The 230,686-nt window shown below is 45.1% G+C and carries 209 protein-coding genes, 26 tRNA genes and 1 pseudogene (1 of these 236 cut by a window edge); 112 read left to right on the top strand and 124 right to left on the bottom strand.

Going from position 1 to position 230,686, the window contains the following annotated elements; all coding sequences use genetic code 11:
- Positions 1-322: the 5' portion of a YitT family protein gene (locus tag FKN16_RS16015; RefSeq protein WP_031780204.1), read on the bottom strand. 281 nt of this gene lie to the left of the window's left edge; 322 of the gene's 603 nt are visible here — the first part of the coding sequence; the start codon lies at positions 320-322; its stop codon lies off the left edge, out of view.
- Between the two features lie 347 nt (positions 323-669).
- Here FKN16_RS16015 and glyA point away from each other — a divergent pair, with 347 nt between their 5' ends.
- Positions 670-1,920 (top strand): serine hydroxymethyltransferase, encoded by a 1,251-nt coding sequence (gene glyA / locus FKN16_RS16010; protein WP_005391333.1) that lies wholly within the window; start codon positions 670-672, stop codon positions 1,918-1,920.
- A gap of 460 nt (positions 1,921-2,380) precedes the next feature.
- Here the strand turns inward: glyA and lipA are convergent, their stop codons facing one another.
- The 12 genes from lipA to leuS form a co-directional block, all read right to left on the bottom strand.
- Positions 2,381-3,346, bottom strand: coding sequence for a lipoyl synthase (lipA, locus tag FKN16_RS16005; protein ID WP_005391329.1), 966 nt, complete (start codon positions 3,344-3,346; stop codon positions 2,381-2,383).
- The gene (gene lipB, locus FKN16_RS16000) at positions 3,343-4,005 is read right to left on the bottom strand and encodes a lipoyl(octanoyl) transferase LipB (RefSeq protein ID WP_005391320.1); all 663 of its coding nucleotides are present in this window, start codon (positions 4,003-4,005) and stop codon (positions 3,343-3,345) included. The genes lipA and lipB overlap by 4 nt, the downstream gene beginning before the upstream one ends.
- Positions 4,006-4,181: 176 nt before the next feature.
- Complete coding sequence (gene ybeD, locus FKN16_RS15995) at positions 4,182-4,460, bottom strand: DUF493 family protein YbeD (protein ID WP_005384135.1); 279 nt, start codon at positions 4,458-4,460, stop codon at positions 4,182-4,184.
- Between the two features lie 139 nt (positions 4,461-4,599).
- Complete coding sequence (locus FKN16_RS15990; RefSeq protein ID WP_012842069.1) at positions 4,600-5,778, bottom strand: serine hydrolase; 1,179 nt, start codon at positions 5,776-5,778, stop codon at positions 4,600-4,602.
- 90 nt (positions 5,779-5,868) lie between these two features.
- Positions 5,869-6,672, bottom strand: coding sequence for a septal ring lytic transglycosylase RlpA family protein (locus FKN16_RS15985; protein ID WP_046874297.1), 804 nt, complete (start codon positions 6,670-6,672; stop codon positions 5,869-5,871).
- Between the two features lie 2 nt (positions 6,673-6,674).
- Complete coding sequence (rodA, locus tag FKN16_RS15980; protein ID WP_005391317.1) at positions 6,675-7,796, bottom strand: rod shape-determining protein RodA; 1,122 nt, start codon at positions 7,794-7,796, stop codon at positions 6,675-6,677.
- A complete protein-coding gene (gene mrdA, locus FKN16_RS15975) occupies positions 7,796-9,712 on the bottom strand; it encodes a penicillin-binding protein 2 (RefSeq protein ID WP_012842067.1) in 1,917 nt (638 codons plus the stop codon). The genes rodA and mrdA overlap by 1 nt, the downstream gene beginning before the upstream one ends.
- 29 nt (positions 9,713-9,741) lie before the next feature.
- On the bottom strand, positions 9,742-10,212 hold the full coding sequence (rlmH, locus tag FKN16_RS15970) for a 23S rRNA (pseudouridine(1915)-N(3))-methyltransferase RlmH (protein ID WP_017821762.1): 471 nt from the start codon (positions 10,210-10,212) through the stop codon (positions 9,742-9,744).
- Between the two features lie 4 nt (positions 10,213-10,216).
- A complete protein-coding gene (rsfS, locus tag FKN16_RS15965) occupies positions 10,217-10,534 on the bottom strand; it encodes a ribosome silencing factor (RefSeq protein WP_005373015.1) in 318 nt (105 codons plus the stop codon).
- Between the two features lie 88 nt (positions 10,535-10,622).
- On the bottom strand, positions 10,623-11,642 hold the full coding sequence (gene holA / locus FKN16_RS15960) for a DNA polymerase III subunit delta (protein ID WP_012842066.1): 1,020 nt from the start codon (positions 11,640-11,642) through the stop codon (positions 10,623-10,625).
- Between the two features lie 5 nt (positions 11,643-11,647).
- Positions 11,648-12,187, bottom strand: coding sequence for an LPS assembly lipoprotein LptE (lptE, locus tag FKN16_RS15955; RefSeq protein ID WP_170903079.1), 540 nt, complete (start codon positions 12,185-12,187; stop codon positions 11,648-11,650).
- 170 nt (positions 12,188-12,357) lie between these two features.
- Entirely contained in the window at positions 12,358-14,931 is a 2,574-nt protein-coding gene (gene leuS, locus FKN16_RS15950) for a leucine--tRNA ligase (protein WP_170903078.1), read from the bottom strand.
- 153 nt (positions 14,932-15,084) lie between these two features.
- Here leuS and FKN16_RS15945 point away from each other — a divergent pair, with 153 nt between their 5' ends.
- Positions 15,085-15,555, top strand: coding sequence for a zinc ribbon-containing protein (locus FKN16_RS15945; protein ID WP_005373024.1), 471 nt, complete (start codon positions 15,085-15,087; stop codon positions 15,553-15,555).
- An 84-nt stretch (positions 15,556-15,639) separates the two neighbouring features.
- Here the strand turns inward: FKN16_RS15945 and lnt are convergent, their stop codons facing one another.
- From lnt to miaB, 5 genes are all read right to left on the bottom strand, one after another.
- The gene (gene lnt / locus FKN16_RS15940) at positions 15,640-17,157 is read right to left on the bottom strand and encodes an apolipoprotein N-acyltransferase (RefSeq protein WP_109169985.1); all 1,518 of its coding nucleotides are present in this window, start codon (positions 17,155-17,157) and stop codon (positions 15,640-15,642) included.
- A 33-nt stretch (positions 17,158-17,190) separates the two neighbouring features.
- Entirely contained in the window at positions 17,191-18,090 is a 900-nt protein-coding gene (corC, locus tag FKN16_RS15935) for a CNNM family magnesium/cobalt transport protein CorC (RefSeq protein WP_005384118.1), read from the bottom strand.
- Between the two features lie 105 nt (positions 18,091-18,195).
- Complete coding sequence (gene ybeY / locus FKN16_RS15930; protein ID WP_005391311.1) at positions 18,196-18,660, bottom strand: rRNA maturation RNase YbeY; 465 nt, start codon at positions 18,658-18,660, stop codon at positions 18,196-18,198.
- A 2-nt stretch (positions 18,661-18,662) separates the two neighbouring features.
- Positions 18,663-19,760 carry a PhoH family protein gene (locus tag FKN16_RS15925; protein WP_005373033.1) on the bottom strand — a complete coding sequence of 366 codons (1,098 nt, stop codon included), beginning with the start codon at positions 19,758-19,760 and terminating at the stop codon, positions 18,663-18,665.
- Between the two features lie 73 nt (positions 19,761-19,833).
- Positions 19,834-21,258 (bottom strand): tRNA (N6-isopentenyl adenosine(37)-C2)-methylthiotransferase MiaB, encoded by a 1,425-nt coding sequence (gene miaB, locus FKN16_RS15920; RefSeq protein ID WP_170903077.1) that lies wholly within the window; start codon positions 21,256-21,258, stop codon positions 19,834-19,836.
- A gap of 257 nt (positions 21,259-21,515) precedes the next feature.
- Between miaB and FKN16_RS15915 the strand changes: the two genes are divergently transcribed.
- The gene (locus FKN16_RS15915) at positions 21,516-22,694 is read left to right on the top strand and encodes a 2-octaprenyl-3-methyl-6-methoxy-1,4-benzoquinol hydroxylase (protein ID WP_170903076.1); all 1,179 of its coding nucleotides are present in this window, start codon (positions 21,516-21,518) and stop codon (positions 22,692-22,694) included.
- A gap of 135 nt (positions 22,695-22,829) precedes the next feature.
- On the opposite strand, the gene FKN16_RS15910 is transcribed toward FKN16_RS15915, so the two are convergent.
- The 25 genes from FKN16_RS15910 to lolB form a co-directional block, all read right to left on the bottom strand.
- Positions 22,830-22,914: transfer RNA gene (locus tag FKN16_RS15910), tRNA-Leu, on the bottom strand.
- Between the two features lie 53 nt (positions 22,915-22,967).
- A tRNA-Gln gene (locus FKN16_RS15905) sits at positions 22,968-23,042 on the bottom strand.
- 50 nt (positions 23,043-23,092) lie between these two features.
- Positions 23,093-23,177: transfer RNA gene (locus FKN16_RS15900), tRNA-Leu, on the bottom strand.
- 29 nt (positions 23,178-23,206) lie between these two features.
- A tRNA-Leu gene (locus FKN16_RS15895) sits at positions 23,207-23,291 on the bottom strand.
- A 46-nt stretch (positions 23,292-23,337) separates the two neighbouring features.
- Positions 23,338-23,414 (bottom strand) — tRNA-Met (locus FKN16_RS15890).
- A 22-nt stretch (positions 23,415-23,436) separates the two neighbouring features.
- Positions 23,437-23,521: transfer RNA gene (locus FKN16_RS15885), tRNA-Leu, on the bottom strand.
- Positions 23,522-23,574: 53 nt separating this feature from the next.
- Positions 23,575-23,649: transfer RNA gene (locus FKN16_RS15880), tRNA-Gln, on the bottom strand.
- 30 nt (positions 23,650-23,679) lie between these two features.
- Positions 23,680-23,764 (bottom strand) — tRNA-Leu (locus FKN16_RS15875).
- A 54-nt stretch (positions 23,765-23,818) separates the two neighbouring features.
- Positions 23,819-23,895 (bottom strand) — tRNA-Met (locus FKN16_RS15870).
- Positions 23,896-23,917: 22 nt separating this feature from the next.
- Positions 23,918-24,002: transfer RNA gene (locus FKN16_RS15865), tRNA-Leu, on the bottom strand.
- Positions 24,003-24,055: 53 nt separating this feature from the next.
- Positions 24,056-24,130: transfer RNA gene (locus tag FKN16_RS15860), tRNA-Gln, on the bottom strand.
- A 30-nt stretch (positions 24,131-24,160) separates the two neighbouring features.
- A tRNA-Leu gene (locus FKN16_RS15855) sits at positions 24,161-24,245 on the bottom strand.
- Positions 24,246-24,298: 53 nt separating this feature from the next.
- Positions 24,299-24,373: transfer RNA gene (locus FKN16_RS15850), tRNA-Gln, on the bottom strand.
- Positions 24,374-24,403: 30 nt separating this feature from the next.
- Positions 24,404-24,488: transfer RNA gene (locus FKN16_RS15845), tRNA-Leu, on the bottom strand.
- Between the two features lie 53 nt (positions 24,489-24,541).
- Positions 24,542-24,616, bottom strand: a tRNA-Gln gene (locus tag FKN16_RS15840).
- A 30-nt stretch (positions 24,617-24,646) separates the two neighbouring features.
- Positions 24,647-24,731 (bottom strand) — tRNA-Leu (locus tag FKN16_RS15835).
- A gap of 54 nt (positions 24,732-24,785) precedes the next feature.
- A tRNA-Met gene (locus tag FKN16_RS15830) sits at positions 24,786-24,862 on the bottom strand.
- 80 nt (positions 24,863-24,942) lie between these two features.
- A tRNA-Gln gene (locus FKN16_RS15825) sits at positions 24,943-25,017 on the bottom strand.
- A gap of 31 nt (positions 25,018-25,048) precedes the next feature.
- Positions 25,049-25,133: transfer RNA gene (locus FKN16_RS15820), tRNA-Leu, on the bottom strand.
- Between the two features lie 39 nt (positions 25,134-25,172).
- Positions 25,173-25,249 (bottom strand) — tRNA-Met (locus FKN16_RS15815).
- Positions 25,250-25,533: 284 nt separating this feature from the next.
- Positions 25,534-26,625: a redox-regulated ATPase YchF gene (gene ychF / locus FKN16_RS15810; protein ID WP_005393178.1), complete on the bottom strand. Its 1,092-nt coding sequence runs from the start codon at positions 26,623-26,625 to the stop codon at positions 25,534-25,536.
- 10 nt (positions 26,626-26,635) lie between these two features.
- Positions 26,636-27,226 (bottom strand): aminoacyl-tRNA hydrolase, encoded by a 591-nt coding sequence (gene pth, locus FKN16_RS15805; RefSeq protein WP_170903075.1) that lies wholly within the window; start codon positions 27,224-27,226, stop codon positions 26,636-26,638.
- A gap of 151 nt (positions 27,227-27,377) precedes the next feature.
- Positions 27,378-28,322 carry a ribose-phosphate pyrophosphokinase gene (locus tag FKN16_RS15800; RefSeq protein ID WP_005393176.1) on the bottom strand — a complete coding sequence of 315 codons (945 nt, stop codon included), beginning with the start codon at positions 28,320-28,322 and terminating at the stop codon, positions 27,378-27,380.
- Between the two features lie 27 nt (positions 28,323-28,349).
- Entirely contained in the window at positions 28,350-29,222 is an 873-nt protein-coding gene (ispE, locus tag FKN16_RS15795) for a 4-(cytidine 5'-diphospho)-2-C-methyl-D-erythritol kinase (RefSeq protein WP_170903074.1), read from the bottom strand.
- Positions 29,219-29,830 carry a lipoprotein insertase outer membrane protein LolB gene (gene lolB / locus FKN16_RS15790; protein ID WP_164666689.1) on the bottom strand — a complete coding sequence of 204 codons (612 nt, stop codon included), beginning with the start codon at positions 29,828-29,830 and terminating at the stop codon, positions 29,219-29,221. The genes ispE and lolB overlap by 4 nt, the downstream gene beginning before the upstream one ends.
- Positions 29,831-29,991: 161 nt before the next feature.
- Between lolB and hemA the strand changes: the two genes are divergently transcribed.
- The 8 genes from hemA (at position 29,992) to ybaK (ending at position 37,779) form a co-directional block, all read left to right on the top strand.
- The gene (hemA, locus tag FKN16_RS15785; RefSeq protein WP_005384104.1) at positions 29,992-31,248 is read left to right on the top strand and encodes a glutamyl-tRNA reductase; all 1,257 of its coding nucleotides are present in this window, start codon (positions 29,992-29,994) and stop codon (positions 31,246-31,248) included.
- Between the two features lie 29 nt (positions 31,249-31,277).
- On the top strand, positions 31,278-32,366 hold the full coding sequence (gene prfA, locus FKN16_RS15780; RefSeq protein WP_005382222.1) for a peptide chain release factor 1: 1,089 nt from the start codon (positions 31,278-31,280) through the stop codon (positions 32,364-32,366).
- Between the two features lie 3 nt (positions 32,367-32,369).
- Positions 32,370-33,224, top strand: a complete 855-nt coding sequence (gene prmC / locus FKN16_RS15775) for a peptide chain release factor N(5)-glutamine methyltransferase (protein WP_047009558.1) — start codon at positions 32,370-32,372, stop codon at positions 33,222-33,224.
- 40 nt (positions 33,225-33,264) lie between these two features.
- Positions 33,265-33,648 (top strand): SirB2 family protein, encoded by a 384-nt coding sequence (locus FKN16_RS15770; RefSeq protein WP_005382225.1) that lies wholly within the window; start codon positions 33,265-33,267, stop codon positions 33,646-33,648.
- 6 nt (positions 33,649-33,654) lie between these two features.
- Positions 33,655-34,464: a SirB1 family protein gene (locus tag FKN16_RS15765; protein ID WP_005384098.1), complete on the top strand. Its 810-nt coding sequence runs from the start codon at positions 33,655-33,657 to the stop codon at positions 34,462-34,464.
- 53 nt (positions 34,465-34,517) lie between these two features.
- Positions 34,518-35,369 carry a 3-deoxy-8-phosphooctulonate synthase gene (gene kdsA, locus FKN16_RS15760; protein ID WP_005384095.1) on the top strand — a complete coding sequence of 284 codons (852 nt, stop codon included), beginning with the start codon at positions 34,518-34,520 and terminating at the stop codon, positions 35,367-35,369.
- Positions 35,370-35,520: 151 nt separating this feature from the next.
- Positions 35,521-37,203 (top strand): bifunctional UDP-sugar hydrolase/5'-nucleotidase UshA, encoded by a 1,683-nt coding sequence (ushA, locus tag FKN16_RS15755; RefSeq protein ID WP_170903073.1) that lies wholly within the window; start codon positions 35,521-35,523, stop codon positions 37,201-37,203.
- A 102-nt stretch (positions 37,204-37,305) separates the two neighbouring features.
- Positions 37,306-37,779 (top strand): Cys-tRNA(Pro) deacylase, encoded by a 474-nt coding sequence (ybaK, locus tag FKN16_RS15750; protein ID WP_085342950.1) that lies wholly within the window; start codon positions 37,306-37,308, stop codon positions 37,777-37,779.
- Positions 37,780-37,847: 68 nt separating this feature from the next.
- On the opposite strand, the gene rluF is transcribed toward ybaK, so the two are convergent.
- The 3 genes from rluF to FKN16_RS15735 form a co-directional block, all read right to left on the bottom strand.
- Positions 37,848-39,005, bottom strand: coding sequence for a 23S rRNA pseudouridine(2604) synthase RluF (gene rluF, locus FKN16_RS15745; protein ID WP_006743334.1), 1,158 nt, complete (start codon positions 39,003-39,005; stop codon positions 37,848-37,850).
- 95 nt (positions 39,006-39,100) lie between these two features.
- Positions 39,101-39,682 carry a DNA endonuclease SmrA gene (gene smrA / locus FKN16_RS15740; protein ID WP_005393162.1) on the bottom strand — a complete coding sequence of 194 codons (582 nt, stop codon included), beginning with the start codon at positions 39,680-39,682 and terminating at the stop codon, positions 39,101-39,103.
- Positions 39,683-39,814: 132 nt separating this feature from the next.
- Positions 39,815-39,955, bottom strand: coding sequence for a DUF3149 domain-containing protein (locus tag FKN16_RS15735; protein ID WP_005382236.1), 141 nt, complete (start codon positions 39,953-39,955; stop codon positions 39,815-39,817).
- Between the two features lie 260 nt (positions 39,956-40,215).
- On the opposite strand from FKN16_RS15735, the gene FKN16_RS15730 reads away from it, so the two are divergent.
- Positions 40,216-40,292: transfer RNA gene (locus tag FKN16_RS15730), tRNA-Pro, on the top strand.
- Positions 40,293-40,595: 303 nt separating this feature from the next.
- On the opposite strand, the gene FKN16_RS15725 is transcribed toward FKN16_RS15730, so the two are convergent.
- Both FKN16_RS15725 and FKN16_RS15720 read right to left on the bottom strand, forming a co-directional pair.
- Positions 40,596-41,018, bottom strand: coding sequence for a hypothetical protein (locus FKN16_RS15725; protein WP_046874287.1), 423 nt, complete (start codon positions 41,016-41,018; stop codon positions 40,596-40,598).
- Positions 41,019-41,146: 128 nt separating this feature from the next.
- Positions 41,147-42,019 (bottom strand): TraB/GumN family protein, encoded by an 873-nt coding sequence (locus tag FKN16_RS15720; protein WP_170903072.1) that lies wholly within the window; start codon positions 42,017-42,019, stop codon positions 41,147-41,149.
- Between the two features lie 495 nt (positions 42,020-42,514).
- Between FKN16_RS15720 and FKN16_RS15715 the strand changes: the two genes are divergently transcribed.
- Entirely contained in the window at positions 42,515-45,166 is a 2,652-nt protein-coding gene (locus FKN16_RS15715; protein ID WP_170903071.1) for a beta-N-acetylhexosaminidase, read from the top strand.
- A 438-nt stretch (positions 45,167-45,604) separates the two neighbouring features.
- The gene (locus FKN16_RS15710; RefSeq protein ID WP_005382004.1) at positions 45,605-46,297 is read left to right on the top strand and encodes an oligogalacturonate-specific porin KdgM family protein; all 693 of its coding nucleotides are present in this window, start codon (positions 45,605-45,607) and stop codon (positions 46,295-46,297) included.
- A 55-nt stretch (positions 46,298-46,352) separates the two neighbouring features.
- Here FKN16_RS15710 and FKN16_RS15705 read toward each other — a convergent pair whose 3' ends face one another.
- Both FKN16_RS15705 and FKN16_RS15700 read right to left on the bottom strand, forming a co-directional pair.
- Positions 46,353-46,802, bottom strand: coding sequence for a DUF411 domain-containing protein (locus FKN16_RS15705; RefSeq protein ID WP_012842060.1), 450 nt, complete (start codon positions 46,800-46,802; stop codon positions 46,353-46,355).
- A gap of 21 nt (positions 46,803-46,823) precedes the next feature.
- A complete protein-coding gene (locus FKN16_RS15700; protein ID WP_170903070.1) occupies positions 46,824-49,553 on the bottom strand; it encodes a heavy metal translocating P-type ATPase in 2,730 nt (909 codons plus the stop codon).
- 479 nt (positions 49,554-50,032) lie between these two features.
- Here FKN16_RS15700 and chiP point away from each other — a divergent pair, with 479 nt between their 5' ends.
- The 4 genes from chiP to FKN16_RS15680 all read left to right on the top strand — a co-directional run bounded on the left by chiP (position 50,033) and on the right by FKN16_RS15680 (position 55,082).
- The gene (chiP, locus tag FKN16_RS15695) at positions 50,033-51,154 is read left to right on the top strand and encodes a chitoporin (RefSeq protein ID WP_006743034.1); all 1,122 of its coding nucleotides are present in this window, start codon (positions 50,033-50,035) and stop codon (positions 51,152-51,154) included.
- A gap of 125 nt (positions 51,155-51,279) precedes the next feature.
- Positions 51,280-51,873 carry a DUF2057 domain-containing protein gene (locus FKN16_RS15690; protein WP_012842058.1) on the top strand — a complete coding sequence of 198 codons (594 nt, stop codon included), beginning with the start codon at positions 51,280-51,282 and terminating at the stop codon, positions 51,871-51,873.
- Positions 51,874-52,051: 178 nt separating this feature from the next.
- Entirely contained in the window at positions 52,052-53,479 is a 1,428-nt protein-coding gene (gltX, locus tag FKN16_RS15685) for a glutamate--tRNA ligase (protein WP_005393148.1), read from the top strand.
- A 640-nt stretch (positions 53,480-54,119) separates the two neighbouring features.
- Positions 54,120-55,082, top strand: coding sequence for an OmpA family protein (locus FKN16_RS15680; protein ID WP_170903069.1), 963 nt, complete (start codon positions 54,120-54,122; stop codon positions 55,080-55,082).
- 113 nt (positions 55,083-55,195) lie between these two features.
- Here FKN16_RS15680 and FKN16_RS15675 read toward each other — a convergent pair whose 3' ends face one another.
- The 3 genes from FKN16_RS15675 to FKN16_RS15665 all read right to left on the bottom strand — a co-directional run bounded on the left by FKN16_RS15675 (position 55,196) and on the right by FKN16_RS15665 (position 57,367).
- Complete coding sequence (locus tag FKN16_RS15675) at positions 55,196-55,702, bottom strand: hypothetical protein (protein ID WP_031780328.1); 507 nt, start codon at positions 55,700-55,702, stop codon at positions 55,196-55,198.
- Positions 55,703-55,979: 277 nt separating this feature from the next.
- Positions 55,980-56,056 (bottom strand) — tRNA-Arg (locus tag FKN16_RS15670).
- 177 nt (positions 56,057-56,233) lie between these two features.
- Positions 56,234-57,367 carry a flagellar assembly protein FlgT gene (locus FKN16_RS15665; protein WP_005393145.1) on the bottom strand — a complete coding sequence of 378 codons (1,134 nt, stop codon included), beginning with the start codon at positions 57,365-57,367 and terminating at the stop codon, positions 56,234-56,236.
- A gap of 169 nt (positions 57,368-57,536) precedes the next feature.
- Between FKN16_RS15665 and FKN16_RS15660 the strand changes: the two genes are divergently transcribed.
- On the top strand, positions 57,537-58,175 hold the full coding sequence (locus tag FKN16_RS15660) for a FlgO family outer membrane protein (RefSeq protein WP_005382013.1): 639 nt from the start codon (positions 57,537-57,539) through the stop codon (positions 58,173-58,175).
- Positions 58,176-58,184: 9 nt separating this feature from the next.
- Positions 58,185-58,616, top strand: coding sequence for a flagellar assembly lipoprotein FlgP (flgP, locus tag FKN16_RS15655; RefSeq protein WP_047009552.1), 432 nt, complete (start codon positions 58,185-58,187; stop codon positions 58,614-58,616).
- Positions 58,617-58,730: 114 nt separating this feature from the next.
- Here flgP and flgN read toward each other — a convergent pair whose 3' ends face one another.
- The 3 genes from flgN to flgA all read right to left on the bottom strand — a co-directional run bounded on the left by flgN (position 58,731) and on the right by flgA (position 60,358).
- Entirely contained in the window at positions 58,731-59,156 is a 426-nt protein-coding gene (flgN, locus tag FKN16_RS15650) for a flagellar export chaperone FlgN (protein WP_046874280.1), read from the bottom strand.
- Between the two features lie 27 nt (positions 59,157-59,183).
- Positions 59,184-59,495, bottom strand: a complete 312-nt coding sequence (gene flgM, locus FKN16_RS15645; protein WP_170903068.1) for a flagellar biosynthesis anti-sigma factor FlgM — start codon at positions 59,493-59,495, stop codon at positions 59,184-59,186.
- A 116-nt stretch (positions 59,496-59,611) separates the two neighbouring features.
- The gene (gene flgA / locus FKN16_RS15640) at positions 59,612-60,358 is read right to left on the bottom strand and encodes a flagellar basal body P-ring formation chaperone FlgA (protein WP_085342935.1); all 747 of its coding nucleotides are present in this window, start codon (positions 60,356-60,358) and stop codon (positions 59,612-59,614) included.
- A 76-nt stretch (positions 60,359-60,434) separates the two neighbouring features.
- Here flgA and FKN16_RS15635 point away from each other — a divergent pair, with 76 nt between their 5' ends.
- The 16 genes from FKN16_RS15635 to FKN16_RS15560 all read left to right on the top strand — a co-directional run bounded on the left by FKN16_RS15635 (position 60,435) and on the right by FKN16_RS15560 (position 77,896).
- Positions 60,435-61,361, top strand: coding sequence for a chemotaxis protein CheV (locus FKN16_RS15635; RefSeq protein ID WP_005382022.1), 927 nt, complete (start codon positions 60,435-60,437; stop codon positions 61,359-61,361).
- A gap of 11 nt (positions 61,362-61,372) precedes the next feature.
- Complete coding sequence (locus tag FKN16_RS15630) at positions 61,373-62,200, top strand: protein-glutamate O-methyltransferase (RefSeq protein WP_005382024.1); 828 nt, start codon at positions 61,373-61,375, stop codon at positions 62,198-62,200.
- Between the two features lie 308 nt (positions 62,201-62,508).
- Positions 62,509-62,904: a flagellar basal body rod protein FlgB gene (gene flgB, locus FKN16_RS15625; RefSeq protein ID WP_005382026.1), complete on the top strand. Its 396-nt coding sequence runs from the start codon at positions 62,509-62,511 to the stop codon at positions 62,902-62,904.
- 5 nt (positions 62,905-62,909) lie between these two features.
- Positions 62,910-63,323 (top strand): flagellar basal body rod protein FlgC, encoded by a 414-nt coding sequence (flgC, locus tag FKN16_RS15620; RefSeq protein WP_005393132.1) that lies wholly within the window; start codon positions 62,910-62,912, stop codon positions 63,321-63,323.
- 17 nt (positions 63,324-63,340) lie between these two features.
- Complete coding sequence (gene flgD, locus FKN16_RS15615; protein ID WP_005393125.1) at positions 63,341-64,051, top strand: flagellar hook assembly protein FlgD; 711 nt, start codon at positions 63,341-63,343, stop codon at positions 64,049-64,051.
- 30 nt (positions 64,052-64,081) lie between these two features.
- On the top strand, positions 64,082-65,395 hold the full coding sequence (flgE, locus tag FKN16_RS15610; RefSeq protein WP_005393123.1) for a flagellar hook protein FlgE: 1,314 nt from the start codon (positions 64,082-64,084) through the stop codon (positions 65,393-65,395).
- Between the two features lie 289 nt (positions 65,396-65,684).
- The gene (locus FKN16_RS15605; protein WP_170903067.1) at positions 65,685-66,434 is read left to right on the top strand and encodes a flagellar basal body rod protein FlgF; all 750 of its coding nucleotides are present in this window, start codon (positions 65,685-65,687) and stop codon (positions 66,432-66,434) included.
- Between the two features lie 18 nt (positions 66,435-66,452).
- Entirely contained in the window at positions 66,453-67,241 is a 789-nt protein-coding gene (flgG, locus tag FKN16_RS15600) for a flagellar basal-body rod protein FlgG (RefSeq protein WP_005382032.1), read from the top strand.
- A gap of 30 nt (positions 67,242-67,271) precedes the next feature.
- Entirely contained in the window at positions 67,272-68,051 is a 780-nt protein-coding gene (gene flgH / locus FKN16_RS15595) for a flagellar basal body L-ring protein FlgH (protein WP_006743029.1), read from the top strand.
- Positions 68,052-68,094: 43 nt separating this feature from the next.
- Positions 68,095-69,186 carry a flagellar basal body P-ring protein FlgI gene (locus tag FKN16_RS15590; RefSeq protein WP_006743028.1) on the top strand — a complete coding sequence of 364 codons (1,092 nt, stop codon included), beginning with the start codon at positions 68,095-68,097 and terminating at the stop codon, positions 69,184-69,186.
- 16 nt (positions 69,187-69,202) lie between these two features.
- Entirely contained in the window at positions 69,203-70,129 is a 927-nt protein-coding gene (gene flgJ / locus FKN16_RS15585) for a flagellar assembly peptidoglycan hydrolase FlgJ (RefSeq protein WP_048626116.1), read from the top strand.
- Positions 70,130-70,288: 159 nt separating this feature from the next.
- Entirely contained in the window at positions 70,289-72,229 is a 1,941-nt protein-coding gene (gene flgK, locus FKN16_RS15580) for a flagellar hook-associated protein FlgK (RefSeq protein WP_170903066.1), read from the top strand.
- A gap of 13 nt (positions 72,230-72,242) precedes the next feature.
- Positions 72,243-73,436, top strand: coding sequence for a flagellar hook-associated protein FlgL (gene flgL / locus FKN16_RS15575; RefSeq protein WP_170903065.1), 1,194 nt, complete (start codon positions 72,243-72,245; stop codon positions 73,434-73,436).
- A 423-nt stretch (positions 73,437-73,859) separates the two neighbouring features.
- Positions 73,860-75,014 carry a flagellin gene (locus FKN16_RS15570; protein WP_006743025.1) on the top strand — a complete coding sequence of 385 codons (1,155 nt, stop codon included), beginning with the start codon at positions 73,860-73,862 and terminating at the stop codon, positions 75,012-75,014.
- A gap of 506 nt (positions 75,015-75,520) precedes the next feature.
- Positions 75,521-76,654: a flagellin gene (locus FKN16_RS15565; protein WP_005393103.1), complete on the top strand. Its 1,134-nt coding sequence runs from the start codon at positions 75,521-75,523 to the stop codon at positions 76,652-76,654.
- Positions 76,655-76,771: 117 nt separating this feature from the next.
- Entirely contained in the window at positions 76,772-77,896 is a 1,125-nt protein-coding gene (locus FKN16_RS15560) for a flagellin (RefSeq protein WP_170903064.1), read from the top strand.
- An 80-nt stretch (positions 77,897-77,976) separates the two neighbouring features.
- On the opposite strand, the gene crr is transcribed toward FKN16_RS15560, so the two are convergent.
- The 5 genes from crr to cysZ form a co-directional block, all read right to left on the bottom strand.
- Positions 77,977-78,486, bottom strand: a complete 510-nt coding sequence (crr, locus tag FKN16_RS15555) for a PTS glucose transporter subunit IIA (RefSeq protein WP_005382041.1) — start codon at positions 78,484-78,486, stop codon at positions 77,977-77,979.
- Between the two features lie 121 nt (positions 78,487-78,607).
- Positions 78,608-80,332 carry a phosphoenolpyruvate-protein phosphotransferase PtsI gene (gene ptsI, locus FKN16_RS15550; RefSeq protein WP_005393100.1) on the bottom strand — a complete coding sequence of 575 codons (1,725 nt, stop codon included), beginning with the start codon at positions 80,330-80,332 and terminating at the stop codon, positions 78,608-78,610.
- Between the two features lie 140 nt (positions 80,333-80,472).
- Entirely contained in the window at positions 80,473-80,730 is a 258-nt protein-coding gene (locus FKN16_RS15545) for an HPr family phosphocarrier protein (protein ID WP_005382043.1), read from the bottom strand.
- Positions 80,731-81,030: 300 nt separating this feature from the next.
- Positions 81,031-81,999, bottom strand: a complete 969-nt coding sequence (gene cysK / locus FKN16_RS15540) for a cysteine synthase A (protein WP_005382045.1) — start codon at positions 81,997-81,999, stop codon at positions 81,031-81,033.
- A gap of 164 nt (positions 82,000-82,163) precedes the next feature.
- Positions 82,164-82,907 carry a sulfate transporter CysZ gene (gene cysZ / locus FKN16_RS15535; protein WP_031780324.1) on the bottom strand — a complete coding sequence of 248 codons (744 nt, stop codon included), beginning with the start codon at positions 82,905-82,907 and terminating at the stop codon, positions 82,164-82,166.
- Positions 82,908-83,158: 251 nt separating this feature from the next.
- Here cysZ and zipA point away from each other — a divergent pair, with 251 nt between their 5' ends.
- The 3 genes from zipA to FKN16_RS15520 all read left to right on the top strand — a co-directional run bounded on the left by zipA (position 83,159) and on the right by FKN16_RS15520 (position 88,137).
- Entirely contained in the window at positions 83,159-84,115 is a 957-nt protein-coding gene (zipA, locus tag FKN16_RS15530) for a cell division protein ZipA (RefSeq protein ID WP_170903063.1), read from the top strand.
- Positions 84,116-84,205: 90 nt separating this feature from the next.
- Positions 84,206-86,218 carry an NAD-dependent DNA ligase LigA gene (ligA, locus tag FKN16_RS15525; RefSeq protein WP_048626121.1) on the top strand — a complete coding sequence of 671 codons (2,013 nt, stop codon included), beginning with the start codon at positions 84,206-84,208 and terminating at the stop codon, positions 86,216-86,218.
- Positions 86,219-86,727: 509 nt separating this feature from the next.
- Positions 86,728-88,137 carry a hypothetical protein gene (locus FKN16_RS15520; RefSeq protein WP_006742721.1) on the top strand — a complete coding sequence of 470 codons (1,410 nt, stop codon included), beginning with the start codon at positions 86,728-86,730 and terminating at the stop codon, positions 88,135-88,137.
- 338 nt (positions 88,138-88,475) lie between these two features.
- Here the strand turns inward: FKN16_RS15520 and FKN16_RS15515 are convergent, their stop codons facing one another.
- From FKN16_RS15515 to FKN16_RS15490, 6 genes are all read right to left on the bottom strand, one after another.
- Positions 88,476-88,655 carry a hypothetical protein gene (locus tag FKN16_RS15515; protein WP_074191004.1) on the bottom strand — a complete coding sequence of 60 codons (180 nt, stop codon included), beginning with the start codon at positions 88,653-88,655 and terminating at the stop codon, positions 88,476-88,478.
- Positions 88,656-88,979: 324 nt separating this feature from the next.
- Complete coding sequence (locus FKN16_RS15510) at positions 88,980-89,441, bottom strand: NfeD family protein (RefSeq protein ID WP_005393089.1); 462 nt, start codon at positions 89,439-89,441, stop codon at positions 88,980-88,982.
- Positions 89,442-89,444: 3 nt separating this feature from the next.
- Positions 89,445-90,362: an SPFH domain-containing protein gene (locus tag FKN16_RS15505; RefSeq protein ID WP_005393087.1), complete on the bottom strand. Its 918-nt coding sequence runs from the start codon at positions 90,360-90,362 to the stop codon at positions 89,445-89,447.
- A gap of 155 nt (positions 90,363-90,517) precedes the next feature.
- Positions 90,518-91,372, bottom strand: a complete 855-nt coding sequence (locus FKN16_RS15500) for a co-chaperone YbbN (RefSeq protein WP_170903062.1) — start codon at positions 91,370-91,372, stop codon at positions 90,518-90,520.
- Between the two features lie 479 nt (positions 91,373-91,851).
- Positions 91,852-92,679: an SDR family oxidoreductase gene (locus FKN16_RS15495; RefSeq protein WP_006742719.1), complete on the bottom strand. Its 828-nt coding sequence runs from the start codon at positions 92,677-92,679 to the stop codon at positions 91,852-91,854.
- Positions 92,680-92,719: 40 nt separating this feature from the next.
- A complete protein-coding gene (locus FKN16_RS15490; RefSeq protein WP_170903061.1) occupies positions 92,720-93,634 on the bottom strand; it encodes a TIGR01777 family oxidoreductase in 915 nt (304 codons plus the stop codon).
- Between the two features lie 252 nt (positions 93,635-93,886).
- Between FKN16_RS15490 and FKN16_RS15485 the strand changes: the two genes are divergently transcribed.
- The 6 genes from FKN16_RS15485 (at position 93,887) to yfcE (ending at position 97,122) form a co-directional block, all read left to right on the top strand.
- On the top strand, positions 93,887-94,621 hold the full coding sequence (locus tag FKN16_RS15485; RefSeq protein ID WP_046874270.1) for a DUF1538 domain-containing protein: 735 nt from the start codon (positions 93,887-93,889) through the stop codon (positions 94,619-94,621).
- The gene (locus FKN16_RS15480) at positions 94,618-95,409 is read left to right on the top strand and encodes a DUF1538 domain-containing protein (protein ID WP_046874269.1); all 792 of its coding nucleotides are present in this window, start codon (positions 94,618-94,620) and stop codon (positions 95,407-95,409) included. The genes FKN16_RS15485 and FKN16_RS15480 overlap by 4 nt, the downstream gene beginning before the upstream one ends.
- The gene (locus FKN16_RS15475) at positions 95,399-95,749 is read left to right on the top strand and encodes a P-II family nitrogen regulator (protein ID WP_005393077.1); all 351 of its coding nucleotides are present in this window, start codon (positions 95,399-95,401) and stop codon (positions 95,747-95,749) included. Before FKN16_RS15480 ends, FKN16_RS15475 begins: the two co-directional genes overlap by 11 nt.
- A complete protein-coding gene (locus FKN16_RS15470) occupies positions 95,746-96,153 on the top strand; it encodes a CBS domain-containing protein (protein ID WP_005393075.1) in 408 nt (135 codons plus the stop codon). The genes FKN16_RS15475 and FKN16_RS15470 overlap by 4 nt, the downstream gene beginning before the upstream one ends.
- 149 nt (positions 96,154-96,302) lie before the next feature.
- Positions 96,303-96,512, top strand: coding sequence for a hypothetical protein (locus FKN16_RS15465; protein WP_005393073.1), 210 nt, complete (start codon positions 96,303-96,305; stop codon positions 96,510-96,512).
- Between the two features lie 64 nt (positions 96,513-96,576).
- Positions 96,577-97,122, top strand: coding sequence for a phosphodiesterase (yfcE, locus tag FKN16_RS15460; protein WP_005393071.1), 546 nt, complete (start codon positions 96,577-96,579; stop codon positions 97,120-97,122).
- A gap of 38 nt (positions 97,123-97,160) precedes the next feature.
- Here the strand turns inward: yfcE and FKN16_RS15455 are convergent, their stop codons facing one another.
- Genes FKN16_RS15455 through FKN16_RS15440 form a run of 4 tightly spaced genes read right to left on the bottom strand, consistent with a single transcriptional unit; the run spans position 97,161 to position 99,667 of the window.
- A complete protein-coding gene (locus FKN16_RS15455) occupies positions 97,161-97,439 on the bottom strand; it encodes a SelT/SelW/SelH family protein (RefSeq protein ID WP_005382088.1) in 279 nt (92 codons plus the stop codon).
- Between the two features lie 21 nt (positions 97,440-97,460).
- The gene (locus tag FKN16_RS15450; RefSeq protein ID WP_053807090.1) at positions 97,461-98,216 is read right to left on the bottom strand and encodes a sulfite exporter TauE/SafE family protein; all 756 of its coding nucleotides are present in this window, start codon (positions 98,214-98,216) and stop codon (positions 97,461-97,463) included.
- 46 nt (positions 98,217-98,262) lie between these two features.
- Complete coding sequence (gene toxS, locus FKN16_RS15445; protein ID WP_005393067.1) at positions 98,263-98,778, bottom strand: transmembrane regulator ToxS; 516 nt, start codon at positions 98,776-98,778, stop codon at positions 98,263-98,265.
- A gap of 10 nt (positions 98,779-98,788) precedes the next feature.
- Positions 98,789-99,667, bottom strand: coding sequence for a transcriptional regulator (locus FKN16_RS15440; RefSeq protein WP_005393065.1), 879 nt, complete (start codon positions 99,665-99,667; stop codon positions 98,789-98,791).
- A gap of 271 nt (positions 99,668-99,938) precedes the next feature.
- On the opposite strand from FKN16_RS15440, the gene htpG reads away from it, so the two are divergent.
- The 3 genes from htpG to hemH all read left to right on the top strand — a co-directional run bounded on the left by htpG (position 99,939) and on the right by hemH (position 103,941).
- Positions 99,939-101,843, top strand: a complete 1,905-nt coding sequence (gene htpG / locus FKN16_RS15435; protein ID WP_085343420.1) for a molecular chaperone HtpG — start codon at positions 99,939-99,941, stop codon at positions 101,841-101,843.
- A gap of 321 nt (positions 101,844-102,164) precedes the next feature.
- A complete protein-coding gene (adk, locus tag FKN16_RS15430; RefSeq protein ID WP_005393061.1) occupies positions 102,165-102,809 on the top strand; it encodes an adenylate kinase in 645 nt (214 codons plus the stop codon).
- Positions 102,810-102,978: 169 nt separating this feature from the next.
- Entirely contained in the window at positions 102,979-103,941 is a 963-nt protein-coding gene (gene hemH, locus FKN16_RS15425) for a ferrochelatase (protein ID WP_005393060.1), read from the top strand.
- Positions 103,942-103,984: 43 nt separating this feature from the next.
- Here the strand turns inward: hemH and FKN16_RS15420 are convergent, their stop codons facing one another.
- Positions 103,985-105,373: a peptide MFS transporter gene (locus FKN16_RS15420; RefSeq protein ID WP_046874263.1), complete on the bottom strand. Its 1,389-nt coding sequence runs from the start codon at positions 105,371-105,373 to the stop codon at positions 103,985-103,987.
- A 334-nt stretch (positions 105,374-105,707) separates the two neighbouring features.
- On the opposite strand from FKN16_RS15420, the gene rfaH reads away from it, so the two are divergent.
- Positions 105,708-106,208, top strand: coding sequence for a transcription/translation regulatory transformer protein RfaH (gene rfaH, locus FKN16_RS15415; protein WP_005393056.1), 501 nt, complete (start codon positions 105,708-105,710; stop codon positions 106,206-106,208).
- Between the two features lie 148 nt (positions 106,209-106,356).
- On the opposite strand, the gene asnB is transcribed toward rfaH, so the two are convergent.
- From asnB to nagA, 4 genes are all read right to left on the bottom strand, one after another.
- Positions 106,357-108,021 (bottom strand): asparagine synthase B, encoded by a 1,665-nt coding sequence (gene asnB / locus FKN16_RS15410; protein WP_170903060.1) that lies wholly within the window; start codon positions 108,019-108,021, stop codon positions 106,357-106,359.
- Between the two features lie 230 nt (positions 108,022-108,251).
- Positions 108,252-109,841, bottom strand: a complete 1,590-nt coding sequence (locus FKN16_RS15405) for a cation:proton antiporter family protein (RefSeq protein ID WP_104971389.1) — start codon at positions 109,839-109,841, stop codon at positions 108,252-108,254.
- 81 nt (positions 109,842-109,922) lie between these two features.
- The gene (locus FKN16_RS15400; protein WP_006742713.1) at positions 109,923-111,137 is read right to left on the bottom strand and encodes an ROK family protein; all 1,215 of its coding nucleotides are present in this window, start codon (positions 111,135-111,137) and stop codon (positions 109,923-109,925) included.
- 2 nt (positions 111,138-111,139) lie between these two features.
- Positions 111,140-112,276 (bottom strand): N-acetylglucosamine-6-phosphate deacetylase, encoded by a 1,137-nt coding sequence (gene nagA / locus FKN16_RS15395; RefSeq protein WP_047009534.1) that lies wholly within the window; start codon positions 112,274-112,276, stop codon positions 111,140-111,142.
- 489 nt (positions 112,277-112,765) lie between these two features.
- Here nagA and nagE point away from each other — a divergent pair, with 489 nt between their 5' ends.
- The gene (gene nagE / locus FKN16_RS15390; RefSeq protein ID WP_170903059.1) at positions 112,766-114,337 is read left to right on the top strand and encodes an N-acetylglucosamine-specific PTS transporter subunit IIBC; all 1,572 of its coding nucleotides are present in this window, start codon (positions 112,766-112,768) and stop codon (positions 114,335-114,337) included.
- Positions 114,338-114,572: 235 nt separating this feature from the next.
- On the top strand, positions 114,573-116,243 hold the full coding sequence (gene glnS, locus FKN16_RS15385) for a glutamine--tRNA ligase (RefSeq protein WP_005393044.1): 1,671 nt from the start codon (positions 114,573-114,575) through the stop codon (positions 116,241-116,243).
- Positions 116,244-116,534: 291 nt separating this feature from the next.
- On the opposite strand, the gene fcrX is transcribed toward glnS, so the two are convergent.
- Positions 116,535-116,984: a ferric iron uptake transcriptional regulator FcrX gene (fcrX, locus tag FKN16_RS15380; protein ID WP_005382141.1), complete on the bottom strand. Its 450-nt coding sequence runs from the start codon at positions 116,982-116,984 to the stop codon at positions 116,535-116,537.
- Positions 116,985-117,184: 200 nt separating this feature from the next.
- Between fcrX and FKN16_RS15375 the strand changes: the two genes are divergently transcribed.
- Entirely contained in the window at positions 117,185-117,688 is a 504-nt protein-coding gene (locus FKN16_RS15375) for a DUF4442 domain-containing protein (protein ID WP_005393042.1), read from the top strand.
- 50 nt (positions 117,689-117,738) lie between these two features.
- On the opposite strand, the gene fldA is transcribed toward FKN16_RS15375, so the two are convergent.
- The 3 genes from fldA to FKN16_RS15360 form a co-directional block, all read right to left on the bottom strand.
- Positions 117,739-118,272 carry a flavodoxin FldA gene (fldA, locus tag FKN16_RS15370; RefSeq protein WP_005393040.1) on the bottom strand — a complete coding sequence of 178 codons (534 nt, stop codon included), beginning with the start codon at positions 118,270-118,272 and terminating at the stop codon, positions 117,739-117,741.
- A 48-nt stretch (positions 118,273-118,320) separates the two neighbouring features.
- Positions 118,321-118,542, bottom strand: coding sequence for a DUF2788 domain-containing protein (locus FKN16_RS15365; protein WP_005393038.1), 222 nt, complete (start codon positions 118,540-118,542; stop codon positions 118,321-118,323).
- Between the two features lie 112 nt (positions 118,543-118,654).
- Positions 118,655-119,422, bottom strand: a complete 768-nt coding sequence (locus FKN16_RS15360) for an alpha/beta fold hydrolase (protein WP_170903058.1) — start codon at positions 119,420-119,422, stop codon at positions 118,655-118,657.
- Between the two features lie 92 nt (positions 119,423-119,514).
- Between FKN16_RS15360 and seqA the strand changes: the two genes are divergently transcribed.
- Together seqA and pgm are read left to right on the top strand one after the other, a co-directional pair.
- Entirely contained in the window at positions 119,515-120,057 is a 543-nt protein-coding gene (gene seqA, locus FKN16_RS15355; RefSeq protein WP_005393026.1) for a replication initiation negative regulator SeqA, read from the top strand.
- Between the two features lie 92 nt (positions 120,058-120,149).
- Positions 120,150-121,796 carry a phosphoglucomutase (alpha-D-glucose-1,6-bisphosphate-dependent) gene (gene pgm, locus FKN16_RS15350; RefSeq protein WP_012842047.1) on the top strand — a complete coding sequence of 549 codons (1,647 nt, stop codon included), beginning with the start codon at positions 120,150-120,152 and terminating at the stop codon, positions 121,794-121,796.
- Positions 121,797-121,858: 62 nt separating this feature from the next.
- Here the strand turns inward: pgm and FKN16_RS15345 are convergent, their stop codons facing one another.
- A complete protein-coding gene (locus FKN16_RS15345; RefSeq protein WP_170903057.1) occupies positions 121,859-122,632 on the bottom strand; it encodes a DUF1853 family protein in 774 nt (257 codons plus the stop codon).
- A 232-nt stretch (positions 122,633-122,864) separates the two neighbouring features.
- Here FKN16_RS15345 and FKN16_RS15340 point away from each other — a divergent pair, with 232 nt between their 5' ends.
- Positions 122,865-123,623, top strand: a complete 759-nt coding sequence (locus FKN16_RS15340; protein WP_005393019.1) for a Nif3-like dinuclear metal center hexameric protein — start codon at positions 122,865-122,867, stop codon at positions 123,621-123,623.
- Positions 123,624-123,710: 87 nt separating this feature from the next.
- Here FKN16_RS15340 and FKN16_RS15335 read toward each other — a convergent pair whose 3' ends face one another.
- Positions 123,711-125,000, bottom strand: a complete 1,290-nt coding sequence (locus FKN16_RS15335) for a citrate synthase (protein WP_005382163.1) — start codon at positions 124,998-125,000, stop codon at positions 123,711-123,713.
- Between the two features lie 396 nt (positions 125,001-125,396).
- On the opposite strand from FKN16_RS15335, the gene sdhC reads away from it, so the two are divergent.
- From sdhC to sucD, 8 genes are all read left to right on the top strand, one after another.
- Positions 125,397-125,789: a succinate dehydrogenase cytochrome b556 subunit gene (gene sdhC, locus FKN16_RS15330; protein ID WP_017634811.1), complete on the top strand. Its 393-nt coding sequence runs from the start codon at positions 125,397-125,399 to the stop codon at positions 125,787-125,789.
- Positions 125,783-126,127 carry a succinate dehydrogenase, hydrophobic membrane anchor protein gene (sdhD, locus tag FKN16_RS15325; protein ID WP_005382169.1) on the top strand — a complete coding sequence of 115 codons (345 nt, stop codon included), beginning with the start codon at positions 125,783-125,785 and terminating at the stop codon, positions 126,125-126,127. The genes sdhC and sdhD overlap by 7 nt, the downstream gene beginning before the upstream one ends.
- Complete coding sequence (sdhA, locus tag FKN16_RS15320) at positions 126,128-127,894, top strand: succinate dehydrogenase flavoprotein subunit (RefSeq protein WP_005393016.1); 1,767 nt, start codon at positions 126,128-126,130, stop codon at positions 127,892-127,894.
- Positions 127,895-127,909: 15 nt separating this feature from the next.
- Positions 127,910-128,620 carry a succinate dehydrogenase iron-sulfur subunit gene (locus FKN16_RS15315; RefSeq protein ID WP_005382174.1) on the top strand — a complete coding sequence of 237 codons (711 nt, stop codon included), beginning with the start codon at positions 127,910-127,912 and terminating at the stop codon, positions 128,618-128,620.
- 170 nt (positions 128,621-128,790) lie between these two features.
- Positions 128,791-131,616 carry a 2-oxoglutarate dehydrogenase E1 component gene (gene sucA / locus FKN16_RS15310; protein WP_005393014.1) on the top strand — a complete coding sequence of 942 codons (2,826 nt, stop codon included), beginning with the start codon at positions 128,791-128,793 and terminating at the stop codon, positions 131,614-131,616.
- A gap of 28 nt (positions 131,617-131,644) precedes the next feature.
- Positions 131,645-132,853: a 2-oxoglutarate dehydrogenase complex dihydrolipoyllysine-residue succinyltransferase gene (gene odhB / locus FKN16_RS15305; RefSeq protein WP_047009527.1), complete on the top strand. Its 1,209-nt coding sequence runs from the start codon at positions 131,645-131,647 to the stop codon at positions 132,851-132,853.
- A 213-nt stretch (positions 132,854-133,066) separates the two neighbouring features.
- Positions 133,067-134,233, top strand: coding sequence for an ADP-forming succinate--CoA ligase subunit beta (gene sucC, locus FKN16_RS15300; RefSeq protein ID WP_005393009.1), 1,167 nt, complete (start codon positions 133,067-133,069; stop codon positions 134,231-134,233).
- Entirely contained in the window at positions 134,233-135,105 is an 873-nt protein-coding gene (gene sucD, locus FKN16_RS15295; protein WP_005382181.1) for a succinate--CoA ligase subunit alpha, read from the top strand. The genes sucC and sucD overlap by 1 nt, the downstream gene beginning before the upstream one ends.
- A 71-nt stretch (positions 135,106-135,176) precedes the next feature.
- Here the strand turns inward: sucD and znuB are convergent, their stop codons facing one another.
- Together znuB and znuC are read right to left on the bottom strand one after the other, a co-directional pair.
- Entirely contained in the window at positions 135,177-135,962 is a 786-nt protein-coding gene (znuB, locus tag FKN16_RS15290) for a zinc ABC transporter permease subunit ZnuB (protein WP_046874250.1), read from the bottom strand.
- Positions 135,955-136,743, bottom strand: coding sequence for a zinc ABC transporter ATP-binding protein ZnuC (znuC, locus tag FKN16_RS15285; RefSeq protein WP_006742704.1), 789 nt, complete (start codon positions 136,741-136,743; stop codon positions 135,955-135,957). The genes znuB and znuC overlap by 8 nt, the downstream gene beginning before the upstream one ends.
- 78 nt (positions 136,744-136,821) lie before the next feature.
- On the opposite strand from znuC, the gene znuA reads away from it, so the two are divergent.
- The 5 genes from znuA (at position 136,822) to FKN16_RS15260 (ending at position 144,846) form a co-directional block, all read left to right on the top strand.
- The gene (gene znuA / locus FKN16_RS15280) at positions 136,822-137,709 is read left to right on the top strand and encodes a zinc ABC transporter substrate-binding protein ZnuA (protein ID WP_170903056.1); all 888 of its coding nucleotides are present in this window, start codon (positions 136,822-136,824) and stop codon (positions 137,707-137,709) included.
- A gap of 201 nt (positions 137,710-137,910) precedes the next feature.
- Positions 137,911-141,288 carry a helix-turn-helix domain-containing protein gene (locus FKN16_RS15275; protein ID WP_170903055.1) on the top strand — a complete coding sequence of 1,126 codons (3,378 nt, stop codon included), beginning with the start codon at positions 137,911-137,913 and terminating at the stop codon, positions 141,286-141,288.
- Positions 141,289-142,115: 827 nt separating this feature from the next.
- Positions 142,116-142,343, top strand: coding sequence for a FeoA family protein (locus FKN16_RS15270; protein ID WP_005382190.1), 228 nt, complete (start codon positions 142,116-142,118; stop codon positions 142,341-142,343).
- Positions 142,343-144,619, top strand: coding sequence for a Fe(2+) transporter permease subunit FeoB (gene feoB / locus FKN16_RS15265; protein WP_109168613.1), 2,277 nt, complete (start codon positions 142,343-142,345; stop codon positions 144,617-144,619). Before FKN16_RS15270 ends, feoB begins: the two co-directional genes overlap by 1 nt.
- Entirely contained in the window at positions 144,616-144,846 is a 231-nt protein-coding gene (locus FKN16_RS15260; protein WP_005396058.1) for a FeoC-like transcriptional regulator, read from the top strand. The genes feoB and FKN16_RS15260 overlap by 4 nt, the downstream gene beginning before the upstream one ends.
- 93 nt (positions 144,847-144,939) lie before the next feature.
- Here the strand turns inward: FKN16_RS15260 and FKN16_RS15255 are convergent, their stop codons facing one another.
- Both FKN16_RS15255 and argS read right to left on the bottom strand, forming a co-directional pair.
- A complete protein-coding gene (locus FKN16_RS15255; RefSeq protein ID WP_046874244.1) occupies positions 144,940-145,368 on the bottom strand; it encodes an HIT domain-containing protein in 429 nt (142 codons plus the stop codon).
- A 126-nt stretch (positions 145,369-145,494) separates the two neighbouring features.
- Complete coding sequence (gene argS / locus FKN16_RS15250) at positions 145,495-147,228, bottom strand: arginine--tRNA ligase (protein WP_170903054.1); 1,734 nt, start codon at positions 147,226-147,228, stop codon at positions 145,495-145,497.
- Between the two features lie 220 nt (positions 147,229-147,448).
- Between argS and FKN16_RS15245 the strand changes: the two genes are divergently transcribed.
- Positions 147,449-148,045: a VOC family protein gene (locus tag FKN16_RS15245; RefSeq protein ID WP_047009520.1), complete on the top strand. Its 597-nt coding sequence runs from the start codon at positions 147,449-147,451 to the stop codon at positions 148,043-148,045.
- A 72-nt stretch (positions 148,046-148,117) separates the two neighbouring features.
- On the opposite strand, the gene FKN16_RS15240 is transcribed toward FKN16_RS15245, so the two are convergent.
- The 3 genes from FKN16_RS15240 to purU all read right to left on the bottom strand — a co-directional run bounded on the left by FKN16_RS15240 (position 148,118) and on the right by purU (position 151,145).
- Positions 148,118-148,486, bottom strand: a complete 369-nt coding sequence (locus FKN16_RS15240) for a hypothetical protein (protein ID WP_048626132.1) — start codon at positions 148,484-148,486, stop codon at positions 148,118-148,120.
- Position 148,487: 1 nt separating this feature from the next.
- A complete protein-coding gene (locus tag FKN16_RS15235) occupies positions 148,488-150,107 on the bottom strand; it encodes a serine protease (protein WP_170903053.1) in 1,620 nt (539 codons plus the stop codon).
- Positions 150,108-150,311: 204 nt separating this feature from the next.
- Positions 150,312-151,145, bottom strand: a complete 834-nt coding sequence (gene purU, locus FKN16_RS15230; RefSeq protein WP_005382206.1) for a formyltetrahydrofolate deformylase — start codon at positions 151,143-151,145, stop codon at positions 150,312-150,314.
- A 218-nt stretch (positions 151,146-151,363) separates the two neighbouring features.
- Here purU and FKN16_RS15225 point away from each other — a divergent pair, with 218 nt between their 5' ends.
- The 7 genes from FKN16_RS15225 (at position 151,364) to rnd (ending at position 158,857) form a co-directional block, all read left to right on the top strand.
- Positions 151,364-153,304 (top strand): ATP-dependent DNA helicase, encoded by a 1,941-nt coding sequence (locus FKN16_RS15225; RefSeq protein ID WP_005382210.1) that lies wholly within the window; start codon positions 151,364-151,366, stop codon positions 153,302-153,304.
- 29 nt (positions 153,305-153,333) lie between these two features.
- A complete protein-coding gene (gene tsaB, locus FKN16_RS15220; RefSeq protein ID WP_170903052.1) occupies positions 153,334-154,035 on the top strand; it encodes a tRNA (adenosine(37)-N6)-threonylcarbamoyltransferase complex dimerization subunit type 1 TsaB in 702 nt (233 codons plus the stop codon).
- A 60-nt stretch (positions 154,036-154,095) separates the two neighbouring features.
- A complete protein-coding gene (locus FKN16_RS15215) occupies positions 154,096-154,401 on the top strand; it encodes a hypothetical protein (RefSeq protein WP_005396047.1) in 306 nt (101 codons plus the stop codon).
- Positions 154,402-154,442: 41 nt separating this feature from the next.
- Positions 154,443-155,000 (top strand): Slp family lipoprotein, encoded by a 558-nt coding sequence (locus tag FKN16_RS15210; protein WP_170903051.1) that lies wholly within the window; start codon positions 154,443-154,445, stop codon positions 154,998-155,000.
- A 6-nt stretch (positions 155,001-155,006) separates the two neighbouring features.
- Entirely contained in the window at positions 155,007-155,861 is an 855-nt protein-coding gene (locus tag FKN16_RS15205) for an alpha/beta hydrolase (protein WP_170903050.1), read from the top strand.
- Between the two features lie 106 nt (positions 155,862-155,967).
- A complete protein-coding gene (gene fadD / locus FKN16_RS15200) occupies positions 155,968-157,659 on the top strand; it encodes a long-chain-fatty-acid--CoA ligase FadD (protein WP_005396044.1) in 1,692 nt (563 codons plus the stop codon).
- A gap of 79 nt (positions 157,660-157,738) precedes the next feature.
- On the top strand, positions 157,739-158,857 hold the full coding sequence (gene rnd / locus FKN16_RS15195) for a ribonuclease D (protein WP_074191304.1): 1,119 nt from the start codon (positions 157,739-157,741) through the stop codon (positions 158,855-158,857).
- Between the two features lie 78 nt (positions 158,858-158,935).
- On the opposite strand, the gene minE is transcribed toward rnd, so the two are convergent.
- From minE to minC, 3 genes are read right to left on the bottom strand one after another with little or no spacing between them, the layout of a single operon-like run.
- Entirely contained in the window at positions 158,936-159,199 is a 264-nt protein-coding gene (minE, locus tag FKN16_RS15190) for a cell division topological specificity factor MinE (protein WP_005396037.1), read from the bottom strand.
- 2 nt (positions 159,200-159,201) lie between these two features.
- A complete protein-coding gene (gene minD, locus FKN16_RS15185; protein WP_005388331.1) occupies positions 159,202-160,014 on the bottom strand; it encodes a septum site-determining protein MinD in 813 nt (270 codons plus the stop codon).
- Between the two features lie 17 nt (positions 160,015-160,031).
- Positions 160,032-160,694 (bottom strand): septum site-determining protein MinC, encoded by a 663-nt coding sequence (minC, locus tag FKN16_RS15180; protein ID WP_005382304.1) that lies wholly within the window; start codon positions 160,692-160,694, stop codon positions 160,032-160,034.
- A 197-nt stretch (positions 160,695-160,891) separates the two neighbouring features.
- On the opposite strand from minC, the gene FKN16_RS15175 reads away from it, so the two are divergent.
- The 4 genes from FKN16_RS15175 to FKN16_RS15160 all read left to right on the top strand — a co-directional run bounded on the left by FKN16_RS15175 (position 160,892) and on the right by FKN16_RS15160 (position 164,686).
- Complete coding sequence (locus FKN16_RS15175) at positions 160,892-161,173, top strand: YcgL domain-containing protein (RefSeq protein WP_170903049.1); 282 nt, start codon at positions 160,892-160,894, stop codon at positions 161,171-161,173.
- Positions 161,174-161,221: 48 nt separating this feature from the next.
- Positions 161,222-162,193, top strand: coding sequence for a lytic murein transglycosylase (locus FKN16_RS15170; RefSeq protein ID WP_109168607.1), 972 nt, complete (start codon positions 161,222-161,224; stop codon positions 162,191-162,193).
- Between the two features lie 91 nt (positions 162,194-162,284).
- On the top strand, positions 162,285-163,229 hold the full coding sequence (locus FKN16_RS15165; RefSeq protein ID WP_170903048.1) for a LysR family transcriptional regulator: 945 nt from the start codon (positions 162,285-162,287) through the stop codon (positions 163,227-163,229).
- A 257-nt stretch (positions 163,230-163,486) separates the two neighbouring features.
- Complete coding sequence (locus tag FKN16_RS15160; protein WP_031780514.1) at positions 163,487-164,686, top strand: NupC/NupG family nucleoside CNT transporter; 1,200 nt, start codon at positions 163,487-163,489, stop codon at positions 164,684-164,686.
- Between the two features lie 67 nt (positions 164,687-164,753).
- Here the strand turns inward: FKN16_RS15160 and folD are convergent, their stop codons facing one another.
- On the bottom strand, positions 164,754-165,614 hold the full coding sequence (folD, locus tag FKN16_RS15155; RefSeq protein WP_005396027.1) for a bifunctional methylenetetrahydrofolate dehydrogenase/methenyltetrahydrofolate cyclohydrolase FolD: 861 nt from the start codon (positions 165,612-165,614) through the stop codon (positions 164,754-164,756).
- Between the two features lie 203 nt (positions 165,615-165,817).
- Here folD and FKN16_RS15150 point away from each other — a divergent pair.
- Positions 165,818-165,894: transfer RNA gene (locus FKN16_RS15150), tRNA-Arg, on the top strand.
- A gap of 109 nt (positions 165,895-166,003) precedes the next feature.
- On the top strand, positions 166,004-166,594 hold the full coding sequence (locus FKN16_RS15145; RefSeq protein WP_114322627.1) for a membrane lipoprotein lipid attachment site-containing protein: 591 nt from the start codon (positions 166,004-166,006) through the stop codon (positions 166,592-166,594).
- Between the two features lie 45 nt (positions 166,595-166,639).
- On the opposite strand, the gene FKN16_RS15140 is transcribed toward FKN16_RS15145, so the two are convergent.
- Genes FKN16_RS15140 through FKN16_RS15060 form a run of 17 tightly spaced genes read right to left on the bottom strand, consistent with a single transcriptional unit; the run spans position 166,640 to position 181,854 of the window.
- Positions 166,640-167,863 carry a beta-ketoacyl-ACP synthase gene (locus FKN16_RS15140; RefSeq protein WP_025508283.1) on the bottom strand — a complete coding sequence of 408 codons (1,224 nt, stop codon included), beginning with the start codon at positions 167,861-167,863 and terminating at the stop codon, positions 166,640-166,642.
- Positions 167,860-168,585 carry a 3-oxoacyl-ACP reductase FabG gene (fabG, locus tag FKN16_RS15135; RefSeq protein ID WP_170903047.1) on the bottom strand — a complete coding sequence of 242 codons (726 nt, stop codon included), beginning with the start codon at positions 168,583-168,585 and terminating at the stop codon, positions 167,860-167,862. Before fabG ends, FKN16_RS15140 begins: the two co-directional genes overlap by 4 nt.
- On the bottom strand, positions 168,582-169,046 hold the full coding sequence (locus FKN16_RS15130; protein WP_170903046.1) for a hotdog family protein: 465 nt from the start codon (positions 169,044-169,046) through the stop codon (positions 168,582-168,584). Before FKN16_RS15130 ends, fabG begins: the two co-directional genes overlap by 4 nt.
- Positions 169,039-170,226 carry a beta-ketoacyl-[acyl-carrier-protein] synthase family protein gene (locus tag FKN16_RS15125; RefSeq protein WP_170903045.1) on the bottom strand — a complete coding sequence of 396 codons (1,188 nt, stop codon included), beginning with the start codon at positions 170,224-170,226 and terminating at the stop codon, positions 169,039-169,041. The genes FKN16_RS15130 and FKN16_RS15125 overlap by 8 nt, the downstream gene beginning before the upstream one ends.
- A gap of 20 nt (positions 170,227-170,246) precedes the next feature.
- Complete coding sequence (locus tag FKN16_RS15120; protein WP_170903044.1) at positions 170,247-170,858, bottom strand: DUF3261 domain-containing protein; 612 nt, start codon at positions 170,856-170,858, stop codon at positions 170,247-170,249.
- Positions 170,855-173,197, bottom strand: a complete 2,343-nt coding sequence (locus tag FKN16_RS15115) for an MMPL family transporter (protein WP_170903043.1) — start codon at positions 173,195-173,197, stop codon at positions 170,855-170,857. The genes FKN16_RS15120 and FKN16_RS15115 overlap by 4 nt, the downstream gene beginning before the upstream one ends.
- On the bottom strand, positions 173,169-173,789 hold the full coding sequence (locus tag FKN16_RS15110) for an outer membrane lipoprotein carrier protein LolA (RefSeq protein ID WP_170903129.1): 621 nt from the start codon (positions 173,787-173,789) through the stop codon (positions 173,169-173,171). The genes FKN16_RS15115 and FKN16_RS15110 overlap by 29 nt, the downstream gene beginning before the upstream one ends.
- Positions 173,789-174,235, bottom strand: coding sequence for an acyl-CoA thioesterase (locus FKN16_RS15105; RefSeq protein WP_170903042.1), 447 nt, complete (start codon positions 174,233-174,235; stop codon positions 173,789-173,791). The genes FKN16_RS15110 and FKN16_RS15105 overlap by 1 nt, the downstream gene beginning before the upstream one ends.
- Positions 174,235-175,788 (bottom strand): aromatic amino acid ammonia-lyase, encoded by a 1,554-nt coding sequence (locus tag FKN16_RS15100; protein ID WP_170903041.1) that lies wholly within the window; start codon positions 175,786-175,788, stop codon positions 174,235-174,237. The genes FKN16_RS15105 and FKN16_RS15100 overlap by 1 nt, the downstream gene beginning before the upstream one ends.
- On the bottom strand, positions 175,772-177,478 hold the full coding sequence (locus FKN16_RS15095; RefSeq protein WP_170903040.1) for a glycosyltransferase family 2 protein: 1,707 nt from the start codon (positions 177,476-177,478) through the stop codon (positions 175,772-175,774). Before FKN16_RS15095 ends, FKN16_RS15100 begins: the two co-directional genes overlap by 17 nt.
- Positions 177,471-177,839: a 3-hydroxyacyl-ACP dehydratase gene (locus FKN16_RS15090; protein WP_005460551.1), complete on the bottom strand. Its 369-nt coding sequence runs from the start codon at positions 177,837-177,839 to the stop codon at positions 177,471-177,473. Before FKN16_RS15090 ends, FKN16_RS15095 begins: the two co-directional genes overlap by 8 nt.
- A 10-nt stretch (positions 177,840-177,849) precedes the next feature.
- The gene (locus tag FKN16_RS15085) at positions 177,850-179,250 is read right to left on the bottom strand and encodes an AMP-binding protein (RefSeq protein WP_170903039.1); all 1,401 of its coding nucleotides are present in this window, start codon (positions 179,248-179,250) and stop codon (positions 177,850-177,852) included.
- Positions 179,251-179,254: 4 nt separating this feature from the next.
- A complete protein-coding gene (locus FKN16_RS15080) occupies positions 179,255-179,815 on the bottom strand; it encodes a hypothetical protein (protein ID WP_046874226.1) in 561 nt (186 codons plus the stop codon).
- Positions 179,815-180,072, bottom strand: a complete 258-nt coding sequence (locus FKN16_RS15075) for an acyl carrier protein (protein WP_005382279.1) — start codon at positions 180,070-180,072, stop codon at positions 179,815-179,817. Before FKN16_RS15075 ends, FKN16_RS15080 begins: the two co-directional genes overlap by 1 nt.
- A gap of 15 nt (positions 180,073-180,087) precedes the next feature.
- Positions 180,088-180,348, bottom strand: a complete 261-nt coding sequence (locus FKN16_RS15070; protein ID WP_005382278.1) for a phosphopantetheine-binding protein — start codon at positions 180,346-180,348, stop codon at positions 180,088-180,090.
- Between the two features lie 13 nt (positions 180,349-180,361).
- Complete coding sequence (locus FKN16_RS15065; protein WP_006742871.1) at positions 180,362-181,129, bottom strand: lysophospholipid acyltransferase family protein; 768 nt, start codon at positions 181,127-181,129, stop codon at positions 180,362-180,364.
- Complete coding sequence (locus FKN16_RS15060; RefSeq protein ID WP_170903038.1) at positions 181,126-181,854, bottom strand: beta-ketoacyl synthase chain length factor; 729 nt, start codon at positions 181,852-181,854, stop codon at positions 181,126-181,128. Before FKN16_RS15060 ends, FKN16_RS15065 begins: the two co-directional genes overlap by 4 nt.
- Positions 181,855-181,931: 77 nt before the next feature.
- Here FKN16_RS15060 and FKN16_RS15055 point away from each other — a divergent pair, with 77 nt between their 5' ends.
- The 4 genes from FKN16_RS15055 to FKN16_RS15040 all read left to right on the top strand — a co-directional run bounded on the left by FKN16_RS15055 (position 181,932) and on the right by FKN16_RS15040 (position 185,638).
- Entirely contained in the window at positions 181,932-182,330 is a 399-nt protein-coding gene (locus FKN16_RS15055; protein ID WP_005390458.1) for a hypothetical protein, read from the top strand.
- Positions 182,331-182,357: 27 nt separating this feature from the next.
- The gene (locus FKN16_RS15050; RefSeq protein WP_047009493.1) at positions 182,358-183,425 is read left to right on the top strand and encodes a methyltransferase; all 1,068 of its coding nucleotides are present in this window, start codon (positions 182,358-182,360) and stop codon (positions 183,423-183,425) included.
- Positions 183,426-183,432: 7 nt separating this feature from the next.
- A complete protein-coding gene (locus FKN16_RS15045; protein WP_170903037.1) occupies positions 183,433-184,677 on the top strand; it encodes an NAD(P)/FAD-dependent oxidoreductase in 1,245 nt (414 codons plus the stop codon).
- 220 nt (positions 184,678-184,897) lie between these two features.
- A complete protein-coding gene (locus tag FKN16_RS15040) occupies positions 184,898-185,638 on the top strand; it encodes a transglycosylase SLT domain-containing protein (RefSeq protein WP_006742867.1) in 741 nt (246 codons plus the stop codon).
- Between the two features lie 9 nt (positions 185,639-185,647).
- Here FKN16_RS15040 and FKN16_RS15035 read toward each other — a convergent pair whose 3' ends face one another.
- Positions 185,648-186,952 carry a hemolysin family protein gene (locus FKN16_RS15035; RefSeq protein ID WP_012842026.1) on the bottom strand — a complete coding sequence of 435 codons (1,305 nt, stop codon included), beginning with the start codon at positions 186,950-186,952 and terminating at the stop codon, positions 185,648-185,650.
- A gap of 176 nt (positions 186,953-187,128) precedes the next feature.
- Between FKN16_RS15035 and FKN16_RS15030 the strand changes: the two genes are divergently transcribed.
- The 9 genes from FKN16_RS15030 to FKN16_RS14990 all read left to right on the top strand — a co-directional run bounded on the left by FKN16_RS15030 (position 187,129) and on the right by FKN16_RS14990 (position 199,912).
- Positions 187,129-188,337: a DEAD/DEAH box helicase gene (locus FKN16_RS15030; RefSeq protein ID WP_170903036.1), complete on the top strand. Its 1,209-nt coding sequence runs from the start codon at positions 187,129-187,131 to the stop codon at positions 188,335-188,337.
- 253 nt (positions 188,338-188,590) lie between these two features.
- Positions 188,591-189,253: a TrkA family potassium uptake protein gene (locus tag FKN16_RS15025; RefSeq protein WP_170903035.1), complete on the top strand. Its 663-nt coding sequence runs from the start codon at positions 188,591-188,593 to the stop codon at positions 189,251-189,253.
- Positions 189,250-190,617 carry a TrkH family potassium uptake protein gene (locus FKN16_RS15020; RefSeq protein WP_170903034.1) on the top strand — a complete coding sequence of 456 codons (1,368 nt, stop codon included), beginning with the start codon at positions 189,250-189,252 and terminating at the stop codon, positions 190,615-190,617. The genes FKN16_RS15025 and FKN16_RS15020 overlap by 4 nt, the downstream gene beginning before the upstream one ends.
- 356 nt (positions 190,618-190,973) lie before the next feature.
- Entirely contained in the window at positions 190,974-193,958 is a 2,985-nt protein-coding gene (locus tag FKN16_RS15015) for a M6 family metalloprotease domain-containing protein (protein ID WP_170903033.1), read from the top strand.
- A 174-nt stretch (positions 193,959-194,132) separates the two neighbouring features.
- Complete coding sequence (locus tag FKN16_RS15010; RefSeq protein ID WP_005390499.1) at positions 194,133-194,945, top strand: hypothetical protein; 813 nt, start codon at positions 194,133-194,135, stop codon at positions 194,943-194,945.
- A gap of 176 nt (positions 194,946-195,121) precedes the next feature.
- A complete protein-coding gene (locus FKN16_RS15005) occupies positions 195,122-196,591 on the top strand; it encodes a protein adenylyltransferase SelO (protein WP_170903032.1) in 1,470 nt (489 codons plus the stop codon).
- 212 nt (positions 196,592-196,803) lie between these two features.
- Complete coding sequence (locus FKN16_RS15000) at positions 196,804-197,802, top strand: TRAP transporter substrate-binding protein (protein ID WP_005390503.1); 999 nt, start codon at positions 196,804-196,806, stop codon at positions 197,800-197,802.
- Positions 197,803-197,872: 70 nt separating this feature from the next.
- Positions 197,873-198,547, top strand: coding sequence for a TRAP transporter small permease (locus tag FKN16_RS14995; protein ID WP_005390505.1), 675 nt, complete (start codon positions 197,873-197,875; stop codon positions 198,545-198,547).
- 3 nt (positions 198,548-198,550) lie between these two features.
- Positions 198,551-199,912: a TRAP transporter large permease gene (locus tag FKN16_RS14990; RefSeq protein WP_005390510.1), complete on the top strand. Its 1,362-nt coding sequence runs from the start codon at positions 198,551-198,553 to the stop codon at positions 199,910-199,912.
- A 42-nt stretch (positions 199,913-199,954) separates the two neighbouring features.
- On the opposite strand, the gene FKN16_RS24595 is transcribed toward FKN16_RS14990, so the two are convergent.
- The 3 genes from FKN16_RS24595 to FKN16_RS14980 all read right to left on the bottom strand — a co-directional run bounded on the left by FKN16_RS24595 (position 199,955) and on the right by FKN16_RS14980 (position 203,363).
- On the bottom strand, positions 199,955-200,137 hold the full coding sequence (locus FKN16_RS24595; RefSeq protein WP_041853050.1) for a hypothetical protein: 183 nt from the start codon (positions 200,135-200,137) through the stop codon (positions 199,955-199,957).
- 78 nt (positions 200,138-200,215) lie between these two features.
- Entirely contained in the window at positions 200,216-201,553 is a 1,338-nt protein-coding gene (locus tag FKN16_RS14985; protein ID WP_005390512.1) for a sigma-54 dependent transcriptional regulator, read from the bottom strand.
- A 4-nt stretch (positions 201,554-201,557) separates the two neighbouring features.
- Positions 201,558-203,363 (bottom strand): ATP-binding protein, encoded by a 1,806-nt coding sequence (locus tag FKN16_RS14980; RefSeq protein ID WP_109168588.1) that lies wholly within the window; start codon positions 203,361-203,363, stop codon positions 201,558-201,560.
- Between the two features lie 40 nt (positions 203,364-203,403).
- Here FKN16_RS14980 and FKN16_RS24590 point away from each other — a divergent pair.
- From FKN16_RS24590 to FKN16_RS14945, 8 genes and pseudogenes are all read left to right on the top strand, one after another.
- Positions 203,404-203,616, top strand: a pseudogene (locus FKN16_RS24590) (hypothetical protein).
- 273 nt (positions 203,617-203,889) lie between these two features.
- Positions 203,890-205,197, top strand: a complete 1,308-nt coding sequence (gene tig / locus FKN16_RS14975; protein WP_047009482.1) for a trigger factor — start codon at positions 203,890-203,892, stop codon at positions 205,195-205,197.
- A gap of 105 nt (positions 205,198-205,302) precedes the next feature.
- Positions 205,303-205,929 (top strand): ATP-dependent Clp endopeptidase proteolytic subunit ClpP, encoded by a 627-nt coding sequence (gene clpP / locus FKN16_RS14970; RefSeq protein ID WP_005382347.1) that lies wholly within the window; start codon positions 205,303-205,305, stop codon positions 205,927-205,929.
- Between the two features lie 70 nt (positions 205,930-205,999).
- Entirely contained in the window at positions 206,000-207,280 is a 1,281-nt protein-coding gene (clpX, locus tag FKN16_RS14965) for an ATP-dependent protease ATP-binding subunit ClpX (RefSeq protein ID WP_005390528.1), read from the top strand.
- 129 nt (positions 207,281-207,409) lie between these two features.
- A complete protein-coding gene (gene lon / locus FKN16_RS14960; protein WP_005390529.1) occupies positions 207,410-209,761 on the top strand; it encodes an endopeptidase La in 2,352 nt (783 codons plus the stop codon).
- Positions 209,762-209,952: 191 nt separating this feature from the next.
- A complete protein-coding gene (locus FKN16_RS14955) occupies positions 209,953-210,225 on the top strand; it encodes an HU family DNA-binding protein (protein WP_005382341.1) in 273 nt (90 codons plus the stop codon).
- A gap of 201 nt (positions 210,226-210,426) precedes the next feature.
- Positions 210,427-212,286 carry a peptidylprolyl isomerase gene (gene ppiD / locus FKN16_RS14950; protein WP_170903031.1) on the top strand — a complete coding sequence of 620 codons (1,860 nt, stop codon included), beginning with the start codon at positions 210,427-210,429 and terminating at the stop codon, positions 212,284-212,286.
- 225 nt (positions 212,287-212,511) lie between these two features.
- Positions 212,512-212,796, top strand: a complete 285-nt coding sequence (locus FKN16_RS14945; RefSeq protein WP_031780151.1) for a ComEA family DNA-binding protein — start codon at positions 212,512-212,514, stop codon at positions 212,794-212,796.
- Positions 212,797-212,894: 98 nt separating this feature from the next.
- Here FKN16_RS14945 and rrtA read toward each other — a convergent pair whose 3' ends face one another.
- Positions 212,895-213,446, bottom strand: a complete 552-nt coding sequence (gene rrtA, locus FKN16_RS14940) for a rhombosortase (RefSeq protein ID WP_047009480.1) — start codon at positions 213,444-213,446, stop codon at positions 212,895-212,897.
- A gap of 3 nt (positions 213,447-213,449) precedes the next feature.
- Here rrtA and FKN16_RS14935 point away from each other — a divergent pair, with 3 nt between their 5' ends.
- Complete coding sequence (locus FKN16_RS14935) at positions 213,450-214,064, top strand: DTW domain-containing protein (RefSeq protein WP_170903030.1); 615 nt, start codon at positions 213,450-213,452, stop codon at positions 214,062-214,064.
- Between the two features lie 6 nt (positions 214,065-214,070).
- Here FKN16_RS14935 and FKN16_RS14930 read toward each other — a convergent pair whose 3' ends face one another.
- From FKN16_RS14930 to FKN16_RS14920, 3 genes are all read right to left on the bottom strand, one after another.
- Positions 214,071-215,393, bottom strand: coding sequence for an anti-phage deoxyguanosine triphosphatase (locus FKN16_RS14930; protein WP_170903029.1), 1,323 nt, complete (start codon positions 215,391-215,393; stop codon positions 214,071-214,073).
- Between the two features lie 15 nt (positions 215,394-215,408).
- Entirely contained in the window at positions 215,409-215,993 is a 585-nt protein-coding gene (yfbR, locus tag FKN16_RS14925) for a 5'-deoxynucleotidase (RefSeq protein ID WP_031780152.1), read from the bottom strand.
- Positions 215,994-216,083: 90 nt separating this feature from the next.
- Entirely contained in the window at positions 216,084-217,298 is a 1,215-nt protein-coding gene (locus FKN16_RS14920) for a pyridoxal phosphate-dependent aminotransferase (protein WP_170903028.1), read from the bottom strand.
- A 217-nt stretch (positions 217,299-217,515) separates the two neighbouring features.
- Here FKN16_RS14920 and FKN16_RS14915 point away from each other — a divergent pair, with 217 nt between their 5' ends.
- From FKN16_RS14915 to FKN16_RS14885, 7 genes are all read left to right on the top strand, one after another.
- Positions 217,516-218,823 (top strand): isochorismate synthase, encoded by a 1,308-nt coding sequence (locus tag FKN16_RS14915; RefSeq protein WP_170903027.1) that lies wholly within the window; start codon positions 217,516-217,518, stop codon positions 218,821-218,823.
- Complete coding sequence (menD, locus tag FKN16_RS14910) at positions 218,820-220,538, top strand: 2-succinyl-5-enolpyruvyl-6-hydroxy-3-cyclohexene-1-carboxylic-acid synthase (protein WP_170903026.1); 1,719 nt, start codon at positions 218,820-218,822, stop codon at positions 220,536-220,538. Before FKN16_RS14915 ends, menD begins: the two co-directional genes overlap by 4 nt.
- Complete coding sequence (gene menH / locus FKN16_RS14905) at positions 220,525-221,352, top strand: 2-succinyl-6-hydroxy-2,4-cyclohexadiene-1-carboxylate synthase (RefSeq protein WP_170903025.1); 828 nt, start codon at positions 220,525-220,527, stop codon at positions 221,350-221,352. The genes menD and menH overlap by 14 nt, the downstream gene beginning before the upstream one ends.
- Entirely contained in the window at positions 221,345-222,211 is an 867-nt protein-coding gene (gene menB, locus FKN16_RS14900) for a 1,4-dihydroxy-2-naphthoyl-CoA synthase (RefSeq protein WP_005390550.1), read from the top strand. The genes menH and menB overlap by 8 nt, the downstream gene beginning before the upstream one ends.
- A 126-nt stretch (positions 222,212-222,337) precedes the next feature.
- The gene (gene menC / locus FKN16_RS14895) at positions 222,338-223,327 is read left to right on the top strand and encodes an o-succinylbenzoate synthase (RefSeq protein ID WP_046874206.1); all 990 of its coding nucleotides are present in this window, start codon (positions 222,338-222,340) and stop codon (positions 223,325-223,327) included.
- Entirely contained in the window at positions 223,312-224,739 is a 1,428-nt protein-coding gene (gene menE / locus FKN16_RS14890; protein ID WP_170903024.1) for an o-succinylbenzoate--CoA ligase, read from the top strand. The genes menC and menE overlap by 16 nt, the downstream gene beginning before the upstream one ends.
- A 100-nt stretch (positions 224,740-224,839) precedes the next feature.
- A complete protein-coding gene (locus tag FKN16_RS14885) occupies positions 224,840-225,028 on the top strand; it encodes a hypothetical protein (protein WP_005390556.1) in 189 nt (62 codons plus the stop codon).
- Here FKN16_RS14885 and FKN16_RS14880 read toward each other — a convergent pair.
- The 3 genes from FKN16_RS14880 to FKN16_RS14870 all read right to left on the bottom strand — a co-directional run bounded on the left by FKN16_RS14880 (position 225,018) and on the right by FKN16_RS14870 (position 228,548).
- Entirely contained in the window at positions 225,018-225,953 is a 936-nt protein-coding gene (locus tag FKN16_RS14880; protein ID WP_170903023.1) for a putative sulfate exporter family transporter, read from the bottom strand. The genes FKN16_RS14885 and FKN16_RS14880 overlap by 11 nt on opposite strands.
- Positions 225,954-226,069: 116 nt before the next feature.
- Complete coding sequence (locus tag FKN16_RS14875) at positions 226,070-227,944, bottom strand: MFS transporter (RefSeq protein ID WP_170903022.1); 1,875 nt, start codon at positions 227,942-227,944, stop codon at positions 226,070-226,072.
- A gap of 13 nt (positions 227,945-227,957) precedes the next feature.
- Positions 227,958-228,548, bottom strand: coding sequence for a TetR-like C-terminal domain-containing protein (locus FKN16_RS14870; RefSeq protein WP_006743255.1), 591 nt, complete (start codon positions 228,546-228,548; stop codon positions 227,958-227,960).
- 378 nt (positions 228,549-228,926) lie between these two features.
- Between FKN16_RS14870 and FKN16_RS14865 the strand changes: the two genes are divergently transcribed.
- Positions 228,927-229,799, top strand: coding sequence for a Tim44 domain-containing protein (locus FKN16_RS14865; protein WP_170903021.1), 873 nt, complete (start codon positions 228,927-228,929; stop codon positions 229,797-229,799).
- Between the two features lie 426 nt (positions 229,800-230,225).
- Here the strand turns inward: FKN16_RS14865 and FKN16_RS14860 are convergent.
- The 3 genes from FKN16_RS14860 to FKN16_RS14850 form a co-directional block, all read right to left on the bottom strand.
- Positions 230,226-230,310, bottom strand: a tRNA-Tyr gene (locus FKN16_RS14860).
- 84 nt (positions 230,311-230,394) lie between these two features.
- A tRNA-Tyr gene (locus FKN16_RS14855) sits at positions 230,395-230,479 on the bottom strand.
- A gap of 84 nt (positions 230,480-230,563) precedes the next feature.
- Positions 230,564-230,648, bottom strand: a tRNA-Tyr gene (locus FKN16_RS14850).
- Positions 230,649-230,686 lie beyond the last annotated feature (38 nt).

The raw sequence follows: 230,686 nt of genomic DNA, 5'->3' as shown, positions 1-230,686 counted from the left end.
CACAATAAACTTCATTTACCGATTCGAGCGAGATTAGCAAATAAAGATGATCGGCAAAGATAGAAACCAAAGCGCCAGAAATGGCACTATTAATGGCGAAATGACGGCCGAAGCGTTTCCATGCTAGCAAGTAAAAGGGACTGTTTGCTAAAAAGTACAGCACACCAAACGTAAAAGGTGTAAATTGGCTAATAAGCAGAGCCAATCCTGTCGTCCCCCCTGTTAGGAGGTTTGCGGATTGGAGAAAGAAAACGCCTTGAGCTACCAAAAAAGTACCCGTGAGAATCGCTATCCAGTCTTCTTTTAATGAGTGTTTTTCCATCAATGTTGCAGTCATTAGTGATAAATAAGGCGTGCATAGTAGTAAAAAGATGATCTTTTCGGTAGCTAGAGGGTAAAATTTACGGTAAACCTATGTAATTGCTGTTTTACAGGGTGTAAAGCACAAAATTGACAGGCAATAGATCGTCGTTATGCAATTGCAATGCGGGCGTGATACAGATTGCTTGCCATCATGAAAAAACTGCATGAGAAAAATTGTAAATTTCTCTTTATGACCCAGATCAAATTATGTAGAATGCGCGCCATTAGGGTGACGAAAACGTTTGCGTAGGGTCATTCAACAGTTTTTTTGCAACTTTCAGTACTAATCTGAGTCAGGAGATACAGATGCTTAAGCGTGATATGAACATCGCAGATTACGATGCGGAACTGTTCGCAGCTATCCAGGAAGAAACTCTTCGCCAGGAAGAACACATTGAACTTATCGCTTCTGAAAACTACACAAGCCCACGTGTAATGGAAGCGCAAGGTTCTCAGCTAACGAACAAATACGCTGAAGGCTACCCAGGCAAGCGTTACTACGGCGGTTGTGAGTACGTAGATAAAGCGGAACAACTTGCTATCGACCGTGCATGTAAACTGTTCGGTTGTGAATACGCGAACGTACAGCCTCACTCAGGTTCTCAAGCAAACAGCGCGGTTTACATGGCGCTTCTTAACCCAGGCGATACAGTTCTAGGCATGAGCCTAGCGCACGGTGGTCACCTGACTCACGGTTCTCCAGTAAACTTCTCTGGTAAGCACTACAACGTTATCCCTTACGGTATCGATGAAGCGGGTCAAATCAACTACGACGAGATGGAACAGCTAGCGCTTGAGCACAAGCCTAAGATGATCATCGGTGGTTTCTCTGCTTACTCGCAAATCGTTGATTGGAAGCGCATGCGTGAAATCGCGGACAAAGTAGATGCTTACCTTTTCGTTGATATGGCGCACGTAGCGGGTCTTATCGCAGCAGGCGAATACCCAACACCTGTTCCACACGCTCACGTGGTAACAACAACGACGCACAAAACACTAGCAGGTCCTCGCGGTGGTCTTATCTTGTCAAATGCTGGCGAAGATATGTACAAGAAATTGAACTCAGCAGTGTTCCCTGGTGGTCAAGGTGGCCCTCTAATGCACGTTATCGCTGGTAAAGCAGTAGCGTTCAAAGAAGCGATGGAGCCAGAGTTCAAAGCTTACCAAGCTCGCGTAGTGAAAAACGCAAAAGCAATGGTTGGTCAATTCCAAGAGCGTGGCTACAAAATCGTGTCTAACGGCACAGAAAACCACTTGTTCCTAGTGGACCTGATCGACAAAGACATCACTGGTAAAGACGCAGACGCGGCACTAGGTGCAGCAAACATCACAGTGAACAAAAACTCAGTACCAAATGACCCACGCAGCCCATTCGTAACGTCTGGTATCCGTGTTGGTACGCCAGCGATCACTCGCCGTGGCTTCACTGAAGAAGACGCAAAAGAGCTAGCAAACTGGATGTGTGACGTTCTAGATAACATCGGCAACGAAGAAGTTATCGAAGCGACTAAACAGAAAGTGCTCGAAATTTGTAAGCGTCTACCGGTTTACGCCTAACTATTCTTCATAGAATGAGTCAATTTCGGTGTCGAACATACTCACTTGCTCGCGCAAACTCCGTGTGTTCTCCTAGAACTCGACTCGTCTATTTTGAACATTGATATACTAAAGGTCCTCAATTGAGGGCCTTTTTGTTTGTCTGGCGTTTGGAATGAGATATAGCGAGAGTGTGTTATAAGGGGATGGCTACCAACACTGTCCCTTTTCAATATATCCAAACTACGTCATTCCGACGAGCCTAGGCGAGATCAGGAATATTGTTGAGGCACACTCTTTTACTCAGAGTTTCCCTAAAAATCATCAGTACGTTGGAAACTGATTCTCAATCAGGCTCGTTCCTCGCTGTTCAGAATGACGGAGGTAGAATGGCTTTTTATCATCATTTGACAGATACAAAAAAGGTTGGCACTGAGCCAACCTTTCTTTTCAAAACAAGCTTTTCAAAATAAGCGAGTGCTTATTTAATCTCGATGCCTTGAGCCTGCATATCGGCATGGTAAGAAGAGCGAACAAATGGACCACACGCTGCGTGCGTGAAACCAAGCTCTAGTGCAACTTCTTTTAGCTCGTCAAACTCTGATGGCGGAACGTAACGCTCTACTGGCAAGTGGTGACGGCTTGGCGCTAAGTACTGACCTAGAGTCAGCATCGTTACGCCGTGTGCGCGTAGATCTTTCAGTACTTCGATGATTTCTTCTTTGGTTTCACCAAGACCCATCATCAAACCAGATTTGGTCGGTACATCTGGGTGCTGTTCTTTGAACTTCTTAAGAAGCTCAAGTGACCATTTGTAGTTCGCACCTGGGCGAGCTTTACGGTAAAGACGTGGTGCAGTTTCTAGGTTGTGGTTGAAGACATCTGGTGGGTTGTCTTTCATTAGATCCAGCGCTACGTCCATACGACCACGGAAGTCAGGAACCAGAGTTTCAATCTTAATATGCGGGTTCAACGCACGGATCTCGCGGTTACAGTCGGCAAAGTGCTGTGCACCACCATCACGCAGATCGTCACGGTCTACAGAAGTGATTACTACGTATTTCAGCTTCATATCGGCGATGGTTTTCGCCAGTTTTTGAGGCTCTTCTGCTTCCGGTGGTAATGGGCGGCCATGAGCAACGTCACAGAAAGGACAACGACGAGTACAAATGGCACCTAGGATCATGAAGGTAGCTGTACCGTGGTTAAAACATTCCGCTAGGTTAGGGCAAGATGCTTCTTCACATACGGAGTGAAGTTTATTCTTGCGCATCGCCGCCTTGATGTCTTGAATTCGTTGGCTGTCGGCTGGTAGCTTGATCTTCATCCAATCAGGCTTACGTAGCACTTCTTTCTGCTCTGTAGGCATGTTCTTTACGGGAATCAATGCCATTTTATCGGCGTCACGATATTTAACGCCTTTTTCCATCTGGATTGGTTTGCTCATGCTTTATTACCTTGAGAAGGTGCTTCTGTGCTGAATTCTACTTGCTCATAGTCGAGCAAAGTAACGAGTTCTTCTATTAATTGTTTTTCTACGGCTTCTACATTGTCTGGGCCGCCGAATTGGCTGACCTGAACCATTTCCATACCTTCATAACCACAAGGGTTAATACGCAGAAACGGTGTTAAATCCATATTTACGTTCAAGGCTAAGCCATGAAACGAGCATCCTTTACGAATGCGTAAACCGAGAGAGCATATTTTTTTACCGTCAACGTAAACGCCTGGTGCGTCAGGTCGCGCGGCCGAATCGATATTGTATGCTTTTAGCGTGTTGATCACGAGGTTCTCGATAGTGGTAACGAGATCTCGTACACCTAATTTTTTGCGGCGTAAGTTGATCAAGAAATAGGCGACCAACTGACCAGGGCCATGATACGTAACTTGGCCTCCGCGATCACTTTGTACAACAGGAATGTCACCAGTGTTAATAAGGTGCTCAGCTTTACCTGCCTGACCTTGCGTAAATACTGGGTTATGTTCTACCAACCAGACTTCATCAGGGGTTTCTTCTGTGCGTTGGTCGGTGAACTCATGCATCGCCTTCCATACAGGCTCATAGTCTTGGCGGCCAAGTCGTTTTACAACAAGTTGGTGTTGCATGGGAATTCCTGTTGCTAATATATAAAGTTTTTGGATTATAAACCGGATAACCCTGATGCTCTACCGCTGAGTAACAGATTTTTAACTGAAAGCGATGTAAAGTTTTGTTATCTGATTGATAAATAAAAAGAAAGCAGCCGAAGCTGCTTTCAAAAAAAATTTAATCTATCAAAAAATTATAGAACCATGCGCACGATGTCAATTTCACCTAACTCTTTGTATAGCGTCTCAACTTGCTCGATAGACGTTGCAGTGATGTTGATTGATACCGAGTGGTAGTTGCCCTTAGCACTTGGTTTAACGGTCGGGCTGTAGTCACCTGGAGCATGGCGCTGAATAACTTCAAGAACAAGCTCTGGAAGTTCAGGCTTTGCATGACCCATTACCTTGTAAGTAAATGAACAAGGGAACTCAAGCAGGTCTTTTAATTTTGCATCAGAGTTGATGGTTAGCATATCGATAACTCCAGTAGATATTCGTTGCGGTGCGAAATAGTACAGTCAAATTAGGGGGAACTCAAGACGAGGATCTCAAACTTAAAAAGCCGCCCTTTCAGGCGGCTTTGCGAATAAGTTTGCTACTCTAACGTTCTTCTTAGAAGAAGCTCTTGAATAACAATACGATGTAATCCCACATGCGGCTAAATAGACTACCTTGCTCTACGGTTTCTAGTGCCATTAGTGGGTATTCGGCAATATCTTCACCATCGATCTGATAGTATAGCTTACCAACTACATCACCTTTATTAATTGGGGCTTCTAGCTCTTTTTCAAGGACGAAGCTGGCTTTTAGGTTTTTCGCTTCACCACGTGGTAGTGTTACGTAAGTATCTTGGTCAAGGCCCAACGCTACAGTGTCTTTGTTACCCATCCACACTTTTTCTTCAACGAACGTTTCACCTGCTTTGTGCGGTGCTACTGTTTCGAAGAAACGGAAGCCGTAGCTTAGTAGCTTTTTGCTTTCTGACTTACGAGCATTGGCATCTTTCGTGCCCATAACGACCGCAACCAAACGCATTTGGCCTTCAGTTGCTGAACTTACTAGGCTGTAACCCGCATTACTTGTGTGGCCCGTTTTGATGCCATCAACGTTCATGCTCTTATCCCAAAGTAGACCGTTACGGTTGTATTGGGTGATGCCGTTGTAAGTAAATTTCTTCTCTGAGTACACGCGGTACTCATTTGGTACGTCACGGATCAGGGCTTTACCTAGCAATGCCATGTCGTATGGTGTCGAGTACAGCTCGGCGTTATCTAGACCATGAACGTTGGCAAAGTGCGAGTTCGTCATACCTAGTGTGTTGGCCCAAGCGTTCATTAGGTCAACAAACGCATCTTCTGAGCCTGCAATGTGTTCAGCCATCGCTACACAGGCATCGTTACCAGATTGGACGATGATACCGCGGTTTAGGTCACGTACTTTTACAGTTGTGCCCACTTCAATGAACATTTTTGATGATTCAGGGAAGTTTTTCGCCCATGCATTTTTACTGATGGTGACATCGTCATCTTCTGAGATATTACCACGCGCTAGTTCTTGGCCGATTACGTAGCTGGTCATCATCTTAGTCAGACTAGCTGGAGACAATTTTGTGTTCATCTCTTTCTCTGCCAGTACTTTACCTGAATGGTAATCCATCAGTACGTAGCCCTTCGCCGCGATTTGAGGGGCATCTGGAACAACGATAGGTGATGCAAGAGCAGATTGAGCGAAAGTTGCAGAAAGGGCAACCGAAGAAACGAGAATAGATTTCACAAACTTATTTTTATTCATGGTAATTCAAATTTTTGGGTTAACTGCGGACATCTTATCAGAATCCCCAGCTATGTAAGAGGGGATCGAGGAGAAATTCATGACACTAGGTCATTTGGCAGTGTTGTGTTTTTTAATAAATGCAGACGAATAGCCGAGCAACTTTACTTTATCTAGAGTGGCTTGCGTCAGGGAATAGTCAGTAAATGGCCCTAACAACAAGCGATAAGACTCTTTCGCATTTTCTAGGAAAGTTTCTGTATCCAGTTTTTGACCAAGCTCTGTCCCTAAAGTTCGTGCGCGTTCTTCATTTTTTGATGATGCCACCTGAATAACGTACTTAGGGTGCGCTTCTAAAGATTTTTTATCCGTGGGCTGATTGATACTGATTACTTCAATTTCCACGTTCGCGGTGCCTGTTTTTATCACATCTAACTTATGTGCGGCGGCATAGCTTAAATCGATAATACGGCCATCGTGAAACGGACCTCGGTCATTAACTCGTACTACGGTAGTTTTGCCGTTGTCAGTGTTGGTGACTTTTACGTAACTCGGTAACGGTAGCGTTTTATGAGCTGCTGTCATTGAGTACATGTCATAGATTTCGCCATTAGAAGTCAAATGACCTTGGAACTTCTTCCCATACCAAGATGCGCGGCCTTTTTCTTTAAAGCCTTTGGCATCGCGAACTATCTTGTAGTCTTTGCCGCGCAAGTGGTAATCCTTGTTGCCACCTAAGCTGTAAGGTTCATATTTAGGGTGCGCATCCTCGATGTGTTCGACTGAAAGCGGTGTATCCGGTGCAACATCGGATTCGAGTTCGTAACGGCCTTCTTGTTCTTTTTGGCTAGTTGATGAACAGCCTGCCAAAATAAGAGCAGAGAAAACCAAGGAATATAAAGCGCGTTTTTGCATGTCTAGGTCGCCTTAGAGAATGCTTTTCGGTGCGTATGAATTGACATCAGAATACCAAAGCCAGCCATCAAGGTTACCATTGATGTGCCGCCATAACTAATGAGTGGCAACGGTACACCTACTACAGGTAGGATGCCACTTACCATGCCAATATTTACAAAAATATACACGAAGAAGCTGAGTACAATACTGCCTGCCATCATTCGTCCAAATGCGGTTTGCGCTTGGCTGGCGAGGTATAAACCTCGTCCAATAATAAATAGATAGATGGCTAAAAGGCAAAGGAAGCCAATCATACCCCATTCTTCAGCAATTACTGCAAAGATAAAGTCAGTGTGTCGTTCAGGAAGAAATTCCAGTTGTGACTGTGTTCCTTGCAACCAACCTTTGCCGGAAATACCACCGGAGCCAATCGCAATTTTACTCTGAATAATGTGGTAGCCCGCACCTAGCGGGTCAGACTCTGGATTAAACAGAGTACGAACTCGTACTTTTTGATACTCACGCATCAAGAAAAACCACAAAATCGGAATGAAACCACCCAGTGCAATCGCAGCACCAGCGATGATTTTCCAACTAATGCCCGCGAGGAAGATAACAAAAATACCGGAAGCTGCGATTAGAATAGAGGTCCCTAAGTCAGGCTGTTTTGCAATGAGGATGGTTGGCAAGCAGACCATAATCAGTGCAACGATGAGTGTTTTTAGCGTTGGCGGAAGGGGTTGTCGACCTACATAGCGTGCCACCATTAATGGCACCGCGAGCTTCAATAACTCGGAAGGTTGAAAGCGCACAAAACCGAGGTTAAGCCAACGCTGTGCGCCTTTAGATGCTTCACCGAAAAACAGCACGCCAAAGAGCAGTATGACGCCGCCGACGAACATCAAAGGTGCCAGGCTCTCGTAGGTTCGTGGAGAAAGCTGCGCAAGAACGATCATCACAACGAGTGAAAGTACCATCCGCATAGCTTGGCGATCCATCATCAGTAAACTTTGGCCACTAGCGCTGTACATGATCACGAGGCCAAACCCCATCAGGGCCAATATGCCAAGTAGGAGTGGTAAGTCGATATGGAAGCGTTCAAACAGGGCGCGATTTTTACCTGTAGAGGGATCCATCTTCATTACTGTTTTACCTCTTTCTTCGCATTGTTATCAGGCTCAATTTCTTCTGGGCCAAGTACGACTCGATCAAAGATCTTTCTCACTACAGGGGCTCCGTTGCTAGAACCACCGCCGGCGTTTTCTAACACTACAGTGACGACCACTTTTGGATCGTCAAATGGTGCAAAGCCAGTAAATAACGCATGGTCACGTAAATGTTCGGCGATCTCATCTGCGTTGTACTCTTCGTTTTCACCCAGACCGAAGACCTGCGCAGTACCTGATTTACCCGCTGTTTGATAACTCATTTTGTAGAATGAGCGGCGAGCTGTTCCGCGCGTGCCATGGTTTACACGACGCATGCCTTCTTTCGCCATATCCCAGTACTTTTTCGGTACATTCTTGATTGGCGGGTAAGTCACGTATTCTGTTGTTTGTTGTTCTTCGAAGTCGTTGCCGTTCTCTATCGTCGCTTTGAGCAAGTGAGGTGCGATCACTTCTCCCTCATTTACTAATACGGAGGTCGCTTTGGCGATTTGCATTGGTGTTGCTGTCCAATAACCTTGGCCGATACCCACAGGGATCGTATCACCTTTATACCATGGGGTTTTATGGCGAGACATTTTCCAGTCACGAGTCGGCATATTCGCCTTACTTTCTTCGTAGATATCAATGCCAGTGTAATCACCAAAACCGAACATCATCATCCAATTCGAAATGCGGTCAATACCCATGTCATAAGCGATTTGATAGTAGAAGGTATCAACAGACTCTTCGATCGACTTAATGATATCGACGCGTCCGTGCCCCCAACGCAACCAGTCACGGAATGGGCGAGTGTTGGAGTTTGGTATGCGCCAATAACCAGGATCATTTCGCGTGGTGTTAGGTGTGACGACACCTTCTTGCAGCGCGGCTACCGCCATAAATGGTTTGATGGTAGACGCAGGTGGGTAAATGCCAAGTGTGGTACGGTTGACCAAAGGACGGTTTTTATCGTTCAAAAGGGCGCGATAGTCTTTCCCTGAGATTCCGTGCACGAACGAGTTAGGGTCGTAGCTAGGGCTTGAAACCATAGCCAGTACGCCGTTGTCTCTAGGATCGATCACTACAGCACTGCCTCGACGGCCATCCAATAATTGGTGTACGTACAGCTGCAAGTTGATATCAAGGTTTAAAACGATGTCTTTTCCGGGTACAGGTGGAACGTACTTTAACGTACGAATTACTCTGCCGCGACTGTTTACCTCGACTTCTTGATATCCGGCCGTACCGTGTAAGAGGTCTTCGTAGTATTTTTCGATACCCAGCTTACCAATATCGCGAGTGGCTTGATAGTTTGCGTCTTTTTCTTCTCGGATCAGGCGCTGCATGTCGCGATCATTGATTCGAGAAACGTAACCAATCACGTGGGTTAATACTTCGCTGAAAGGGTAGTAGCGCTTTAAGGTCGCACTTATTTCTACACCAGGAAAGCGGTACTGATTGACGGAGAATACCGCTACTTGTTTTTCGTTCAGTTGGGTAAGCAGTGGGACCGACTTAAATCGACGAGTCCGTTTACGCTCTTGGTGGAAACGTTCAATCTGATCTGGGGTAATTTCCAGAATGGTTTGTAGTTCTTGGATGGTTGCATCAATGTCTTTAATTTTTTCTGGAGTCAGTTCTAAGTTAAAGACGGGACGGTTCTCTGCCAGTAAAACACCATTTCGGTCATAAATCAGACCTCGGTTAGGCGCGATAGGAACCACTTTGATACGGTTATCGTTCGAGCGGGTTTGATAATCTTGAAACTGGTTCACCTGAATGTTGTACATATTGGCGACCAGAGCTCCCATCAAGAGAACAATGCCGATAAAAGCGACAATAGCGCGGCTGGCAAACAGACGCGCTTCGGCTTGATAATCTCGGATTTGACTGCGGCGCTTACGAATCATTAACGCTTGGCTCTAAAGTTAAACAACGATTATTCGCGGTGGTAAGGATGGTTCGCGGTGATGCTCCACGCTCGGTACAAGCTTTCTGCCATTACGATACGCACTAAAGGATGGGGTAGCGTTAAGGCAGACAATGACCAGCTTTGGTCTGCTGCAGCTTTGCATGCAGGAGCGAGTCCTTCAGGACCGCCGATTAAGATTGATACATCACGGCCATCTAATTTCCAAGCTTCTAACTGCTCAGCGAGTTGAGGAGTGTCCCATTTTTTACCTGGGATATCTAACGTGACGATACGGTTGCCTTTTGGTACCGCAGCGAGCATCGCTTCCCCTTCTTTTTGCAGGATACGAGCGATATCGGCATTTTTTCCACGTTTGCCAGCAGAGATTTCAATCAACTCCAATGGCATATCATGTGGGAAACGGCGACGATATTCTTGAAAGCCTTCCTCAACCCATTTTGGCATTTTTGTGCCAACAGCAATTAGTTGAATTTTCAAAAGATTAACCCCAGAGTTTTTCTAGCTGGTAGAGTTCGCGGTGCTCTTCTTGCATCACGTGAAGCATGGCGTCGCCCATATCTAGGACTACCCATTCACCTTCGTTTTCACCTTCCATTCCTAGTGGCTCAAGACCGGCTTTTTTCACTTCTGTTGCAACGTGGTCAGCGATGGATGAAACGTGGCGTTTGGATGTGCCAGTACAGATGATCATGTAATCTGTCACGCTTGATTTATCTTCCACATTTAGGACGATAATGTCTTCCGCTTTCATGTCGTCGGCTTTATCAGCTAAAAAGTCTTTCAGTTCTTCGCGAAGCACTCGGTTTTCCTCGGTTTGTCTCTTATCTCTACAGTGTTTTACATTCTTGCTTGCAAAACAGGTCGCGCACTATATCACGCTTTGATTTTTAAATTGCCAGCTTAATATCAGGAGAGCAGGTTTCTAAGCTCAACTGATGAATAGTTGGCCATACAGACTCGTCATATTGAGTTTTGGCTTTTATCTCTGCTTGAGCCAACAAGGAGAGCAATGCACAAATACGACTCGCCGATAAGCGGGTCAGTGCTGCGTTATAGAGTGGACGCTTGTTTTGCCAAACTCGATATTTCTCAAATACCTGGTTCATTCCCATTTGAGTTAAGTCTTGATGCATATTTAAAAGTTGGCTCAACTCTTTTTGTACACTTCGAATCAAGATCACGGTCTCGACCCCTTCCGCCTCAAGTTGGCGAAGAATACGTTGTGCACGGTTTGCTTTACCTGCCAGTAAGGCGTCGATCCAGTTAAACGTAGTAAAGTGATTATGGCGACTTAGGGCTTCCTCTAAACGTATGATGGTCAGCTCACCATCCGGGTAGAGTAGGGCCAATTTCTCTAAGCTTTGTGACAATGCAAACAGGTTACCTTCATGCCATTGAGCCAACATTTGCAGTGATTGTTGATCGGGTTTTAGGCCCAACGTGCGGCAACGTGCCTGAATGAACATAGGTAAGCGTTGTAGATCTGGCGACAAACAGCTTACCCAGTCGCCTTTTGAGCTTAATGCTTTGAACCATTTCGCATTTTCTTGGGCTTTGGTCAGTTTGCTACCAACAATGACGAGCATGATGTCATCATGCAGCATATCACACAGTGTTTGCAGCTCTTTGCTGACGGCTGTTGTCACGCCACTTTCTGGGATTTCAAGCTCGATCAATTGACGGTTTGAGAACAGGCTCATCGCTTGGAAGCAATCGTAAACTTGATTCCAGTCGATGCTTGCGTCTACCGCAAAACGGTGTTTTTCCTCAAAACCTTGTTGAAACGCTGCCTTTTGGATTGCTTGGCGGCTCTCTTGAATCAGTAACGGCTCATTACCAAAGATTAGGTAAACTTGTTTAACGTGTTTAGTTAAATGATCCGTTAATTTATCGGCATAAATTCGCATAGTGATTAAGAGTTTGTGTTCGCTGGCTCAGAGATTTGTCCTGCTTCATATTCGGCACGAATACGGCCCAACTGGCGCATCATCTGTTTTGCAGCTTGCAAGCGCATCTCGTCTTCAATTACGTCACGTTCAACAGATTTTGCAAGTGCCGTCAACGGGTTGTCTAGGTAGTTGCGGTTTACTGTTGTCGTAAAGTTTTTAGAGCCATAGCCAGGAATCGTCACACGGTATTTTACTACGTATGTCAGCTCTTTTTCTGCTGCACGGCTATTTTGATACAGAGACAGTGTACGCTCATCGATAGTCGCTTCCGTCAAATGAAGGTTGGGTACAGTCGATGATGGTTGAACAAGTTCAACTTTGTTCAGTTCGAGTTGAGAGCGAACATAGCGAGTTAATTCACTGTATTCATCGTAGCTGGAGAAAGACATAGTGTGCAGCTCTTCCGGTACGGAATACTCGCCGCGAAGGTGAAAACCACAGGCAGAAAGAAGCCCCGCTAATACCAATACCACTGGTAGTTTAATCAAAGAGAAAAAGAGCATTGATTGTATTCATCCTAAATTGAAGGGGTTATTTACCTTAAACCACTCATGTGAATGGTTTGAGGTAAATAAACAGGGTAGTGAACTACCCTGTTTAAAGACTCTTAGCGCGCGAATTAGTTCGCTCTGCGTTGCGTTATTGCAAGCTGTAATTTGCTTACAGTGACCGCTTAGTTTGCAACGATGTTCAGCAGTTTACCTGGTACGTAAATTACTTTACGGATTGTTAGGCCATCTGTGAACTTAGTAACGTTTTCGTCGTTTAGACCAAGCTCTTCAACTTGTTCTTTCGTTGCGTCTGCCGCTACTGTTAACTTCGCACGTAGCTTACCGTTAACTTGAACAACGATAGTTTTTTCGTCTTCAACTAGTGCTTTTTCATCAAACGTTGGCCATGCTGCGTTGTCGATGTTTGACTCACCAAGCGCAGTCCATAGCTCGTATGAAATGTGCGGAGTGATTGGGTAAAGCATCGTTACAACCGCTTTTAGCGCTTCATCAAGAATTGCACGATCTTGTGCAGATTCTTGAGGTGCTTTCGCTAGCTTGTTCATCAGTTCCATGATTGCTGCGATTGCTGTGTTGAACGTTTGACGACGAGCGATATCGTCAGTCACTTTCGCGATAGTTTTGTGAACGTCACGACGAAGTGCTTTTTGCTCACCAGAAAGTGCTGCTGTATCCACTGCTTCTGCTGCGCCTTTCTCTGCGTGTTCTTTCACTAGTTTCCAAACACGTTTTAGGAAGCGGTTTGCACCTTCTACGCCAGACTCTTGCCACTCAAGCGTCATGTCTGCTGGAGATGCGAACATCATAAATAGACGCACTGTATCAGCACCGTACTTGTCTACCATCTCTTGAGGGTCGATACCGTTGTTTTTAGACTTAGACATTTTGATCATGCCTGAGTGTGTTACATCACGGCCTTCGTTGTCTTTAGCAGAAATGATGCGGCCTTTACCGTCACGCTCTACAGCAACATCTGTTGGTGCAACCCACTCTTTACCGCCTTTCTCGTTCTCGAAGTAGAACGCGTCAGCCAGTACCATGCCTTGACATAGTAGTTGTTTGAACGGCTCGTCAGACGTTACGTAGCCTGCATCACGTAGCAATTTGTGGAAGAAGCGTGAGTACAATAGGTGCATACAAGCGTGCTCGATACCGCCGATGTACTGGTCTACTGGTAGCCAGTAGTTTGCTTTTTCTGGATCTAGGATATCGTCAGCTTGTGGTGAACAGTAACGTGCGTAGTACCAAGAAGATTCCATGAACGTATCGAACGTATCTGTCTCACGTAGAGCCGGTTCGCCGTTGAATGTGGTCTTCGCCCATTCTTTGTCTGCTTTGATTGGGCTGGTTACGCCGTCCATTACCACGTCTTCTGGAAGAATCACTGGTAGTTGGTCAGCAGGTACTGGATGAACTTCACCGTCTTCAGTGGTTACCATTGGGATTGGTGCGCCCCAGTAACGTTGACGAGATACACCCCAGTCGCGTAGACGGAAGTTTACAGTCTTAGTGCCTTTGCCTTCTGCTTCTAGCTTCGCTGCAATTGCATCGAACGCCGCTTGGAATTCTAGGCCGTCGAATTCACCTGAATCGAACAGTACGCCTTTCTCTGTGTATGCTGCTTCAGAGATGTCTAGCTCGCTGCCATCAGCAGGCTTGATAACAGGCACGATGTCTAGACCGTACTTCGTTGCGAACTCGTAGTCACGTTGGTCGTGTGCAGGTACTGCCATTACCGCGCCTGTACCGTAGTCCATCAGTACGAAGTTTGCTACGTAAACAGGAACTTCACGGCCGTTCAATGGATGAATAGCAGTAAGGCCAGTAGCCATACCTTTCTTCTCCATTGTCGCTAGCTCAGCTTCTGCAACCTTGTTGTTCTTACATTCGTCGATAAACGCTGCAAGCTCTGGGTTGTTCTCTGCAGCAAGAGCTGCAAGAGGGTGGCCGGCTGCGATGCCCACGTAAGTCACACCCATTAGCGTATCTGGACGTGTTGTGTAAACTTCTAGGTCTTGTTGACCCTTAACTTCAAACTTCAGCTCAACGCCTTCAGAGCGGCCAATCCAGTTGCGCTGCATGGTTTTCACCATTTCAGGCCAACCTTCAAGCTTGTCTAGGTCGTCTAGTAGCTCTTGAGCGTATTCAGTGATTTTGATGAACCATTGAGGGATTTCTTTTTGCTCTACAGGCGTATCACAACGCCAGCAGCAACCGTCTTCAACCTGCTCGTTTGCAAGAACAGTTTGGTCGTTAGGACACCAGTTAACAGAAGAAGTCTTTTTGTAAACTAAACCTTTCTCGTAAAGTTTAGTGAAGAACTCTTGTTCCCAGCGGTAGTACTCAGGCGTACATGTTGCGAATTCACGGTTCCAATCGTAACCAAAGCCTAGAAGCTTAAGTTGGTTCTTCATGTATTCGATGTTTTCGTAAGTCCAAGGTGCTGGTGCAGTTTTGTTTTTTACTGCTGCGTTTTCTGCAGGTAGACCGAATGCGTCCCAACCGATTGGTTGCATCACGTTTTTGCCTTGTAGGCGTTGGAAACGAGATACTACATCACCGATAGTGTAGTTGCGCACGTGACCCATGTGCAGTCGACCACTTGGGTATGGGAACATGGATAGACAGTAGAATTTTTCTTTATTTGGGTCTTCACTTACAACAAAGGTTTTGTTGTCATCCCAGTGTTTTTGAACTTTTTGTTCAATATCTTGTGGGTTGTATTGTTCTTGCATCGATGGTATCCGTTATCTTGGAATTTGTGAGTTCGGTTAGAACAGACTTAAATAGATCGTCATAGAATACCTAAAGCTAGGGATCACAACAATAGCCAATCTGTACCCATGCGCCCTTAAGTGACGCAGGTAGGAGAAAGATGGAGGTCAGTTATGCCTAAACGTAAAACAGGTTATGAGGAAATGCTCGAGGATGTGATTGAAACCTTGAAGCACAGTCCGGAAGAAGTTAACAAAGCGATTGAGACGTCGGGCAAAGTGGTGGATGCTGCTAATGACTTGACCAAAGATGAATTGGCTTTAATCAAAGCGTACCTTAAAGCAGACTTAAAAGAGTTTTCAGAGAGTTACGAGGACAGTAAAAGTGGTCCGTTTTACTTAACGATTGCGGATTCGATATGGCAAGGGCTGTTAGAGATTACAGACCGAACTAAAGTTGAGTGGGTTGAGTTGTTCGATGACTTAGAGCATCAAGGGCTATATGAAGCAGGAGAGGTGATAGGCTTAGGCACTTTGGTCTGTGATGAGTGTGGTCACAAGACAACGTATAACCACCCAACTGTAATCATTCCGTGTATTAAATGTGGTCACAAAGGCTTTACTCGCCAGTCATTAAAGCCATAAATGGCGCGTAACGACTGTATAATGCAATGAATAAAAAAGAGGCTTGGTCGCCTCTTTTTTGTCTTTTCTACTTTCAAGCTGTTATCAGCTCTGTTTTCTTCTTAAACCGAAAGCCAGCGCTAAACTTAACCCAACCCAAATATACAATGGCCAAGTACCAACGATTCGATATGGCGTTTTCCCATCGGTTGGGGTGAGCTCTGCGCGCAGTACTGCAGTTTCAAACTGCGGTACTTGCTCAACGATTTTACCCTTGTGATCGGTTACCGCTGTTAATCCGTTGTTAGTCGAGCGGATGAGCGGTTTACCTAATTCTAAGGCACGCATACGGGCGATCTCCATATGCTGAAGAGGGCCGATAGAGTGACCAAACCATGCGTCGTTCGATAGCGTTAGAATGAAGTCTGTTTCGTCAGTCACATTTTGACGCACTTGCTCATTAAAGATGATCTCATAGCAAAGCGCTGGTGCCATGTGCATGCCATTCGCAACGATGTTGGGCTGCACAAAAGCCCCACGGCTAAACGACGACATCGGTAAGTTAAAGAATGGCGCTAATGGGCGCAAAATATCTTCAAATGGTACAAACTCACCAAACGGTAATAGGTGATGCTTATGGTAGCGTTCGCTCAAGTCGAAACTGTAGTCACCGTATGGTGTGATGCCAAGGGACAGGATACTGTTGTAGAACTGTCGATCTTCAGCTTGGTTGACGACACCAGTGATGATTGCGCTGTTATTCATTTTTGCTGCACTGTCGATATTGCTCAAAAATGAAGGCACTTCAATTTCAAAAGCAGGAATTGCAGCTTCTGGCCAGACGATAATATCAGCGTCCCAGTTTTCACGAGTGAGATCTGCGTATTTCATGATGGTTGGCCAACGTTGGCTTGGCAGCCACTTAAGGTTTTGGTCAACGTTACCTTGAATCAGCGCGAGCTTAGTCGTGTCTTCTGGCCGAGGTGTTACCCAATCGTAGTTACGAATCCCAAAGCCTGTGCTGAGTAGTACCGCAGGAATAATCACCATCAGCCACTGTTTATGAACCCAAGCATAGGCTAATGCCCCCGCACTAATAAGGATAAACAGAGTGAGCAGTTCCACGCCACCGATAGGCGCAAAGCTTGCTAGTGGAGCATCAATCTGGCTGTAGCCTAGCCATAGCCACGGGAAGCCGGTCATCACCCAACCACGCAACCAATCACTGATTAGCCATAAAGCGGGCGCAGCGAGAAGCGCTTTTGTGAGTGTGAATTGAGGAAATAGCTTGTTGTTAAGCCAAGCAAATAAGCCTGAATAAACAGCCAAGTAGGCGACAAGCAAGCCCATTAAAAATAAATTGGCAATCAGTGGCATGCCACCAAAGCCGGAGATACTGACGTACACCCAGCTAACGCCAGTTGCAAATTGACCCAACCCCCAAGCATAGCCAATCCACAGTGCACGTTTCGGAGTTTGGTTAGCAAGAAGAATCAGTAGAATAGCTGGGCTAAGAATGGCAACAGGCCACAACTGGTAAGGTGCAAAAGCGAGCGTAGTAGAGGCGCCAACAAAAGCGGCCACTAAGGGCCGCTTGAGGCGATGAAAGAGTTCATTCATCATTATAATTTTCTGAGATTCCCAATGGGTATCGCGTTACTCTTGAGTGGCTTCAACCAGGGTTTCTTCGTCTGGGATCGTCACTTGGAGTTGAATGACACGACGGTTATCGGCAGCGGTGACTTTGAAGTTGTAACCTTCAATTTCAACCAGTTCACCACGAGAAGGTAAGTGACCAAAGGCAGTCATGACCATGCCACCAACGGTATCTACTTCCTCATCGCTGAAGTTAGTTCCAAATGTCTCATTAAACTCTTCGATGGTTGTCAGCGCTCTGACAGCAAACGTATGCTTGCTAAGCTTACGAATGTCTGTCTCTTCGCTTTCATCGAATTCATCTTCGATATCCCCGACGATTTCTTCAAGGATATCTTCAATGGTCACAAGACCAGAAACACCACCGAATTCATCGACAACAATGGCCATATGATAACGTTCTTCACGGAACTCTTTCAGCAGTCGATCAACGCGTTTGCTTTCCGGTACCACAACGGCTGGTCGAATAACTTCTTCGATATCAAATGGATTACTGCCTGAGCCTAAGTATTTAAGTAAGTCCTTCGCAAGAAGAATGCCTTCCACATGGTCTTTATCTTCGCTGATCACAGGGTAGCGAGAGTGTTGAGCATCGGTAATCAAGGCAACCAAGGTATCAAGGTCGTGAGTACGCTCAACCGTAACCATTTGCGAACGCGGGATCATAATGTCACGCACGCGCATTTCGGAGATTTCCATAACACCTTCAAGCATATCGCGGGTGTCATGGTCAATCAGGTCATTGACTTCAGAGTCACGGATAACATCCACAAGCTCTTGGCGATCTTTTGGCTCGCCCTGAAATAATTGACCTAGACGTTCAAAGAAGGACTTTCTACTCGGACCTTCTGCCTTTTCTTTCTTATCTTCGTTAGAAGAGGGAGAATTATCTTCGTTCATTGTTTCTCAATTAAGTAACGCTATCAGAAGTGTGATAGCACACATAGAGAGGCGAACACGAGAATCATTTAGGTGGTTCGCCTTTCCCTGCTGAATAGCCAATGGCTATTCTTTTTCAGCAATGTAAGGGTCTTCATAGCCCATACCTTGCATGATTTCGGTTTCGAGGGACTCCATCTCTTCGGCTTCGTCATCCTCAATATGATCATAACCTAGCAGATGCAAGCTGCCATGTACAACCATATGCGCCCAATGTGCTAACAGAGGCTTGTTCTGTTCAATTGCCTCTTTTTCAACGACTTGGCGGCAAATAATTAAGTCGCCAAGTAAATCTATTTCCATACCCGGAGGGGCTTCAAATGGAAAAGACAACACATTGGTCGGTTTATCTTTACCACGATACTCATGGTTAAGCGTGTGACTTTCTTGTTCATCCACAATGCGAATGGTGACTTCGGCTTGTGGCTGGAATAGAGGAATCGTCTTATCTAGCCACAATTGGAAATCTTGCTGCGAAGGCAGCCCTTCTTCATTTTCGACTGCCAGTTGCAGATCAAGTTCAATCGCCATGATTATTCCTTAGTGGAAGCAACTTGTGCATTCAGTTCGGCTTTTGCTGCTTCTAGTAACTTCGCATCGCGTTCTTCACGACGACGCTTCTCGAACTCTTTACGCTCTTTCTGGTCTTGTGCTTCCCACTTCTCATACGCGTTAACGATACGAGCAACCACTGGGTGACGTACAACGTCGTCTGCTAAAAAGAAGTTAAAGCTGATGTCGTCGACTTCGCTTAATACTTCAATAGCATGACGAAGACCTGATTTTGCACCACGAGGTAAGTCGATTTGCGTGACGTCACCAGTGATAACTGCGCGAGAGTTAAAACCAATACGCGTTAGGAACATCTTCATCTGCTCAACCGTGGTGTTCTGACTCTCATCAAGAATGATGAAAGCGTCGTTTAGAGTACGACCACGCATGTAAGCAAGAGGGGCTACCTCAATCACGTTACGTTCAATCAGCTTCTCTACACGCTCAAAGCCCAACATTTCAAATAGGGCATCGTATAGCGGACGTAGGTATGGGTCGACTTTCTGGCTTAAGTCACCAGGTAGGAAGCCCAGTTTCTCACCGGCTTCAACCGCAGGGCGCGTCAATAGAATACGACGGATCTCTTGGCGCTCTAGTGCATCAACTGCTGCTGCAACAGCAAGATAAGTTTTACCTGTACCAGCTGGGCCAATACCAAAAGAAATATCATGCGTGACCATATTAACCAAGTACTGTGCTTGGTTTGGCGTACGTGGTTTGATCACACCTTTCTTGGTTTTGACGAAGACTTCTTTACCATGCTCGATATTAGACTCAGTATTCTGCTCAAGAACACCAGACTCTTTAATTGCTAGATGGATCTGTTCAGGCTCAATGTCTGGGATCTCACCTCGTACAGGCGCGGTATCAACATACAGAGTTTTCAGGATATCCAGCGCAGCTGATGCGGTATGAGGTTTACCGACAATTGTAAAATGGTCACTACGGTGGTTAATTTCAACGCCTAGACGACGTTCTAAATGCTTGATGTTGTCATCGAATGGACCGCACAGGCTAGCAAGTCGGCGGTTGTCGGAAGGTTCTAGGTTAATTTCTAGAGTTACGATTTTATTACTCAATGTTGCCTCTCATTTTTTGCCACTTAGTGAGAGCCTGATAACGACCAGGCTCTCCATGGCTATTTATACGAGCTTACGGCGTAAAAGTAGCTACACCCAGCTCATCTTCGCGACGTGTTTTCGCCATCATCTGCGTTGGGGAAATCACACTACGAAGATCCATGTCTTTTTCAGTACGTACTAGCTCACCACGCAGTGAGTTCGCAAATACGTCTACGATCTTCACATCAACGAACTGACCAATTAGGTCTGCACTACCTTCAAAGTTTACTACACGGTTGTTTTCTGTACGAGCGCGTAGTTCCATTAGGTTTTTCTTCGAAGGACCTTCAACTAGAACACGTTGTTCTGTGCCAAGCATTAAGCGAGAGTAACGCATCGCTTGAGCATTGATAGTTTGCTGTAGTTCGTAAAGGCGCTCTTTCTTCACTTGTTCTGATACATCACAAGGGTAATCCGCTGCTGGCGTACCTGGACGTGGAGAGAAGATGAAGCTGAAGCTCATGTCAAAGTCTACATCTTTGATTAGCTTCATTGTGTCTTGGAAGTCTTTGTCTGTCTCACCAGGGAAACCAACAATAAAGTCTGAACTGATTTGAATATCAGGACGAGCTTTACGCAGTTTACGGATGATCGACTTGTACTCGATAGCGGTGTGAGGGCGTTTCATCATAGTTAGGATACGGTCACTACCACTTTGCACAGGTAAGTGTAGGAAGCTCACAAGCTCAGGCGTATCTTCGTAAACCGAGATGATGTCGTCAGTGAATTCTAGCGGGTGGCTCGTTGTGAAACGAATACGGTCGATACCATCGATAGACGCAACCAAACGAAGCAGTTCTGCAAATGAACAGATTTCACCGTCGTGTGTTGGACCGCGGTACGCGTTTACGTTTTGACCCAGTAGGTTTACTTCACGTACGCCTTGTTCAGCAAGCTGTGCGATTTCGAACAGCACATCATCCATTGGACGGCTTACTTCTTCACCACGAGTGTACGGTACGACACAGTAAGTACAGTACTTCGAGCAGCCTTCCATAATAGAAACGAATGCTGTCGCGCCTTCCGCACGAGGCTCTGGTAGGCGGTCGAACTTTTCGATCTCTGGGAACGAAATGTCCATAACTGGTGCGTCATCCGACTGAGATTGTTTGATCATCTCAGGTAGGCGGTGCAGAGTTTGTGGGCCAAAAATAACGTCGACGTATGGTGCACGTTCACGAATATGGTCACCTTCTTGCGTTGCTACACAACCACCTACACCGATAACTACGCCAGGTTTTTTATCTTTTAGTGTTTTCCAGCGACCAAGCTGGTGGAAAACTTTCTCTTGCGCTTTTTCACGGATCGAACAGGTGTTAAGTAGAAGTACGTCTGCTTCCTCTGGCTCTTCCGTCAGCTCGTAGCCGTTTGCAGCATTAAGCAGGTCGGCCATTTTTGATGAATCGTATTCGTTCATCTGGCAGCCCCAGGTTTTAATTAGCAGTTTCTTACTCATCTCACTTTCGCTCGTTCAGTTGTACTTAAATTGGAGAGCTATTGCTCAAATTATAGCCGCCATCACGGCGGTAAGCGGCGTATTGTACTGCTTTAAAAAGCACCTGACTAGTGATCTGGCTAATTCTCTGCAAAGCCTGATGAAATCTAGTTTTTCGCCCTATGCAGAACAAGGTTTTTTGTTAAACAATTTTGTAAAAATAGCCATGGAAAGTACAATAAAAAACGCCAATTAATCAGCACGATAAAGAGTAAAAAATGAACAAGTATGACATCGCCGTGATCGGTGGCGGTATGGTTGGGGCAGCCGTCGCTGTTGGATTTGCCAAGCAGGGCAGAAGCGTTGTCTTGGTTGAAGGTGCAAAACCCAAAGCTTTTGATGCCGCTCAGGCGATGGATATTCGCGTATCTGCGATTTCGCACCAGTCGGTGGAGTTACTTGATTCACTCGGAGCATGGTCAGAAATTAAAAGTATGCGAGTTTGCCCTTATCGGCGTTTAGAGACTTGGGAGCACCCGGAGTGCCGTACTCGTTTTCACTCTGATGAACTGTCATTGGAGCAGCTAGGTTACATCGTTGAAAACCGCCTAATCCAATTAGGTCTTTGGCAAGTCTTCTCTCAGTATGACAATCTAACCGTGATGTGTCCCGAGCGATTAAAAGACATTGAGTTTGCAGATGTAAACCTTGTGACACTAGAAAGTGGGGTGCAGTTTGAAGCTAACTGGGTAATTGGTGCTGATGGTGCAAACTCTAAAGTTCGTCAATTGGCTGGAATTGGAGTGACTGCGTGGGATTACCGACAACACTGCATGTTGATTAACGTGAAAACAGAATTGCCACAGCAAGATATCACTTGGCAACAATTTACTCCTTCAGGCCCGCGTTCATTTTTACCTTTGTGCTCTTTGACTAATGAAGACGGTCAAGAAGTAGGCCAAGGTTCGTTGGTTTGGTATGACTCGCCAAAACGCATTAAACAACTGTGTGCGATGGGTAAACCTCAACTAAGGGAAGAAATCTTACGTCATTTCCCTGTTGAATTGGGCGATATTGAAGTTTTACAGTTTGGCTCATTCCCACTCACTCGTCGTCATGCGCAAAGCTACTCAAGCAAAAATTGCGTGTTAGTGGGTGACTCTGCCCATACGATTAACCCGCTTGCAGGGCAAGGGGTAAACTTAGGCTTCAAAGATGTAGACGTTCTCCTTTCGGTAACAGAACACCAAGAAAAGCTGGAAGATACCTTACTCGCTAAATACGAACGCGCACGTCGACCTGACAACTTACTCATGCAGACGGGCATGGACTTTTTCTATAAAGGTTTTAGCAACGATCTTGGGCCATTGAAGTTTGTACGTAATGCTGCATTGAAGTTTGCTGAAAACTCAGGACCGATCAAGGCTCAAGTACTGAAATACGCGTTAGGTATGTAGTAAGCTACTCAAATCACAGATAGAAAAAAAGCGAGCCATGAGCTCGCTTTTTTAATTCGGCAAATCTAATGATTTCCCGAGTCCAGAACCAAAAAAGAAAAAAACCCAGCAAAGTCATGCTGGGTTTTCCGATAATGGTGCGGAAGGAGAGACTTGAACTCTCACACCTTGCGGCGCCAGAACCTAAATCTGGTGCGTCTACCAATTCCGCCACTTCCGCAACTTAATCTATAGATATCAAGATAATTGGTAAAATCTCAATATCGTTGTATATGGCAGGGCTACCTGGATTCGAACCAGGGAATGGCGGCATCAAAAGCCGCTGCCTTACCGCTTGGCGATAGCCCTACAGCTTAAATAGTCAAAGACTACTTAACCTCTCTTACCGAGAGAAAGAATGGTGCGGAAGGAGAGACTTGAACTCTCACACCTTACGGCGCCAGAACCTAAATCTGGTGCGTCTACCAATTCCGCCACTTCCGCGTATTCTGATAGTGTAGATTAATTTAAGATGGTGCGGAAGGAGAGACTTGAACTCTCACACCTTGCGGCGCCAGAACCTAAATCTGGTGCGTCTACCAATTCCGCCACTTCCGCATCTTAAATCTACGTGACTGATAGCTTATGCTAGCAATCCAATCAATGGTGGCTACGACGGGATTCGAACCTGTGACCCCATCATTATGAGTGATGTGCTCTAACCAGCTGAGCTACGTAGCCATTTTAAACTTTTGATCAAGAATGGTGCGGAAGGAGAGACTTGAACTCTCACACCTTGCGGCGCCAGAACCTAAATCTGGTGCGTCTACCAATTCCGCCACTTCCGCAACTTGATCTGTAGATATCAAGATAATTGGTAAAATCTCAATATCGTTGTATATGGCAGGGCTACCTGGATTCGAACCAGGGAATGGCGGCATCAAAAGCCGCTGCCTTACCGCTTGGCGATAGCCCTACAATGCTCTAATAAAAGAGGCTTTAATAATGGTGCGGAAGGAGAGACTTGAACTCTCACACCTTGCGGCGCCAGAACCTAAATCTGGTGCGTCTACCAATTCCGCCACTTCCGCAACTTATTCTGTAGCTATTAAGGTAATTGGTAAAAACCTAAATAACGTTGTTCATGGTGGCTACGACGGGATTCGAACCTGTGACCCCATCATTATGAGTGATGTGCTCTAACCAGCTGAGCTACGTAGCCATTTTAAACTTTTGATCAAGAATGGTGCGGAAGGAGAGACTTGAACTCTCACACCTTTCGGCGCCAGAACCTAAATCTGGTGCGTCTACCAATTCCGCCACTTCCGCAACTTGATCTGTAGATATCAAGATAATTGGTAAAATCTCAATATCGTTGTATATGGCAGGGCTACCTGGATTCGAACCAGGGAATGGCGGCATCAAAAGCCGCTGCCTTACCGCTTGGCGATAGCCCTACAATGCTCTAATAAAAGAGGCTTTAATAATGGTGCGGAAGGAGAGACTTGAACTCTCACACCTTGCGGCGCCAGAACCTAAATCTGGTGCGTCTACCAATTCCGCCACTTCCGCAACTTGATCTGTAGATATCAAGATAATTGGTAAAATCTCAATATCGTTGTATATGGCAGGGCTACCTGGATTCGAACCAGGGAATGGCGGCATCAAAAGCCGCTGCCTTACCGCTTGGCGATAGCCCTACATTGCTCTAATACAAGAGACTTAAATAATGGTGCGGAAGGAGAGACTTGAACTCTCACACCTTGCGGCGCCAGAACCTAAATCTGGTGCGTCTACCAATTCCGCCACTTCCGCAACTTATTCTATAGATATCAAGATGATTGGTAAAATCTTAATATCATTGTATGTGGCAGGGCTACCTGGATTCGAACCAGGGAATGGCGGCATCAAAAGCCGCTGCCTTACCGCTTGGCGATAGCCCTACATTGCTCTAATACAAGAGACTTAAATAATGGTGCGGAAGGAGAGACTTGAACTCTCACACCTTGCGGCGCCAGAACCTAAATCTGGTGCGTCTACCAATTCCGCCACTTCCGCAACTTATTCTGTAGTTATCAAGGTAATTGATAAAAACCTAAATAACGTTGTTCATGGTGGCTACGACGGGATTCGAACCTGTGACCCCATCATTATGAGTGATGTGCTCTAACCAGCTGAGCTACGTAGCCATCTTTTTGAGCGAGACAATATAAACCTTCACGCTCTAAGTGACAACCCTTTTTCTTAAAGGAATATCACTTTGGAAAAATGGCAGGTCTACCTGGATTCGAACCAGGGAATGGCGGCATCAAAAGCCGCTGCCTTACCGCTTGGCGATAGACCTGCAGGCAGTAGTATTTCTACTACTTAAAACATGGTGCGGTCGGAGAGACTTGAACTCTCACACCTTGCGGCGCCAGAACCTAAATCTGGTGCGTCTACCAATTCCGCCACGACCGCATCTATTCCTAACTATTCTAATAAAAGAATGTTTAGGAATGGTGGCTACGACGGGATTCGAACCTGTGACCCCATCATTATGAGTGATGTGCTCTAACCAGCTGAGCTACGTAGCCAAAACCATATTTTTTGCTCTCAACGCTTTGTTGCCTTGTCGTTGGGAACGGCGCGCATTATGCGAAGTTGAGTGAGATCCGTCAACAGTTTTTTTTAATAAATTTCGGAAAAAACCTCGTTCGCTTCCTTTTTAAACAAAGAGGCGTGTTTATGATCTAAAACTGGAAATAAATTAGCTCGCAGTTAGGTAATTTATTTTTGCTCATTTACTTAAGGTATTAAAAAAGCCAGCTTAGCAGCTGGCTTTTAGTGTAAATGAAGTGTTTAAAATTCATTCATTTAATTAAACATTGAAGCGGAAGTGTACAACATCACCATCTTTTACGATGTAGTCTTTACCTTCTAGACGCCATTTACCTGCGTCTTTTGCGCCATTTTCACCATTGAATTGGATGAAATCGTCGTAACCGACTACTTCTGCACGAATAAAGCCTTTCTCGAAGTCAGTGTGGATCTTACCTGCCGCCTGAGGCGCAGTTGCACCAACAGGGATTGTCCACGCACGTACTTCTTTAACACCTGCCGTGAAGTAGGTGTGTAGAGTTAGTAGCTCGTAACCAGAGCGAATTACACGGTTCAGTCCCGGCTCTTCGATCCCCATATCTGCGAGGAATTCTTCGCGATCTTCATCTTCTAGTTCAGATAGTTCAGATTCGATAGCTGCACATACAGGTACAACGACATTGTTTTCTTTTTCAGCGAACTCACGAACCGCATCTAGATATGGGTTATTTTCGAAACCATCTTCGTTTACGTTTGCAATGTACATAGTTGGCTTCAGTGTAAGGAAGTTTAGGTAGCCGATTGCTGCTAACTCTTCTTTAGATAGCTCAACTGTGCGTGCCATGCCGCCTTCAGTTAGTACTGGTAACAGTTTTTCTAGTACTGTTAGTTCAAATTTTGCGTCTTTATCGCCGCCTTTTGCCTTCTTCGCGTTACGTTGAATCGCTCGCTCACAAGAATCAAGGTCAGCCATTGCAAGTTCAAGGTTGATCACTTCGATATCTTCGATAGGTGAAACTTTACCTGAAACATGAACAATGTTTTCGTTTTCAAAACAACGTACAACGTGGCCAATCGCGTCTGTTTCACGGATGTTAGCTAGGAATTTGTTACCTAAACCTTCACCACGTGATGCACCAGCAACAAGACCAGCGATGTCCACGAACTCCATCGTCGTTGGAAGAACTCTCTGTGGGTTAACGATCTTAGCTAGTGCGTCTAGACGTAGATCTGGCACAGGAACCACACCAGTGTTTGGTTCAATGGTACAGAACGGGAAGTTTGCTGCTTCGATACCCGCTTTAGTTAGTGCGTTGAACAGAGTTGATTTACCTACGTTGGGTAGACCAACGATGCCACATTTAAAACCCATGATAGTAACCTTATTCAGCTTTGAACGTGTGGAGGCGATTTTGTGCTTTAGATAGGCCATCCTTAATCAGGATATCTAGACAACGAACAGCCTCATCAGCTGCTGCATCTAAAAGCTCTTGCTCTTTAGCTGGCGCTTTACCTAATACAAAACCCGCCACTTTATCTTTGTGTCCCGGATGACCAATGCCAATACGAAGACGATAAAAATCTTTGTTATTGCCCAGTTTGCTAATGGTGTCACGCAGACCGTTATGTCCACCGTGACCACCACCTTTTTTAAACTTAGCGACACCTGGCGGTAAGTCTAGCTCGTCATGAGCGACCATGATCTCTTCAGGTTTAATTTGATAAAATTTCGCAAGCGCTGCGATCGATTTACCTGATAGATTCATGAAGGTGGTTGGGATAAGCAAACGGAGATCCTGGCCATTGACCATAATGCGTCCTGTTAGACCAAAAAACTTTGGTTCGTTCTTCATTGTAACGTTGTGAACGCGTGCTAACTCTTCTACAACCCAAGCGCCCGCATTGTGACGAGTTCTGGCGTATTCTGGTCCTGGATTAGCAAGACCAACAAGAAGTTTGATTTGTTGACTCAAGGTTAGGATCTCTCTGGAATCTCAAAAAGCGCAGTATGATAGCACAGAATTCTCGCAGTGGGCGACCAAGGGATTTTCTGGTTATCAGTACAAATAAAAAAACACCCCAAAGAGGGGTGCTTTTGAAATCAGTGTAACTGAAATGTTCGGATTAGTTGAACATTGCAGAGATTGACTCTTCGTTGCTGATACGACGAATCGCTTCAGCTAGCATGCGAGATAGGCTTAGTGTTGTCACTTTGCCTGTTGCAGCCATCTCTTTAGATAGAGAGATAGAGTCAGTTACGATAACTTGGTCAAGAACTGAGTTCTTGATGTTGTCCGCAGCGTTGCCTGAGAATACAGCGTGAGTAGCGTAAGCGAATACACGCTTAGCACCGCGCTCTTTTAGTGCTTCAGCTGCTTTACATAGTGTGCCACCTGTGTCGATCATGTCATCAACGATCACACAGTCACGACCTTCAACATCACCGATTAGGTTCATTACTTCAGAAACGTTTGCACGTGGACGACGCTTATCTACGATTGCGATGTCGATGTCGCCTAGTGCTTTTGCTGTTGCGCGAGCACGAACAACGCCACCTAGGTCAGGAGATACCACAACAGGGTTATCTAGACCGCGAGCCTGCATATCTTCAAGTAGCACAGGCGTGCCGAAGATGTTGTCTACAGGTACATCGAAGAAGCCTTGAATTTGCTCTGCGTGTAGGTCGATAGTTAGAACGCGGTCAACACCAACGTTAGATAGGAAATCAGCAACAACTTTTGCAGTAATTGGCACACGCGCAGAACGTACACGACGGTCTTGGCGAGCGTAGCCGAAGTAAGGGATAACTGCAGTGATACGGCCTGCTGAAGCACGGCGCATTGCATCAATCATAACAACCAATTCCATTAGGTTGTCGTTAGTCGGTGCACAAGTGGATTGAATGATGAAAACATCGCTACCACGAACATTCTCATTGATTTGAACTGCAACTTCGCCATCAGAAAAGCGAGAAACAGATGCATCACCAAGAGAGATGTAAAGACGATCAGCAATACGTTGGGCTAGTTCAGGTGTTGCGTTACCAGCAAATAGCTTCATATCAGGCACGGTGGAAACCTCGGGTTTGCGTCCAGTTTAAATAGGTCGGTGTGAGGCTGATTGGTATTCAGCCAAAGTCTCTTTTAATGGCGAAATATTGCGCCCTTGAGCGACAAATGCCGAGACTTTATCAGAGAGTTGTGCAAGGATAGTTTCTGCTTCAGATTTGCTCGAAAATTCAGCAAAAACGCAAGATCCTGTCCCCGTCAATCTTGACGGCGCGTATTGTAGCAGCCAAGAAAGTTGCTTATCAACCTCTGGGTAGAGCATTCGTACAATTTTTTCGCAATCGTTTACGCTTGGCGTATTTAAAAGTGTTTCTAGATCTCGTTTTGGGGTGTTTCGCGTTAGATCTGGATGACAAAAAACGTCGACGGTTGCGATAGAAACATTCGGTCTGACGACTAAATACCACTTTTCTTCGGGATAAGCGGGGGAGAGTTTCTCGCCAACACCTTCAGCAAAAGCTGCAAATCCGCGCACAAATACGGGCACGTCCGCGCCCAGTTTTAAACCAATTTCAGCCAGTTCGTCGTCAGTTAGATTCAGTTGCCATAAGTAGTTCAGTGCCACTAATGCTGTAGCTGCGTTCGATGAGCCTCCACCAATGCCCCCACCCATAGGCAGCACTTTCTGTAGTTCAATATGCGCGCCAAAAGGGCAGTTCGAGTAAACTTGAAGTGCGGTTGCTGCTTTCCAAATTAAATTGTCTTTAAGAGGCACACCTTCTATATCCGGAGAAATCGCAATATCACCAGAATGGTTTGCTTGAATGGTGAGCTCATCGCCGTGATCGACGAATTGGAATAAGGTTTGTAACTCGTGGTAGCCATTTTCTGTGCGACCGTTGATGTATAGAAAGAGATTCAATTTCGCTGGCGATGGCCAGCGGGTTGAAAGTTCGATCATTGGGTGATGTTCCATTTTGTGATCACTAGATTTATTTTTACGTCAGCAGTGGTGAGTTTCAGCTTATTTGGCAGTGGTAGAGACTGCTCATGCCATTGAACGTCGCCATACCGTTGATAAGCAATACTCCAATCATTTAAACCAATTTGTTTGTTTAACGCTTGCAGTGTATTGGTTGAGGACAGTTGGAATTTGTCGGCATCGGTCGGTAGGCCTAATAGCCAGTCAGGCATGTGTTCAACGGGCATCATTAACCCCGTAAGACGGTAAATTAGCTGGTTTGCACTGCGAGAGGAAAGGACCTGGTCGTCGTAAGTTTCTACTGTGGCACCTTGTGGTGTGATGGTGAGCTTTAATGCCGTTTGACCAAGAATCGTTGTTAAACGTAGTTGACTGAGTGCTGAAGAATGTTTCCAGTAGAAATTTAAATTTTGTCTTTGGTCTGGGCCAATATAACCAAGTTTTCCCGTTGCTTGAAAATCTTGGATGGTCTCGAGTCGTTGCTCATGAGCTTGCCATTCAACGCTGGTAACACTTTCAGGAACGGAGGAACAACCAGCGAGCAGTAAGCTCGACAAGAAAAAAAGAATAAAGGAGCGTAACGTCATGTTTGATGGCTTATTAATCAGTTTCGTCGGGAATCGCTCACAACTATAGCATTGAAAAGTCGCAGTTAGGAAAACAAATCCGGCTTACCCTTTCAATAAATGCGTGCTTACAGTAAAATTCTGGACCTATTTTATAACCTATCCCAGAGATACCACGTTAGATGTCCTTGCTTGCTATTGGAATCAATCACAATACAGCGTCTGTCGACTTGCGAGAGAAGGTGGCGTTTGGTCCGGATAAACTCGGCCCTGCACTCGAGCAACTTAGAGAGCACGAAGCGGTTAACGGCAGTGTGATTGTTTCAACCTGTAACCGAACTGAGTTGTACTGCGATGTTAAGCAAGGAGCGCGAAATAAGTTAATCGATTGGCTTGCTCAGTTTCATCAAGTGAGCCGCGAAGATTTAATGCCGAGTTTGTATGTGCATGAAGAACAAGCCGCAATTAAGCATTTGATGCGCGTATCATGTGGGCTAGATTCTCTGGTGTTGGGTGAGCCTCAAATTTTGGGGCAGGTAAAGCAAGCATTTTCTGACTCGCGAGATCATCAAGCCGTCGATGCTTCAATTGATAAACTGTTTCAAAAGACGTTCTCAGTCGCCAAGCGTGTGAGAACAGAAACAGATATCGGCGGTAATGCTGTGTCCGTAGCTTATGCCGCATGTACATTGGCAAAACATATTTTTGAGTCGTTATCTGATTCAACCGTGCTTTTGGTTGGTGCGGGTGAGACGATTGAACTGGTCGCGAAGCATTTAGCATCCAACGGCTGCACAAAAATGATTGTCGCAAACCGTACCAAAGAGCGCGCGCAAGGCTTAGCGGATCAATTTGGCGCAGAAGTCATCAGTTTAAACGAAATTCCTGAACATTTGGCGAAAGCGGATATCGTGATTAGCTCAACGGCGAGCCCATTGCCTATTATTGGCAAAGGTATGGTCGAAACTGCTCTGAAGCAGCGCCGACATCAACCTATTTTGTTAGTCGATATTGCGGTGCCGCGAGATGTAGAGTCGGAAGTCGGTGAACTGAACGACGCATATTTGTATTCGGTTGATGACTTGCAATCTATCATCGACAGCAACATTGAGCAGCGTAAAGTCGAAGCGATTCAAGCCGAAGCGATTGTTAGTGAAGAAAGCGCTGCGTTTATGACATGGTTGCGTTCACTGCAAGCCGTCGATAGTATTCGCGACTATCGCAAATCAGCCAACGAAATTCGTGAAGAGTTACTGAGCAAAAGTTTGCAATCTTTAGCGGCGGGCGCAGATCCAGAGAAAGTGCTGCGCGAGCTGAGTAATAAACTCACCAACAAACTGATTCACGCTCCAACTCGCGCATTGCAAAGTGCAGCAGAGCAAGGCGAACCAGCAAAATTAACGATTATCCGCCAGACACTCGGCTTGGATGATCTATAACTCACGCTTTTTATTAAGAAAACGACACTATGAAAGCCTCTATTCTGACTAAGCTAGAAACGCTAGTAGAACGTTACGAAGAAGTTCAACATCTTCTTGGTGATCCTGATGTAATTGGAAATCAGGACAAATTCCGTGCTCTATCAAGAGAGTACTCTCAGCTAGAAGAAGTAACCAAGTGCTTCCAAGCTTATCAACAAGCACAAGAAGATCTTGTCGCCGCTGAAGAGATGGCAAACGAAGACGACGAAGAAATGCGTGAAATGGCGCAAGAAGAAATCAAAGAAGCGAAAGCGACGATTGAGCGTCTTACTGATGAGTTACAGATTCTTCTTCTGCCAAAAGATCCGAACGATGATCGTAACTGTTTCCTAGAAATTCGTGCAGGTGCGGGTGGCGACGAAGCGGGTATCTTCGCGGGTGATCTATTTCGTATGTACAGCAAGTACGCAGAAAAGCGTGGCTGGCGCATCGAAGTGATGTCTTCAAACGAAGCTGAACACGGTGGTTACAAAGAGATGATCGCAAAAGTGAGCGGCGACGGTGCGTACGGCGTACTGAAGTTTGAGTCTGGCGGTCACCGTGTACAGCGTGTTCCTGCAACTGAATCCCAAGGCCGTGTACATACTTCTGCATGTACCGTAGCGGTGATGGCGGAAATCCCAGAAGCGGATCTGCCAGAAATCAAAGCGGCAGACCTGAAAATCGATACGTTCCGTGCATCTGGCGCGGGTGGTCAGCACGTTAACACCACGGATTCTGCAATCCGTATTACCCACTTACCAACGGGTACGGTAGTAGAGTGTCAGGACGAGCGTTCACAGCACAAGAACAAAGCGAAAGCGATGGCAGTTCTTGCTGCTCGTATCGTTCAAGCGGAAGAAGAGCGTCGTGCCGCAGAAGTGTCTGATACACGTCGTAACCTTCTAGGTTCTGGTGACCGTAGTGACCGTATTCGTACCTACAACTACCCACAAGGTCGTGTGTCTGATCACCGCATCAACCTGACCATCTACCGTTTGAACGAAGTGATGGAAGGTGACCTGCAGAGCTTGATTGATCCTGTGATTCAAGAGCACCAAGCAGACCAACTTGCGGCGCTCGCAGAGAACGGCTAATCGATGAGCCAAGTTCAATCGATTGAGCAAGCACTGAAAAGTGCGACGGCGAAACTGGCAGAAGGCGGCAAAGAGTCGCCTTCTCTCGATGCAGCTGTACTCCTCTGCCATGTCCTTGGCAAACCACGAACTTATCTACTGACCTGGCCAGAAAAAGCATTAGAAGTGGAGCAAAAATCTCAGTTTGACGCTCTACTTGAACGACGTTTAGCTGGTGAACCCGTCGCTTATATTATTGGTGAGCGAGAGTTTTGGTCTCTACCGTTCAAAGTTTCTCCCTCTACCTTGATCCCAAGACCGGATACAGAACGTTTGGTCGAAATTGCACTCGATAAGACCTATGAGCAAACAGGACCTATTTTAGATCTTGGAACGGGGACGGGGGCAATTGCTATCGCACTCGCATCTGAAATGCCAAAACGTCAAGTGATGGGCGTAGATCTCAAGCAAGAAGCGAAAGCACTTGCAGAGTACAATGCTGAGCAGCTAAACATCAAAAATGTGACATTTGCTCAAGGCAGTTGGTTCGAGCCTATTGCAGAGGGTACGAAGTTTGCTTTAATTGTCTCCAATCCGCCGTATATTGATGAAAAAGATCCACATTTATCCCAAGGTGATGTGCGCTTTGAGCCAAAATCTGCATTAGTTGCTAAAGAGAATGGCTTAGCTGATATTCGTCATATCTCGGATCTTGCTCGTCAGTATCTTGAAGTAGGCGGTTGGCTGGCATTCGAACATGGTTATGATCAGGGTGATGCCGTACGTGAGATAATGCGTGGTTTTGGTTACCAACAAGTTGCCACGGAAAAAGATTATGGCGGTAACGATCGAGTAACACTTGGTTGCCTGGCCAGTTAATCATGGAAGTCAGCAAACACTAACTAAAAAGAGAAGAAAAATGTACGTAGCTCTAAAACACATACACTTAGTGACGATTGCGCTCAGCGCGACACTATTATCGATCCGATTCGTGTTAATGATGATGAACTCACCGAAGCGAAATAATCGCTTTTTGAAAGTGTTTCCCCACATCGTTGATACTGCATTGCTAGTGTCAGGTATCGCGCTTATTTTCATTACTGGTTTCATCCCGTTTACTGATGCCGCACCGTGGTTAACAAACAAAATCACCTGCGTACTGGCGTACATTGCACTCGGTTTCTTCTCGTTGAAGCTTGCGAAAAACAACCTACTGAAGATATTTGGCTTTTTCGGCGCATTAGGTTGGTTGGTCATGGCTGCAAACATTGCTGTGTCTAAGAGCCCTACGTTATTTGGATAAGACGTCATGTTAGAGTTTTTTGACGAAGATTTTGACAATATACCGTTGGTGGAAGGTGCGCTTGAGCTAAACAAAGCGATTAACCCTGAAACCAAAGTACATTGGGCGAAACAAGAGTTAGAGCGTCTTTACAAAGATGCGGAAGCCACGCTTGTTCATGAAACGGATGAAGAGCAGCGATTTGATGCATTCCTACGACTGTTTTTCCATGAGTGGGGATTCAAAGGCGACGAGCAGGAATACTTTATTTCGGACAACAGCTTTATCGATAAAGTGTTGGAGCGCCGAAAAGGTATTCCGGTTAGTTTAGGTTCGATTTTATTATATCTAGGCAAAAAGCTGGGTTTCCCGTTGAAGGGAGTTACTTTCCCTACTCAGTTCCTACTAAAAGTCGATTGGATGCATAAAAAGCCAGACTACATTAACCCATTTAATGGTGAGTATGTGGGGGAAAGAATTCTCCAAGCTTGGCTTATTGGTCAAGAAGGGCCGTTGGCTCAGTTAAAGCCAGAACACTTTGAAGAAGCTGACAATCCAACCATTATTGGTCGCTGGTTAGCGTTGATCAAAAGCGCGATGTTACGTGAAGAGCACTACACGCTGGCGTTGCGTTGTACGAACCTTGCGTTAACCTTTGTGCCAGATGACCCATACGAGATTCGTGACCGTGGTTTTATTTTCCAACAGCTAGAGTGCCCTCAAGTGGCGGTGTCAGATTTTCAGTACTTTATTGACCAATGCCCTGACGATCCGGCTTCTGAGCTACTAAAATCACAAGTTAATGTGATGAGTGAAACGCACGTCACACTTCACTAATTTTATCGATGTGCCGAACTGTGGCGTATCGTGGACAGAAAAAGAGAATCAAAATGGAACAGAAAATCGTTAATATCGGCGACATTCAGGTTGCTAACGACAAGCCATTCACCCTATTTGCAGGTATGAACGTTCTTGAGTCTCGTGATCTTGCGATGCAGATCTGTGAGCACTACGTAAAAGTAACGGAAAAACTTGGCATTCCTTACGTATTTAAGGCGTCGTTTGACAAAGCAAACCGCAGTTCTGTTCATTCATACCGTGGCCCAGGCCTTGAAGAAGGTATGAAAATCTTCCAAGAGCTAAAAGACACATTTGGTGTGAAGATCATCACTGACGTTCACACTGAAGCGCAAGCTCAACCTGTCGCTGACGTGGTAGACGTTATTCAGCTTCCTGCATTCCTAGCTCGTCAAACTGACCTTGTTGAAGCTATGGCCAAAACAGGTGCGGTTATCAACGTGAAGAAACCTCAATTTATGAGCCCTGGTCAAGTGGGTAACATCGTTGAGAAGTTCGCAGAATGCGGTAACGACAAGATCATCCTATGTGAGCGCGGTTCTTGCCACGGCTACGACAACTTAGTGGTTGATATGCTTGGTTTTGGTGTGATGAAAAATGCTTCGAAAGGTAGCCCAATCATCTTTGACGTAACGCACTCACTACAAATGCGTGACCCATCAGGCGCAGCATCTGGCGGCCGTCGTGAGCAGACAGTTGAACTTGCGAAAGCGGGTCTAGCAACAGGCATCGCAGGTCTATTTATCGAGGCGCATCCAAACCCAGACCAAGCACGCTGTGATGGCCCATCTGCACTGCCGCTAGACAAGTTAGAACCGTTCCTAGCGCAAATGAAATCTCTTGATGATCTGATCAAGAGCTTTGCAGATATCGATATCAAGTAAACGCCAGATGACTGGTGATCAAATGCAATAGCCAACCTCGTGTTGGCTATTTTTTTATCAGATGGCGCATCATTCTCAGTTTCTTGCTGTAAAGGCTCTAGGCCGCTGGGAATGTGCATCAGTGACTCCCAATAAGAAAAAAGGTAAATAAATGAAGCAGCGTCTGATTATTAAAACTGCGTTGAGTGCCGCTATTTTGGCCTCGTTAGCTGGGTGTGCTACGCAACCTGCACCAGAATGGAATGCAGATACAACCTATAAATTGACCGTGCTACACACTAACGATCATCACGGTCGTTTTTGGCAAAATCGATACGGTGAGTACGGTATGGCGGCACGTAAAACGTTAATAGATGATTTGCGTGAAGAAATACAAGCAGAGGGGGGCAGTGTGTTACTGCTTTCTGGTGGTGACATCAACACTGGAGTACCTGAGTCTGATTTACAAGATGCCGAGCCAGATTTTAAAGGCATGAGCAAAATTGGTTACGATGCGATGGCGCTAGGTAATCATGAGTTTGATAATCCATTGGATGTGCTTTTCAAGCAGCAAGAGTGGGCAAGTTTTCCGATGTTGTCTGCCAATATTTACGATAAAAATACTGGCAAGCGCCTATTCCAACCGTACGCGATGTTTAACAAACAGGGTATTAAGATTGCAGTAATTGGTCTTACAACCGAAGATACAGCGAAACTTGGCAACCCTGAATTCATTGAACAAATTGACTTCCGTGACCCAAAAGAAGAAGCCAAGAATCTAATTGCTGAGCTGAAAGAAACGGAGTACCCAGACCTTATTTTTGCTGTCACACATATGGGACACTATGAGAATGGCAATAGAGGCATCAATGCACCTGGTGATGTAGCGTTAGCTCGTTATTTGAATGAAGGTGATCTGGATATGATTGTCGGTGGTCACTCACAAGAGCCGGTTTGCATGGAAGGTCCAAACGTCATCAAAAAGAGTTTTAAACCGGATGATGAATGTCAGCCTGATCAACAAAATGGTGCTTATATTGTTCAGGCACATGAGTGGGGGAAATATGTGGGACGCGCCGATTACGAGTTTCGTAATGGTGAACTCTCGATGGTGAGCTACGATCTGATCCCAGTAAACTTGAAAAAGAAAATTAAAGTTGATGGTCAGTCGCAACGAGTTTTGCTCCAAGAAGAGATTGAACAAGACGAAGCGATGCTTGAGTTTCTTCGTCCTTATCAAGAAAAAGGTCAGGGCAAGCTAAACGTGAAGATTGCAGAATCTAACGGTAAGCTTGAGGGTGACCGCAGTGTGGTTCGTTACCAGCAAACAAACTTAGGTCGATTAATTGCAACGGCTCACATGGAACGTGCAAAAGCAGATTTCGCCGTAATGAATTCTGGCGGCGTTCGCGATTCGATTGCAGCAGGTGACATTACCTACAAAGATGTGCTGACTGTGCAGCCATTTGGCAATATGGTCTCTTACGTTGATATGACGGGCAAAGAAGTATTGGATTACCTAAATGTCGTTGCAACTAAGCCTGTCGACTCTGGAGCTTACGCGCAGTTTGCGGGTATTGCGATGAGTATCAATAATGGTGAGGTAACCAATGTGTTCATTGGTAATAAGCAACTTCGCTTAGATGGTAATTACCGCTTTACCGTACCAAGCTATAATGCTGCTGGTGGTGATGGTTACCCTAAAATCGACGATCATCCTGGGTATGTAAATACAGGTTTTACCGATGCTGAGGTTTTGAAGGATTATTTAGAAACACACAGCCCTATTGATGTTAATGAGTATGCCCCTTCAGGTGAAATCACGTATTTAGTTGATACGGCGATTGATCAGTAACCCAACAGAGAAAAAGCGATTGACTCAAACTCGCTGATATCATTAACTAAAAGCGCAGATCCAATTCAATCTGCGCTTTTTGTTTTTATGAGGAGAATCTTGATGACTCCGGCCATTAATCTTGCGAAAAAGAAAAAAATTCCACACACGATTCATCAGTATGAGCACGACCCTAGAGCCGATAGTTATGGCTTGGAGGCTGCTGAAGTACTGGGGCAGGATCCGAAAACAGTATTTAAAACCTTGCTGTTCTGCTTGAACGGCGAGCCCAAGAACCTTGCGGTTGCGATTATCCCTGTTGATCAAAAGCTGAACCTAAAACTCGCAGCGAAAGCAGCGAAGGGCAAAAAGGCCGATATGGCTGATCCGGAAATCGCGCAAAAGACCACAGGTTATGTTGTTGGTGGGATTAGCCCACTGGGGCAGAAAAAAGCCTTACCTACTTTTTTGCACGAAAGCGCAGCAGAGCAAGACACCATCTGTGTGAGTGCAGGTAAACGTGGTTTAGAAATCGAGTTAGCCCCGAAAGATTTGCTTGGATTAACTCGTGGTCAGTTTGCACCTCTTTGTTTGTAAACTCATGACAAATAAAAAGGACGCTCATGAGCGTCCTTTTTTGATCTTGCCTGTCAGAGAAGCGTTACTTACTTCTTCAGACTCAATGTACCACCGGTGCGTTTAGCTGGTTTGCTTGGCTTCGCGGCATTTGGGTTCATGTAATGCTGCTTAGGCTTACTCGGTGATTGAGGCTTGTTTGCTGAGTGCGTATTGCTCGATGCATCTGGTTTACGGTGTGATTTTCCATGCTCGCCTTGCGGTCTGCTACGTTCACCTTGTGGTTTCGCTTTGTAATGTTCTTTAGCTGGACGTCCGCCTTCATCGTCACGCTGACGACGCTTTTGTTGACCTTTTTTCGAGTTTGGAGCATGACGAAAATCGTCTGCGTTATTTCCGCGGTAGGTACGTGGCTTTTGATTTCGTCGAGATACCGAGTCTTGGTTTTCTTCACGGCTGTCATATAACTTCGCGTCGGTCGCTTTACGAATATTGCGGCCTTTTGAGTCAACACGAGATGCCTCTTCTGTACCCACCGAACCATCGCACATAGCAAGAATCTCAGCGACTTCATCGTCAGTTAAGTAACGCCATTTTCCGTTCGGAATACCGTCAAGAGAGATATTCATGATTCGAACACGACGAAGCTTAAAGACTTCGTAACCTAGTGCTTCACACATACGACGGATTTGGCGGTTAAGTCCTTGAGTGAGCACAATACGGAAAGAGAACTTAGTCTCTTTCGTTACCTTACAAGGTAGAGTGACGGTATCGAGAATCTTAACGCCGCTCGACATCTGTTTGAGAAACTCACCTGTAATCGGTTTGTCCACGCGCACAACGTACTCTTTTTCGTGGCTGTTGCCAGCACGGAGGATTTTGTTGACGATATCGCCATCGTTGGTCAAAAAAATCAGACCATCAGAGGGTTTATCCAAGCGGCCGATCGGAAAGATACGTTTTTTGTGACCGATAAAATCAACGATGTTTCCAGGTACATCTCGTTCTGTTGTACAGGTGATGCCTGTTGGTTTATTGAGAGCGATATAAATCGGCTTCTCTTTTGCTGCAACTGGCTTACCATCCACACAAACATCATCACCAGGTAGCACTTTTGTTCCCATTTCAGGCTTGTTTCCATTAATGGTGACACGACCTTGTTCAATCAGTCTGTCTGCCTCACGGCGTGAACAAAAACCTGTTTCACTGATGAATTTATTTAATCGTTTAGCGTTGTCTTGTGACATTTTTGTCTCCTAACGTTTCACAACGGCGAATGAAGTTTCCTTCCCGTGAAAGGGAAGGAAGAATAAGGGCGGGCATTCTAGCATTAGGGTGAAATTTAGCCCAACCGTTTTTGGTGACGTTCGCGAGTTTCTAATTTCTTTTCCGCACTTTTTCTAAGTAGAACGTAAACGGCTCCGGTCCCACCGTGAAAGCGTTGCGCACTATGCACGCACTGAACTTCTCTGATTTGTTGTAGCCAGCTGCTAACAAAGCTTTTCATTAGTGCTGGTGGATTTGAGCGTTCTCCTCGGCCGTGGACAATAACGACCGTTCGTATGTCCATTGATAGGCACTGTTTTAAAAACTTTACGACTTCATCACGAGCTTCTTTCAATGTTTTACGATGCAGATCTAGGCGTGCTTGGATTGGATATTTGCCAAGACGAAGTTTGCGGTAAACCCCGTCTTGTACGCCATCACGTTTAAACTCAACAAAGTCCTCTGGTTTCAGCATTTCTGCGTGATCAAGTGACAGGTATTCTGGGTCATCTTCTGTTAGCCAGATTGCCGCTTCTCTCTTGGCGAGCTGCGCTTCGGTTACTTGGTGTACTTTTTTGTGTTCGGCGGTGTCTTGAGTGATCGGCTTTACATCGCCCATCATCTGTTGGAACAGATCAAAATCGTCATCGTGAGACATAGTAGTAATCTCATTAAGAACAGGGAGGAATAATAGGATTATATCAATGAGTGGTGCATTGAGATCAAATAAAAAACCGGAGTAGGCAAGTAACCGACTCCGGTGCAAAGCGTTTCTAGAGCTAAGCGAGATCTAGTGAGGAGATTTGTCGTTCATGATCTTGTATATGAAGAAACCGCCGTAAAATAACATCAGACCAATTGCCCCAAAGATTACTATCATTGACGATAGACCCACCGCATTACCAAATAGGAGATCAAGCCAAAAGTCCATACGTTTCCTCCAAGATGTTCCCGACAGGCATAAAACTAAATGGCAGTGCCTTGTTGCACACTGATCTGGATCAATTATGTTGCTAAGGTTAATAAACTGTATTTTGTTGTGAGTTATCAGTCACATTTTACGTGCTAGTGTTCAGTTATTCATCAAACGAATTAAGACCTAAGGTTTTTTTGTAAAAAGCACTTGCGTCATAGTTCAGAATCCGTAATATACGCATTCGTTGACGGGGACAAGTCCTCAGTTAAACATCTCGGTGAATAGCGCAGTTTGGTAGCGCATCTGGTTTGGGACCAGAGGGTCGGGGGTTCGAATCCCTCTTCACCGACCATATTGAGAAAAAGGCTCTACAGAAATGTAGAGCCTTTTTCGTATTTGGTGATATTTATTTGGAGCCAGAGGGTCGGGGTCTGGAATGCCAGTCCAATCGAATCCCTACTTCACCGACCACTTTTAGAAAGCCTGCTCAATGAGCAGGCTTTCGTCGTTTTTAGCGCTAGTAATTTTAGACTTCAATAGTATCGAGCCAAATGGGTTCACCTGACGTTAGAATATGGCACTTCACCGACACGTATTGAGAGGAAGGCTCTACAGAGATGTAGGGCCTTTTCATTTTTTAGAGCGAGTAAATTTATTACTTGATGTCACACGAGATAGTGCTGATAGGGGTTTCAGAAGTTGTGAAGCAAACATAAGCGGTCTTTGGATGGTTTGGACCAACTTTGATGTAACCTGCTTTTAGTTCGTCTTCATCAAACGTGACAGAGTGAGATTTGCTCGAGCTTCCATCAAAGTAAACAGCTTCAAAGCCTTGATTCATCATATGTGCGACGCGATTTCGGGTATGGTTAGTGGAAAAAGTGATGTTCGCACAACGCATCATTGGTTTTTCGGTAATAAGAAACTGGCCACTCTCTTTATCTAATAGCCCGCCTTTTGCTTCCGGGGTTATATCAATAGCTTGAAAATTTTCTACGTTACATGACGGTTTAGCATAAGCAAGCGATGAAGTGAGCATCATGCTGCTCACGCATAGGAATAAAGCTTTAAATTTCATATGAGTTATTATGTATCCGCATAGGTTAGAGTCGTTTTAGCAGAGAGAGTAAACCATTGTCAGTGATCGTGTTAGCGTGATGCCTGGCTATTCATCATTGATGACGCCGGCTGTCTTCAGATAAGTTTCTAAATATGGCACCTAGCTTGGCGGGTTTTACCGAGTGGTTTTATGTCAAAGCCCCTTTTTTTAAGCAGCTCAATCAGATTATCTTTACCAACTAAATGCAAACTGCCGACAACAACGGTATAGCGACCCGAACGTTGAGGTAGGACACTGCCAGTATCAATCTTTTTTGCCCAATCTCGATTGCGCTCATATAAGAAAGCCTGATTAAAATCTTCTGTTGCTTGATCGGTTAATGATGCCTCAACCAACATGCTACCATCACCGCTCTTCCAACTTTCTATCAAACACTGAACCAATTCTTCCCCACCGTCATATTCTTCAATTGACGAGAGGAGCATCTCTTTACCACCTTCTGATTGACCTGCTATTAAATCAATTTGGAATTGCACGGACTCCAGTGGAATGACCGGGATTTGTTTTTTATCAGCGAGTCCTATTAAGTGCATGTCGACCCCTTTATCAGAGACATACCCCAGTTTGTTGACTAAAGCGAGTTGGATGGTTAATGCAGCCGTCCATGGTGGAGAATTTAAAAGTTGAGTTTCAGGCAACCCTAAATCTTGTGCTATCTCGACTAAGTGGCGACGTTGAGCCTTGTCTAAAACATCTTTAGAAAGGATGGTTGTTTGTGGGTAAACCAAGCCTTCAGAGTTTCTGACATCAGCTTCGATAATCAATCCAGCGCTTTGGCTTAAGTGCTGAGTAATAGTTTTAGGGAGTGGGTACATCGTTTTATCGCCCACGTGCACAGAGCCAATGATCATCAGCTCGGTTTCCCCTTTTTTTGCTAACCAATGTTGCGGTTCTGCATAAGAGGAAAAGGGAGCAAAGGCAACAAGTAGGGATGATATGAGTGTCAAGAGACGAAACATCGTGTGGTCCTCAGGTAAGATACCTTTAAACTTTATACGTAAAAATGCTTGAGGTTAAGTGCAATTTCTCTAGTGGGGATATTCGACAAAATCGTCATTTCTAAAAATATTGACGAGTTTTGACGACGAATAAATGAGAGTCACTTCACGAAAGATAAATAGGTAATTCGTTTACTAACGGTTCACAAAATAATTAGGCGTGATCCAAATCTTACAAAATCAGTCGTAACTCATGAATATGAGTGACCTAGATCGCAGCAAACTCGTCAAAACAAGTTATTCGATTTTGACGTAGCTTGTAACTTCATGAAAGTTAAGTTTTTATGGTTTTTGCTAAGTATCATTTTTTGAACTAGATCACTTCCTATTTCTATTTATTTTACGCTTAGAAATAACTGGTTGTATGTTGAATGCAACTGTTAGGCCCCTCGCATTTGAGGAGCCGCGATTTTTATCATTGTCGTTTTGAACCACTGACTTTTTTGGGGAAGTAAGATGTTTAAACCTAGTCTGATTGCTGTTTCTGTTATCACCACATTAACAGGTTGCTCTGCTCTGCAAAGTTCCGAGCAACAAGTTGTAAATTCACTGGCTAATAGCCTTGATATTCAATACCAAGTGTTGACTAACCACGGTGCAAACGAAGGTCTTGCTTGTCAGGATTTAGGAGCTGAGTGGGCTTCTTGTAACAAGGTGAACATGACGCTAGTTAACCAAGGTGAAGCGGTTAACTCTAAAGATTGGGCTATCTACTTCCACAGCATTCGTCTGATTTTGGATGTAGATAATGATCAGTTCAAAATTTCTCGTGTAACGGGTGACCTACACAAACTGGAACCAACAGATAAGTTTGATGGCTTTGCGGCGGGCGAAGAAGTGGTACTTCCACTAATTGGCGAATACTGGCAGTTATTTGAAACCGACTTTATGCCAGGCGCTTTCGTGGCTGCACCAAACGCAGAACCTAAGATGATTGCTTCGCTTAACACAGAAGACGTTGCGTCTTTCGTGACTGGCCTTGAGGGTAACAACCTAAAACGTACGCCAGATGACAACAACGTATTTGCAAACGCTGTGTCTCGCTTCGAGAAGAACGAAGACCTAGCAAAACAAGATGTATCAACCACGTTACTACCAACGCCAATGTCTGTTGAAGCAGGCAAAGGTATAGTAGATATCGCGGCGGGTATTGCGCTGCCTATAGACGCATTCGATGCGACTCAATTCGCAGCAATTCAAGATCGTGCAGAAGTGGTAGGTGTGGATGTTCGTGGTGATCTTCCTGTAAGCATCACTGTTGTTCCTGCAGACTTCACCGGTGAATTGGCAAAATCTGGTGCTTACGAGATGAGCATCAAAGGCGATGGTATTGCGATTAAAGCGTTTGACCAAGCAGGTGCTTTCTACGCAGTACAATCTATCTTTGGCCTGGTAGATAGCCAAAATGCTGATTCTCTACCACAACTGTCTATTCAAGATGCACCTCGTTTTGATTACCGTGGTGTGATGGTGGATGTGGCTCGTAACTTCCACTCTAAAGACGCAATTTTTGCAACGCTAGACCAAATTGCAGCGTACAAGATGAACAAACTTCACCTTCACCTAACCGATGATGAAGGCTGGCGTTTGGAAATCCCAGGCCTACCTGAGTTGACAGAGGTTGGCGCTAATCGTTGTTTCGATACACAAGAGAAAAGCTGCGTACTGCCTCAGCTTGGTTCCGGTCCAACGACAGACAACTTTGGCTCTGGCTACTTCAGTAAAACAGACTACGTGGAAATCTTGAAATACGCGAAAGCGCGTAACATTGAAGTCATTCCCGAAATCGATATGCCAGCACACGCGCGTGCAGCGGTAGTATCAATGGAAGCACGTTACGACCGCCTGATGGAAGAAGGTAAGGAAGCTGAAGCGAACGAATACCGCCTGATGGATCCTCAAGATACTTCTAATGTCACTACGGTTCAGTTCTACGATAAGCAAAGCTTTATCAACCCGTGTATGGAATCTTCCACTCGCTTCGTAGATAAAGTAATTTCAGAAGTGGCAGCAATGCACGCTGAAGCTGGGGCACCGCTAACGACATGGCACTTTGGTGGCGATGAAGCGAAGAACATAAAGCTTGGCGCTGGTTTCCAAGACGTTAACTCGCAAGACAAAGTTAGCTGGAAGGGCACGATTGATCTGTCGAAACAAGACAAGCCATTTGCGCAATCTCCACAGTGTCAGGCGTTAATCGCAGACGGCACAGTGAGCGATTTTGCTCACCTACCGAGTCATTTTGCACAAGAAGTATCAAAATTAGTTGCTGAGAAAGGCATTCCAAACTTCCAAGCATGGCAAGATGGTTTGAAATACAGCGAAGGTGAGAAAGCATTCGCAACAGAAAATACGCGTGTTAACTTCTGGGACGTTCTTTACTGGGGTGGTACATCATCAGTGTACGAATGGTCTAAGAAAGGTTACGACGTGATCGTTTCTAACCCTGACTATGTGTACATGGACATGCCATACGAAGTTGATCCGAAAGAGCGTGGTTATTACTGGGCAACACGTGCAACCGATACGCGTAAGATGTTTGGCTTTGCACCAGAGAACATGCCTCAGAACGCAGAAACCTCTGTAGACCGCGATGGCAACGGCTTTACTGGTAAAGGTGAAATCGAAGCGAAACCTTTCTACGGTCTATCAGCACAGCTTTGGTCTGAGACAGTACGTAACGACGAGCAATACGAGTACATGGTATTTCCTCGCGTACTCGCAGCCGCAGAGCGTGCATGGCACCGTGCAGATTGGGAGAATGACTACAAAGTCGGTGTTGAGTACTCGCAAAACTCTAACCTAGTTGATAAAGCATCGCTAAACCAAGACTACAACCGCTTTGCGAACGTACTTGGCCAACGTGAACTGGCTAAGCTAGAAAAATCTGGTATCGACTACCGCCTTCCAATTCCTGGTGCGAAAGTAGAAAACGGCAAGCTAGCTATGAACGTTCAGTTCCCTGGCGTTGAACTGCAATACTCGTTAGACGGTCAAAACTGGCTGACTTACGCAGACAATGCTCGTCCAAGTGTGAAAGGAGAAGTGTTTATCCGCTCTGTATCGGCGACAGGGGAAAGAGCAAGCCGCGTAACTAGCGTGAAATAACCTTAATCTTCTCAGCTAAATTTAAGCAAACCCTCAATGTCATGTTGAGGGTTTCTTTATTTTTATGGGAAATTAAGTGTGACCAATGTCTGATTATTTTTCATTGATAAATAAGTTTTAGCTTGTAATGGTCAGGGTTATTGTGAACTGGATCGACTTAATTTGCTAAATGTCAATAAATTACCTGTTTATGATCACACTTCTATTTTTTGAATTATTATAGAAAAATACGGTAAGTGCCTGTATTTACCATACTTTTATCAGGGTTGTTGAGCGTCGGTTTGAACAGGATCACTTTTTAAAATGTTTTATTTTCCATCGCGAATTAATTGGAACAATATTGCGATCGCCAAGGAGGCACATTCCAAAGTTTGCGATAAAAGGGAAGAGAAGCCCTTTAACACCGTCGCATAACGTGAATAAATAAAGGCAGTAATTATGAAAAACATTTTTGCACTGAGTGCTCTTTCTCTCGCTTTCGCTTCTAGCGCTTTTGCTGGTTCTTCTTACGTAACAGGTAACGTTCAATTCCACGATGATGGTCGAATCCATGGTTCGGACGTTACGTCTACACTGGAAGCTGGTCATACTTTTGATAACCAATTCGGCGGCTTTACGGTTTACACCGAATTTGATGGTATTCAGTTGGGTAAACTGGAAACAGAAAACGGTGGCGCAGGTAACACAACACCAGCAATCACTGTGGGTGGTGAGCAGTCATTTAATATTACCGATCATTTATGGGTTGCAGCGGGTTACCAACACTTGTTCTCTGCTGGCGAGAACGTACAGTACCGTCCATTGGTTAAGATCGGTTACAACTTCGATAACGGTATCTCGCTAAGTAACCGTACTCGCGCGCATATTGATGCGACAGACGCAGATGCGGATACAGATTACCGCATGGATAACCGTATTGGTTACGTGATGAATGAAGATGTGACGCTAAGCTACAACAACGTCTACATGATTGAAGCGGAAACGATGGACCACGAGCTTCGCGCAACGTGGACACGTAAAGGTGTTCAGCCTTACTTTGAGTTCCGTAGCCAAGCACACGGTGCAGAAAACGCAAGTGGTGATAGCCTAGTTAACAATGCGTTTGTATTTGGTGCCTCTTACGGCTTCTAATCTTATATTTGTCCATTAAGAAAAAGCCCAGCAATTGATTTGCTGGGCTTTCTTGTTATTTGTCGTTGCCTTCGTGGTGGCTATATTCGAACACTTGGCCTTTTTCGTTAAAGGCGTAAACAGTGTAGCTGTCTTTTTTATCACCATACTCCATTCCAGGGGAACCCATTGGCATGCCCGGTACCGAGAGCCCTTTTGCGTTACGTGGTGGATTTTCTAAGAATGCTTTAATGTCTTCGGCTGGAATGTGACCTTCGAACACATAGCCGTTGATTTCTGCTGTGTGGCAAGAGTAAAGCTGTTCGTTCTTGATGCCTAGATCGCGTTTTATGGCGTTCATGTCATCGTGTAATTTCTCTTCGACCGTAAATCCGTTCTCTTCCATGTGTTTTGTCCATTCACCACAGCAGCCGCAGTATGGCGATTTGTGGTTAATGACATCAGCTGCCAATACGTTGGCGGATGCGGTCGCAAGCATTGCAAAGGTCAATAATTTCAACTTCATAATAGCCTCAAATATAAGTGGTTATTTTACTGAAAAAAGTCGTAGTCGATTTGCATTACTAACGACAGTAATAGATGACAGCGCCATTGCCGCACCTGCGACAACTGGGCTGAGCAAAAATCCAAATGCAGGATAAAGTACGCCTGCGGCAACAGGGATCCCCAGTGAGTTATAAACGAAGGCACCAAATAGGTTTTGCTTCATGTTTTTAAGTGTAGCGCGCGACAGTTCAATCGCATGTACCACCGCCATTGGTGACGTGTTCAGGATGGTCATTTGCGAACTTTCAATGGCGACATCACTGCCGCTACCCATTGCAATACCAAGGTTGGCTAACGCGAGAGCAGGGGCGTCGTTAATGCCATCCCCCACCATTGCCACAACATGGCCTTGGGATTGAAGTTGCTCAATGTGCTGAGCTTTCTCATCTGGCATTACTTGAGCGATTACTTCATCAATACCAAGTTCTTGACCGATAGCGTTGGCTACGTGTTGGTTGTCACCCGTTAGCATTACCGTTTTGATGCCTTGCGATTTTAATGCAGAGAGCGCGTGTTTTGCATCCGATTTGATTGGGTCAGCAATGGCGATCAGGCCGACTAACTCACCATCGAGCGCAACGGAAACCGGAGTCCATGCATTCTGAGCGCATTCGTCAATTGCATCCTGAAGAGCCTCTGTTGCAACGTTTTCCGCTTGCATAAATTGAAGCGAGCCAATAAGCAGCGGTTTACCTTGATACGTTGCCAAAATGCCGCGTCCGCGAACGTTTTCAAATTTATCGAGAGTCACTTCTTGTGTGTCGTGCTGATTAGCAAAGTCGCATACCGCTTTTGCTAGTGGGTGCTCTGACTGACGCTCGGCGGCGTACGCTAACCCCAACAGCTCTTCTTGGCTGGTGGTGTGAGTAAACACTTGCTGCACACTTGGTTTACCTTGGGTAAGCGTGCCTGTTTTATCGAACACAACCGTATCTATTTTACTCGCTAGCTGCAGGGCATCAGCATCTTTGATCAAAATGCCGAGTTCTGCGGCTTTACCCACTCCCACCGTAACAGAAAGTGGGGTTGCTAAGCCTAGAGCACAAGGGCAGGCGATGATAAGTACGGTTGTGGTGACCACCAGCATATAGCTCGCTTTTGGCTCTGGGCCAACGGCAAACCAAACAAGCGCGGCCAGTATTGCTATGCCTACAACGACAGGGACAAACACCGATGAAATCTGGTCTGCCAATTTAGCGATGGCGGGCTTGCTGCTCTGAGCGCTGCGCACCATACGAATAATACGTGCGAGCATCGTATTTGCGCCGATTCCGGTAGCCTCTATAGTGAGAGAGCCGTCGGTATTCAATGTCCCTGCGGATACATGTGCCTCTTGTGCTTTTAATACAGGAACGGGCTCACCTGTTAGCATGGACTCATCGATATACGATTCACCATTGATTACCGTACCGTCGACGGGCACTTTCTCTCCCGGCTTGATACGTAACTTCATTCCTAAAGTGATTTCTTCTACCGCGATTTGTTTATCACCTTGCTCAGTGATGACGGTCGCTTGTTGAGGCTGTAAGTTCACCAAAGCCTGAAGCGAGCGCGTTGTGTTTGCTTTCGCTTTGGCTTCTATATAGTGGCCAAGTGAAATCAAACCAATGATCATCGCGCTGGCTTCGAAGTAAACATGACGAGATGCCATTGGGAACCAATCTGGGAAAATTACCACAAGCATAGAATAGAACCACGCTGCGCCAGTACCGAGCGCAACTAAGGTATCCATCGTGGCGCGCTTGTGAGTGGCGGCTAACCAAGCGTTACTAAAGAACAGTTTTCCGGCAGTGGCAAGCAGCAGCAAACACACAATACCGATCGCGCCCCAAACCAACTGGTCATTGGTGTTGCGAATCATCATGTTGCCACCAGCAACACCCCAAATCATCAAAGGGGCACCCACAACAAGGCCAGCAATTGCATCCAACTTAAAACGTTTTTGCTGTTGACGTTGTTGCTGCGCTTGCTTTTCTTGCTGTGTCGCGGCGTCTTGTAAAACCTCGCCTTGGTAACCCGCTTGTTTGACAGATTGCAAAATAGATTGATGTAACGAATCTGAGTCTTCAGTCACAAACACCAGTGCGCTTTGTTCTGCGAGGTTTACCTGAGCTTTTTCAACCCCTTGTACATTAGTCAGGGCTTTTTCTACTGATGCGACACAGCTTGCACAGGTCATACCTTGAATCAACATCTGTAGCTGAGCCGTGCCTGCTGGTTGCTCGTCAGGCGCTGCTTGGTCGCCTTTTTCGCTTTGATATGTCTGGCTTTGGCGTTGATCGGGAGTGATTGCCTTGTGCTCTTCAGCAACTGAGTTATCAGTAACAGCGCTATTGTCGGCCGTATAGCCCAAGCTGGCAACTAGCTCAATGACTTGTTGCTCGGAGAGTAGGGTACGAATCTCTAAGTGCGTTGTTGAAGCCTCGAAAGAAATAACGTCTTGATGAGAGTCTAATAAAGACGAGAGTTTTTTCACGCAGCCGCCACAGCTTAAGCCTGAAAGGTTTAACTCGTACTGATTTCCTGCTTGGTAACCAAGAGATTCAATTGATGAGACAAGCTCTTTAAGCGAGGACTCGGTTTTGACCTCGACTTGCGTTGGGGACAAAGTGAGGATCTCTACATCGTGATTCGCATGTAAAGCCTTCTCAACTTTTCTCGCACAGCCCATGCAGTTGAGCCCTGATAAAGGTATAACAAACTGATACATAATCTGCACCTCAATAATAGTGATACATTGAGCTTAAACCTTCCTGCAAGGGTAAGGTCAATACCCATTTTTTGCTCTCAACAATTTCGTCAAAATCGCTTGAATCACAAAAGTTCACTGCCATTTTACTTGCGAGTGATCTCAAGGTTTTTTCTCTCTGAATATAAAGTTCCGTTAAAACACCTAAAAGATGAATGAAGTCGCTCACGCTTTTGAGATGCTCTCAATGTCAGTTCAGTGTCAAAAAGTGCTTTTAACGTTTTTGATTTTTTATATTTAAATTTAAGTTTTTGATTTTTAATTGATTATATTATTTTTGATCTTCTCATTTTGAAGTCGCTCAGATTGCTGTAGGGAAAGTTTTTTAGTGCGAAAAAAGTTTGTCATATTTGCCCCGTCCAAACATTGTTTCAAGTTCCTGCCATGTCCTAGTTAGCGAATTTGAAAATGGAAAAAACTAAAAAATATAGGGGTTAAAAATGTCTTACCTAAAGAAAAGCCTACTTGCTACGGCAATCACAGGCATGATGTTCAGTGGTGCTGCATTTGCTGATGGTGCAAACAGTGACGCAGCAAAAGAGTTCCTAACCAAAGATTCATTCTCTTATGAAGTTTACGGGATCATCGCGATGCAGGCCGCGTACCGCGATTACGATTCTGGCAACAAAGCAACGGACGATGATCTAGGTGGCATGCAGCTAAACAACGAATCTCGCATCGGTTTCCGTGGTAAAAAACAATTTGCTAACTTCGGCCCTACTTTTATTTGGCAAATCGAAGGTGGTTACGTTGACCCTAGCTTTGGCGGCGAGGGTGCAGGTCTTGGTGAACGTGACACATTCGTCGGTTTTGAAAGTGCATCTTGGGGTCAAGTTCGTTTAGGTCGTGTATTAACACCGATGTACGAATTAGTTGACTGGCCTGCATCTAACCCAGGTCTCGGTGACGTTTACGACTGGGGTGGTGCAATCGGTGGTGCTAAGTATCAAGACCGCCAATCAAACACCATTCGTTGGGACTCGCCAATGTATGCGGACAAATTCTCTCTAGATATCGCGGCAGGTGCAGGTGACAAAGCGGGTCTGGGTGAAGGTGATGATTACTGGGGTGGTATCGCAGCGCACTACAAAATTGGTCCAATTCAGTTAGATGCCGCATACGAGGGTAACCGTAACATTAAGATGGAAGGCCAAACGTGGGAAAACAACACATACTTGGTGGGTGCTCAAGGCTGGTTTGATAACGGTATTTCTTTCTTCGCGCAATACAAATACATGGAAGCTGACGCAAGCAACGGCGTGAGTGAGAAGCAAGACGCAATGTCTGCCGCTATCATGTACACCACTGGTGATTGGCAATACAAACTGGCTTACGCAGCTAACTTCGATCTAGAGCGTGACGGTAAGACCATTAACGATACAGCAGACGATGTACTATCTGCACAAGTTATGTACTTCGTAGACCCATCGGCAGTGCTTTACGTACGTGCTCGTACTCTAGACTTTGGCGACGGTGCATATCAACTGGATAAACCAACAGAAGCGCGTTGGAAATCTGCGGACTACGATGAGTTCTCTGTGGGTGTTGAATACTACTTCTAATAAAGAAGCAGCTAAAAGGGCGGAAACGCCCTTTTTGTCTTGATACTGATTCAAATAAGCCTTTGGAATGACGGGCCTGTAAGTTTCAGAGGCTTATCTAAATTAGTATAAAGTGAGAAACCACGATGAAAAAAACAACGACACTTCTCGGACTTTGCGCAATGCTTTCTGCGCCTGCTTTTGCTGCTCAACTGACTCTGCAAGCTGAACTGGTTCCTCGCGTTCTCAACGGTGAGTTCGTGTACCCTGAGTGGATTTCCAAAAATAACAGCATCGAGCTGAAGGACGGGGAAAATCAGTTGGCGGTGACGGTTGGACAAATTGTCTTTGAAGATGGCAAGCGCCGTAAGTTCGATTCGCAGCCACTGGTATTAGAGTTTGAAGCAGAAAAAGACGCCGAGCTATCGCTGACTTACAAAGCGTTCCGTACCATCGAAGAAGCGAAAGCCTTTGAACTCGATCCAAAAGTGGTATTGAAAGACAAACACGGAAAAGAAGTGGCATTCTCTATGGTTCAACTTCGTAAAGGTGGTTTGCAAGGTTTTCGTGATTACGAGCGAGAAGTGGCTGACTATAACAATGCAATGAACAAAGAATCGACCAAGGCAAGCATTGCGTCTTCTCCGGCGGAAACCAAAACAATCAAAGCATCGTTTAATGAGTTAAGCCGTGAAGAGCAGCAAGAATTTATGCAATGGGCGATGCGTAACCTGAAGTAATTTCGTTCTGCACTTTAACAGTAAATAGGAGGGCAGTACCTTTATTGGTGCTGCCCTGTTTGTATTTCTGGTGTCAAACCGATTGTAGAATTGACTTACGGTGGTAAAATGTCGCCACTTTTATCCTTGACATTACAACGAGAGATCTCTCGTTGCTCATTACCCCTAAGGAACTCAAATGACGGTTAAAACTCGTTTTGCTCCTAGCCCAACTGGCTATCTACACGTTGGTGGTGCGCGTACTGCACTTTACTCTTGGCTATACGCTAAAAACCAAGGTGGTGAATTCGTTCTACGTATCGAAGATACAGACCTTGAGCGTAACTCTCAGGAAGCAGTTGATGCAATTCTTGAAGGCATGGAATGGCTAGGCTTGGAGTGGGATGAAGGTCCTTACTACCAAACTCAACGTTTTGATCGTTACAACGAAATGGTTGATAAGCTGCTGGCAGAAGGCAAAGCTTACAAATGTTACGCGTCTAAAGAGCTGCTAGATGAAATCCGTGCAGAGCAAGAAGCAAACAAAGAAATGCCTCGTTACGATGCGAACCATCCTAAAATCAAAGCGGCAAACGAAGCGGCAAAAGACGGCGACCCATGTGTTATCCGTTTCCGTAACCCAAAAGAGGGCAGCGTAGTATTTGATGACCAAATTCGTGGTCGCATCGAAATCCGCAACGACCAAATGGATGACTTAATCATCCGTCGTACTGACGGTTCACCTACTTACAACTTCTGTGTAGTTGTGGACGACTGGGACATGGGTATCACTCACGTTGTTCGTGGCGAAGACCACATCAACAACACGCCTCGTCAAATCAACATCTACGAAGCACTAGGTGCGCCAGTACCAACATTTGCACACTGTGCAATGATCTTGGGTGATGACGGTGCGAAATTGTCGAAACGTCACGGTGCTGTATCAGTCATGCAATATCGCGATATGGGTTACCTGCCTGCGGCACTAAACAACTACCTAGTGCGTCTAGGTTGGTCTCATGGCGACCAAGAAATCTTCTCTCAAGAAGAGATGATCAACCTATTCAGCCTAAATGCAGTATCTAAGTCAGCGTCTGCCTTCAACACGGATAAACTGCAATGGTTGAACAACCATTACATCAAAAACTCAGATCCTGCGTACGTTGCAGAGCACCTACAATGGCACCTAGATCAACAAAAACTAGACGTAACGAATGGTCCTGCTATCACTGACGTGATCAAGCTAGTGGGTGAGCGTTGCAACACGCTGGTTGAGCTAGCTGAACAAATCCGTTACTTCTACGAAGATTTCTCTGAGTTTGAAGCGGGCGCAGCGAAGAAACACTTACGTGGTGTGGCTAAAGAGCCTCTAGAGCTTGCTCTAGCGAAAGCTGAAGCACTGACCGAGTGGACAACAGCAAACATCAAAGATGGCGTTATCGCAGCAGTCTGTGAAGAGCTAGAAATCGGCATGGGCAAAATCGGTATGCCATTACGTGTTGCTGTAACAGGCGGCGGTCAGTCTCCTTCTGTCGATGCAGTAATGGAACTGGTTGGCAAAGAGCGTTGTGTTGCTCGTATTAAGATGGCGCTTGAGTTCATTGCTGAGCGTGAAGCAAACGCATAATTGCTTTGAACTAAACGTTCTTTTGAATAAATAGTCACAAAGCCGCGGTAAACACCCGCGGCTTTTTTGTATCTGAATCCTAGATAATGAGAAACCTTCTCATATGTCGGTGAAGGATGTGGTATTTAGGACCGTAATTCACCTAGGTATGGATAAGATTTTTTAATCCAAACATCGTTGGTATGAATAAAAAACGAGCGATTATATATCAAATATCTGATTGATTTTTATCCACCTTCCTTAAAGTTCCCTTTTTGTTGTCTCATTTTTAAGAAAAAACTTTGCTTAAGTTGTAGTGTTCCAGAAAATAAAGCAAACGTTTGCGTCGTGATTGTGTGGGGATTTTTTTGCTTAAGATCACATGTTGTTGAGATTTTTGATGACAATAAATTGACAGAATTGGGATTTTTCTCGCGATTTCTTAGCGTTATAGTTCACCCCGTCAGTGATACCGAGATGGCGATATGTATCACTGAACAGGAAATGTACGTAAGTAGCTTCCATAAAAAAAATGCATGTGCATAAAAAGAAGCTGACTAAGTATCTCACTCAAGGAATGAATAAAAAGAATTGAAATACAACGTCAGTCAGACGGCGCATTTCGGCATCTAACAAAAGAACTTCTTTAGAGGAATCAATAATGAAAAAATTAGCAGCGGTAATTTCAGCGTCTCTACTTATGGCTTCAGCAGCACAAGCAGAAGTATACGTTGGTGGTAAGATGGGTAAGTCATGGATGGAAGACGCGTGTGTAGCGGGCCAGGCTTGTGACAAAGACGACTCTACTCTTGGCGCTTTTGTTGGTTACGAAATGAATAAATACTTCGCAGTAGAAGCAGGTTTCGACAACATCGGTGATTTTAACCAAACTTCTTTCGGTGGCCATGTAGAAGCAATCACTCTTGCACCTAAATTCAGCCTACCAATCACTGAAGACATCGCACTTTACGGTAAAGTGGGTGGCGCTTACGTAATGTTTGATGGCAAAGATGATTACTCTTACCTAGGCGCAGCTGGCCTTGAGTTCAACCTAAGCCAAAACGTAACTGCTCGTGCGGAATACCAAACTCTGACTGATATCAGCAACGATGTAACTCGTGCGACAGGTAACACAGCAACACTGGGTGTTTCTTTCAAATTCGGTGGCAACGATGAGCCAGTAATCGTAGAAGAGCCAGTTGTTGTTGAAGAAGTGGTTGTAGAAGAAGTGGTAGAAGAGCCAGTAGTTGTAACGAAAACATTCGAAACTCAAACAATCGGCACTGGTAGCTTTGATCTAAACAGCACAACTCTAAAACCAGAGAGCGCTGCAAAACTTGATAACCTAGTTGCTTTCCTAAACGAGCACCCACAAGCGAACGTTGAAATTGTAGGTTACACAGATACTTCTGGCCCAGCAGCTTACAACCTAAAAGTTTCTGAGAAACGCGCTGAATCTGTAGCTAACGCACTCGTTGAAAAAGGCATTGATTCATCACGTATTCAAGCTCGTGGCGAAGGTGAAAACAACCCAATCGCTTCAAACGACACTCGTGAAGGTCGTCAGCAAAACCGTCGCGTAGAAATCGTTGTTCCAGAATTTGAATACCAAGTTCAGCAATAAGCTTCTATCCGACCGTAGTATAGAAGACTAAAGCTGAAAGCCTCAAAGAGTTCGCTCTTTGGGGCTTTTTCATTTCTATTTGAAACGGACTGAAAAGCTAAAAACGGTAAACATCACTTGAGGTCAATGCTGTTTAAGCGCCCCATGAATGTTAGGATTTCCAAGTTGTCTTTATGTGCTTCTAACAACGCTTTCTTGGTTTGCATGTAGGCGGCAAGCTTGCCGTATTTACTAATAGAGCGAACCACCGTTTTGTATTTGTAGTCACCGTCATCATTGAACTCTCGCCACTTAGCGATGTAACACGTATCTCGGTTATCTGGGTTTTCAAGAGTGGGGTTAGGCTTGTGAACAATTTTTGGCTCAACGCTGTGTGGGAGTCTGGTCATGAGGTAAGGATCCTTCAAAAGACGTCGCCAAAATTTGCCCCACATTTGCCGGCCTAATTCGTTTCTCAGCTTAATGGCTTTTTGTAAGCCTTTCTTTTCTCCAATACGAACAAACCCAACCGAGCGGTGCAGTACCGTGTCCTCGGGGGTATGGATATGAATCTTAAAGGCAGTCTTGCCTTTAGAAATAAAGCGGTGTCCAGTGTTAGTTATTAAATTGCTCTTAGACATAGTGCTAACTAATAATTTTATTAATAGCTAAAAGGGTAAGCAAAACTCATAGATAATTAAAGTAATAAAATACAAAACTGTAAATAGGGCTTGTTGAAATGATTTCAAGGGGAAGAGGTCGGAACAGTAAAAGGTTTTATCTCGTCGAGTAAAGGAGCGAGGCGATCATATTGATTACTGAGGAAATTGTTTCACACGTTACTTGGAAACGCTCTGTGAAGCTCGAAATAGTGGATACAAAAAAGCCTTAGCTCAAGTGGGAGCTAAGGCTATGATATGGCGCCCCCAGTAGGATTCGAACCTACGACCTGTCCCTTAGGAGGGGACTGCGCTATCCAGCTGTGCCATGGGGGCGTAATACCAATAGTTGCAGTTCATTGAACCGTTTTACTGAATGCAAACCTAGCAACTTTGTTTAGGTCTTTATCAGTATCACTTTGAACGACTCACTACGGTCATTGGTATAATCAAATAAGATGCGCTGCCTATGATATTCAAAAGTGAGCATATCTCAAGACTTAATGTTTGCTTTTATAGGATCTTGTTCATTACGTCGCCAATTTGAACACTAGACGCTAAATTTGGCTGATCAATCGTCAGCTCGGCTTCGTGTTCGTATATACGAGATACCGTCAATGTAATTTCACTTTGCGATACTTTATTTCTTGGTAATCCGTTTTGGTCGATAAATGATGCGGTGTGCCAAAGTTGCAATTTGTCTCCCTCTTTTACGCCATGCATACGGCCGAGATCCATCGTTACCGTATTGCCGAAGACTGCGACGACCTCTGGCAGCGTAATTTTGCAAGACAGCTCTGACTCTAGATCCAGCATTATATTGCGACTAACGCGTAGCATCATCTCGCCATAGGTCGACGCCCAAAAGCGCGCACTGCGAGTATCCACTTGGCTCGTTTTGGCAAATGGCCAACGCGCCACTTCACGGTAGGCTTTGTTGAAGACTTCATGGCCAGTTTTACCATCAAATACTTTCATCTCTAACGCAAACTGACGATTGATGATGTCATCTTGCAGTAGTTGAGATTCGACCGTCGCAGTGAGATCGGTAATGACTCCCCCAATGATGTATTGTGCGCCGTTATCTTGCGCGATCATTTGAGTACGAGCGGGATAGTTACTGCTAATTGAATAGTCCGTTGTACCTACAGACACAAAGCTGCGAGAGGTTTGATCCAGCTGGCGATTCACCACGCGGCTAAAATCGTCACCCACTTGGTAAATCTGCCCCATCACCGCTTGTTGTGGTGAGGCAACCTCAATATTGCCGACAAGGATCGTCTTTTTGTATTGATCGGTGTGGCAACCCGTTGCCGATGGATAAATATCGACGCGAATTTTTACCTCGACTTTACCTCGACGTTTACGTTCAGACTCGACCAAAATGTAACGGACTTCATGGTTGGTAAACTGGTACTCGTTGCGGCTTTCTTCTAGTAGCGGCATCAAATTGCTAATACTGCCAATATCTGCGCCCGAAAAATTGACGGCTTTGAACAGCGCGTCTTCCAACGCATGGAGCCTTGCCGTCTCTTCTGAAGAAACGATAGTGGCAACGCCTGTTACTTCATACCAAGATGCCATTACTTTAAAAGGAACAAGCATCACTAAAGTGATTAAAAACAGACTGTTTAATATTTTTTTCATTGATTACAACCGTTCGGGTATAAATATTGCTTTAACAATTTCAGTGAAGTTTGGTGGATTTTTCTTCGTTAGGCAAACAAAGAAAAGCAAAGACTGTTCCAATATTCACTTTCTTAGAAAGGAATTAATCAAGAACGGTATCACCTAAGATTATCTGGAGAATCAAACCATGAAAAAGTGGCTTGTCGCCGCATCGATGATGACGCTTCTGACATCGTGCGCGTACTCACCGATTTACAATGGTAAAGAACCGTACTCGGGAAGCCAGTTCATGCTTATGGATAGTCCACGTCATACGATGGACTTTTTCATTGAAAGCATGACCGAAGACCTGATGGTTTCTAATGTGGCGGTATCTGCGCGGACACCGATTGCGATTACCTCGTTTGTTGATCTACAAAATATGGATGCAACAAACTGGTTAGGTAACTCGGTCTCGGAAGGTTTTATCCATCAGTTCCAGCGCCGAGGGTTTAAAGTGGTTGATTTCAAAACTACGGGCTCTATCCAAGTGACGCAGCAGGGCGATTTTGCTTTAAGCCGTGATTGGCAAGATCTGGCGCAAGAGCAACAAATTCAGTATGTACTGACCGGCACGATGCTTCGCCAAGAGGGCGGGGTGCTGGTCAATGCACGTGTGGTCGGTATGCAGAGCCGTGTGGTTGTAGCAACGGCGCAGGGTTTCCTTCCGGCTGACCGTATTGGTCGTGACTTAGATACGTTAAACAGTATCCGTACGCAAGATGGCGTGTTGATTCGCTCAGACCCAACCATTCGTCAGCCGTACACTGTGATTCTGCGTCCATAGGATAGAAGCATGAAGAAGTTATTATTTATTATTGCCACACTGGTATTGGTGGGGTGTCAGCCACTACAACAGATGCGTCAAGATGAAATCTTAGTGGCAGTGGGTTATGCGAGTGTCAGTGAGCAAACAGGCCGCACAGTAGAAGAAAAGCGCGTACGAGCAATGCGCGCATCAAAAATTGATGCATACCGTGAACTGGCAGAACAAGTGTATGGTATGCGTGTTAGTGGACGTGCAGAACTGCAAGACCAGCGTTTAGGTATTGAGAGCACTACAGGTGCGGTTGATGGTGTGATTCGCGGTGCAGAAGTTGTGCGTAGTTATCTTGTTGAGGACAGTTACGTGACAGAGCTGCGTCTTGATATTCGTAAAATGGATAAGCTACGTGATTACGGAGAAGTTCAACAGGTGCCTGAGAAGCGTCAACAAACCTTGTTCTAATGCACTAAGCGCATTACTTCAGAAGACCAGATAATCTTTCCAGCGGCTGATTGGCAACAATGAGTCGCTTTTTTATATCTACATTCTAGAGATGGTGTGGGGTAGGAGTGACGTTTAGGCTTTTATATTGGTGCCAAGTGTCGAAATAGTGTGGGTTTTGCCACCAGCATTGTAGGTCATGCCCACTTTGCCATGAGTTCGCTGAAGCATGTTATTGAGTTTATTGAAACTCAGCTGTGCGCGACTAAGCGATTCACCATTTACTTTGTTGACTTGTTGACAGTCGAGGACGATCGATTGGATTTGAGCAACAACCTGACTTAGGTGCTCATCTTCAGTAAGTTGATTGACGTGCGGGTGAGAGGCGATTCGCTGATCAGTTGTTCTAAGCTGATCAATGAGTGTCATCTTCTGTTTGGCAATACTCTCAATCTCGGTAGAGACACGCGCAGTTATCGCTTGTGTTTCTTGACGCAAAACAGCAGAAAGTGCCTTAGCATTTTCTAGTTGGAAATTGACGAGATCGACTAATGCTGCCATAAAATACTTACCTTCGGCCTAAGTCAGTTAGCTTTTGCCTTGCAATTCGTTTTCAAACTTAATCATGTTGTCAGCCAATTTTTCAGGATCGACTTTGTATGAACCGTTTGTGATTGCTTCTTTGATTGCCGCGACTTTGGCGCTGTCATAGGCCGGAGAAGCTGCCATATCTTTTTGGAGTTTGCTAACGGCTTTGCTTTGCTGGCTGAGTGATACAGCGTCTTGTTGTGCGGGTGCTTTTTTCGATTCAGTCGTGCTGGTAGCATTGGAATCGTTACGCGCAGGTGCACGACTTGTCGTCGTCATTTGCCCTGAACGTATATTATCTATACCTGCCATGTTTAACCTTTGCCTTGTATCGTAATACTGGTATCCAGACTATCGACCAGTGCAAAAATAACTTTAGTCATTTTTTGCATTTTTATTGATCAGTTTAAACACGCTACCAGTGGGTGTTAAAAATTAACAGTGATTTCCGCAATGCCAGTCACTATGCCTTCTATTATACGCTGTGACTTATCATTTTTCACTCTTACTTGATCGCCAGCCGCACCATCTTGCAATGCTGTGCCTTGCGTGGTGATTGTCATGCCAGAATTTACCGCTTTAATTGTGACCTTTTCATTCCGGCAAACGACACAGACATCATTACGTTCAACAACATCACCTAGGCGAACGTTGCGTTTTAGCTTTGCGCCAACCACTTGATCGTAGTTAGAAAAGCCATCTTTGCGAAAGCGCTGCAGCTCGATCATAGAAGTGGTGACATCCGACGCGCTGACGATTTCTCCTCTCCCTAGTGTTCGTGTTGCGACGATCATTGGCACTGATACCGAGATCCGTACAGGCACATAGACTTTCCAGTCATCCGATGGGCATTCCACTAGAACATTGATGTTGCTTCGAGTACTGCTGGTGGAAGAAGCTGACGTATCCAGGGGCACTGGGCAATCCGTTGCTTTTATTCTCGAGTCGATATCTGCCGCATTAACAGATAGCTCGCCACCATCAGGCTGATCAACTGTAGCAAGAATATGTTGTTCTGCTGCCGTTTTTATTTGCTCGATCTGATTATCTGAAGCTGAATGAACAAAAAAGCTAAACATACTGAGCAAAATGCCGATAGACTTAGCGTACTTTGTAATTAGCGCTCTACATATTGTCATAGTCAATGGTGTCGAAGTGAAAGTGAAATACGCCATACTGTCTCCCTGGTATCGTGCTTGCCAGTGGTAGAGTATCATTTAAAAACAAAAAGTTTGAGATGGAGATGAGCATATGACGGGGATTCTTGACTCGGTGAATCAGCGTACGCAACTCGTCGGTCAGAACCGATTGGAATTATTGACCTTTCGACTGATGGGCCGACAGCGCTACGGCATTAACGTATTCAAAGTGAAAGAAGTACTGCAGTGCCCTAAGCTGACTTCAATGCCAAATCTACACCCGCTGGTAAAAGGTATCGCTCATATCCGCGGCCATACCGTGTCCGTTATTGATTTGAGCCTGGCAATTGGTGGCCGCCCAACCACTGATCTGGATAAATGTTTTGTTGTTATCGCAGAATTTAACCGTACGATCCAAGCATTTTTGGTATCATCGGTTGAGCGTATTATCAATATGCATTGGGAAGCGATTTTGCCACCGCCAGACGGTGCGGGTAAAGCGCACTACTTGACCGCAGTGACAAACATCGACAACGAGCTGGTTGAAATCCTTGACGTTGAAAAAATCCTGGCGGAGATTGCGCCGGTTGATGAAACGATGGATTCCGCTATCGGTGAAGAAATCGCGCAAGCAGAACAAGAAAAGCCTATTGTACGCCGTATATTGATTGCTGATGACTCGACTGTCGCGCGTAAACAGGTAGAGCGTGCGATTACATCAATCGGTTTCGAGGTCGTATCTGTCAAAGATGGCAAAGAAGCGTACAATAAGTTGATTGAAATGGCTCAAGAAGGCAATATCTACGATCAAATTTCGTTGGTTATTTCCGATATTGAAATGCCAGAAATGGACGGCTATACCTTAACGGCTGAAATTCGCAGACATGCCGATTTGAAAGACCTTTATGTTATCCTCCATTCTTCATTAAGTGGTGTATTCAACCAGGCTATGGTTGAGCGTGTAGGTGCCAATACCTTCATTGCGAAATTTAACCCAGATGAATTGGGTAACGCGGTTAAATCTGCATTAACACAATAAAAGAGACATTAATGACTGCTATTACAATCAGTGATCAAGAGTATCGTGACTTTAGCCGTTTTCTAGAATCGCAATGTGGCATCGTGTTAGGTGATAGCAAGCAATACCTTGTGCGTAGCCGACTGAGTCCTTTAGTGACGAAGTTTAAGCTCGCATCGTTATCAGATTTGCTACGTGATGTTGTTACAGGGCGCAATCGTGAATTACGAGTGGCCGCTGTGGACGCGATGACGACTAACGAAACCTTGTGGTTTCGAGATACTTATCCGTTCACAGTTTTAGCTGACAAATTATTGCCAGAAGTAGCGGCAAGCAAGCGCCCAATCAAGATCTGGTCTGCAGCCAGTTCATCGGGCCAAGAGCCGTATTCTATTGCAATGACGATTCTGGAAACGCAACAGCGCAAGCCGGGTTTGTTACCAAACGTGTCTATTACAGCAACAGACATTTCAGCAAGTATGCTCGAGATGTGTCGTGCAGGTGTGTATGACAATTTGGCTCTAGGGCGCGGACTTTCACCAGAACGTCGCCGCACCTTCTTTGAGAATGCGGACGGTGGCCGTATGAAAGTCAAAGACAACGTCAAACGTTTGGTGAACTTTCGTCCACAAAACTTGATGGACAGTTATGCACTGATGGGTAAGTTCGACATTATTTTTTGTCGCAACGTGCTGATTTACTTCTCACCGGAAATGAAATCAAAAGTGCTTAACCAAATGGCGAGCAGCTTAAACCCAGGTGGTTATCTGCTGTTAGGGGCATCAGAGTCGCTAACTGGTCTGACTGATAAATTTGAAATGGTGCGCTGTAACCCGGGTATCATTTACAAGCTTAAATAGCGGTATCTCTTCATTGATAAAAAGCCTGACCTAGTGTCAGGCTTTTTTTGTTTGCTGGTTTCCTGCCTTCGAGTGTTTCCACGTTTTCACTTGCTAAATTGAAGCGCGATTTTGCTTTGTTCCCTCATCACGGTGTATCTTTATTAAGTGAACAAAGTGAAACGACATGACATTCCAGTCACTTTGGCTCACTTATTGCTATTCCAATGGGTGATAGCTATTAAGTAGATAGAGCGCTTTATGTTTTTGGCATGCTAATTGCTTTTTTGGTTATCAATCACGGTCAGTTCTTAATTGTAGAGGCAAACATGGCTATATCTTTTGACAATGCACTAGGCATCCACCAGCACACGGTGGGCGTACGTGAGCGCAATGCTGAGGTGATTTCCACCAACATTGCACAAGCCAACACGCCTGGTTACAAAGCAAGAGGTTTAGACTTTGCGAAGGAATTGCAAGCGGCAACATCTGGGGCAAGCATTGGTCTTAGTCGTACGGATGGTCGGCATATTCCTGCCACTACAACGTTGGTCGGGGACAAGCTATATCGTCTTCCTACGCAACCTGATACGGGTGATGGCAACACGGTAGACTTGGATTTAGAGCGTAACTTGTTTATGCAAAACCAAATCAGACACCAAGCATCACTCGACTTTCTAGGCAGCAAATTCAAGAACTTAACCAAAGCAATCAAAGGGGAATAATTTAGATGAGCTTATTTAACGTTTTCAATGTGACAGGTTCCGCAATGAGCGCTGAATCCGTTCGTCTGAACACTACCTCAAGCAACTTGGCGAACGCCGACAGTGTCAGCAGCTCTGCGAAAGACACTTATAAAGCGCGCCATGCTGTGTTTGGTGCTGAGTTAAGTAACGCCATGCGTGGCGGTGATACGGTGCCAGTGAAAGTGATGGGTATTGTAGAAAGCGATAAACCGCTGAGTGCGGAGTACAACCCAGACCATCCCCTTGCAAACGAAGAAGGCTACATCTACAAGCCGAACGTGAATGTAATGGAAGAAATGGCGAACATGATTTCAGCTTCTCGCGCATACCAAACTAATGTGCAAGTAGCGGATTCTAGTAAACAAATGCTGCTGCGTACGCTGCAGATGGGTCAATAAGGATAAGGAGGTAGCGTATGGCCGGAATTAACAACGTTGGTCAAAGCGGCTTGTCCTATATCGACCAGCTTAAAAGTCTACAAGAGAGTAACAAGAAGACGGAAGAGAGTACGGGTAAGCAGGACCTAAAGCAGGAAGACTTCTTATCATTGCTCACGAAGCAATTGTCTCAACAGGACCCTTTTAAGCCGGTAAGTAATGACCAGATGATTGCGCAAATGGCTTCATTTGCGACCGTTGATGGCATCGGCAAGATGAATACTCAGTTTGAGAGTTTGAACTCGTCAATGACATCAAACCAAGCGTTACAAGCTTCCTCTTTGGTAGGGCGTGACGTATTGGTCCCAGGAGCGGCAGGTGTGAAGCAGGACGACGCGCCAATGGCGGCAATGGTTAAGCTTTCACAATCTATCGATAATCTGTTTGTTCGTGTAGAGGATGAAGCTGGCCAACTGGTTCGTACTTTTGAGGTAGGGGCGAAACCAGCCGGCGACACGCGTGTGCTTTGGGACGGTAAAGATGAAAGCGGAAATCCACTGCCTGCTGGCAAATACAAAGTGAAAGCGTCTGGCTTAGTTGAGGGGGAGTCGCAAGAGTTCCCAGTATCGACATACGCCAACGTAAACAGCGTATTGCTCGGCAAAGGTGACGGAAACGTATTACTCAATCTGGCTGGTTTTGAATCGCCAGTTCGACTTGCAGAAGTTTTGGAAGTCGGCAAAGCGTAGTCATAGCTCGCTAGATTAGGAGATTTTGGAATGTCATATGTATCTTTAAGCGGTTTGTCCGCCGCCCAACTGGATTTGAACACCACCAGTAACAACATTGCGAACGCCAACACGTACGGCTTTAAAGAGTCCCGTGCTGAGTTTGCTGATGTTTACTCTAACTCTTTATTTACTAACGCAAAAACCACACCGGGTGGTGGTGCGCAAGCAAGCCAAGTGGCGCAGCAGTTCCATGAAGGCTCAAGCATTTACACCAACAACCCAATGGATTTGCGTGTTTCGGGTACAGGTTTCTTCGCCGTGGCGAAGGAGCGTCTGACTCCACAACAGAATGAACTGACACGTAATGGTGCATTTCATTTAAATAAAGAAAACTACATGGTGACCGCGAACGATGAGTTCTTATTAGGTTACCAAGTGGATCCAAGCTCTGGTGAGGTTTCTTCATACGAGCCACAACCTATCAATATTCCTGCTGAATTTGGTAAGCCAAAGCAAACAGCAAACATTGAAGTGGGCGTGAACTTGCCAGCTAACGGCGATTTGAAAGATCCAACTCAGTTTGATTTTTCAGACCCAGATACATACAACCGTTCAACCTCTTCGACTATTTATGACTCGATGGGTCAGTCTTACAAGCTAACGACGTACTACTTGAAAGATCAGACTCAGCCAAACACGTGGAACACTTACTACACCGTGACAGATAAAGAAGGTGAAAAGCCTTTAAATGTTGCGGCAGGTGATGCACAAACGCCAACAGGCCATGTGGGTCATACCATGAAGTTCAACAACGATGGTACGTTGGCGAGCTTGAACAATGGTCAGCCAATTACGTCTGTGGCACTGGGCGATCCGGCGACGAACACGACACCAGTCGATATGAATGGTGCCGATCCTGCGCAGACGCTTAACTTTGGTTTAGGCTCGGCAACACAGTTTGCTGCTCCGTTCGAACTGACCAAGTTCGATGAAGACGGTGCAACAACGGGCTTCCTAACTAAAGTTGACTTCGATGAAAACGGCAGCGTAATGGGGACTTACTCAAACGGTGAAAACGTCACATTGGGTCGTGTCGCGCTAGTACGTGTTCCAAACGAGCAAGGTCTGGATAAGAAGGGCGGTACGCAATGGGATTCAACTCAGTTCTCTGGTGACAAGATTTGGGGTGAATCTAACAAAGGCTCTTTCGGCACCATCAACAACGGTATGCTGGAACAGTCAAACATTGATATGACGCAGGAGCTGGTGGACCTGATTTCTGCTCAGCGTAACTTCCAAGCAAACTCACGTTCGCTAGAAGTGCACAACCAGCTACAACAAAATATCCTGCAGATCCGATAATCTGCATCATCAAGTTAGGCGAGCTTTCGCCGCTTGGCTTGATAACATCATGACATTCATCTGATGCTTAGCCTGAAAATACCTCAGTTCAGGTTAAGCATGCTTTGATCTCTGATTTGCCGCCGTTGCCGCCATGTGGATCAAAACCTTGCCCCTTGTTGCAGTTTTCTGCCACTGAAACCCCTCTTAATCTTTTGTTTCTTATTTAAATGTTTGATAAATAAGTTCATTTTATGTTGGCATAACTATTGCTTTTACTCCGTGTACAGAGAAGTTTTTGGAGTAATTTATGGATCGCGCACTGTTTCTCGCAATGAGTGGGGCCAAGCAAAATATGCAGGCACTACAATTGCGTGCTAATAACTTGGCTAACGTAAGCACGACAGGGTTTCGTGCGGATTTAGCACAGGCTCGCTCAATGCAGGCTTATGGTGAAGGCCATCCTTCACGTGTGTTCAGCATGACAGAGCGTCCAGGGCATAACTTTGCTCAAGGTAGCGTGATTACAACAGGGCGTGATCTTGATGTGACGATTGAAGGTAGCGGCTGGATATCGGTACTCGATCACACGGGTAAAGAAGGGTTGACCCGTAACGGTAACCTAAAAGTCGATCAAAATGGCATGCTTACTAACGCAAGTAGCCATTTGGTGCTAGGTGAAAACGATGCGCCGATTACTTTGCCTATTCCTCTCTCCAAAATTGAAATTGGTCGTGATGGCACCATCTCTGTGCTTCCTCAAGGTGCCCCGGCGGAAGAATTCCAAGCGGTTGATCGCATCAAGCTTGTTAAGCCTAATGATCAAAGCTTATTTAAAGACACCAATGGCTTATTTCGCCATAAAACTCCAAACCAACCTTACGAAGCAGACGCGACTGTTAGCCTCCAGACAGGAGCGATTGAAGGCAGTAACGTGAATGCCGTAGGTGAAATGACCGCATTGATTGACTTACAGCGTCAGTTTGAAATGCAAGTCAAGATGATGAGCACAGCTGAAGAAATGGATAAATCTTCAGATTCACTGCTTCGTATGAGTTAACAGAGTTAGAGGTTCACTATGCATCCAGCACTATGGGTAAGTAAAACAGGTCTAGACGCCCAGCAAACCAACATTGCCACGATTTCGAACAACTTGGCGAACGCCTCTACTGTCGGCTACAAAAAGAGCCGTGCGGTATTCGAAGATTTGTTCTATCAGAACATCAACCAGCCTGGCGGCCAATCATCTCAGAACACTGAGCTTCCGAGTGGCTTGATGCTAGGTGCGGGTTCTAAAGTGGTTGCGACGCAAAAAGTGCACACGCATGGTAATGCGCAGACAACGACCAACGCACTGGACATGATGGTTGAAGGCGACGGCTTCTTCCAAGTGACGTTGCCGGATGGCAACATCGGTTACACCCGTAACGGTCAGTTCACGTTAAATGGTGAAGGCACGTTAGTCACGTCGGGTTCTGGCTACCCTGTAGAACCTGAAATTGTGATTCCAGAAGATGCGATTTCTATCACTGTCGGTACGGATGGTGAAGTATCGGTTCGCGTCCGTGGTCAGCAAGACAACCAAGTCGTTGGTCAGCTAACCATTACAGACTTTGTTAACCCAGGTGGCCTAGAGCCAATTGGCCAGAACCTTTACTTACCAACGGGTGCTAGTGGCGATCCACAAGAAGGTGTTCCTGGTTTGGACGGTTTGGGTGAAATCCGTCAATCCATGCTGGAAGCGTCTAACGTGAATGTAACGGAAGAGTTGGTCAACATGATCGAAGCCCAGCGCGTTTACGAAATGAACTCAAAAGTGATCTCGTCAGTCGATAAGATGATGAGCTTCGTTAACCAGCAGTTATAACGGTTAAGAGCAAGAATTGAGGAGCTCACGATGAAACGTATTTGTCTACTTGCTTTGATTGCCACGATGTCGGGTTGTGCCATGTTAGAGCCGATTGAAACGGATGAAGTGACACAAGCAACGACGGTGGTTGACGCGGTAGAAGGCGATAAATCGAAAGAAGAGAGCAGCGGTATCGTGGATACACTGCGTGGCAGAAGCGATCCGGTTGCGGGTGATCCTGCATGGGCTCCTATTCATCCGAAAAAGAAACCTGAGCATTATGCTGCTGCAACAGGTTCACTGTTTAGCGCCGAGCACATTACCGATCTTTACGACGATTCCAAGCCACGTGGTATTGGCGACATTATTACCGTGACACTGGATGAGACTACCAGCGCCACGAAAAGCGCCAATGCCGATTTATCGAAAACCAATGAAGCGCAAATGGACCCGCTTCAAGTGGGCGGAGAAGAGCTGCAAATTGGTGGCAAATACAATTTCTCTTATGACTTAAATAACTCAAACTCATTTGCGGGTGACTCTTCTGCTAAGCAGAGTAACAGCATCAGTGGTTATATTACTGTTGAGGTGATTGAAGTTTTGGCAAATGGCAACCTCGTTATCCGTGGAGAAAAATGGATGACGCTTAATACGGGTGATGAGTACATACGTTTAAGCGGCACTATTCGTCCGGATGACATTAGTTTCGACAATACTATTGCATCAAACCGCGTTTCTAACGCAAGAATTCAGTATTCTGGCACCGGTGTACAACAAGATATGCAAGAGCCGGGTTTCTTGGCACGATTCTTTAATGTAGCGCTATAACACGCCGTGCTGACGGCAATTTGACTGCAAGAGATAAGTAAGCATGAAAAAACTCCTTTTAATACTGATGAGCGTTGCTCTGTTTTCTACCGCTGCCCAAGCTGCACGTATCAAAGACGTCGCGCAAGTGGCAGGTGTACGAAGCAACCAACTCGTGGGTTATGGTTTGGTTTCAGGCTTACCTGGCACAGGCGAAGCGAACCCGTTTACGGAGCAAAGTTTCGCCGCCATGCTGCAAAACTTCGGCATTCAGATGCCGCCGGGCACAAAGCCGAAAATAAAAAACGTTGCCGCAGTCATGGTAACGGCAGAGTTGCCGCCATTCTCTAAACCAGGTCAGCAAGTAGACGTGACAGTCTCTTCTATCGGTAGTGCCAAAAGTTTGCGTGGTGGTACGCTACTACAAACCTTCTTGAAAGGCTTAGACGGTCAAGTTTACGCGGTTGCTCAAGGTAACTTAGTGGTGAGCGGTTTCAGTGCTGAAGGTGCTGACGGTTCCAAAATCGTAGGTAACAATCCAACCGTTGGTCTTATCTCTAGTGGTGCGACAGTAGAGCGCGAAATTCCAAACCCATTTGGTCGTGGCGATTACATCACGTTCAACTTGCTTGAGTCAGATTTCACAACGGCTCAACGTATGGCGGATGCGGTAAACAACTTCCTGGGCCCACAAATGGCGAGTGCAGTAGACGCGACGTCGGTACGTGTACGTGCCCCTCGTGATGTCAGCCAGCGTGTGGCGTTCTTATCGGCAATTGAAAACCTAGAGTTCGACCCAGCAGATGGCGCAGCCAAAATCATCGTTAACTCTCGCACGGGTACCATCGTAGTTGGTAAACATGTTCGTCTCAAACCTGCTGCGGTAACGCATGGTGGCATGACGGTTGCGATCAAAGAAAACTTGAATGTTAGCCAACCGAACGGCTTTTCTGGTGGGCAAACTGTTGTCGTGCCAGACTCGGATATCGAAGTCAGCGAAGAGCAGGGCAAGATGTTTAAGTTTGAGCCAGGCTTAACGTTGGATGATTTGGTCCGTGCAGTGAATCAAGTCGGCGCAGCGCCGTCGGATTTGATGGCTATCTTGCAAGCATTGAAACAAGCTGGTGCCATTGAAGGCCAGTTGATCATCATTTAATGGTTAGGAGGTAGGTATAATGAACAATCCTAACGACATTGGCTTTATTCATGACATCAGTTCGCTGGATACCCTGCGTCAAAAAGCAGTGAAAGAAGGTAAAGATGGCGAGCAAGAAGCACTGCGTGCAGCGGCTCGTCAGTTCGAATCTATTTTCACCTCCATGATGTTGAAATCCATGCGAGAAGCCAATGAGGGCTTTGAGTCCAACATGATGAACAGCCAGAACGAGAAGTTCTACCGACAAATGCTGGATGAGCAGATGGCGAGTGAGCTCAGTTCGTCTGGTTCAATGGGCTTGGCCGATATGATTGTTAAGCAATTAACGGCTGGGCAAGGTAACGACAAGAGTGAAACGGCAATGCGTGATGCGGCAAATAATGCCGTGGAATATCGTCGTATTGACCCGAAAAAAGCGCGTGAGATTGAACAGCGCTTGATTGAATCTGGTCAGCTATCTCGACCAAGCAATGAACCAACTCGATTCGATTCGCCAGAATCTTTTGTTAACTCGATGAAGCCATACGCGGAGAAAGCCGCGAAAGCCCTAGGTGTCGAGCCATCTCTGCTACTTGCGCAAGCGGCTTTGGAAACCGGGTGGGGACAAAAGGTAGTGAAGAACGCGCGTGGCAGCAGCAACAACTTATTTAACATCAAAGCAGATCGAAGCTGGCAGGGTGACAAAGTGACGACTCAAACGCTAGAGTTCCACGATAATACGCCAGTGAAAGAGACGGCAGCGTTTCGCGCCTACTCAAATTACGAAGACAGCTTTAATGACTTTGTGCGCTTTTTAAATGACAACCCACGTTACGAGACGGCATTGCAACAGCGAGGGAATTCAGAGTCCTTCATTCGCGGCATCCACAGTGCGGGTTACGCGACCGATCCGAATTACGCAGACAAAGTCCTTCAGGTGAAGCAGAAAATCGAAAGTATGTAATTTACTCTTCGCCAGTTCATGTTGCTTTCGAAGGCTTGCCACAGTGCAAGCCTTTACTTTTTCTGAGTATTCACCTCTCTCTCTTACTTGGCACATCTTTTGCTTTGATGTGTCTAGGTGATCGGTTTTGCCGATTTTATTTCGTTTTTGGGGGCATGTATGGCGTCAGATCTTCTGAATGTAGGTACTCAAAGTGTGCTTACTGCTCAGAGACAATTAAACACCACTGGTCATAACATTTCTAATGTTAATACCGAGGGTTATAGCCGCCAGTCTGTTATCCAAGGTACGAATGATCCGCGCATGTTTGGTGGCTCTACTTACGGCATGGGTGTGCATGTGGAAAATGTTCGCCGCTCGTGGGATCAGTTTGCCGTGAATGAACTGAACTTGTCGTCAACCAACAATGCCAACAAAACGGATACCCAAGACAATCTTGATATGCTCTCTAGCATGTTGAGCTCAGTTGCATCGAAGAAAATTCCAGAGAACTTGAACGAGTGGTTCGATGCGGTCAAAACCATGGCAGATACCCCGAACGATTTGGGGGCACGGAAAGTGGTATTGGAAAAGGCGAAAATCTTCTCTGATACATTAAATGACTTCCATGAAACCGTGCGATTGCAATCTGATGTGACCAATAAAAAATTGGATATGGGCATTGAACGCGTGAACCAACTTGCGTTGGAGATCCGCGATGTGCATCGGTTAATGATGCGCACACCCGGTCCACATAATGATTTGATGGACCAGCATGAAAAGCTGGTTACTGAGTTATCTGAGTACACCAAAGTTACCGTAACCCCACGCAAAAATGCCGAAGGGTTTAATGTTCACATCGGCAATGGACACACACTTGTTTCTGGCACGGAAGCAAGCCAGCTCAAAATGATCGATGGTTATCCGGATGTTCATCAAAGACGATTAGCAATGGTGGAAGGGAATGGCATTAAAGCGATCAAGTCTGATGATATGGATGGCAAAATCGGCGCTTTGCTTGAAATGCGCGACAAACACATTCCACAACTGCAAGATGAAATGGGCCGTTTAGCGACGGGTTTCTCCTACAAAATTAATCAGCTGCAATCTCAAGGTCTGGATCTCAACGGCAAGATAGGTAAAGACGTATTTACCGACGTGAACTCTGAGCTGGTGGCAAAATCTCGAGCTTTTGCTGCGCCTGACTCTCAAGCTGATGTTGCGGTTTACATTGATGATATCTCAGCGATCAAAGGTGGTGAATATTCGCTACGTTATGATGGCGACCAGTATAGCGTGACAACACCGAAAGGTGAGCAAATGTCGTTGAACATTGATCAATCGGATTCTTCGTTTGTTCTGGATGGTATGAAAGTGCAAATTGGTGAAGGTCTTGCCGCTGGTGAGCGCGTATTGTTGCGCCCAACACGAAGTGGCGCAGCCATCATCAAGATGGAAACCAATGATGCAAAAGCCATTGCCGCGCAAAGTTATGAAGCTTCAACCACTTTTGCTCAAGGTAACGCCAAGTTCAAAATTCGTGAGGCGGGGGATGTCAAAGAGTTTGAGGTCACCGTACAACCAGCCGACGAGAAACATGATAAGCCATGGTTAAAGATCACGGACAACAAAGGCAATTTGCTATCGGACAAATACTCATACCCGCTAGACAAAGATAACCCGATGATTGAAATCTCAGTGCCGAAAAGTCATCCGCTGTATAAAAATGGCGATGCGACTGTATTTGAGCTGAGCGAAGGTGCGCTGATGAATGACAAGTTCACCGCGAACTTGGTGCCTTCGGAAGGTGGTAATGGCAACTTGAGAAAAATGCAGAAGATCCAAACAGACAAGATGATGGACGGAAAATCCAGTACTTTGATTGATGTTTATCACAACCTCAATACCGAAGTCGGATTGAAATCTTCTACAGCAAACCGATTAGCTTCTGTCGCTCGCTTAGAGCATGAGGCGGCACAAGAGCGCGTTGCTTCTATCTCTGGCGTTAACCTCGATGAAGAAGCGGCCAACATGATGAAGTTTCAACAAGCGTACATGGCTTCATCACGTGTGATGCAAGCGGCGAATGACACCTTCAATACCATTTTACAACTGAGGTAAGGAGAAGAGATAAGTGCTAAACCGAATTTCTAGTTTCCATAACTATCAGTCCGTACAAAATGACTTGCGTCGTCAAGAGAATAAGGTTCACCATAACCAAGAGCAACTTGCTTCAGGGAAAAAGTTACTGAAACCTAGCGACGATCCCCTTGCGTCGCATTACATTCAAAATATTAGTCAGCAACAAGAACAGCTACAACAATACCTTAGCTCAATAGTGTTGGTGCGTAATCGTCTAGAAAACCACGAAGTTAATATCGCCAATGCAGAGAATTTTGCCGACGAGTCGAAGCGCTTAACGATGGAGATGATTAACGGTGCGTTTTCTGCGGAAGACCGACAAGCAAAGAAGCGTGAGCTAGAAGAGATTGCGAACAACTTCCTTAACTTAGTGAACTCGCAAGATGAATCTGGTAACTACGTGTTTGCTGGCACTAAGCCCAAAAGCCAACCATTCTATCGCGATAAAGACGGTAGTGTTCAGTACGCTGGAGACGATTACCAGCGCAAAATGAAAGTCTCCAGCATGCTTGAGATGCCAATGAACGATCCTGGCAGCAAGCTGTTTATGGAGATACCAAACCCATTTGGCGATTATCAGCCGAATTACGATCTACAAAACGGTTCTGAGTTGCTATTAAACAGAGCCACTAACGTTGATACGAAGGATGATGCGGCGTATCGCGTGACATTTGTCGATATGAACAACGGCAAATTTGGTTACCAACTAGAGCGTAACGGTAAAGTCGTGGATGCCGATGAGTTTTCTCCAGAAAAAGGCATTGAGTACAAAGGCCTGAAAGTGCACGTAAAAGGTCAAATTACGCCTGGCGACAGCATCGAGATTGAAAAGCGGGCAGAGTTCAGCATTTTCGATACCTTCAAGGATGCAATGGCGTGGTCAGATAAATCGGTGTCGGATACGTCGGCGACCGCCAAATTGCACCAAATGACAGAAGAATTTCACGCTGCTTTTATCCATTTGAATAAAGCGCGTACAGATGCTGGCGCCCGATTGAGCACGCTCGATATCCAAGAGCAAAACCACGAAGACTTTAATTTGTCTCTGGCGAAAGCGAAGAGCAACTTTGAGGATTTGGATTACTCTAAAGCCGTTATCGAGTTCAGTGAAAACTCGCGAGCGTTACAGGCATCGCAACAAGCATTCGGTAAGACCAAAGATCTAACGTTGTTTAACTACATCTAGTATGACACTCATACACAGTGTCTGATTTTGATGCCTTATGTGCAAAGCCTTAAGCGCGATAAATCGACGTAAATTAAGAGTCATGCTATGCGGCACGATTTTACCCAAAGCGGCAATGACGCGAGAGGCAAGTTGGGCGGCAACAGAGTAGCGGTCAATATCCATGAAGCAAGATGAGCCTCATTATCCGGAAATGGTTTAGTGATAACGCTAACTTATTGTTTATGTGCTTCTTTTAAAAGCGGTGAAATAAATTTTATAAGTTGGCACACAAATTGTATTGAAAATATCAGAACAGATTTAGAGATTCTAAACCCTGCGTTTAAGGCAGATTTAGCAAGTAATTTTTACGGTCAGTGCTTATCCAAATGAGAGTAAAGCTGGCCGCTTCGCAAAAGCTTGCGAACTCAAAAGGAGAGCAAAATGGCTGTAACAGTTAGTACTAACGTCTCCGCGATGACCGCGCAGCGTTACCTAAACAAAGCGACTGACGAATTAAACACGTCGATGGAGCGCTTATCTTCAGGACATAAGATAAACAGTGCAAAAGATGATGCGGCAGGTCTACAGATCTCTAACCGCTTAACTGCACAGTCTCGTGGCCTAGATGTCGCAATGCGTAACGCGAACGATGGTATCTCGATTGCCCAAACCGCTGAAGGTGCGATGAATGAGGCAACATCTGTCATGCAACGTATGCGTGACCTTGCTATTCAATCATCGAACGGTACTAACTCTCCGGCTGAGCGTCAGGCGATCAACGAAGAGTCAATGGCATTGATTGACGAGCTAAACCGTATCGCAGAAACCACGTCATTCGGTGGCCGTCGTCTATTGAACGGCTCATTCGGTGAAGCGGCATTCCAGATTGGTGCGAGCTCAGGTGAAGCAATGATCATGGGGCTAACCAGCATTCGTGCGGACGATACTCGCATGGGCGGTGTGACCTTCTTATCGGAAAATGGTAAAGATAAAGATTGGGGCGTTGACCCTGCTAAATCGGACCTAAAAATCACTTTGCCAGGCATGGGTGAAGACGAAGACGGCAATGTCGATGATCTAGAAATCAACATTAATGCAAAAGCAGGTGACGACATCGAAGAGCTTGCTACGTACATTAATGGTCAGTCTGATATGATCAACGCGTCTGTAAGTGAAGATGGCAAGTTACAAGTTTTTGTTGCACATCCAAACGTTCAGGGTGAGATTTCAATTTCGGGTGGATTGGCGTCTGAGCTTGGTTTGAGCGATGAACCTCTTAGAACATCAGTACAAGATATTGATATGACAACCGTACAAGGTTCTCAAAACGCTATCTCTGTGCTGGATTCGGCACTGAAATACGTGGATTCACAACGTGCGGACTTGGGTGCGAAGCAAAACCGTCTGAGTCACAGCATCAACAACTTGGCAAACATCCAAGAAAACGTTGACGCGTCAAACAGCCGAATTAAAGACACGGACTTTGCGAAAGAAACCACGCAAATGACCAAAGCACAAATTTTGCAACAAGCAGGTACATCAATTCTTGCTCAAGCGAAACAGTTGCCAAACTCTGCAATGTCACTATTGCAGTAGTTTACTTAGCCTGTACTCAATACATTCAGACGTGGATGGGAATGCAGGCTTTTGGCAAGCAACTTTATAATAGAATGAGCGGCTCTCTCATCTCTCACCTGCCAATCATTTTCAATGTAAAGTTGCACTCGGTATGCCGGAAATGTGTTCATTTCTCTTGATCTCCACATAGGCTCTGGCGACCAACCTAGCCCCAGTTCTCTCAAAGGAAAAGGGGCTTTTTCTTTTCTAATTCTCACGTCTATCGTCTGCGAACTTAACTTCAATTGTTTCCTTTTGCTGGTTTTCTATACAATCTGGCCCACTCGGCTCGATTTGTGGAAACTTGAGCACTTTTTCTTACTTTTCTTCAATTTTTTTAGCCAAATCTCGCAATGTTATTATTTTAAATTTTTTTCTAAAGCTTCTGAATTTGGTGTCGTTAATAGGGGTAACTTTGAGAGAACTACTTGGTTTTCCGAGACGTCGGAAACCGCTATACCGGAAAATCAATTGGAGAAATCACCATGGCAGTGAATGTAAACACTAACGTATCAGCGATGACCGCTCAGCGTTACCTAAACAACGCAAACTCAGCTCAACAAACCTCTATGGAGCGTTTGTCTTCGGGTTTCAAAATCAACAGCGCAAAAGATGACGCTGCGGGTCTACAAATCTCGAACCGTTTGAACGTACAAAGCCGTGGTTTGGATGTGGCGGTTCGCAACGCGAACGACGGTATCTCAATTGCACAAACCGCTGAAGGTGCAATGAACGAGACCACTAACATTCTTCAACGTATGCGTGATTTGTCTCTACAATCAGCAAACGGCTCAAACTCGAAATCAGAGCGTGTGGCGATTCAAGAAGAAGTGACTGCGCTAAATGACGAACTAAACCGTATCGCAGAAACCACTTCTTTCGGTGGTAACAAGCTACTAAACGGCACACACGGCGCGAAATCGTTCCAAATCGGTGCGGATAACGGTGAAGCCGTGATGCTTGAGCTAAAAGACATGCGTTCAGACAACAAAATGATGGGCGGTGTGAGCTACCAAGCTGAAAGTGGTAAAGGTAAAGACTGGAACGTTGCTGAAGGTAAGAACGACCTAAAAATCAACCTAACGGACAGCTACGGTCAGGAGCAAGAAATCAACATCAGCGCAAAAGCAGGTGACGATATCGAAGAGCTTGCGACTTACATTAACGGTCAAACTGACCTAGTGAAAGCCTCAGTAGACCAAGACGGTAAACTGCAAATCTTTGCTGGCAACAACAAAGTCGAAGGCGAAGTCGAGTTTTCAGGCGGCCTATCTGGCGAGCTAGGTTTGGGCGAAGGTAAAAAAGTAACGGTAGATACTATCGACGTAACCTCAGTTGGTGGCGCACAAGAATCTGTCGCTATCATCGATGCGGCACTGAAATACGTAGACAGCCACCGCGCAGAGCTGGGTGCATTCCAGAACCGTTTCAACCATGCAATCAGCAACTTGGACAACATTAACGAGAACGTGAACGCGTCGAAGAGCCGTATCAAAGATACTGACTTCGCGAAAGAAACGACTCAAATGACCAAGTCACAAATTCTATCGCAAGCGTCAAGCTCAATCCTTGCGCAAGCGAAACAAGCGCCAAACTCAGCGCTAAGTCTGCTAGGTTAATCACCTTAATAAGACAAGATACAAAAGCCAGGCTCATCCCTGGCTTTTTTGCTTATCGGCTATAACGATTTAGATGCGTCCCAACAGGATGTTCGACAAGGCACTCATATCGATTAGATGGTCTCTTTAAATACCAATGTTGCCGCGATGGTGGCGCAGAGACACCTGAGTCAAGCGGCAGCGCAAAACGTCGAGTCACAGCGCAACCTAACTTCTGGTTTTCGAATTAACTCGGCGAGTGATGATGCGGCAGGTTTACAGATATCGAATACTCTCCATGTGCAAACGAGAGGGCTTGATGTCGCCTTAAGAAATGCGCACGATGCTTATTCGGTCGCGCAAACCGCGGAAGGCGCGTTACATGAGAGCAGTGATATTTTGCAACGGTTACGCTCTCTAGGGCTTCAAGCGGCAAATGGTAGTTACGATACCAGTGACCGACAAAGCATCCAATACGAGGTCGTAGCGCTGCAGAATGAGCTTGATCGTGTCGCGATCACGACAACATTTGCGGATAAAAATTTATTTGATGGTTCTTATGGCTCGCAAAGCTTTCATATTGGCGCGAACGCTAATTCAATCTCTTTGACGTTACGTAACATGCGTAGCCATATCCCAGAGATGGGAGGGCAGCATTATTTTGGTGATGCGGTCGATAAAGATTGGCGAGTCACTAAAGATAACCAAACTCTAAAAGTCGAATACCAAGACAGTAAAGGGCAAACCCAAACGGAATCCATTGGGCTCAAATTGGGTGATCGCATAGAACAGGTCGCCACTTACATCAATGCTCAACAATCGGTAGTGAGTGCCTCAGTAACGGAAAACAATGAACTGCAATTCTTTGCCTCTACGATGAATACGCCAGAAGGAGTGGAGTTAGAAGGCAGTTTAGCGGATGAGCTTGATATAAGCACTGGTCAATTAGTCACAATGGATGACATCGATATGTCGACGGCTGGTAAGGCGCAGCTTTCAATTGGGGTGATTGATGCAGCGATCAAGTACGTTGATTCGCACCGAAGTGAAATTGGCAGCTTTCAAAATCGTGTAAATGGTTCGGTGGATAACTTAAATACCGTGAATCGGAGTGTTACGGAATCCAAGAGTCGAATAAGAGATACAGACTTCGCAAGAGAATCTACGGAAATGGTGCGTTCTCAAGTGCTCCAAGATGCGACAACTGCGTTATTGGCTCAGGCAAAACAAAGGCCGAGTTCGGCACTTGGTCTACTCAGTTGAATCCGGTAAGAAAGTATAAACTTCAGGTAATAAAAAACGCTGCCAATGGCAGCGTTTTTTCGTGTTCGGCTAAGTAAAAATTACTTAGTTACACGTAGAACTGGAGTTTCACCAACAGTCACAGAACCAGAAAGCTTGTTCAGCTCTTTGATTTCGTCCATGTTAGAGATAACAACTGGAGTTAGCGTTGACTTCGCTTTCTCTTCTAGAAGAGCTAGATCGAATTCAATTACAGTGTCGCCAGCTTTAACAGTTTGACCTTCTTCAGCGATACGCGTGAAGCCTTCACCTTTTAGTTCAACTGTGTCGATACCGAAGTGAACGAAAAGCTCAACACCGTCGTCAGACTCGATAGAGAATGCGTGGTTAGTTTCGAAGATCTTACCGATAGTACCGTTTACAGGAGCTACCATTTTGTTGCCTGCTGGCTTGATAGCAATACCGTCACCAACGATTTTCTCAGCGAAAACAACATCTGGCACGTCTTCGATGTTTACAATCTCACCAGAAAGTGGCGCGATGATTTCGATAGCACCAGCGTCAGCGCTGTCATCAGATACAAGCTTCTTAAGTTTGTCAAACAGACCCATTGTGTCATGCTCCTAAGGTTTGGTTTTATTCTGTCGAATTATAGTATACCAATATAGCGCATTAGACGACTTTTTTCGCCGTCTAATGGCCATTAAGTATTGAATTACTTGGTACTACCGATTACTGAGCTTTCTCAGCAATAAACTTTTCTACCACTGCTTCGATTTCTGCAGCTGTTGGTAAAGAAAGGGCTTCTTCAGCCATTGCTTTCACTTCTGCGAAGTTAGAGTTACGAACTACTTTCTTCACTTTAGGGATTGAAATGCCGCTCATTGAGAACTCGTCCAGACCCATACCTAGAAGTAGAAGCGTTGCACGCTCGTCACCTGCAAGTTCACCACACATACCAGTCCATTTACCTTCTGCGTGAGAAGCGTCAATAACTTGCTTGATCACGGTTAGTACTGCTGGTGATAGTGGGTTGTAAAGATGAGAGATCATCTCGTTACCACGGTCTACCGCTAGCGTGTACTGAGTTAGGTCGTTTGTACCGATAGAGAAGAAAGACACTTCCTTCGCTAAGTGGTGTGCGATCGCAGCAGCAGCAGGAGTTTCAACCATAACACCGATTTCGATGTTTTCGTCGAACGCGTGGCCTTCAGCACGTAGCTCTTCTTTGTACTCTTCGATCGCTTTCTTAAGCTCACGGATTTCTTCGACAGAGATGATCATTGGGAACATAATACGCAGTTTGCCGTGTGCAGAAGCACGTAGGATGCCACGTAGCTGATCACGAAGGATTTCACGACGATCCAGACTGATACGTACAGCGCGCCAGCCTAGGAATGGGTTCATCTCTTTTGGAAGATCCATGTATGGGAGATCTTTATCGCCGCCGATATCCATAGTACGGATGATCACAGCTTGACCGTTCATTGCTTCTGCAACTTCTTTGTACGCTTGGTACTGTTCTTCTTCAGTTGGTAGCGCAGTACGGTCCATAAATAGGAATTCAGTACGGTACAGACCAACACCTTCACCGCCGTTACGGAGGATACCGTCACAGTCTTTCACTGTACCGATGTTACCGCAAACTTCTACACGGTGACCGTCAGTCGTTTCTGCGTGTAGGTCTTTCAGTTTCGCTAGCTCTTCTTTTTCAGCTAGGAATGCCGCTTTAACCGCTTTCGCTTCTTCTAGTTCAGCTTCTGATGGGTTAACAACAATCTTGTTGTTCATCGCGTCAAGAATCAGCATATCGCCATTCTTAACTTTTTTCGTGATGTCGTTAGTACCAACGATAGCAGGAAGCTCAAGAGAGCGAGCCATGATTGAAGTGTGAGATGTACGACCGCCGATATCACAAGCAAAACCAAGTACGTAGTCTAGGTTAATTTGTGCCGTTTCAGATGGTGTTAGGTCGTAAGCAACTAGGATAACTTCTTCATTGATGTCGCTAAGCGAAACAATGTTGATACCCAGTGCGTTTTTCACAAAACGAGAACCGATATCGCGGATGTCAGTTGCACGTTCTTTTAGGTATTCGTCATCTAGTGACTCAAGAGCACATGCTTGCTCTTCGATAACTGAGTGGATAGCGTGATCCGCAGTCATCTTGTCGTTTTTGATAAGTGCTAGGATCTCTTCTTCTAGCTCTTCGTCTTCAAGAAGCATGATGTGACCTTCAAAGATCGCTTCTTTTTCTTCACCAAACGTTTCAAGCGCTTTTTGCTTGATAGTTTCTAGCTGAGCTGCAGATTTGTTACGAGCGTCGAAGAAACGCTGAACTTCAGCTTCTACTTGATCGTCAGAAATAGTGTTTGTGTTTAGGACAATTTCATCTTCTTGAAGTAGTAGTGCTTTACCGATTGCAATACCAGGAGATGCTAGGATGCCTGAAATCATAGCCTTACCTTAAGTTTGGTCAACTTTATAAAACGGGAGAATAATGGGTGCGCTAACGAATAGTTTTAGCTTAGTTTTGAGCCTATTTCCAACGAAGCCATTTTGCTTTCACAAAATGGCTTCTGGAGTAGGAGACCGGATTAGTGTAGTTGGTCCATTAGAGCAACTAGGTGGTCAACTGCTTGCTGAGCTTGTGGGCCTTCAGCAGAAATAGTTACTTGAGTACCTTTTACTAGGCCTAGTGTTTGTAGTTTGAATAGGCTCTTAGCGCTAGCGCTTTTACCGTTAGAAGTCACAGTGATGTCTGCGTCGAATGCTTTTGCTTCTTTAACAAACTGTGCAGCTGGACGAGTGTGAAGGCCGTTTTCTGCTGTGATTTCTACTTGCTTCTCGTACATGTGATATACCCCAATAAATGTATTTTTTTGTTAGTTTGTGACTAGATTTTAGCTTAACTGCTTTACATCTTGTGCGCTAGCACGGGAAGAGTTCAAAGCGCGTCAGTTCTGATACTAGTCAAAAGTTTGGTAACTACGCAACTGTTTGCGTGCGTAATCACTTTGAAACCTTTTTGTGTTCTGCTTCTTTATTTTGAAGCTAGAAATAAAACACCCTGATATTACCAAAGGTAGGGCAGGGATCAACAAAAAAGCCCCTAAACGGGGCTTTTTTAAACTAAAAATTGATTTGAACACATATTATTGTTGGTTCTCTTTTTCGGTAAAGATACCTGCAAAGAGTGCTGTACTTAGGTAACGCTCACCTGAACTTGGTAGAACGGTTACAATTGTTTTTCCTTCAAATTCAGGGAGTTCTGCAAGTCGGTTAGCTGCAACAACAGCCGCGCCGGATGAGATGCCAGCTAGGATACCTTCCTCTTCCATTAGGCGACGAGCCATCTCAATCGCTTCTTCTGAGGTGACTTGTTCAACGCGGTCAATAATGTCTAAATCGAGGTTACCTGGGATGAAACCAGCACCGATACCTTGGATCTTGTGCGGAGCAGGTTGGATTTCTTCGCCAGCAAGTGCTTGTGCAATAACTGGAGACTCTGCTGGCTCAACTGCGACAGAAGTGATGGCTTTACCTTTTTCACCTTTGATGTAACGGCTTGTACCTGTGATAGTACCGCCCGTACCAACACCAGCAACGAATACGTCGATTTCACCGTCTGTCGCTTCCCAAATCTCAGGGCCCGTAGTCTTCTCGTGGATTTCTGGGTTCGCTGGGTTGTCAAATTGTTGAAGAAGTAGGTACTTCTCAGGGTTGCTTGCTACGATTTCTTCTGCCTTAGCAATCGCCCCTTTCATGCCTTTCGCCGCTTCAGTCAGCTCAAGGTTAGCGCCCAGTGCTTTAAGTAGCTTACGGCGTTCTAGGCTCATTGATTCAGGCATGGTCAATGTTAGCTTGTAACCGCGAGCGGCCGCTACGAATGCTAGAGCAACACCTGTGTTACCACTGGTAGGTTCTACAAGCTCTACACCTGGCTTAAGAAGCCCCGCTTTCTCTGCTTCCCAAATCATGTTTGCACCGATACGGCACTTAACACTGAAGCTAGGGTTACGCGCTTCAATTTTCGCGAGAACTTTGCCTTTGCTTACTTTGTTTAGACGAACGAGAGGTGTATTACCGATAGTAAGAGAGTTATCTTCGTAGATTTTGCTCATAGTGATGTTCCTTCATTACACGTTGTGTGAATATGGATAGAAGAATATGCGGTATGAAAAAAAGGGAAAAGGATTAAAAAGTTATATCTTATTAGGTTGGCCCAGAACTCGATAAAAGAAAAGGGAAAAGCTGGCGCAGATCCCTTTCCTTAATCTCTAGTCGACTATCGTTGGTGCTTAAACTCCGCGACCCACATAGCGGTTGCACCACATATTGCTACAGGCATGACAATGAGGTTCAAAATTGGGATCGTCGTAAACACAGACACCAATACCCCAAAGCCATAGGCCTTACCTTGCTTTTGTTTCAATTTGTAACGCATGTCGTTAAATGGGATTTTATGGTTATCAAACGGGTAGTCACAATATTGAATCGCGAGCATCCAGGCGGTAAAGATAAACCATAAAAATGGGCCTACTGTTTGTCCAAGGGCAGGGATGAGCAATAACAGGAATAGGCCTATTGCTTTAGGTAAGATGTAAAGCAGCTTTCTCCATTCACGAGCTAAAACGCGAGGAACATCTTTCAGAACGGCAGTGAAACCATCATCATTCACTTTTTGTCCCGTTAAGTATTCTTCCACTTTTTCAGCTAAGAGACCGTTGAATGGCGCGGCGATAAAGTTCGCGAGCGTGCTGAAAAAATAGGAGAAGGTAGCGAGTATCGTCAGAGCGAGTAAAGGCCAAAGAATGTAAGTTAACCAGGATAAAAACTCAGGCAGCTGCCCAATCCAGTCTTCGATCCATATATTAAGGTTTGAAAATAGATAGAAGATGGCACCACCCACAAGCAAGATATTTGCAAGTAGAGGTAAGATGACAAAGCGTCTGATTTTAGGGGCAAGTGCCAATTGTATCCCGTATAGAAAATAACCGAATCCGGTTCTCTGCTGATTGTTTTGCTTCATGTCTATTTTGGCTTCGTGTAAATGAAAACTCATTGTACCTGTGAGGGCTTTTCTTTCAATGCCCTGACAAATGACGTCTTGTTAAGTGGAATCGTGGCAAGAATCACAACAAAAAACGGAACTTCTTGCATTAAGTTGTTCTAAATCTACATATAGTTTTGGTAAAGTAAACGTATCATTCAGATTTATTGCACTTGGGTTGCTGCTCAAGGAACTGCGAGTAGTAAAAACAAGTATATTGAGAGTAAATAATGCAGGAATTGCGATTCGTACTCATTGTTGTTGGCGCATTAGCCATCGCGGCATTGCTGTTTCATGGTTTGTGGAGCAGTAAAAAAGAAGGCAAAGCAAAGTTTGGTAACAAGCCGCTTGGTAAGCTGGATGTTGACCAAGGGGACAAAAATGATCTTGTCGAGAAAGAACGAGACTTCGCTCCCTCTCCTGAAGATGACTTTGAGATCATTCGTAAAGATCGCAAAGAACCAGATTTTGGGACGGCGAGTTCTTTCGACAACAAGTTTGAATCTGACCCGCTATTCGGTGGCCCATCTGAAGTAACACAGACACAGCAGGAGCCGGATGACATCCCTTCATTTGTTGCAGAAAAAGATAAAGAAGAGGACGTTGAGTCTGTCGCTCAAGTACCAGTAGCTGAAGAGCCATTCCAGCCAGCTGTGGAAGAAGAAGCTATTCCCGCCGCGTTTGATATTACTGAGAAAGAACAGCAAGTCGAAACGGTTAGCGATTCTGTCGTTGCAGAGCCTAAGGAAGAGCCAAAGCCAGAACCTGAAATGCAAGTGATTGTATTGAATGTGCACTGCGCGGGTGAAGAGCCATTTGTTGGTACTGCTTTATTTGAGAGTATGCAACAAAACGGCTTAATTTATGGCGAGATGGATATTTTCCACCGTCATGTCGACTTGTCCGGTAACGGCAAAGTGCTGTTTAGCGTCGCTAATATGATGCACCCTGGTACGTTTGAGCATGCTGATCCTGCTGAGTTTACAACGAAGGGTATTTCATTCTTCATGACATTGCCTTGTTATGGCGAGGCTGAACAGAACTTCAACTTAATGCTCCGAACTGCGCAGCAAATTGCTGATGATTTAGGTGGCAACGTTCTTGATGACCAGCGTAACTTAATGACGCCAGACCGTTTAGCGTCTTATCGACGTCAAATAGTTGAGTTTAATGCCGCTAACGCATAATCTTAACAGCAAATAATAATAGGGCTCCGGATGGAGCCCTTTTTCTTGGATTTCCCAACCTCACCGATTGAAAATACACGGGGCTTTACTATGTCTGAATCAGTACTTCAGCGATTAGAAGAACTAAAAGAGTCGTTGCATTACCACGCTGTGCGTTACTACGTGGAAGATAACCCAGAGATCCCTGATGCCGAGTACGACCGTTTAATGCGAGAGCTCCTGGATATTGAAGCTGAGAACCCTGATTTAATTACCGTAGATTCACCAAGTCAACGTGTCGGTGGACAACCTCTCTCTGCGTTTAGCCAAGTGACACATGAAGTACCGATGCTTTCGCTTGATAATGCGTTTGATGACAGCGAACTTGATAGTTTCCATAAGCGAGCACAAGAGCGGGTGGGCAGTCAGAGTGTAAAAGAATACTGTTGTGAGCCGAAATTGGATGGACTCGCAGTTAGTTTACTGTATGAGAACGGAGTGTTAGTGCAGGCGGCAACACGAGGTGATGGCACTACCGGCGAGAACATCACAGAAAATGTACGTACGATTAAAGCCATTCCTTTAAAACTCAGAGGTAATGACTGGCCAAATCGTCTTGAAGTTCGTGGTGAAGTCTTTATGCCGAAAGCTGGGTTTGAAAAGCTCAATGAATTAGCAAGGAAGAAAGGCGAAAAAATCTTTGTTAATCCACGTAATGCTGCGGCAGGTAGCTTACGACAATTGGATTCACGCATTACGGCTTCTCGTCCGCTTAGCTTCTATGCATACAGTGTAGGCGTGGTGCAAGGCGCTGAATTGGCGGCAAGTCACTACGAACGCTTCTTGCAAATTAAATCTTGGGGATTACCAATGTGCCCGGAGACCAAGCGAGTTGAAAGCTTGGCGGATGTAAAAGCTTACTACCAAGATATCTTGCAGCGTCGTGATGCCCTTCCTTATGAGATCGATGGTGTCGTCATTAAAATTGACGATATTGCTGTGCAAGAGCGTCTTGGATTTGTTGCTCGCGCTCCACGTTGGGCGATTGCCTACAAATTCCCGGCTCAGGAAGAAATGACGACGTTGAATGAGGTGGAATTCCAAGTCGGTCGTACTGGTGCGATTACACCTGTTGCTAAACTAGAGCCTGTATTTGTTGGCGGGGTAACGGTAAGTAATGCGACGCTTCATAACGCAGATGAGATAGAACGTCTGCAAGTTAAGATCGGTGATCACGTTGTGATTCGTCGAGCGGGTGACGTTATTCCTCAAGTTGTTTCTGTCATCAAAGAGCGTCGACCAGAAACAGCGCGAGATATTATTTTTCCAACTCAGTGTCCTGTTTGTGGTTCGCATGTTGAGCGGATCGAAGGAGAGGCGGTAACACGTTGCACGGGTGGCTTAGTTTGCCAAGCTCAACGTAAACAAGCGCTAAAGCACTTTGTGTCTCGTAAAGCGTTAGACGTTGACGGTCTAGGCGATAAAGTGATCGAGCAACTTGTTGACCGTGAGATGGTGAAAACTCCTGCTGACTTATTTAAGTTATCTGCGGGGATTTTAACGGTATTAGATCGCATGGGGCCAAAGTCTGCGCAGAACATTGTGAATGCGTTAGAAAAATCCAAAGAAACAACGTTACCTCGCTTTTTGTATTCGCTGGGGATTCGTGAAGTTGGCGAGGCAACCGCCGCAAACCTAGCAATGCACTTTAAAACGTTGGAAGCCATCCAAAATGCTAACGAACAGCAGTTAATTGAAGTGCAAGACATCGGTGCTGTGGTTGCTCAACATATTACGACTTTCTTCAGTGAAGAGCAGAACCAAGCGGTGGTTAAAGATTTGCTTGAACAAGGGATCCACTGGCCAGAGATTAATACTACTGAGCAGGTAGGAGAGCTACCGTTAGAAGGTAAGACAGTCGTATTGACAGGAACACTTTCTCAATTAGGTCGCACAGAGGCTAAAGAAGCCCTCCAATCCCTAGGTGCAAAAGTGACAGGTAGTGTTTCTAAGAAAACGGATATTTTGTTTGCTGGTGAAAATGCAGGTTCGAAGTTGGCAAAGGCACAAGAACTGGGTATCGAGATCAAAACAGAACAAGACTTACTCGAGTTGATGAATTAAGTCTCATCAAAAAAGCTAAAAAATAACTAAAAGCCCGACATGCTTACCATGTCGGGCTTTTTCTCGCCCATAATTAAGTGCTTTTTTATTGAGTTTTTATGCTTTTTATCTTTTCAGTGATCAAGATCTCCCATTGAATTATTAAGGTTTTTTACTTCTTTAGTCTGCGAGTGACTTCAAGTTGGAATTCTAGGGTGTGATTTAAGTTATTGATATTTAATGTTTAACTGTCTTTTTGTGTTAGTGTTGTTAAAAGTAAGATCTGGATCAACAACTTATATGGAACTTTGGACTGGCTCATATTTTTTTAGAAAAAAAATAAGTTCCGTTTGGATGTTTTTAGCTGCGAAGTTAGTCTTAATCACGTGGATACACGGTGTGTATGCAGGAACTAAAAAAAGCCAAATTAGAAATAATGAGGTTTGATCAGGAATTTACTTCTCTCCTTCGGCGGCCAACTAAAGGTGAGATAGAAAAATACAGCTATATCCATTTTTAGGAGTTTTTCCATGGACAAATTTTTTAAGGTTTCAGCGTTAACCGCAGCAATGTTTGGTGTTGTTGCTGTTGCTCCAGCTACAGCGTCTACTGAAAGTGCAGCAGGTGGCGAGTACGTAGAGAAAGTGAACGAATTTATGCAAGACTCTAGTCTTAATGCATTATTTCTAGTTGATACTCGTTCTCGTACTCGTACAACAGGTAAGCCTGGCGGTGAAAACGGTGACCGTTGGAGTCGTCTAAACTACTCTTCTTACAACGCAATTTTAGACTTTACTTCTGGCTACCACGATGGTTGGGTTGGTGCAGATGTTGCGGCTTACTATTCTGGCGACCTTTACAACGATAGCCTTTACAATTCAAACGAAGGCTACCTATGTAATGAAATTTCAACTTGTAACAACCTAGACTGGGGTGCAGGTGATGGTCAACAGCTTAAAGTTTACAAAGCAGCACTGAAGTTCAAAGCAAACGAAAGCTTCAACGCGCGCTTTGGTATGCTACAAGCGGGTGGTAACGGTACTATTGGTAACGTTTGGAGTTTCGTACCTGGTACTTACCGTGGTTTCGAACTGAACGCTAAACTAGGTGATTTCAACCTAAGCTACTTTGGTGCAGACCAATTTACAGCACCTTGGCTACTTCACGAAGATGACTACGCGCCAGCGCTTTGGTCTGATACTTCATGGAGCTACCTACACTCTCTAGGCCTAAATGGTAACCTAACTGACAGCTTGTTTATGCAACTTGGTTTGGGTCAAGCTACTGGCGTTCAATATGCAAATGGTATCGACTGGGGTGCAGGTCAAGTAACTAGCTACCACAACGAAACTGACAACACTTCTTACAAGGCTTACTTGAAGTACACTGTGAGTGACCGTACAACTCTAGCATTTGATTTCTACGGTGTTGACGATGATGTGAAATACGATGGTCTAGGTTTCCACACTGGTCTATCTTTGAATCAATCTTTCGGCAAGCTAGCTTGGATGTCTGAGCTACGCTACACAGACACAGACAACCGTGCTGACTTCGTTCCACGTACAATTCATACTTACGGTATGAACAACGGTACTTGGTCTCAGTGGTGGGATGCACTGTCTGACTGGAACAAAGCGGGTGAGCTAGCGTGGTACAACCGTCTATCGTACAACCAAGGTAACGGCTGGAACTACTACCTAGGCTTTGGTTACGGTACTGGTGCTGATTCTGCAGCAAGCGGTGCATCAGGTGACTGGGATTACGAAAGTGAATACGCAGTTAACGCGACAGTATCTTACTCTCTACAGAGTGGCGCACTGAAAGGTTCTACGATCCGTCTACACGGTACAATCCTAGAGCGCGATGAGTACGCTGGTGCTGGTGATGCGGATGAAACAGACCTACGTCTACAAGTTCTTATCCCTTACAGCTTCCACTAATACTTAGTGAGATGATAAAAAGGAGCCGCTAGGCTCCTTTTTTATTTTACTTCTCGACCATCATATATTTTGCAATATAACGGCGGTAACATATGCACGTTACCGTTTGGTAACTCACACTTTATCTCTGGGGCTAGCGTACGTCCACCTGAAGCACCATTGGCATGAGTAGTTAATGGAGCTAGGGCAAAACATGCTAACAATAGACCAGCTAAAAATCTCATAATCATCACCTTAATGTAGACATTGAATATCTACTTGCTTGGGTAAATAATGACTTTACTGAATAGTAAGGTATCAATAGTTTACTTATATCGAACTAACTACTGACTTCTATATTAGTTCCATTCTCCGCCTCTAAATCGACACATTTCACTTGGAATATTAGTGACATCACCACTTGGCAATTTACATTCGACTATCGGTCCTAAATTAGTTGTACCACCATTTCCGTTGGTGTAGGCAAAGGAAGAAAAAGAAAAAATACCGCATAACATTAAAAAGAGAAGTTTCTTCATAGTACATCCTCTTACTTACCAAATAAAAAGCATTCAACTTAAATGCTTATGCGTTAAGTATGTATGGGGGGGCAAAAAGATCAAAAAATAATTCAATAAAGTTTTATTTTTTAAAATAAATTTAGAAAGATAATTTATATCGATATATTTCTATCTTATTGATTAACGTATGATGAAGAATTAAATAATTGGAAGAAGATGGTAGGATATTAATAATATTTCTGCTACTTATTTTTTGTTCGATTTTAATTAAATCAATGAAATTAAAGCGGTTGTTTAGATTAAAGTAATGGAGCATAGTTTGCCCCATTACTTTGGCATAAATTACTTAGAATCAGGCTCAATGATTAAAATAATACCATCGATATCTTTTATTTTAACGCGCGTTCCTGCTGGAAGTGCTTGATCCGACTGTGCCGACCACGTGGTATCGGCAACCTTGATACGATTGAGCCCAACAGAAAAGTCCTCTTCAATGGTAAGTGTGCGTCCGATTAACTGCTTATACTTTTGGTTCAGATCTCTTTCTTGGTCTTCTTTCTTGTCTTGAGACCATTGTCGTCGCCACCATAACCAAGTGGTGATTAAGCTGAAACTTGCAAAGCAAAGCCATTGTAATTGCCAGCTCATTGGCAAAACGGTCATTAGTGCTCCAACGATAAGTGCAGAAACTCCGAGCCAGAGAAAATATCCCGCAGTCCCAAGTAGCTCTACCGCTAGAAGTGCAAAACCGAAGGCTAGCCAATGCCAGAAAGAGACGCCTTCCAGCAAACTGAAAAAGTCCATAAGTTATTCTTTATCTTGTTGTTTAAACATCTCTGCTATCCCTGCAACCGAGCCCATTAGTCCGGTCGCTTCTAATGGAAGCATAATGATTTTGCCGTTTTCGGCTTGACCAATGCTTTTGATCGCTTCGGTATAGCCCTGAGCAATGAAGTAATTGACGGCTTGCATATCGCCTTTGGCAATCGCTTCAGAAACCATATAAGTCGCTTTTGCTTCTGCTTGTGCGGCGCGTTCACGAGCTTCAGCATGGAGAATAGCAGACTGCTTTTCGCCCTCAGCTTTTAATATCTCCGATTGCTTATGACCTTCAGCCTTTAAAATTTCAGCTTGGCGTACCCCTTCTGCTTCGAGAATCTCCGCACGTTTATTTCGCTCGGCTTTCATTTGAGCATTCATCGCCGCCGTTAGATCGGATGGTGGCTGGACATCTTTTATTTCAATTCGTGTGACTTTTACACCCCATGGGTTGGTGGCTTGGTCAACAATTGCCAGCAGCTTTGAGTTGATCATGTCACGCTGACTCAGCATTTCGTCCAACTCCATTGAGCCTAAAACGGTACGGATATTGGTGAGAGTTAAATTTCTAATGGCATGTTCCAAATCGTTGACTTCATAAGCCGCTTTGGCAGCATCGATGACTTGAACAAATCCGACGGCATCAATAACTACGTTAGCGTTGTCTTTTGAAATAACTTCTTGCGCTGGAATATCAAGAACGCGCTCCATCATGTTGACTTTTTGCCCTATCTTATCAACAAATGGGATGATCAAGTTTAAGCCGGGTTTTAGTGTATGGGTGTAGCGTCCGAAGCGTTCGACTGTCCAGTTATTTCCTTGTGGCACCGTCTTAATGGCTGAAGATAAGATAACTACAGCAAGAACGACGAAAATACCGATGGTAATCAGTGAATCAATTGGCATGAGTTATTCCCTTAAGTGCATAATGTCCGATTCATTTTTACCTATTTATAGACAATAGACAATTGAAGTTCTGAGAACCTTAAGAGGTTATTGGTTTTTTATATAACAAAGGCCGGAATATCCGGCCTTTAGTTGAAGTTTCGCTTTTCAGCGAGTTAGTACAGAATCGAATACAGCTGACGGCGATATTTGCTTGCTAATGCGTTGCCTTGACCTAGCGCGCTGAGAATATCCATAAAAGTCTTCTTCACTTCACCGTCTTGGGCGCCCAAGTCTTTTTTAAGAATATTCCACAGCAGTTCCAGCGCTTCTTCATCACGACCCACTTGGTTGTACTGTACCGCCAATTCACAAGCAAGTTCGAAGTTTGCCATGTCTGCTGCGTATGCTTGTTCTAGTCGTTGTAACTCAGGGCTATCTGCAGCCTGAAAATGCAGCTCGAGCTTGGCTATTAGACTCTTGTAGTAGTTATCTTGATACTCAAGAGGGATAGCGTTCAGTAGCTCTTGGGCGACATCAAATTGTTTGGTTTCTAATAAACAATCAGCCATCGCGAGTTTCACATCGCCACGCTCTTGCAGTTCTGGCGGCAAAGTGTGGATGATGCTTAAAGCCTGAGCATGTTCACCTTGCTGAAGAAGTTCACTGACTTGCTTTAATAGCTGTTCATCTGGGCTTGGCAAATGCTTTTGTAGCATGGTTGCAATGGCATCAATTGGCTGAGGGCCACCCAATCCATCGACGGCTTGACCATTTATAAACAGCGCGATAGTTGGCAATACTTGCACACCAAATTGAGACGCTAGAGCCGGCTGATCTTCACAATTTAATAAAGCAAGCGTAAATGCACCGTTGTACTGTTGAGCAAGAGATTGCAACTCAGGGAGTATCTGTGCGCTTTCTGGTTGAGCATTGGCCCAAAAGTGGATCAGAACGGGCGTGTTCATTGATCCTTCAAGAGTTTCGCGAAAGTTCTGTTCTGTTATCTCAACGATAAATGGGGATTGCATCAGAGTATCCTTGCTTTGTGTCTTGTCGTTGATAATAGATATGGAGTTGATTTAAGGGAAATTCAAGCGATGGTTGCTAATCATCATCAATAATGAATCATTCTATTTTGTGAAAGGATGCGATAAGAGAATAGTGTTACTGCTGAATAAGTGTAAGGCAAAAAGAAAACGCTGCCGAAGCAGCGCAGTTCTAATGCTATTTGTTAGTGCGGTATCAAAATAGGATGAACATGGTCAACACTACACCCACACTAAGCCAGTTAAGCTGATTTAATGTCATTGTTGCCTCGCAGTAGTAAAAACATTGCTACAAAACGTAATGGGTGGCGATACCAAATCTAAGCAACTCATTCACTTTAGGCTGAATAGTGCTCACTGAATTGCGTAGAAATTGATTCGTTTGCTCGAGGTTTTTTTAACCTACATGCTCATAATGACATCACATTGTTACGATGAAATTACATTGTGACAAAACTTTTTTATGCAGCTTGTCGCAAAATTTTATCAAGCACACGGGTTGGTAATAACCTTTTCAAGACTGCGAATAATTTAGTCGGCGTAGTAATTCGATAGCGAATTTTAGGTGAAGCGCTAGTTAATGCATGAAGAACAGGTGCGACGCAGGACTCTGCAGGTAAAACAAATCGATTATTAGATTTGTCTTTGTTGAGTCGCTCTCTTTGTCCTTCATAGGCGAGGCGGTGAGGGCTGGATTCAATATCAATCCACTTCTCGAAGGCTTTTAATGCATTATTTCTAAATTGAGTTTCGATAGGCCCAGGTTCTATCAATGCCACTTTGATATTCGTATCCGCAAGCTCTAGCCGTAGTGTGTCAGTCCAGCCTTCTAGGGCAAACTTTGACGCATTGTAGGCGCCGCGGTACTTCATTGCAGCAAAGCCAAGAACAGAACTGTTTTGTATTATGCGTCCTTCGCCTTGTATGTGCATGTGAGGAAGCACTTCTCTGACTAACTGGTGCCAACCAAAAAAGTTGGTCTGAAATTGAGCTTGAAGAGCCTCGGTGGGCAAGTCTTCCAATGCACCGGGCTGGCCATAGGCACCATTATTGAACACGGCATAAAGCTTACCCTCTGCTAGCTCTAATGCTTGCTTCACGCCCGAAGAAATACTTTCAGGGCTGTTTAGGTCTAGCTTGATGCAGGTTAGCCCTTCATTAATTAGACGTTGGACATCTTGCTCTTTCCTACAAGATGCAATGACATGAAATCCCTCGTTTTGCAGGGCGTGAGCGCACACGTAACCGATACCGGTTGAGCAACCCGTAATAAGAATCGACTTTTTCATAAATTAAGCCTCAAGCAACATTGAATGAGGTCATCATTCATCAGCTCCGGTCATGAAGCAAGTGCTTGAGTGCTGGCTCTATTCTGGAGTAGCTAAATTTGAAGCCAAGTTCGGTGAGCTTTTTGGGTTTGGCTCTCATGCTATCGAACAATAAGCAGGAAGATTCACCCATTAGGAGTTCCATTGCCCATTTAGGCGTGAACAAGATATGTGGTCGTTTGAGCGTTTTTGCCAACGTGCCGCTAAAGATACGGTTAGTCACAGGGTGAGGTGCGCATATATTGAACGCACCGTGGGCATGTGGTGTTTCAAGCAAGTACATGATGGCGCGGACCATATCCAGAATGTGAATCCAAGGCATGTACTGGTTACCGTTCCCGAGCGGGCCGCCTACGCCAAGTTTGTAAGGTAAGAGCATTTTCGCCAAAGCCCCGCCATTAAGGCCGAGTACTACGCCAGTTCGCAATAGACAAACACGTGTTTGTTCAGACTCTGCGCGTTTGGCTATTTGCTCCCACTTTGCACAAACCTCGTGAGGAAAGTCTTCACTGTTAACATGCAGGCACTCATCAAACGGGTGGTCTTGTTGATCGCCATAGTAACCAACGGCCGAGCCACTAATAAAAACAGCGGGAGGTTCTGTGCTGGCGTGGATCAGCTCAACGATTTGTTCGGTAATTTTCCAGCGACTTTTGCAGATTTTTTCTTTCTGCTCGCTGGTCCATCTTTTATCTGCGATAGGCTCACCCGCAAGATTAATTATGGCATCAATGTGATTGAGATCGGCGAATGACTCAAGCGAGTCAAGGTATTCGATATTACCCAAATCAGCGTGTTGGAGGCGTTGTTTTGCATGCTCTGGAGAGCGTGTAAGTAGCATAACTTGGTGAGTGGATAGCAGCTTGAGCAACTCCGAACCAATAAACCCAGTGCCACCTGTGAGTAATATCTTCATGTTATCTCTTTGAATGTACACGTATTAGAACATTATAGTCGTTTTGTGCTGAGCTTGATCATCTCAACACTATTATTTCTAGGATAGTGGCAAGCCTGTAGCGAGGCTACTGACTTCACATATTGAAAAAATGTAACTAAATGTTATGCATGGCGCTAATTCGTTCACGGTAGGAGAACTAAATCTATGCCAGACTAAAAACATCGCTACCGGAACAAGCGTAATCAGTTTGCACCATCAAGGAGGATAGGTATGGAAGCATTTGTTGCTCTTTTTCGAGCGCTCCTTAATAGTGCTCGCGATCTGCTACCCATCGTTGTTGTTATCACTTTTTTTCAATTAGTTGTTTTGCAAGAGCCACTTCCTAATCTCATCTCCATTCTTTTTGGCTTATTGCTTGTGGTTTTAGGGTTAACGTTTTTTATTTTTGGTCTAGAGCTTGGTCTTTTTCCTATCGGAGAGAGTATGGCTCAAGCCTTTGCAAAAAAAGGTAGCGTGTTCTGGTTGTTAGTTTTTGCGTTTTGTTTGGGGTTTGGCACCACGATCGCAGAGCCAGCATTAACGGCCGTAGCAGAAGAAGCATCAGAAGTTGCGGCAGAAGGAGGGATGATCACAAACTCAGAGCAATCCATGCAGGACTATGGACAAGGGCTACGAGTAACGGTGGCACTTTCTGTGGGGATCGCCATCGTTATTGGCGTTCTGCGCATCTTAAAAGGGTGGCCAATTCATTACATGATCATCGGCGGCTACGTCGGCGTTGTAGTCCTGACGTGGTTTGCACCGGAAGCCATTATTGGCGTTGCTTATGATTCTGGAGGTGTGACGACGTCGACTATCACCGTGCCTTTGGTCACTGCACTAGGGGTTGGTTTAGCATCGGCGATTAAAGGGCGCAACCCCATGGTGGATGGTTTTGGTTTAATCGCTTTTGCCTCGCTTCTACCGATGATGTTTGTGATGGTTTACGGAATGGTCGTAACATGATTTCAATTGAACATTTCCTAGACACTTTATTATCGACCGTTCGAGATGTCATTCCCATCGCCAGCATTATTTTTGGTTTTCAGTTAGCGGTGTTAAGGCGTCCAGTTAACAACCTTAAGAAGGTTTTGCTTGGGTTTGTTTATGTGATTCTTGGGCTCGCTCTTTTTTTGCTCGGATTAGAAATGGCTCTGTTTCCGCTCGGAGAGACCATGGCCGTGCAACTGACGGCGCCGGAATTTTTACAAGAGTTTAAAGTCTCTGTGGGAAAAGCCTTAGTGTGGGTCGACTACTATTGGGTGTATACCTTCGCCTTTTTTATCGGTTTTAGTACCACGATTGCTGAGCCTTCTCTCATAGCCGTAGCGATAAAAGCAAACCAAGTTTCTGGTGGCAGCATCAGTATTAACGGCTTACGCGTGGCCGTTGCATTTGGGGTGGCCATTGGCATCGCGCTAGGGAGCTATCGGATTGTTGTCGGTGACCCTATTCACTATTACATCATCGCGGGTTACATCGTGGTTGTGATTCAAACGTTTTATGCGCCAAAGCTTATTGTTCCGCTCGCCTACGATTCTGGAGGCGTCACGACTTCTACTGTCACTGTTCCGCTTGTAACTGCACTAGGGCTGGGGCTTGCTTCTACCGTCCCAGGAAGAAACCCAATGATTGATGGCTTTGGCTTGATCGCTTTTGCCAGTCTGTTTCCTATGATCTCTGTGATGGGCTATGCGCAAATAACCCAATGGCTGAATAAAGATGTCTCGGAGGACGAAGAAAATGCGCTTTAAATTGATACTTGCGTTTGTTGAAGATAGCAAAACAGACAAGGTACTGGACGCTGCTCGCGAAGCTGGCGCGACTGGTGCGACGGTGATTAATAACGCTCGTGGACAAGGTTTAAATCAAAAGCGAACGTTTTTTGGCTTAACGCTGGAAGTACAAAAAGATGTGCTGCTGTTTGTCGTTGAGGAGCACCTTTCTCGACACATATTAGAAACCATCAATGAAGTTGGTGAGTTCGACCGAGAGTCGGGGCAGGGCATTGCTATTCAGATCGATATTGAGGATGCAGTCGGTGTCGCGCATCAAGTAGAGACGTTGACCAAAGTGGTTGAGGATGAGTTATGAGCAGTCAAACGATAATTAGAGTTCGAGATGTAATGGCGGCCACTTATGTCATGGTTGATGGGCTAATGACAGTTTATGAAGGCATAACGTTGGCTAAAAAATACCAAGTCAAAGCGCTGGTGGTGAAAAAGCGAGATGACAACGATGAATATGGCATCGTCTTGATGAATGATATCGCCAAAAAGGTGCTGGCGAATAATCGCTCTCCACAGCGCACGAATATTTATGAGATCATGACCAAGCCCGCTTTGTGTGTCGACCCTGATATGAATGTGAAATATTGTGCGCGCCTATTTGAACGATTTGGCATTAGCCGAGCTCCGGTCATTGAAGATGGGGAGGTCATTGGCATGGTGAGTTATAACAATATTGTCATCAATGGCATGGTGCGAGAAGAAGTGTAATAGGTTGATATAAATGAAAAATCAACGCATTTTTTCTCAAGTCAGCGACTGTTACAAAGAACTAAAATATTTAATATATGTTAGGTTGCATATGTGTTAATTCACCATTATTCTTTGCGCCTTAAGTCTATTGTCGAGGAATTTGTATAATGCCTTTAGTCTCTTGCCCTGTGTGTGAGAAACAAATCTCAAAGCGCGCTCACGCATGTCCAGGATGCGGAGAGCCAGACCCGCTGCACCACCTAGCTAAGTCAAAATTTATGTCGATGGTGTTTTGGATACTGGTGTTGGTTGGAACTGCGTATGCCGCATGGTTCTATATTTTGCCTATGGTCATTGAATCATTGCGCTATCAGTAGTCGTTGGTTGAGCTGTCATAAAAATGCCGTAGAATGACCTCGTACTTTGTGAGGAGACGATGTCGTGAAACTATTTTTTGCCTCAGATCTGCATGGCTCTTTGCCAGCAACTAAAGAAACTATTGAGCTATTTTTAGCCTCTGGTGCGGAGCACCTGATTTTGTTGGGGGATACGCTAAACCACGGGCCAAGAAACCCGATTCCAGAAGGTTACAACCCACCGCAGGTGGCGGAGCTATTGAACCAATACAGTGATCAAATTATATCTGTGCGTGGTAACTGCGATAGTGAAGTGGACCAAATGCTATTGAAGTTTCCAATGATGATGGATTACTCGTGGGTGCTACTTGAATCTGGCAAGAGAATCTTTTTGACTCATGGTCACTTGTACAACTCTGAAAAACGGCCGCCACTGCGTGAAGGTGATATCATCGCCCACGGTCATACGCATGTTCCTGTCGCAGAGATGCAAGATGGAGCCATTATATTTAACCCAGGCTCGATGACATTTCCACGTAATGGTTTACCAAGAAGCTTTGGTACTTTAGAAGACAATACGCTAACGGTAAAAACGCCAGAAGGCGAAGTCTTAGCACAAACCATGATTTAACGGTTTTACTAAGTAAAAAATAGGGAGCGAATTGCTCCCTATTTTGTGTCTGAATGTCCTAAATCGCGTTCTGGGTCGATAATGTCTCTTACGCGCTGTTTTAGCACCTTTGCTTCAGGAAAGCCGCTGTCTTTTTTCCGTTCCCAAATTTGCTGGCCATTACAGAAAATTTCGAAGCGACCACCCGTATCTGGGTGTAAGCTGATCGTTTCTATTTCTTCGCTAAAAGTATGCAGTAATTCTTGCGATAGCCAAGTTGAACGCAACATCCAGTTGCATTGGCGGCAGTAATAAATATCAATGATCGCTTTATCCATGAAACTTTCCTTTTAATCGGTTTAAACTAGCAACTTGATGCCCACGGCAAACGTGAGAATTTCGAATGCAATTTTAATCACTCGGTTGCTGTATCGAGTCGCGGCCCATGCGCCTAAACTGCCGCCTAGAAATGAGCTTAACAATAAAACAGGCAACCAAGCCCAATGTATCGGAGCGCCAGCTTGGACGACGGCAATGCCTCCAATGCCATTCCAAAACAGGCCGACACAAATCATGGTGTAAGCAACGGCTTGTTTATAGTTATACCCAAACCAGCGAACTAAAAATAATGTCACGAGCAGACCAGAACCTGCGGTCAGCGACCCGTTGATGATACCGATGAGCATTAGTCCGACACCGCCGATGACCCAACCGATTGGGTGACGGTTACGTATTATTTCTGATTGGCCTAACGATTTCTTAAATCGTGAATAGATGCCGAGCGCGAGAATCATGCTCCCTAGCATTTTTTCCGCCATACCATCAGGTATTTGGACAATTAAGTTCGCCCCTAAGACTACGCCAATGCTGCCAGAGACTATAAGGTAGAGCGCGACCTTCCATTTAATTGTGCCTGCTTTTAAGTGTGTGCTTGCTGCCCCTAAGCCTAAAGCGACGGAAGCCACTTTATGTGTCCCCAGCGCAACCGAGAATGGCAAGCCGAGAAAGATGAGCAAAGGGAATTGAAGTAAGCCTGCACCGCCGCCAGAAAGCGAAGCCAGAGTATTGGCGATAAGTGAGCCGAAAAAGAGGGTGAGGGTATCTAGCCAATCCATAAGCAAAATAAAGGGGGCGTCTTGCCCCCTTATCATCAAATCAAAGTTAGTTTTTAAACAGCACCGAAGAACCGTGGTTCAAGCTAGTGAGCAATAGCGTTTTTTCGTTCACGACATCAATACGGCGACTTTGCTCGGCATCAAGCTTAAAGATTTGAGTGATCAAACGTAGCTGTGCTTCGGAGAAGTCTTTTGATTGAGAAGATGAAATATCTTTAAACTCAGAAGGCGAAACCAACAAATAGTTGTCACTGACTTCCCAGCGCCCTTTTTCCGAGATATTAATCGTGGATTCTGCCGTTGAACCTTGAGCGAATAGTTTGATATTTGCTACGCGAATATAGTCTCCATTAGGGAGATATTTCACATTTGATTCAACATTAACACGACGCAGTGGGCCGACAGGATCGTCAGGCAAGCTGTCTGTAATGACCGTCACCATGGTTGACTGCCACTCATTGGCAGTGAGGACCTGTTCCACTTTTAGGTCGCTACCCCAATATAACCAACCACTGAAAAGAACGGATACGGCCAAAACCGCAGATGCTAATTTTATCTTCATTCTGGCCTCCTTATTTACAGATATCGGTTGGGTCATTTTGACCAGCGAAAATACGCAATGTCACGTTCTCATATGAATGTTGACTGTCATGAATGTAGTTCAGAATCAGCTGATTGTTCTGGCCACCTGTAGCAATCACTTCTACCGGCATTGAATCTTCTGCATGGTATTTTACGTAGCGTTCAATGCACTGCTCAATGGACGGCAACCAACTATTGATTTGCGGGTGGTTCACTGGCGTCATCACAGGTACATTTTGATACTCACCAATCTGACGGAATTGGGATTCTGCAGGATTGGTGAATAGCAATACACAAATAGGAAGCAGTAGAGACAAAAGAACGATCATACGCGGCAGCCAGTTATTAGTGTTAGCTGCTGGTTTTGGCTGTGCCTTAGGTAGTTCTACTTGAGGCTCTACTTCAGTCGTGGTGTCTGCCGCCGCTTCTGTTGACGGCGCGTCACTTGTTTCTATTTCCGCAGCGTGCGCTTCATTTTCAGAAGTGGCTTCTTCAACGTCAGTATTAGAGTCAGCAGATAATGGGCTTAAGCGTTCCACTGAACAAATGAGTTGATAACCGCGTTTAGGAACCGTTTTAACAAACTCTGGAGATTTTGTTGAGTCCTTCAACATCTTACGCAGAGTAGAGATCGCTTGAGTCAGGCTTGAGTCATCCACCTCAAAACCTTGCTCACGCCAAACAAACTCGTGAAGCTCGTTACGGGTTAAAACTTCGTTTGGTCTCTCTGCCAACATCAGAAGTATACGGCTTTCGTTGCTTCCTAATCGTACAACGTCGTTGCCGTTTTGTTGGTCAGCGAGCGAATTACTATTTGGATCAAAGGTGAACCTTTGAGCAAGTAGAAATTTGGTGCCGATGTTAGTCATTTAGTTCTTCTTAGATGGATGATGTTGTAATTATAGTGATTTATGTCACAAAATTACCGAAGCGCATGGAGTGCGCACGACATTTTAGATGCTTTTAGGCTGGTAGGATAATTAAATTTTTCTAAAAAAACACCGTTTTTAGCAATATTGACCTTGAATTTACATTTGTCAGCCACATGTTAAATGACATCTCAGTAAGGTAATTTCAAGGGGAAAGTCACAAACTTATCTCCATGAAAAAGCCAATTAGTTTAGATGTTATGGAGCACACATGAGCGAAACCGTATCTCAAAACAAAGAAACTCGTGGTTTTCAATCAGAAGTAAAACAACTACTGCATTTAATGATCCATTCTCTTTATTCAAATAAAGAGATCTTTTTGCGCGAGCTGATTTCTAACGCATCAGATGCATCGGACAAGCTGCGCTTCCAAGCGCTCTCTAACCCAGACTTATATGAAGGTAATGCAGACCTTTGCGTGAAACTGTCGTTTGATGAAAGCGCAAATACCTTAACCATTTCTGATAACGGTATCGGTATGAGCCGCGATGATGTGATCGAGCACTTAGGTACGATTGCAAAATCCGGGACCGCGGAGTTTTTCTCGAAACTGTCTGAAGAGCAGAGCAAAGACTCTCAGCTTATTGGTCAGTTTGGTGTTGGTTTCTACTCGGCGTTTATCGTTGCTGATGCCGTCACCGTACGTACTCGTGCTGCGGGCCTAGCCGCTGATGAAGCAGTACAATGGCACTCAGCCGGTGAAGGTGAGTACACCATCGAAAACATCACTAAAGAATCGCGTGGTACTGACATCATTCTTCATATGCGTGAAGAAGGTAAAGAATTCCTAAATGAATGGCGTCTACGTGATGTGATCAGTAAGTACTCGGATCACATTGGCATCCCAGTTTCAATCCAAACTGTTGTTCGTGATGACGAAGGCAAAGAAACGGATGAGAAGAAGTGGGAGCAAATCAACAAAGCTCAAGCACTGTGGACGCGTAATAAATCGGATATCTCAGATGAAGAGTATCAAGAGTTCTACAAGCACGTATCACATGACTTTGCCGATCCATTGGTTTGGAGCCATAACCGTGTAGAAGGTAAAAACGATTACACGAGCTTGCTTTACATCCCATCTAAAGCGCCATGGGATATGATGAACCGCGACCACAAATCAGGCTTGAAACTGTACGTACAACGCGTGTTCATTATGGACGATGCAGAGCAGTTCATGCCGTCTTACCTACGTTTTGTACGTGGTTTAATAGACTCCAATGATCTGCCACTCAACGTATCGCGTGAGATCTTACAAGATAACAAAGTGACTCAGTCTCTACGTAATGCTTGTACTAAGCGTGTGCTAACGATGTTAGAGCGCATGGCTAAGAATGATGAAGAGAAATACAAATCATTCTGGAAAGAGTTTGGTCTTGTGATGAAAGAGGGTCCGGCAGAAGACTTCGCAAACAAAGAGAAAGTTGCAGGCCTATTGCGCTTTGCTTCAACTGAAGTGGATTCTGCGGAGCAAACCGTGGGTCTAGCTGCTTACGTTGAGCGCATGAAAGAAGGTCAAGATAAGATCTACTACTTGACGGCAGACAGCTATGCAGCTGCGAAAAACAGCCCTCACTTAGAGCAGTTCAAAGCGAAAGGCATTGAAGTTATCTTGATGTACGACCGCATTGATGAGTGGCTGATGAACTACTTAACTGAGTTTGACGGCAAGCAGTTCCAGTCAATCACAAAAGCTGGGCTCGATCTAAGTCAGTTTGAAGATGAAGCAGAAAAAGAGAAGCAGAAAGAAACTGAAGAAGAGTTTAAGTCGGTTGTAGAACGCACGAAGTCTTACCTAGGCGATCGTGTGAAAGAAGTTCGTACGACCTTTAAACTCGCGTCTACACCTGCTGTTGTGGTAACGGACGATTACGAAATGGGCACTCAAATGGCGAAGCTTCTTGCAGCGGCGGGTCAGGCAGTGCCAGAAGTGAAGTACATCTTTGAGCTAAACCCTGAGCACGAGCTGGTTAAGCGCATGGCTGACGAAGCGGATGAAGAGGCATTTGGTCGTTGGGTAGAAGTCCTGCTTGGTCAAGCAATGCTTGCAGAGCGAGGCTCAATTGAGGACCCAACGGAGTTCTTAGGAGCTGTTAATAAACTTTTGACTAAGGTGTAATAACCTCAGTACATCAAAAAGCTCGCATTTCGCGAGCTTTTTGTTTGTTGTCGCAAAATTTTGCATCTCAGGTGTTGAGTTAATAATCAATAGGGCGTGAAAGAGGGTATCGTTAACATTCTTTAGTCTTAATACACTCTTTGCGCGGCGAACCTGTGATAGAATCTGCGACTTGAATGTGAGTAATAAGGCGTGTATTTTTGCTCGCCTATATACGTTATACCGAAACTTATCGTTGCGAGTGCTTCTCGGGTTTGGTGTCTAAGAAGCCCAGCTATTGTGAGCTTCGGTATAAATCTTAAATATTAAAGAGGATAAATCATGCGCATCATTCTTCTAGGTGCTCCAGGTGCAGGTAAAGGCACACAAGCAAACTTCATCATGGAAAAATACGGTATTCCACAAATCTCTACTGGTGATATGCTTCGTGCTGCTATCAAAGCAGGTACAGAGCTTGGTAAACAAGCTAAAGCTGTTATCGACGCTGGTCAGCTAGTTTCTGATGAAATCATCCTTGGCCTTATCAAAGAGCGTATCGCTCAAGAAGACTGTGCAAACGGTTTCCTACTGGATGGTTTCCCACGTACTATTCCTCAAGCTGACGGCCTAAAAGAAATGGGCGTTGATGTAGACTACGTTATCGAATTTGACGTTGCAGATGATGTGATTGTTGAGCGTATGGCAGGTCGTCGTGCTCACCTTCCTTCTGGTCGTACTTACCACGTTGTTTACAACCCACCTAAAGTGGAAGGTAAAGATGACGTAACTGGTGAAGATCTTGTTGTTCGTGATGACGACAAAGAAGAAACAGTACGTGCACGTCTAGGTGTTTACCACGAGCAAACTGCACCACTAATCAACTACTACGGTAAAGAAGCTGAAGCAGGCAACACTAAGTACCTTAAGTTTGATGGTACTAAGCAAGTAGCTGAAGTTAGTGCAGATATCGAGAAAGCACTCTCTTAATTTGCTGAAGTCAAAAATTTAATATTTTGATATATTGAAAGCGATCCAAGTGGTCGCTTTTTTTAGTTTGCTCGTAAACATATATCTAAATAACTTCAAGCTGCAGCGATGCAGCACTATGAGGCTGTTTAAGTATATGAACTAAGCCGTTTACCATGAATAGGATGTTATGAAAGAGAATAATAAACAGGGTGTACTCCTAGTGAACCTGGGTACTCCTGACGCACCAACTGCTCCTGCCGTAAAGCGCTTTTTAAGTCAGTTTCTTCATGATCACCGAGTGGTAGACATGACTCGATGGCTTTGGTGTCCGCTATTGCACGGCGTTATCCTTCCAATCCGAGCTCCCAAGGTTGCTAAACTCTACCAATCAGTTTGGATGGAAGAGGGCTCGCCACTGATGGTGTACTCTAAGCGTCAAACAGAAAAGTTGGCTCAAAAGCTTGATATGCCAGTCGAACTTGGCATGACTTATGGAAATCCAAGTTTGCAATCAGGTTTTGAAGCGCTGTTGGCCCAAGGGGTAGAGGAAGTCATCGTTTTACCTTTATATCCGCAATACTCGGGCACAACAACGGCAGCGGTTTCTGACGGAATCACTAAAGCGTTTAAAAACCTGCCCGTGATGCCGGGCTTTAGCTTTATTCGGGATTACTACAATCACCCGAAATACATTGAAGCGTTAGCGCATTCAGTTCGTGAACATTGGCAAGAGTATGGTAAGGGAGACTACTTGCTATGTTCTTATCACGGTATTCCAAAACGTTACGCTGATAATGGAGATGTTTACCCTCAGCACTGTGAAGAGACGACTCGCTTACTCGCTGAAGCGTTAGGGTTAAACGAGCAACAGATAGGTATGACGTATCAGTCTCGATTTGGCCGAGAAGAGTGGTTACAGCCCTATACCGATAAAACCCTAGAGGCACTTCCTGCAAAAGGGGTAAAAAATATCAATGTAGTGACACCAGCATTCTCTTCGGATTGTTTAGAAACGTTGGAAGAAATCTCGGAAGAGTGTAAAGAGATTTTCCTTGAAGCAGGTGGTGAAAACTTTACCTACATTCCTTGTTTGAACGATAGTGAGCTTCATATAGAAATGATGGCTGAGTTAGTTCACTCTAAGCTTTAGATACAAAAAAGGGTCGCAAAAGCGACCCTTTTTTGTAGAGCGATTAAGCGACTTGTACTTGCTGCTCTTCGACTTGTTCTGCTGTGCTGTGAGTATTCTCTGCACCATGCATCCAGCGAACGAGCGTATTCGAGAATAGAAGTAGGATGACACCACTCACGGTAGCGCTGACGGCAATGCCACTAAAGATAGCCATTGCGCCCAATTCGCCTACGTGAGATCCCACATAGCCCGCAACGTAGTTTGCAATCGCATTACAGCCAAACCATGCACCCATCATGAGTGAAGCTAAGCGAAGCGGTGCTAACTTGGTCACCAGTGAAAGACCAATTGGAGATAAGCACAGTTCGCCCAATGTATGGAAGAAGAAAGCACCCACCAGCCACAACATTGATGTTTTTACCGTTGTGTCTCCACCTTGTTCTAGCACAGCGCCAACCATACATAGGAAGCCAATTGCCAAGAAAAATAGTGCCATCGCAAATTTCACTGGCGACGTAGGTTCGCGTTTACCTAATTTTACCCAAAGGACAGCCAGAACTGGCGCTAGAGTAATAATGAAAAATGGGTTTAGTGATTGGAACCACGCAGCAGGAACTTCAAAACCACCAATCATGCGATCAGTATATTGTTGAGTGTAGATGTTCATCAGACCACCAGCTTGTTCAAAGCCTGCCCAGAAGACAATAGTGAATAAGCTCATGACCAGAATTACTTTTAGTCGATTCACTTCTTCTTTGGTGAGTGGCTGCTTCGTGGTTGAGTTTTTGTTGTTTAGATCTCGTTTCGCCGCCGGTTCGCGGCCAATGTCACCAAGCCATGATTGAGCCAGTACCATTTGCATCACTAGGCTAACCAGCATACCCACACCAGCGGCCACAAAACCTGCTTTCCAACCGTAAGAGGTTGTCACAGAGCCAGAAACGACGCCGGCAAGTAACGCACCTAAGTTGATACCCATATAAAAGATAGTGAATGCGCCGTCACGACGGTTGTCACCCTCTTTATATAAATCGCCAACCATGGTTGAGATATTCGGCTTAAAGAGGCCGTTACCAGTGATAAGCAGACCAAGACCTAAATAGAAACTGTGTAGCGAACCAATACCCAGAGCGTCAGCAGGAAGTGCGAGTGTAAACTGGCCGATAGCCATTAACGCGCCACCAAGCAAAATTGAACGGCGTTGACCTAGATAGTTATCCGCTAAGTAACCTCCGATGAGAGGTGTGATATACACAAGACCAGTATAAATACCGTATAGGTCTAGTGCGTCTTTGGTTGACCAGCCAAGGCCGCCATTCATCGTTGTATCTGTAAGGTAAAGTACTAGAATGGCGCGCATTGCGTAGTAAGAAAAGCGTTCCCACAGTTCAGTACCGAACAATAAGAACAAGCCACGAGGATGGCCGAAATATTGATGTTGGTTTGACATAAGCTCTTCTAATAATAGTTATTACATTTTTTAACGACTTCTACGTATACATTGCAATTTAATGAGTGACAAACAATAAAATTTTGCCTTACGACTAAAGTTGTTTGTTAAGTGACTGTTTTTGAGTGGATTTGCAGATGATATGATGGCGCGTTGGCTGTGCTACAAACTTAATTTCCATTTTTGTCTATGGACTTCTTCTCGTAAGCTCTTGAAAAGATACTGTTAATGCGAGCGATGTATAATCATACTTTTATAGATAAACTGAATGTCAATGACTCAACTTGGGCTTAATGCTAGGATAAAAACAAAATAGAATTGGCTAGTAAAAAAGATGAAACGTTGGTATCTACTTTATTGTAAACGTGGGGAGCAGGTTAGGGCGAAACAGCACCTTGAAAACCAAGGTGTAGAGTGCTTTTATCCAACTGTAGAAGTTGAGAAGATTTTGCGCGGGAAAAGACAAAAAGTCGAAGAGCCGCTGTTTCCTTGTTATGTGTTTGCGTACTTTGATTATGAACAGGGACCTAACTTCACCTCAGTCCGCTCCACTCGAGGGGTTGTTGATTTTGTGCGTTTTGGTGCTCAACCGAAAGAAGTCCAAGGTGACTTAGTCTTTGAATTGATGCAGCTAGAAAAATGCTGTAATGAAAATACCGCTTCTGAGTGTATGCCAAAACCAGGTGATCAAATCCGAGTTAAGAGCGGTCAGTTTGCAGGTATAGATGCTATCTTCCAAGAGCAAGATGGTGAGAAACGCTCAATCATGTTAGTGCAGATGATCACTAAACGAGTGCCTGTCAGTATTGATAACAGCGATTTAGACTTGAAATAGCTAATGTGTACAAACAAAAAAAGAGGTGCTTTGGCACCTCTTTTTTAATCTTGCTGGTAATCACCAGCAGTGGGACGCTGTTTAGCGAGCTTAGCAAAACAACGATGGTTACCGATTAGGAGTAGGGCATGACACCCTACTTAGTCGCTTAGTAAGCGTCGTTATGGACGGTTTGCACCGCACGACCTGACGGGTCTACACAGTTTTGGAATGACTCATCCCATTCAATCGCTTTCGCTGATGAACAAGCTACTGAAGGACCACCTGGCACACACTCAGCCGCTGAAGGTAGTGGGAACAGCTCTTCAAAGATTTCTCGGTACACGTAACCTTCTTTTGTGGTTGGCGTGTTGTATGGGAAGCGGTATTGAGCCGTCTCCATCTGCTGATCTGTCACTTTTTGCTCTGCGACTTCTTTCAACGTATCAATCCAGCTGTAACCTACGCCATCAGAGAACTGTTCTTTTTGACGCCATGCGATCGACTCTGGCAAGTAATGCTCAAAACACTCGCGTAGAATGTGTTTTTCCATTTTGCCGTTGCCACACATCTTATCTTCTGGGTTTAGGCGCATTGCAACATCAATAAACTCTTTATCAAGGAATGGTACTCGGCCTTCAACCCCCCATGCCGCTAGCGATTTGTTTGCGCGCGCGCAGTCAAACATGTTCAGAGCAAGCAGCTTACGTACTGTTTCTTCGTGGAACTCTTTCGCGTTTGGTGCTTTGTGGAAATATAGGTAACCACCAAAGATCTCATCTGCACCTTCACCAGAAAGTACCATCTTAATGCCCATCGCTTTGATTTTGCGACCCATTAAGAACATAGGTGTGGATGCGCGGATGGTGGTCACATCGTACGTTTCGATGTGGTAAATCACGTCGCGAATCGCGTCGAGACCTTCTTGAATTGTATAAGTCATTTCATGGTGAACGGTACCGATTTGGTCGGCAACTTCGCGAGCGGCTTTCAGGTCAGGCGCGCCTTCTAGACCCACAGCAAAAGAGTGCAGTTGTGGCCACCAAGCTTCTGACTTTTCATCGTCTTCAATTCGCATTGCAGCAAAACGTTTAGCCACAGCAGAGGTGATGGATGAATCTAAACCACCTGATAGTAAAACACCATATGGAACATCCGTCATTAGTTGGCGTTTAACCGCTGCTTCTAGTGCTTCAGTCAGTTCTTCTTTGCTGGTGGTGTTACCTTGAACGGCAGCGTATTCGTTCCAGTCACGAACATAGTAACGCGTTGGCTCGGCATCTTTTGAACTGTAGTAGCTACCAGGAGGGAACTCGCTCACTGTTTTACATACTGGAACAAGTGCCTTCATCTCTGATGCAACATAGTAGTTGCCATGCTCATCATGACCTTGATAAAGAGGGATAATGCCAATGTGGTCGCGACCGACTAAGTATTCGTCTTTTTCTTCATCGTACAGAACAAAAGCGAAAATACCGTTTAGTTCTTCAAGGAGATCTGCACCCATATCTTGGTACAGTGCAAGAATGACTTCACAGTCTGAATCGGTTTGAAACTCGTATTTTCCTTCGTAACGAGCACGAATTTCTTTATGGTTGTAGATTTCACCATTGACTGCAAGGATGAGCTTTTTATCAGGGCTGTATAGCGGTTGTGCACCACTATTTAGACCAACAATCGCCAAGCGCTCATGCGCTAAAATAGCGCGCTCTGAAGAGTAAATCCCAGACCAGTCAGGGCCACGATGACGAAGTTTTTTCGACATTTCTAATGCGATAGGGCGCAATGCGGCTGCATCGCTTTTAATGTCTAAAATGCCAAATACTGAACACATACTACATCCTTACTAAACTAAATAATTTCTAATCGGTATGGCTTCAATTTGCCATTACTAGTAAAAAAAGCAACGTTTTGTGATTATAAAAATGATAAAAAGCCTTGTTGTGTAAATATTATTTAATTTAATGGCTCATTTGGTGAATGGAATCAAGGTTTGGTATGAAAACCATACAAAAAAACCTTTCTATTGATAGAAAGGCTTTTAAAAAATATTAGTATGGTTGCTTATTTTATTGGTGTGAACTGAGGTTCAAGTTGTTTACACACATGTCGAGCAAAACCGCTACCTGCTTCACTGTATATATTGAATGCGGCGTCAACTCCGCTGTCCAGCAAACCTTCCAACTGATCTGGGTACTCGGCGATAGCAGCTATTTGCCCTTTATATTTTCTGCGTTTAAGCTGCTCAAGTGCGGTTTGGTTACCTTGATGATGAGGCATGGCAAGCAGCACCAGTTTGACATGACCTGTATCTAAAATTCGTTCCCAAAAATCTGGGTCTGTGGCATCGCCAGCGATCACGTTTCTTCCCTCTGAACGGTGCTGATGTGCTGCATCTTCACGAATTTCTATGCCTAGTGAAATTTTGCCATAGCGCGCACGTAATTCATCATAGGCCCCAGTCCCGATGCGCCCCATGCCTAAGATCAATACCTGGGCATGCCCAGGGTTAATGAGTTGGTCACGCTGGTTAAGCTTTTCTGCGGCTGTCTCTTGCAGCCACTTGCCGGAGTGTTGATAAATTTTGTGGCTAAGGCGGTTAAGTGGCGCAGAAATAATAAAGGACACAGACACCGCAACCGCAATCGCAGCGAGCATATCGCTTGGCATCCAGCCCATTTTATAGGCCAACCCTGCGACTATAAGGCCAAACTCACTGTAGTTGAACAGCGATAAAGAGGCGAGCAAAGAGGTACGTACTCGAAACTTAAAGTGATTAATCGTGACGAAGTACAAGAGCCCTTTTATTGGCAGCAGTAAGATAAATAGTAGGGCGAGTACGACGCCATTGACGCTCAATGAAGCGGACAAGCCAATGTTTAAAAAGAAGCAGACTAAGAACAGCTCCTTCATATTGAATAGCGATTTGGATAGCTCTGAAGCTTTAGGGTGGCCAGCGAGTAGCATGCCTAAAATCAGCGCGCCCAAGTCTGGTTTCATTCCGACCAGTTCGAATAGCCCTGCCCCAACAACAAGCGCGAAGAAAATACCGAACAGCACCAGCATTTCGCCGTGGCCAACTTTATCTAACAGTTTATAGAATAGTGGACGAAGGAAAGGCAATGCGAACAAACCAATGGCATACCATTCTGGGACTTTGCCGGTTGAAGCAGTCAGGAATACCACGGCAAAAATATCTTGCATAACCAAGATACCGATCGCGAGTGTGCCGTAGGTCGCGTTCATTTCCCCTTTTTCTTGCAATGCTTTTACGGCAAAAACGGTACTGGAGAACGATAGTGCAAAAGCTAAAAGTAGGATTTGACCGCTATCCATACTGGCGAGCGAAGTTAAGCCCAGTAGTTTTAAACCTGATAGCGCTAGTGCAAAAAAAGCGGTAGACAGTATGTTGTGGGCGGTCGCTCCTCCCCATATTTCTTTGGACAGTAGCGTTTTGACATCAAGCTTGAGTCCGATCGTGAATAGAAGAAGAGTGACACCAAGATCTGCAAGAGTGACGATAACGTCATTGCTTTGATAGCCAAATGCATGCAAACCAAATCCTGCCAGTAGAAAACCAACGAGGGGAGGGAGGCTACATTTAAGCGCAATAAAGCCAGCTAAAAAAGCTGTTGTAATTAGAATAATTTCCATACTGTTGAGCTGTATTCCTGATATACAAAAACGGGCTGTGAAAACACAGCCCGAGATTGTAACTCAATTAGTTGTATAAACTTAGTCTTCAAGTAACTTTTGTAACAAAACTCCGTTTAGCATTGCGCGTTTAATCATCGCAAATGCGCCCATCGTTGGCTGCTTATCAATGTGTGAAGCCACGATAGGAAGGTCGTTATGGAAAGTTTTGAGAGATTGATTTTCGACATTACGTTGAATTGCAGGGAAGACTATGTCTTGTGCAGCAGTAATGTCGCCCGCAATGACAATTTTCTGAGGGTTAAACAAGTTAACGGTAATTGCAATCGCTTTACCTAACTGGTTACCCACTCGCACTAAACTCTGCTTTGCAAGTTCGTCACCATCCATTGCATGCTGACACACTGCTTCAATCGTGATGTTTTCAAGGTCAGTCAAGCTTGACTCATAGCCTTGAGCAATCAGTTGTTTTACTCGTTGGATAATGGCTGGGTTCGCTGCTACGGTTTCTAAGCAACCAAAGTTCCCACATTGGCACTGTTCACCAAGCGGATCGATTTGAATATGACCAATTTCACCGACGTTGCGGTTAAAGCCAAGAAAAACCTGGCCGTTAACGATAATACCTGCGCCAGTACCGCGGTGAACGCTAACTAAAATGGAGTCCTGACAGTCTTGGCTTGCCCCAAAGTAGTGCTCCGCTAACGCCATGCCACGTACGTCATTCCCAACAAAGCATGCGGTATTAAACTTCTCTCCAACAATTTCACCCAGCGCCAGATTATCGATATCGGTATTCGGCATGTACTCAACTACGCCTGTTGTTGGGTTTACAAGGCCCGGTAGCGTAATACCAATTGCGATGAGCTGATCAATTTTGTCTTCGCAACGGTTTACGAAGTCTTTAAGTAAATCGATAAGCCCAGCGATCAAGTCAGCTTGGTTGGTGTAATGCAGTTCGTGTTGATCTTCCGCAAGTGCAGTGCCACCTAAATCGTACAAACAAAATTGTACGTAATCTCGACCTAAACGAACCGCAATAGAGTGGAAGGGTTTGACTTCGGTGGTCAGAGAGATTGCACGACGACCACCAGTTGAAGCTTGCTGGGCGACCTCTTTAATAAGGCCGCGCTCTAAAAGTTGGCGGGTTATTTTGGTAACACTAGCAGGTGCGAGCTGGCTCACATCTGCGACTTGAATACGGGAGATAGGACCTTGCTGATCAATCAGCCTATATACCGCAGCGCTGTTAAGCTGTTTTACTAAATCTACATTACCAATCTGTCCGCCATTCATGCTTAATTTTGCTCGTATTGTCCGTTAACAACCGTCGCTTTTACTTTGAAGTCACGATCGAAAATGGTTAGGTTTGCAACCATCCCTTTTCGAACTCGGCCAAGACGATCCTCAACACCAATTGCAGTTGCTGGGTATAACGTGGCCATTCGTAGAGCTTCGTCTAAAGCGATCCCCGCGTGCTCAACTGAATTCTGAACTGCTTCTATCATTGTCAAAGCTGAGCCGCCTAGTGTGCCGTTTTCATCAACACACTTACCATCTCGGTAATATACTTTCTTACCGACAAAAATAAAGTGATCAATGTTAGCACCTGCTGGAGCTGTGGCATCCGTCACCAAAACAAGCTTTTCACCTTTGATTTTATGAGCAATTCGGATGTTTGCGTAGTCTACGTGGAAACCATCAGCAATAATGCCAGCATAAACGTCAGGCGTATCATAAATTGCACCAACAACTCCAGGTTCACGACCAACCATAGGTGTCATCGCATTAAATAGGTGTGTGGCAAAAGTAATACCTGCTTCAAAGCCTTTACGCGCTTCGGCGTAGGTCGCATTCGTATGACCAATAGAAACTACGATGCCGGCTGCTTTTAATCGTGCAATATGCTCTGGATCGTTTTGCTCTGGTGCAAGCGTTACTTTAGCGATGATGTCGGCGTTTGCGCAGATCAGATCAATCATGCTTTCATCTGACGGGCGAATAAAATCGACGTTGTGGATACCTTTTTTCGCGACGTTAAGATAAGGGCCTTCTAGGTGTAGACCAAGTGATTGGTTTTGATATTGGTTATGATATTCACGAGCGGCAGAAATTGCAGTTCGCATATCTTCGTCTGATGAAGTAATGAGCGTTGGTAAGAAGCTAGTACAGCCGGACTTGAGGTTTGCTTCGTGCATGATTTGCATGGTTTCCGGTGTGATTGCATCGTTTAGCATTACACCGCCACAGCCATTCAGTTGTAGGTCGATAAAGCCCGGACTTAGGTTTGCGCCTGCGAGGTCTTTCACTTCGATGCCCTGAGGTAGCTCTGCAACCGGCACAATAGATTGAATAAGGTCGTTTTCGATGATGACCGCATGATCGGTAAGAACATCACTACCGGTATAAATTTTACAGTTACTTAGCGCGTACATAGTCAGCTAGTCCTTATAGATGAGAATTCAATTTCTATATCGTTACCTAAGTGGAGACTGCTTTAGTCATATGGGTACTTAGTTTGTATCACTGAATTAGATAACGAGTCACATACAGCAAGTCGCGTTTTATCGATGTTATTGTCATAGTAACTAACTGAAAAGTAATAATTGTATGGTTTTTTATGATTCTTTTTCAGAGCAAAGTTACAGTGATTTACCCGCCTAGATACCAAAATAACACTGATTCTGCCTTGCATAAAGTGCGAGAATATTATCTTTAAAACGCCATTTTTTCGTATAATAAAATAAGTTTTATGATCTCGCTAGCAAAAACCTTCCGAAAGGGCAAATTGTGGTGATTATGATCACAAACGGTGAGCTTTTAATTTGCGGAGCAAAATTAATGTCATAAACTGAGGATGACTAAATTGGACGACTGAAATAAGTCATTCAACATAACATCTAATCCTATAGGGGGAACTTAAGGTGAATATTCTCGGATACGCGCAGAAGTTAGGTAAAGCTCTTATGCTTCCTATTGCGACTTTGCCAATCGCAGGCTTGTTACTGCGCTTGGGCCAGCCGGATGTTTTTGACATCGCATTTATGGCACAAGCAGGTAACTCAATCTTTTCTAACCTTCCATTGTTGTTTGGCCTTGGTATTGCGATCGGTCTATCTAAAGACGGTCAAGGTGCAGCTGGCCTTGCTGGTGCAGTTGCGTACTTTGTACTGACAGCGACAGCGTCAACAATTGATGCATCAGTAAACATGTCGTTCTTTGGTGGTATCATCGCAGGTATTATTGCTGGCCACTCTTACAACGCTTTCCATGCTACACGTCTTCCTGAGTGGCTTGCTTTCTTCTCTGGTAAACGTTTAGTGCCGATTATGGCAGGTCTATTCGCTTTAGTTGCTGGTGCAGTTGGTGGCATTGTATGGCCAACAATTCAAGGTGGTCTAGATGCGCTTGCTCATGGCATCTCAACTTCTGGCGCTATTGGTCAGTTTATCTACGGTACACTGAACCGAGCCCTTATTCCTGTAGGTCTACACCACGTACTTAACTCATTCTTCTGGTTTGGTATGGGGTCTTGTCAAGAAGTGCTAGTAACTGGTGCAAATGCTGCGGGTCAAGCGCTTCCTGCTCTACAACAACTGTGTGTGGATCCTGTGCTAGCGAAAACGCTTGTGGCTGGTCAAACTCATACATTTGAATTCGCTAACTCTGTCACTCCTGAAATCACTGCAACAGTGAAGGAAGTAACTGAAACAGTTAAATCTGGTGACCTACACCGTTTCTTCGGCGGCGATAAGAGCGCTGGTGTGTTCATGAACGGTTTCTTCCCAGTAATGATGTTCGGTCTACCTGGTGCGGCGCTTGCTATGTACCTAGCGGCTCCTGCTGAGAAACGCAGCCAAGTTGGTGGTGCATTGTTCTCTGTTGCATTCTGTTCATTCCTAACTGGTATCACAGAGCCTCTAGAGTTCATGTTCGTATTCCTAGCGCCTGCACTATACGCTATTCACGCAGTGTTCACTGGTCTGTCGCTAGTTGTTGCTAACATGCTTGGTACGCTACACGGCTTCACATTCTCAGCTGGTCTAATTGACTACTTGTTGAACTACGGTCTAGCAACTAAACCGCTACTACTTGGTGCAGTTGGTCTTGGCTTTGGTGCTCTATACTTCTTCACATTCAGCTTCGCAATCCGCGCATTCAACTTGAAATCGCCTGGTCGTGAAGATGACGACAGCGAAGCAGCAGCGCCTGCTGGTGAGAAGAAAAGTGGTGACCTAGCTCGCCAATACTTAAAAGCACTTGGCGGTCATGACAACCTAACTTCAATCGACGCATGTATCACTCGACTACGCTTAACGCTAAAAGATCGTTCAGTCGCTGATGAGGAAGTACTGAAGAAATTGGGTGCGAAAGGTGTGGTTAAACTTGGTGAAAACAACCTTCAAGTTATCCTTGGTCCTCTAGCTGAAATCGTTGCTGGCGAAATGAAAGCAATCGGTGCTAATGAAGACCTATCGAATGTAAAACTGCCTTAATTACATCGAACTGATATCTGACTAAGACCTCCCTCGGGAGGTCTTTTTTTGTTTTGGCACTTTGAATCTGCTGTGCTTTCGCACTAACTCGATAAATATTGTCGTTTTAGCGCGAGTTATTGTTGTCTAATTGCTTAGAATTGTGGATCATTAGAAACAATGTACTCTGCAAAACCATACTTGGATGCAGAGTTCCGTTTTCTCTGACAATACTAATATTTTTGAGGTGCTATAGATGAGTGAAGCTGATGCTCGTCCATCAAACTTTATTCGCCAGATCATTGATAAAGATCTAGCGGATGGTAAACACACTAGCGTGCATACTCGATTCCCGCCGGAGCCAAATGGCTACCTGCATATCGGTCATGCTAAGTCTATCTGTTTGAACTTCGGTATTGCTCAGGACTACCAGGGTCAATGTAATCTACGTTTCGACGATACGAACCCTGAAAAAGAAGACATCGAATACGTTGAGTCTATCAAGAAAGATGTAAACTGGTTGGGCTTTGAGTGGAGTGGTGAAGTATGTTACTCATCAAACTACTTCGATAAGCTTTACGAATATGCAATTGAATTGATTAACAAAGGCTTAGCGTACGTAGATGAGCTAAGTCCAGAGCAGATTCGTGAATACCGTGGCACGCTAAAGGCGCCAGGTAAACCAAGCCCATACCGTGACCGTTCTGTTGAAGAGAACTTAGCGTTATTTGAAAAAATGCGCGCTGGTGAATTTGAAGAAGGTAAAGCGTGTCTTCGTGCCAAGATTGACATGGGTTCTTCATTCATGGTTATGCGCGATCCAGTTTTATACCGTGTGCGTTTTGCTACGCACCACCAAACTGGTGATAAGTGGTGCATTTACCCAATGTACGACTTCACACACTGTATCTCTGATGCATTAGAAGGCATTACACACTCTATCTGTACGCTTGAGTTTATGGATAACCGTCGTCTGTACGACTGGGTTCTGGACAACATCACGATCGAAAGCCGTCCGCATCAATACGAGTTCAGTCGCTTAAACCTTGAGTACACAGTGATGTCTAAGCGTAAGCTTAATCAACTCGTCACTGAAAAACTGGTTAACGGTTGGGATGACCCACGTATGCCAACAGTCTCAGGTCTGCGTCGTCGTGGCTTCACGCCAGCATCTATCCGTGAGTTCTGTAAGCGTATTGGTGTAACGAAGCAAGAAAATATGATCGAGTTTAGCTCACTAGAATCTTGTATTCGTGATGACCTAAACGAGAACGCTCCGCGTGCAATGGCTGTGCTGGATCCTGTTAAAGTTGTTATCGAAAACTTTGAAGAAGGTGCAGTAGAAAACTTGACGGTTGCTAATCACCCAAACAAACCAGAGATGGGTGTGCGTGAAGTACCATTCACTCGAGAGTTGTGGATTGAGCGTGAAGACTTCCGTGAAGAGGCGAACAAAAAGTACAAGCGTTTAGTGCTAGGTAAAGAAGTTCGCTTACGTGGTGCTTACGTGATCAAAGCAGAGCGCGTTGAAAAAGATGCCGAAGGCAACATCACGACTATCTTCTGTTCTTACGATGCAGACACACTAGGTAAGAACCCGGCTGATGGCCGTAAAGTAAAAGGTGTGATTCATTGGGTATCAGCTGATAAAGCATTACCAGCGGAAATCCGTCTGTACGATCGTCTATTTACGGTTCCAAACCCGGGTGCAGCAGAAGACTTTGCTTCTACAATCAACCCTGAATCATTAGTTGTGATCAATGGTTTTGTAGAGCCTAGCTTAGCGTCAGCAGAAGCAGAAAAAGGCTACCAGTTTGAGCGTATGGGTTACTTCTGCGCAGACTCGAAAGATTCTTCAGCAGATAAACTAGTATTCAACCGCACGGTTGGCCTACGTGATACTTGGGCAAAAATTGAGAACCAATAATCTCGATTAATGCAAAAATCGATAGAAATGCCAGCAAATGCTGGCATTTTTTTATTCTCATTATCGTAATGCGGCGGTTATAGGTAGTGTAGGGAGTTGCTTAAGAACGAGGGACGTTTGATAAATGTTCGGGGTTTGGAAGCAAAACAATGATGTTTATTAAGGTTTGAATTGGTAAGTCTAATCGACGCTTTACAAAAGTTGGTACGGCAATTCAGCTATTGAAAGATATCGCCCTCAGAAACAAAAAACGCCAGCATGAGCTGACGTTTATTTTAAATCAACAAACCGTTATTTTTTTGGTTTGTGTGCATCTGGATTGTCTTTACAACCACCATCACTGCACTTGCCGTACAAGTATAAGCTGTGGTTTGTTAGCGTGACATTGTACTTAGCTGCAATCTCTTTTTGACGTTCTTCAATAAGATCGTCAGAAAATTCAATTACCTCACCACAGTCTAGGCACACTAGATGGTCGTGGTGATGTTGAGTCGATAATTCGAAGACTGACTTACCACCTTCAAAGTGGTGACGAGTTACAATACCAGCATCATCGAATTGGTTTAGAACTCGGTAAACAGTTGCTAGGCCAATCTCTTCACCTAGATCAATCAACTTTTTGTACAAATCTTCAGCACTGATGTGCTGGCAGTCTGGCTGCTGAAGTACTTCTAGAATTTTTAGCCTTGGAAGGGTTACTTTTAAACCCGCATCCTTCAGCGCCTGATTATTATCTGACATATACTTTCCCGTTGGATCATCTGCAGCGATTTAACAGAATTCAATCTTCCTACCATTATAGGATAAGCGCTCAGAACATTAAACCACGAACTTCAAAGGGTTAATAGAATCTTTTTGTAAATTAGAAATAGGTCGATTATATTACAGATCTGACCAGTTACAATTATGTAACATTGAGCTTAGAGAGGGCACGGACTGCGATGAATAAGCGACTTGCGAAGATATACAAACCAGGAATTGTAAAATTCGCACTCAATATTTGGCCACCTTTTTGGGGCGCTGGTATTAAAATCTTACATATTTCTGAAGACTTTCGTACCGTCAAGGTGCGTTTGAAACTTCGCTGGTGGAATAAAAACGCCAATCGTACTCAGTATGGTGGCAGTATTTTCTCTTTAACTGATCCCATTTACTCGTTGATGCTGATGGGGATTCTACGCGAGGAGTATTACGTGTGGGATAAAGAGGCGAGTATTAACTTTATTAAGCCAGGGCAAAGTGATTTATTTGCAGAATTTGAGGTCACTGAAGGAATGCTAGAAAACATTTATCAAATGACACGGAATGGAGAAAAGTGTTTTCCTGAATTTATTACCCATGTAAAAGATAAGCAGGGGAATGTGGTTTCAGAGGTTCAACGCAAGCTTTATGTAAGAAAGAAACCTCAGTATCGCGAAGAGGAAGTGCTCACCGATGCTTTGTGAAAATATACAAAAAGACCTCCAATCGGAGGTCTTTGTATAATTCGATTTATTTAGCCTTCAAGCTCAGCTAAACACATTTCTTCGTAAATCTGTTTAACCCAGTTCTCAACACGTTCGTCAGTCAGTTCCGGTTGACGGTCTTCATCGATACATAGACCTACGAATTGGCTGTCGTCACCTTCAACAAGTGCTTTAGACGCTTCAAATTCGTAGCCTTCTGTTGAAGTATGGCCAAGAATTGTGCCACCTTTAGACTCAACGATATCACGTACTGTGCCCATCGCGTCACAGAAGTACTCTGCGTAGTCCTCTTGGTCGCCACAGCCAAAGATAGCCACTAGCTTAGTAGAGAAGTCGATTTGCTCAAGTTCAGGGAAGAAATCATCCCAATCACATTGTGCTTCGCCGTAGTACCAAGTTGGGATACCTAGAAGAAGAAGATCGAAGTTATCAATGTCTTCTTTGCTGCTTTTCGCGATGTCTTGAACGTGAACTAGATGCTTACCTAGTTGCTTTTGAATCATCTTTGCAACGGCTTCAGTATTACCTGTGTCGCTACCGAAGAAGATACCTACACTTGCCATAGAGTCTATACCTTTACATTGTTTGTTATTGGCGATGGTACTAAGGGTTTAACCTAACCCAGAGCCTTCCCAAGTTAGCTGAATTACACCTTTTGCAATAAAGCCAGCACAGCCTAGGAAAAGGACTAACCACACAATACGACGACCAAAAACAGGTACATTGCCTTGCTTTAGCACATCTTTTATCGCCATCCCGATGAAAAAGAAGATAGCAGCAAAAAGAAGATCGAGCCCAATAGACTCGAGCATATCCATATAGTCGTAAAGCATTTTAGCCCTTCATGCCGAAAAATCTTGGGCGCACTATACCACTGTTAAACGGTAAAGTTAATGCACTACAAGAAGGGTTATTTCAATAATCTATTGTTGCTTTTCGAATTTGTTAACTCGAAATGTATTTCCGAATGACTCTCATTACTTCAGCCGGTTTTTCGGCGTGAAGCCAGTGGCCAGTATTAGCGATAATATGTGCTTTTGCTTGTTTGAACTGTTTTTGCACCGCAGGTTGGTGCTCTGGCATTAAGTAATCGGAATCACCACCTTTAACAAACAGAGTGGGTATGTCTGTTGGGGCAATTTCCTGCCAGCCGATAATTTGTGCGTAATTCTCAAAAAGGCTCGGTACGTTAAACCGCCAGTCCATTTTATCGCCATTTTTGTATAGTGACTTAGAGAGAAATTGTCTTACACCGTCGAGCTCAACATGTTGAGCTAGGATATCCATCGCTTGTTGACGGCTTGCTGGCTTTTCGTTAATTACGGCGTGTAAACCGTTAAACACATTGTCGTGACGGTTCGCTGTGTAGGCGACAGGTGCCATGTCGAGTACAACCAACTGTTTGACGAGCTCTGGAGCAATGTCCACCAGTGTCATCGCGACCTTTCCACCCATTGAATGCCCAATAATAATAGATGGATCAACATTTAAGTGTTGTAGGAGTTGTGCCACATCTTTTGCCATGTCGGCGTAATTATGAATGTTTGAGTGAAAAGAGAGGCCGTGATTTCTCAGATCAATACTGATCACCGTGTGATCTTTAATAAGATCGCGGGCTAGTAGACCCAGATTACTTAAACTACCAAACAATCCGTGAATCAAAACAACTGTTTGGCCTTGGCCTTCCTGCTTATAGTTGAGTAATGCTGACATTTTATCTTATTCGTGATGGGTTTAACGTGGAGTATCCGAGAGGATCTCGTTATAATCCCCCAGAGTTTAAACATTGAGAATGTGAAAAGCGAATGAAAACAATTGAGGTTGATGAGGATCTATACCGTTACATTGCTAGCCAAACTAAGCATATCGGTGAAAGCGCCTCGGATATTTTGCGACGCCTTTTAAACCTTGATGGTCAGTTGCAGGAAGCTGAAGCCGCGCCTGTAGTAGAGAAGCCACAAGGGATTGTAGTAAGTAAAGATGCGGGTAAAACGGAATCTGTTGATGTAGTGAAAGAAATGCGTTCGCTGCTTATTTCTGATGAGTTTGCCGGTCTAAAAAAAGCGATTGATCGCTTTATGTTAGTACTATCGACCTTACATAAATTAAATCCAGAAGGTTTCGCGCAGGCTACGAATGTAAAGGGACGCAAACGCGTGTACTTTGCAGATAATGAAGAAACCTTGTTGGCAAATGGCAACACGACCAAGCCAAAAGCCATTCCTGGCACACCGTTTTGGGTTATCACGAACAACAATACCAGTCGTAAAAGACAGATGGTTGAACAAGTGATGACACACATGGGGTACCAACCTGACTTAATAGAAAAAGTAACAGGTTCAATCTAAGAAACCTGATAGAAGCCTCATAATGTGTCGCAGTTAGCGGATATTATGAGGCTTTTTTAATTTTATTTGTATTTAAAGAAAGGATGTCAAACATGGCTATGCACCCTCGTGCTGGGCAAAAAGCGCAGCAGGAAGATCTTCATAATATTCCGGCACTTGTTGCCAATTACTTCTTGCTTCAACCTGATGCTAAGAACCCCGATCACAAGGTTCAATTCGGCACATCAGGTCACCGTGGTACCGCTGATAAGCATACATTTAACGAAAACCACATTTTGGCTATTGCTCAAGCGGTTGCAGAAGTTCGTGCCCAGCAAGGGACCACAGGTCCTTTGTTTGTCGGTAAAGACACGCATGCTTTGTCTGAACCTGCATTTTCTAGCGTGATTGAAGTTTTGATTGCGAATGGCGTAAAAGTCATCGTACAGCAGGATAACGGCTACACGCCAACACCAGGTATCTCGCACGCAATTCTGACTTACAACATCAAGCACGATGAAAAAGCAGACGGTATTGTGATTACACCATCTCATAACCCACCACAAGACGGCGGTATCAAATACAATCCGACTCACGGTGGTCCAGCAGAAGCTGAGTTGACTCAAGCTATCGAAGATCGTGCGAACGCACTGATTGCCGAAGGTTTACAAGGTGTTAAACGCTTACCACTAGCAGAAGCAAAAGCATCGGATCTGTTTGTGGAGATGGACTTGGTTAAACCCTATATCGATGATCTGGTGAACGTTATCGATATGGAAGCAATCCAAAAAGCAAATCTGAAGATTGGTGTAGATCCATTGGGTGGCAGCGGCATCGATTACTGGCGTCAAATTGGTCAGGCATACAACCTAGACCTAACGCTAGTAAGTGAAGCGATTGATCCTTCTTTCCAATTCATGTCTCTCGATAAAGACGGCGTTGTACGTATGGACTGTTCTTCTCCTTACGCAATGGCGGGTCTATTGGCACTGAAAGACGAATACGATTTAGCATTTGGTAACGATCCTGACTACGACCGTCACGGTATCGTTACGCCAAAAGGTTTGATGAACCCGAATCACTTCTTAGCCGTTTGTATCGACTACCTATACCGCCATCGTGACGCATGGGGTAAAGATGTAGCGGTTGGTAAAACACTAGTATCAAGTGCACTGATTGACCGTGTTGTTGCGGATCTAGGTCGTGAGCTATGTGAAGTACCAGTAGGCTTTAAATGGTTTGTTGATGGTCTGTACACTGGTAAATTCGGCTTCGGTGGCGAAGAAAGTGCCGGGGCATCTTTTCTTCGTAAAGATGGTACGCCTTGGTCAACAGACAAAGACGGCATCTTGTTATGTCTTCTAGCGGCAGAGATCACTGCGGTAACGGGTAAGAACCCACAAGACTACTATGAAGAGCTAGCGGCGAAACACGGTGAGTCGAAATACAACCGTATTCAAGCTGTAGCGAATGGCCCTCAAAAAGACGTACTGAAGAAATTGTCACCAGAAATGGTCGCGGCTGAAACACTAGCGGGTGATCCAATTACGGCTCGTCTCACGCATGCGCCTGGTAATGGTGCTGCAATCGGTGGTCTAAAAGTAACGACTGCCAACGGCTGGTTTGCTGCTCGTCCATCAGGCACAGAGGACATCTACAAGATTTACTGTGAAAGCTTCAAAGGTGAAGAGCACCTAAAACAAATCGAAGCAGAAGCACAAGAGATCGTTAATCAAGTGTTTGCAGCTGCCGGCCTGTAAACCATTCAATAGTCGATTTAGAAAACAAAGGGTTGATGTGCAAGCATCAACCCTTTTGCGTTTTAATATTCCTGAACTGAGTTGTTTCCGGGCCAGGAATCCGGTACCACAAACCAGAATTGACCGTCCTCCGTTTGTGCATGTACAAATCGGTCTGAAGGTTTTTCAATGGGTTGAGAGAAATCGTCCGTACCAATCGCCCAGCATGGTTTGTGTAAATGATAAAGTGGCTTACCGATTAACTCCCATTGGCTCTGGTAGCACCAGTAACCACTAATCTGACTTGGATTTAGTTCATAACCCAAGCACTCGCTAGGAGTTGGCTCTGGAGTAAACGGATTAATATAGAGTCGTCCTTGCATCAATAGACGTTCTTGTGGGGCGTCGTTTAACGGAATTATTTTTTGAAATTCCGGGCGATCGCTCATTTTCAACTGATGAGTAAGCATTCTATCCAATTTTGCATGTAACTGGTCGTGAGCATTCGGGCCATACCAAATGCCGTTGTAAAGAAGATAAAACTTAATCGCCACTTCCCAATGTTCTATCTGATTTGATTCTATATTCCTCAATACCAAATCGACAGCGCCAATGGTCTTACCTTCAGCGTCGTTTAACTGAATTTCTTCGGCAATAATCTGATATCGTTCTGAATTAGAAAGAGCCGCAGTGCATAGGTGCTGATATAAAAAACCCAATCTCGGATTACCATTGTATTGTTCTGAGCTATTCAAAGGTTTGACCGAGACATCTTCTAAGGTTGCAAACGGAGGGCGTAACTTGAAAAGAGGAGGTGAAGTGGCGATCCATTGGTAAAAGCGTTGCAGTTGGTTCATCCGTATCCCTATATGTATGGTGAGGCGACAAGCTTTGTTATTGTAACTAAATTTGCTTTTGAGGGTAGGGTGGCTAGCATCGATATTAGGGTTCGAGATACACTTTAAGTACCTAAATGATATCAAGGTGCCAGATGTCAAAACGTTGTTGTATCAACTAGGTTGCACACTCTCGGTCTGATTTCATCGAGAGGTTATTTAGGTTTACATGCGCTAGAAATTGGAAGTAATAATGAATAACTTAAAGCTAGAACAGATTCTTAATGACAAACTGTCACCGCAGTTAATTAAAGATTACGCACCAAACGGGTTACAGGTAGAAGGGACGCCAGCCGTAAAGCGTATTATCACTGGCGTAACTGCCTCCCAAGCCTTAATCGATAAAGCGATTGAGCTTAATGCAGACGCATTACTCGTTCATCACGGTTATTTTTGGAAAGGTGAACCTGAGCCAATTCGTGGTATGAAAGGTAAACGAATTCGTAGTCTGATCAAAAACGATATCAACTTATATGGTTATCACCTTCCTCTGGATATTCACCCAGAGCTAGGCAACAACGCCGAATTAGCTCGCTTACTTGAAATCGAAGTAGAAGGTGGACTTGAAGGACATCCTCAATCAGTAGCCATGTTTGGACGCTTGAAAAAACCGATGTCTGGTGCTGAGTTTGCGAGCAAGATCAATCAAGTTCTTGATAGAGAACCACTGCATATTGCTCCAGAGAATACCGATAAGATGATTGAGACGGTCGGTTGGTGCACTGGTGGAGGGCAGGATTTTATTGAGCTTGCTGTACAACACGGATTAGATGCGTTTATCTCTGGCGAAATTTCTGAGCGTACAACCTATACTGCGCGAGAAATGGACATTCATTACTTTGCTGCAGGTCATCATGCTACTGAGCGTTATGGTGTTCAGGCTTTAGGAAAATGGCTAGCGGATGAATACGGCCTACATGTGGAGTTTATCGATATTGATAATCCGGTTTAGTGTTCGCTATTCATAACGTGAGACGCTGAAAAGAAAAAGGGTTGAGACAAAATCTCAACCCTTTTGTTTCTCTTCTAACTAAAAATATCATTCACGTTCGTGAAGTGGAGAAAACTCACGCTGTGTCTCACCAGTGTATAGCTGACGAGGACGACCGATGCGGTTCAGTGGATCGCTGTGCATTTCGTTCCAGTGAGCAATCCAGCCGATGGTACGAGAAATCGCGAAGATAACCGTAAACATAGAAACTGGAATACCAATCGCTTTAAGAATGATACCTGAGTAGAAGTCTACGTTCGGGTACAGCTTCTTAGAAACGAAGTACTCATCAGAAAGCGCAATGCGCTCAAGTTCCATTGCTACATCTAGTAGAGGGTCTTGAATGTTTAGCTCTTTGAGAACTTCATGACACGTTTCGCGCATTACTGTCGCACGTGGATCGTAGTTTTTATAAACGCGGTGACCAAAGCCCATTAAGCGGAATGGGTCATCTTTGTCTTTCGCGCGGTCTACATACTCAGGGATGTTATCGACGCTGCCAATCTCTTCTAGCATTCTCAAGCACGCTTCGTTTGCACCACCGTGAGCAGGTCCCCAAAGTGATGCAATACCAGCGGCAATACATGCAAATGGGTTAGCACCAGAAGAGCCAGCTAGACGTACAGTTGACGTCGACGCATTCTGTTCGTGATCCGCGTGTAGCGTGAAGATTTTATCCATCGCACGCGCAACGACAGGGTTTACTTCATACTCTTCGCAAGGGTTTGCGAACATCATGTGTAGGAAGTTTTCTGCGTAGCTCAAATCGTTGCGTGGGTAGATAAATGGCTGACCGATAGAGTATTTGTAACACATTGCAGCCAGTGTCGGCATCTTCGATAGCAGACGGTACGCCGCGATCTCACGGTGCTCGTCGTTGTTGATGTCAAGAGAGTCGTGGTAGAAGGCTGCAAGTGCACCGACTACACCACACATTACTGCCATCGGGTGAGCATCACGTCGGAAGCCATGGAAAAAGCTTGCGATTTGCTCGTGGACCATAGTATGACGCGTTACGGTCGTCTTGAATTGCTCGTATTGTTCTCGGGTAGGGGCTTCACCATAAAGAAGGATGTAACATACTTCTAAGTAATCTGCGTTATTGGCTAATTGATCAATCGGGAAACCGCGGTGCAAAAGAATACCTTTGCCGCCATCGATGTACGTGATTGATGATTCACAAGATGCAGTGGCAAGAAAACCTGGGTCAAAAGTAAAGTAACCATTGGCTCCCAGCTTACGAACGTCAATTACAGGTGTACCTAGCGTACCGTCCATAATTGGCAGTTCGATTGGCGCTTGACCTTCAACATGAAGGGTCGCTTTCTTATCCGCCATAACAATCTCCTTTGTTTATTATTTAATCCGTCCAGGATGTTTATGTGCCATTTTTGTACTGTTGTTAAAGCTTAAAGTCAATTTTTCTCCATCTTTGTGTGCACTTGTTATGATTTTTCTCATGAAAATCGTTAAAAATCTGTTCTATGTAGCATAATTTGTTACACCAATTGTATTAGAATGTTGCTCGCCGTATATTGGCTAAGAAAATTTTAGTTAAATCCTTATAAATTCGGGGCTAGAAACAAAGAGTGAGGTTTGTTGCTGGACTCCGATTGTTAACAAGTTGTTTACAATTATCTGGGTGGTTACTCGCGATATTTGTTAAATAGATGTTAACTTTTGTACGTTTGGAAGCTGAAATTGGTTATAACAATAAATGCTCAATGGAGCTGAGTGAGCAAGCCCGTGAAAGAAAGAAAGTCAAGACCTGTTAATTTAGATTTACAGACCATCCACTTTCCTATCACAGCAATCGCATCCATCCTACACCGTGTGTCTGGGGTAATTACGTTTGTTGCGGTGGGTATACTACTGTGGTTACTGTCCATTTCTCTGTCATCCCCAATGGGTTTTATGGAAGCCGCTGACATCGTCGATAGCTTCTTCGTAAAATTCATCCTGTGGGGAATTCTTACTGCACTTGCCTACCACATTGCAGGTGGTATCCGTCACTTGTTGATGGATCTAGGTCACTTTGAAGAGCTAGATTCTGGCACGATGAGCGCTAAAGTCGCGTTTGGTGCAACAGCAGTATTATCATTATTGGCGGGGATCTTGGTATGGTAAAACACGTATCTTCATTTGGTCGTAATGGTGTACACGATTTCCTACTGATTCGTGCAACTGCAATCATTATGACGCTATACACGATTTATCTGATTAGCTTCTGTGCATTTTCAGATATCTCTTACGCATCTTGGACCCAATTCTTTGGTGGTACCTTCACTAAAGTATTCACCATGTTGGCACTTGTCTCGATCCTGATCCACGCATGGGTCGGTTTATGGCAGGTATTAACGGATTACATTAAGTGCGCGAAACTTCGTGGCGCACTGCAACTTGGTGTTATTGCCGTGCTATTCGGCTATGTCTTCTCTGGTCTATTTATTCTGTGGGGTGCGTAAGTGTCTATTCCAGTTCGTGAGTTTGACGCCGTAGTAATCGGCGCTGGTGGTGCAGGTATGCGCGCTGCACTACAAATTTCAGAACAAGGCCTATCATGTGCTTTGTTGTCAAAAGTATTTCCAACACGTTCTCATACTGTGTCTGCACAGGGCGGTATTACCGTTGCTCTGGGTAACTCGCACAAAGACGATTGGCAATGGCACATGTACGATACCGTTAAAGGTTCCGATTACATCGGTGACCAAAATGCGATTGAATACATGTGTAAGAATGGCCCTGAGTCCGTTATCGAACTAGAAAAAATGGGTCTTCCATTCTCTCGTTTTGATAATGGTACTATCTACCAACGTCCATTCGGTGGTCAGTCAAAAGAATTTGGTGGTGAGCAAGCCGCACGTACAGCAGCAGCTGCGGACCGTACAGGTCACGCGCTTCTTCATACGCTTTACCAACAAAATGTGAAACACAAAACCACCATTTTCTCGGAATGGTATGCACTAGACTTGGTGAAAAACCAAGACGGCGCCGTAATGGGCTGTACTGCGATTTGTATGGAAACAGGCGAAATCTGTTACTTCAAATCAAAAGCAACGATTCTAGCAACAGGTGGCGCAGGTCGTATTTACGCGTCGACCACTAACGCACACATCAACACTGGTGACGGTGTAGGTATGGCATTGCGTGCGGGTGTACCTATGCAAGACATGGAAATGTGGCAGTTCCACCCAACGGGTATCGCTGGTGCAGGTGTTCTTGTAACAGAAGGTTGTCGTGGTGAAGGTGGTTACCTTCTAAATAAAGATGGCGAACGCTTCATGGAACGTTATGCTCCAAACGCGAAAGACCTTGCTGGTCGTGACGTAGTTGCTCGTTCAATGATGATCGAAATCCGCGAAGGCCGCGGTTGTGATGGCCCTTGGGGTCCACACATTAAGCTGAAGTTGGATCACCTTGGTAAAGAAGTGCTTGAGTCACGTCTGCCTGGTATTTGTGAGCTGTCTCGTACTTTCGCGCACGTTGATCCAGTGAAAGAGCCAATTCCAGTAATTCCAACCTGTCACTACATGATGGGTGGTGTACCGACTCAAGTGTCTGGTCAAGCAATCAAGCAAAAGGCTGACGGCAGCGAGATGGAAGTACAAGGTCTATATGCATGTGGTGAGATTGCTTCTGTATCAGTACACGGAGCAAACCGTCTAGGCGGCAATTCATTACTAGACTTAGTCGTATTTGGTCGCGCGACTGGCTTGCACCTTGGCGAAACGCTCGCAGCGCAAGCTGAGGCACGCCCTGCAACTGAATCTGATATTGAAGCATCTCTAGCGCGTACCATGCGTTGGGAAAATAGTACTGGCGGTGAAGATCCAGTTCAAATCCGTAAAGACCTACAAGCTTGCATGCAAAACAGCTTCTCGGTATTCCGTGAAGGCGATGCAATGGCAACGGGCCTAGAAGAGTTGAAAGTGATTCGCGAACGTCTGAAAGATGCACATCTAGCGGACAAGTCTTCAGAATTCAACACGCAACGTATTGAGTGTCTAGAGCTAGACAACTTGATGGAAACAGCATTCTCTACAGCCGTAGCGGCGAACTACCGTACTGAAAGCCGTGGCGCACATGCTCGTTTCGATTTCCCTGAGCGTGATGATGAGAACTGGCTATGCCACTCTATCTACAACCCGGAAACAGAAGCGATGACTAAGCGTGATGTGAACATGACGCCAACACATCGTGAAGCTTTCCCGCCGAAAGTACGTACATACTAAAGGGAGGATACGACTATGAAATTGAACTTCTCTTTATACCGTTACAATCCGGATGTGGATACCAAGCCTTACATGAAAGAGTATACCCTTGAGGTAGACGAAGGCTCAGACATGATGGTGCTTGATGCATTGATTCTGCTAAAAGAGCAAGATCCAAGCATCGCGTTCCGTCGCTCATGCCGTGAAGGGGTATGTGGTTCTGATGGTTTGAACATGAATGGTAAAAATGGTCTAGCGTGTATCACACCGTTATCTGCTCTACAAGGCGATAAGATAGTTATTCGTCCACTGCCAGGGTTACCTGTCGTGCGCGATCTTATCGTTGACATGACGCAGTTCTATGATAACTATGCGAAAGTTAAACCATTCTTGATTGATGATGGTGCATTACCACCATCACGCGAGAACCTACAATCGCCTGATGACCGTGCGCATTTAGATGGATTGTACGAATGTATCATGTGTGCATGTTGTACAACGTCTTGCCCATCATTCTGGTGGAACCCTGACAAATTCATCGGTCCAGCTGGTCTTCTTGCGGCGTACCGTTGGCTAATTGATAGCCGCGATACGGCAACAGATGAACGTTTGTCTGATCTTGATGATGCATTTAGCGTTTTTCGTTGCCATGGCATCATGAATTGTGTAAGTGTTTGTCCTAAGGGATTAAATCCGACGAAAGCCATCGGCCATATTAAGTCGATGCTGGTTAATCGCTCGGTTTAATTTACTCGCTCTTAGGAATGTCGCAGTGTTGCGGATCACCCGATATGACCGCTTCACTGCTTCAAGAATATTTCGAGTAAAGAATACAAAAATTGCCGACTAGTTCTGGTCGGCTCTTATAGCTCGGCAAAGACCGAAGCAAACGTGAAAACTACTGGTTAAGGGAAAATATGCACAACGGCGTGATGAAGGCATGGCTCGAGTCTTCACACTTGGCTGGCGCCAATGCAACGTATGTAGAGGACCTCTACGAACTGTATCTAAGTGATCCCGATCTGGTAAGTGAGGAGTGGAAACGTGTTTTTGAAGGCTTACCTAAGCCGTCAGAAGAAGTGGCAGAACAACCACATTCACGTGTCCGTGACTACTTCCGTCGACTCGCTAGAGAAACAAAGCATTACAATGTCCAAGTTAGTGACCCAGATGTCGATGCAAAACAAGTAAAAGTTCTACAGCTAATCAACGCATACCGTTTCCGCGGACATGAAGCTGCAGAATTAGACCCACTAGGTCTATGGCAACGCCCAACCGTGGCGGAGTTAGACCCTGCTTTTCATAATCTTACCGAAGATGACTTCGAAGAAACTTTCAACGTAGGTTCTTTTGCTGTTGGGCAAGAAACCATGAAGTTGAAAGACATCTATGAAGCCCTCAACAAAACTTACTGCGGTTCCATCGGTGCTGAATACATGCACATGACTGACACAGAGCAAAAACGTTGGATCCAACAACGTCTTGAGTCTGTCGTAGGCCAGCCATCATTCAACAAAGATGAGAAGCGCACATTCCTAGAAGAGCTAACAGCCGCTGAAGGTTTGGAGCGTTACCTCGGGGCGAAATTCCCAGGTGCAAAACGTTTCTCTCTAGAAGGTGGTGACGCACTGATTCCGATGACGAAAGAGTTGATCCGTCACGCGGGAACAAGTGGGATGCGTGAAGTGGTTATCGGTATGGCTCACCGTGGTCGTTTGAACATGCTGGTGAACGTGCTTGGTAAGAAGCCTCAAGATCTGTTCGATGAGTTTGCCGGTAAACACGACGAAACTTGGGGCACGGGTGATGTGAAATATCACCAAGGTTTCTCTGCCGACTTTGCTACCCCAGGTGGTGATGTTCACTTAGCTCTTGCATTTAACCCATCGCATCTAGAAATCGTCAACCCAGTAGTCATGGGGTCGGTGCGAGCACGTCAAGATCGCTTGGGTGATAATCAAGGTAGCAAAGTGCTTCCTATCACTATCCACGGTGACTCTGCAATCGCTGGTCAGGGTGTGGTTGCCGAAACGTTCAACATGTCACTGGCTCGTGGTTTCCAAGTCGGTGGTACGGTGCGTATCGTTATTAACAACCAAGTTGGCTTTACGACGTCTAACCCTCGTGACACGCGTTCAACGATGTACTGTACAGATATCGCTAAGATGGTTCAGGCGCCAATCTTCCATGTGAATGCCGATGACCCAGAAGCAGTTGCTTTTGTTACTCGTATTGCTTTGGATTACCGCAACGAGTTCAAGCGCGATGTCGTGATTGATTTGGTGTGTTACCGTCGCCACGGTCACAACGAGGCCGATGAGCCAAACGCGACTCAGCCTTTGATGTACCAAAAAATCAAAAAACACCCTACACCACGCAAATTGTATGCGGATATTCTGATCGATAAAAACGAATCAGATATCGAGACAGCGACTCAGTTAGTCAATGAGTACCGCGACGCATTAGACCGCGGTGAAGTGGTGGTTAAAGAATGGCGTCCAATGGCGTTGCACTCTGTAGACTGGTCCCCTTACTTAGGGCATGAATGGGATATGGAGTGGGATTCAAAATATGACAAGACGCGTCTTATCGAGTTGGGTAATCGTCTTTGTCAGTATCCAGAAAGCCATAAACTGCAAAGCCGTGTTAATAAGCTTTACAACGATCGCCTAGCAATGATGACCGGTGAAAAAGCAATCGACTGGGGTATGGCCGAAACATTGGCGTATGCAACATTAGTTGATGATGGTAAGCGTATTCGCCTTTCTGGTCAGGATTCGGGTCGTGGTACTTTCTTCCACCGTCACTCGGTTCTTCATAACCAAACAGATGCAAGTACGTACATTCCATTAGCGAATATTCATGACAATCAGGGTCCATTCCAAGTGTTTGACTCAGTACTGTCAGAAGAAGCGGTATTGGCATTTGAATACGGTTACGCAACAGCAGAGCCAGGTGGTTTGACTATCTGGGAAGCGCAGTTTGGTGACTTTGCCAACGGCGCGCAGGTTGTGATTGACCAATTCATCTCGTCAGGTGAGCAGAAATGGGCACGCTTATGTGGTCTCACAATGCTTTTACCTCACGGTTACGAAGGTCAAGGCCCTGAGCACTCCTCTGCACGTCTAGAGCGTTACCTTCAGTTGTGTGCTGAGCAAAATATGCAGGTTGTAGTTCCTTCAACACCGGCTCAGGTATACCACATGATTCGTCGTCAAGTTGTACGCCCAATGCGTCGACCTCTGATTGTTATGTCGCCAAAATCTTTGCTGCGCCATCCCCTATGTACTTCGACAATTGAAGACTTAGCGGACGGTACATTCCAATCTGCAATTCCAGAAGTAGATGATTTAGACCCAAGCAAAGTAAAACGAGTCGTGTTCTGTTCAGGTAAGGTTTATTTTGACCTACTGGAGCAGCGCCGTAACAACGAGCAAGACGATGTCGCTATCGTGCGTATCGAGCAGCTTTATCCATTCCCGATGGAAGAAGTACAAGCAGCGATTGCTCAATACACTAACGTTGAAGACTTCGTGTGGTGTCAGGAAGAGCCTCAGAACCAAGGTGCTTGGTACTGTAGCCAACACAACTTCCGTGCCGCTATTCCTGCAGGTGCAGATCTTAAATACGCAGGTCGCCCAGCTTCTGCTTCGCCAGCAGTTGGCTACATGTCGGTGCACTTGAAACAACAAAAAGCGTTGGTTGAAGACGCTCTGAACGTGAACTCAAAAACTTCGAATTAAGAACTAGAAGTTAAAGGAAGAAACAGATATGACAATTGAAATTCTGGTTCCAGATTTACCTGAATCAGTTGCTGATGCAACCGTAGCGACATGGCACAAACAACCAGGCGACGCAGTAGAGCGTGACGAGGTTTTGGTTGACATCGAGACAGACAAAGTCGTGCTAGAAGTGCCAGCTCCGGAAGCAGGCGTTTTGGAAGCTATCGTTGAAGAAGAAGGTGCGACAGTACTTTCTAAACAAATCATTGCTAAATTGAAGCCAGGTGCAGTTGCAGGTGAGCCTACCGCAGACAAAACAGAAGGTACGGAAGCATCTCCTGATAAACGTCATAAAGCTGCGCTTAGCGAAGAAAGCAATGATGCACTAAGCCCAGCAGTACGTCGTTTATTGGCTGAGCATGGCTTAGAAGCAAGCCAAGTGAAAGGCACTGGCGTTGGTGGTCGTATTACGCGCGAAGATATTGAAGCGCATCTTGCGAACGCTAAAACTGCGCCAAAAGAAGAAGCACCAGCAGTGGTTGACGTGCCGGCAGCGGCTCGTAGCCAAAAACGTGTTCCAATGACTCGCCTGCGTAAGACAGTCGCTAACCGTCTGCTAGAGGCGAAGAACAACACGGCAATGCTAACGACGTTTAACGAAGTGAACATGAAACCAATCATGGACCTTCGTAAGCAGTACAAAGATCAGTTCGAAGAGCGTCACGGTATTCGTTTAGGCTTCATGTCTTTCTACGTGAAAGCTGTAACAGAAGCGCTTAAGCGTTACCCAGAAGTAAATGCTTCGATTGATGGTGATGACATTGTTTACCACAACTACTTCGACATTAGCATGGCGGTATCAACGCCACGTGGTCTAGTTACACCTGTCCTAAAAGACTGTGACAAGCTTGGTTTCGCTGATGTTGAAAAAGGCATCAAAGAACTGGCTATCAAAGGTCGTGATGGCAAGCTAACGGTAGACGAGCTAATGGGCGGTAACTTCACTATCACAAACGGTGGTGTGTTCGGTTCACTAATGTCTACACCAATCATCAACCCACCTCAATCAGCGATTCTTGGTATGCATAAGATCCAAGAGCGTCCGATGGCAGTGGATGGCAAAGTTGAAATCTTGCCGATGATGTACCTAGCGCTGTCTTACGATCACCGCCTAATTGATGGTCGCGAGTCTGTTGGCTTCCTAGTGACGATTAAAGAGTTGCTAGAAGATCCAGCACGTCTCCTATTAGACGTTTAATATCGCTAAAACGTCTAGTTATCGTAGGTAGCTAGACGTTAAAAATTTCAATGGCTAGACTAGCTCAACGTCTGGCCTTCATTTGAATCCCACACCATGAGGACTCGTGATGAGGGATTGATTTGAGAAGACCCTACAGACGTACAAGCAGCCAAGACTGCAGCGTTATGGAAATAATAAATCCCTTAAGGGAAAAACAAACGGAATATCGAAATGAATTTGCATGAATACCAAGCCAAACAGCTGTTTGCAGAATTCGGTTTGCCTGTGCCAGAAGGCTACGCGTGTGATACACCACAAGAAGCTTTTGAAGCCGCAGGCCGTATCAGTACAGAAAAGAAAGTAGTTAAATGTCAGGTTCACGCTGGTGGCCGTGGTAAAGCGGGCGGTGTAGAGCTGCACGATACAAAAGAAGGCGTTAAAGAGTTTGCACAAAAGTGGTTAGGTAAAAACCTAGTGACTTACCAAACTGACGCTAACGGTCAGCCAGTTACAAAAATCCTTGTTGAAGAAGCATCAAACATTGCAAACGAATTATACCTAGGTGCGGTTGTTGACCGTGCAAGCCGTAAGATCGTTTTCATGGCTTCAACAGAAGGTGGTGTTGAAATCGAAAAAGTTGCGGAAGAAACGCCGGAGCTTATCCACAAAGCTGCAATCGATCCACTAGTAGGCCCACAAGCTTACCAAGGTCGCGAGCTTGCGTTCAAACTTGGTCTTGAAGGCGACCAAATCAAACAATTCGTTAAGATCTTCATGGGTCTTGGCACGATGTTCGCCCAGTACGATCTTGCTCTACTTGAGATCAACCCGCTTGTGGTTACTGGTGAAGGCAACCTGCTATGTCTTGATGGTAAGATCAACATCGATTCAAACGCTCTTTACCGTCAGCCTAAGCTTCGTGAAATGCACGATCCATCACAAGAAGATGAGCGTGAAGCACACGCAGCTCAGTGGGAACTGAACTACGTAGCACTAGACGGTAACGTTGGCTGTATGGTTAACGGTGCAGGCCTAGCAATGGGTACGATGGATATCGTAAACCTACACGGCGGCAAACCAGCTAACTTCCTAGACGTAGGTGGCGGCGCGACGAAAGAGCGTGTTGCTGAAGCATTCAAGATCATCCTATCAGATGACAACGTGAAAGCGGTACTTGTTAACATCTTCGGTGGTATCGTACGTTGTGACATGATCGCAGAAGGTATTATCGGTGCGGTTAAAGAAGTAGGTGTAAGCGTACCTGTTGTTGTTCGTCTAGAAGGTACTAACGCTGACCTAGGTCGCGAAGTTCTTGCTAATTCTGATGTTGATATCATTGCTGCTGAGTCGCTAACGGATGCTGCTCAGAAAGTTGTTGCTGCTGCGGAGGCTAAATAATGTCTGTATTAATTAACAAAGACACTAAAGTAATCTGTCAGGGTTTCACTGGTGGTCAAGGTACTTTCCACTCAGAGCAAGCTATCGCATACGGCACTCAGATGGTTGGTGGTGTGTCTCCAGGTAAAGGTGGCCAAACTCACCTAGGTCTACCTGTATTCAACACAGTTCGCGAAGCAGTAGAAGCAACTGGCGCAACAGCGACAGTAATCTACGTTCCAGCACCTTTCTGTAAAGATGCAATTCTAGAAGCGATTGATGCGGGCATCGAGCTAATCGTAACAATCACGGAAGGCATCCCTACAACAGATATGATCGACGTGAAAGTGAAGCTAGAAGAAACTGGCGTTCGTATGATCGGTCCTAACTGTCCGGGTGTTATCACTCCTGATGAGTGTAAGATCGGTATCATGCCTGGTCACATCCACAAGAAAGGTAAAGTAGGTATCGTATCTCGCAGCGGTACTCTAACTTACGAAGCAGTTAAGCAAACAACTGACGAAGGTTTCGGCCAGTCTACTTGTGTTGGTATCGGTGGTGACCCAATCCCAGGTTCAAACTTCATTGATATTCTAAAACTGTTCCAAGAAGACCCTGAAACTGAAGCGATTGTTATGATCGGTGAAATCGGTGGTACAGCAGAAGAAGAAGCAGCAGCATACATTAAAGAAAACGTAACGAAGCCAGTGGTTTCCTACATTGCTGGTGTAACTGCTCCTCCTGGTAAACGTATGGGCCACGCTGGTGCGATTATCTCTGGCGGTAAAGGTACTGCTGAAGACAAATTTGCAGCACTAGAAGCGGCGGGCGTTAAGACTGTGAAATCTCTAGCAGAGATCGGCCAAGGTCTACGTGAAGTAACGGGCTGGTAATTTCCAACTCGAAGCTTAAAGCTAAAAAAGCCTAGCAATTATTGCTAGGCTTTTTTGTATCAAGGTACTTTTTACGATTTTTGGCGAATAAATTGGCTAAGCATAAACAGAGATGTTGCGCTGATTACTACTGATGGGCCAGCCGGCGTATCGAAGTGCCATGATAGGCTAAGCCCCATTAGTACTGCCACAGAGCCAATAATAGATGCGAACAGTGCCATTTGCTCTGGTGATGAAGAGACCTTACGTGCTGTTGCTGCTGGGATGATCAGCAAAGAAGTCATGATAAGTGCCCCAACAAACTTCATTCCTACGGCAATCACAACACCTACCATAAGCATTAACACCAATCTAACCAAGTCTGTATTGACGCCCTCGACGGCAGCAAGCTCTTCACTAACTGTGCTCGACAATAAAGGTCGCCAAAAAACGTAAAGACACACACTAACAGCAGCGACACCTGCGTAAATGAACATCAGATCTTGCGGAGATACTGCGAGTAAGTCACCGAACAAGTAACTCATCAGATCTACACGGACATTATCCAAGAAACTAACAGAAACTAGACCAACAGATAATGCGCTATGGGCGAGTATACCCAGAAGCGTATCGGTTGCGACCAGTTGTTGTTTCTGCAATGTCACGAGCAATACGGCGAGTGCTAAACAGCAAACGAGTAGTGCAAGATAAAGGTTCACGTTGAGCAGAAAGCCTAATGCCAAACCCATCAATGAAGCATGTGCCAGGGTATCACCGAAGTAAGCCATTTTGCGCCAAACGACGAATGACCCAAGAGGACCTGCAATGATCGCGATGCCAATACCAGCCAGAATAGAAGGTAGAAGAAACTCAATCATGGTGATGATGTCCGTGTTTATGGTTGGAGCATGATGTCGCATCGCCAGTTACTGGCGTTCCGGATAAATCGTGATGATGATGCTCGTGGTCGTGATGATAAAACGCGAGCGATTCTCTCGCTGCATTGCCAAATAGCGCGATGTAAGAAGGGTGCTGAGTAATCGTGGCAGGTGAACCAGAGCAGCAAACATGGTGATGCAGACAAATGACATCATCTGTTTTGGCCATTACTAAATGTAAGTCGTGTGACACCATAAATACACCGCAATCGAATCGGTGACGAATGCTTTCAATTAGATCGTAGAGATCGATTTGACCTTGAATATCCACACCCTGCGCAGGTTCATCTAGCACTAACAGCTCTGGGCGTTGAAGCAAAGCACGCGCAAGTAATACGCGTTGGTTTTCACCACCTGACAAGCGATGCATGTTACTACTAATTAAATGCTCAGCGCCAACAAGCCTTAATGCATCAATACATTCTTGTTTACTGTATTTTCCTGCTAAATTTAGAAAACGGGTGACATTCAATGGAAGAGAGTCATTGAGCTTCAATTTTTGAGGAACATAACCAATTTTTAGTTTTCTTTGTCGGTTTAATTTGCCGCTAGTCGGTTTTTGAAGGCCTAAAATGACTTTGACTAACGTTGATTTTCCCGCTCCATTGGGACCAATTAGGGTTGTTATTTTGCCCTTTTGTAATTCCATACTAATGTTATCGAGAACTCTGCGGCCATCGAACTCGACGCATAAGTGCTCAAGATGGACTAAGGAAGACATGAATGAAACTCATTTGCAAATCAATAATGTTATAATGTAACATTATCACACTTTCTACACCATATCCCAAGTAAAACTATGAAAAGAGCATTAATTCTTGCTGCGTCAGCGATGCTAACGTTGCCAGCACACGCAGTAACGGTACTAACGAGTATCAAACCTATTCAGTTATTAGTGACAGAACTTACTCAAGGTGTGACTTCGCCAGATGTATTACTGCAATCTAACACTTCGCCCCATGATTACGCTTTACGCCCATCTGATGTTAAGAAAATCGCTTCTGCTGATTTAGTTATTTGGTACGGAAATGATCTCGAACCGTTTCTGGAAAAAGTCGTGTCAGACAGATCGAATACTCTGACTATTAGTCAAATTCCAGATCTAAATTTGCGTGAGTTTGATAGTGAGCACAACCATGACCATGATGGCCACGATCATGGTTCACATGATCCGCACTTTTGGTTAGGTGTAAGTCAAGCACAACAAGTTGCCAAGGCTGTCGTGAATCAACTGGGATCACTTGATCCGGAAAATGCAGCACAGTACCAAGAAAACCTTAAAAAATTTGAAACTGAGCTCAGCCAGACGGACCTAGAGATCAAGAAGAAATTATCGCCAGTGAAAGACAAAGGTTACTTTGTCTTTCACGATGCTTATGGTTATTTCGAAGAGCGTTATGAGTTAAATCAAATGGGGCACTTCACCGTGAGCCCGGATCGTAAGCCGGGAGCAAAAACCTTAATCCAAATTCGTCAAAAGTTAAGTTCAGGAGATGTAGCCTGCGTGTTTTCTGAACCTCAGTTTACTCCAGCTGTCGTTCAGAGCGTGATGCGAGGTAGCAAAGTTGCCAAAGGTGAACTTGACCCATTAGGGAGCACAATTGAAGCAAAACCGGGCAGTTACTTTACTTTTCTCAACAATATGGCGAATAATTTTGAGCAGTGCTTGAGCCAAAAGACGGATTAAGTAGTGTTGTTGTGTAGGAATAGTCCTTTTAACGTGATCCAGTAGTAAGAATTACAACCTTTGGCAAGGTGAGCCTTTTCTCAAACAGTAATTGAGATATCATTATCAATAATTAGCAGCTCAAAATAACCGTATAAGTCCATGTTGTAGAAGATATGGACGGTGAGCGCCGAGCATAAATTGATATAAAAGGTTTTCGTCTTGCTACGCCAATTAGCCCTTGTCTTGTTGGGCTTTTTCCTATCTTTCCAAGCATTTGCTCTTCATAATGCGAATGCCATCTTTTACCCTTTGCCGACTCAGGTTAAGGGTACTTTTATTGCGGCTAAAAAATTGTTCTTGGGTGAGCAAGGGGGCTTGTGGATTCACGACGTGCATGGGCGGGTGTTGTTTTATGATGGCCAAAATATCCTACCTAAATCAGGCAGTTTTTTACAAATGTCTGCCAAGCAACTGGCTTATCATGAAGGCTCGTTCTGGACCTTTGTTGAGAATGAGGTGTATCAAACTTATCCAAATCAAGAAAGACGTTTAGTCTTTAGCTTAAACCCCGGGTCGCAAATAAGAAAAATCGGTTCTTCTGAAGATTATATTTGGGTTAGTGATGGCGCACATTTCTATACTTACAACATCGATACTAACGAGTTAAAGTCCTTTTCTTTGTTGCAGCTCTATCAACATAGCAACAATAGCTATGTTTATATTAACGATGCAGTTCTGCTCGAAGAGAAGTGGGCACTTGCTACAACTTCTGGCTTTTATCTTTCAGAAGGAGATAAGTTTGACCATGTAGTCGCTTCAGGTCAGAACTACATTGAAAAGATCTACTACTCACACACGCGCAGAGAAATTCTGGTAGGAACGTTGCGTGGGGCATTAATTTTCAATATTTATCAACCTGATAAAGAGGTGATTAAGATTGGCGGCTCTCATGTGTTGACTTTCGCTGAGACAAATCAAGAGTACTGGGTGGGGACTGAGCATGGTCTGTATTTATACTCATTCTTGTCAGGTGAAGTGACAGAAGTCGAGCCTGCAAGCTTTCTTGAACTGGAGCTGGATAATACAAAGATCTATTCGCTACTGAGTGACAACATGGGAGGGATGTGGATCGCGACTAACCAAGGCATTCGTTATTACTCCTTGTTTAGTAAAAAGTTTGAACGAGTAACCTTCAGTAGTTACGACTCGCAAACCTTATCAGGGCGAATTCGACAAACCTCCACAGGACCTGATGATGCGCTTTGGTTCGCGGATGACCGAAAGCTTTATCGGACAGGTGAGAGTGGCAACATCAAAGTCTTGGAACTTGATTCGCAGATCAATGAATTTGCATTTCAAGGTGGGATGCTTTGGCTTGCGACCTCTAAAGGGCTCGAAATATTCGAGCTGAATGGTCTTAACAAAGTGACATTTCCTTATTTACAGGTTATGGCTGGACACGCAGTGGAGCACGTGACTGTAGATGGTAATGATCGTCTCTGGGTATCAAGCGGATACCATCTTTACAATGTTGATATAACCAAGCAAAGCGTAAGAAACTTTGGAAGTGAGTGGCTAGTAAGTCAGTACTTACCAGCTAAGGTTACGCGTTTATACGACACTGAAGACTCTCTATTGATAGGGACCGATCATGGGGTTTATCAATACAGCAATGAAAACATCCAGTTCATCCGCTATTCCGAAAAATTTGGTGAATCATTAGACATGGTCACGGCGGTTGATGGCAGTCAGTGGTTTGCGTCATCCTACGGCGTTTTTAAAACGATTAAAGGACGTGACGAGAAACGTGTTGTTGAAATGAGTGTGCCCAACGCGCGACCTGCTTGCTTGATCAGAGACAGGCAAGGCGTGTGGTTAGCCTCTTCTGTCGGACTAAGCTATTACCACCTTTCGGGTGAATTAGTGAAACATTATTCATCGGCGTCTGGCTTAATGAACAACGAGTTTCTACCAGGAATTTGCAGTGTTATACAGTACACAGAAGATGGTGAGCGAGAGCTCGTCCTAGGATCGAAATACGGGTTGGTAAAAGCTGAAGCATCCAAGCTGCTTGTGTCCAACCCTCCAGAGTCGAAGTTTATCGTGAGCCAAGTTGTGCTTGAAAACGAGGTTCTACAAGTTGGTAGCGCCGATTTGAATGGAATAAAATTACCGTATGGCTCCTCTCTAAGTTTCTTATTTGGCGTGATGCCAAAACCAGACAGTCAAAACTTGTATTATCGATTGAATAACGATGACCCTTGGCAAACGCTAGAGGGAGGCCAACTGACTCTAGAGCATCTCAATTCCGGTGAATACCATCTACAGGTAAGTAATGAGTCTCAAGTCGCTGCTGGATTGGTTGGGCTCGAGTCGTATTTTATTGTGCTTAATCCTTGGTATTTATCGCAACTCGCAATTTTAGGTTTTGTGGTAGCGAGTATTGCCATGGTTGCACTACTTATGTACTGGCGTTCTCGCTATGTTGTACAGGCTAACCGTGATTTAGCTGCGCAAGTGACACTCAAAACTAACCAGTTGAGGCATCAAAGCCGAGTGTTGTTGACGAGTAACCAACAGCTACGTAAACAGATTCAAGTCAGAAACCTGTTGGTTGATCACGTGGCGCAATCTATTAAGTCCAGTGTCGATTTTATAGCGGCAAAATTACCCATACCTTTGGATGCAGCTACGGAAGATCATCTGGCGAAAACAACATGGCAATTAAATGAGTTAAAAAGTGTTCCTGGTGAAGCTAGCGGCGGCAGTCACAATTACAATTTGAGTCAGATAACTCAATCGGTGGTTGATGTATGGCAAGATGATTTTTCGAAGGCTGGGATTATGGTGGAGCTTGAAGATGAGAGAAAAACAAGTCGAATTGCTCTGGAAAGCTTTAACCTTGATGTTATCTTCAACAGCATTTTTGCCAATATCATCAAGCGTTCTTTCCGAGGCCAAACGGTGAGAATCATGCTAGAAGAGGGCAATGATATTGTTTCATTGAGTTTTCTTGATTATGGGACGCAACTGCCTAATAAAGTCACGACCGGGCGTCCATCTAATATGAACCACTCTGAATTGAGTATTGATCATCTTGCCCAGTTAGTGACAACGAGTGGAGGATACTTGGCGGTATTTACTTCCGACGCTCAAAATAAAATCGAAATTACATGGCCAACTGCGAAGGAAATGAGTTATGTGGATGAATCTTTGCAAGAATTTGAGTCTGAACCTATCGTCGAAGATAAAGTGACCCCAGAGAAAGAATGGTTGCAAAAAGTCTATCAGCTGGTGGCTGAGCATTACCATGACCCTGAGTTTGGTACTGCTTTAGCGGCTAAAATGCTGTTCATGTCAGAACGCTCTTTACAGAGGCGCTTTAAATCAGCCTCGTCAAGAACGTTAAAAGATTATGTAACCGAAGTTCGTTTAGAAACGGCGTGTGAGCAGTTATTAGCGGGCGAGAAAATCAGCGAAGTAGCGTTTAACTGCGGCTTTAATGATCCTTCTTACTTTAGCCAAAAGTTTAAATTGCATTTTGGTTTGCCTCCTTCCAAGTTTGCTTTGACTCAAGAAAGCCAAGAAACCAACTAAAAACCCTCATTACACACTCCCTAGTGAATATTCAAAAGACTGGGGAGCTGCTTATAGCGCTCTACTATTCTAGAGCTACCAATGCAGTGATTCTCATTGCTTCTTCATCACATCTAGCCTACAAATCCATTCTCAATACGTAAGCACGGTCACGCTCTATCTGTTAGTAGCGCTGTTCTTAGCTATAACCATACATGGCTTAAGAGGACGGATTTACCTACGGCGACAAATAGATGAATGGTTGTATTTTTGTATCTAGAGTGCGTTGGTTCATTTGAGTAGTGGGGGTATGCGAAATTCGTGAAAACAGAACTGTGCTGAAAAGGTGGATAAGATAAAGAGTTTAGAGAGAGATGAAAAAAAATATCGTGGTATAGCCGGGGGGACTATACCACGGGTGTCAATGACACCTTCGCTTGCTGCCGGAGTGACATGTTGCCATGCCACCTCTGGAATTCATTTGAGAGGTTGCCCTCTCGATGGAGTAACTATACGAGAGGTTACTTATTTTTCTTATAAAAATAACGCCATGTTGATATGAGAAAAACGACAAAGTTTTAAATGTCATCTAAACTATTGTTTTATGTGGAAATTTTTATCTTTACCATTTGTTTGTGACATTTTTATTTCATTGGTCGTGATTTTTAATTGTTAATTTTGACGTAAATAACGAGAGGAAATTTACGGAGTTGACGTTTGAAAGCATGAAAACATTTATGAAATCTTTGATTTCACACAAGGATTGAAGGGTTATAGGAGAGTAATATTGGCAGCCTAAACTTATTAAATAATAATATTTCTCATTAGCAATACTCTTAAGGGCCACTATGAAGTTATCAGAGATTAATCCTGGCGATACGGTGACGATTCGGTTGTTAGATGGTCTTTCATCAGATATCAGAAAGAAACTCATGGTAATGGGGCTGCTTCCCAATACAGAAGTCAAAGTGATTCGACGTGCTCCAATGGGCGATCCTTTACAAGTCGAAGTCCGTGGTGTGTCTGTCGCATTGCGAGAAACCATTGCTCAGAAAATTGAAGTGGAGCGAGTGTAATGCAATATCAAGTGCTTACCGTAGGTAATCCTAATAGTGGTAAAACGACGCTATTTAATGGTTTGACGGGCGCAAAACAGCAAGTTGGTAACTGGGCAGGCGTCACCGTTGAAAAGAAAACGGGACAATTCAAACATGCGGGTGACGAGTTTTTGCTCACTGACCTTCCTGGTATTTACTCGTTAGACAGTGGTAATGATAGCAATAGTATTGACGAATCCATTGCATCGCGTGCGGTTCTAACTCATCCTGCCGATCTCATTATCAACGTGGTTGATGCCACGAGTTTAGAGCGCAGCTTATATATGACGTTACAACTTCGCGAACTTGGCCGTCCTATGATTGTTGTTCTCAACAAAATGGATGCACTAAAACGTGAACGTCAAATGATTAACGTTTCAGAGCTTGAGAAAACGTTAGGTTGTCCTGTAGTAAGTTTATCTGCAACCAATAAAACTCAAGTTGCAGAGTTTAAAGAAAAACTTCATAAGTCCATTGTTCAAGGGGTCGCGCTTAAAGAGTTATCTTTGCATTACGGTGAAAAGATGGAGTCGGCGATTCAAACTGTTTCCGCACTTTTTAACGATCAAACCGTCGCCCATCGTGCATTAGCGATTCGTGCGCTTGAAAAAGACACGATGGTTCTCAATAGCCTTTCCGATATTGATAGAAGCAAAGTATTGGAAGTCATTGCGACTTTAGACTTGGATATCGATTTGCATGTCGCGGATACCAAGTACACATACCTGCATGAACAGTGTAAAAAAGTTCGCCGAAGCGAAGGCAAGCTAAGCCGTAGCGTGACTGAAAAACTCGACCAATTTATTTTGAACAAGTGGATTGGGATCCCATTCTTCTTTGTTGTTATGTACTTGATGTTTATGTTCTCGATTAACATCGGTAGTGCATTTATCGACTTTTTTGACATTGGTGTAGGCGCATTGCTGGTTGATGGTGGACACCACTTATTAGATGGTCACCTCCCCGTATGGCTAGTTACGGTGATTGCTGATGGTTTAGGCGGCGGTATTCAAACAGTTGCGACCTTTATCCCGGTCATTGCGTGTTTGTACTTATTCCTTGCTGTGCTTGAGAGCTCGGGTTACATGGCACGCGCCGCGTTTGTGCTTGATAAAGTGATGCAGAAAATCGGCTTGCCGGGTAAAGCGTTTGTCCCTTTGGTTCTTGGTTTTGGCTGTAACGTTCCGTCAATCATGGCAACGCGCACGCTAGACCAAGAGCGTGAGCGCAAGTTGGCTGCGTCGATGGCACCGTTTATGTCATGTGGTGCTCGCTTACCTGTGTACGCTTTATTTGCTGCCGCTTTCTTCCCAGGCTCTGGTCAAAACATTGTGTTTGCACTTTACCTACTTGGTATTGTCGCCGCGGTGTTTACCGGTTTGTTCCTCAAGCACACGCTGTATCCTGGCAGCAGTGATAGCTTGGTGATGGAAATGCCTGACTATGAGCTTCCGACATTGCAGAACGTCGTGATCAAAACTTGGCAAAAACTTAAGCGGTTTGTATTGGGTGCAGGTAAAACCATCGTAGTGGTTGTTGCTATCTTGAGCTTCCTCAACTCGCTAGGAACTGACGGTACATTCGGTAATGAAGACAGTGATAAATCGGTTCTATCAAAAGCCGCTCAGGTTGTGACGCCAGTGTTTGCACCAATTGGTATTCAAGAGGATAACTGGCCAGCAACGGTTGGTATTATTACTGGTATCTTCGCGAAAGAGGCAGTCGTGGGCACATTGAACAGCTTATATACTACGCCAACCGATGGAGAGGATGCAGAATTTGATCTTATGGGTAGCCTAGAAGAAGCGGTGATGAGCATTCCTGAAAACCTAGCAGGGCTGAGCTATTCTGATCCTCTGGGGATTGACGTCGGTGATTTAGCAGATTCTCATGCAGTCGCAGAGGAGCAAGAAATTGATGAATCGATCTTTGGTAACATAAAAGAGAAATTTGTTTCTGGTCATGCTGCTTTTGCGTACCTAATTTTTATCTTACTTTACACTCCTTGTGTGGCTGCGATGGGTGCCTATGTTCGAGAATTCGGCAATAACTTTGCGCGCTTTATAGCGGTATGGACAATGGGGCTCGCGTACTTGAGTGCGACTTTCTATCATCAGCTTATGCATTTCGCTGATAGCCCTATCACCAGCGGCGTTTGGATTGCCGCAATTATTGCGATTTTCTTTGGCACGTACCGCGTTTTCAAGCGCGTAGGCAAGAAACATCAAGGCGAGTTTGAGGCGCAAGTCGTATGATTTTAAAAGAGCTTTATCAATATATTGCCGAAAAAGGAACGGTTTCCCAATCTGAGCTAGCAAAACAGTTCGGAATGAGTGAAGACGGTGCAGACGCCATGTTAAGTGTATGGATTAACAAAGGTCGCATTTCTCGCTTGGTAGATACAAATAAAGCTCATCATATAACGCGAATACGCTATGCAGTCACAAAGCACGATGGTTTGTCACTTACCGTAACCATGTAGTAAGAGCAATGAACCATCGCGCAAAAACAACAAAGCCGCATCAGCAATGATGCGGCTTTTTACTTTCTGCCTGAATTAAAAGTTATATAACGGTTACGCTTTACGGAAGATAGAGCTTAACGACAACACATTACGAATTCGGTTAAGAATCTCTTCTTGTTCTTCGTCAGTACGAAACTCACCTTTGGTGTTACCCCAAACTGGTCCCGGCCATGCCATATCGTCTTTAAAGCGAGCAACATGGTGAATGTGCAGCTGTGGCACCATGTTACCTAGGGCACCAAGATTTAACTTGTCTGGGCGGAATGTCGCTTCGAGTGCTTGGCTTACCGCTTGAGATTCGAGCAAAAACTGTTGTTGCTCTTGCATTGGCAAGTGGTGTAGCTCTTTCAAATTTTCGCGTTTAGGCACCAAGATAACCCATGGCACAGCATTATCTTTATGAAGAAGAGCGACGCAAAGTGGGAAGTGACCAATCACCGAAGTGTCTTTTGCCAATTGAGGATGAAGTTCAAAACTCATTATTGCTGTCCGATTAATTTTTAGTTTGAAGTAGTATACGACAGATAAAACAAAAGGTTGACGCTTTCACGTCAACCTTCGTCATCATTTAGCTTGTGCTACTTAAGCTAACTACGTAAAAGCGGATTACATACGCTCTAGAGTATCGATACCCAGTAGAGACAGACCTTGCTTGATGGTCTTCGCTGTTAGCGCAGCTAGTTTCAGACGGCTTTGTTTCACTGCTTCGTCTTCAGCAACTAGGATAGGGCACGCTTCGTAGAAGCTAGAGAACTGACCTGCTAGTTCGAATAGGTAGCTACACATGATGTGTGGTTGGCCTTCGCGAGCAACAGATTGCACCGCTTCTTCGAACTGCATAAGTTTAGCAATAAGTGCTTTCTCTTTCTCATCAGTGATTTTGATGTCACCTTGGAGAGCATCCATAGCAACACCAGCTTTAGCGAAAATTGAAGCTACACGAGTGTATGCATATTGCATGTATGGTGCTGTGTTGCCTTCAAACGCTAACATGTTGTCCCAATCGAACACGTAGTCAGTCGTACGGTGTTTAGATAAGTCAGAGTATTTAACCGCTGCCATTGCAACTGTTTTAGAGATCTTCTCTTTTTCTTCCGCATCTAGTTCAGGGTTTTTAGATTCGATCAGCTGTGCTGCGCGAACTTCTGCTTCATCCAGAAGATCTGCCAAACGAACGGTACCACCCGCACGAGTCTTGAATGGCTTTCCGTCTTTACCCAGCATCATGCCGAACGCGTGGTGCTCAAGAGATACAGACTCAGGCACATAGCCCGCTTTACGAACAATCGTCCAAGCTTGCATTAGGTGCTGGTGTTGACGTGAGTCGATGAAGTAAAGCACACGGTCTGCGCTTAGCTCTTCATAACGATATTTTGCACATGCGATATCTGTTGTTGTGTATAGGAAACCGCCATCGCGTTTTTGAACGATAACGCCCATTGGTTCGCCATCTTTGTTCTTGTATTCATCTAGGAATACAACTTGCGCGCCATCATCTTCAACGGCAAGACCTTGTTCTTTTAGGTCTGCAACGATCTTAGGAAGCATGTCGTTGTACATGCTTTCGCCCATTACGTCGTCACGAGTCAGTGACACGTTTAGACGGTCGTAGTTGCGCTGGTTTTGGATCATGGTTACATCAACGAGTTTTTTCCACATTTCTGCACAGTACTCGTCACCGCTTTGCAGTCTTACCACGTAGTTTCGCGCCTTTACTGCGAACTCTTCATCTTCATCGTATAGCTTTTTCGATTCGCGGTAGAAGCCTTCAAGGTCCGCAAGTTCCATAGAAACTTCGCCAGACTCTTGTTGTACGCGCTCAAGGTTTGCGATAAGCATACCGAACTGAGTACCCCAGTCACCGATGTGGTTCGCGCGGATCACTTTGTGACCTAAGAACTCAAGCGTACGTACCACTGCATCACCGATGATGGTTGAACGCAGGTGACCTACGTGCATTTCTTTTGCTACGTTTGGTGCAGAGTAGTCGGCAACGATGGTTTGCGCTTCTTCTTTAGCTACGCCAAGACGTTCGTCTGCTAGCGCCGCGTCGGCTTGTTTCGCAAGGAACTCTTCGCTTAGGAAAATGTTGATGAAACCAGGGCCAGCGATTTCTGTTTTGCTCGCAATATCATCTAGGTCTAGAACATCCAGTACTTTCTGTGCAAATTCTCGTGGGTTAGTACCCAGTTTTTTAGCAACGCCCATTACGCCGTTTGCTTGGTAATCACCAAATTGTGGCTTTGCTGATTGGCGAACGGCTGCAGGACTACCTGCAGGTGCGCCAGCGGCTTCTAGAGCCTGAGATACTTTGTCATTAATAAGTGCTTGGATATTCACACGCGTTTCCTTCAATTCAAGGACAAAGAACTCGGCAGAATGTACGCCGAGCTCTGTTAGAGTTCACAAAAATGGGGCTAATCATAACAACTTTATTGCTTTTCATACAGAGATGAATAGGCGAAATTTTTACTTTTTCGATTGAATGGAAATGTGGCTTAGTTTGCGTTTACTATTGCGCTCAAAGTAATGAGATAAATCGCCCCATAAGAGAGCCATAATGACGACTCAACTAGTTGAAAAGCGCCTAACGCCTGAATTGATGATCCAAGATCTGGACGCATTTATGGCGAAGATTGAAGAGCTTGCAACCCTGTTAAAACTGGATCTGAGCTTTGCTCAAGCTGACCATATTGCGCTGCGTATTAATGATACTGAAACAGCGAAAGCCGCGCATGAAGCATGGAATCAATACGGTAAGGTGATTTCACAAGCGAAAATAAACGGTCGCCCAATCATCGTTATCGAATTCGACAAAGCGTTGGAAAGCCGTGGCTGGAAGATTGAGTGTCTGGAGCTGCCATACCCTGCGGAAGGCAAAATCTACCCAAATGAAAGCTGGGAACATGTGGAGTTTGTGATTCCGTCTCATGCCGAAACCGCAGATGAGTTTCTTGCTGATTTGAAACACACTTACCCAGCGTTTGGCGCGCGTTTTAATGAGTTGGAAGAGCTGGGTGTAAAGAGCAAATTGTCGAGCCCGAAAGGGGAAGGCGAACGCTTGAACAACCCAACCGTGGCGTTTAAGTACCAAGGCATTTGTATCAAGCTGCACCCGCATTCACTTAAGCGTATTGTGGAGTCTGAGCAGGCGTAAAACGCTAGAGTGAAAATTGCTGAGTTGCGAGAGGCAAAAAGGGAGCCGAGGCTCCCTTTCGTAAGCGAATCACTATTTAGCCAGTGACTTGCTTTTTGGGTTGGTAATGGAAAGTTTTTTGCCTTTCAACTCTTCATCTAGAGTTAGTGTGAAAGTCTTTGGAAACGGCATTCGTTTACAATGATCCACTTTGTTCCTGACGATTGTGAGTAGGGCTTCCGTTGAAGAGTTTTGCTCTATTTTTAAGCTAAAGTCATCGTTCTTACTGCAGCCATTAGACTCGGCGATAAATGAAATTTGACTATCGCTAGCTTGGTACGCTTCTACCATGATTGCTTGGTGTTCAGACTCTTGACCTTGCTGCAATTCTGTATTTGCCGAGCAAGCGACTAAGCTGATTGAGCTCAAACCAAGCAGCATTGTTTTGAGTATATATTGCATCTTATTGTCCTTTTTTGCGACGCAGGAAAGGACCTGCGGCTAGCAACATTAGTAGGCTAATTGAGAAGCTACCGCCTGAACTCGATGTTGTTGTTACGCTGCTCTCGCTAGTGTTATCTGAACTAACTGACATCTTGATATTGCGAATATACGCTTGCGCGTTGTAACCACCGCTAAACTCGTAGTTTTTCAGATAAGCAAAAGTAACCGTGTTTGACTTCCGGTAAAGATCGATAGAAAGTTCATTGTACTCAAGAAGCTGGCGAGTGTAGTCATACTCTTGGCCATTGACGTAAACGACAAAAACATCGAAACCATCTGACAAGACTTTAAAGTCCATTGATAGTTTGCCTTTTGGAAGATCGGTTAAATACAAGATGGATGCGCCAGCAGACGTTCCCATGTCTGCTGATTGAAGTTCACCATTTTCAGCGGTCCAAGCGTGTTCATTGGTGTACACGTTTGCGCCAGCTAGCGTAACGGCACTGCTCAATGAGCTGCTTGCTTTATCAATACCACTATATATTAAGGTAGTCGAAAGTTTAGATAGTTTCGGATGATCAGTAGAGACTTCAATCGTTTCAACTGAGTGCGAGTAGCTTGGGTAGTAACCTACCGTAATTTGACAGCTCTGAGATGGTGCCAGTGTCGAAGTACAGGTATTTTTGGCGAGGCTGATTCCGCTTGTTAGGGTAACGCCCGTGATGTTAATTGGCGTATTCACCTCGTCATTACGAATAGTAAAGGTCTCTTGCTGCGCTTTTCGCTCAACGAAATGAAGATCTCGATACTGAGTGTAGCTGATAGTATTACGATGACTATCTATCCAGCCGTTGTGCTGAAAATGAGCGACGTTTGCGTAAACACCATAAGCATTTGGTTGAGCACATCCATCACCCCAACTGACCACCCCTAATAATTTGTTGATGCCGTTATCGTCAACGATGAGCGGACCGCCGCTATCTCCTTGGCAGCTATCTTTACCTCCCCAATAGTATCCGGCGCAAATGCCGTCATCTGATACATTAGAGTAATTTCCCGATAGGTTTTGGCAGGTTGCTCGATCTACGTATTCCAAATCAACTTGTTGTAAAACGGTTGGGTATACTCGGTCTGTCGTGGACGTATTTCCCCATCCAGCCACGTGCAACTTATCTCCTACGCGTACACTATCCAAAAGCTCTGGCGTTGCCAGATCGATAGTCGCGCTATCGACATTGCGTTCTAATTCGATAAGAGCGATGTCATTGTTCGTTGTATTACTGTTATATGCAGTATGCGAGTAGATATTGTTAACCGCGATGCGCTGCGCGTGAGACTCGTTGTTTTGATCATAAAGACCAAGAGCGATATCAATATCGTCCGCATTAAGACCTTCCACACAGTGCGCAGCAGTTAATACGTATTTTCCACCAAGGAAACTACCGCCACAGAAGTGACCAATAGATGTTGGCTGTCCTTTACGGACCAGTGAAGCAATAAACTTCCAGTCGGAAGTATTAGCTGGCTCGCCGCCAATAATGCGAGTGGATACATCATTCTGAACAGGCTTAAGAGTATCTGCGATTGTGGTTGCTGGCAAAGTCAGCCCAATCAGAAAAGCCACTAACGTTTTTTTCATTTTAATTCCGTAATATTAACATGGTTTATTATAAGGGGACCAAATGATAAACGGAATCATTCTCTCAGTAAATGGTTGTAGTGAAATGAAAAATTATAATATATCGGTTTAATTTTGATGGTTAGAGTCGGGGGGATATCCCTGAAAAGATGAAACCCGCCAAGTTGGACGGGTTTCATTCTCGTTGTAACTAGTGCGGAGGGATTACAGGATCACTGTTTTATTTCCATAAACAAAGACGTGGTCGTTAATGACTTTATTCAACGCTTTGCTCAACACATTCTTTTCTACATCGCGTCCCGCTTGTGCCATATCTTGGGCATTGAATGTATGGTCGACAGGAATTACGTCTTGCTTGATGATCGGCCCTTCATCTAAATCATTAGTCACGAAGTGTGCCGTTGCACCGATGATTTTCACACCGCGATCGTAAGCTTGTTGATATGGCTTAGCGCCAATAAAAGCAGGTAAGAAGCTGTGATGAATATTAATGATTTTGTGGTGGTATTTCTCAACAAACGTAGGCGTCAATACGCGCATGTATTTAGCTAACACCAAAAAGTCAGCATCGTATTGATCGATCACTTCTAGCATCTTCTGCTCGTGTTCTTCACGGCTAAGGTTTTCATGGGTCACGTGGTGGTAAGGAATGTCGAAGCGCTCAGTGAGAGTTTGCAGTTTGTCGTAATTCCCTACCACAGCGGCGATCTCAACATCTAGGCTTCCGTCGTAGGTTTTCATCAGAATATCGCCTAAACAATGCGCTTCTTTTGTGACGAGAATGACGATGCGCTTACGGCGAGAGCCAACCAATTTACGCTTAGCACCTTGCGGGAGAGCTTGGTCCAAGTCGGCAAGAAACGTTTGATCGTTGAAGTATCCCTCCAGCTCCGTTCTCATGAAAAAGTGGCCACTGGTATTATCAACAAATTCGTTATTGTGAACGATGTTGAGTTGGTGCTTGTAACAGATATTAGTAATTTTCGAGATGAGACCCGGGGCGTCAGAACAGTGGGTCAACAGTGTTTTCTTTTCCATAAATCAGGTACTTCCATGCATTAATATTTTAGCGTACGAATTTGTTATTATTCCCTGGCGGGTGTAACTGTACTGCCATGTTTCACCATAAATAATCTATTCTTACGTTGGTTTCAACAAAATATCCGCGTGTCGCCGCAAGCTGGTCAGATTGTGGGCTGATGTCACTCCTATTCCTCTGATATACTCTCGATAATTTTTCAAACTCAATACCAAGCATGATCGCAAAAACTTTTTCCTCTGATGGCGCGTTAGGTAAGGCCATTCCTGGCTTTCAAGCTCGTCAGCCACAAATCGATATGGCGGAAGCCGTCAGCAGTGCGATCAAAGATCAAACCCAGTTGGTGGTGGAGGCAGGAACCGGAACCGGTAAGACCTTCGCATACCTAGTCCCTGCGCTGTTGAGTGGTAAAAAAGTGATCATCAGTACAGGCTCGAAAAACTTGCAAGAGCAGTTGTACCATCGTGACTTACCGCTTATGGTCAATGCGCTTGGTTTTTATGGCCAAGTGGCGTTATTAAAAGGGCGTTCTAACTATCTGTGTTTGGATCGCTTGAGCCGCCAAATGGTCGAAAGCCATACTAATGAATCTGACCCGACGCTATTAACTCAATTGGTTAAAGTGCGTGCTTGGTCATCAGAAACCAAAACAGGTGACCTTGGTGATTGTGATGATCTGCCAGAAGACAGCATGATCATTCCAACCATCACTTCAACCAATGATAACTGTTTAGGTAAAGAGTGTCCGAGCTACACCGATTGCTTTGTATTGAAAGCGCGTAAGCGAGCCATGGATTCCGACATTGTTGTGGTGAACCATCACTTATTTCTTGCTGACTTAGCGATCAAAGAAACAGGATTTGGCGAACTGATTCCAGAAGCCGATGTGTTTATTTTTGATGAGGCTCATCAGTTGCCAGATATTGCGAGCGAATATTTCGGCCAGTCAGTTTCAAGCCGCCAAATTCACGATCTTGCCAAAGACATTGAAATAGCCTACCGCACCGAAGCCAAAGATATGCGTCAATTGCAAAAAGTGGGCGACAAACTCATGCAAAGCGCAATGGACATGCGGATTGTACTGGGTGAGCCAGGCTTTCGTGGCAACTGGCGTGAGGCGTTGCAATCAGGCTCTATTAAGCGAGAATTATTGCGCTTAACTGATAGCCTCGAATTGGCGATTGATGTTCTCAAAATAGCCTTAGGGCGCAGTCAATTACTGGATACCGCCTTTGAACGAGCCAATTTGATCAAAGGCCGCATCGACCGGGTATGTGATGTCGATATTACTGGTTACTCATACTGGTACGATACCTCGCCTCGTCATTTCGCTCTGCACATTACGCCTCTTTCTGTCGCGGACAAGTTCCATGAGCAAATAGAGATTAAACAAGGCGCGTGGATTTTCACGTCAGCAACTCTAGCCGTATCGGGCGACTTCAAGCACTTTACTGAGCGCCTTGGCCTCAAGCCTACAAAGCAATTTTCTCTGCCGTCCCCCTTTGATTATCAAAAACAAGCGCGCCTTTGTGTGCCAAGGTATCTGCCAGAGCCAAACAGTAACGGCTTAGCGGATAAGTTAGTCCGAATGCTTGCTCCGGTGATTGAAGAAAATGATGGTCGCTGCTTCTTTTTATGTACCTCGCACAGCATGATGCGTGAACTAGGTGAGAAGTTCCGAGAAGTACTTGAGCTGCCTGTGTTAATGCAAGGGGAGATGAGTAAGCAGAAAACCTTGGCGGAGTTTATGGAACTGGGTAACGCTTTACTCGTGGCGACAGGCGCTTTCTGGGAAGGGATTGATGTTAGAGGTGATGCGCTGAGCTGTGTTATTATCGACAAATTACCGTTTACCGCCCCTGACGATCCGTTACTCAAAGCCCGTATCGAGGATTGTCGATTACGTGGCGGTGAACCATTTGCTGAAGTACAAATCCCGGATGCAGTGATTACGTTAAAGCAGGGAGTAGGGCGATTAATTCGAGATCAGAAGGATCACGGTGCGTTGATCATTTGTGATAATCGCCTTGTCACGCGAGACTACGGTGGTATTTTCCTCGGAAGCCTACCACCTATCCCAAGAACGCGAGACTTAGATGGAATCAAAGCATTCCTGAAAGCAGAACAATCTGTCACAGACGCAAGTGCTGAGGCATAACCCAATAAATGAGAGTTGTAGAGAGTTAAATGAGCGCAAAAATTCTTGCTATCGATACAGCGACTGAAAACTGTTCAGTTGCGTTGTTGGCTAATGATCAAGTGATTTCACGTAGCGCGGTTGCACCACGCGATCACACCAAAAAAGTACTGCCAATGGTTGATGAAGTACTCAAAGAAGCCGGCCTGACTCTACAAGAGCTAGATGCGTTAGCGTTTGGGCGTGGTCCAGGTAGCTTTACTGGCGTTCGTATCGGTATTGGTATCGCACAAGGTTTGGCGTTCGGTGCTGACTTACCTATGATCGGCGTTTCAACGCTGGCTGCGATGGCTCAAGGTAGCCATCGTTTACATGGTGTGACCAATGTCGCTGTTGCCATTGATGCACGTATGAGTGAAGTTTATTGGGCGCGCTATTCTCGTCAAGACAATGGTGAATGGGTTGGTATTGATGAAGAGTGTGTTATTCCACCAGCACGTCTAACAGAAGAAGCACAAGCAGACGACAAAACGTGGACGACAGCAGGTACTGGTTGGGATGCATACCAAGAAGTATTAGCAGACCTACCATTTAATTTGACGCATGGCGAGGTTCTGTACCCTGATTCACAAGACATCGTGATTCTTGCTGAACAAGAATTTAAAAAGGGTAATACTGTGCCGGTAGAAGATTCTAGCCCAGTTTATCTACGCGATAATGTGACATGGAAAAAACTTCCTGGTCGCGAATAGTCCGTTTTTCATTAACCTGACAAAAAGCAGGGCGTTTGCCCTGTATTTTTATGGAGTGCTATGGCGTCGATTAATGGCTTGCCTCCTTCTTTGATTCCCGGTGCAAATCGCACTAATAAAGTCAGCAAAAAGAAGCAGGTAGATAAATCACAAACAAAGCAGCCTGTAGGTCAGCCTTCAAAGGTTGCTAACGCTGTGGCGCACTCCATAAAACACGTGGATGAGTCCCAAATTCACCGAGCTCAAGTGCAATATGACCTTCCTGAAGGGAGCGCACGTAAAGCAATGGAGCAGTACATGGATGTCATGAATCGAACTAAAAAAGAGGAACTGGCTCAATTACTTGGTGTCGATATTTACGTGTGAGATCTCCCCAGCTTGGGGTTACTAATATTGAAAGGTGGTTTATGAAGGTTTTTGGACGGTTTTTTCTCGCATTATTTGCTACGGTTGGTTTGTCTGCGTGTAGCTCGTTGCCAGAGGAGTTAAATGCCAGCACAGAACAAGTCGTTACTGATTATAAAGCTTTCGCTGAGTCTCAGGGGCAAGTGAGTGAAGATGTTCGTCTTGGTGGAATCATCGCTAAAGTGGATAACTTTAAAGATAAAACCCGTCTAGAAATCGTAAACCTACCAATCAGTAAATCTGGTAAACCGGATATTGATGAAGAGCCAACGGGACGTTTTGTCGCCTATTTTGATGGCTATTTAGAGCCCGTCGCCTTTAGTGAAGGCCGCTTGTTGACGGTTGTAGGTAAAGGCGCCGGAGAAGAAGAAGGAAAGATTGGTGAGCACGAATACGTATTCCCGATCATTAAGGGGGAAGGGTACCGTTTATGGAAAATTGAAGAACGTGTACGAATGTATGACTCGCCAACCTACTTTTACCCATGTTACTCGATTAACTGCCGCATGTGGCGTAATGATTTCCCACAAGATGGCAAAGTGATCAAACAGGTCAAATAATTTGTGATGCATGAGCGTCAATTCGAGCTTCCTGCCGGAAAAATGGCAGCCCTAGAGATAGGGAACGAAAAAACGGCTGACTTGTCAGTCGTTTTTCTTCATGGGTGGTTAGATAATGCGGGCAGCTTTAAAGCGCTCATGGAGCAGTTGAACCAACTTAATCCTCACTTACACCTCCTTGCTATCGACCATTTTGGTCACGGTTTATCGAGTCATAAATCTCACGATAATTATTACCCCTTTCACGACTATATTGCCGATTTATATCAGTTGTTGGACGAATTATCGCCAAACAGACTGCTATTAGTAGGGCATTCACTTGGTGCTTTAATCGCAAGTTGCTATAGTGCTGCGTTTCCAGAGCAGGTCGAAGCTCTTGTGCAAATTGAGGGAGCAGGACCTCTTACTGAAGATCCTACTAACAGTTTGCCTCGTCTTCGCGATGGCGTTTTAAGTCGAATAAGACAGCAAAACAAGCCAGAGCGAGCCATTGCCTCCTTCGATCTGGCGTTAAAATTACGCGTGCAAGCCAACCAATTAACCGCTGAGCAGCTTCTGCCGATAGTAGAGCGAGGAACGGAGCAGCGAGGAGATAAATGGTATTGGCGGCATGACGCCAAGTTAAAATGTGCGTCGCTTTACCGAATGGCGCAAGCGCATGCTAACTCGATTACCAGCCAAATACGTTGTCCTCATTTGATCGTATTAGGCGATCAAGGATTTCAGAATTTACCATCTAACCAAGCTGATTGGGGAGAGAACCCGCCGCAAGTGGTTTCTGTCAAGGGTGGTCATCACTGTCATTTAGAGCAAATACTCGAGGTCGCAACGCGAATTCTTGGTGTAGTTAACAAAATTTAAACAAGTGTTTGAGAGTTGCGTGCTCAAGCACGTTCGCTGTGCTGTAATAGCTTTCAAAATAAAAAGGACGCTATTTTTTAGCCAGTTATAAACGAGGAGTAACATCGTGGATAAACCATGGCTTTCACGTTATCCAAGTGACGTACCTGAAACCATTAATCCAGAGCAATATGAGTCTTTGGTAGAAATGTTTGAGCAGTCTGTACAAAAATATGCAGACCAACCAGCATTCATGAACATGGGCTCGGTTATGACCTTCCGTAAATTGGAAGAGCGTAGTCGCGCATTCGCAGCGTATCTGCAAAACGAGTTAAAACTGCAAAAGGGTGACCGTGTTGCTCTGATGATGCCAAACCTACTGCAATACCCAGTGGCGTTGTTTGGTATTTTGCGTGCAGGTTGTATCGCCGTAAACGTTAACCCACTTTACACTCCTCGTGAACTTGAGCACCAATTGAATGACTCAGGTGCGACGACGATTGTGATTGTATCTAACTTTGCGAACACGCTAGAACAAATCGTCGATAAAACACCAGTTAAACACGTGGTGTTAACCAGCCTTGGTCAAATGCTGCCACGAGCGAAAGGTACGATTGTCGATTTTGTCGTGAAGTACGTTAAGGGCATGGTGCCTAAGTACGATTTACCTGGTGCAATCTCAATGCGTCAGGCTCTACGTAAAGGTCGTCGTCTACAATACGTTAAACCGTTTATGTCTGGGGATGACATTGCGTTCCTGCAATACACGGGCGGTACGACAGGCGTCGCGAAAGGCGCGATTCTGACTCACCGTAACATGATTGCGAACGTTTTACAGGCGAAAGGTGCGTACGGGCCGGTTTTATCTCCAGGCCGTGAATTGGTCGTGACAGCGCTACCGCTGTATCACGTATTTGCTCTTACCGTAAACTGTTTACTGTTTGTCGAAATGGGTGGCCGTAACCTACTTATTACCAATCCTAGAGATATTCCAGGGTTCGTGAAAGAGCTACAAAAGCATCCGTTTACTGCGATTACGGGCGTGAACACCTTATTTAATGCTTTGATCAACAACGAAGACTTCCACGAGTTGGATTTCAGTAACCTACGTTTAGCCGTTGGCGGCGGCATGGCAGTGCAGCGCTCAGTGGCAGAAAGATGGCAGAAGACCACGGGTTGTTACCTACTAGAAGGTTACGGCCTAACCGAGTGTTCTCCATTGGTTGCGGCATACCCGCATGACCTTGTTGAATACAATGGATCGATTGGCCTGCCTGTGCCATCAACGGAAGTTCGCATTGTGGACGAAGAAGGCAACGCTCTTGCGAATACTGAAACTGGTGAACTTCAAGTTCGTGGCCCTCAGGTTATGCAAGGTTACTGGCAACGACCTGAAGCAACGAAAGATACGATCAACGAAGACGGTTGGTTATCAACGGGCGACATTGTTAAGTTCGATGACGAAGGCTTCTTGCACATCGTTGACCGTAAGAAAGACATGATTCTTGTGTCTGGCTTTAATGTTTACCCGAACGAAATCGAAGACGTTGTAGCGCTACACGGCAAAGTCCTTGAAGTGGCTGCTATTGGTCAACCGCACGAAGTCTCTGGTGAATTAGTGAAGATCTACGTCGTGAAGCGCGACCCGAGCTTGACCAAAGATGAAGTGATTACGCATTGTCGTCAGCACTTAACTGGCTACAAAGTGCCTAAGTTGGTAGAGTTCCGTGAAGACCTCCCTAAAACCAATGTCGGTAAGATCTTGCGTCGTGTTCTGCGTGAAGAGAACGACGCTGAACTCGCGAAGAAAAGCGCATAAGCCGATTTCGTCGAGTCGAGAGATTTAAAAAATGATAGAATGCCAGCGTTTTGCTGGCATTTTTTATAGCGAGAAGTATGTGAATTATCAAATTATTACCAAAAACAAAGACCTAGAAGAAGTTTGCATTCACGCCCGAGAGGCAGATGTAGTGATGCTGGATACCGAATTCGTCCGTATTCGCACTTTCTACCCGCAGTTAGGTCTGATTCAGCTTTTCGATGGTAATCGCCTCTCGCTGATTGATCCGACCGAATTAACGGATATGACGCCGTTCGTAGCGCTATTAAAAGATACTTCCGTGTTAAAAGTGCTGCATGCCTGCGGTGAAGATTTAGAAGTTTTCCAAAATGCATTTGGTTGTACGCCGTTCCCTATGGTAGATACTCAGTTGATGGCGGCCTTTCTCGGTCACGGCCTATCGACAGGCTTCGCATCGCTGGTGGAAGAATATTTAGGCGTAGAGCTAGACAAAAGTGAGTCACGTACTGACTGGATGGCCCGACCGTTGACGCAAAAGCAATTAGATTATGCTGCTGCAGACGTGCATTACTTGTTACCGTTATACGAAAAGCTGCTCGATAAGGTGACGCAAGCAGGTTGGTGGGAAGCCGTACAACAAGAAAGTGATTTGTTGGTTTCAAAACGCATTCGCGTCACTAATGAGGAGAATGCCTACCTTGATATTAAAGGTGCTTGGCAGTTAAAACCTTCTGAACTGGCGATTTTAAAGCCATTGGCGACGTGGCGTTATCGTGAAGCAATCAAACGAGATTTAGCGCTGAACTTTATCTTCAAAGAAGGTGACCTGTTAACAGTCGCTCGTCTTGGTTTAACGAACTTTAAGAAGATGGAAGCGGAAGATATTGATCTTCGAGCGATTAACCGCCATGGCGCGAAGATTGCCGCGATTGTTAAACAAGCGAAGCAAACACCTTCTGAAGAGTATCCGGCGAAAATTGAACGCTTAATGGATTATCCAGGTTACAAACAAGTCTTCAAAAATATGAAAGACATAGTGAAATCGGCGTCGCAGAAGTCTGGCTTAGCGACGGAGTTCCTTGCTTCTAAAAAGCAGATTAATCAGCTGATCAGTTGGGTGTGGAAAAAAGATCGCGATCCAGAAGTGTTGCCTGATTTGATGCAAGGGTGGCGTTTGGATCTACTCGGCGACAAGATGAATAAAGCGTTAAAGTAATGAATGATTAAAAGGTTGGCCTCGGTGCCAACCTTTTTCATTCTAATCTGCGCATTCAACTTCACAAGGAAAAGTGGTTTACTTCTCGTCGTCTGGTAGCTTCACATTGAGCTCAAGAACTGAGATATCGTCGTCTTTGTGCTCAAATGTTAAGTCAACCATATTTGGATCAATTGCCACGTACTTACTGATCACCTTCAAGATGTCCTCTTTCAATTGAGGTAAGTAAGAAGGCGCAGGATCATTTTGACTGCGGCGCTCAGCAACAATGATTTGCAAACGCTCTTTAGCTAGATTCGCAGAAGTTTTCTTCTGTGGACGGAAAAATTCTAATAATGACATGTCTAGCCTCCAAAGAGTCGTTTAAAGAGTCCTTTCTTCTCCTCAGTAAGGAAACGAAATTCAACCTGATTGCCTAATAAGCGATCAACGGTGTCAGAGTAAGCCATACCTGCATCGGTGTTATCGTCAAAAGTGACTGGCACACCTTTGTTTGACGCGTTAAGCACGGCTTGGCTTTCTGGAATCACGCCCAGTAGTGGAATATGTAAGATCTCCTCTACGTCTTCAACGCTTAGCATTTCGCCTTGAGTGACGCGAGATGGGTTGTAGCGAGTCAGTAGCAGGTGCTGTTTTACTGGCTCTAGCCCTTGTTCTGCACGCAGGGACTTAGAATCTAAAATACCGAGAATGCGGTCAGAGTCACGCACAGAAGAGACTTCTGGGTTCGTTGTGACAATGGCTTCATCGGCATAGTACAAGGCCATTAACGCGCCTTGTTCGATACCTGCTGGTGAATCACAAATAATGAAATCAAAGCCCATTTCATCAAGTTCGCCGAATACGCGCTGAACACCATCTTTTGTCAGTGCGTCTTTATCACGAGTTTGAGAAGCAGGAAGAATAAATAGGTTGTCCGTGCGCTTATCTTTGATCAGCGCTTGGTTTAATGTCGCTTCACCGTTAATGACGTTCACAAAGTCATACACGACGCGGCGCTCACAGCCCATGATTAGATCGAGGTTACGCAAACCGATGTCAAAATCGATCACCGCGGTCTTTTTTCCCTTAAGAGCTAGACCAGAGGCGATGGCTGCGCTTGAAGTGGTTTTACCAACGCCACCTTTACCAGACGTTACTACAATAATGCGTGCCATTTTTTTTCCTTTTTAGATTAAATCGCGAGAACTTCTAAATGTAATGATTCATCGGCTTTACTGATCATTACTTTCTTTTGCCAGTACTCGCTTTCAATTTGATCGCTTAACCAGTAGTCACCCGCAATGGATACCAGTTCTGCTTGTAAATCGTGGCAAATAATACGCGCTTCCTGCTGACCACTTGCGCCTGCAATCGCACGGCCTCGAAGTGTGCCATGGATATGAATAGAGCCGTCAGCGATGACTTCAGCACCAGCACTTACGTGCGCTAACACCACCAAATCACCATCTTTCGCGTAGATCTGTTGTCCTGATCGAACAGGCGTGCGAACTACTTTCGTTGGTGCCATTTTGGCTGGCGCCTGGCTTGGTGATTTGCTTGCCGACATAATGGCGAAGCCAGCTTCGGAAGCAAGATTTTGTACACGCTTGTCTTTACAGCCCGTTACACCGACCGGAATAAAACCAGCATCTGAGATGCCTTGTTTAAGCTTAGGGAAATCAATGTCGCCTTGTACTTTTGCTATATTGATTACCAAAGGCGCGGATGCAAAAAAAGAAGGTGCTTGAGAAACTTTTTCTTGCAAAAATTCGACAGTCTTTGCGATCTCATTGTCAGAAAGGTGTAAAACTGACAATGTAAAACTGCTACCTTTAAGGTCTGGTGAATGGGTCATCGTGGACTTCTTGCCTTTATTGAAAGAGCGTTGCCTTAAACTAGGTCTGTCATGTTATATTTCATCCTTTGACGCAGCAAGTTCTCTCGTGGGCAAATAGGTGAATTAATCTCAAATTTGCTATTAAGTTTGCGAGAATTTGACGTTTTCAACCTAATCCGCACTCAACGCGGCTAAATCAGCATAAAAGGCGTGTCATGCTTTGTTCTATTTATAAAAGCTCGAAAAAAGAAGGTACTTATCTCTATATTCCGAAAAAGGATGATTTTTCACATGTTCCTGACACCTTAATGCAGATGTTCGGTAAGCCTATCGCTGTTATGACGATTAAACTTGATGGCCGTAAATTGGCACAAGTTGATATCGAAAAAGTGAAGGCTTCATTGCAAAATGATGGCTTCTTTTTGCAGGTTCCGCCTCCGCCGGAGAACCTACTAGAAAAGTACAAAGAACAAAAAGCCCAGCAAAAAGGCGAATAACGTCATCGTTTTTCATCTGGGGTTTCTGCCTTGCTCAAGGAGGGCAATATGAAAAAAATACTGGCTACCATGCTTAGCGTTGGTGTGTGTACCTCGGCTTTTGCAAGTAGCGAGGGTTTCGATGAATACTTGAATAAACTGCGTGCTGAAGCGCGTGATAAAGGTATCTCAGAGCAGGTCATTAGTGCTGCTTTTGCGAATGTTGAGTACAAGCCTCGAGCAGTAAAAGCGGACCGAAACCAACCAGAGAAGAAACTGACGTTGGATGAATACATTCCTCGCGCGGTGCCTGAATGGAAGGTCAAGCAAGCCAAACAACTCTATAAAGAGCATTACACCGAGCTAAAGCGTATAGGCGATGAGTACGGTGTGCAGCCTCGCTTTATCGTAGCGTTGTGGGGTGTAGAAAGTAACTTTGGTAAATTTACGGGTAACTTCAAAGTGATTGACGCCTTGTCGACAATGGCATTTGAAGGTCGTCGTGAAGAGTTTTTCCGTAAAGAGACCATGTCGGCATTGCAGATCCTCGATCAAGGCCATATTGAACTAGAAAACTTTAAGGGGTCATGGGCTGGTGCGATGGGGCAATGTCAGTTTATGCCAAGCTCTTTTCTTCGTTTTGCCGCTGACGGCAACGGGGATGGTAAAAAAGACATTTGGCAATCTGAAGCCGACGTATTTGCATCAACTGCTAACTATTTGAGCAAGTCCGGCTGGGATGACAAATACACTTGGGGTCGCCAAGTGAAAGTCCCTAAAGGCATTGATCGTAGCTTAGAAGGGCGCACGGCTGAAAAAGGTAAATACCTTCAGGAGTGGAGCAAACTTGGCATCACAAAATACGATGGTAGTCCGTTGCCAAAACTGGATGAAGACATCAAAGCATGGTTGATCATGCCGGACGACGAAAATGGTCGTACGTATCTGGTTTACAATAACTACAACGTACTGATGAAGTGGAACCGCTCTTACTACTTCGCACTCGCCGTGAGTCACTTGGCTGACCGAATCAAATACTGAGCTGTTATCAAATAATCACTTGGCATCCAGTATTCAATATGAGGGCTCTTCGGAGTCCTTTGTTTTTCCTATAATCAAATCGAGGTAAAGCGTGTTATCTGAACGTGCTGCACAAATGGTGATCTTCTCCGCTCTTCTTAAACATAAAAGTTTCACGGCTGCTGCAAAGAGCTTAGGCGTGTCGGTGTCTCATGTGAGTAAGCAGTTGAGTCAGCTAGAGGCGTCTCTTGGTATCAAGCTTGTTCAACGCACTACGCGAAGCTTTACGCCGACTGAGGCAGGAAAAACCTTTTTTCATCACTGTGAGCAAGTGGTACAAGCGGTGAGTAGCGCCACATTAGAGATGGAAACCCAGCGGGATGAAGTGGCAGGCTTAGTGCGTCTTGGTTTGTCGCAATCATTCGGTACCTTGCACATTATCCCAGCGATTCAAGAGTTGCGCGAACTGTATCCTCAACTTCAAGTGGAAGTACATCTGTTTGACTATAAGGTCGATATGTTAGCCGAAGGGCTCGATTTATGGGTAACCAACAACGAGCATTTACCTGAAGGTTACATTGCGCAGCGTTTGACGGATTGCCAGTTTGTTGTAGCGGCATCACCAGATTACTTATTGAAACATGATACGCCAACAGAGCCGGATGACTTGTCTTCTCACAACTGTCTTATATACAGAAGCTGGGAGCGTGACTATACGGGGTGGGCGTTTACTAAAGATCAGCAGGAGTTGAACGTAAAAGTTACGGGCAACTATTCAGTGGATCTGGCAGAAGCCGTTCGGGATGCCGCTATTGCAGGTTGGGGCATTGCCTACCTTGCCACTTACTTACTGGGTGATGAGTTTAGAACGGGTAAGTTAATACAGTTGTTACCGGACTGGAAAGCAAGCCAGTCGATGCCGTTTTATGCGGTGTATCCAAGCCGCCAACATATGCCCAAAAAAATATCCGCAGTGATTAACTTCATCAAACAGAAGATCGGTAACCCGTGTCATTGGGATCAACGTCTAGCGCCTTACATCTCTATTCCTAAGTAACAGGATCAATGACGTTATTGAACGGCACATAAGGTGATTCACTTCACAAAAATTTTTCCAGAACTAGAAACATCTTTTCCATATAGAAATAATAAAAATAAGCAAACGTTTATATTTATATAATTCAATGCCTTATAATTAAGGTTAATTATTGGGCGCTTAAACTTTTCACACTGTTAACATCCTCAACTTGCAGCATTTTGAGTCCACTATACAATCCGGTGCCTTCCATATCCCCCTTCTGTCGGATTCATTTTATGAACTCAATTATTGGTATCGTAGCCATACTATTCGTAGCATGGCTACTTTCTACAAATAGAAAAAATATAAAGCTGAGAACAGTGTCGTTTGCGTTTGCTTTGCAGGTACTGTTTGCGTTGTTGGTTTTATATGTACCAGCAGGACGAGATGCGCTGAATTCAGTGAGCAGCGTAGTGTCGAATTTGATCAACTATGGTCAAGAGGGCATTGCGTTTTTATTCGGTAATTTGGCGACAGGGGGCTTCACCTTTGCGATCAATGTTCTGGGTATCATCGTTTTCTTCTCCTCTCTTATCTCCGGTCTTTATCACATTGGTGTGATGCCAAAAATCATCAACTTTATCGGTGGCGGTATTCAAAAGCTGCTGGGTATCGGTCGCGCGGAGTCTTTGTCTGCAACGGCGAATATTTTTGTTGGCACCATTGAAGCGCCATTGATGGTAAAGCCATACCTAAAGCACATGACCGACTCGCAGTTCTTTGCGGTGATGACAGGTGGTTTGGCTTCTGTTGCTGGTGGAACGTTGGTCGGTTACGCGTCACTGGGCGTTGACCTTAACTACCTGATCGCTGCCGCATTTATGTCGGCACCTGCGGGCTTGTTAATGGCAAAAATCTTAATGCCAGAAGATACGGATAAAGCAGCAGATATCGACATTAGCCAAGTTGAAATTCCACGTGCAACCAACGTAGTAGAAGCATTAGCCGATGGTGCAATGGCGGGTGTACGCATTGCTGTATCGGTAGGTGGTACGCTATTGGCTTTCATCAGTGTCATTGCAATGTTAAACGGCATGCTAGGTTGGATTGGTGATCTTGTTGGGACGCCACTAAGCTTCGAGCTGATCCTAGGTTATGTATTCGCACCTGTCGCTTGGTTATTAGGTGTACCATGGCAAGAAGCAACCACAGCAGGCTCGCTGATTGGTAATAAGATTGTGGTGAATGAGTTCGTTGCCTTCATCCAGCTTGCTGAAGTGAAGTCTCAACTCAGTGAACACTCACAAGCAATCGTGACGTTTGCTTTGTGTGGTTTTGCAAACATCTCAAGCATGGCGATGCTGATTGGTGGACTGGGCTCATTGGTACCTGAAAAGCGTGCATTTGTTTCTAAACATGGTTTCCGTGCGATTATCGCTGGTGTCATGGCGAACTTAATGAGCGCTTCGATTGCGGGCGTGATTTTAAGCCTGTAATTGAAAGAGATACCTAAAATTAGCAAAAAGGCTCCTTGCGGAGCCTTTTTCGTATCTGAAGTTTACGTTATTTGTCTGTGTGGAACTGCTCGCAAGCGAGCATCGTGTTCTCAATTAAGCTTGCGACGGTCATTGGGCCAACACCACCAGGGACAGGAGTAATAAAGCTCGCACTTTCACGTGCTTTATCGTATTCCACGTCGCCAACTAGCTTGCCTGAATCAAGACGGTTAATGCCGACATCGATAACCACTGCACCTTTCTTAATCCACTCTCCAGGGATGAAGTTTGGCTTACCAACCGCAACTACGACAACGTCAGCTTGACGCACATGACTCTCTAGGTCTTTGGTAAAACGGTGACATGTTGTCGTTGTACAGCCCGCAAGCAGCAGCTCAAGTGTCATAGGACGACCAACAATGTTTGATGCACCAACCACAACAGCATGTTTGCCACGAAGCTCTATGTTGTAACGGTCTAGTAGGGTAATGATGCCCTTTGGCGTGCAAGAGCGAAGCTTTGGAATACGTTGTGCAAGACGACCAACGTTGTAAGGGTGGAAGCCATCCACGTCTTTCTCTGGGTGAATGCGCTCTAAAACATGTGTTGTGTCGATGCCCGCAGGAAGGGGTAATTGCACTAGAATGCCGTCAATTTCATCATCGTTGTTTAATTCATCAATCAGCGCTAGTAACTCTTCTTCTGAGCTAGACGCAGGAAGGTCAAAAGACTTAGAAACAAACCCAACTTCTTCACATGCGCGGCGTTTGCTGCCGACATAAACCTGAGAAGCAGGATCTTCACCAACTAGAACCACTGCTAAACCAGGAGCACGTAGCCCTGCTTCAACACGCGCTTTAACACGTGCAGCCACTTCGGAGCGAACAGTTTGGGAAATGAGAGTTCCGTCTATATTTTGAGCAGTCATGACTTTCCTTATAAATTAAGAAGGCAAATTATCTGCGGCGCATTGTCGCAGAATTTCTTATTAACATCCATACGCAAACGTTTGCTTTGTGGTGTTTTTGAACATTAAGCGTTTTGATGGACTTTTTTTAGGCATTCAGATCAGAATGTTATGAAAACCCGTTGATTTACCCGTTTGAACTCGTATAATCCTGTCCCTGTAGCGCGCCCTTAGCTCAGCTGGATAGAGCACGTCCCTTCTAAGGATGTGGTCATTGGTTCGAATCCAATAGGGCGTGCCATTTATTCAAAAGCCCCGATAACTATTTGAGTTGTCGGGGCTTTGTCGATCTTGTCTCAAATGTATTAACTTAGCTCTGTTACATGAGCTTTATTTTGATGCTTAAACTCATGAAAAAAATAATTTTGACTGCATTGATTGTTAGTCTTTTAAGTGGGTGTGTCACACGCAAAGTTCGTGTTTTACCCCAAGCTATAAATATTACCCCAATTACTGATATTGCAATTAAAAACCTTAATTGCAGAATGGTTGACTCTTACACGATCGAGGATGTTCATCCAAACAATGTAGATCGTATACTTAAGAATCAAACTTACGCATCTGGTGGAAACCGATACCATATCGCAACTGTTCTAGATACTAGCCGTGGACGCCCATCTAGTGTTGTTGCGGAGCTTTATGACTGCCAGGTTGCCAAAATCAGTTTAGAAGCTGAGAAAGTTAAATTACTACCTGGTGCAAATGAAGTTCAACCCATCTCGTTTGCAGAAGTCGAAAACAATGAGTGCAAAGTGATTGGAAACAAAGTTGTATCAGAAAGCCAGAAAGGCTCTCTTTTTGATGAGTTGTCTAACCAAGTCTACATGGCGGGTGGTAATCGATATCATGTGACTAATATTATTGAGTCTGAAGGGCAAACTCCAACATCTGTTTCTGCTGATATCTATCGTTGCAAGCACCGTTCAGTTGCCTTCAACTAACAAAAAAGCGCTGGCTAACCAGCGCTTTTGCATTTACTAAGGGCATTACATCTTTTTAAAGATGATGGAGGTGTTGATGCCGCCAAAGGCGAAGTTGTTACTCATCAAATATTTCACGTCCAGCTCTCGGCCTTGTCCGGCAATGTAGTCTAAATCGCCACATTGCTCGTCGAGGTTTTCTAGGTTGAGCGTTGGGTTGAACCAACCCGTGTGCATCATTTCTAAACCTAGCCACGCTTCAATTGCGCCACACGCGCCTAGTGTGTGGCCAAAGTAGCTCTTGAGTGAACTGATTGGCACTTTGCCTAGAGCATTCGCTGTTGCGTTGCTTTCTGCAATATCACCGCGGTCGGTGGCAGTGCCGTGAGCAGATACATAGTCGATCTTCTCAGCAGGAATGCCCGCGTTTTGCAAAGCCATTTCCATGCAGATTTGCATGGTTTCCATCTGTGGTTGAGTGACGTGTGCGGCATCACAGTTGCTGGCAAAACCGATGATTTCTGCATAGATTTTCGCGCCACGAGCGACGGCGTGTTCGTACTCTTCCAGAACCAGCGTTCCCGCACCTTCACCAATCACCAAACCATCGCGATCGGAGTCATAAGGTCTTGGTGTGCTTTTCGGATCTTCATTCTTCAGACTGGTGGCAAAAAGGGTATCGAAGACAGCGGATTCAGTTGGGCACAATTCTTCAGCGCCACCAGCAACCATTACTGTCTGGTAGCCGTGCTTGATCGCTTCGTAGGCATAGCCGATTGCTTGGCTGCCAGAGGTACATGCACTGCTGGTCGGGATCACTCGGCCTTTCAAACCGAAAAATAGACCAACGTTCACTGCCGTAGTGTGCGGCATCATCTGCACGTAAGTCGTTGCGGTGATCGCTTTAGTGGTTTTCTCATTCAGCATGACACCAAATGCGCCGATTGCGTCAGTACTGCCTGTTGATGAGCCGTATGCGATACCCGTTTGGCCATTGGTGAGTACGTCGTTACCAATCAAACCTGCTTGGCTTAGTGCGTTTTCTGTTGCGACGGTCGCCAATTTGGAAACACGCCCCATGCCGCGTACTTGCTTGCGCTTGTAGTGCTTTGGCAGTTCAAAATCTAAAATGGGTGCCGCGAGCTTGGTGTTCAAACCATCATACTGTTCGTAAGAAGGCATGTATTGGGTCGCGTTCTGGCAGTCACGCAGTTTTGGCTCGACAGATTGCCAATCGTTACCAAACGCAGTCACACCCGACATTCCGGTTACAACAACTCGACGGCTCATACTAGGCCTCCGTTTACCGAAATGACTTGGCGAGTTACATAGCCTGCGATGTCAGACATAAGGTAACTGACTAAACCAGCAACTTCTTGTGGCTCTCCCATGCGGCGCAAAGGAATTTGCGGCATCGCGTGTTCTTTTACGTGTTCGTCTACCATGCCTGTGTCGATAAGCCCCGGAGCAACACAGTTGACGGTGATTTTGCGTTTTGCCAGTTCAAGTGCGAGTGATTTTGTTGCACCAATTACGCCCGCTTTCGCTGCGCTGTAGTTAGTTTGACCGCGGTTACCCATTAGGCCAGAGACTGATGCAAGCGTAACAATTCGGCCGCCTTTGCGTTTTTGCACCATTGGCATAACACAAGGGTGAAGAACATTGTAAAAGCTATCTAGGTTGGTATGAATCACGCCATCCCATTCTTCTTCGGTCATCGCAGGGAAAGCGGTATCTTTTGTGATGCCAGCGTTGTTTACGACGCCATAGTAAGCGCCGTGTTCGGCGATATCGGCTTCTAGCTTCTCACGACAATCTGCACGGTCACTGATGTCGAATTGGATAAGACGACCGCTACCACCATGCTGTTCGATGGTGTTTAGGGTGTCTTGCGCGCCTTGTTGATCGCCCATGTAATGGACAATGACTTGGAAATCATCTTTGGCTAATTGAACGGCAATGGCTTTACCGATGCCTTTGCTGGCACCTGTAACGAGGACTTGTCGGGTCATTGTTGACTCCTGATTTTCATTTCTTGTAATTTTTCTTCTGATGGAACGTAAACGTTCAATTGGCAACTCGCTACAACAGTTCCTTGTAGCTCAATACGGGCTGAAAAAACCGCCATACCGTTATCTTCCATAACTTTTTCAGCATACACATCGAGCACCTGTCCGCGAGAAAACGCATCGCATTCAGACGTGTATCGACGGCTACCAAGCAAAAAGCCAATCGGTGGCGCTTGTTCTTTCATTAATGCGTGGTAACCAGACCACGCCGCGACAGATTGCGCCATAAACTCAATGCCAACGTAAGCTGGCACAGTTTGAGAGGCTGAGTCGAAGAACGGGTTGTGTTCTGCGATATCAACCTGGCAGTGAATCGTATCTTGTTGAACATCCAAGGCACGATCGACCAAAATCATTGGTTTGTCGTGTGGCAAAAGTTGTTCGATGGGAGGAAGTTTAGTCATGAGCGTAACCAAAAATAAGACTAATATTATTGCCACCAAAAGCAAAAGAGTTGCTGAGAATCGCTTTGTTACCCAGTTTGGTTGGCGTCTCAACTAACGATATATGGATATCGTCTGCTTTGGTTTCGCAGTGTTGTATTGGCAAATCAAGGTTGTACTTGAGAATATGCCAAGCGATCGCGGCTTCCGTTGCACTTGCAGCGCCTAATGTGTGTCCGGTAAGTGGCTTTGTAGAGCTCACAGGGACGGAGTCACCAAAGCAGCGATGAATGGCTTTGCTTTCCATCGCATCGTTTAACGGCGTTGCTGTGCCATGCGCGTTGATGTAACCAATGTCTTGCGCTGTAAGTCCTGCATTGGCCAACGCTTTTTTCATCGCTTCTTCTGCGCCTAACCCTTCTGGATGTGGTGCGGAAATATGGTGTGCGTCTGAGCTGTCGCCAGCTCCGAGAAGAGCAACGGGCGCAGGTGTTTTGCTTAGCAACATTAATGCTGCGGCTTCGCCGATATTGATGCCGTTGCGATGTTGGTCAAACGGCTTACAAAGGGTATCGGATAGAGCTTCTAAACCGTTAAAGCCGTTTAGCGTTAGGCGACAAATGGTATCCACACCACCTACAATGACCGCATCAACAATGCCAGAGCGAATCAGGCGTTGCGCGGTTAAAAAGACGCGACCACTAGAAGAGCAAGCGGTGGAAACTGAGTAATGTGGGCCGCTCAAATCAAAGTAGGCGGCAATAAAATCGCTGCAGTTGCCAAGCTCTTGTTTGGTGTAATGGTAGTCAGCAGGAAACTTGCCGCTTGCCAGCTTTTCGCTAAATGCGATTTCGCCATCTGAAATGCCAGATGTGCTGGTGCCGATCACGACTGCGATACGGTCACGACCATATTTAGCAATGGCTTCACGCACGTCACTTTCGATTTGCTGCAAAGCCGACAGTGCGAGGCGGTTGTTTCTCGTATCAAATTGGCTGAGTGCGGTCGGTAATTGCGGTAACGTCTGTGCAATTCGACCGATTACGGTTTGGCGGCCTGAATTTAAAATATCTTGGTCAACCACCATGTTGGATGGCTTCGCTCCCGATAAACATTGGTGGATGAGCGCGTCATCTTGCCCCATGGCTGAGTGAAAGCCACAGGCCTGAATATACAAAAGTTGAGAAGAGCGAATAGGCATATTGTTATTCTAAATTGTTCTTAGTTAATCTGATGTTGCAGTGTTTGAATAGAAATTGAAAACTGATGTTTGAGGTGATGAAAATCAATCTTACCCTCTAACTTGTTAGAAGAGCTGTATTGAATCTCAATGATCTTTTCACCGTCGCTATCAAAGATGGCGCGAGAATTATTTTTATCAATAATTCGCCACCTTACCTCATTTAACGATCCTTCCCAAGCGGAACTCGGCCAGAGCGTGATCATCAGGTTAAATAATACCTGTTCTGGCTGCGGTAGCGAACCTTGTAAACCGTTGAGCACTTCGGTTTGAATTTGTTCTCCATCGTAAGACAATGACAGTACTCTTGTCCCCCAGGATGAGAAGCCTGCCAGCACCACTTCGTTGTTGGTTACTTGCAGTTGTACCGGAAGTTGCTCAGATGTGGTTTTACCATCTATTGCCCAAGAAGCCGTAATCAACTGACTGGCAGACAACTGATAGCCCAAGCTTGCGGGAGTGGGCAAGCTAACTTGGGTGTGCTCGGCAATATCGACCTGAGGCGTCGATTGGTGAGGTACCAAGCTACATGCACTTAAAAACAGACTCAGTGCGATTAACGCCGCGCAGCGAAAAGCATGGTTAAAAATCATGACGTCGTTTCCTCTGTTTTAATCGCAATCGGAGAGAGCAGCCAAGCGACAAAAATACCACTTAACACCGTAATGCCAAAACTGTGAATTGCGTGAGTTTGGCTGAGTGACAGCAACCCAAATGACAACACTGTGGTGATTGCCGAAAGGGTGATCGCCAATAGTGTGCTCACACTGCGGGCTTTCTCGGCAAAGAACAGAGTGTAATCGATCCCTATACCAAGAATGAGCACCAAGCCAAGCAAGTTGAACAGGTTTAATGTTGTTCCCATCGCGACAGCAGTTGCCAGACCGCAGGCGCAAGCAATCAATGATGGCAGTAAAACTCGCCAACTGTGTTGCAGACCGTACCGCTTGATTAATACCAGAAAGATCACAGCACTGGCGGCTAGCAATAGCTCCATGATTTTGATTCGGTATTCACCAAATAGGGTGGATATTTCTTCAGCTTTGTTTAGGTAAATAACATCAGACTGTGATTTGGCAAATGCCTTAACAACAGCGGAGTCTTGCAATTGGTTTAGCACCACAGCCGTTGCCGATTTTCCTTTTATCTTACCCAAATGGAGAAAACGTACAGGCGCTGATACCGGGTTTTGCAAGTACTGCTCAACCGTAACAGGGATAAAGTCGGCGTCCATTTTGGGCTTTTTACTTAAGCCCAGCCCGGATGCAAGTGGGCTGGATTGTGTCGCGTAAAGATCGCGAATCAATTGATAGTCTTGTTGCTGACGTTCCACTGAGCTTAAGTAGCGGCTCAGGCTCTGGTAGCTTTCGATGGTGCTGTCCGCTTTCCACGCTTCTAATGTTGGCGTTAAAGACTCCAGCTTTTTCATTAGGTTTTCGTCATCGTCGGCGGTAACGACCAACATTTGCTGCGAAGATTGCATGCCACTGAGCGTCGTAATCAAGGTTTCTTGCTGCTTGAGATCTTTCGGCATCGTTTGCAGCAGACGAATGTCGTCATCGTAGTTCAATTGCAGCAAGAAAAAGCCACTCGCAACCACACATAACATCGGTAATCCGACTTTAATTCGAGGTTGATTCCAAAGCGTTAACCATTTCGCCAACAGTGATTGTCCCGGTAAAGTCGAAATGGAGCGCGATGGGTTACGAGCCAGTATCGGATACCAAGCCACCACTGTGATGTAAGCAGCAATCAGACCAATGGATGAAAACAGCGCAAGCTGCTGCAAACCAGGAAACGGTGCCACTAACATGCCCAAATAGCCGATCAAACTGGTGATTAAGCCCAGTGTGATAGCTATGAAAATATGCTTTAACCCTTGCTCGCTATCCCATTCATTTCCCGCCGCAAGGCGTTCGGTTAGGTAGTGGAATGCGTAGTCGATAGACACACCGATTAAACTTGCGCCAAACACTAAGCTGAACAGATGGACTTTTCCAAAAATCCACGTCGTAACGGACAACGCAACGAGCAAACCAATGGTGATGGAAAACAGTGCTAGGGACAGTGGCACCACACTACGAAAGACCAATACGAACAATGCAATGATACCGAGCAGAGAGAACACACCGATGGTACTGATCTCCGATTTGGCACTTTGCGTACCAAAGTCGGCGTAAAATAGAACGCCAGTATGTGCCACTTCAGCGCCATATTTCTGCGCGACGTTTTGTTCTAGTGCTTGAATATCAGGGACGGCAAGCTGCCCCGTTAGGCTATAAGGCGAGTCTTTTAGCTCGGCAGTAATAAGCAAGTATTGAGCACCGTCTTTTTCGACGGACAGATAGCCGTTATCCAATCGGAAAGAGGACGATTGCTGGGTAACTTGACTTAGATAATCCCGAAATAGCAAGAAAGGGTCATTTTGTAACTCTTGCCCAGTCACCCCAGAAAACGGGTTGTACAGAGACTGAATCACATGCTGCACTTGCTGTTCTGGATTTTGGCTTAAACGCTCTCGTTGTTCAGGTGTCAGCAATTGGAAGCGGTGCTTAAAGTAGTAACTTGCCCAAGCTTGCTGTTCTTGAGGTGAGATTTTTCCCACCACATCGCGAAAATGATTACTCTGACGCAACCCCTTATCAAATTCAGCGGCCGCTGCAAAAAGGGCGTTTTTGTCCGGCGCTGTGATCACGAAAATGACTTTGTCGCTCATACTTGCCGAGACCGACTCAAAGGCTTGCTCAGCCACCGGGTTTTGCTGGTTCTTCGGCAGCAGTTTTAAAATGTTGGTCTCAATCGGAGATTCTGCACTCCAAACCCATTGTTTGAGTAGCAACGCGCCCGCTAAAACAACGAGATTGAGCCAAACCAGAGCAAAGGTATGAGTGCCAAGACTGAGTTTAGAAACGGAATTGAGCGTCTTCGGCATCCGTGAGTTCCTGAGGTAGAGAGGTCTGGTTCGTAAACGTGATTTCGGTCTTATCGCCACGCAGCTCTTGTAGGGTTAGGCGATCAATGTGCGTTTTACCTGAAAGGGTGATGGCTTTAAACACCGCATTTAATGGCGACTGTTTTGGCTCTAAAATGAGCTGCCACTGATTGTTCTCAACTGAAAAATCGAGTGTGAATTGTTCTTGCAGTGCAGAAGTATCCCCGTGGAACACGGATAAAAACACATGGCTAAAGTAGAACGCCATTGGGTTTTCTTGTGCAGAGATCGTTTTCGGTGCTTGGTCGGCAAAAGTCTGACGAAGTTTGTTTTCCGTCAATACCAAATTGACTGCGAAAGGTTCTGTTTGTTGCCACAACAAGCCATGTGTTTTGCTCAGTGTGAACTGACCTTTAGAGGTTAGAGGTTGACTGAACATTTCCAGATGACGCTGCTGCGTAAAATCTCCGCGTACGATTTCATGCTGAGACAACTGCTGCTGAAGCGATGCCAAATCCGTTACGTTTGCAGTCGGTGTGGCCAGTGCTGGAACAGAAAATATCAGCAAAAAAGAGAGTAACCACTTTTGCATTAGTTCAGGCTCCCATGGTTGTGCCATTGCTCTACTTTATCTAAAAAAACAGCTGGAGAAACAAAGCACATCTCTTGCTTTTCAATGGATACGGCGACTTGCGTTGTATGCGCTTTGCACATACGTTGATTCGTTTCGGCGTCGTAAATCACGTAATCCACACGTAAGCGGTTTTCCCACTCAGTGAGTTGCGCGGTAATGCGAATGGTGTGATTAAACGGAATCGCCTTCACGTATTTAACGCGCGTGTCGATGATCGGCCACATGTACCCAGAGTCTTGCATATCGCGATAGCTGTATTGGAGCTTCTCCATCAGCACACGACGTGCTTCTTCAAAATATCGAAAGAAGTTGCCGTGATAAATCACGCCCATCGGGTCAGCATCTTGGAATGAGGTGACTATAGTCACCTCCGCTTCTAATGGGTAGAGAACCTGCTCTTGCATTATACCTCCGCGTAGAGTGGCCAATGACGTTGCTGAATGCGTTCAATAAAATGACGCAAATCTTGTTCTAACGGGCGATCTTCAATCACAAATTCAAACTCGCTCAGTACGGCGTCACGAATTACTCGCAAACTCTGACTCATGTGGTGTTCGTCCAATTCGTTATGACGACGACGAATCTCAATCGCTTGAACGCTTGCTAGGAGTGAAGCCGCAGCAACTTGCTCTGTTAACTCAAGTACGCGTAGGCAATCACGAGCTGCAATGGTGCCCATGCTCACTTTGTCTTGGTTGTGACATTCGGTTGAGCGAGAAAAAACGCTCGCTGGCATGGTGTTTTTTAACGCTTCTGCCGTCCAAGCTGAGATACCAATCTGAACCGCTTTAAAGCCGTGGTTGATCGGTTTTCGCTCGCCTTCTGCACCAGTTAAGTTAAACGGCAGGCCGTTATTGAACTTGTAATCCATCAGTTGCGCCATCTGACGGTCCAGCAAATCAGCTAAGTTGGCAATGTTCGCTTTCAACGTATCCATCGCCATTGCGATATGACCACCGTAGAAGTGACCGCCGTGCAGAACGCGCTCGTTGTCGCCATCGATAATTGGATTGTCGTTGGCACTATTTAGTTCATTCTCAATCAATTGACGTAGCCAAGGCAGTGAGTCTTGCACCATGCCAATTACGTGTGGCGCACAACGCAGCGAGTAACGATCTTGCAGTCGGTCGCTATTGCGTGGCGGACGTTCAGCATTGAGATCATCACGCAGCCAAGCCGCAACTTGCTGTTGACCAGGGTGAGGTTTTACCGCAAACAATGCTTCATCAAAGTGGAAGTCATTACCTTGCATACCCACAGAGACCATCGCGGTAATCTTGGTGCAAAGCTGCGCTAGGTATTCTGCGCGTTTGTAGGCAAGACAGGCGAGGGCAGTCATCACGGATGTACCGTTCATTAACGCCAAACCTTCTTTTGGTTTTAGGCGAATTGGCTCAATGCCCAGCTCTGCAAACACTTCTTGTGTTGGTCGCACATCGCCTTTGTAAAGCACTTCACGCTCGCCAATTAAGGTCGCCGCTAGGTACGACAGAGGCGTCAAATCGCCACTTGCGCCCACCGAGCCTTCCTGTGGAATACGCGGCGCAATGTCGTGATTGATAAGCGTAACGATTTGGTTCAACAGATCGTGAGACACGCCAGATACGCCTTGCGACAATGAACATAAACGTGTTGCCAACACCGCGCGAGCTTGTTCATGAGAAAGGATTTGACCTAAGCCACAGCCATGGAAGCGTGTAAGGTGCAACGGAAGTTCATCTACAAGCGCGGGTGGAATCGCCACAGTGCATGAATCGCCGTAACCCGTGGTCACGCCGTAAATAACGCCTTCTTCTTTCAGTAATCGTTCCAGAAACGCCACGCCACGATCGATTTTCGCGGTAAATTCTGGCGAGGTGTTCATGTTTGCCTTTGCACCTTGAGCAATGGCAACGACATCTTCGATGGTTAAAGATTGGGCACCAAAAGTGATGTTGTGATTATTGTTGTTTGTCATGTGGCTGATTACTTAAAGTCCAGAAGTTAAAAAAGTTGTACCACTGTAACGGCGCTTGCAGTGTGTGGTGTTCTAATCTTTGTGCGTACTGTTGAACAACGTGTTCTAGTGCCTGCTGACGCTCCTTGCGCGGTAGCGTGATTTGGTCACTAAAGTGTTCAAAGTACACATTAAAATGCGGAGTGTTTGCTTCGTCGTCGCGTAGGCCGAAGAGTAGGTAAACCGGCGCTTTTAATACCGAGGCCAGCATGAATGGGCCTTGCGGGAATGGTGCAAGTTTACCAAGAAAATCTGCCCAAACGACACGATTTTCTTTGCTGGTGGAAGTGCGATCGCCAACGATCACTACCCATTCGCCTTGCTCGATTTTTTGTTGAAGCAGAATCGCGGTGTCTGGTCCCATTGAGCTGACTTGAATCAGATTCAGTTCCGAATTTGGGTTTACCGCCTTCATTACCGCATTAAATTGTTCAGCGTGTTGGGTAAATACCAAGGCATTGATTTTGACATGAGAGTGTCGACGACCAAGCGCGCGGCAGAGTTCGATATTACCAAGGTGCGAGCCTAAAATGAGCACGCCTTGTTTTTTCTGCGCCATCTCTTCGAAATGATGCTGGCCGTGAATGGTTAGGTTATCGACGTTAAAGTCACCTTGCCATGCTGCCAGTTTGTCGAGCATGGTACGCCCAAAAGAAAGCAGATGATGATAGCTGTCCAACTGTTTTGGCAGTGGGATGTTCTGCTGCGTTGCGTAGTGCTGTAAGTTGTTCAGGTAAATCTCAGACGCTTCGCGGGCAGATTTACCCGTGAAGTGGTAGTAGCGCATGACTAACTTCAAAATCAGGTCGAACGCTTTTCTGCCGAACAAGCGGTATACCGCGAGTAAGGTTTTGATGCCTAAAATTGTGCCTTGTTCTTTTCGTTTCGACCAGTGGGCATTGCTGTCGTCTGCGTGATGGCGCTTTCTGGCGAGTAGCGAAGGGATGCGCGGCAACATGCCAAAAAATAGGCGAGTGTGCATCCAGCTTATCTTGACGTTATCCCACAATGCGTCGAAGTGGGAAATGCCACCTTCAGGGTAGATCACGCGCGTTGGAACAAAATCAATATCGACGCCTTCCCAGTACATTCGCACCAGAATTTCGATATCAAAATCCATGCGTTTGCCGATGTTGTACTTGTTCAACACGGCGACCGTTTTCGCCACTGGGTAGGCGCGAAAACCGCACATGCTGTCTTTGATAGACAGTGACAAGGTTTCTATCCACACCCAAATGTGCGTAGCGTAGCGACCATACAAACGGGATTTAGGTACGCTCTCGTCGTATATCGGTTGGCCCGAAATCAGGTTATCTGGTTTTGTTTCGCTGGCGCTGAGCAATTTCGGCAATGCTTCTAGGTCGTGTTGACCGTCTGCGTCTATTTGAATGGCGTGCGTAAAACCAAGCTGGTGAGCGTTATGTAGGCCAGCCATCACCGCGCCACCTTTACCTTGATTTTCGCTCAAACTAATCAGTTTTATCAGTCCTTGCTCACTCAAAGCTGAAAGCGCTTGTTTGGTGTCTTCATTGCTGCCGTCGTCCACGACCAGCACTGGCAAAGCGAAAGAGGATAACGACGCAAGCACGTCTGCAATTGTGCTGCCGTGGTTGTAGCAAGGAATTAAAAAGCAGGGACGGTAATCACTCACGTGACTCACCCAGTTTCATTTTGCCTGACGAGTGAGTCACCAAGGTTTCACCGTTTTTCGATGTGTACTTAAAGGTCAATTTCTCGCGCTCATTGTCCCAAGAGAGTGAGAGACAAACGTCGGCGTTTGGCAGAATCGGCTCTTGAAATTTGATGACTTCCATTCCTTTAAATACCTTGGGGGTGTTCAAATATTGAACGGCGTAGAACAACGCCCAGTCAATTTGAGTGACGCCGGGTAAAAGAGGAAAGTGACTGAAATGACCTTGGAAATCTAAGATGTCAGCATCCACACGCAGCGACAGCTCCGCGGTGTGGTCACTCACTTCAATATTCTGAATAGTTGGTTTTCTTTTTTCCATGTTACTAGCTTTATTGGAATAATTTTTCAATTTCAGCAACTTGGCGTTTGCCTTGGCTGTTCAATGGAATTTCGTCGACCACTCGGAATTTTCTCGGGATAGCGATCGGTTCTAGCCAATTGCGCAGTGCCTTGCGAAGCTCAAGCCAAAACTTGCCTTTACCAAGTTCATTAAGCACATCACTGCCTTTATCGTTAAGTACGATGATCGAGACTAACGTGAGGCGAGCAGACTCTTCCATTGGGATCACCACGCTTTCTTGAACCCACGGCAGTTGCTCTAAACGTTTTTCCACTTCGACAAGAGAAATACGCTTTTCTTCGACTTTGACGATTCGGTCAGTGCGTCCACGCAATTCAAAAGAAATACTATCATGGAAATGGCATTCATCCGCAGTTTGGTACCAAGTGTTTTCATCAATGTGTGGCGAGCGGAGCTTTAAACAATTTTCATGGTTAAGCTCGGCTTCAACACCAGGGAATAACGTCCAAGGAGTGCTGGCTACGTGTTGCTGACGGTAGGCGATGCCGCCGGTTTCTGTGCTGCCAAAAACTTCAATAGGAAGTGACCCAAACAACAGCTGGCTGTGTTGCGCGGCTTGGTTTGGCAGGGGGCCACCAGAAGAAAATACGCACCGAATCGCAACCGGATTATGCTCTTCACTGAGTCGTTTTAGTAACGCAGGGCTGCTTACTAGCGTGGTGTCAACATCGGCGTGATGGACAATTTGCTCAGGGAACTCGAGGTTGTGTGCTGAAAATGGACGTGCAGAGCACAAAGGCCACAATACGCGAAACAGCAAGCCGTAAATGTGTTGATGAGAGACGGTGCTTTCAACGCGTGTGTTGGCAACCGTGTCGCCCCATAGGTTGTCTAGAATAGACACTTCGACATCGAGCTGTTTCAGCGTTTTTTCAATGGCTTTTGGTTTGCCGCTTGAACCAGAAGTGAATAGCGTCACTGGTATTTGTGCCAGATTCAATTCACGCCAAACATAAGGTTGGTCTACCTGTTGCTCGTGAATCAAGGTGATGTCTACCAATGATTGAGCTTTTACTAGGAGTGAACTCACCTGTTCTGGAACAGAGACATCGGCATCGTGCAGCAATAAATCGTAGTGCTCACTGAGTTCTTTGAGTGCTTCTGGTTGGTAATTACCAGGCAATACAATGGATTTTCCTGCGTGGCAACAAGCAAAAAAGCCAACGGCAAACAGGTAGCTGTTGCCAAAACACAACGCAATGTTTTGCATTGGCTGGGTTTCTAACTTCTGAGCAAGTGTTGCGACGTGCTGCTGGAAATCACCCCAAGTGATAACTGTGTCGCGATCGTAAGAGACAGGGGATTGCTCAGACCTCTCTGCGACGAACAAGGTCGCTAGGGAGGTAAAGCTCGAATACGTTGTATTCATACGATTAGTGTTCCTTTCGAACAAATTGACGCACGATCCATTCTCCAGCGAACAAGCCACCAGCAAGTAAGTAGCTGATGAGGCCGTTATAAAGCGTCCATATTTTTACTGGTAGGAAACAGGTATAGAGTGCAACGGCAGCGTTGAGCGTAAAAAAAACGCACCAAACCATCGTGACTTTGCGTGTGTAAGCCACGCCACTAGCCGGAAGGTCAGGCTCTTGCAAGCGAGCAAGCCTTTCAATGATTGATTGCGGCTGTTTTAAGCTCAGTCCAAAGACACACAGCATACATACATTGACAACCACAGGGTAAAACTGAAGCCACCCGTGTTGTTTAAACACCATGCCAAGTGTAATTAAAACAATGCCAATAGCGCCCGTAGCGAGCGCCAAGAATTTAAACTCTTTTAGTGGGGTCTTATTTGCGATGAAAACACGCAAAAGTAACGCAGCAATTAACAAGCCCCCGACTAAGTTCAAGCCAAATTTATCTATACCGAAATAGACGGCGAAGGGGTAGGCAAACAGTACAATTGCAGACAGACCAGTCAGCAATTGGCGCATTAACTTTCCTTCAATAACTCAGTGACGGCGTTAACCACATCGTCAACGGTTCTTACAGCACTAAACTCTGCTGGCTTGATTTTTTTGCCAGTGACATTCTGTAGGTGTACGACCAAATCAACGGCGTCAATGCTATCTAGATCGAGATCTTGGTATAAGTGCGCATCTGACTGAATGTCGGCTGCGTCAATTTCGAACAGCTCAACAAGCGCATCTTTAACTTGTTCAAATACTTGATCTTTATTTACATCAGTCATGAATATACCTACAACTTATTCATTAGTTTGAGAAGAAACGTATTTCGCTAGGTTTGCTACAGAAGCAAAGTGTTCGCGCGTGTTTGAGTCGTCGGCATCAATAACGATGTTGTATTGTTTTTTAATTGCGAGTCCAAGCTCAAGTGCATCGATAGAATCTAAGCCAAGTCCATCACCAAAAAGTGGTGCATCCGTTTCAATATCATCTACGGTTAAATCTTCAAGGTTTAAAGCATCAATAATAAGTTGCTTAATGTCGTTGTGTAACTGTTCCACTGGGACCTGCTTATTAATAAAAGTTTTCTGGAAAAATGTTTTCAGCTAGGTGCTGTTGTAAGCGTCGCGCCGCTATTGTCGGCGACGTAGTTTGCTTTATAAAAGGGTCAATCTCAACTTTATCCTTAACTTCAACCCTGAAAAAAGGCTTTGTTGCCGGTACTTGATACCATTTTTTCTCTTTTGTGAGGAAACTTGGCGTTACCGTAATATGGACAACCCTTAAATCTCGTTCTGTTCTTACCGCAATTTGTGCTGCGCCGCGTTGTAATTTTGGTTCTACACCTGGTGTTGTTCTTGTCCCTTCAGGAAATATAAGCAACACGTTGCCTTTGTTAAATCGTTCATCACAAAGTGCTAATAAATCATCCGGCGCTTCATTGGGAATATATCCGGCTGCTTTTACGATGTGCTTCATAAAAGGATTCGACCATATTGCCGATTTTACTAAACAGTCGCAGCGATTTAATTGTGAAGCGATGAGAACGTAATCGATTAAACTAGGATGGTTGGCAACAATTAAACAATTACGATCTTGTTGAAGAATATCGGCACCAATAATTTCGTAATCGATTGCTCCACTTAACTTCATCAATTTACAAAAGGTGTTGAATGAATATCGAATCGCACCTTGAACTTTATATTCACGTTCGGTTTGATCCGAAACGAAAATACGAATAGTCGGAATAACAATGAAGCTCAGTGCTAAACCACCTAACCCAAATACTGAAAAACAAAAGCCGGTTGCTAGCACACGCCAATACTGATTTAAGCGACTCATTGCTTGTGCCATTCCCAAATTTGTTGCGGAGCGTGAATAGTCCACTTATTTTCATCTGACAAGTAGTGTTGCAAAAACGCTAAGCCTTGTGGCAACGGGTGGTTTGAGCATTTTGTACTGATGCCGCTTTGCACCGTGAAGCCATCTCCATGAGAAAGTATCAAGCCGAGTCCAAACCCTTGGTATTGTTGGTTTTCATATTCTAAATAAGAGTCAGGCATAGGCTCATCAAAATCAACAAGCAGGACTTTTTTGTCAGGATTGTCGGACAAAAACAGCCATGCTTCTAATATTGCACTTTGGAATGTGTTTTCTGCCGCAGCGATCGAAGTTAGGGGGATGGGCTGTTTGGTTGCAATAGTGGCAAGCCCTGCGGCGGTATTATGCACTGACTGAGAAAAGGCCATCGGAGACGCTTCTTCACCGTTAATAATATCTTTAACTAACGCAACACTGCGATGCAATTCGCCATGACGACTCGAAAATACGAGGTAATCAACCTGATGTTGATTAAGCAATTCGATTGCCGTTTGCACTGCCAGTTTGCTAAGTGGACTCATTCTTCTGCGCATCATCGCAGGAATATCTGCAACATTGATTTTGCCATCTTCTGGCCATTTTATCTCTGTTGCCCATTGTTTCCATTCATTGGATTCGGATAAACCGAATGAATTCGCTGTCCACGCATCAATATTGAACGAAATGTTGATCTTCGAGTTTGGCATATTGGGTTAAATTGTTTATTTTACAGCTCGATACAAATTGGGCTTTACCCAAAGTCATAATAAAAAAGGAAATTATCATGTCGCGTTTTAAGCTGTATGTCTCGTTATTATTAACTTTGCTTCTTGTCGGTTGTGGACGAGTACAACCTGTAATGAATGTGGAGGATACTCCAGTTGCTTATGATCTTCAAAATAAACAAGTAAAAATGGCCATTGTGCAATCGGCAACCAACCGAGGTTGGACGATTGAAGAAGTAAGCCCAGGCGTTCTTATTGCAAAAATTCACGTTCGTAAACACTTTGCAGAAGTAAAAATTCCATATAACAACAAATATTACTCAATTATTTATCTCAACTCAGTAAATCTAAAAGCCAGTGATGGCAAAATCCATCGCAATTACAATCGTTGGATAAACAACTTGAATGTTGATATTCAACGAGCTATTGCATTGTTAGGCTCTCAGTCTAAACAATAAAAATATTAATTGCAGTTAGGTTTTTCCGTGTTAAATCAAAATAATGACCCTTTTAATGCTTTTGAAGCAAAAACAGAAGCTCAGAAGTTATCTTTTGCACCAATCGTGTTCCAGACCGCCAGAACGCTCCGAGATTTAGGTATTTTAGCCGCGCTAGACAGCGCCGGTTCACAAGGCATGAGTGCCACGGACATTGCCGAGAAAACGGGCGTGTCAGAATATGGTGTCAAAGTATTGTTGGATATGGCGATTAGCGCACATATTGTTTTATGGGAAAGACCTAACTATTCGCTTGCGAACCTTGGTTTTTACCTTCTTCACGATGGTATGACGAACGCAAACATGGATTTTACGGCTGATGTCTGTTACGCCGCGATGATGCATCTGACGGAAGCGATTCAAGAAGGTAAGCCTTCAGGTTTGAAAGAGTTGGGCAATTGGGAGACGATTTATCAAGGTCTGTCGACGCTGCCAGATCAAGCCAAACAGAGTTGGTTTAAGTTCGATCACTTCTATTCGGATCGCTCGTTTCCATTACTGCTTAAAGAAGTGTTTGCAAGCAAGCCAAAGCACCTAGTGGATATTGGTGGAAATACCGGGAAATGGGCTATTCAGTGTTGTAAGCATGATCCTGATGTTGAAGTTACTATTGTCGATTTGCCGCAGCAATTAGAAGTGGCGATGTCAAATGTCTCAGAAAACCAGTTCGCCGAGCGTGTACGTCCATACCCTGCTAACATGCTTGATAAAGCACAAACATTGCCTGAGCATGCTGACGTATGGTGGATGAGCCAGTTCTTGGATTGCTTTTCACCAATTGAGATCCTAAATATCCTTAAAAAAGTCAAAGCCCAGTTAACGAAGGGAGATACTATTTACGTATTGGAGCTATTTTGGGATGCCCAAAAATACGCGGGTGCTTCTTATAGCCTTAATGCAACCTCTCTCTACTTTACCTGTTTAGCCAACGGCAATAGTCGTTTTTATCGCAGTGATGATTTCTTAGAAATTGTCGAAGCGGCAGGTTTATCTGTCGTCGAAAGAACCGACAACATTGGCCTTGGTCACACCTTATTAAAACTACAAGCAAACTAAATTCAGAATGAAAACAGAGCTCAAGCAAGTTGTCGTCGTAGGAGCGGGCCCATCTGGCTCCACCGTTTCTGCGTTATTAAAATCGCGTGGCATAGATGTCGTTGTCATAGAAAAAGCCACCTTTCCACGTTTCTCTATCGGAGAAAGCCTGCTTCCTGCATGTATGGAAGTTGTCGAGCAAGCCGGAATGACCAATGCGGTAAAGCAGTTTGGCTTCCAATATAAAGATGGCGCTGCATTTCGTCGCAATGGTGTTTACACCCAGTTCGATTTTACGGACAAATATACCCCAGGGCCGGGTACGACGTTTCAGGTGCAACGTGCCAGTTTTGATAAAGTGCTCGCCGACAGTGCCGCAGAGCAGGGCGTCGATATTCGTTATCAACATGAGCTAGTTAGCTTGGCGTTTGAAGGCAAAAAATCGCGCTTAGAAGTTGTTGGGCCGGATAAACAGACCTATCAAATCGAAGCTGATTTTGTTTTGGATGCGAGTGGTTTTGGCCGTGTTTTGCCACGCTTGTTGGATCTTGAAGAGCCTTCTTGTCTTCCTCCAAGAAAAGCGATATTTACTCACATTGAAGATCGTATCTCTCCACAAGAGCCAGAGTACGATCGTAATAAAATTCTGATTTCCGTGCATCCTGAAAATCACGATGTGTGGTACTGGCTAATTCCATTCTCGAATGGTACGTGTTCGTTTGGTGTGGTGGGTGAGCCTGAGTTTTTCGAGCAATACCCAGAAGATAAGCTTGCAGCTTTGCAGCAGTTGGCGAATGAAGAGCCGGGGTTGGCTTCTTTGTTGCGAAACGCGAAGTACCCAAATCCAACAGGAGAGTTGGGTGGCTATTCAGCGAACGTCAAACGTTTAGCGACAGAAAACTACGCACTGCTTGGTAATGCCGGGGAGTTTCTTGATCCTGTGTTTTCATCTGGCGTTACTATTGCCATGAAGTCAGCGGAATTTGCGGCCGATTGCGTAGCTCGTCAATTAAATGGTGAAGTGGTTGACTGGCAAGAAGAGTATTCGGAACGCTTGATGGTGGGGGTGAACACATTCCGTACTTATGTGGAGGGGTGGTACAACGGCACATTGCAAGATGTGATTTTCTACCAAAACCCGAATCCACGTATTAAGCAGATGATTAGCGCGATTTTGGCTGGGTACGCTTGGGATACAAACAACCCTTACGTAAAACAAAGCGAACAACGTTTGTCGACGCTCGCTGAGCTGGTTCGAGAAGCGGAACTGTAAGAGTATAAATTCTCTTAGCTGAGGATGCGTAAACCTAGGTCTTACCGAGAAATTAGTAAGACCTTTTTTATTCTCGACAATACCTTTTTATTTGTACTTCGAGCTTACTGGAGACATCTTGACCACTTGTTTCGAGGTGTATCGAATTTGAGAAAATTTATAGTGATTATGATCACATACATACTCATTGTTGCTGATATTTATATTAAACGTGTAGGAAATGGATTACATTTTGGGAGTGTTCCCTAAATCCGGCTTCGTTGTGAAAACGGTTTATAAGCAACTGTATAAATTAGTAAAGTTCCAAAAACTGCACCAAAAAAAAGATAAGTTTCTTGCCAAATCAATTCGCTTGGTGAGTTCGAACCATCGACTGCGCCAAACACTTCCTTTACTTTCTCGAATTGTCAAAGAACACGACGCGCCAACTGTCTCTTCGGTTGTTGATCCCGAGAACGCGGTGGCGTGGGGAGGCAAAGTTTCTCCAGAGTTCAAATGCAAAGTCATTCGTATTAGTGAAGAGCTGGAGATCAACCCTAATCATCTGATGGCCTGCATGGCATTTGAAACCGCTGAAACCTTCAGTCCAAGCATCAAAAATGGTTCAGGAAGTGGGGCGACAGGGTTAATTCAATTTATGCCCTCTACCGCTGAGTCATTAGGAGTGAGTACGAAAACTCTTGCGAGGATGAGCGCGGTCGAGCAACTTGACTATGTAAAAGCCTATTACTGGCCATATCGCCATAAAATCAATAGTCTGGAAGATGCGTATATGGCAATTCTCTATCCTGCTGCGATTGGCAAACCGTCTTCTTTCGTTTTGTTCAAGCAAGGCTCGATTGCATACCGACAAAATGCGGGTATCGATCGTCACAATACAGGAAAAATCACGCTTAATGATGTTTCCTATAAAGTGAGGAAAAAACTAGAAAAAGGTTTACAGCCCAATTTGATGGGATAGGACCGTGCTTTATTCCACTTCGCTATTGTTAGTTGGTGTATCGGTGTCTTTGGTGACTCTGACTTGCATAATGCGATGTTTTTTAACGAGGAGTATGTCAAATCGCCAACCTTGGTAGTGAATGTGCTCCCCAACATTTGGGACTCGACCATAAAGCCATGTCAAAAGCCCATTTAATGTTTGAAAGCCTTCTCGCTCTTCGCCTTCTATGCTGCTCAGTTCGAGTTTATTCTTGAGCTCATTGAGCGGGATCAACGCGTCCATCAACCAGCTGCCATCTTTTTGTTGCTTGGCCCACACTTGCTGTGGCGCCATGCCCAGTTCTCCAGCAATTGACTTTAACAAGTCGTAAAGGGTTACTAGGCCTTGTACATCACCATACTCATCGACAATAAAGACCATTTCCGCACTGGTTTGTTGCATGTAGTTAAGGAGAGGTAACCCTTTCATGGACTCGGGTACAAAACGCGGACGCTTGAGCTGTTTAGCCAGTTTACTGATAGATAATTCGTCATATTCATCGAGCAGGACTTTGGATGAAATGGTGCCAATAATATTGTCCAAGCTACCTTTACAGACTGGCCATACGGAGTGTTGGGTTTGGCGAAGGTCAGTAAGGATGACATCAATAGGTTGGTTGGCATCCAGGTAATGGATATCGCACCGTGGTGTCATTAACGATAATGCTAAACGATCGTTAAGGTGGAGTAAGTTGCGAATCATCAATTGCTCTTGTGGCTCAATCGCACCGGACTCAGAGCCTTCGCTAACAATAGCAAAAATATCCTCCTCGGTAACAATCTCACCGTTGCTGTCGTTTTGGCGCAATAATCGGAGAAAAGTATCGGTTGAAAACGTCAATAAGAAGACAAAAGGAGTGGTGAGCTTGGCGAGCCAGTGGATCGGGTAAGCTACGATAATAGCGATGGTTTCTGCGTTGTTTTGTGCAAAGCGCTTGGGAACGAGTTCTCCCACCACAATCGCGAAGTAGGTGATCATGAGCACGACGCTCATCGTTGAAAGTACCGTTGCTATCTCTCTTTCTAGCCCTTGGGTTACTAGCCAATTTTCGAATGGTACTGAGAGCGTTGCTTCACCAAAAATACCACTTAGTAGCCCGATCACGGTAATGCCTATTTGGATCGTGGAAAGAAACTGAGTCGGATTGTTTTTAAGTTCGAGCGCTAAAGCGGCAGAGGCGTTGTGTTCTGCAATTAATTTTAGCCTTCCGCTTTTGGCTGCGACTAGAGCGATCTCTGACATCGCGAACGCGCCATTGAGTGCGATTAATCCAACCAGCAGTAATACGTCCATAACGTTTCCCAGTAATGTACACGTTAGCAGCATAACTAGATTCACGCGCAAGAAATGTGATGTTGCGAGTAAATCATGCAGCGCTCTATTATCGGGCTCTACGTGCATGAATCCTTCTGTTACTTCACTGGGATTCTGATACACTACGCGCCCATTTCCTCTGTTGAGACGTTTCTATGCCATTTTCTAAGCTTGGTTTAAGCGCATCGATTACTGATGCAGTAAAAGCGCTAGGTTATGAAAAACCGACCTCTATCCAACAAAAAGCCATTCCAATCGTACTGCGTGGTAGCAACTTAATTGCTGCAGCACAAACGGGGACAGGTAAAACGGCCAGTTTTGTTCTACCAATCTTAGAAAAGCTTAGTCAAGGCGAAACGCAACGTAAAAAACGCGCTCGCGCTATTATCCTTACGCCCACACGCGAACTTGCGCTTCAGGTTCATCAAAGCATTGAAGCTTATGGTAAAAACTTACCGCTGCGCTCAATGGCGATGTTTGGTGGTGTGGATTATGCGCCACAAAAACAAGCCTTGATCGAGGGTGTCGATATTGTGGTAAGTACGCCGGGACGTTTGATTGACCTGTACGGTCAACGCGCTATTCACTTTGATGAAGTGGAAATGCTAGTGCTTGATGAAGCGGACAAAATGTTGGACATGGGATTCATCGATGCGATCGATAAGATCGTTGATTGCATGCCAGAACATGTTCAAAGTCTGCTGTTCTCGGCAACGCTATCTAACCCTGTTCGTGATTTGGCGAAGAACGCGATTATTGATCCTGAAGAGATCACGATTACAAAACACAGTGCATCTAAGTCGAACATCAAGCAGTGGATCACCACCGTCGATAAGGACATGAAGTCGTCGCTGTTAAGTCACATGCTCAAAGAAAACGACTGGTCACAAGTACTGGTATTTATTGAAACCAAACACGGTGCTGCCAAGCTTGTTAGCCAACTTGAAAAGCGCGGCATTGTGGCTGAAGCGTTTCACAGCGGCCGTAATCAGCGTGTTCGCCAAGAATTAATAGAAAAGTTCAAAGCCGGTGAAATCCAGTACCTAGTCGCAACTGGTGTTGCAGCGCGCGGTATTGATATCGATAACTTGCCCGTTGTTATTAACTACGACTTACCGTATCCAGCAGATGAATATGTACACCGTATTGGTCGTACTGGTCGTGCTGGCGCACAAGGTGAAGCGATCTCATTAGTCTCAAAAGATGATTTTAAAAACCTTTGTATGATCGAGAGCCGTTTAGGGCACTTGCTAGAGCGAGTGGAAATTGACGGCTTTGCACCAAGAAAGCCAGTGCCGATTTCTATTTTAAATTACGTACCTAAGAACAAGCGTAAACCGCACGATAAGCGCGAATCAAAATAGCCTGTTTTATCTCTACGATCCAAAAGCCGCATTGTTGCGGCTTTTTGCGTTTTAGGGAGTTTCACTCATGGGTTGACAGTGTTGGCTTTTATGCCGTAATGAGGAAAAAAGTTAATTTATGTCATACGCTTAACACTCAAAGTGAGTCGGCTTTCGTAAAGCTTTTGTCAATTCTCTGTCCTCAGGTTTGCACAAGGTTAGGAATGGGCGCAGACTTTTTTGCTTGCTAGTGAATGCATAAGATGAGGCATAAATGAAAACAGGTGATAAGCAATTCGCCGTTATTGGTCTTGGCCGATTTGGTTTGGCAGTGTGTAAAGAGCTACAAGATTCAGGAGCTCAAGTTTTAGCGGTTGATATCAACGAAGACAGAGTCAAAGAAGCTGTCAGTTTTGTTAGTCAGGCAATTGTGGCTAATTGTACTCACGAAGAGACGGTTGCTGAGCTTAAGCTTGATGATTACGACATGGTGATGATTGCTATCGGAGCGGACGTTAACGCCAGTATTCTCGCCACACTGATCGCCAAAGAAGCGGGAGTGAAGTCAGTATGGGTTAAAGCCAACGATCGATTTCAAGCGCGTGTCCTGCAAAAGATTGGTGCGGACCACATTATCATGCCTGAACGTGACATGGGGATACGTGTCGCGCGTAAAATGCTCGATAAACGGGTCCTTGAGTTCCACCCTTTAGGTAGTGGCTTGGCCATGACGGAGTTTGTGATTGGATCTCGTTGGATGGGTAAGACATTAAGTGACCTCGCACTGTGCAAAGTCGACGGTGTGCAAGTACTCGGGTTTAAACGGGGCCCAGAAATAACCAAGGCGCCAGACCTTAATACCAAGCTGGAAATTGGCGATCTCATTATTGTGGTTGGCCCGCAAGATGCGCTGGCAAATAAATTAAAATCACTATGACGCAGTTTCATCAAAAAGGCGTTTTTTACGCGCCAGATGGTAAACGAGAAAAAGCCAAGGGTAACGAGCCGCGGATTATATTGCTGAGTTTTCTCGGTGTGTTGCTGCCTTCTGCCGTGCTGTTAACCTTGCCAGTTTTTTCTGTTACAGGCCTTTCGATAACGGACGCTTTGTTTACCGCAACATCCGCCATAAGTGTGACAGGGCTTGGTATTGTCGATACCGGGCAGCACTTTACGTTAGCCGGGAAGATCTTGCTGATGTTTTTAATGCAAATCGGTGGATTGGGGCAGATGACGTTGTCGGCGGTTTTACTCTATATGTTTGGTGTGCGTTTAAGCTTACGCCAGCAAGCGTTAGCGAAAGAAGCGCTAGGGCAAGATCGACAGGTCAATTTAAACCGACTGGTGAAACGGATTGTGATTTTTGCGCTTGTCGCGGAATCTATTGGGTTTATTTTCCTTTCCGTTCGTTGGGTTCCTGAAATGGGCTGGCAAACCGGCATGTTTTACGCGTTATTTCATGCGATTTCTGCGTTTAACAACGCAGGGTTTGCTCTGTTTTCAGACAGTATGATGAGCTTTGTGAATGACCCGCTGGTCATCTTTACCCTGGCCGGGTTATTCATTTTTGGTGGGCTTGGTTTTACTGTTGTGGGTGACATCTGGCTGAACTGGCGTAAAGGTTTCCACTTTTTGCATCTTCATACCAAAATCATGCTTATCGCGACACCGATATTGCTCCTCGTTGGGACGGTGATGTTTTGGTTACTCGAGCGGAGTAATCCAAATACAATGGAATCGTTACCTTTGGCGGGTCAATGGTTGGCGGCATTCTTCCAATCAGCTAGTGCTCGAACGGCCGGATTCAACAGTGTCGACTTGGCGCAGTTTACCCAGCCAGCTTTATTGATCATGATTGTTTTGATGTTGATTGGTGCTGGGTCCACCTCAACGGGGGGCGGTATTAAGGTTTCCACATTTGCCGTTGCGTTCATGGCTACGTGGACCTTTTTGCGCCAAAAGAAACACGTGGTTATGTTTAAACGAACCGTAAACTGGCAAACCGTGACTAAGTCACTCGCCATTATCGTTGTGAGCGGCGCCATTCTGACAAGCGCGATGTTTTTATTGATGCTCACAGAGAAGGCAAGCTTTGATAAGGTCATGTTTGAAACCATTTCCGCATTTGCGACGGTAGGACTTACCGCTGGTTTGACGGCAGAGCTTTCTGAACCTGGCAAGTACATTATGATCGTGGTGATGATCATTGGTCGTATCGGGCCACTCACGCTTGCCTACATGTTGGCCCGCCCTGAGCCTACCTTAATCAAATACCCAGAAGACGCCGTTCTTACAGGTTAAAGTAGCGTTTATCTGCACCCCACCGACCATAACGAGCACTGATTAATAGCAGTGCTCGTACATTTATAAAATATGTGGGACGTTGCCCAATTTTATCTACAAAGTCGCAGAAGTTTATTTCTTCTTCCTTTTGTTTCGATACTATTCATTCACTCAATTTATACCCTCGGAAGCCACACTTACAAAAGTATTTGGGCATCCGACGCTTTTGTAACGTGATGCTAAATAATATTGTGTTATCTGAGCGAATTGATACCAGCCTTAGTCGTTAGCCACTCAACTTCATTCTATGTTTATGGGCTATTGTGTACTGGCTGTGCTTGGTATTAAACGAATCGAAAAGATGGAGCCGTACTTTGAAATTCAACACACTCGCCTTGACTATGCTAACTGCGCTTCTTGCAGGTAAGAGCATGGCAACTACTCCGCCATCACCAGTTTGGCATACTATTGCGTTGAGCGATGGTACCTCTAGTGAGGCAATTTTACGCGGCACTGCCGATTTCCACTGGTTTGAAGATAAACAAGGTAATGCCTTGGTTCATGAAGATGGCATTTGGTTTTTTGCACAGATTCAGCGCGAGTCAGACATCCCAACGTTACGCTCGACGGGTGTTGCTAAAACTCAATCGAGTGATGCGCCTGAATTGGCGAAGTTTCGCCCGGATCTACAAGTTAAGCCGCAGTTATCTTCTCTAAAAACCATTGAACCGATGGCGCGCCAAAATCTATTGCGTTCGGCGCAAGGTTATCAGGCGATGAGTAGCTCATCGATGAAGCAACAACCACTGTTGGTTGTGCAAGTCTCCTTTGATGACCAAGCAATGGTGCATGACTTCGAACAACGTGTGTTTAATACCGATGGCCAAAGCGTTGTCGATTATTTTGATAAAAACTCTCAAGGGAAATTCAAAGTTGTCCCTGCGATTGAGAGTTATGGTACCGCGAATGATGGTGTGATCAATGTGACCGTGGCGCAAAGCCACCCAAATTGCCACTCTAGCTCAACTGACAAGACTTGCACTGCCAAGTTGAATGCGGTCTTCACCGAAGCGTATCAAAAACTGGATCCGTACTTTAATCTTTCGGCTTACGACAGCAATCAAAATGGTACCGTAGAACCGTCAGAACTCTCAGTTATGTTTATTTTTGCGGGTGGCGACCGTTCAACCGGATTCCTTGATCGTCCTTCTATTTGGCCTCATAAATTCTCTCACGACGATGTGACACTAGATGGAAAAAAAATTGCCGATTATTGTGTGTTTGCTGACTACCAAGTTGATCATCAAGCGACGTTAGGCGTGATCGTACATGAGCTTGGCCACTTAATGCTTGGCTTGCCGGATTTGTACGCAAGGAACAGTGATGCTTCGATCGGTTCTTGGGGCGTGATGGGCGGTGGTTCATGGGCACAGAAACCGGGAGACTCATACGCAGGAGACACGCCAGTGAACATGAGCGCGTGGAGTAAACACGCCGCTGGTTTCGTTGTACCAACGATCACTCATGAAAGCCCGATGCCTATTTCCGTGAATAACGACGATGTCAAACTGGTGTATCTCGACCCATACTTGAAAGAGTTTGGCCCACGCGTTTATTTGGAAAACCGTACCTTTAGCGGTTACGACCGAGCATTGGCGGCAGAAGGCATACTAGCGACGTCGGTTAATGTCCAAAATCGCTTTAACGATGTTGGCGCGATGCAGGTTCAAATCATGCAGGCCGATGGTCTGAGTGAGTTAGAACATGATGGAAGCAGTGATGCCGGCGATTTGTATCCTAATGGTGGCAATGTCATTTCAGATACATCGACCCCAGGTCTGAGAGCGATCGCCGGGTTTGATACTGGGGTTCGTATTTCCAACATTGCCAGCAATACCAACGGCGGCAGTTTTTCTCTTGAGCATATAAACGAGCCAAATAAATCGGCATGGTTGAACTCTCTTCACCAAGGTTATGTGTACGCAAGTGGCAGTAACACCCTGGCGGTATCATTGGATTTGAATGCTGAGACAAAGCTTGATGGTCTTCAACTTTACGCGCAAAGAAATAGCGCTCAAAGTGACATGACTTATCGAGTATGGCGATTCCCATTCTCAGGTAACGTGGGCTACCGATTAATATTGGATCAGAACAATGCTGAACTTTTACAGCAAGGTAGCTTCCAAAAGCCATCCCGAATTTTATTCCCTCAACCGAGCCAATTAAGTGCGGGTCAGCACCTGTTAGTAGTGGAATTAGAAGGCGGTGAATTTGAATCGAACTTTGACTTTGGCCGCTTACTAAAAACTGAAAAATCATCCCTGCCTGTAATGTGGACTGGTAATTACAATGAGATAGGTACGTTTGGTTTAGAGCAAGCCGGGTTCTCTTATGTTCCGTTTGCAGCACTCTTGAATGTGGAGGCGAACAACATTGTTGAAGCGAAAGCTGACTCACTGCAAACCGATAAGAATACGCCAATCGATCTGAACTTGATGGACAATGATTTCATGGCCATAGGATATCAGTTCAATGTGGACATTGTGCAGAAGCCTGAGCACGGCACCATTTCTGGCAACCAATACCAACCTGAAGCTAACTTCGTTGGTTTGGACAGCTTCCAATATCGTTTGCTGTCTACGGACGGCGTGTATTCGTCTTCGGTTGTGAGTGTGCAGGTCGAAGTACTTGGTAGTAATGAAGCACCAAAAGCGCTCATCGATGTGGATAGCCAAAAGATTACTGCTGGACAGAAAGTAACATTGTCGGCGGCAAACAGCACAGATGCGGATGGCGATGTGTTGAACTACCGATGGGAGCAATTGGCTGGTACTTCAGTTTCTATCGGAAATTCGACCAGTGCTACGGCAAGCTTTACAGTGCCTCAAGGTATAAAAGCGGGTGAGGTTCTGACATTCCGTCTAACCGTTACTGATCCAAGTAATGAAACCTCCAGTGCTACCGTCAATTTAACCATGCAAAACGCAGCGCCAGTCACGCTAGCAGATACGGCGACCGTTGCCGTTGGTGAAAGCATTGTGATTGATGCTGCTGGCAATGATTCGGATGTGAATGGCGATAAACTGGTTGTAGAAAGCGTACAGAACCTAACGGGCGTGGGAAGTGCGAGTGTAGAAAATGGCAAAATTCGTTTTCAAGCTCCGGATAGTGCGGTTGATAACATCAAGCTGCAATACACGGTTTCAGATGGCAACGGTGCTACCGCAATGGGAGAAGTGACTGTGACGGTTGTCGCTTCCTTGAAAACAACGACATTCAAGAACTCTGAAGGTAGCGGCAGTGTTTCTTATTGGGCTCTGATGTTACTCGTTGCATTGGGCTGGCGACGCCGCGTCTAAAACGATATCGAATTACCGTATAAGCCACTCACATTGAGTGGCTTATTTTTTGTGCCTGTTTTACTTCCTAATACTTCTCATTATCTTATGAGATGTGTTTCTCATTATTTTTAAAGCGATTTTTCTATTCAGCGGTTACCCTATGGGCAGATTTTTATAAATTAAGGATGTTGTATGTCAACCGAGGACTTTTCTGTTTCGGCAATATGCCGAGAAGCAGCAGTGATGGTCAGAAGGAACCTACTCGCAATTGTCATTGCTTGTATTCCATTGATCATCGTGCACTCAATTTTTGTGTTTATGTATCCTGAAATGACGGGGCAAGATCAAGCGAACGCTCAAGAAGGAAACATCGCGGGATTTTATTTCGTCACAATCATTTTATACCCACTTGTTGCCGCGATGGCGGCTGTCCGGGTACACCGAATTTATTTGGTTGGCGATTACATGCACTCAGCATTGGATGTATTTCGCTTGTCAGCCAGAGAATTCCGTTTCATTGGCTGGTGGATATTATTTGGACTGATGATGATGCTCGTCATTGGTATCCCGATCTTTGTGTTGTCGTTTCTCTATATTGCAGAAAGCGGTGAACCCGATTTTGTCGCCATGGCGTTTATCACAACGGTTGCAAGCATTCCGGGCTATTGGGTGATGGCGCGCTGGTCATTTGTATTGCCTGCGACCGCAATGGATCATCAGCCGCGCAGCTTGCGTCGTTCGTGGAACCAAAGCAGACCATACAACAAACAAGTATTCATTTTGATGGGCTTAATTCCATTGGGCGCGGGATTGCTCAGTCAGCTTATCTTTAGTCACTTTACTAACCTCTTCATGCTAAGCCTTGTGGGTGTTGCCTATGGTATTTTCGGTGCGTACCAGTTGGCTTTATTGTCGCTGAGCTATAAAACGGTCGTGGATATTGAACGCGCTCGTTTTGATACACCATCAGAGCCACCAAAAACGGGTGAAGAGTTTTCCGCTTAATCATTTGATCGCTTTTACATACCACTTCCGTTTGTGAGGTGGTATGCAGCGGGTTAATACCTTCCTACCACCTTCGCTTTATTCACGCAAAATACCCATGCCCATTTCATGGCTGAATGACAGTGACGTTCACACGTATACTGACAGCAGTACTTCTTTTTATTAAGGAATCCCACATGTCCATTTGGCAACGGGTCAGTTTCACCCATCGCTTTAGTCAATTGCCGTCAGCTTTCTATACTTTGGTCGAGCCGCAACCCTTGGATAATACTCGTTGGGTCGCTTGGAATGGTGAGTTGGCGCAGCAGTTTGGTTTACCAGCAGAGCAAAACGATGAGCTATTGGCTGTTTTTTCTGGGCAAAGCGAATTCGAACCGTTTCGTCCTTTGGCGATGAAATACGCAGGACATCAGTTTGGCGTTTACAACCCAGACTTGGGCGATGGACGTGGATTGCTGTTGGCGGAAATTGAGCATCAAGATGGCACTTGGTTTGATATTCACCTTAAAGGCGCGGGGCTAACCCCCTACTCGCGAACGGGGGACGGCAGGGCGGTGTTGCGCTCAACCGTTCGTGAGTATCTATGTAGTGAAGCCATGGCAGGGCTTGGGATCCCGACGACCCGTGCTCTTGGCATGATGGTCAGTGACACGCCGGTTTATCGCGAGAAAACAGAATTCGGCGCAATGTTGATTCGTATGGCGGAGACCCACGTGCGTTTTGGCCATTTCGAGCATTTTTTCTATACCAATCAATTGGCAGAGCAGAAGTTACTGGCGGACAAAGTGATCGAGTGGCACTTTGCTGATTGTGCATCGGCAGAGAAGCCATACGCTGCAATGTTTGGTGAAATTGTTCAGAAAACAGCGGACATGATTGCTTATTGGCAAGCGTATGGGTTTGCTCATGGGGTAATGAACACCGACAACATGTCGATCCTTGGTCAAACGTTTGATTACGGCCCGTTTGGTTTTCTTGATGATTATGAGCCGGGATATATTTGTAATCATTCCGACTACCAAGGCCGTTATGCATTTGACCAACAGCCAAGAATTGCGCTTTGGAACCTATCAGCACTCGCGCATGCGCTATCGCCACTCGTTGAGCGAGAAGATTTAGAAGCGTCGTTGAGTCAATTTGAAGTCCGGTTGAGTCAGCAGTTCAGCCGCCTAATGCGTGAGAAGTTGGGTTTAAAAACCAAGATCGCGGAAGATGGACGTTTATTTGAAGCAATGTTTGAGCTCCTTCACCAAAATAAAACGGATTACACTCGCTTCTTTAGAACGCTTTCAAATCTTGATACTGATTCTTCTCAAGCCGTAATCGACTTGTTTCTCGACCGAGAAGCTGCGCGAGCTTGGCTTGATCTGTACTTAGCTCGATGTGAGCTAGAGGTTGATGAACTAGGGGGCCTGATTTCAGCCGAACAGCGTTGCGAAAAGATGCGTCAAGCCAATCCCAAATACATCTTGCGTAACTACTTGGCTCAGTTGGCGATTGATAAAGCGGAAGAAGGGGACTTTAGCGAATTACACCGATTGGCCGAACTGTTAAAGCGCCCATTTGATGAGCAACCCGAGTTTGATGATTACGCGAAATTGCCACCAGAATGGGGGAAGAAAATGGAGATAAGCTGTTCTTCATAAATGGGTCATTTCCCACCCATTTGAATCTTTTTCTTGGGTGGAATTCACTCGTTATACTCTGTGTTCATGTTGATGGGCTTTGTTAATTTATTGAAATGTATATGAATTTTAACATGGTCCATTAATTGCTCTTTGTTGAACATCCGTACCCATCGCCTAATACCTAGTTATTCATGGACGGGATGGGATGTGATTCAACAAGGAGAATAATAATGTTTAAGCCTCTAACTCTACTATCTGTCTCTGCGCTTGCTGTAACGAGCTTTAACGCTGCCGCGAATTGTGATCCAGGTGAAACGGTCATCAAGTTCAGCCATGTAACGAACGCGGACAAACACCCAAAAGGTATTGCGGCTTCGTTACTTGAAAAACGCGTTAACGAAGAGATGAACGGTAAAGTCTGTATGCAGGTGTTTCCGAACTCAACGCTTTACGATGATGATAAGGTGTTGGAAGCACTACTAAATGGTGATGTTCAACTCGCTGCACCTTCTCTTTCTAAGTTTGAGAAATTCACCAAAAAGTACCGCCTTTTCGATCTGCCTTTCTTATTCGACGATGTCGACGCTGTTGACCGCTTCCAGAACTCTGAAGCCGGTGAAAAGCTGAAAAACTCAATGAAACGACGTGGTCTACAAGGTATTGCGTTTTGGCATAATGGCATGAAGCAAATGTCAGCCAACAAGCCGCTCATTTCTCCAGCCGATGCTGAAGGGCTTAAGTTCCGTGTTCAAGCTTCGGACGTTCTCGTTGCTCAGTTTGAACAGCTAGGCGCAAACCCGCAAAAAATGTCATTCAAAGAAGTGTACGGTGGCTTGCAAACTAAGGTTATTGATGGTCAAGAAAATACTTGGTCAAACATCTACGGCAAAAAGTTCTTCGAAGTTCAAGATGGCATTACGGAAACGAACCACGGGATTCTGGATTACCTAGTGGTGACGTCAAACGACTTCTGGAAAAACTTACCAGACGATCAGCGCGAGCAGCTAAACACAATCATCCAAGAGGTGACAGCGCAGCGTAATGCTGAGTCGACCAAAGTGAACCTGGCGAACAAAAACAACATCATCGAAGCTGGTGGTGTGGTTCGCACGTTAACGCCAGAGCAGCGCCAAGAATGGGTCACTGCACTTCAGCCAGTATGGAAGAAGTTTGAAAAAGACATTGGTTCTGACCTAATTGAAGCCGCTTTGGCTTCTAACCAAAAATAATAACGCCTAGCACGCTTAGCCCTCTCGATTAGAGGGGGCTCTTTTCCCCTACAGACGACGTGATGTAATTATGGAACAGACTTTTTTTGCCAAGGCTGGACGAATCACCGATGCCATTGAAGAGACTTTGATTGCTTTCTTCTTAGGTGCCATGACCTTGTTAACCTTTGCCAATGTCATCTTTCGTTATGTCTTTAACGACAATATTCTTTGGGCGCTTGAGCTCACCGTCTTTATGTTTGCATGGATGGTGTTGGTCGGCGCTTCTTACGGTGTGAAAAAACACTTTCATATTGGTGTTGATGTGATCATCAACATAGTGCCAGAGGGCAAACGAAAAGCCTTGGCGTTATTTGCTGCAATATGCTGTTTAGCCTTCTCTATTTTGCTTTTAATTGGCTCTTGGAACTACTGGTATCCGTTCGCCACAGACCGAGCGTGGTATGAAACGGATGATATTCCAATGCCGGAAATGCTTCAGTTTATGGCGGATTGGTTAAACGAGGGAGAGCGTTACGAAAAGCTGCCACGTTTTATTCCTTATTTCGCTTTGCCGCTTGGTATGGCGTTGCTAACGCTGAGATTTGCTCAGGCAACATGGCAAATTGCTACCGGAAAGCTCGACCGACTGATTGCAGGGCATGAAGCAGAAGAAGAGCTAGAGGCGCTTCAAGAAGAGATGAGTGATGCCGGTGATCTTATGGCTCCAAAGGCCTCAGACAATTCTAAGAGCAAGGAGCAATAAGCCATGGATATCTTATTTCTATTTTTGATGGTGATTGGCTTCATGCTCGTCGGCGTGCCAATCGCAGTTTCTCTGGGGCTTTCCAGTATTCTTTTCCTTTTGATTCATTCGGATGCGTCTTTGGCGTCTGTTGCTCAAACGTTGTTTAATGCATTTGCTGGACACTACACTCTATTAGCAATTCCATTCTTCATTTTAGCTTCAAGCTTTATGTCGACAGGTGGTGTAGCGAAACGGATCATTCGTTTCGCGATTGCGATTGTAGGCTGGTTCCGTGGTGGTTTAGCGATGGCTTCGGTTGTCGCGTGTATGATGTTTGCCGCGCTGTCAGGTTCATCTCCAGCAACGGTTGTTGCCATAGGTAGCATCGTTATCGCAGGTATGATCAAAAACGGTTACTCAAAAGAGTTTGCGGCCGGCGTAATTTGTAACGCAGGTACGCTAGGGATTTTGATTCCGCCGTCTATCGTTATGGTGGTTTACGCTGCCGCGACCGATGTATCAGTTGGACGTATGTTCCTCGGTGGTGTGATTCCCGGTTTGCTAGCGGGTGTCATGTTGATGATAGCGATCTATATTGCGGCCCGTATTAAGAACCTGCCAAAACAACCATTTGTCGGTTGGAAAGAGACGTTTGATGCAGCTAAGGATGCAAGCTGGGGCTTGTTGCTGGTGGTGATTATTCTCGGTGGTATTTATGGCGGTATTTTCACCCCAACAGAAGCCGCTGCGGTTGCTGCTGTGTACTCGTTCTTTATTGCCAACTTTGTATACAAAGACATGGGGCCATTTGCTGATAAGCAAAATACTAAGCCTGCGTTAGTCAAAATTTTTCACACCTTCGTTCATAAAGACACCAAACACACGCTTTATGAAGCGGGTAAACTCACCATCATGCTGCTTTTCATTATTGCCAATGCGTTAATTTTGAAGCACGTTCTCACGGAAGAACGCATCCCGCAAATGATCACAGAGTCGATGATGTCAGCTGGTCTAGGACCAATCACCTTCTTGATTGTGGTGAACGTATTGCTGTTGATTGGTGGTCAGTTTATGGAGCCATCAGGCTTATTGATCATTGTTGCACCACTGGTGTTCCCAATTGCGATAGCACTGGGGATCGACCCAATTCACTTAGGTATTATGATGGTGGTGAATATGGAGATAGGTATGATAACACCACCTGTTGGGCTTAACTTGTTTGTTACTGCAGGTGTCGCCAAAATGTCGATGATGAATGTAGTAAAAGCCGCACTGCCATGGGTGGCGGTGATGTTCCTATTCCTCATTATTGTAACGTACGTGCCATGGGTGTCGACTTGGTTACCAACCACCTTGATGGGGCCAGAAATCATCACTAAATAATGGCACCAGATATTTGAAGAAAAACAAAAGAGGTGTGATGATTCACACCTCTTCGTCTATGGGTTTGTAGCTAGGCCTACGAGGGTCTGGGTGGACTCGCCGCTCGTAGCTTCGCCACTTCTTTTTATTCTTGCGCCGCTCTTCGCCTGAACGTCTCTCTTCTTGATATTGCCCGTCTACCATCACGGTATCTGTAATGATCGGTATTCTCACTTTCTCGTTCATATCCGTAACAACCATGATGAATCAGTTATTAAAAATTATGATTCAAGTTGGATATAATACCAATCCTTGAGAATCGTTTTATTTGTAGAGCTCTTTATCTATTTGATAGCGTTGCATTTTGTCATACAGAGTTTTTCGAGGCACATTCAGTTGCGCCATTGTCTGTTTAATGCTGCCGTTATTTTCCAGTAATGCGCCTTCAATGGCTGCTCTCTCGAACTCTGCTACTTGTTCTGCAAGACTTGAAGAAGGCTTGGCAACCGGAGTCGATTCTCCTAACTGAATTAATTTACCCAATAGCACGAAACGTTCAGCTGCATTTCTTAGTTCGCGAACATTGCCTGGCCAGTCATGGTTCATCAGTTGGGCGAGGTCGTGGGATGACAAGCTAGGAGAGCTTTTACCGTAACGTGAAGCCGCTACCAATAGGAAATGATGGAAGAGGGCAGGGATGTCTTCTTTCCGTTCACGCAGTGGCGGGAGATCTAAGGTAACCACATTCAGTCGATAGTAAAGATCTTGGCGAAAGGTTCCCTCTTCAGCAGCACGTTTCAAATCGACTTTGGTGGCGGCAATCACTCGAATATCTAAGGGCAAGAGTTCATTCGAGCCGACACGCTCAATCACACGCTCTTGCAGTACTCTCAGTAAACGGATTTGGGCTTGGATTGGCATTGACTCGATTTCATCCAAGAAAAGTGTACCGCCTTGAGCAAATTCAAACTTACCGATACGGCGGCTTTCTGCGCCAGTAAATGCGCCTTTTTCATGCCCGTAGAGTTCGCTCTCAATCAAATTCTCTGGTACTGCACCACAATTTACTGCGACAAAGTTTTGGTTCCGTCGAGAGCTTTGCTCATGCAAAGAACGGGCGATTAACTCTTTACCTGTACCAGTTTCGCCAAACAATAAGATATCTGCATCAGTATCGGCGATGTGAGCAATGGTTTCGCGTAACATTTGAATGCTAGACGTTTCTCCGATAACACGAGGTCCGAGCGTTTTACTTGCCTTGAGAGACAGGCGTAACTTCTCGTTTTCAACCGTTAATTGGCGCTTCTCAATGGCGCGCTTGACGGTTTCAACTAGGTGCTCAGGTGGGAATGGCTTTTCGATAAAATCATACGCTCCTTGGTGTAACGCATTAACCGCCATTGAGATATCGCCATGACCAGTAATCATAATCACGGGAAGATGGGTGTCTTTTCGCACAAGGGTATTCAGTAAATCCATCCCTGAAATACCGGGTAAGCAAATATCGGTAATCACCACTCCTGGCTCGGCTCCCTGCTTAATGGCGAGTAAGGCAGATTCAGCGTCTGGAAAGAATGTGGCATCGATATCTGCCAATTCAAACGTTTGTTCTATTGCCAGTCTAAGATCGGCTTCATCATCAATAAAAAACACCTGACACATGATCTCATCCTTTTGATTGTTCTGTGTTGTTAGGAGCGATAGGTAAACACAATGAAAATCGAGCTCCGCCTTGTTCTCGATTTTGGGCACATAATCTTCCGTTCATACTGGCTAAGATTTGTTGCGAGATGGAGAGCCCTAAACCTAACCCATTTTGTTTGGTAGTTAGGAAAGGCTCACATAAGTCCGAAAGTGAGAAACCTCCAAGCCCTGGACCATTGTCATCTACATGAATCCAAACCAAACCGGCATGTTCGTCTTGCTCTACGGATAACTGTACTTGTTTGTCTTGTTGCTCTTTGAGAGCCTCTATCGCATTGGTCAGCAAATTAACCAACACTTGTTCAAGTTGAATGATATTGATCTGAACTTCAACATCGTGCTCTGGTACCTGCGTTTCTAGCGTGACACGTGCAGATTTAAGTGCGGGTTTCATCAGCTCTTTGACTGAGGCAATTACTGGAAACAAACGAGATTGAGCTAGCTCGTTTCCACTGGTTTTTTTAGCGAAAGAACGAAGCTGCTGACTGATGTTTGCCATACGATCAGTGAGGGCTGAGATGCGAGTTAGATTATCTTCCACTCGCTCATATTTTTCTTTTTGGAGGAACAGCTTGCCGTTTTCAGCAAAGCTGCGAATGGCCGCAAGTGGATTATTCAGTTCATGACTGATACTGGCTGACATTTGCCCTAATACTGCTAGTTTCGCAGCTTGAACGAGTTCGTCTTGCGTTAGGCGAAGTGTTTGTTCGGTTTCTATTCTCTGGGCGATTTCTGCTTGCAATTCTGCGGTGCGAGCCATGACTTGATATTCAAGTTTTTGATTGGCCTCTTGTTGAATTCTCTCAAGTTGTAAGTGGCGTTGTTGACGGTGATAGATGAGCTGGCCAATTAAAAACAACACGGTGAATGCAAGAGTAAGTACAAAAATGTAACCCATTGTGAGCCAGACGATAGACTGCTTAGGAGATAGTACACGGATGGTCAGCTTGAGCTCTGGTAGGGGCAACGAAGAGACCACCAAGGTCCCTTTGTTATATGGGTAACCTTGTTTTAGCTCAGAATGCGTTTCCTCCACATTGCCCACCAATCCTAGAGTTTCAATTGGCTCATCAAGGTATTGTCGGCTTGCCCAAACTTGTTTTCTTTCATTCTCAGTCAGTGGTTGTAAGCTTTTGAGTAGCCAATCACTTCGGCTGCTCATGAAAACAATCCCGTGCGGATCGCTCGCGACGAACACACTATTTGGCTGCTGCCAGTTGTCTTCTATCTTACTCAAGTCCATCTTAACCACGACCACACCAAGGACGCCGCCCGCGTATATGATCGGATAAGAATAGTAGTAGCCACGCTTACCCGAAGTCGAACCAAGCGCGTAGTATTGGCTTCGTTCCCCAACGATTGCTTGTTTGAAATAAGGGCGGAACGCAAAATTTCGTCCAATAAAAGATCGCTCTTTACGCCAGTTGCTGGCCGCGACCGTCGTACCCCATTGATCGATTAAATAGGTATCTGCCGCTTCAATCACGTCATTAACGGATTCTAAATACCGATTGGTGAGTTCCAGTTGGGCACTGTTATTTGGATGCAGTAACGCTTGATGGAGAGGGTCATCTTTGGCCAGAAGGTTAGGGATATGGGCGTATTTATCGAGTTTGTTTTTAATATGACTAGAAAATTGCTCAAGTTGGGACTGGTGTTTATCAAGCAATGATTGATAACTAGTCTGCCAAACCCAATGACCACCTATGATTGCGCAAAGGAAATAGAAGGCAAAAAAAGTCAGCAGAATCCGGTTTTTTTGCGACATCCTTACACTCCTTAAACCTTTCCTTTGGTCACGTAAGAAAATGTTAATAGTTTGTAGGGAGGATTAGGGATTTAGTTTTCAACTCTGTGGAGTAAAACAAGAGCAAGATCTCTTTTTAGGCTTTTCGATAAAAAAACCGGTCGATTCTCTTGAAAAAGTCGCTATTGTCCCCATTCTAGATATGCTGACGATACTTAGACGGTGTTTGAATCGCATTTTTGAAGAAAAAATGGGTCAGCATTCGAGAATTTAGCGCAGACAATGTCCACATAGTGGCTATTGGCTCGACAGGGTTGCGACAGATCGCTAGAATGTCGCGTCTAAAAATTCTGTCCTGAGGCTAATAGGAGATACCTTTGGTAATTTTATCGAAGATATCACTGATTAGTCCGGTACTGACAAACAGTATCGATACTCGATTTAAATTAGGTGTTCGGACAGAACACTACACAAGGATGAAGCGTAAGCTCCGCTGAGTTTCGCTCATACGCTCGGAAAACCGAGCCACTTTAGAGGTTTATATATAATGCAAGTTACTGTTGAAACGCTAGAGGGCCTAGAGCGCCGTCTAAACATTACTGTTCCAGCTGCAAACATCGAAGACGCTGTAACAGCTGAACTACGCAACATCGCTAAAAACCGTCGTTTCGATGGTTTCCGTAAGGGTAAAGTGCCTCTAAAAATGGTTGCTAAGATGTACGGCAAAGCAGTACGTCAAGACGTTCTTGGTGAAGTTATGCAACGCCACTTCATCGAAGCTATCGTTAAAGAGAAAATCAACCCAGCTGGCGCTCCAACTTTCGCTCCTGTAGAAAACAAAGAAGGTTCAGACCTAGTTTTCACTGCAACTTTTGAAGTTTACCCAGAAGTTGAGCTTCAAGGCCTAGAAAACATCACTGTTGAAAAACCGCTAACTGAAGTTAAAGACGCAGACGTAGAAGAGATGATCGATACTCTACGTAAGCAACAAGCTACTTGGGTTGAAGTTGAAGAAGCAGCAGAAGATGGCAAACGCGTAAGCATTGACTTCGTTGGTTCTATCGACGGTGAAGAATTCGAGGGCGGTAAAGCTGAGAACTTCCCACTAGAAATGGGCGCTGGTCGCATGATTCCTGGTTTCGAAGACGGTATCGCAGGTAAAACTGCAGGTATGGAATTCGACATCGATGTGACTTTCCCAGAAGATTACCACGCTGAAAACCTAAAAGGTAAAGCAGCTAAGTTCGCAATCAAAGTGAACAAAGTTGAAGCTCGTGAACTACCAGAACTAAACGACGAGTTCGTTGCTAAGTTCGGTGTTGTTGAAGGCGGTGTTGAAGCACTTAAAGCTGAAGTTCGTAAAAACATGGAACGCGAGCTTAAGCAAGCTGTTAAGAACCGCATCAAAGAGCAAGCGATTGACGGTCTAGTTGAGCAAAACGACATCAACGTACCATCAGCGCTTATCGAGCAAGAAATCCAAGTTCTACGTCAACAAGCTGCACAACGCTTCGGTGGTAACCCAGAAGCTGCTGCTCAGCTTCCACGTGAGTTGTTCGAAGAGCAAGCTAAACGTCGCGTAGTAGTTGGTCTTCTACTAGGTGAAGTAATCAAGTCTGAAGAGCTAAAAGCGGACGACGAGAAAGTTAAAGCTCTAATTGAAGAAATGGCTACTGCATACGAAGATCCATCAGAAGTTATTGCTTACTACGAGCAAAACGAAGAAATGATGAACAACATGCGCAATGTAGCTCTAGAAGAGCAAGCAATCGACGCGATCATCGCTAAAGCACAGGTTTCTGAGAAAGAAGTAGGCTTCAACGAGCTACTTAACCAACAACAACCTGCTGCTTAATAAGCAATATCTTGCGTAGAAGGTTGACTTAACGTTAACTATTCTGCTAACAATGGTCCGTATGATAGTCATCATCCGGGCCATTTATTTTAGGGACATAAGAATATGAGCTACCAAGAAAAAAATGCAATGTCGCCAATTATGGACGCGCTAGTACCAATGGTGGTTGAACAAACTTCCCGAGGCGAACGCTCTTACGACATATACTCACGTCTGCTGAAAGAGCGCGTGATTTTTTTAACGGGTCAAGTGGAAGACCACATGGCAAACCTTGTCGTGGCTCAGCTACTTTTCCTAGAATCTGAAAATCCAGATAAAGATATTTTCCTATACATCAACTCGCCAGGCGGCAGCGTAACAGCTGGTATGTCTATCTACGATACCATGCAGTTTATTAAGCCAAATGTTAGCACTGTATGTATGGGTCAAGCATGTTCAATGGGTGCCTTCCTGTTAGCGGGTGGTGCGCCAGGTAAGCGTTACGTACTGCCTAACTCTCGTGTAATGATCCACCAACCATTGGGTGGTTTCCAGGGTCAAGCTTCTGATATCCAAATCCATGCTCAGGAAATCCTGACCATTAAGCAGAAGCTAAACAAGTTGTTAGCAGAACATACTGGCCAACCTCTTGAAGTCATTGAGCGCGATACTGATCGTGATAACTTCATGTCATCAGAGCAGGCTGTGGAATACGGTATCGTGGATGCAGTGTTAAGCCACCGCGGCGAGTAATTAGCCAGCGCATTTTGGCAAAAATTGATATACACTCATTCATGAAGAGTAAAGGCTAAGAGGTTAGCGAATGACAGATAAAAGCAAAGAAAGTGGCAGCGGTAAATTGCTGTACTGTTCTTTCTGCGGCAAAAGTCAGCACGAAGTTCGCAAGCTAATCGCAGGTCCGTCAGTGTACATTTGCGACGAGTGTGTCGACTTATGTAACGATATTATTCGCGAAGAAATCAAGGATGTTCTCCCTAAGAAAGAATCTGAAGCGTTACCAACGCCAAAACAGATCCGTGAACACCTTGATGACTATGTGATCGGGCAAGATTACGCGAAAAAAGTGCTCGCAGTTGCGGTATATAACCACTACAAGCGTTTACGCAATGGTGATACAACGAGTGAAGGTGTAGAGCTTGGTAAAAGTAACATCCTTCTAATTGGCCCAACAGGTAGCGGTAAAACACTACTTGCTGAGACATTAGCTCGATTCTTGGATGTGCCATTTACAATGGCAGACGCAACCACACTAACCGAGGCTGGTTATGTGGGTGAAGACGTTGAAAACATCATCCAAAAGCTTCTGCAAAAATGTGATTACGATGTAGCTAAAGCTGAACGCGGCATCGTTTACATTGATGAAATTGATAAAATTTCACGCAAAGCTGAAAACCCATCTATTACGCGTGACGTATCTGGTGAAGGTGTTCAGCAGGCGCTACTAAAACTTATCGAAGGTACGGTTGCTTCGGTTCCACCTCAAGGTGGTCGTAAGCACCCTCAGCAAGAATTCCTACAAGTGGACACGTCGAAGATCCTGTTCATCTGTGGTGGTGCATTTGCTGGCCTAGATAAGGTGATTGAGCAGCGTGTTGCAACAGGTACAGGTATTGGCTTCGGTGCTGAAGTTCGTTCTAAAAACGAATCGAAGACCGTGGGTGAGCTATTTACTCAGGTTGAGCCTGAGGATTTAGTGAAGTACGGACTCATTCCAGAATTCATTGGTCGTCTTCCTGTGACAACAACACTGACTGAGCTTGATGAAGAAGCGTTGATTCAGATCCTATGTGAACCGAAGAACGCATTAACCAAGCAATACGCAGCATTGTTTGAGCTTGAAAACGCCGAACTTGAGTTCCGAGAAGATGCGCTGCGCGCTATCGCTAAGAAAGCAATGGAGCGTAAGACAGGTGCTCGTGGTTTACGCTCGATCCTTGAAGGCGTATTACTGGAAACCATGTACGAACTGCCATCTGCGACAGACGTAAGTAAGGTCGTGATTGATGAGTCCGTCATCAATGGTGAGTCAGAGCCATTGCTTATTTATAGCAACTCAGACAATCAGGCCGCTGGAGCAGAATAAATTCAGCCGTAATGAAAAAGGAGGTAAGTAATTACCTCCTTTTTTTATTTCTCTTATTGAATCCAAACAATTAGCCCCCATATAAATCGATAAGTAATACGTAAACGTGAAAGCGGAAGAGAGAATTATATGAACTTGGAACGTTCCGAGCGTATCGAGATCCCGGTACTACCTCTACGTGACGTAGTGGTCTACCCGCACATGGTTATTCCATTGTTTGTTGGTCGTGAGAAATCGATTAGCTGTTTAGAAACGGCGATGGAAACCAACAAACAAGTTCTTCTTGTGGCACAAAAGCAAGCTGATACTGATGAGCCTACGGTTGACGACCTATTTGAAGTAGGTACGGTAGCCACCATTCTCCAGCTACTGAAGCTTCCGGATGGCACAGTAAAAGTACTGGTTGAAGGCCAGCAACGTGCGAAAATCAATCACTTTAAAGAGAGTGACTTCTTCCTAGCGGAAGCGGAATTTGTGGTTACGCCAGAATTGGATGAGCGTGAGCAAGAAGTGATTGTTCGCAGTGCGATCAATCAGTTTGAAGGCTTTATTAAGCTAAACAAGAAGATTCCACCAGAAGTTCTCACTTCACTCAACGGTATCGACGAAGCGGCTCGCTTAGCGGATACTATTGCAGCTCATATGCCGTTGAAGCTGGTGGATAAGCAGCAAGTACTTGAAATTGTTGATGTCACTGAGCGTCTGGAATTCCTAATGGGCCAGATGGAATCAGAGATCGATTTGCTGCAAGTTGAAAAACGTATTCGTGGTCGCGTTAAAAAGCAAATGGAAAAATCTCAGCGTGAGTACTATCTGAATGAGCAAATGAAAGCGATTCAGAAAGAACTTGGTGAGATGGAAGACGCACCAGACGAGTTCGAAACGCTGCAGAAGAAGATTGACGAATCAAAAATGCCTCAAGAGGCACGTGAAAAGACTGAGCAAGAGCTGCAAAAGCTTAAGATGATGTCTCCAATGTCTGCCGAAGCAACAGTGGTTCGTAGCTACATCGATTGGATGGTCAGCGTGCCTTGGGCTAAACGCTCAAAAGTTAAGAAAAATTTAGCGAAAGCAGAAGAGATTCTTAATGAAGACCACTACGGTCTAGAGCGCGTAAAAGAGCGTATTCTTGAATACTTGGCGGTTCAAAACCGAATCAATAAGTTAAAAGGTCCAATCCTTTGTCTTGTTGGTCCTCCAGGTGTGGGTAAAACGTCTCTTGGTCGTTCAATTGCTTCTGCTACAGGTCGTAAGTACGTTCGTATGGCGCTGGGTGGTGTACGTGATGAAGCAGAAATCCGCGGTCACCGTCGTACTTACATTGGCTCATTGCCAGGTAAATTAATCCAGAAGATGTCGAAAGTTGGCGTGAAGAACCCATTGTTCTTATTGGACGAAATCGACAAAATGTCTTCAGATATGCGCGGCGATCCGGCATCAGCGCTACTAGAAGTACTTGATCCTGAACAGAATAACTCGTTCAACGATCACTACTTAGAAGTGGATTACGACCTTTCTGACGTTATGTTCGTTGCAACCTCGAACTCAATGAACATTCCAGGTCCATTGTTAGACCGTATGGAAGTTATTCGTTTATCTGGTTACACCGAAGATGAGAAGCTGAACATTGCAAAACGTCACCTTGTTGATAAGCAAGTGAAGCGCAATGGTCTAAAACCGGATGAAATCATCATTGAAGACTCTGCGATTATTGGCATCATCCGTTACTACACTCGTGAAGCGGGTGTTCGTAACTTAGAGCGTGAGATTTCTAAGATCTGCCGTAAAGCCGTGAAGAACATCTTGTTGGATAAAGACATCAAGTCAGTAACGGTAACGATGGACAACCTAAAAGAGTACTTGGGTGTTCAACGTTTCGATTACGGTAAAGCGGATGAAAGTAACCGAATTGGTCAAGTGACAGGTCTAGCTTGGACAGAAGTGGGTGGCGATCTGCTAACGATTGAAACTCAATCCATGCCAGGTAAAGGTAAGCTGACGCAAACGGGTTCTCTTGGTGACGTGATGCAAGAGTCTATCCAAGCCGCAATGACAGTAGTTCGCTCTCGTGCAGAAAAACTGGGTATCAATACTGACTTCTACGAGAAGAAAGATATTCACGTGCACGTACCAGAAGGCGCGACGCCAAAAGATGGCCCAAGTGCGGGTACTGCAATGTGTACTGCTTTGGTTTCAGCTCTGACAGGTAACCCTGTGAAAGCAGAGGTAGCGATGACGGGTGAAATCACACTGCGTGGTGAAGTCCTACCTATCGGTGGCCTAAAAGAGAAGTTACTTGCGGCACACCGTGGCGGCATTAAAACTGTGCTAATTCCAAAAGACAACGAGCGTGATTTGGAAGAGATTCCTGATAATGTTATCGCTGATCTGGAAGTCATCCCTGTACAGTGGATTGATGAAGTACTGAAAGTCGCACTAGAGCGAGACCCGACGGGCGTTGAGTTTGAGTCTCAAAAATAGTGATGTGCAGCAAAAATAAGTAAAAGTTTACGCTGATAAGTCTAAAAAGGCTTGTCAGCGTTTTTTTTGGGCGCTAAGTTAGTTTCGATAGCTGCCAGCCCTTGACGAATAAGGGATGGAGCATATTTTCTTAACAATGGAACGAAAGTCATCACAAAAATAATCACAGATGACACAAAGGGGAAATTACAGTGAATAAAACTCAGTTAGTAGAACAAATCGCAGAAAATGCAGACATTTCTAAAGCGTCAGCGGGTCGTGCTCTAGATGCATTCATCGAAGCAGTAAGCGGCACTCTTCAGTCTGGTGATCAAGTTGCTCTAGTTGGCTTTGGTACATTCAGCGTTCGTACTCGTGCTGCACGTACTGGTCGTAACCCAAAAACTGGTGAAGAAATCCAAATCGCAGAAGCAAAAGTACCAGCTTTTAAAGCTGGTAAAGCACTGAAAGACGCTTGTAACTAATCACAGCGTTAATTCTGTAACCGGCCATTTGCTTAACTTTTGCTCAAACAACAAGTTTCGAACAAAAATTTACAAACTTCGAGCCGAACTTTCTTAAATTATGCGCATCATACTGATGCGCATTTCTTTTTCTGATATTATTGCGCCATTATTTCTATTAGATAGAAGCAGTAGGCTTCAATTGTGGAGAGCAGTTAAATTATGATGGATCGACTACGCGAAGGCGTGAATAGCATCGCGGTCAAAATTATCCTTGGGCTTATCATCCTGTCTTTCGTATTTGCAGGTGTGGGTAGCTACATCGTTAGTGGTAACAACAACTCTGCAGCGAAAGTCGGTAACACTGAGATTCCTCGTGGTGAGTTCGAGATGGCATACCAAAATGAGCGTAACCGTATGCAAGCTCAGTTGGGTGACTACTTCTCTCAAATGCTGGCTGACCCTGCATATGTTGAATCTTTCCGCAAATCCGTTTTAGATCGAATGATCAATGACGTGTTGCTTGACCAACAAGCAGAAGCTTTAGGTCTGCGAATCAGCGACACTCAAGTTCGCAGCATGATTCTAGACATGCCTCAATTCCAATCTAATGGTCAGTTCGATCAAGAGATCTATCAAGCTTCTCTGCGTCGTGCAGGCTTTTCGCCAGACTCTTTTGCTGAATACATGCGTCGTGAATTGGTTCGTGAACAACTGCTGAATGCACTACAAAACAGTGAATTTATTCTGCCAGGTGAAGTACAGGTAGAAGGTAAGCTGTTCACTCAAACTCGTGATATTCGCACGATTGAAATCGACTTAGCAGAGTTTGCGAAAAACATTGAATTGACTGACGAAGAAATTCAACAGTACTACAAAGCAAACCCTGACAACTTTACTCGCCCAGAGCAGGTTAAAGTTGCTTATATCGAACTGTCTGCTGAAGCGCTAAAGGAACAAGTTAATGTTTCTGACGCTGAGGTGAAAAAGTACTACGATGAGCACTTAAACAAATACTCTTCAGAAGAGCAGCGCCGTGTCGCTCATATTCTTGTAGAAGGGGACGATGAAGCAAAAGCGCAGGCTATCTTAGATGAGCTAAATGCGGGAGCAGATTTTGCGACGCTTGCTCAAGAGAAATCTGACGATTTTGGCAGTGCTGAAAACGGCGGTGACTTAGGTTGGATTGAGCGTGATGTGATGGACCCTGCTTTTGAAGAAGCGGCATTCGCGTTGAAGAATCCAGGCGATACGTCAGGTCTAGTAAAGTCGGACTTTGGTTACCATATTATCAAGCTTGAAGAGCTAAAAGACTCTGTGGCGAAGCCATTTGAAGAAGTAGCCGCTGAAATCAAACAAGAAATGGTTGACCAACAAGCGGTTGATCAATTCTACGAGCTACAAAGTGAGCTTGAACGCGTAGCGTTTGAATACCCAGACTCATTGTATGACGCTTCTCAAGCCGTTAACCAAGAAGTGAAGACAACGGACTTTATTTCTCAAGTTGACGCACCTGAAGTGCTTCGTAACCCTGCGGTAATGCAAGCTATCCTTAGCCCTGAAGTAAAAGAAGATGGCTTGAACTCTGAAGCTATCGAAGTTGCACCTGAGCATATTATTGTTGTTCGTGTTGAAGATGCACGTGATGAGACGGTTCTTCCACTAGAAGAAGTGAAAGATCAGGTTATTGCAGAGCTTTCTCGCGTTAAGGGTGAGCAAGATGCGATGGAACTTGGTACACAGGTTGTTGCTGCATTGAAAGAAGGTAAGACAGATGTGCTTACTGAAAACAACCTTGCATTTGGTGAACAAGAGACAGTAGATCGCCGTTCTCCGTTGGCAACAACGGTATTCGCGATGGCAAAACCAGTCGATGGTAAGCCAGTATATGGTCAGTCTAAAGATCTTGAAGGTAACATTGTTATCATCGAGCTTGATGCTGTAAATGCTGAGCTAGATAGTGAGTTAGAAGAGCAAGTTGCGATGCAAATGCAGCGAGCATCTTCTCAGCAAGACCTATCATCTGTGCTAGCTGTACTGCGCGCAAACACTGACATTGAGTACTTTATTGTGAGCAACTAAGCACAATTAGTGTAATTTGCATGTTAACTAAAACGGACCGCATAAGCGGTCCGTTTTATTTTTGTCTTTATTAACTTCAATCATCAATAAGCATTACTTAAATTAGTGCGCGTTTAAGTGATACCAGTCATTGCGAATATCGGGTCATCTAGGTTTGTTAACTGGATAGTGACTTGCTACTGGTGACTGGTTTTAGCCTACTATTTTGGAGATTGTATGTTCAATATGAAATGGATTTTGACATTGTGCTTATTTGTTTTTGCGCCTTTTAGCATGGCTGCGGATTCAGCCACTGACAAATATGAAGGAATTGAAATTACCGTAAATATCAACACGGCCTCTGCTGAAGAAATAGCGACCATGTTGAAAGGTATTGGTGAGAAGAAAGCGCAGAGTATCGTGGACTACCGCGAGGAGCATGGCCCTTTTAAAACGGCAGCAGATTTGAAGAGCGTAAAAGGCATTGGTGAAGCGACAGTTAAGAAAAACGAAGACCGCATTTTACTGTAGCTTGATGTATTTCAGATATTGAGTCTGAATTCAGAACAATATCTGTTTCCCTATTACTGCTTTCCCGAACCAACCCCTCTTTCGTGGTTCGGGATTTTTTATCCGAATAAACGACGGCGAAAACCTTTTTCCATTAGAGCCATTGTTAACCCACCGAACGCACCAAATAAATGAGCATCAATAGCAACGTTTGCGCCGATAAGCGCAGCAGTGCTGCTGGATGGACCATAGATCTGCTCCCATGCTACTTTGGCAATAAGCCCTCCGACCAACAACAGGCTGCTTCTTCTGCTTTCAAAGACTTCTCTGAGTGCCCAGAATCCAAATAGTCCGTGTAGTACGCCAGATAATCCCACGTACACCGACATATTGGTAAACAAATTCATTGCGCCAACAAATGCACACAAGAGTGAGAAAACGATAAGGAAGTTGCGAGTGCTTGGACGAAAAATAAAAGTAATGATCCACAATCCTGCCAGGTTCATCCCTAAGTGCGCAAAGTTGGTATGTGTGAGATTTCCTGTTACGATTCGCCACCATTCGCCATGGCGTATATTGTAGCTGTGCCACTCGGTTAGGCTTGCCATTGGTTCGAATTGAAGTATCAAACAGATCACGCTGATAATACTCAGCAAGGTATAAAGGTTCACTCTATGTCTCGTTATTGTTCTCGTTGTGGAAAATCGCAAAAAGCGTGTATTTGCCAATGGATTGTACCGTTGGCAAGCGAGGTAGAACTTATCATTCTTCAGCACATGAGTGAAGAACATCGTCCGCTTGGTACGGCACGGATTCTCAATTTGAGTTTAGATAACTGTATTTGTCTGATAGGAGAGGACTTTTCTGGTGATGATGTCTTAAATCACTTGTTGGCGGATGAATCATATCAACATTTTGTTCTTTACCCATCGGAACAGTCACGATGCATCTCTGAAATTAATCAAGCGAGCCGTAGTGTATCTAAGAAAATACGTTTGATTTTGCTCGATGGGACGTGGAAAAAAGCGTACAAAATGTGGCAGCTTTCTAGCAATTTACATCCACTCCCAACCGTGCAATTACCGAAGCAATTACAAGGGCATTACACCATTCGTAAAGCGCCCTCTGAGAATAGCTTATCGACAGTCGAGGCAGGTTATCATTCGCTTCGCTTGCTTGAACCCGAGAGAGACTTTACACCGCTTATGCATGCCTTTGAAAAGATGATCGAATTCCAAATCGCCCAGATGCCGCCGGGCGTATTTGAAAAGAATTACTTGAAAGGTTGAGTGTTACTAAAGAACGATGGAAGAGAAAAGTTGGCGGTGTAGCTTTTGTGCGTGACCATCGGTCATTGCAGAAATGTAATCGGCGATGACTCTCATCTTATTGCTCTCGCTTTTCGCTTGGCACCACAGTTCTTTTGTATGAACAGGCAGCAAGCGCTCTGGGTCCGCTGTTAACGCTTCAAAAATGTCCATAATAATTTGCTGACCTTTATATTCAACGATCTGGACCTGCGGGACTTGGATAACAAAGGCACTGACAAAGTGCTTGAGTACGTCAAGTGCACGTGCCATTTGTGGCTCTAAACACGCATTCCAAGACAGTAATGGATTATTGAAAGGCTCATCCACCGCCTTAATTGAAATGCTGGTCAGCAGGGCGTTAACCATACCACCGATGGCATCTTTCCGCTCATGATGCTTACCACTAAATAGCATCTGTCCGATGGAATCGATATGTGCTTCAAACCACGAGTCGCCACAGTCCGCTAATTGACTTGCTGCGCCTTCTTGCCATTGCTGACGTGTCACCATACCAAGCACGATTGCATCTTCTAAATCATGAACGCCGTAGGCGATATCGTCCGCTAGCTCCATGATTGAGCAATCGAGTGATTTAAAACGCGTTTTACTGTGCTCAAACTCCGATTCTGGTTTTGAGCGCATTAGGCTAAGCAATGCCTTGTCGTTGTCAGAAAGCGGTGCAATTACCCAATCAAATAAGTCTTTATCACAATCATAAATGCCCTTAGCTGGGCTCCAATCTTTGGCTTTTAGTTTACGTTGATGCTCAGCTGGTTGAGGCAACTTGACGGAGCGTGTTTGACTAATGAGGGCAGGGTACTTAATCAAACCAAGCAGTGTGCGGCGTGATAAATTCATTCCGAAATGCTCAGTATAAGGCTCTAACTTAGTGACGATACGAAAGGTTTGGGCGTTCCCCTCGAAACCGCCATGTTCGCGCATTACGTAGTTTAGAGCGACTTCTCCCCCATGACCGTATGGAGGATGCCCGATGTCGTGCGCCAAACATAATGAATCAATTAAGCTGTCTGATGGTAATAGATCACGGAACTCTGGTTGTTTTTTCTTTAACTGGGCGACGATACCGGTCCCGAGTTGCGACGCTTCTAAGGAGTGTGTTAACCGGCTGCGGTGAAAGTCTTCCAAGCTATTGCCGTGTACTTGGGTTTTTGCTTGTAAGCGTCGAAATGCAGCCGAGTGAAGAATGCGCGCTCGGTCTCTTTGGTACGGGCTTCGATGGTCGTCACGACGTATTTTATGCTCATCATCATGGCGCTCTTGCCATTGCGGGTGTAATTCAAACGACACGATTATCTCCGTAAGCTAACTGATTTCATCTAACGATAATTCGAAACTTGGGGCAAAGGTATTGAGGAAGTAATCCATTTCAGGCGTTCTACGTTCTTGCAAAGTGATGTCTAAGCGTTTTTTTGCCAGAGCGAACTCATGATTGCCTGCGCTTAGTTCTTCGAGACATTTTAAATATGCACAGATGGAGTCGGCTTGCTTGACGATTTTTGCGTCCTCTTCGTGTGCAGAGTGAGAAAGAAGGTAGGGGGCAAATTCATCTTGGAACTCTTCCGGTAACATTGAGAGTAATTTTTGTTCCGCTGCTGATTCTATCTTCTTATATTCTTTGGCAATTTCAGGGTTGTAATACTTCACTGGGGTTGGAAGGTCACCCGTTAATACTTCGCTAGAGTCATGGTACATGGCAAGAATCGCGATGCGTTCTGGATTAAGGTTGCCGCCGAACTTTTTGTTTTTAATTAGGGCAAGGGCATGAGCGACAAAAGCAACTTGTAAGCTATGCTCTGAAACGTTTTCTGGTGAGACGGACCGCATTAAAGGCCAGCGTTGGATCAGCTTCATTCGAGCCAGGTGAGCGAAAAAATGGCTTTCTTTCATGGCTTTCTCCGTTTCTGGTGTAAAAAAGGAACTCACTAGGAGTTCCTCTAAGCATATGAGAGATCAGCACTAATTACTACCAGTGATTCATTACTGGCTGTAGGTTGATAGGAATCGCTCAAAACGTCCAATGGCGATTTCTAGATCTTCAACGTGTGGCAGTGTCACTATGCGGAAATGGTCTGGTTTTGGCCAGTTGAAACCGGAACCTTGCACCAGTAAGACCTTCTCTTGTTTTAAGAAATCTAAAACCATCTGCTGATCGTTCTTGATGTTGTACATTTTTGTGTCGATTTTCGGGAAGAGGTACATAGCACCCTTAGGTTTGACACAAGAAACACCAGGAATCTGATTGATCAGTTCATACGCTCTATTGCGCTGCTCTAATAAGCGTCCGCCAGGTAAAATCAGTTCATTGATACTCTGGTATCCACCTAACGCGGTTTGAATCGCATGTTGCATTGGTACGTTTGCACATAAACGCATCGATGAAAGCAGCTCCAAGCCATTCACGTACCCTTGAGCTAGGTGTTTAGGTCCCGTTAGGAACATCCAGCCACCACGGAAACCGCAAACACGGTAGGCTTTTGAAAGGCCATTGAATGTCATGACGAGCACGTCTTCAGTGAGTGTTGCGACTGAGGTATGTGTTGCACCGTCGTACAACACTTTGTCGTAGATCTCATCTGCGAAAATGATCAGTTTGTGCTGGCGCGCGATTTCAATCACTTCAAGTAGGAAATCACGGCTATATACTGCACCTGTCGGATTGTTCGGGTTGATCAGAACAATGCCACGTGTCTTTGGTGTGATTTTCTTTTTGATGTCTTCAAGGTCTGGGTACCAGTCAGCGTCTTCATCACATAGGTAATGAACCGGCTTACCGCCTGATAGTGCAACTGAAGCTGTCCACAACGGGTAATCGGGAGCTGGGATTAGCATTTCGTCGCCATTATTTAACAGCGCTTGCATGGCCATCACGATCAGCTCAGACACGCCGTTACCCACATACACATCTTCGACATCTAGAGAGCGGATACCTTTACGTTGATAGTGTTGAACCACGGCTTTACGAGCAGAGTAAATGCCTTTGGAATCACAATAGCCTTGAGAAGTCGGCAGATTACGAATCACGTCGACTAAAATCTCATCAGGGGCGTCAAAACCAAATGGGGCAGGGTTACCAATGTTTAGCTTTAGGATTTTATGCCCTTCTTCCTCCATGCGCTTAGCATGTTTGAGTACAGGACCCCTAATGTCGTAGCAGACATTATCGAGTTTTGACGACATCCCGATATTTTGCATTGTATAATTCCTAAAAATTCGTTAATTTCTTTATTAAAATACAATAATTTGTTTTTTATTAGAATATATATCTGTAAATTATCTGTTTGCTGGTTAAGTTTTGCTCGTTTGCTATCACAGGATTTTGCAAAAGATCGCATACGACCTTGATTTGCTTTGGGTCTAAACTTAGAGTAGCCGTCAGTTACCATTTATCCTCACATACTACGAGGTTGATTTGTCACAGTTCCATCAAGCCGTAAAGAGAATTATCGAGCGAGTTCAGCAAGCGGAAGGCAATCAAACACGTCTGGTCGAGCCCCTGAGCGAGAAACCTAATTTCTCATTTATTGATTGGCTTGATGCACAACCACTTTTCCCTAAATTCTACTGGCAGTCCCGCGATACTCGTGAAGAGGTCGTTGCACTAGGGCAATTACACGCTTTTGTTGAGCCAGGCCCTGCTTATACCATTCTAGGTGAAGGGCAACGAGTCTGGGGCGGACGCTCTTTTGACGGCCAGCATGAGAAGAATCGTCGCTGTATGCCTTCTTTCTTCTTTTTGCCTCAAATCGAGTTAATTCGTTTTGATCAACAATGGTCTCTCGCAGTTAATATTTCAGAAGACAAAGCGCGAACCCTAGCAGGACTGCATAAACTGGTTTGTGAGGTCGCGACCTTAGCTCCGATTTCTTCTCACATCCGCTCTATTGTTCATACGCCAAGTCAGCCTCAATGGAATGAGTTAGTTCATAAAGTTCTGACTGGTATAAAGAATGATGATTTTAAGAAAGTGGTATTGGCGCGTCGCTCTACCGTGCAGCTTGATAACACATTAAGTGCTGCACAATTGCTGAAAGCGAGTTACTTAAATAACCATCATAGTTTCCATTTCATGCTGAGCTTAGACAGCAAACACAGCTTTATGGGCTCTACGCCAGAACGTTTGTATTCTCGCGTAGGGCACGAACTTTATACCGAAGCGTTAGCAGGCACGATTGGTCGAGGGGACAATGCCACTCACGATATGGAGTTGGCGAATTGGTTATCCCAAGATGAAAAGAACCTCAATGAAAACCAATATGTGGTTGATGACATTATTGATCGCCTATCACCGCATTCCGAAGCGGTTGAAGTGGAGGCCGAGGCAAGTTTGGTTAGGCTACGAAAAGTGCAACACCTCAAGCGAAATATTCACGCGAGCCTAAAGACGGGAATAAACGGTGTTCAGTTGTTATCGGCGCTTCAGCCGACGGCGGCGGTTGCTGGCTTACCTCGACAAGAATCCATGCAGTTTATTCTTGATAATGAGCCCTTTGCGCGCGGCTGGTACGCGGGGTCAATGGGTTACATAAGCCATGAACGAGCAGAGTTTTGTGTCGCGATCAGAAGCGCGCTTGTTCTCGGTGACCAAGTACAACTGTTTGCGGGCGCAGGTATTGTGCCAGGCTCTGTAGCAGAGCATGAGTGGGCGGAACTTGATAAGAAAATGTCGACGTTACTTACGCTGATTTCTGATCACCCCCCGTTGGGAGTCGCATCATGAATCATGACCAAGCGGTGCTCAATCGAATTTGGTCAGAAACCATATTGATTGAGCTTCAGCGATTTGGCGTTAAGCATGTTTGTATCGCTCCTGGCTCTCGTTCTACTCCTTTAACTTTAGAGGCGGCAGAACAGTCCAATTTTTCTATTCATACTCACTTTGATGAGCGTGGTCTCGGCTTTATGGCTCTTGGCTTAGCGAAAGCTACTCAAGAGCCAGTGGCAATCATCGTTACCTCTGGTACGGCAGTGGCGAACTTATTACCAGCCGTTGCGGAGGCTAGGCTTACTGGTGAAAAGCTGGTGCTGCTCACTGCGGATCGTCCGATGGAGCTCGTTGGCTGTGGCGCAAACCAAGCGATTAACCAGTTGGGTATTTTTTCACATCATGTCTCGGCCAGCTTGAATTTACCAAGCCCAACTTTAACAACATCGCTTAATTGGTTGCTGACCTCTGTTGACGAAGTGATGTTTACTCAGCAGCTGCAAGGCAGTGCTGTTCATATTAACTGTGCATTTCCAGAGCCTTTGTATTCCAACGGCGCAAAAGCGGATTATCAAACCTACTTAGACTCGGTAGCCGGATGGCGAAAAGGAAGTGGTACTTATACTCAGCGTTTTAGCCACTTGTCACAGGCGCAAATCCCGTCTTGTGCGGATAAAAAAGGCTTGGTTGTGATTGGCAGCTTACCGCTTGAACAAGCGAAGTCGGCGCAGGCATTTGCACAAAAGATGGGATGGCCGGTACTTGCAGACCCGCAAAGTGGTCTCAGTTCGGATTGGGCGCATTACGATGTATGGCTTCAACTTCCCGAGCTCGCAAACGAGCTTGAATCTTGTGAACTTATTATCCAATTTGGTAGCCGAATCATCTCCAAACGTTTGAACCAGTGGATTGATAAACAAGTTTCGCAAAATCAACAAAGTAAAGACGTTCAATACTGGTATATCTCGCCGCGTATGGACCGTAATAACCAAAATCATCTGGCGCAAATGCACTGGGTTGAGCTTCCTCAAACTTGGGTTTCTCGCATTAGCTTTGAGAAGCCAATATTTGCTGGGTGGGCTGATAGGTTAGCGAATGGAGTTAAGCGAGTTCATCAACGTATCGAAGAAGCTTTCCTATCTGATTCAGCGTCTGCCATTGACGAAATTGCGTTGGCAGCAGACATCAACGAGCGCACTAAAAACGCTGATGTCTTTTTGGGTAACAGTTTGTTTGTTCGACTTGTCGATATGTACGGCAAACTTGATGATGTAGAAGTGTTCACTAACCGAGGCGCGTCAGGAATTGACGGTTTGTTTGCTACCGCATCAGGTGTGCAGCGAGCAAGAGGTAATCTGTTACTGATGTATATTGGTGACACATCAGCACTGTATGATCTCAATTCACTAGCGCTGTTTTCTCACAATAAATTGCCGACGGTACTTGTGGTCACAAACAATGATGGTGGCGCAATTTTCGATATGTTACCGGTGCCTCAGGAGCATCGCACTGCGTACTATCAAATGCCCCACGGTTATCAGTTTGAACATGCAGCCAAACAGTTTGGTTTAAAGTATGAGAAGCCAACTACGTTAGAAATGTATCAAGCAATGGTTGCCGAGCACCTGTCGAGCGGCCAAGGCACACTGCTGGTGGAAGTTCAAACCCCACCAAGTCAAGCCGCAGAGTTGATAAAGGCATTTAATAAGAGCCTGCATGCTTCACTCTGAGCGTCTCTCTTCAACTGAAAAACACCAAAGTGGTGATCTTCCCACTCTGGTGTTTTTGCATGGCTTTTTAGGAAGTGGTGCTGATTGGCAAGCTTGTTTGGATGAGCTGACTCGGTTTGAACGAATTGTTATAGACCTTCCTGGTCATGGTCGTAGCCAGTTTACAAAGTGCAACGATCTCGATGATTGCTGCAAACTTCTTAATTCCACACTATCTTTATTATTCCCTCCGCAACAACCACTTATTTTGATTGGTTACTCGATGGGCGGCCGTATTGCGATGCATGGTATTGCCAATCAATGCTTCTCAGATCTCAATATTGTGGGCGCAATTGTTGAAGGGGGAAACTTCGGGCTTCAAACTGAGTCAGAGAAACAGGTGAGATTGGAGAATGATGCTCGCTGGGCAAAGCGTTTCAAAACAGAACCACTTGAACGTGTTTTGAACGATTGGTATCAGCAAGCGGTGTTTTCTTCACTAAACCATGAGCAAAGACAAACATTAATTGTGAAGCGAAGTGATAATCTTGGCTCGGCGGTCGCGAGCATGCTGATGGCAACATCGTTAGCCAAGCAGGCGTATTTGTTGCCCACACTGAAAAAGCAGAATATATCGATGTATTACTTGTGTGGCGCGAAAGACCAAAAATTTAGCCAACTGGCACAACGTAGCGGGTTGGCGTATCGACAAGTTGAAGGCGCAGGACATAACGTTCATCAAGAGCAGCCCCAACAATTTGCGATGCATATTAAGCAAATAATTCAATCTCACTTTGGTGAGAGTAACGAGAACAATGGGAATCACCATGGCTAAAACAGTAGGCATTTCTGAAGAAGAACTTTACGCTCCGGTTCAATGGAAAGATTGCAGCGAGAAATACGAGGATATTCACTACCATAAATCTGAAGATGGTATCGCGAAAATTACCATTGCACGCCCACAAGTGCGTAATGCATTCCGCCCTCAAACAGTAAAAGAGATGATTGATGCGTTAGCAGATGCGCGTTACGATTCTGGTGTTGGCGTGATCATTCTGACAGGTCTAGGTGAAGACGCATTCTGTTCTGGCGGCGACCAGAAGATCCGTGGCGACTACGGCGGCTATAAAGATGAGCAAGGTACACACCACCTAAACGTATTGGACTTCCAACGCGATATTCGAACTTGTCCAAAACCTGTGATCGCATCAGTTGCCGGCTGGGCTGTTGGCGGTGGTCATGTACTGCACATGATGTGTGATCTAACAATTGCAGCAGACAACGCGCAGTTTGGTCAAACGGGCCCTAAAGTGGGTTCATTTGATGGTGGTTGGGGCGCGTCTTACATGGCTCGTATCGTCGGTCAAAAGAAAGCTCGCGAAATCTGGTTCCTATGCCGTTTCTATAACGCGCAAGAAGCGTTAGACATGGGCTTGGTCAACACGGTTGTGCCGCTAGAAGAGCTAGAGAAAGAAACCGTTCGTTGGTGTCGTGAAGTTCTTCAGCATAGTCCAATGGCGCTACGCTGTCTGAAAGCTGCATTGAATGCGGACTGTGATGGTCAAGCAGGTCTTCAAGAGCTTGCGGGTAACGCAACGATGATGTTCTACATGACCGATGAAGGACAAGAAGGTCGTAACGCATTCAACGAGAAACGTCGCCCAGACTTCGACAAATTCCCTCGTAACCCATAACCCGTATAAAAAGAGGAGTGTTTCAGCTCCTCTGTTCCATTTTTCCTGAGCGCCTCGCCCTCTGGGAGGCTGGTGGGATTGCTTGCCAGAACGCTCAAATATACGGCATTACATAGGACTCGAATTATGCGTGAAGCGAAAATTTATCGTTATATCTTGCCCATGGATAGTGGTGTCATCCTGCGAGACAATAAGCTAACTGAACGTGTTGGTTATGTTGTTGTGCTTTCTGAAGGTGACCAAATAGGGCTTGGAGAAGTCGCTCCTCTTCCTGGTTTTAGTTTAGAGAGCACCGAAGATGCTGGTATTCAGCTACAGGAACAAGCGGAGCGTTGGGTCGCAGGATTGGATGTGGATTACGCCAACATGTATCCATCGGTCGCGTTTGGTTTATCGATGGCACAGTTAGAGTTAGCTGGTGGCTTACCCCAACAAGGTAAGTATCAAACAGCGCCGCTGTGTACTGGTGACCCAGACGAGCTCATTCCAAAGCTGAACGAAATGGAAGGCGAGAAAGTCGCGAAAGTAAAAGTCGGGCTTTATGAGCCAATTCGCGATGGCATGCTTGTGAACCTTTTCCTTGAATCTATCCCTCAATTAACGCTTCGACTTGATGCAAACCGCGCTTGGACACCAGAAAAAGCGCAACAGTTTGCTAAATACATTACTCCGTCTCTGCGTCAGCGCATTACCTTTTTGGAAGAGCCGTGCCGCTCTCCTGGCGATAGTCTCTCTTTTGCTATCAATACTGGTATTGCGATTGCTTGGGATGAAACGTTGCAAGATGCGGTTCGTCGAGAGGATTTCCGTCTTGAAGATCTAACTGGTGTGAAAACGATCATCATCAAACCCACACTCATTGGTTCGGTGGATTTTTGTATTACACTGATAGAGAAGGCGAAGTCACTGGGGATGAAAGCGGTTATTAGCTCGAGCATTGAATCCAGTCTCGGTTTAACGCAATTAGCGCGCTTTGCCCAATGGCAGCTGCCTGATGAAGTTCCAGGTTTGGATACGATTGGCCTATTCAAAGCTCAGTTAGAGCAAGGCTGGCCTAAGTGTGAACTTCCCGTTCTTCCTCTGAAAGATCAGGAGATTGTGTGGCATTCTGCATAGACAATGTTGCGAAGGCACCGTGGAAATATTGGGCTCAAACGAGCCCTTTTTCTATTGCACTCAAGACACCAACAGAAACATTAAACTGGCAACAACTCTCAGTACGTATTGACCAATACGCTCACTATTTGAATGACTTGGGCGTAACGCGGGGAGATGTGCTGACTTTGGTAGGTAAAAACCAAGTCGAAACTCTGCTGTTTTATCTTGCTTCCAAGCAGTTAGGCGCACTTGCCGCGCTGACCATGGTACAACCACTCGATACGCTACAGAGTAAACTTGCGACCCTTTATAAACCTGAACAAACTCGGTTTATCTGGTTTGCTCAGGAGTGCGCTTCGACCTTTTCTGAACATGATATACAAAAACTCAAGGCAACATTGCTTTCACCGCCCTTAGTTTCACAACAAGAGCGTGATGCGGTGATTGAAGATGCCTATCACCATGACAGGCTCGCTTCAGTGGTATTTACCTCTGGCTCGACAGGGGAGCCTAAAGCTGTGGTTCATACACATCGACAACACCTTGCTTCAGCAGAAGGCTTGTTGCAAGAGTTCATTTTCACTCAGCAAGATTCTTGGCTATTGTCGCTTCCGCTTTATCACGTCTCTGGATTGGCGATTGTATATCGTTGGCTATATGTCGGAGCGACATTGAAAATCGGTACAGGAAAACTTGTCGAAGATATTCAGGGCGTGTCACACGCCTCTTTGGTTGCCACGCAGCTCAAACGGCTATTGGATGATGATGTTCACTTGTCATTGACGCATGTGCTATTGGGCGGCAGCCACGTTGCTCACGAGTTGGCGTTGCGAGCAACAGGACGACGGATTGAGGCGTGGTTAGGTTATGGGATGACGGAAGCAGCCTCTACCGTTACCGCAAAGAGAATTGACAGTACCAGTAATGCTGGACACGTATTGAATCACCGTAAGATAAAGTTGGTTGACCAACGCATTTTTGTCGGTGGTAAAACATTAGCGGCAGGGTATTTTCATCAAGGTCATGTTACTCCGTTTCTGGATGAGAAAGGCTGGTTTGACAGCAAGGATCTTGGTGAGTGGCAAGGTGACGAGTTAAAGATCATCGGCCGTGCCGACAATCAATTTATCTCTGGTGGTGAGAACATTCATTGTGAAGAGATTGAGGCAGCATTGAACCAAATTGATGGCGTGGTGCAGAGCATAGTGGTTCCAGTCGAAGATGCGGAATTTGGTCATCGCCCTGTTGCTGTGATTCAGACCAATGATTTGCGCAGCAAAGCGGAATATGACCTGCATTTGCAACCCAGATTAGAGAAGTTTAAATGGCCAGTGGGATACCATCTAATGCCACAAGTGCTACTAGAAAGTGGGATCAAAGTTTCTCGGAAGGCAGTGAAGGAGTGGCTATTGCCATCAATTCAGCATTAGTCAATTTTGCTATGTATTAGTCAGAAAGGGAATTTCGTATCCTTATAACCCTGAATCATAATTATGCTTCTTCGAAGAGAGAAAAGGCATAAGGTTCAGGATGGTAAAGCTAGTATTAATTGCGGCGGTAGCACTACAAATTGGTATTGCAATAAGCAGTGAAGGGCTCGCCCGCTCTCTTGCAGAGCTGACGGCCTTTTTGATCGCTATCGCATTGGTTGTTACATACAAAAACAGCAAACTTGAGCCGTCGTCATCTCAACACGATGAGAAGACCACTAATATCTAAACAATAACCAACTTAGAGAAGTGGTTGAAATTAACACCCACAGAGTTATACCAAATAACAGTGGCTTAGCTCCAGCAGACCTCAGCTTCGAAATTGAAATGCTGCAACCAATCAGGAACAGGCACACCACCAAAGCTTGTTTCGCTCCAACGAAAATACCGTGATAGACCATTTCAAATTGAGGGAAGAAGTCGCTAAACGCGATGGCTGCGCAGTACCAAAAAATGAAATAAGGAATAACTAACTTTTTCGTTCCATTCTCTTTCTGGTCTCTCGAAAAGATCACGGCACTGATCAGTGCGACAGGGATGATCCACAAAGCTCGTGCGAGTTTTAACGTTGTTGCTGTAGTTAGCGCTTCTTCACCGTAGGCTGAGGCAGCCCCAACAACAGAAGACGTGTCATGAATAGCAATCGCGGCCCATGTACCAAATGTGTGTTGATCTAGCCCTAAAGCATGCCCAACCACAGGAAACACGAATAGTGCGATGGAGTTTAGGACAAATACCGTTGCCAGTGCTAATCCAATCTGTTCGTCTTTTGCTTTAATCGCTGGTGCTACAGCGGCAATTGCACTACCACCACAAATTGCTGTACCTGACGAGATTAAGTATGCGGTTACTCGCTCCAACTTAATTATTCTGGCAATGATAGTGCCTATGATCAGTGTGCCCGCAATCGTGGCGATAATCAGACCGATACCATCCGACGTGACAGAGAGTGCTTGCTCAAAGTTGATGCCAAAGCCTAAACCAATAATCGAGTAGGACAGCAGCTTTTTAGTAAAAGAAGCAATGGGCAGTTCTGAAGGCACAAAACCAAAACTTGCGAGTAGAAAACCAATAACTAGGGCAATAGGAGAGGAGACAAAAGGGGTTAAGCAAACGAGTAACGCCAATCCAAACAAGAGGTAGTTTCTATTCAAGGTTTTTATTCGCTGTTGTGAATGAAAGCGCGAGTATATCGCACTGAGTGTGGTCAGTTTGTCTTAATGATTTGAACACATGTTCAGTTATTCTAAACATGTGTTCAAATGTATTTTTATCGCCAGTCGCCTCTAAGTTGATGCACTCTATCGAACATCGTTTTTGCCGTTGCTTCATTTGGTGGAACCGGCTGTCCGGCTTCAATTTCTAGCTTTGACCAAAATCGAGTCGGTAAGCCACAACATGCGCGGTCTTTCGCGCGGCTGAAATAGCTTCCCCATAAGCCTTTGAGTGCCACGGGTATGACAGGTACTGGGCTGCGACGCAGAATAATATCAATGCCACGCATGAATTCATTCATTTCACCGTCTGAGGTTAATTTCCCTTCTGGGAAAATACAGACGATATGTCCTTCGCTTAATGCGGTTTCTACATCATTAAATGCACGCCTGATGGAGTTTCTGTTACTCGCTGAAATCGGAATTACCCCAGTTCTGCGTAAAAAGCGTCTTAGTGGCGGTAGGTTGGCGTAATCTTCCTCCATCACAAAACGAATCAACCTTGGGCATACTGCGCTAAGTAGCAAGGCGTCCATATAGCTCACGTGATTACATACGATCAACGCACCGCCTTGTTCTGGCAAGTTATGTAGGTTTTTATGTTTCACTCGATAAATAGTATGAGTTAGCATCCAAACCACAAAACGGACAACGAATATCGGTATTTGCAAAAAAATGTAAGCGGCGACCAAGAAATTCAAAATGGCTAACAATGCAAACAACTGAGGAATTGTCATCTTGATTACACTTAGGCACACAATACCTAAGACAGCGCTGCCGACCATAAACAGAGAGTTAAAGATGTTGAGCCCTGCGATGACTTGTGCACGTTCGGTTTCCTTTGCTCTATGTTGCATTAATGCGTAAAGCGGCACGATAAATAACCCACCCGAAGCACCAATCATCAATAGGTAGAAAAATAATGGCCAAAAAGGCTCATATCTAAAGAAGTCTACAAAGTTATGGAAGATAGGTAGGTCACTTGGAATGGAGGTTGCCATCAAGTACCCAAATACCGTAATGCCAAGTGCGCCAATAGGCACAATACCGACTTCGATACGATGATTCGAGATCCAATTGCAAAGTAGCGACCCTAGCGCGATACCAATGGAAAACAGAGCAAGCAAGAAAGACACCGCACTCTCGGTGCCATTTAAGTAAATCTTGGTGAAATTCGGGAACTGGGTTAGATAGGCGGCGCCTAAAAACCAGAACCAGCTTATCGCCATAATACATTGAAATACAACACGATCTGATTTTGCGATGGATAGCGTGTGTTTAGTTTGTTTGTACGGTTGCCAACGAAAAGAAAGATTAGGTGCGCTGGCGGCTGCAAAGGGTATTGATCGGCTCGACAAATATCCCAACAATGCAAAGAGTACGACACAAAATGCGGCAAGGTATTTTGCGTTGTCTGCTGAGGCGATAATTCCAGCACCTAGGGTACCAATAAGGATGGCGATAAAGGTACCAGCTTCAACAAGGGCGTTGCCTGGCACTAACTCTTTCGCGTTTAATTTTTGGGGCAAAAGGGCATATTTAACCGGTCCAAAGAATGCTGACTGTGTGCCCATTAAGAACAGTAGCAGCAAAAGCACACCATAACTTTCGGTTATAAAACCAATGGCACCCAAAAGCATGATGGCGATTTCAAACAGCTTTACCTTGCGAATAAACCATGATTTTTCATATTTATCGGCTAATACGCCAGCTGAAGCGGAGAATAGAAAGAACGGTAGAATGAACAAGCCAGCCGCTAAATTGATGAACAAGTTGCTCGAAATAGGTAGTGCGCTGGATCCCGCGAAGGCGACAAACAGCAGCAAAACGTTTTTAAAAATATTGTCGTTGAAAGCGCCAAAAAACTGAGTAATGAAATAGGGTAGGAACTTTCTTTGCGTAAGTAAGGACGGCTGTCTGTCGGACGACATGGATAATCCTTTGTTACCAGTTTGTGAGGTAGTTAGAAAGCAGGTTACTGATTAATTCTTTACCATCAATTGGTTCACTAGAGAAAAATTTATCATCAACACTGAGTAAAGTAATACCGTGTACGCCAGACCAAAGCACCCGACTTGCTTGAATCACTTCGGACTCGGTACGATGTGGTGCGATTTGAGCCAATAGTGACTCCAGCATTCCTGTCATCCCGTCGATACGTTTGGCATGCCATTCTGGAAGCTCTGCACCATTCATGTTGTGCTCGAAGACTAACTGCCAACGGTAAGGGTGCTTTTGAGCGAAATCGTGGTAGCAATAAGCCAGTTCAAATAGAGCTTGATGAGCGTCTTTACTGCTATTGGTCGCCTTCAGTGCTTCTTGGGAGAGTTCGTCTAAAGTTTGCGCGACTACGTGTAAAAGTAACAGGTTATAGTTGCCAAAAATGTTGACTAATGTGCTTGGCACGTAACCAATCATGTTAGCGATTTTACGAAGACTGAGTTCGTGGTAAGAATTCTCATCTAAAAAGTTTTTGACTGTTGTTAACGTCAAATTCACTAACTCTTCTCTGGTGTGATCGTTTCTGCGCGCCATACTCTCAAACTGCTTTATTGAACATCGTTCAATATGATAGTCAGCTACCTATTAACCGTCAACAAGGCAATATACTCAAGTGACGTCAAGGTGCAGGATTCTGAGCTGTGTCACTGATTCTAATTCAAGTAAAACATCCCTAAGTAGCAGTGAGTTCATTCCAAGCATTTCCAAACGAACCAAGTATCTCGAAGTTAACCGAGAGCAGTCTGTATCTTTGGCAATATTCTGATACATGTCAGCTTCTGTAAGCTGTTTTCATCAACAGGCATACAGAGTATGATGACGTAACAATCATCTTTGGCGTGCTACTGTTTGAAACAATCGTTGTTTCGTTTGATAGAGCACAATCTTAGATAGCTAACTTTAAGGATAACGATGAAACGTTTATTTTCTATTGTTGCTCTGTTGATGTTTACCGTTGCTGTAACGCCTATCGCGGAAGCGAAGAAGTTTGGTGGCAGTAAGTCTTTCGGTAAGAGCTACAAAACAGCGCCAGCACCAAAACAACAGCAACAAAACACCAATACGGTCGGCAAAGAACAGACGGCGAAGTCTTCAAGTAAAAAAGGCTTAATGGGTGGTCTGCTAGGCGGACTTCTTGCTGGTGGTCTACTGGCTGCATTCTTTGGCGGTGCTTTTGAAGGTATCCAATTTATGGATATCCTAATTATTGGTTTGATTGCCTTTGTCATCTTTAAATTAATGCGCGGTATGCTAGGTGCGAAGCAGGGCAGTATGAACCAGCATCGTCAGCAACCTGCATTTGGTGGTAACGCATCTAAGTTTGAGCAACCAAACATGCAAAACTTTGAGCAACAGCCAAACACAAATAATGGTGGCTTTGGTGGTTTCGGCGCTCAAACGGACGTACCACATAACTACCCACCGGGCTTTGACCAAGCAGCGTTTATTAACGGCTCTCGTGAACACTACCGAATCCTGCAAGGTGCGTGGAATCACAATCAACTGGAAACCATTGAAGAATATGTTTCTCCAAGCTTGTTTGAAGATCTGAAAGCAGAGCGCGCGAAGCTCGACGGTGAGCAGCATACTGATGTAATGTACGTTGATGCAGAGATCGTCCGTGCCGATTACGATGCAAATAAAGCACAGCTTAGCCTGCAGTTTAGCGGTCGTTACCGTGACACAGTAGAAGGTGTTGAAGAAGAAATCGAAGATATCTGGCACCTAGAGCGTGACTTGACTGTGCCTAATGCACCATGGTTAATTGTTGGTATTCAAGGCTAGTCACCTTTAAACCAATTTAGTCACTAATAAAAATCCCGCGCCCCCTGCGGGATTTTTTGTATCTGTCGTTTGTATCTACGAAAGATATTTTTATAAAACCTGCCAGGTGGAGCCTTCATCATAGCTCGCGCTTAACTCTGCCGAATATCTTTTTTGTTAGCTACTCCTCAAGTGCTTTACTGAATGTTTTTCGCATTCACATTATGGTCATTGCGATAAAACAAGGACAAAGTGCTAGTACATTGTTTGTATTACAACGACCAGATCCGAACTTTGGCCATAGGAGATTCGTTTTGGCCCAGTTGTTAAAGTAGGATCCAACAGAGGGAGAACCGCGAAGAAGTTGGGTTAAATAAGGAAGGTCTTGTTACTTTATCAAGAATCCGAAACGAAAAAAGCCAGCTCAATGAGCTGGCTTTTTCAATATGGTGGAGGGGGACGGATTCGAACCATCGAAGGCAGTGCCGGCAGATTTACAGTCTGCTCCCTTTGGCCACTCGGGAACCCCTCCAGGGTGTTTTATACTTAAAAGATAGTTTCCCAACCTAGCTTCCAAGTTGTTCTTATGTTTAAAGGAAAAACACAAGAAAGAATATGGTGGAGGGGGACGGATTCGAACCATCGAAGGCAGTGCCGGCAGATTTACAGTCTGCTCCCTTTGGCCACTCGGGAACCCCTCCAGGGTGTTTTATACTTAAAAATTAGTTTCCCAACCTAGCTTCCAAGTTGTTCTTATGTTCAAAGGAAAAACACAAGAAAGAATATGGTGGAGGGGGACGGATTCGAACCATCGAAGGCAGTGCCGGCAGATTTACAGTCTGCTCCCTTTGGCCACTCGGGAACCCCTCCAGGGTGTTTTATACTTAAAAGATAGTTTCCCAACCTAG

The sequence above is a fragment of the Vibrio sp. 11-4(1) genome (genome assembly GCF_013048625.1).
Classification (GTDB): domain Bacteria; phylum Pseudomonadota; class Gammaproteobacteria; order Enterobacterales; family Vibrionaceae; genus Vibrio; species Vibrio diabolicus.
This window is presented reverse-complemented; position numbering and strand designations above follow the sequence as displayed.

Coding starts and splice junctions, on each gene's coding strand:
- glyA (WP_005391333.1), top strand. CDS start 670: ATGCTTAAGCGTGATATGAACATCGCAGATTACGATGCGGAACTGTTC.
- lipA (WP_005391329.1), bottom strand. CDS start 3,346: ATGAGCAAACCAATCCAGATGGAAAAAGGCGTTAAATATCGTGACGCC.
- lipB (WP_005391320.1), bottom strand. CDS start 4,005: ATGCAACACCAACTTGTTGTAAAACGACTTGGCCGCCAAGACTATGAG.
- ybeD (WP_005384135.1), bottom strand. CDS start 4,460: ATGCTAACCATCAACTCTGATGCAAAATTAAAAGACCTGCTTGAGTTC.
- FKN16_RS15990 (WP_012842069.1), bottom strand. CDS start 5,778: ATGAATAAAAATAAGTTTGTGAAATCTATTCTCGTTTCTTCGGTTGCC.
- FKN16_RS15985 (WP_046874297.1), bottom strand. CDS start 6,672: ATGCAAAAACGCGCTTTATATTCCTTGGTTTTCTCTGCTCTTATTTTG.
- rodA (WP_005391317.1), bottom strand. CDS start 7,796: ATGAAGATGGATCCCTCTACAGGTAAAAATCGCGCCCTGTTTGAACGC.
- mrdA (WP_012842067.1), bottom strand. CDS start 9,712: ATGATTCGTAAGCGCCGCAGTCAAATCCGAGATTATCAAGCCGAAGCG.
- holA (WP_012842066.1), bottom strand. CDS start 11,642: ATGCGAATTTATGCCGATAAATTAACGGATCATTTAACTAAACACGTT.
- lptE (WP_170903079.1), bottom strand. CDS start 12,187: ATGCTCTTTTTCTCTTTGATTAAACTACCAGTGGTATTGGTATTAGCG.
- leuS (WP_170903078.1), bottom strand. CDS start 14,931: ATGCAAGAACAATACAACCCACAAGATATTGAACAAAAAGTTCAAAAA.
- FKN16_RS15945 (WP_005373024.1), top strand. CDS start 15,085: ATGCCTAAACGTAAAACAGGTTATGAGGAAATGCTCGAGGATGTGATT.
- lnt (WP_109169985.1), bottom strand. CDS start 17,157: ATGATGAATGAACTCTTTCATCGCCTCAAGCGGCCCTTAGTGGCCGCT.
- corC (WP_005384118.1), bottom strand. CDS start 18,090: ATGAACGAAGATAATTCTCCCTCTTCTAACGAAGATAAGAAAGAAAAG.
- ybeY (WP_005391311.1), bottom strand. CDS start 18,660: ATGGCGATTGAACTTGATCTGCAACTGGCAGTCGAAAATGAAGAAGGG.
- miaB (WP_170903077.1), bottom strand. CDS start 21,258: ATGAGTAAGAAACTGCTAATTAAAACCTGGGGCTGCCAGATGAACGAA.
- FKN16_RS15915 (WP_170903076.1), top strand. CDS start 21,516: ATGAACAAGTATGACATCGCCGTGATCGGTGGCGGTATGGTTGGGGCA.
- ychF (WP_005393178.1), bottom strand. CDS start 26,625: ATGGGTTTTAAATGTGGCATCGTTGGTCTACCCAACGTAGGTAAATCA.
- ispE (WP_170903074.1), bottom strand. CDS start 29,222: ATGATCGAACTTTCAACCCGCTGGCCATCGCCAGCGAAATTGAATCTC.
- lolB (WP_164666689.1), bottom strand. CDS start 29,830: ATGACGTTACGCTCCTTTATTCTTTTTTTCTTGTCGAGCTTACTGCTC.
- hemA (WP_005384104.1), top strand. CDS start 29,992: ATGTCCTTGCTTGCTATTGGAATCAATCACAATACAGCGTCTGTCGAC.
- prfA (WP_005382222.1), top strand. CDS start 31,278: ATGAAAGCCTCTATTCTGACTAAGCTAGAAACGCTAGTAGAACGTTAC.
- prmC (WP_047009558.1), top strand. CDS start 32,370: ATGAGCCAAGTTCAATCGATTGAGCAAGCACTGAAAAGTGCGACGGCG.
- FKN16_RS15770 (WP_005382225.1), top strand. CDS start 33,265: ATGTACGTAGCTCTAAAACACATACACTTAGTGACGATTGCGCTCAGC.
- FKN16_RS15765 (WP_005384098.1), top strand. CDS start 33,655: ATGTTAGAGTTTTTTGACGAAGATTTTGACAATATACCGTTGGTGGAA.
- kdsA (WP_005384095.1), top strand. CDS start 34,518: ATGGAACAGAAAATCGTTAATATCGGCGACATTCAGGTTGCTAACGAC.
- ushA (WP_170903073.1), top strand. CDS start 35,521: ATGAAGCAGCGTCTGATTATTAAAACTGCGTTGAGTGCCGCTATTTTG.
- ybaK (WP_085342950.1), top strand. CDS start 37,306: ATGACTCCGGCCATTAATCTTGCGAAAAAGAAAAAAATTCCACACACG.
- rluF (WP_006743334.1), bottom strand. CDS start 39,005: ATGTCACAAGACAACGCTAAACGATTAAATAAATTCATCAGTGAAACA.
- smrA (WP_005393162.1), bottom strand. CDS start 39,682: ATGTCTCACGATGACGATTTTGATCTGTTCCAACAGATGATGGGCGAT.
- FKN16_RS15735 (WP_005382236.1), bottom strand. CDS start 39,955: ATGGACTTTTGGCTTGATCTCCTATTTGGTAATGCGGTGGGTCTATCG.
- FKN16_RS15725 (WP_046874287.1), bottom strand. CDS start 41,018: ATGAAATTTAAAGCTTTATTCCTATGCGTGAGCAGCATGATGCTCACT.
- FKN16_RS15720 (WP_170903072.1), bottom strand. CDS start 42,019: ATGTTTCGTCTCTTGACACTCATATCATCCCTACTTGTTGCCTTTGCT.
- FKN16_RS15715 (WP_170903071.1), top strand. CDS start 42,515: ATGTTTAAACCTAGTCTGATTGCTGTTTCTGTTATCACCACATTAACA.
- FKN16_RS15710 (WP_005382004.1), top strand. CDS start 45,605: ATGAAAAACATTTTTGCACTGAGTGCTCTTTCTCTCGCTTTCGCTTCT.
- FKN16_RS15705 (WP_012842060.1), bottom strand. CDS start 46,802: ATGAAGTTGAAATTATTGACCTTTGCAATGCTTGCGACCGCATCCGCC.
- FKN16_RS15700 (WP_170903070.1), bottom strand. CDS start 49,553: ATGTATCAGTTTGTTATACCTTTATCAGGGCTCAACTGCATGGGCTGT.
- chiP (WP_006743034.1), top strand. CDS start 50,033: ATGTCTTACCTAAAGAAAAGCCTACTTGCTACGGCAATCACAGGCATG.
- FKN16_RS15690 (WP_012842058.1), top strand. CDS start 51,280: ATGAAAAAAACAACGACACTTCTCGGACTTTGCGCAATGCTTTCTGCG.
- gltX (WP_005393148.1), top strand. CDS start 52,052: ATGACGGTTAAAACTCGTTTTGCTCCTAGCCCAACTGGCTATCTACAC.
- FKN16_RS15680 (WP_170903069.1), top strand. CDS start 54,120: ATGAAAAAATTAGCAGCGGTAATTTCAGCGTCTCTACTTATGGCTTCA.
- FKN16_RS15675 (WP_031780328.1), bottom strand. CDS start 55,702: ATGTCTAAGAGCAATTTAATAACTAACACTGGACACCGCTTTATTTCT.
- FKN16_RS15665 (WP_005393145.1), bottom strand. CDS start 57,367: ATGAAAAAAATATTAAACAGTCTGTTTTTAATCACTTTAGTGATGCTT.
- FKN16_RS15660 (WP_005382013.1), top strand. CDS start 57,537: ATGAAAAAGTGGCTTGTCGCCGCATCGATGATGACGCTTCTGACATCG.
- flgP (WP_047009552.1), top strand. CDS start 58,185: ATGAAGAAGTTATTATTTATTATTGCCACACTGGTATTGGTGGGGTGT.
- flgN (WP_046874280.1), bottom strand. CDS start 59,156: ATGGCAGCATTAGTCGATCTCGTCAATTTCCAACTAGAAAATGCTAAG.
- flgM (WP_170903068.1), bottom strand. CDS start 59,495: ATGGCAGGTATAGATAATATACGTTCAGGGCAAATGACGACGACAAGT.
- flgA (WP_085342935.1), bottom strand. CDS start 60,358: ATGGCGTATTTCACTTTCACTTCGACACCATTGACTATGACAATATGT.
- FKN16_RS15635 (WP_005382022.1), top strand. CDS start 60,435: ATGACGGGGATTCTTGACTCGGTGAATCAGCGTACGCAACTCGTCGGT.
- FKN16_RS15630 (WP_005382024.1), top strand. CDS start 61,373: ATGACTGCTATTACAATCAGTGATCAAGAGTATCGTGACTTTAGCCGT.
- flgB (WP_005382026.1), top strand. CDS start 62,509: ATGGCTATATCTTTTGACAATGCACTAGGCATCCACCAGCACACGGTG.
- flgC (WP_005393132.1), top strand. CDS start 62,910: ATGAGCTTATTTAACGTTTTCAATGTGACAGGTTCCGCAATGAGCGCT.
- flgD (WP_005393125.1), top strand. CDS start 63,341: ATGGCCGGAATTAACAACGTTGGTCAAAGCGGCTTGTCCTATATCGAC.
- flgE (WP_005393123.1), top strand. CDS start 64,082: ATGTCATATGTATCTTTAAGCGGTTTGTCCGCCGCCCAACTGGATTTG.
- FKN16_RS15605 (WP_170903067.1), top strand. CDS start 65,685: ATGGATCGCGCACTGTTTCTCGCAATGAGTGGGGCCAAGCAAAATATG.
- flgG (WP_005382032.1), top strand. CDS start 66,453: ATGCATCCAGCACTATGGGTAAGTAAAACAGGTCTAGACGCCCAGCAA.
- flgH (WP_006743029.1), top strand. CDS start 67,272: ATGAAACGTATTTGTCTACTTGCTTTGATTGCCACGATGTCGGGTTGT.
- FKN16_RS15590 (WP_006743028.1), top strand. CDS start 68,095: ATGAAAAAACTCCTTTTAATACTGATGAGCGTTGCTCTGTTTTCTACC.
- flgK (WP_170903066.1), top strand. CDS start 70,289: ATGGCGTCAGATCTTCTGAATGTAGGTACTCAAAGTGTGCTTACTGCT.
- FKN16_RS15570 (WP_006743025.1), top strand. CDS start 73,860: ATGGCTGTAACAGTTAGTACTAACGTCTCCGCGATGACCGCGCAGCGT.
- FKN16_RS15565 (WP_005393103.1), top strand. CDS start 75,521: ATGGCAGTGAATGTAAACACTAACGTATCAGCGATGACCGCTCAGCGT.
- FKN16_RS15560 (WP_170903064.1), top strand. CDS start 76,772: ATGGTCTCTTTAAATACCAATGTTGCCGCGATGGTGGCGCAGAGACAC.
- crr (WP_005382041.1), bottom strand. CDS start 78,486: ATGGGTCTGTTTGACAAACTTAAGAAGCTTGTATCTGATGACAGCGCT.
- ptsI (WP_005393100.1), bottom strand. CDS start 80,332: ATGATTTCAGGCATCCTAGCATCTCCTGGTATTGCAATCGGTAAAGCA.
- FKN16_RS15545 (WP_005382043.1), bottom strand. CDS start 80,730: ATGTACGAGAAGCAAGTAGAAATCACAGCAGAAAACGGCCTTCACACT.
- cysK (WP_005382045.1), bottom strand. CDS start 81,999: ATGAGCAAAATCTACGAAGATAACTCTCTTACTATCGGTAATACACCT.
- cysZ (WP_031780324.1), bottom strand. CDS start 82,907: ATGAAGCAAAACAATCAGCAGAGAACCGGATTCGGTTATTTTCTATAC.
- zipA (WP_170903063.1), top strand. CDS start 83,159: ATGCAGGAATTGCGATTCGTACTCATTGTTGTTGGCGCATTAGCCATC.
- ligA (WP_048626121.1), top strand. CDS start 84,206: ATGTCTGAATCAGTACTTCAGCGATTAGAAGAACTAAAAGAGTCGTTG.
- FKN16_RS15520 (WP_006742721.1), top strand. CDS start 86,728: ATGGACAAATTTTTTAAGGTTTCAGCGTTAACCGCAGCAATGTTTGGT.
- FKN16_RS15515 (WP_074191004.1), bottom strand. CDS start 88,655: ATGAAGAAACTTCTCTTTTTAATGTTATGCGGTATTTTTTCTTTTTCT.
- FKN16_RS15510 (WP_005393089.1), bottom strand. CDS start 89,441: ATGGACTTTTTCAGTTTGCTGGAAGGCGTCTCTTTCTGGCATTGGCTA.
- FKN16_RS15505 (WP_005393087.1), bottom strand. CDS start 90,362: ATGCCAATTGATTCACTGATTACCATCGGTATTTTCGTCGTTCTTGCT.
- FKN16_RS15500 (WP_170903062.1), bottom strand. CDS start 91,372: ATGCAATCCCCATTTATCGTTGAGATAACAGAACAGAACTTTCGCGAA.
- FKN16_RS15495 (WP_006742719.1), bottom strand. CDS start 92,679: ATGAAAAAGTCGATTCTTATTACGGGTTGCTCAACCGGTATCGGTTAC.
- FKN16_RS15490 (WP_170903061.1), bottom strand. CDS start 93,634: ATGAAGATATTACTCACAGGTGGCACTGGGTTTATTGGTTCGGAGTTG.
- FKN16_RS15485 (WP_046874270.1), top strand. CDS start 93,887: ATGGAAGCATTTGTTGCTCTTTTTCGAGCGCTCCTTAATAGTGCTCGC.
- FKN16_RS15480 (WP_046874269.1), top strand. CDS start 94,618: ATGATTTCAATTGAACATTTCCTAGACACTTTATTATCGACCGTTCGA.
- FKN16_RS15475 (WP_005393077.1), top strand. CDS start 95,399: ATGCGCTTTAAATTGATACTTGCGTTTGTTGAAGATAGCAAAACAGAC.
- FKN16_RS15470 (WP_005393075.1), top strand. CDS start 95,746: ATGAGCAGTCAAACGATAATTAGAGTTCGAGATGTAATGGCGGCCACT.
- FKN16_RS15465 (WP_005393073.1), top strand. CDS start 96,303: ATGCCTTTAGTCTCTTGCCCTGTGTGTGAGAAACAAATCTCAAAGCGC.
- FKN16_RS15455 (WP_005382088.1), bottom strand. CDS start 97,439: ATGGATAAAGCGATCATTGATATTTATTACTGCCGCCAATGCAACTGG.
- FKN16_RS15450 (WP_053807090.1), bottom strand. CDS start 98,216: ATGGATTGGCTAGATACCCTCACCCTCTTTTTCGGCTCACTTATCGCC.
- toxS (WP_005393067.1), bottom strand. CDS start 98,778: ATGAAGATAAAATTAGCATCTGCGGTTTTGGCCGTATCCGTTCTTTTC.
- FKN16_RS15440 (WP_005393065.1), bottom strand. CDS start 99,667: ATGACTAACATCGGCACCAAATTTCTACTTGCTCAAAGGTTCACCTTT.
- htpG (WP_085343420.1), top strand. CDS start 99,939: ATGAGCGAAACCGTATCTCAAAACAAAGAAACTCGTGGTTTTCAATCA.
- adk (WP_005393061.1), top strand. CDS start 102,165: ATGCGCATCATTCTTCTAGGTGCTCCAGGTGCAGGTAAAGGCACACAA.
- hemH (WP_005393060.1), top strand. CDS start 102,979: ATGAAAGAGAATAATAAACAGGGTGTACTCCTAGTGAACCTGGGTACT.
- FKN16_RS15420 (WP_046874263.1), bottom strand. CDS start 105,373: ATGTCAAACCAACATCAATATTTCGGCCATCCTCGTGGCTTGTTCTTA.
- rfaH (WP_005393056.1), top strand. CDS start 105,708: ATGAAACGTTGGTATCTACTTTATTGTAAACGTGGGGAGCAGGTTAGG.
- asnB (WP_170903060.1), bottom strand. CDS start 108,021: ATGTGTTCAGTATTTGGCATTTTAGACATTAAAAGCGATGCAGCCGCA.
- FKN16_RS15405 (WP_104971389.1), bottom strand. CDS start 109,841: ATGGAAATTATTCTAATTACAACAGCTTTTTTAGCTGGCTTTATTGCG.
- FKN16_RS15400 (WP_006742713.1), bottom strand. CDS start 111,137: ATGAATGGCGGACAGATTGGTAATGTAGATTTAGTAAAACAGCTTAAC.
- nagA (WP_047009534.1), bottom strand. CDS start 112,276: ATGTACGCGCTAAGTAACTGTAAAATTTATACCGGTAGTGATGTTCTT.
- glnS (WP_005393044.1), top strand. CDS start 114,573: ATGAGTGAAGCTGATGCTCGTCCATCAAACTTTATTCGCCAGATCATT.
- fcrX (WP_005382141.1), bottom strand. CDS start 116,984: ATGTCAGATAATAATCAGGCGCTGAAGGATGCGGGTTTAAAAGTAACC.
- FKN16_RS15375 (WP_005393042.1), top strand. CDS start 117,185: ATGAATAAGCGACTTGCGAAGATATACAAACCAGGAATTGTAAAATTC.
- fldA (WP_005393040.1), bottom strand. CDS start 118,272: ATGGCAAGTGTAGGTATCTTCTTCGGTAGCGACACAGGTAATACTGAA.
- FKN16_RS15365 (WP_005393038.1), bottom strand. CDS start 118,542: ATGCTTTACGACTATATGGATATGCTCGAGTCTATTGGGCTCGATCTT.
- FKN16_RS15360 (WP_170903058.1), bottom strand. CDS start 119,422: ATGTCAGCATTACTCAACTATAAGCAGGAAGGCCAAGGCCAAACAGTT.
- seqA (WP_005393026.1), top strand. CDS start 119,515: ATGAAAACAATTGAGGTTGATGAGGATCTATACCGTTACATTGCTAGC.
- pgm (WP_012842047.1), top strand. CDS start 120,150: ATGGCTATGCACCCTCGTGCTGGGCAAAAAGCGCAGCAGGAAGATCTT.
- FKN16_RS15345 (WP_170903057.1), bottom strand. CDS start 122,632: ATGAACCAACTGCAACGCTTTTACCAATGGATCGCCACTTCACCTCCT.
- FKN16_RS15340 (WP_005393019.1), top strand. CDS start 122,865: ATGAATAACTTAAAGCTAGAACAGATTCTTAATGACAAACTGTCACCG.
- FKN16_RS15335 (WP_005382163.1), bottom strand. CDS start 125,000: ATGGCGGATAAGAAAGCGACCCTTCATGTTGAAGGTCAAGCGCCAATC.
- sdhD (WP_005382169.1), top strand. CDS start 125,783: ATGGTAAAACACGTATCTTCATTTGGTCGTAATGGTGTACACGATTTC.
- FKN16_RS15315 (WP_005382174.1), top strand. CDS start 127,910: ATGAAATTGAACTTCTCTTTATACCGTTACAATCCGGATGTGGATACC.
- sucA (WP_005393014.1), top strand. CDS start 128,791: ATGCACAACGGCGTGATGAAGGCATGGCTCGAGTCTTCACACTTGGCT.
- odhB (WP_047009527.1), top strand. CDS start 131,645: ATGACAATTGAAATTCTGGTTCCAGATTTACCTGAATCAGTTGCTGAT.
- sucC (WP_005393009.1), top strand. CDS start 133,067: ATGAATTTGCATGAATACCAAGCCAAACAGCTGTTTGCAGAATTCGGT.
- sucD (WP_005382181.1), top strand. CDS start 134,233: ATGTCTGTATTAATTAACAAAGACACTAAAGTAATCTGTCAGGGTTTC.
- znuB (WP_046874250.1), bottom strand. CDS start 135,962: ATGATTGAGTTTCTTCTACCTTCTATTCTGGCTGGTATTGGCATCGCG.
- znuC (WP_006742704.1), bottom strand. CDS start 136,743: ATGTCTTCCTTAGTCCATCTTGAGCACTTATGCGTCGAGTTCGATGGC.
- znuA (WP_170903056.1), top strand. CDS start 136,822: ATGAAAAGAGCATTAATTCTTGCTGCGTCAGCGATGCTAACGTTGCCA.
- FKN16_RS15270 (WP_005382190.1), top strand. CDS start 142,116: ATGAAGTTATCAGAGATTAATCCTGGCGATACGGTGACGATTCGGTTG.
- feoB (WP_109168613.1), top strand. CDS start 142,343: ATGCAATATCAAGTGCTTACCGTAGGTAATCCTAATAGTGGTAAAACG.
- FKN16_RS15260 (WP_005396058.1), top strand. CDS start 144,616: ATGATTTTAAAAGAGCTTTATCAATATATTGCCGAAAAAGGAACGGTT.
- FKN16_RS15255 (WP_046874244.1), bottom strand. CDS start 145,368: ATGAGTTTTGAACTTCATCCTCAATTGGCAAAAGACACTTCGGTGATT.
- FKN16_RS15245 (WP_047009520.1), top strand. CDS start 147,449: ATGACGACTCAACTAGTTGAAAAGCGCCTAACGCCTGAATTGATGATC.
- FKN16_RS15240 (WP_048626132.1), bottom strand. CDS start 148,486: ATGCAATATATACTCAAAACAATGCTGCTTGGTTTGAGCTCAATCAGC.
- FKN16_RS15235 (WP_170903053.1), bottom strand. CDS start 150,107: ATGAAAAAAACGTTAGTGGCTTTTCTGATTGGGCTGACTTTGCCAGCA.
- purU (WP_005382206.1), bottom strand. CDS start 151,145: ATGGAAAAGAAAACACTGTTGACCCACTGTTCTGACGCCCCGGGTCTC.
- FKN16_RS15225 (WP_005382210.1), top strand. CDS start 151,364: ATGATCGCAAAAACTTTTTCCTCTGATGGCGCGTTAGGTAAGGCCATT.
- tsaB (WP_170903052.1), top strand. CDS start 153,334: ATGAGCGCAAAAATTCTTGCTATCGATACAGCGACTGAAAACTGTTCA.
- FKN16_RS15215 (WP_005396047.1), top strand. CDS start 154,096: ATGGCGTCGATTAATGGCTTGCCTCCTTCTTTGATTCCCGGTGCAAAT.
- FKN16_RS15210 (WP_170903051.1), top strand. CDS start 154,443: ATGAAGGTTTTTGGACGGTTTTTTCTCGCATTATTTGCTACGGTTGGT.
- FKN16_RS15205 (WP_170903050.1), top strand. CDS start 155,007: ATGCATGAGCGTCAATTCGAGCTTCCTGCCGGAAAAATGGCAGCCCTA.
- minE (WP_005396037.1), bottom strand. CDS start 159,199: ATGTCATTATTAGAATTTTTCCGTCCACAGAAGAAAACTTCTGCGAAT.
- minD (WP_005388331.1), bottom strand. CDS start 160,014: ATGGCACGCATTATTGTAGTAACGTCTGGTAAAGGTGGCGTTGGTAAA.
- minC (WP_005382304.1), bottom strand. CDS start 160,694: ATGACCCATTCACCAGACCTTAAAGGTAGCAGTTTTACATTGTCAGTT.
- FKN16_RS15175 (WP_170903049.1), top strand. CDS start 160,892: ATGCTTTGTTCTATTTATAAAAGCTCGAAAAAAGAAGGTACTTATCTC.
- FKN16_RS15170 (WP_109168607.1), top strand. CDS start 161,222: ATGAAAAAAATACTGGCTACCATGCTTAGCGTTGGTGTGTGTACCTCG.
- FKN16_RS15160 (WP_031780514.1), top strand. CDS start 163,487: ATGAACTCAATTATTGGTATCGTAGCCATACTATTCGTAGCATGGCTA.
- folD (WP_005396027.1), bottom strand. CDS start 165,614: ATGACTGCTCAAAATATAGACGGAACTCTCATTTCCCAAACTGTTCGC.
- FKN16_RS15145 (WP_114322627.1), top strand. CDS start 166,004: ATGAAAAAAATAATTTTGACTGCATTGATTGTTAGTCTTTTAAGTGGG.
- FKN16_RS15140 (WP_025508283.1), bottom strand. CDS start 167,863: ATGAGCCGTCGAGTTGTTGTAACCGGAATGTCGGGTGTGACTGCGTTT.
- fabG (WP_170903047.1), bottom strand. CDS start 168,585: ATGACCCGACAAGTCCTCGTTACAGGTGCCAGCAAAGGCATCGGTAAA.
- FKN16_RS15130 (WP_170903046.1), bottom strand. CDS start 169,046: ATGACTAAACTTCCTCCCATCGAACAACTTTTGCCACACGACAAACCA.
- FKN16_RS15125 (WP_170903045.1), bottom strand. CDS start 170,226: ATGCCTATTCGCTCTTCTCAACTTTTGTATATTCAGGCCTGTGGCTTT.
- FKN16_RS15120 (WP_170903044.1), bottom strand. CDS start 170,858: ATGATTTTTAACCATGCTTTTCGCTGCGCGGCGTTAATCGCACTGAGT.
- FKN16_RS15115 (WP_170903043.1), bottom strand. CDS start 173,197: ATGCCGAAGACGCTCAATTCCGTTTCTAAACTCAGTCTTGGCACTCAT.
- FKN16_RS15110 (WP_170903129.1), bottom strand. CDS start 173,789: ATGCAAAAGTGGTTACTCTCTTTTTTGCTGATATTTTCTGTTCCAGCA.
- FKN16_RS15105 (WP_170903042.1), bottom strand. CDS start 174,235: ATGCAAGAGCAGGTTCTCTACCCATTAGAAGCGGAGGTGACTATAGTC.
- FKN16_RS15100 (WP_170903041.1), bottom strand. CDS start 175,788: ATGACAAACAACAATAATCACAACATCACTTTTGGTGCCCAATCTTTA.
- FKN16_RS15090 (WP_005460551.1), bottom strand. CDS start 177,839: ATGGAAAAAAGAAAACCAACTATTCAGAATATTGAAGTGAGTGACCAC.
- FKN16_RS15085 (WP_170903039.1), bottom strand. CDS start 179,250: ATGAATACAACGTATTCGAGCTTTACCTCCCTAGCGACCTTGTTCGTC.
- FKN16_RS15080 (WP_046874226.1), bottom strand. CDS start 179,815: ATGCGCCAATTGCTGACTGGTCTGTCTGCAATTGTACTGTTTGCCTAC.
- FKN16_RS15075 (WP_005382279.1), bottom strand. CDS start 180,072: ATGACTGATGTAAATAAAGATCAAGTATTTGAACAAGTTAAAGATGCG.
- FKN16_RS15065 (WP_006742871.1), bottom strand. CDS start 181,129: ATGAGTCGCTTAAATCAGTATTGGCGTGTGCTAGCAACCGGCTTTTGT.
- FKN16_RS15060 (WP_170903038.1), bottom strand. CDS start 181,854: ATGCCAAACTCGAAGATCAACATTTCGTTCAATATTGATGCGTGGACA.
- FKN16_RS15055 (WP_005390458.1), top strand. CDS start 181,932: ATGTCGCGTTTTAAGCTGTATGTCTCGTTATTATTAACTTTGCTTCTT.
- FKN16_RS15045 (WP_170903037.1), top strand. CDS start 183,433: ATGAAAACAGAGCTCAAGCAAGTTGTCGTCGTAGGAGCGGGCCCATCT.
- FKN16_RS15040 (WP_006742867.1), top strand. CDS start 184,898: ATGGATTACATTTTGGGAGTGTTCCCTAAATCCGGCTTCGTTGTGAAA.
- FKN16_RS15035 (WP_012842026.1), bottom strand. CDS start 186,952: ATGGACGTATTACTGCTGGTTGGATTAATCGCACTCAATGGCGCGTTC.
- FKN16_RS15030 (WP_170903036.1), top strand. CDS start 187,129: ATGCCATTTTCTAAGCTTGGTTTAAGCGCATCGATTACTGATGCAGTA.
- FKN16_RS15025 (WP_170903035.1), top strand. CDS start 188,591: ATGAAAACAGGTGATAAGCAATTCGCCGTTATTGGTCTTGGCCGATTT.
- FKN16_RS15020 (WP_170903034.1), top strand. CDS start 189,250: ATGACGCAGTTTCATCAAAAAGGCGTTTTTTACGCGCCAGATGGTAAA.
- FKN16_RS15010 (WP_005390499.1), top strand. CDS start 194,133: ATGTCAACCGAGGACTTTTCTGTTTCGGCAATATGCCGAGAAGCAGCA.
- FKN16_RS15005 (WP_170903032.1), top strand. CDS start 195,122: ATGTCCATTTGGCAACGGGTCAGTTTCACCCATCGCTTTAGTCAATTG.
- FKN16_RS15000 (WP_005390503.1), top strand. CDS start 196,804: ATGTTTAAGCCTCTAACTCTACTATCTGTCTCTGCGCTTGCTGTAACG.
- FKN16_RS14995 (WP_005390505.1), top strand. CDS start 197,873: ATGGAACAGACTTTTTTTGCCAAGGCTGGACGAATCACCGATGCCATT.
- FKN16_RS14990 (WP_005390510.1), top strand. CDS start 198,551: ATGGATATCTTATTTCTATTTTTGATGGTGATTGGCTTCATGCTCGTC.
- FKN16_RS24595 (WP_041853050.1), bottom strand. CDS start 200,137: ATGAACGAGAAAGTGAGAATACCGATCATTACAGATACCGTGATGGTA.
- FKN16_RS14985 (WP_005390512.1), bottom strand. CDS start 201,553: ATGTGTCAGGTGTTTTTTATTGATGATGAAGCCGATCTTAGACTGGCA.
- FKN16_RS14980 (WP_109168588.1), bottom strand. CDS start 203,363: ATGTCGCAAAAAAACCGGATTCTGCTGACTTTTTTTGCCTTCTATTTC.
- tig (WP_047009482.1), top strand. CDS start 203,890: ATGCAAGTTACTGTTGAAACGCTAGAGGGCCTAGAGCGCCGTCTAAAC.
- clpP (WP_005382347.1), top strand. CDS start 205,303: ATGAGCTACCAAGAAAAAAATGCAATGTCGCCAATTATGGACGCGCTA.
- clpX (WP_005390528.1), top strand. CDS start 206,000: ATGACAGATAAAAGCAAAGAAAGTGGCAGCGGTAAATTGCTGTACTGT.
- lon (WP_005390529.1), top strand. CDS start 207,410: ATGAACTTGGAACGTTCCGAGCGTATCGAGATCCCGGTACTACCTCTA.
- ppiD (WP_170903031.1), top strand. CDS start 210,427: ATGATGGATCGACTACGCGAAGGCGTGAATAGCATCGCGGTCAAAATT.
- FKN16_RS14945 (WP_031780151.1), top strand. CDS start 212,512: ATGAAATGGATTTTGACATTGTGCTTATTTGTTTTTGCGCCTTTTAGC.
- FKN16_RS14935 (WP_170903030.1), top strand. CDS start 213,450: ATGTCTCGTTATTGTTCTCGTTGTGGAAAATCGCAAAAAGCGTGTATT.
- yfbR (WP_031780152.1), bottom strand. CDS start 215,993: ATGAAAGAAAGCCATTTTTTCGCTCACCTGGCTCGAATGAAGCTGATC.
- FKN16_RS14920 (WP_170903028.1), bottom strand. CDS start 217,298: ATGCAAAATATCGGGATGTCGTCAAAACTCGATAATGTCTGCTACGAC.
- menD (WP_170903026.1), top strand. CDS start 218,820: ATGAATCATGACCAAGCGGTGCTCAATCGAATTTGGTCAGAAACCATA.
- menH (WP_170903025.1), top strand. CDS start 220,525: ATGCTTCACTCTGAGCGTCTCTCTTCAACTGAAAAACACCAAAGTGGT.
- menB (WP_005390550.1), top strand. CDS start 221,345: ATGGCTAAAACAGTAGGCATTTCTGAAGAAGAACTTTACGCTCCGGTT.
- menC (WP_046874206.1), top strand. CDS start 222,338: ATGCGTGAAGCGAAAATTTATCGTTATATCTTGCCCATGGATAGTGGT.
- FKN16_RS14885 (WP_005390556.1), top strand. CDS start 224,840: ATGGTAAAGCTAGTATTAATTGCGGCGGTAGCACTACAAATTGGTATT.
- FKN16_RS14875 (WP_170903022.1), bottom strand. CDS start 227,944: ATGTCGTCCGACAGACAGCCGTCCTTACTTACGCAAAGAAAGTTCCTA.
- FKN16_RS14870 (WP_006743255.1), bottom strand. CDS start 228,548: ATGGCGCGCAGAAACGATCACACCAGAGAAGAGTTAGTGAATTTGACG.
- FKN16_RS14865 (WP_170903021.1), top strand. CDS start 228,927: ATGAAACGTTTATTTTCTATTGTTGCTCTGTTGATGTTTACCGTTGCT.